At 57.5% G+C, this 230686-nt stretch carries 208 protein-coding genes and 11 tRNA genes (2 of these 219 only partly in view); 107 read left to right on the top strand and 112 right to left on the bottom strand.

From position 1 onward, the window contains the following. Positions 1-35, top strand: partial view of an ornithine carbamoyltransferase gene (gene argF, locus IT895_RS06750; RefSeq protein WP_199285084.1) — the final stretch only. 886 nt of this gene lie to the left of the window's left edge; only the last 35 of its 921 coding nucleotides appear in the window; the start codon falls outside the window, past its left edge; it ends in the stop codon at positions 33-35. Between the two features lie 81 nt (positions 36-116). On the opposite strand, the gene IT895_RS06745 is transcribed toward argF, so the two are convergent. After that, positions 117-192 (bottom strand) — tRNA-Ala (locus IT895_RS06745). Between the two features lie 243 nt (positions 193-435). Between IT895_RS06745 and uvrY the strand changes: the two genes are divergently transcribed. The 7 genes from uvrY (at position 436) to nadB (ending at position 5805) form a co-directional block, all read left to right on the top strand. Continuing rightward, positions 436-1086, top strand: a complete 651-nt coding sequence (gene uvrY, locus IT895_RS06740) for a UvrY/SirA/GacA family response regulator transcription factor (protein WP_085917481.1) — start codon at positions 436-438, stop codon at positions 1084-1086. A gap of 47 nt (positions 1087-1133) precedes the next feature. Beyond that, positions 1134-2948: an excinuclease ABC subunit UvrC gene (gene uvrC, locus IT895_RS06735; protein ID WP_085917480.1), complete on the top strand. Its 1815-nt coding sequence runs from the start codon at positions 1134-1136 to the stop codon at positions 2946-2948. Between the two features lie 96 nt (positions 2949-3044). Continuing rightward, positions 3045-3593: a CDP-diacylglycerol--glycerol-3-phosphate 3-phosphatidyltransferase gene (pgsA, locus tag IT895_RS06730; RefSeq protein WP_085917479.1), complete on the top strand. Its 549-nt coding sequence runs from the start codon at positions 3045-3047 to the stop codon at positions 3591-3593. 76 nt (positions 3594-3669) lie between these two features. Then, positions 3670-3744: transfer RNA gene (locus IT895_RS06725), tRNA-Gly, on the top strand. Positions 3745-3832: 88 nt separating this feature from the next. After that, positions 3833-3906: transfer RNA gene (locus tag IT895_RS06720), tRNA-Cys, on the top strand. A gap of 33 nt (positions 3907-3939) precedes the next feature. Beyond that, positions 3940-4026 (top strand) — tRNA-Leu (locus IT895_RS06715). A gap of 198 nt (positions 4027-4224) precedes the next feature. Beyond that, positions 4225-5805 (top strand): L-aspartate oxidase, encoded by a 1581-nt coding sequence (gene nadB / locus IT895_RS06710; protein WP_199285083.1) that lies wholly within the window; start codon positions 4225-4227, stop codon positions 5803-5805. 20 nt (positions 5806-5825) lie between these two features. Here the strand turns inward: nadB and IT895_RS06705 are convergent, their stop codons facing one another. Together IT895_RS06705 and IT895_RS06700 are read right to left on the bottom strand one after the other, a co-directional pair. After that, a complete protein-coding gene (locus IT895_RS06705; RefSeq protein ID WP_139839339.1) occupies positions 5826-6224 on the bottom strand; it encodes a hypothetical protein in 399 nt (132 codons plus the stop codon). Further along, on the bottom strand, positions 6184-6477 hold the full coding sequence (locus IT895_RS06700; protein ID WP_085917476.1) for an FAD assembly factor SdhE: 294 nt from the start codon (positions 6475-6477) through the stop codon (positions 6184-6186). Before IT895_RS06700 ends, IT895_RS06705 begins: the two co-directional genes overlap by 41 nt. A gap of 206 nt (positions 6478-6683) precedes the next feature. On the opposite strand from IT895_RS06700, the gene IT895_RS06695 reads away from it, so the two are divergent. The 3 genes from IT895_RS06695 to lapB all read left to right on the top strand — a co-directional run bounded on the left by IT895_RS06695 (position 6684) and on the right by lapB (position 8612). Further along, positions 6684-6980 (top strand): integration host factor subunit beta, encoded by a 297-nt coding sequence (locus tag IT895_RS06695; protein ID WP_085917475.1) that lies wholly within the window; start codon positions 6684-6686, stop codon positions 6978-6980. A 126-nt stretch (positions 6981-7106) separates the two neighbouring features. Next, a complete protein-coding gene (locus IT895_RS06690) occupies positions 7107-7412 on the top strand; it encodes a lipopolysaccharide assembly protein LapA domain-containing protein (RefSeq protein WP_085917474.1) in 306 nt (101 codons plus the stop codon). After that, positions 7413-8612: a lipopolysaccharide assembly protein LapB gene (gene lapB / locus IT895_RS06685; RefSeq protein WP_085917473.1), complete on the top strand. Its 1200-nt coding sequence runs from the start codon at positions 7413-7415 to the stop codon at positions 8610-8612. A 12-nt stretch (positions 8613-8624) separates the two neighbouring features. On the opposite strand, the gene pyrF is transcribed toward lapB, so the two are convergent. Next, on the bottom strand, positions 8625-9323 hold the full coding sequence (pyrF, locus tag IT895_RS06680) for an orotidine-5'-phosphate decarboxylase (protein WP_199285082.1): 699 nt from the start codon (positions 9321-9323) through the stop codon (positions 8625-8627). A gap of 220 nt (positions 9324-9543) precedes the next feature. Here pyrF and IT895_RS06675 point away from each other — a divergent pair, with 220 nt between their 5' ends. Next, positions 9544-9828: a ComEA family DNA-binding protein gene (locus tag IT895_RS06675; protein ID WP_085917471.1), complete on the top strand. Its 285-nt coding sequence runs from the start codon at positions 9544-9546 to the stop codon at positions 9826-9828. A gap of 54 nt (positions 9829-9882) precedes the next feature. Here the strand turns inward: IT895_RS06675 and IT895_RS06670 are convergent, their stop codons facing one another. The 6 genes from IT895_RS06670 to IT895_RS06645 are packed head-to-tail and all read right to left on the bottom strand — an operon-like array spanning position 9883 to position 18090. Continuing rightward, positions 9883-11373, bottom strand: a complete 1491-nt coding sequence (locus tag IT895_RS06670) for a bifunctional 2-methylcitrate dehydratase/aconitate hydratase (RefSeq protein ID WP_199285081.1) — start codon at positions 11371-11373, stop codon at positions 9883-9885. Positions 11374-11384: 11 nt separating this feature from the next. Next, positions 11385-12569, bottom strand: a complete 1185-nt coding sequence (prpF, locus tag IT895_RS06665) for a 2-methylaconitate cis-trans isomerase PrpF (RefSeq protein ID WP_085917469.1) — start codon at positions 12567-12569, stop codon at positions 11385-11387. 14 nt (positions 12570-12583) lie between these two features. Then, positions 12584-15208, bottom strand: coding sequence for a Fe/S-dependent 2-methylisocitrate dehydratase AcnD (gene acnD / locus IT895_RS06660; RefSeq protein WP_199285080.1), 2625 nt, complete (start codon positions 15206-15208; stop codon positions 12584-12586). Between the two features lie 12 nt (positions 15209-15220). After that, complete coding sequence (gene prpC / locus IT895_RS06655; protein WP_199285079.1) at positions 15221-16348, bottom strand: bifunctional 2-methylcitrate synthase/citrate synthase; 1128 nt, start codon at positions 16346-16348, stop codon at positions 15221-15223. A 56-nt stretch (positions 16349-16404) separates the two neighbouring features. Next, positions 16405-17307, bottom strand: a complete 903-nt coding sequence (gene prpB, locus IT895_RS06650; protein ID WP_199285078.1) for a methylisocitrate lyase — start codon at positions 17305-17307, stop codon at positions 16405-16407. Between the two features lie 42 nt (positions 17308-17349). Beyond that, entirely contained in the window at positions 17350-18090 is a 741-nt protein-coding gene (locus tag IT895_RS06645; protein WP_085917526.1) for a GntR family transcriptional regulator, read from the bottom strand. Between the two features lie 274 nt (positions 18091-18364). Between IT895_RS06645 and pabB the strand changes: the two genes are divergently transcribed. Continuing rightward, positions 18365-19720, top strand: coding sequence for an aminodeoxychorismate synthase component I (gene pabB, locus IT895_RS06640; protein ID WP_199285077.1), 1356 nt, complete (start codon positions 18365-18367; stop codon positions 19718-19720). A gap of 117 nt (positions 19721-19837) precedes the next feature. Further along, the gene (locus IT895_RS06635; protein ID WP_199285076.1) at positions 19838-20458 is read left to right on the top strand and encodes a phosphoadenosine phosphosulfate reductase domain-containing protein; all 621 of its coding nucleotides are present in this window, start codon (positions 19838-19840) and stop codon (positions 20456-20458) included. A 13-nt stretch (positions 20459-20471) separates the two neighbouring features. Here the strand turns inward: IT895_RS06635 and cysB are convergent, their stop codons facing one another. Further along, complete coding sequence (gene cysB, locus IT895_RS06630) at positions 20472-21446, bottom strand: HTH-type transcriptional regulator CysB (RefSeq protein ID WP_085917463.1); 975 nt, start codon at positions 21444-21446, stop codon at positions 20472-20474. Positions 21447-21700: 254 nt separating this feature from the next. Here cysB and trxA point away from each other — a divergent pair, with 254 nt between their 5' ends. Further along, positions 21701-22084 (top strand): thioredoxin, encoded by a 384-nt coding sequence (gene trxA, locus IT895_RS06625; RefSeq protein WP_139839338.1) that lies wholly within the window; start codon positions 21701-21703, stop codon positions 22082-22084. A gap of 43 nt (positions 22085-22127) precedes the next feature. Here trxA and IT895_RS06620 read toward each other — a convergent pair whose 3' ends face one another. Next, positions 22128-23231 carry an AI-2E family transporter gene (locus tag IT895_RS06620; protein WP_085917462.1) on the bottom strand — a complete coding sequence of 368 codons (1104 nt, stop codon included), beginning with the start codon at positions 23229-23231 and terminating at the stop codon, positions 22128-22130. A gap of 204 nt (positions 23232-23435) precedes the next feature. Here IT895_RS06620 and IT895_RS06615 point away from each other — a divergent pair, with 204 nt between their 5' ends. Then, complete coding sequence (locus IT895_RS06615; protein ID WP_199285075.1) at positions 23436-24269, top strand: SIMPL domain-containing protein; 834 nt, start codon at positions 23436-23438, stop codon at positions 24267-24269. Here the strand turns inward: IT895_RS06615 and serS are convergent. Then, positions 24214-25491: a serine--tRNA ligase gene (gene serS, locus IT895_RS06610; RefSeq protein ID WP_199285074.1), complete on the bottom strand. Its 1278-nt coding sequence runs from the start codon at positions 25489-25491 to the stop codon at positions 24214-24216. The genes IT895_RS06615 and serS overlap by 56 nt on opposite strands. 162 nt (positions 25492-25653) lie before the next feature. On the opposite strand from serS, the gene IT895_RS06605 reads away from it, so the two are divergent. The 4 genes from IT895_RS06605 (at position 25654) to IT895_RS06590 (ending at position 33744) form a co-directional block, all read left to right on the top strand. Further along, a complete protein-coding gene (locus tag IT895_RS06605) occupies positions 25654-26244 on the top strand; it encodes a DUF4202 domain-containing protein (RefSeq protein WP_199285073.1) in 591 nt (196 codons plus the stop codon). An 88-nt stretch (positions 26245-26332) separates the two neighbouring features. Further along, positions 26333-29431 (top strand): D-2-hydroxyglutarate dehydrogenase YdiJ, encoded by a 3099-nt coding sequence (gene ydiJ / locus IT895_RS06600; protein ID WP_199285072.1) that lies wholly within the window; start codon positions 26333-26335, stop codon positions 29429-29431. Between the two features lie 74 nt (positions 29432-29505). Then, positions 29506-30582 carry an efflux RND transporter periplasmic adaptor subunit gene (locus IT895_RS06595; protein ID WP_233337387.1) on the top strand — a complete coding sequence of 359 codons (1077 nt, stop codon included), beginning with the start codon at positions 29506-29508 and terminating at the stop codon, positions 30580-30582. An 18-nt stretch (positions 30583-30600) separates the two neighbouring features. Next, entirely contained in the window at positions 30601-33744 is a 3144-nt protein-coding gene (locus IT895_RS06590) for an efflux RND transporter permease subunit (RefSeq protein WP_199285071.1), read from the top strand. Here the strand turns inward: IT895_RS06590 and trpC are convergent. The 3 genes from trpC to IT895_RS06575 form a co-directional block, all read right to left on the bottom strand. Next, entirely contained in the window at positions 33741-34544 is an 804-nt protein-coding gene (gene trpC / locus IT895_RS06585) for an indole-3-glycerol phosphate synthase TrpC (RefSeq protein WP_199285070.1), read from the bottom strand. The two genes, IT895_RS06590 and trpC, sit on opposite strands and share 4 nt — an antisense overlap. Before the next feature lie 101 nt (positions 34545-34645). After that, positions 34646-35665 (bottom strand): anthranilate phosphoribosyltransferase, encoded by a 1020-nt coding sequence (gene trpD, locus IT895_RS06580; protein WP_085917455.1) that lies wholly within the window; start codon positions 35663-35665, stop codon positions 34646-34648. Between the two features lie 35 nt (positions 35666-35700). Then, on the bottom strand, positions 35701-36306 hold the full coding sequence (locus IT895_RS06575; protein WP_442786530.1) for an anthranilate synthase component II: 606 nt from the start codon (positions 36304-36306) through the stop codon (positions 35701-35703). Positions 36307-36577: 271 nt separating this feature from the next. Between IT895_RS06575 and IT895_RS06570 the strand changes: the two genes are divergently transcribed. Continuing rightward, on the top strand, positions 36578-37495 hold the full coding sequence (locus IT895_RS06570; protein WP_199285068.1) for a metal ABC transporter solute-binding protein, Zn/Mn family: 918 nt from the start codon (positions 36578-36580) through the stop codon (positions 37493-37495). A gap of 18 nt (positions 37496-37513) precedes the next feature. Here the strand turns inward: IT895_RS06570 and IT895_RS06565 are convergent, their stop codons facing one another. Further along, on the bottom strand, positions 37514-38182 hold the full coding sequence (locus tag IT895_RS06565) for a phosphoglycolate phosphatase (RefSeq protein ID WP_233337386.1): 669 nt from the start codon (positions 38180-38182) through the stop codon (positions 37514-37516). Positions 38183-38328: 146 nt separating this feature from the next. On the opposite strand from IT895_RS06565, the gene IT895_RS06560 reads away from it, so the two are divergent. After that, positions 38329-39627, top strand: coding sequence for an NAD(P)/FAD-dependent oxidoreductase (locus tag IT895_RS06560; protein ID WP_199285067.1), 1299 nt, complete (start codon positions 38329-38331; stop codon positions 39625-39627). 22 nt (positions 39628-39649) lie between these two features. On the opposite strand, the gene rpe is transcribed toward IT895_RS06560, so the two are convergent. Beyond that, a complete protein-coding gene (rpe, locus tag IT895_RS06555) occupies positions 39650-40345 on the bottom strand; it encodes a ribulose-phosphate 3-epimerase (protein ID WP_085917450.1) in 696 nt (231 codons plus the stop codon). A gap of 231 nt (positions 40346-40576) precedes the next feature. Between rpe and cysP the strand changes: the two genes are divergently transcribed. From cysP to IT895_RS06535, 4 genes are read left to right on the top strand one after another with little or no spacing between them, the layout of a single operon-like run. Beyond that, positions 40577-41584, top strand: a complete 1008-nt coding sequence (gene cysP / locus IT895_RS06550; protein WP_085917449.1) for a thiosulfate ABC transporter substrate-binding protein CysP — start codon at positions 40577-40579, stop codon at positions 41582-41584. 24 nt (positions 41585-41608) lie between these two features. Continuing rightward, complete coding sequence (gene cysT / locus IT895_RS06545) at positions 41609-42463, top strand: sulfate ABC transporter permease subunit CysT (protein WP_199285066.1); 855 nt, start codon at positions 41609-41611, stop codon at positions 42461-42463. Continuing rightward, a complete protein-coding gene (cysW, locus tag IT895_RS06540) occupies positions 42463-43290 on the top strand; it encodes a sulfate ABC transporter permease subunit CysW (RefSeq protein WP_085917447.1) in 828 nt (275 codons plus the stop codon). The genes cysT and cysW overlap by 1 nt, the downstream gene beginning before the upstream one ends. Continuing rightward, positions 43287-44381 carry a sulfate/molybdate ABC transporter ATP-binding protein gene (locus tag IT895_RS06535; protein ID WP_085917446.1) on the top strand — a complete coding sequence of 365 codons (1095 nt, stop codon included), beginning with the start codon at positions 43287-43289 and terminating at the stop codon, positions 44379-44381. Before cysW ends, IT895_RS06535 begins: the two co-directional genes overlap by 4 nt. A 77-nt stretch (positions 44382-44458) precedes the next feature. On the opposite strand, the gene IT895_RS06530 is transcribed toward IT895_RS06535, so the two are convergent. Then, positions 44459-45076 carry an alpha-ketoglutarate-dependent dioxygenase AlkB family protein gene (locus tag IT895_RS06530; RefSeq protein ID WP_085917445.1) on the bottom strand — a complete coding sequence of 206 codons (618 nt, stop codon included), beginning with the start codon at positions 45074-45076 and terminating at the stop codon, positions 44459-44461. Between the two features lie 174 nt (positions 45077-45250). On the opposite strand from IT895_RS06530, the gene IT895_RS06525 reads away from it, so the two are divergent. Then, positions 45251-45844 (top strand): YajG family lipoprotein, encoded by a 594-nt coding sequence (locus IT895_RS06525; protein ID WP_199285065.1) that lies wholly within the window; start codon positions 45251-45253, stop codon positions 45842-45844. Positions 45845-45879: 35 nt separating this feature from the next. Here the strand turns inward: IT895_RS06525 and IT895_RS06520 are convergent, their stop codons facing one another. Genes IT895_RS06520 through IT895_RS06510 form a run of 3 tightly spaced genes read right to left on the bottom strand, consistent with a single transcriptional unit; the run spans position 45880 to position 47547 of the window. Further along, entirely contained in the window at positions 45880-46515 is a 636-nt protein-coding gene (locus IT895_RS06520; RefSeq protein WP_085917444.1) for a thiopurine S-methyltransferase, read from the bottom strand. 21 nt (positions 46516-46536) lie between these two features. Next, entirely contained in the window at positions 46537-47172 is a 636-nt protein-coding gene (locus IT895_RS06515; protein WP_085917443.1) for a TIGR04211 family SH3 domain-containing protein, read from the bottom strand. A gap of 48 nt (positions 47173-47220) precedes the next feature. Then, positions 47221-47547: a DUF1820 family protein gene (locus IT895_RS06510; protein WP_085917523.1), complete on the bottom strand. Its 327-nt coding sequence runs from the start codon at positions 47545-47547 to the stop codon at positions 47221-47223. Positions 47548-47921: 374 nt separating this feature from the next. On the opposite strand from IT895_RS06510, the gene IT895_RS06505 reads away from it, so the two are divergent. After that, a complete protein-coding gene (locus IT895_RS06505) occupies positions 47922-49964 on the top strand; it encodes a hypothetical protein (protein WP_085917442.1) in 2043 nt (680 codons plus the stop codon). Further along, positions 49961-50719, top strand: a complete 759-nt coding sequence (locus IT895_RS06500) for a TlyA family RNA methyltransferase (RefSeq protein ID WP_085917441.1) — start codon at positions 49961-49963, stop codon at positions 50717-50719. Before IT895_RS06505 ends, IT895_RS06500 begins: the two co-directional genes overlap by 4 nt. Here the strand turns inward: IT895_RS06500 and mscK are convergent. Further along, entirely contained in the window at positions 50716-54048 is a 3333-nt protein-coding gene (mscK, locus tag IT895_RS06495) for a mechanosensitive channel MscK (protein ID WP_267905862.1), read from the bottom strand. The genes IT895_RS06500 and mscK overlap by 4 nt on opposite strands. A gap of 152 nt (positions 54049-54200) precedes the next feature. Here mscK and IT895_RS06490 point away from each other — a divergent pair, with 152 nt between their 5' ends. The 4 genes from IT895_RS06490 to IT895_RS06475 all read left to right on the top strand — a co-directional run bounded on the left by IT895_RS06490 (position 54201) and on the right by IT895_RS06475 (position 56338). Then, entirely contained in the window at positions 54201-55238 is a 1038-nt protein-coding gene (locus tag IT895_RS06490; RefSeq protein WP_199285064.1) for a phospholipase A, read from the top strand. A gap of 71 nt (positions 55239-55309) precedes the next feature. Further along, positions 55310-55642, top strand: coding sequence for a DUF883 family protein (locus tag IT895_RS06485; protein WP_085917438.1), 333 nt, complete (start codon positions 55310-55312; stop codon positions 55640-55642). Then, complete coding sequence (locus tag IT895_RS06480) at positions 55642-56043, top strand: phage holin family protein (protein WP_085917437.1); 402 nt, start codon at positions 55642-55644, stop codon at positions 56041-56043. The genes IT895_RS06485 and IT895_RS06480 overlap by 1 nt, the downstream gene beginning before the upstream one ends. After that, positions 56018-56338, top strand: coding sequence for a YqjK family protein (locus IT895_RS06475; protein ID WP_199285063.1), 321 nt, complete (start codon positions 56018-56020; stop codon positions 56336-56338). The genes IT895_RS06480 and IT895_RS06475 overlap by 26 nt, the downstream gene beginning before the upstream one ends. Positions 56339-56357: 19 nt before the next feature. Here the strand turns inward: IT895_RS06475 and IT895_RS06470 are convergent, their stop codons facing one another. Next, on the bottom strand, positions 56358-57542 hold the full coding sequence (locus tag IT895_RS06470) for an NAD(P)/FAD-dependent oxidoreductase (protein WP_085917435.1): 1185 nt from the start codon (positions 57540-57542) through the stop codon (positions 56358-56360). A 178-nt stretch (positions 57543-57720) separates the two neighbouring features. Between IT895_RS06470 and IT895_RS06465 the strand changes: the two genes are divergently transcribed. Together IT895_RS06465 and IT895_RS06460 are read left to right on the top strand one after the other, a co-directional pair. Next, entirely contained in the window at positions 57721-58788 is a 1068-nt protein-coding gene (locus IT895_RS06465; RefSeq protein ID WP_199285062.1) for an efflux RND transporter periplasmic adaptor subunit, read from the top strand. Beyond that, entirely contained in the window at positions 58788-61901 is a 3114-nt protein-coding gene (locus IT895_RS06460) for an efflux RND transporter permease subunit (RefSeq protein WP_199285061.1), read from the top strand. Before IT895_RS06465 ends, IT895_RS06460 begins: the two co-directional genes overlap by 1 nt. A 132-nt stretch (positions 61902-62033) precedes the next feature. On the opposite strand, the gene IT895_RS06455 is transcribed toward IT895_RS06460, so the two are convergent. Then, on the bottom strand, positions 62034-62459 hold the full coding sequence (locus tag IT895_RS06455) for a DUF3617 domain-containing protein (protein WP_199285060.1): 426 nt from the start codon (positions 62457-62459) through the stop codon (positions 62034-62036). A gap of 113 nt (positions 62460-62572) precedes the next feature. Between IT895_RS06455 and IT895_RS06450 the strand changes: the two genes are divergently transcribed. Then, complete coding sequence (locus IT895_RS06450; RefSeq protein ID WP_199285059.1) at positions 62573-62782, top strand: CPXCG motif-containing cysteine-rich protein; 210 nt, start codon at positions 62573-62575, stop codon at positions 62780-62782. Here IT895_RS06450 and IT895_RS06445 read toward each other — a convergent pair. The 4 genes from IT895_RS06445 to IT895_RS06430 all read right to left on the bottom strand — a co-directional run bounded on the left by IT895_RS06445 (position 62779) and on the right by IT895_RS06430 (position 66978). Further along, on the bottom strand, positions 62779-63615 hold the full coding sequence (locus IT895_RS06445) for an ABC transporter permease subunit (protein WP_085917431.1): 837 nt from the start codon (positions 63613-63615) through the stop codon (positions 62779-62781). The genes IT895_RS06450 and IT895_RS06445 overlap by 4 nt on opposite strands. Beyond that, positions 63612-64523, bottom strand: coding sequence for an ABC transporter permease subunit (locus IT895_RS06440; RefSeq protein WP_085917430.1), 912 nt, complete (start codon positions 64521-64523; stop codon positions 63612-63614). The genes IT895_RS06445 and IT895_RS06440 overlap by 4 nt, the downstream gene beginning before the upstream one ends. 63 nt (positions 64524-64586) lie before the next feature. Beyond that, positions 64587-65768 carry an ABC transporter ATP-binding protein gene (locus IT895_RS06435; protein ID WP_199285058.1) on the bottom strand — a complete coding sequence of 394 codons (1182 nt, stop codon included), beginning with the start codon at positions 65766-65768 and terminating at the stop codon, positions 64587-64589. A 106-nt stretch (positions 65769-65874) separates the two neighbouring features. After that, positions 65875-66978 (bottom strand): polyamine ABC transporter substrate-binding protein, encoded by a 1104-nt coding sequence (locus tag IT895_RS06430; RefSeq protein WP_199285057.1) that lies wholly within the window; start codon positions 66976-66978, stop codon positions 65875-65877. 318 nt (positions 66979-67296) lie between these two features. Between IT895_RS06430 and ahpC the strand changes: the two genes are divergently transcribed. Together ahpC and ahpF are read left to right on the top strand one after the other, a co-directional pair. Beyond that, a complete protein-coding gene (gene ahpC / locus IT895_RS06425) occupies positions 67297-67860 on the top strand; it encodes an alkyl hydroperoxide reductase subunit C (RefSeq protein ID WP_085917427.1) in 564 nt (187 codons plus the stop codon). A 135-nt stretch (positions 67861-67995) separates the two neighbouring features. After that, positions 67996-69552: an alkyl hydroperoxide reductase subunit F gene (gene ahpF, locus IT895_RS06420; RefSeq protein WP_085917426.1), complete on the top strand. Its 1557-nt coding sequence runs from the start codon at positions 67996-67998 to the stop codon at positions 69550-69552. 118 nt (positions 69553-69670) lie between these two features. Here ahpF and IT895_RS06415 read toward each other — a convergent pair whose 3' ends face one another. After that, the gene (locus IT895_RS06415) at positions 69671-70102 is read right to left on the bottom strand and encodes a bactofilin family protein (RefSeq protein WP_176243618.1); all 432 of its coding nucleotides are present in this window, start codon (positions 70100-70102) and stop codon (positions 69671-69673) included. A gap of 352 nt (positions 70103-70454) precedes the next feature. On the opposite strand from IT895_RS06415, the gene IT895_RS06410 reads away from it, so the two are divergent. Continuing rightward, positions 70455-71009, top strand: coding sequence for a bactofilin family protein (locus IT895_RS06410; RefSeq protein ID WP_199285056.1), 555 nt, complete (start codon positions 70455-70457; stop codon positions 71007-71009). Between the two features lie 14 nt (positions 71010-71023). Here the strand turns inward: IT895_RS06410 and IT895_RS06405 are convergent, their stop codons facing one another. From IT895_RS06405 to hemA, 5 genes are read right to left on the bottom strand one after another with little or no spacing between them, the layout of a single operon-like run. Then, positions 71024-71779 carry a HesA/MoeB/ThiF family protein gene (locus IT895_RS06405; protein WP_085917423.1) on the bottom strand — a complete coding sequence of 252 codons (756 nt, stop codon included), beginning with the start codon at positions 71777-71779 and terminating at the stop codon, positions 71024-71026. A 3-nt stretch (positions 71780-71782) separates the two neighbouring features. Continuing rightward, positions 71783-72283 (bottom strand): Lrp/AsnC ligand binding domain-containing protein, encoded by a 501-nt coding sequence (locus tag IT895_RS06400; protein ID WP_085917422.1) that lies wholly within the window; start codon positions 72281-72283, stop codon positions 71783-71785. A 22-nt stretch (positions 72284-72305) separates the two neighbouring features. Beyond that, the gene (prmC, locus tag IT895_RS06395; protein ID WP_199285055.1) at positions 72306-73160 is read right to left on the bottom strand and encodes a peptide chain release factor N(5)-glutamine methyltransferase; all 855 of its coding nucleotides are present in this window, start codon (positions 73158-73160) and stop codon (positions 72306-72308) included. Further along, positions 73160-74248, bottom strand: a complete 1089-nt coding sequence (prfA, locus tag IT895_RS06390) for a peptide chain release factor 1 (RefSeq protein WP_085917420.1) — start codon at positions 74246-74248, stop codon at positions 73160-73162. The genes prmC and prfA overlap by 1 nt, the downstream gene beginning before the upstream one ends. Then, entirely contained in the window at positions 74245-75558 is a 1314-nt protein-coding gene (hemA, locus tag IT895_RS06385; protein WP_085917419.1) for a glutamyl-tRNA reductase, read from the bottom strand. The genes prfA and hemA overlap by 4 nt, the downstream gene beginning before the upstream one ends. A gap of 201 nt (positions 75559-75759) precedes the next feature. Here hemA and IT895_RS06380 point away from each other — a divergent pair, with 201 nt between their 5' ends. From IT895_RS06380 to IT895_RS06335, 10 genes are all read left to right on the top strand, one after another. After that, entirely contained in the window at positions 75760-77514 is a 1755-nt protein-coding gene (locus tag IT895_RS06380) for a tetratricopeptide repeat protein (protein WP_085917418.1), read from the top strand. Positions 77515-77577: 63 nt separating this feature from the next. After that, positions 77578-78231, top strand: a complete 654-nt coding sequence (gene lolB, locus IT895_RS06375) for a lipoprotein insertase outer membrane protein LolB (protein ID WP_199285054.1) — start codon at positions 77578-77580, stop codon at positions 78229-78231. 10 nt (positions 78232-78241) lie between these two features. After that, entirely contained in the window at positions 78242-79090 is an 849-nt protein-coding gene (ispE, locus tag IT895_RS06370; protein ID WP_199285053.1) for a 4-(cytidine 5'-diphospho)-2-C-methyl-D-erythritol kinase, read from the top strand. Between the two features lie 29 nt (positions 79091-79119). After that, positions 79120-79194 (top strand) — tRNA-Gln (locus IT895_RS06365). A gap of 58 nt (positions 79195-79252) precedes the next feature. Next, positions 79253-80194 carry a ribose-phosphate pyrophosphokinase gene (locus IT895_RS06360; protein WP_175474729.1) on the top strand — a complete coding sequence of 314 codons (942 nt, stop codon included), beginning with the start codon at positions 79253-79255 and terminating at the stop codon, positions 80192-80194. Between the two features lie 96 nt (positions 80195-80290). Next, the gene (locus IT895_RS06355) at positions 80291-80953 is read left to right on the top strand and encodes a 50S ribosomal protein L25/general stress protein Ctc (RefSeq protein ID WP_085917415.1); all 663 of its coding nucleotides are present in this window, start codon (positions 80291-80293) and stop codon (positions 80951-80953) included. A 159-nt stretch (positions 80954-81112) separates the two neighbouring features. Next, complete coding sequence (pth, locus tag IT895_RS06350) at positions 81113-81697, top strand: aminoacyl-tRNA hydrolase (RefSeq protein ID WP_199285052.1); 585 nt, start codon at positions 81113-81115, stop codon at positions 81695-81697. An 82-nt stretch (positions 81698-81779) separates the two neighbouring features. Further along, on the top strand, positions 81780-82871 hold the full coding sequence (gene ychF, locus IT895_RS06345; protein ID WP_085917413.1) for a redox-regulated ATPase YchF: 1092 nt from the start codon (positions 81780-81782) through the stop codon (positions 82869-82871). A 104-nt stretch (positions 82872-82975) separates the two neighbouring features. Then, a complete protein-coding gene (mltF, locus tag IT895_RS06340; protein ID WP_199285051.1) occupies positions 82976-84403 on the top strand; it encodes a membrane-bound lytic murein transglycosylase MltF in 1428 nt (475 codons plus the stop codon). Between the two features lie 61 nt (positions 84404-84464). Continuing rightward, positions 84465-84541, top strand: a tRNA-Met gene (locus IT895_RS06335). A 63-nt stretch (positions 84542-84604) separates the two neighbouring features. Here the strand turns inward: IT895_RS06335 and IT895_RS06330 are convergent. Further along, entirely contained in the window at positions 84605-85921 is a 1317-nt protein-coding gene (locus tag IT895_RS06330) for a M18 family aminopeptidase (RefSeq protein WP_199285050.1), read from the bottom strand. A 140-nt stretch (positions 85922-86061) separates the two neighbouring features. Here IT895_RS06330 and IT895_RS06325 point away from each other — a divergent pair, with 140 nt between their 5' ends. Next, positions 86062-88155 carry a carboxy terminal-processing peptidase gene (locus IT895_RS06325; RefSeq protein ID WP_199285049.1) on the top strand — a complete coding sequence of 698 codons (2094 nt, stop codon included), beginning with the start codon at positions 86062-86064 and terminating at the stop codon, positions 88153-88155. 72 nt (positions 88156-88227) lie between these two features. Here IT895_RS06325 and IT895_RS06320 read toward each other — a convergent pair whose 3' ends face one another. From IT895_RS06320 to IT895_RS06305, 4 genes are all read right to left on the bottom strand, one after another. Continuing rightward, positions 88228-88614: a metalloregulator ArsR/SmtB family transcription factor gene (locus IT895_RS06320; RefSeq protein ID WP_176243617.1), complete on the bottom strand. Its 387-nt coding sequence runs from the start codon at positions 88612-88614 to the stop codon at positions 88228-88230. Positions 88615-88797: 183 nt separating this feature from the next. Beyond that, positions 88798-88873: transfer RNA gene (locus IT895_RS06315), tRNA-Asn, on the bottom strand. Positions 88874-88920: 47 nt separating this feature from the next. Continuing rightward, positions 88921-88996: transfer RNA gene (locus IT895_RS06310), tRNA-Asn, on the bottom strand. A gap of 35 nt (positions 88997-89031) precedes the next feature. Next, positions 89032-89107, bottom strand: a tRNA-Asn gene (locus IT895_RS06305). Between the two features lie 179 nt (positions 89108-89286). Between IT895_RS06305 and miaB the strand changes: the two genes are divergently transcribed. The 6 genes from miaB to IT895_RS06275 all read left to right on the top strand — a co-directional run bounded on the left by miaB (position 89287) and on the right by IT895_RS06275 (position 95159). Then, positions 89287-90630, top strand: coding sequence for a tRNA (N6-isopentenyl adenosine(37)-C2)-methylthiotransferase MiaB (gene miaB, locus IT895_RS06300; protein WP_199285048.1), 1344 nt, complete (start codon positions 89287-89289; stop codon positions 90628-90630). 86 nt (positions 90631-90716) lie between these two features. Then, the gene (locus IT895_RS06295) at positions 90717-91796 is read left to right on the top strand and encodes a PhoH family protein (RefSeq protein WP_085917408.1); all 1080 of its coding nucleotides are present in this window, start codon (positions 90717-90719) and stop codon (positions 91794-91796) included. Then, the gene (ybeY, locus tag IT895_RS06290) at positions 91793-92260 is read left to right on the top strand and encodes an rRNA maturation RNase YbeY (RefSeq protein ID WP_085917407.1); all 468 of its coding nucleotides are present in this window, start codon (positions 91793-91795) and stop codon (positions 92258-92260) included. Before IT895_RS06295 ends, ybeY begins: the two co-directional genes overlap by 4 nt. 101 nt (positions 92261-92361) lie before the next feature. Continuing rightward, a complete protein-coding gene (locus IT895_RS06285) occupies positions 92362-93252 on the top strand; it encodes an HlyC/CorC family transporter (protein ID WP_085917406.1) in 891 nt (296 codons plus the stop codon). A 40-nt stretch (positions 93253-93292) separates the two neighbouring features. Next, a complete protein-coding gene (gene lnt, locus IT895_RS06280) occupies positions 93293-94759 on the top strand; it encodes an apolipoprotein N-acyltransferase (protein ID WP_199285047.1) in 1467 nt (488 codons plus the stop codon). Continuing rightward, positions 94734-95159: a hypothetical protein gene (locus IT895_RS06275; RefSeq protein WP_233337383.1), complete on the top strand. Its 426-nt coding sequence runs from the start codon at positions 94734-94736 to the stop codon at positions 95157-95159. The genes lnt and IT895_RS06275 overlap by 26 nt, the downstream gene beginning before the upstream one ends. Before the next feature lies 1 nt (position 95160). Here IT895_RS06275 and IT895_RS06270 read toward each other — a convergent pair whose 3' ends face one another. From IT895_RS06270 to prmB, 7 genes are all read right to left on the bottom strand, one after another. Continuing rightward, positions 95161-95742 carry an SCO family protein gene (locus IT895_RS06270; protein ID WP_199285046.1) on the bottom strand — a complete coding sequence of 194 codons (582 nt, stop codon included), beginning with the start codon at positions 95740-95742 and terminating at the stop codon, positions 95161-95163. Between the two features lie 24 nt (positions 95743-95766). Next, on the bottom strand, positions 95767-96219 hold the full coding sequence (locus IT895_RS06265; protein WP_199285045.1) for a copper chaperone PCu(A)C: 453 nt from the start codon (positions 96217-96219) through the stop codon (positions 95767-95769). 239 nt (positions 96220-96458) lie between these two features. Continuing rightward, complete coding sequence (gene phaC, locus IT895_RS06260; protein ID WP_085917402.1) at positions 96459-98306, bottom strand: class I poly(R)-hydroxyalkanoic acid synthase; 1848 nt, start codon at positions 98304-98306, stop codon at positions 96459-96461. Between the two features lie 111 nt (positions 98307-98417). Beyond that, complete coding sequence (locus IT895_RS06255) at positions 98418-98852, bottom strand: phasin family protein (protein WP_085917401.1); 435 nt, start codon at positions 98850-98852, stop codon at positions 98418-98420. A gap of 154 nt (positions 98853-99006) precedes the next feature. Then, positions 99007-99393 (bottom strand): hypothetical protein, encoded by a 387-nt coding sequence (locus IT895_RS06250; protein WP_199285044.1) that lies wholly within the window; start codon positions 99391-99393, stop codon positions 99007-99009. Positions 99394-99466: 73 nt separating this feature from the next. Then, entirely contained in the window at positions 99467-100558 is a 1092-nt protein-coding gene (aroC, locus tag IT895_RS06245; protein WP_085917399.1) for a chorismate synthase, read from the bottom strand. 13 nt (positions 100559-100571) lie between these two features. Next, positions 100572-101531 (bottom strand): 50S ribosomal protein L3 N(5)-glutamine methyltransferase, encoded by a 960-nt coding sequence (gene prmB / locus IT895_RS06240; protein WP_085917398.1) that lies wholly within the window; start codon positions 101529-101531, stop codon positions 100572-100574. Positions 101532-101687: 156 nt separating this feature from the next. Between prmB and IT895_RS06235 the strand changes: the two genes are divergently transcribed. Next, positions 101688-102257 carry a Smr/MutS family protein gene (locus IT895_RS06235; RefSeq protein WP_085917397.1) on the top strand — a complete coding sequence of 190 codons (570 nt, stop codon included), beginning with the start codon at positions 101688-101690 and terminating at the stop codon, positions 102255-102257. Between the two features lie 5 nt (positions 102258-102262). Here the strand turns inward: IT895_RS06235 and IT895_RS06230 are convergent, their stop codons facing one another. Both IT895_RS06230 and IT895_RS06225 read right to left on the bottom strand, forming a co-directional pair. Beyond that, a complete protein-coding gene (locus IT895_RS06230) occupies positions 102263-103300 on the bottom strand; it encodes a patatin-like phospholipase family protein (protein WP_085917396.1) in 1038 nt (345 codons plus the stop codon). A 10-nt stretch (positions 103301-103310) separates the two neighbouring features. Continuing rightward, a complete protein-coding gene (locus tag IT895_RS06225) occupies positions 103311-104207 on the bottom strand; it encodes an alpha/beta fold hydrolase (RefSeq protein ID WP_199285043.1) in 897 nt (298 codons plus the stop codon). 337 nt (positions 104208-104544) lie between these two features. On the opposite strand from IT895_RS06225, the gene IT895_RS06220 reads away from it, so the two are divergent. Together IT895_RS06220 and IT895_RS06215 are read left to right on the top strand one after the other, a co-directional pair. After that, entirely contained in the window at positions 104545-104988 is a 444-nt protein-coding gene (locus tag IT895_RS06220) for a LexA family protein (protein WP_085917394.1), read from the top strand. A gap of 10 nt (positions 104989-104998) precedes the next feature. Then, positions 104999-106312, top strand: coding sequence for a Y-family DNA polymerase (locus IT895_RS06215; RefSeq protein WP_199285042.1), 1314 nt, complete (start codon positions 104999-105001; stop codon positions 106310-106312). Between the two features lie 6 nt (positions 106313-106318). Here IT895_RS06215 and IT895_RS06210 read toward each other — a convergent pair whose 3' ends face one another. Then, complete coding sequence (locus IT895_RS06210) at positions 106319-107782, bottom strand: sodium-dependent transporter (protein ID WP_199285041.1); 1464 nt, start codon at positions 107780-107782, stop codon at positions 106319-106321. Between the two features lie 83 nt (positions 107783-107865). After that, complete coding sequence (locus IT895_RS06205; RefSeq protein ID WP_199285040.1) at positions 107866-109092, bottom strand: YbfB/YjiJ family MFS transporter; 1227 nt, start codon at positions 109090-109092, stop codon at positions 107866-107868. A 168-nt stretch (positions 109093-109260) separates the two neighbouring features. Between IT895_RS06205 and IT895_RS06200 the strand changes: the two genes are divergently transcribed. Beyond that, positions 109261-110526, top strand: coding sequence for a M20/M25/M40 family metallo-hydrolase (locus IT895_RS06200; RefSeq protein ID WP_199285039.1), 1266 nt, complete (start codon positions 109261-109263; stop codon positions 110524-110526). A gap of 800 nt (positions 110527-111326) precedes the next feature. Continuing rightward, a complete protein-coding gene (locus tag IT895_RS06195; protein ID WP_199285038.1) occupies positions 111327-112910 on the top strand; it encodes a methyl-accepting chemotaxis protein in 1584 nt (527 codons plus the stop codon). A gap of 74 nt (positions 112911-112984) precedes the next feature. Here the strand turns inward: IT895_RS06195 and IT895_RS06190 are convergent, their stop codons facing one another. The 3 genes from IT895_RS06190 to IT895_RS06180 all read right to left on the bottom strand — a co-directional run bounded on the left by IT895_RS06190 (position 112985) and on the right by IT895_RS06180 (position 116481). Further along, on the bottom strand, positions 112985-114205 hold the full coding sequence (locus IT895_RS06190; RefSeq protein WP_085917387.1) for a glycosyl transferase: 1221 nt from the start codon (positions 114203-114205) through the stop codon (positions 112985-112987). Continuing rightward, complete coding sequence (locus IT895_RS06185) at positions 114202-115110, bottom strand: HAD-IIB family hydrolase (protein WP_199285037.1); 909 nt, start codon at positions 115108-115110, stop codon at positions 114202-114204. Before IT895_RS06185 ends, IT895_RS06190 begins: the two co-directional genes overlap by 4 nt. 423 nt (positions 115111-115533) lie before the next feature. After that, a complete protein-coding gene (locus tag IT895_RS06180; RefSeq protein ID WP_325073196.1) occupies positions 115534-116481 on the bottom strand; it encodes an OmpA family protein in 948 nt (315 codons plus the stop codon). 215 nt (positions 116482-116696) lie between these two features. On the opposite strand from IT895_RS06180, the gene IT895_RS06175 reads away from it, so the two are divergent. Both IT895_RS06175 and IT895_RS06170 read left to right on the top strand, forming a co-directional pair. Next, a complete protein-coding gene (locus IT895_RS06175) occupies positions 116697-117374 on the top strand; it encodes a hypothetical protein (protein WP_085917520.1) in 678 nt (225 codons plus the stop codon). A gap of 4 nt (positions 117375-117378) precedes the next feature. Next, positions 117379-117969, top strand: coding sequence for a FlgO family outer membrane protein (locus IT895_RS06170; protein ID WP_199285035.1), 591 nt, complete (start codon positions 117379-117381; stop codon positions 117967-117969). A 77-nt stretch (positions 117970-118046) separates the two neighbouring features. Here IT895_RS06170 and IT895_RS06165 read toward each other — a convergent pair whose 3' ends face one another. After that, a complete protein-coding gene (locus IT895_RS06165) occupies positions 118047-118289 on the bottom strand; it encodes a GlsB/YeaQ/YmgE family stress response membrane protein (RefSeq protein WP_085917384.1) in 243 nt (80 codons plus the stop codon). Between the two features lie 116 nt (positions 118290-118405). Between IT895_RS06165 and IT895_RS06160 the strand changes: the two genes are divergently transcribed. From IT895_RS06160 to IT895_RS06145, 4 genes are all read left to right on the top strand, one after another. Continuing rightward, positions 118406-119275 (top strand): D-hexose-6-phosphate mutarotase, encoded by an 870-nt coding sequence (locus IT895_RS06160; RefSeq protein WP_199285034.1) that lies wholly within the window; start codon positions 118406-118408, stop codon positions 119273-119275. 32 nt (positions 119276-119307) lie between these two features. Further along, the gene (locus IT895_RS06155) at positions 119308-120696 is read left to right on the top strand and encodes a YcjX family protein (protein WP_085917382.1); all 1389 of its coding nucleotides are present in this window, start codon (positions 119308-119310) and stop codon (positions 120694-120696) included. Beyond that, positions 120693-121742 carry a YcjF family protein gene (locus IT895_RS06150; RefSeq protein ID WP_199285033.1) on the top strand — a complete coding sequence of 350 codons (1050 nt, stop codon included), beginning with the start codon at positions 120693-120695 and terminating at the stop codon, positions 121740-121742. The genes IT895_RS06155 and IT895_RS06150 overlap by 4 nt, the downstream gene beginning before the upstream one ends. A 104-nt stretch (positions 121743-121846) precedes the next feature. After that, a complete protein-coding gene (locus IT895_RS06145) occupies positions 121847-123487 on the top strand; it encodes a BCCT family transporter (RefSeq protein WP_199285032.1) in 1641 nt (546 codons plus the stop codon). 67 nt (positions 123488-123554) lie between these two features. Here the strand turns inward: IT895_RS06145 and IT895_RS06140 are convergent, their stop codons facing one another. The 7 genes from IT895_RS06140 to IT895_RS06110 all read right to left on the bottom strand — a co-directional run bounded on the left by IT895_RS06140 (position 123555) and on the right by IT895_RS06110 (position 131094). Then, on the bottom strand, positions 123555-124676 hold the full coding sequence (locus IT895_RS06140; protein WP_199285031.1) for an ABC transporter ATP-binding protein: 1122 nt from the start codon (positions 124674-124676) through the stop codon (positions 123555-123557). 20 nt (positions 124677-124696) lie between these two features. Next, positions 124697-125575 (bottom strand): carbohydrate ABC transporter permease, encoded by an 879-nt coding sequence (locus IT895_RS06135; RefSeq protein WP_066322350.1) that lies wholly within the window; start codon positions 125573-125575, stop codon positions 124697-124699. Next, positions 125568-126494, bottom strand: coding sequence for a carbohydrate ABC transporter permease (locus IT895_RS06130; protein ID WP_199285030.1), 927 nt, complete (start codon positions 126492-126494; stop codon positions 125568-125570). Before IT895_RS06130 ends, IT895_RS06135 begins: the two co-directional genes overlap by 8 nt. A gap of 81 nt (positions 126495-126575) precedes the next feature. Further along, the gene (locus tag IT895_RS06125) at positions 126576-127856 is read right to left on the bottom strand and encodes an ABC transporter substrate-binding protein (protein WP_199285029.1); all 1281 of its coding nucleotides are present in this window, start codon (positions 127854-127856) and stop codon (positions 126576-126578) included. Between the two features lie 106 nt (positions 127857-127962). Further along, positions 127963-129366 carry an ATP-binding protein gene (locus tag IT895_RS06120; RefSeq protein ID WP_199285425.1) on the bottom strand — a complete coding sequence of 468 codons (1404 nt, stop codon included), beginning with the start codon at positions 129364-129366 and terminating at the stop codon, positions 127963-127965. Between the two features lie 80 nt (positions 129367-129446). After that, positions 129447-130184 carry a response regulator gene (locus tag IT895_RS06115; RefSeq protein ID WP_085917517.1) on the bottom strand — a complete coding sequence of 246 codons (738 nt, stop codon included), beginning with the start codon at positions 130182-130184 and terminating at the stop codon, positions 129447-129449. Between the two features lie 112 nt (positions 130185-130296). Beyond that, positions 130297-131094, bottom strand: a complete 798-nt coding sequence (locus IT895_RS06110) for an HAD family hydrolase (protein ID WP_199285028.1) — start codon at positions 131092-131094, stop codon at positions 130297-130299. A gap of 161 nt (positions 131095-131255) precedes the next feature. On the opposite strand from IT895_RS06110, the gene IT895_RS06105 reads away from it, so the two are divergent. Beyond that, a complete protein-coding gene (locus IT895_RS06105; protein ID WP_085917375.1) occupies positions 131256-133196 on the top strand; it encodes an exoribonuclease II in 1941 nt (646 codons plus the stop codon). Positions 133197-133293: 97 nt separating this feature from the next. Here the strand turns inward: IT895_RS06105 and IT895_RS06100 are convergent, their stop codons facing one another. Continuing rightward, a complete protein-coding gene (locus IT895_RS06100) occupies positions 133294-134415 on the bottom strand; it encodes an extracellular catalytic domain type 1 short-chain-length polyhydroxyalkanoate depolymerase (RefSeq protein WP_199285424.1) in 1122 nt (373 codons plus the stop codon). A 14-nt stretch (positions 134416-134429) separates the two neighbouring features. Beyond that, complete coding sequence (locus tag IT895_RS06095; RefSeq protein ID WP_199285027.1) at positions 134430-134846, bottom strand: CopG family transcriptional regulator; 417 nt, start codon at positions 134844-134846, stop codon at positions 134430-134432. A 220-nt stretch (positions 134847-135066) separates the two neighbouring features. Between IT895_RS06095 and IT895_RS06090 the strand changes: the two genes are divergently transcribed. Together IT895_RS06090 and IT895_RS06085 are read left to right on the top strand one after the other, a co-directional pair. Then, on the top strand, positions 135067-136185 hold the full coding sequence (locus tag IT895_RS06090; RefSeq protein ID WP_199285026.1) for a glycosyltransferase family 4 protein: 1119 nt from the start codon (positions 135067-135069) through the stop codon (positions 136183-136185). Continuing rightward, positions 136133-137224 (top strand): lysylphosphatidylglycerol synthase transmembrane domain-containing protein, encoded by a 1092-nt coding sequence (locus IT895_RS06085; protein WP_233337382.1) that lies wholly within the window; start codon positions 136133-136135, stop codon positions 137222-137224. Before IT895_RS06090 ends, IT895_RS06085 begins: the two co-directional genes overlap by 53 nt. Before the next feature lie 53 nt (positions 137225-137277). Here IT895_RS06085 and sucD read toward each other — a convergent pair whose 3' ends face one another. From sucD to sdhC, 9 genes are all read right to left on the bottom strand, one after another. Then, positions 137278-138150 (bottom strand): succinate--CoA ligase subunit alpha, encoded by an 873-nt coding sequence (sucD, locus tag IT895_RS06080; RefSeq protein WP_066317215.1) that lies wholly within the window; start codon positions 138148-138150, stop codon positions 137278-137280. Further along, the gene (gene sucC / locus IT895_RS06075) at positions 138150-139316 is read right to left on the bottom strand and encodes an ADP-forming succinate--CoA ligase subunit beta (RefSeq protein ID WP_066317210.1); all 1167 of its coding nucleotides are present in this window, start codon (positions 139314-139316) and stop codon (positions 138150-138152) included. Before sucC ends, sucD begins: the two co-directional genes overlap by 1 nt. 161 nt (positions 139317-139477) lie before the next feature. Further along, positions 139478-140917: a dihydrolipoyl dehydrogenase gene (gene lpdA, locus IT895_RS06070; protein ID WP_199285025.1), complete on the bottom strand. Its 1440-nt coding sequence runs from the start codon at positions 140915-140917 to the stop codon at positions 139478-139480. 90 nt (positions 140918-141007) lie between these two features. Then, entirely contained in the window at positions 141008-142603 is a 1596-nt protein-coding gene (odhB, locus tag IT895_RS06065; RefSeq protein ID WP_085917371.1) for a 2-oxoglutarate dehydrogenase complex dihydrolipoyllysine-residue succinyltransferase, read from the bottom strand. 38 nt (positions 142604-142641) lie between these two features. Beyond that, complete coding sequence (locus IT895_RS06060; protein WP_085917370.1) at positions 142642-145473, bottom strand: 2-oxoglutarate dehydrogenase E1 component; 2832 nt, start codon at positions 145471-145473, stop codon at positions 142642-142644. Between the two features lie 324 nt (positions 145474-145797). Continuing rightward, complete coding sequence (locus IT895_RS06055; RefSeq protein WP_066317198.1) at positions 145798-146508, bottom strand: succinate dehydrogenase iron-sulfur subunit; 711 nt, start codon at positions 146506-146508, stop codon at positions 145798-145800. A 24-nt stretch (positions 146509-146532) separates the two neighbouring features. Further along, on the bottom strand, positions 146533-148305 hold the full coding sequence (gene sdhA, locus IT895_RS06050; RefSeq protein ID WP_199285024.1) for a succinate dehydrogenase flavoprotein subunit: 1773 nt from the start codon (positions 148303-148305) through the stop codon (positions 146533-146535). A gap of 3 nt (positions 148306-148308) precedes the next feature. Then, positions 148309-148656 (bottom strand): succinate dehydrogenase, hydrophobic membrane anchor protein, encoded by a 348-nt coding sequence (gene sdhD, locus IT895_RS06045; RefSeq protein WP_085917368.1) that lies wholly within the window; start codon positions 148654-148656, stop codon positions 148309-148311. After that, entirely contained in the window at positions 148650-149027 is a 378-nt protein-coding gene (gene sdhC, locus IT895_RS06040; RefSeq protein ID WP_085917367.1) for a succinate dehydrogenase, cytochrome b556 subunit, read from the bottom strand. Before sdhC ends, sdhD begins: the two co-directional genes overlap by 7 nt. A 487-nt stretch (positions 149028-149514) precedes the next feature. Between sdhC and gltA the strand changes: the two genes are divergently transcribed. Further along, a complete protein-coding gene (gltA, locus tag IT895_RS06035) occupies positions 149515-150801 on the top strand; it encodes a citrate synthase (protein WP_085917366.1) in 1287 nt (428 codons plus the stop codon). A 103-nt stretch (positions 150802-150904) separates the two neighbouring features. Further along, positions 150905-151786, top strand: coding sequence for an NAD(P)-dependent oxidoreductase (locus IT895_RS06030; protein ID WP_085917365.1), 882 nt, complete (start codon positions 150905-150907; stop codon positions 151784-151786). 385 nt (positions 151787-152171) lie between these two features. On the opposite strand, the gene IT895_RS06025 is transcribed toward IT895_RS06030, so the two are convergent. From IT895_RS06025 to gltX, 3 genes are all read right to left on the bottom strand, one after another. Further along, positions 152172-152247 (bottom strand) — tRNA-Glu (locus IT895_RS06025). A gap of 36 nt (positions 152248-152283) precedes the next feature. Beyond that, positions 152284-152359, bottom strand: a tRNA-Ala gene (locus IT895_RS06020). A gap of 94 nt (positions 152360-152453) precedes the next feature. Further along, positions 152454-153932, bottom strand: coding sequence for a glutamate--tRNA ligase (gene gltX / locus IT895_RS06015; protein ID WP_085917364.1), 1479 nt, complete (start codon positions 153930-153932; stop codon positions 152454-152456). A gap of 277 nt (positions 153933-154209) precedes the next feature. On the opposite strand from gltX, the gene IT895_RS06010 reads away from it, so the two are divergent. Next, positions 154210-154734 (top strand): helix-turn-helix domain-containing protein, encoded by a 525-nt coding sequence (locus IT895_RS06010; RefSeq protein WP_085917363.1) that lies wholly within the window; start codon positions 154210-154212, stop codon positions 154732-154734. 8 nt (positions 154735-154742) lie between these two features. Here the strand turns inward: IT895_RS06010 and IT895_RS06005 are convergent, their stop codons facing one another. The 11 genes from IT895_RS06005 to ltnD form a co-directional block, all read right to left on the bottom strand. After that, on the bottom strand, positions 154743-155363 hold the full coding sequence (locus tag IT895_RS06005; protein ID WP_085917362.1) for a hypothetical protein: 621 nt from the start codon (positions 155361-155363) through the stop codon (positions 154743-154745). A 198-nt stretch (positions 155364-155561) separates the two neighbouring features. Further along, entirely contained in the window at positions 155562-156437 is an 876-nt protein-coding gene (locus IT895_RS06000; protein WP_085917361.1) for an NAD(P)-dependent oxidoreductase, read from the bottom strand. A 30-nt stretch (positions 156438-156467) separates the two neighbouring features. Then, positions 156468-157928 (bottom strand): aldehyde dehydrogenase family protein, encoded by a 1461-nt coding sequence (locus IT895_RS05995; RefSeq protein ID WP_199285023.1) that lies wholly within the window; start codon positions 157926-157928, stop codon positions 156468-156470. A 49-nt stretch (positions 157929-157977) separates the two neighbouring features. Further along, positions 157978-159255 (bottom strand): TRAP transporter large permease, encoded by a 1278-nt coding sequence (locus tag IT895_RS05990; RefSeq protein WP_199285022.1) that lies wholly within the window; start codon positions 159253-159255, stop codon positions 157978-157980. Then, the gene (locus IT895_RS05985; RefSeq protein WP_085917358.1) at positions 159252-159815 is read right to left on the bottom strand and encodes a TRAP transporter small permease; all 564 of its coding nucleotides are present in this window, start codon (positions 159813-159815) and stop codon (positions 159252-159254) included. Before IT895_RS05985 ends, IT895_RS05990 begins: the two co-directional genes overlap by 4 nt. Before the next feature lie 59 nt (positions 159816-159874). Beyond that, the gene (locus IT895_RS05980; protein ID WP_085917357.1) at positions 159875-160873 is read right to left on the bottom strand and encodes a TRAP transporter substrate-binding protein; all 999 of its coding nucleotides are present in this window, start codon (positions 160871-160873) and stop codon (positions 159875-159877) included. Between the two features lie 105 nt (positions 160874-160978). After that, complete coding sequence (gene denD, locus IT895_RS05975; RefSeq protein ID WP_199285021.1) at positions 160979-161941, bottom strand: D-erythronate dehydrogenase; 963 nt, start codon at positions 161939-161941, stop codon at positions 160979-160981. A 50-nt stretch (positions 161942-161991) separates the two neighbouring features. Beyond that, the gene (otnI, locus tag IT895_RS05970) at positions 161992-162789 is read right to left on the bottom strand and encodes a 2-oxo-tetronate isomerase (protein ID WP_199285020.1); all 798 of its coding nucleotides are present in this window, start codon (positions 162787-162789) and stop codon (positions 161992-161994) included. Positions 162790-162843: 54 nt separating this feature from the next. Next, the gene (gene otnC, locus IT895_RS05965) at positions 162844-163491 is read right to left on the bottom strand and encodes a 3-oxo-tetronate 4-phosphate decarboxylase (RefSeq protein ID WP_085917354.1); all 648 of its coding nucleotides are present in this window, start codon (positions 163489-163491) and stop codon (positions 162844-162846) included. Continuing rightward, a complete protein-coding gene (gene otnK / locus IT895_RS05960; RefSeq protein ID WP_199285019.1) occupies positions 163488-164783 on the bottom strand; it encodes a 3-oxo-tetronate kinase in 1296 nt (431 codons plus the stop codon). The genes otnC and otnK overlap by 4 nt, the downstream gene beginning before the upstream one ends. Before the next feature lie 3 nt (positions 164784-164786). After that, positions 164787-165734 carry an L-threonate dehydrogenase gene (gene ltnD, locus IT895_RS05955; protein ID WP_176243615.1) on the bottom strand — a complete coding sequence of 316 codons (948 nt, stop codon included), beginning with the start codon at positions 165732-165734 and terminating at the stop codon, positions 164787-164789. A gap of 151 nt (positions 165735-165885) precedes the next feature. Here ltnD and IT895_RS05950 point away from each other — a divergent pair, with 151 nt between their 5' ends. Then, positions 165886-166920 carry a LacI family DNA-binding transcriptional regulator gene (locus IT895_RS05950; RefSeq protein ID WP_233337381.1) on the top strand — a complete coding sequence of 345 codons (1035 nt, stop codon included), beginning with the start codon at positions 165886-165888 and terminating at the stop codon, positions 166918-166920. Between the two features lie 287 nt (positions 166921-167207). After that, complete coding sequence (locus IT895_RS05945) at positions 167208-168572, top strand: sensor domain-containing diguanylate cyclase (RefSeq protein ID WP_199285017.1); 1365 nt, start codon at positions 167208-167210, stop codon at positions 168570-168572. Between the two features lie 20 nt (positions 168573-168592). Here the strand turns inward: IT895_RS05945 and IT895_RS05940 are convergent, their stop codons facing one another. The 13 genes from IT895_RS05940 to IT895_RS05880 are packed head-to-tail and all read right to left on the bottom strand — an operon-like array spanning position 168593 to position 181264. Beyond that, positions 168593-169081, bottom strand: coding sequence for a YgjV family protein (locus IT895_RS05940; protein ID WP_199285016.1), 489 nt, complete (start codon positions 169079-169081; stop codon positions 168593-168595). Then, the gene (locus IT895_RS05935; protein WP_199285015.1) at positions 169078-170586 is read right to left on the bottom strand and encodes an amidohydrolase family protein; all 1509 of its coding nucleotides are present in this window, start codon (positions 170584-170586) and stop codon (positions 169078-169080) included. Before IT895_RS05935 ends, IT895_RS05940 begins: the two co-directional genes overlap by 4 nt. 58 nt (positions 170587-170644) lie before the next feature. Beyond that, positions 170645-171613: a tripartite tricarboxylate transporter substrate binding protein gene (locus IT895_RS05930; RefSeq protein ID WP_085917346.1), complete on the bottom strand. Its 969-nt coding sequence runs from the start codon at positions 171611-171613 to the stop codon at positions 170645-170647. Beyond that, positions 171610-173160 carry a tripartite tricarboxylate transporter permease gene (locus tag IT895_RS05925; protein WP_199285014.1) on the bottom strand — a complete coding sequence of 517 codons (1551 nt, stop codon included), beginning with the start codon at positions 173158-173160 and terminating at the stop codon, positions 171610-171612. Before IT895_RS05925 ends, IT895_RS05930 begins: the two co-directional genes overlap by 4 nt. Further along, complete coding sequence (locus IT895_RS05920) at positions 173157-173645, bottom strand: tripartite tricarboxylate transporter TctB family protein (RefSeq protein ID WP_085917344.1); 489 nt, start codon at positions 173643-173645, stop codon at positions 173157-173159. The genes IT895_RS05925 and IT895_RS05920 overlap by 4 nt, the downstream gene beginning before the upstream one ends. Beyond that, the gene (hydA, locus tag IT895_RS05915; protein ID WP_199285013.1) at positions 173633-175084 is read right to left on the bottom strand and encodes a dihydropyrimidinase; all 1452 of its coding nucleotides are present in this window, start codon (positions 175082-175084) and stop codon (positions 173633-173635) included. Before hydA ends, IT895_RS05920 begins: the two co-directional genes overlap by 13 nt. Further along, complete coding sequence (locus tag IT895_RS05910; RefSeq protein WP_199285012.1) at positions 175081-175812, bottom strand: maleate cis-trans isomerase family protein; 732 nt, start codon at positions 175810-175812, stop codon at positions 175081-175083. The genes hydA and IT895_RS05910 overlap by 4 nt, the downstream gene beginning before the upstream one ends. Beyond that, positions 175809-176261: a DUF3830 family protein gene (locus IT895_RS05905; protein WP_199285011.1), complete on the bottom strand. Its 453-nt coding sequence runs from the start codon at positions 176259-176261 to the stop codon at positions 175809-175811. Before IT895_RS05905 ends, IT895_RS05910 begins: the two co-directional genes overlap by 4 nt. Next, on the bottom strand, positions 176258-177010 hold the full coding sequence (locus tag IT895_RS05900) for an aspartate/glutamate racemase family protein (RefSeq protein WP_199285010.1): 753 nt from the start codon (positions 177008-177010) through the stop codon (positions 176258-176260). Before IT895_RS05900 ends, IT895_RS05905 begins: the two co-directional genes overlap by 4 nt. Before the next feature lie 11 nt (positions 177011-177021). Continuing rightward, positions 177022-178395 (bottom strand): amidohydrolase family protein, encoded by a 1374-nt coding sequence (locus IT895_RS05895; protein WP_199285009.1) that lies wholly within the window; start codon positions 178393-178395, stop codon positions 177022-177024. 18 nt (positions 178396-178413) lie between these two features. Then, a complete protein-coding gene (locus IT895_RS05890; RefSeq protein ID WP_085917339.1) occupies positions 178414-179694 on the bottom strand; it encodes a TRAP transporter large permease in 1281 nt (426 codons plus the stop codon). Continuing rightward, the gene (locus IT895_RS05885; protein WP_085917338.1) at positions 179691-180257 is read right to left on the bottom strand and encodes a TRAP transporter small permease; all 567 of its coding nucleotides are present in this window, start codon (positions 180255-180257) and stop codon (positions 179691-179693) included. The genes IT895_RS05890 and IT895_RS05885 overlap by 4 nt, the downstream gene beginning before the upstream one ends. An 8-nt stretch (positions 180258-180265) precedes the next feature. Further along, positions 180266-181264, bottom strand: a complete 999-nt coding sequence (locus tag IT895_RS05880) for a TRAP transporter substrate-binding protein (RefSeq protein ID WP_085917337.1) — start codon at positions 181262-181264, stop codon at positions 180266-180268. Positions 181265-181550: 286 nt separating this feature from the next. Between IT895_RS05880 and IT895_RS05875 the strand changes: the two genes are divergently transcribed. Further along, positions 181551-182288, top strand: coding sequence for a GntR family transcriptional regulator (locus IT895_RS05875; RefSeq protein WP_199285008.1), 738 nt, complete (start codon positions 181551-181553; stop codon positions 182286-182288). Positions 182289-182436: 148 nt separating this feature from the next. On the opposite strand, the gene IT895_RS05870 is transcribed toward IT895_RS05875, so the two are convergent. After that, positions 182437-183768: a four-carbon acid sugar kinase family protein gene (locus tag IT895_RS05870; RefSeq protein WP_199285007.1), complete on the bottom strand. Its 1332-nt coding sequence runs from the start codon at positions 183766-183768 to the stop codon at positions 182437-182439. 24 nt (positions 183769-183792) lie between these two features. Continuing rightward, positions 183793-184839, bottom strand: coding sequence for a LacI family DNA-binding transcriptional regulator (locus IT895_RS05865; protein WP_199285006.1), 1047 nt, complete (start codon positions 184837-184839; stop codon positions 183793-183795). A 131-nt stretch (positions 184840-184970) separates the two neighbouring features. Here IT895_RS05865 and IT895_RS05860 point away from each other — a divergent pair, with 131 nt between their 5' ends. The 7 genes from IT895_RS05860 to IT895_RS05830 all read left to right on the top strand — a co-directional run bounded on the left by IT895_RS05860 (position 184971) and on the right by IT895_RS05830 (position 193439). After that, on the top strand, positions 184971-186260 hold the full coding sequence (locus tag IT895_RS05860) for a ribulose-bisphosphate carboxylase large subunit family protein (protein ID WP_199285005.1): 1290 nt from the start codon (positions 184971-184973) through the stop codon (positions 186258-186260). Between the two features lie 62 nt (positions 186261-186322). After that, positions 186323-187297 carry a TRAP transporter substrate-binding protein gene (locus IT895_RS05855; protein WP_085917333.1) on the top strand — a complete coding sequence of 325 codons (975 nt, stop codon included), beginning with the start codon at positions 186323-186325 and terminating at the stop codon, positions 187295-187297. 74 nt (positions 187298-187371) lie between these two features. Beyond that, positions 187372-187887, top strand: coding sequence for a TRAP transporter small permease (locus IT895_RS05850; protein WP_066318125.1), 516 nt, complete (start codon positions 187372-187374; stop codon positions 187885-187887). A 2-nt stretch (positions 187888-187889) separates the two neighbouring features. Continuing rightward, a complete protein-coding gene (locus IT895_RS05845; protein ID WP_199285004.1) occupies positions 187890-189182 on the top strand; it encodes a TRAP transporter large permease in 1293 nt (430 codons plus the stop codon). A 40-nt stretch (positions 189183-189222) separates the two neighbouring features. Further along, positions 189223-190176 carry an NAD-dependent epimerase/dehydratase family protein gene (locus IT895_RS05840; protein WP_199285003.1) on the top strand — a complete coding sequence of 318 codons (954 nt, stop codon included), beginning with the start codon at positions 189223-189225 and terminating at the stop codon, positions 190174-190176. A 260-nt stretch (positions 190177-190436) separates the two neighbouring features. Continuing rightward, the gene (locus IT895_RS05835; protein WP_085917326.1) at positions 190437-191333 is read left to right on the top strand and encodes a glycine betaine ABC transporter substrate-binding protein; all 897 of its coding nucleotides are present in this window, start codon (positions 190437-190439) and stop codon (positions 191331-191333) included. A gap of 69 nt (positions 191334-191402) precedes the next feature. Then, positions 191403-193439 carry a CocE/NonD family hydrolase gene (locus tag IT895_RS05830; RefSeq protein WP_199285002.1) on the top strand — a complete coding sequence of 679 codons (2037 nt, stop codon included), beginning with the start codon at positions 191403-191405 and terminating at the stop codon, positions 193437-193439. A gap of 9 nt (positions 193440-193448) precedes the next feature. Here IT895_RS05830 and IT895_RS05825 read toward each other — a convergent pair whose 3' ends face one another. Beyond that, a complete protein-coding gene (locus tag IT895_RS05825) occupies positions 193449-194309 on the bottom strand; it encodes a nitrilase-related carbon-nitrogen hydrolase (protein WP_199285001.1) in 861 nt (286 codons plus the stop codon). Between the two features lie 424 nt (positions 194310-194733). Between IT895_RS05825 and IT895_RS05820 the strand changes: the two genes are divergently transcribed. Then, positions 194734-196038: an MmgE/PrpD family protein gene (locus IT895_RS05820; RefSeq protein ID WP_085917323.1), complete on the top strand. Its 1305-nt coding sequence runs from the start codon at positions 194734-194736 to the stop codon at positions 196036-196038. 168 nt (positions 196039-196206) lie between these two features. On the opposite strand, the gene IT895_RS05815 is transcribed toward IT895_RS05820, so the two are convergent. Further along, positions 196207-197748, bottom strand: a complete 1542-nt coding sequence (locus IT895_RS05815) for a hypothetical protein (protein WP_199285000.1) — start codon at positions 197746-197748, stop codon at positions 196207-196209. Positions 197749-197763: 15 nt separating this feature from the next. Next, on the bottom strand, positions 197764-199599 hold the full coding sequence (locus IT895_RS05810; protein ID WP_199284999.1) for a hypothetical protein: 1836 nt from the start codon (positions 199597-199599) through the stop codon (positions 197764-197766). A gap of 237 nt (positions 199600-199836) precedes the next feature. Here IT895_RS05810 and IT895_RS05805 point away from each other — a divergent pair, with 237 nt between their 5' ends. From IT895_RS05805 to IT895_RS05770, 8 genes are all read left to right on the top strand, one after another. Then, positions 199837-200532 carry a GntR family transcriptional regulator gene (locus IT895_RS05805; protein ID WP_176243611.1) on the top strand — a complete coding sequence of 232 codons (696 nt, stop codon included), beginning with the start codon at positions 199837-199839 and terminating at the stop codon, positions 200530-200532. A 42-nt stretch (positions 200533-200574) separates the two neighbouring features. Further along, positions 200575-201792, top strand: a complete 1218-nt coding sequence (locus IT895_RS05800; protein WP_199284998.1) for a CaiB/BaiF CoA transferase family protein — start codon at positions 200575-200577, stop codon at positions 201790-201792. A 12-nt stretch (positions 201793-201804) separates the two neighbouring features. Next, complete coding sequence (locus IT895_RS05795; RefSeq protein ID WP_199284997.1) at positions 201805-203094, top strand: TRAP transporter large permease; 1290 nt, start codon at positions 201805-201807, stop codon at positions 203092-203094. 83 nt (positions 203095-203177) lie between these two features. Then, positions 203178-204224, top strand: a complete 1047-nt coding sequence (locus tag IT895_RS05790) for a TRAP transporter substrate-binding protein (protein WP_085917318.1) — start codon at positions 203178-203180, stop codon at positions 204222-204224. Between the two features lie 11 nt (positions 204225-204235). Continuing rightward, a complete protein-coding gene (locus IT895_RS05785; protein WP_199284996.1) occupies positions 204236-204757 on the top strand; it encodes a TRAP transporter small permease subunit in 522 nt (173 codons plus the stop codon). Beyond that, the gene (locus tag IT895_RS05780; protein ID WP_199284995.1) at positions 204750-204956 is read left to right on the top strand and encodes a hypothetical protein; all 207 of its coding nucleotides are present in this window, start codon (positions 204750-204752) and stop codon (positions 204954-204956) included. Before IT895_RS05785 ends, IT895_RS05780 begins: the two co-directional genes overlap by 8 nt. Beyond that, complete coding sequence (locus tag IT895_RS05775) at positions 204953-205885, top strand: hydroxymethylglutaryl-CoA lyase (RefSeq protein WP_199284994.1); 933 nt, start codon at positions 204953-204955, stop codon at positions 205883-205885. The genes IT895_RS05780 and IT895_RS05775 overlap by 4 nt, the downstream gene beginning before the upstream one ends. A 3-nt stretch (positions 205886-205888) precedes the next feature. After that, positions 205889-207109: an MFS transporter gene (locus IT895_RS05770; RefSeq protein ID WP_199284993.1), complete on the top strand. Its 1221-nt coding sequence runs from the start codon at positions 205889-205891 to the stop codon at positions 207107-207109. Here IT895_RS05770 and IT895_RS19590 read toward each other — a convergent pair. From IT895_RS19590 to IT895_RS05755, 4 genes are all read right to left on the bottom strand, one after another. Continuing rightward, complete coding sequence (locus tag IT895_RS19590; RefSeq protein WP_329608937.1) at positions 207082-207237, bottom strand: hypothetical protein; 156 nt, start codon at positions 207235-207237, stop codon at positions 207082-207084. The genes IT895_RS05770 and IT895_RS19590 overlap by 28 nt on opposite strands. Before the next feature lie 218 nt (positions 207238-207455). After that, positions 207456-208325 carry a glycine betaine ABC transporter substrate-binding protein gene (locus tag IT895_RS05765; protein ID WP_199284992.1) on the bottom strand — a complete coding sequence of 290 codons (870 nt, stop codon included), beginning with the start codon at positions 208323-208325 and terminating at the stop codon, positions 207456-207458. A 120-nt stretch (positions 208326-208445) separates the two neighbouring features. Further along, positions 208446-209699 (bottom strand): M24 family metallopeptidase, encoded by a 1254-nt coding sequence (locus IT895_RS05760; RefSeq protein ID WP_199284991.1) that lies wholly within the window; start codon positions 209697-209699, stop codon positions 208446-208448. A 37-nt stretch (positions 209700-209736) separates the two neighbouring features. Next, on the bottom strand, positions 209737-210627 hold the full coding sequence (locus tag IT895_RS05755; protein WP_199284990.1) for a HalD/BesD family halogenase: 891 nt from the start codon (positions 210625-210627) through the stop codon (positions 209737-209739). A gap of 102 nt (positions 210628-210729) precedes the next feature. Here IT895_RS05755 and IT895_RS05750 point away from each other — a divergent pair, with 102 nt between their 5' ends. Then, on the top strand, positions 210730-211641 hold the full coding sequence (locus IT895_RS05750; protein ID WP_199285422.1) for a LysR substrate-binding domain-containing protein: 912 nt from the start codon (positions 210730-210732) through the stop codon (positions 211639-211641). 59 nt (positions 211642-211700) lie between these two features. On the opposite strand, the gene IT895_RS05745 is transcribed toward IT895_RS05750, so the two are convergent. Next, entirely contained in the window at positions 211701-212606 is a 906-nt protein-coding gene (locus IT895_RS05745; RefSeq protein WP_085917309.1) for a LysR substrate-binding domain-containing protein, read from the bottom strand. 183 nt (positions 212607-212789) lie between these two features. Between IT895_RS05745 and IT895_RS05740 the strand changes: the two genes are divergently transcribed. The 13 genes from IT895_RS05740 (at position 212790) to IT895_RS05680 (ending at position 227462) form a co-directional block, all read left to right on the top strand. Continuing rightward, positions 212790-214283 (top strand): aldehyde dehydrogenase, encoded by a 1494-nt coding sequence (locus tag IT895_RS05740; protein WP_199284989.1) that lies wholly within the window; start codon positions 212790-212792, stop codon positions 214281-214283. Between the two features lie 5 nt (positions 214284-214288). Next, a complete protein-coding gene (locus IT895_RS05735) occupies positions 214289-215488 on the top strand; it encodes an iron-containing alcohol dehydrogenase (RefSeq protein WP_199285421.1) in 1200 nt (399 codons plus the stop codon). Then, entirely contained in the window at positions 215485-216627 is a 1143-nt protein-coding gene (locus IT895_RS05730; RefSeq protein WP_199284988.1) for a mandelate racemase/muconate lactonizing enzyme family protein, read from the top strand. Before IT895_RS05735 ends, IT895_RS05730 begins: the two co-directional genes overlap by 4 nt. 275 nt (positions 216628-216902) lie before the next feature. Then, entirely contained in the window at positions 216903-218429 is a 1527-nt protein-coding gene (locus IT895_RS05725; protein ID WP_199284987.1) for a sugar ABC transporter ATP-binding protein, read from the top strand. 36 nt (positions 218430-218465) lie between these two features. Then, entirely contained in the window at positions 218466-219416 is a 951-nt protein-coding gene (locus tag IT895_RS05720) for an ABC transporter permease (RefSeq protein WP_199284986.1), read from the top strand. After that, positions 219413-220426 carry an ABC transporter permease gene (locus IT895_RS05715; RefSeq protein WP_066315862.1) on the top strand — a complete coding sequence of 338 codons (1014 nt, stop codon included), beginning with the start codon at positions 219413-219415 and terminating at the stop codon, positions 220424-220426. The genes IT895_RS05720 and IT895_RS05715 overlap by 4 nt, the downstream gene beginning before the upstream one ends. 115 nt (positions 220427-220541) lie before the next feature. Then, positions 220542-221783: a sugar ABC transporter substrate-binding protein gene (locus tag IT895_RS05710; RefSeq protein WP_066315864.1), complete on the top strand. Its 1242-nt coding sequence runs from the start codon at positions 220542-220544 to the stop codon at positions 221781-221783. Between the two features lie 89 nt (positions 221784-221872). Beyond that, the gene (gene hisD / locus IT895_RS05705; protein WP_199284985.1) at positions 221873-223195 is read left to right on the top strand and encodes a histidinol dehydrogenase; all 1323 of its coding nucleotides are present in this window, start codon (positions 221873-221875) and stop codon (positions 223193-223195) included. A 27-nt stretch (positions 223196-223222) separates the two neighbouring features. Beyond that, positions 223223-224275, top strand: coding sequence for a LacI family DNA-binding transcriptional regulator (locus IT895_RS05700; protein WP_199284984.1), 1053 nt, complete (start codon positions 223223-223225; stop codon positions 224273-224275). Beyond that, on the top strand, positions 224268-224810 hold the full coding sequence (locus IT895_RS05695; RefSeq protein WP_199284983.1) for a hypothetical protein: 543 nt from the start codon (positions 224268-224270) through the stop codon (positions 224808-224810). Before IT895_RS05700 ends, IT895_RS05695 begins: the two co-directional genes overlap by 8 nt. A 29-nt stretch (positions 224811-224839) precedes the next feature. Further along, positions 224840-225727, top strand: a complete 888-nt coding sequence (locus IT895_RS05690; protein ID WP_066315868.1) for an N-acyl homoserine lactonase family protein — start codon at positions 224840-224842, stop codon at positions 225725-225727. Beyond that, on the top strand, positions 225724-226686 hold the full coding sequence (locus IT895_RS05685) for a 3-hydroxyacyl-CoA dehydrogenase (protein WP_233337380.1): 963 nt from the start codon (positions 225724-225726) through the stop codon (positions 226684-226686). The genes IT895_RS05690 and IT895_RS05685 overlap by 4 nt, the downstream gene beginning before the upstream one ends. After that, positions 226683-227462 carry an SDR family NAD(P)-dependent oxidoreductase gene (locus tag IT895_RS05680; protein WP_199284982.1) on the top strand — a complete coding sequence of 260 codons (780 nt, stop codon included), beginning with the start codon at positions 226683-226685 and terminating at the stop codon, positions 227460-227462. The genes IT895_RS05685 and IT895_RS05680 overlap by 4 nt, the downstream gene beginning before the upstream one ends. A gap of 567 nt (positions 227463-228029) precedes the next feature. On the opposite strand, the gene IT895_RS05675 is transcribed toward IT895_RS05680, so the two are convergent. Next, complete coding sequence (locus tag IT895_RS05675) at positions 228030-228818, bottom strand: SDR family oxidoreductase (RefSeq protein WP_199284981.1); 789 nt, start codon at positions 228816-228818, stop codon at positions 228030-228032. 31 nt (positions 228819-228849) lie between these two features. Then, entirely contained in the window at positions 228850-229986 is a 1137-nt protein-coding gene (locus IT895_RS05670) for an iron-containing alcohol dehydrogenase (RefSeq protein ID WP_199284980.1), read from the bottom strand. 242 nt (positions 229987-230228) lie between these two features. On the opposite strand from IT895_RS05670, the gene IT895_RS05665 reads away from it, so the two are divergent. Then, positions 230229-230686, top strand: partial view of a tripartite tricarboxylate transporter substrate binding protein gene (locus IT895_RS05665; protein WP_199284979.1) — the beginning only. Its footprint extends 523 nt past the window's final position; the window shows 458 of its 981 coding nt (coding positions 1-458); the start codon lies at positions 230229-230231; its stop codon lies off the right edge, out of view.

The raw sequence follows: 230686 nt of genomic DNA, 5'->3' as shown, positions 1-230686 counted from the left end.
TCGAGTTCTTGCTACTTGGCAAGGTGAGTTCTTAGCGGCTCGGTTATTGTCATCCTGCGACAGGCCCAAAAAAAACGCCCCATCGGTGAGCCGATAGGGCGTTTTTAGGATATTCATGGTGGAGCCTAGCGGGATCGAACCGCTGACCTCAACACTGCCAGTGTTGCGCTCTCCCAGCTGAGCTAAGGCCCCACAAGCTGTCATTGCAGCAGCGAGGCGCATACTACGATGCCAATTGCCGTTGGTCAAGGTTTTACGCATTTCACCGCTTACTAATTCTCCTTTACTAACAGCTGTGGCACTCTATAGGACATAACAGGGTCACATCGTATAGTTAGCCTGCTTTTTAACGACTAATGGGCGCAAGCGACAACGACCCAGCTTCTGGAATCCACCGCATGCAAAATGTGACCCTTCAATGCAGGAGCTTGTCCTTTGATCAACGTTTTAATTGCCGATGATCACCATCTGGTGAGAACAAGTATCGCCCACCTACTGAACGACGAAACCGATATTCGTATCGTCGGTGAGGCCGATGACGGTGAAAGCGCCGTTTCCAAATGCCGTCAGTTGAGACCCGACATTGTACTGATGGACATCCGCATGCCGGGCATAGGTGGGCTGGAAGCCACTCGCCGCATCCATCGTGGCATGGCAGACATCAAGGTATTGATTCTTACCGGCTACTTAGAGGATAACGTCGCCCGACGCATGCTCGAAGCAGGGGCCGCCGGGTTCTTGAGCAAGGGCACCAACGCCACTGAAATGGTGAACGCCATTCGTGACGTTTTTCATGGGCGACGTTATATCAGCCAAGAGATTGCCCAGCGCCTGGCCATGTTACACTTCCATACTGAAGACAGCCCATTCGCCCACCTGTCGCACCGCGAACTGCAAATAGCGCTGATGATTGTTAACTGCCAGCGGGTTCAGGATATTTCTGACCGCCTGCACCTGAGCCCCAAGACAGTCAACACCTACCGCTATCGACTGTTTGAAAAGCTTCAGGTGGCCACCGACGTGGAACTGACCCACCTTGCGCTACGCCACAATTTGGTCGAGGGGTTTGATCAGGCAGAAAGTTGATCTCCTCGTTGACCAGCGGGCGGCGATAAAGACAGCAACGCTTGACTATGACCTTTGATGCAAAACAGTTTTTAAGCACGGTAAGCACGTCTCCCGGCGTTTACCGCATGCTCGATACAGAGGGCAACACCCTTTATGTCGGCAAGGCGAAGCGACTGAAAGCTCGCTTGGCAAGCTACTTCCGTGGCCAACTCAACGCTAAAACCCAAGCCATGGTGGGGCGCATTGCGGATGTCCAGGTCACCGTCACACGTAGCGAAACAGAAGCCCTGCTGCTCGAACAGACGCTGATCAAGGAACTGCGGCCTCCCTACAACATCCTGCTGCGCGATGATAAGTCATATCCTTTCGTGTTCGTCAGTGACCGCCATCCCTACCCTGCGCTTGAATACAAGCGGGCGCGCCAACGGCGTGGTGATGGACGCTATCTCGGGCCTTACCCCAGCAGTGGCGCCGTCCGGGAAAGCCTTGCCCTGATGCAAAAGATCTTCCGCATTCGTAACTGCGAAGACAGTGTCTTCGCACACCGGTCACGTCCATGCCTGCAGTATCAGATCCAGCGCTGCAGCGCCCCCTGCGTGGACTACATTTCGGCCGAAGATTACCAGCGCGACGTTGAACACGCGGTGATGTGCCTGGAAGGCAAAAGCGAACATGTCACCCAGGAGTTGACCGCCTCAATGGAGGCGGCAAGCCAGGCACTGGATTTTGAAGAAGCCGCACGCTTTCGTGACCAGATACAGCAATTGCGTCAGCTCCAGCAGCGCCAGTTTGTCGATACCGAAAGCGGCAATGCCGATATTTTCGCCCTGGCCCAGCGCCCGGGGGCACTGGGTATCTCGGTGCTGAGCGTTCGCGATGGCCGTTTGCTCGGCGCCCGCCATCACATGCCCAAAAACGATCTCGACCTGTCACCGGAGCTGCTGTTGACCGAGGTGGTCAGTCAGTACTACCTGGGACAGCCGCATAATATTCCCAGCGAGGTGATCACCAGCCATCCGCTTGAAGATGCCCAGTTATTGTCTGATGCACTCTCACAGCACGCCGGAAAGCGCATCCGTGTTACCAGTCAGGTACGCGGCCACCGTGCCCAATGGCAGCACCTGGCCATGACCAACGCCGAGCAGCAACTGGCCTCCCAGCTCGCTAACCAGAGCCAACTGAGCGAGCGTTTCAGCGCCCTGCAACAAGCGCTTGGGCTTGAGGAAACACCCCAGCGATTGGAATGCTTCGATATCAGCCACAGTCATGGTGAAGCCACCGTGGCTTCGTGCGTGGTGTTTGATCAGCAAGGGCCTCGCAAGGGCGATTATCGCCATTTCCGCATTGAGGGCGTGGCGGCGGGTGATGACTATGCGGCCATGCAACAGGCGCTAACACGGCGGCTCAAACGGATTAAAAACGGCGAAGCTATAGCGCCGGATATTTTAATTGTCGACGGTGGCAAGGGACAGTTGAACATGGCCCGCGAGGTGTTGAGCACGCTGGACATCAGCTCGATCACCTTGCTGGGCGTAGCGAAAGGCACCACGCGAAAAGCCGGCCTTGAAAGCGTGTTTCTCGACACGCCAGACCATCCATTACCCCTCGACCCCGCTTCTCCAGCGCTGCACCTTATCCAACATATTCGCGACGAATCACACCGCTTTGCCATTGCAGGCCACCGTGCCCAACGCGACAAGGCAAGACGCACGTCGACACTTCAGGACATCCCCAAGGTCGGCCCCAAACGGCGACGAGAACTGCTGCGTTTTTTTGGTGGTTTGCAAGGTGTACAAAAAGCCAGTCGCGCCGAACTCGCCCGCGTTCCAGGTATCAGCGAAGCCCTGGCCGAGAGCATTTATCTCGCACTCCACGGATAAAACCCATCGTGGACATGGATGCCATAGGCCAAGGCAGATAGAATAGCGCCATACACCTTTGTTTCCATGACTCCACGGCAAGGATCGCACTCCGCGATGAATATACCCAACATACTCACGCTCGCAAGAATCGCGTTTATTCCCCTGCTGGTGGTGCTGTTTTACCTGCCTTTCAGTTGGAGCATGCCCATCGCCGCCGGGATGTTCGCCCTGGCGTCCGTCACCGACTGGCTTGACGGCTACCTGGCGCGTCGCTGGGATCAGTCCACGCCTTTCGGGGCATTTCTTGACCCTGTCGCCGATAAGCTGATGGTCGCCGTCGCCCTGGCACTGCTGATCGAGCGCTTTGATACGGCGCTACTTACGCTCCCTGCCCTGGTGATCATCGGGCGCGAAATTGTCATTTCAGCACTACGCGAATGGATGGCGGAAATGGGCAAGCGTGGCATGGTCGCCGTATCCTGGGTCGGCAAGCTTAAAACCACACTGCAGATGGTCGCCATACTGGTGCTGCTTGCCTTCCCTCCTGCGCATCCGCTGGCGCAAATCGGCGTGGTCATTCTTTACGCCGCGGCCATGTTAACGCTGTGGTCGATGATCCAGTACTTAAAATCCGCCTGGCCTCATCTCAGTCGCTCAATGTAGATATTCGCGCAACCTGATAGCGGAAATGTTTGATTGACAAGCTAAACGCGTTGCGTATAATTCCCCCTCGAGTCGAGCGGGAATAGCTCAGCGGTAGAGCATCGCCTTGCCAAGGCGAGGGTCGGGAGTTCGAATCTCCTTTCCCGCTCCAACTTGGATTGTGTGGAAAAGCAAGTGAGGGTCGTGAGCTGGAACGCCAGCCCGGTCGAATCTCCTTTCCCGCTCCAACGACTCACCGAGGCTGGATGGCAGAGTGGTTATGCAGCGGACTGCAACTCCGTGTACGCCGGTTCGATTCCGACTCCAGCCTCCATCTTTCCGGTGCACCGATTCCCATCGCTGCGCTGCCCGGATGGCGAAATTGGTAGACGCAAGAGACTTAAAATCTCTCGGGGGCAACCCCGTGCCGGTTCAAGTCCGGCTCCGGGCACCATTCCTGAAATCCCCCCGATGTTATCGCCTGATCTGGCTTTTTTGATTTAGCTGCTGTTAACCGCGCCGAATAATCCAGTGCCTGCGTTATCGCCATCTGCCTGACACCGCGCTATGATGCCAGCCGTCACCCCAAACGCTATCAACCGTCGCTGATCCGCTGACTCAAAGCCCAGGACAAGCCCGCTAAGGAGCCCCCATGACGACGCCCACCTCAGAGATATTGATCATCGGTGGCGGCGTTGCCGGTTTAACCCTTGCCTTGACCGCTGCTGAAACGCACCGGGTGGCGCTGATACGACCGGCTCAGGACGACAAGGGGGCCAGCCGCTGGGCACAGGGCGGCATTGCCGCTGTGCTTTCGCCCGACGATCATGTCGATGCCCACGTCAACGACACACTGATTGCCGGTGACGGCCTGTGCGATGAGCAAGCGGTGCGCTTCACGGTCGAGCACGGTCCGGAAGCCATTGCGTGGCTGATTGATAGCGGCGTGCCCTTTACACCCGACCACTCTGCCGAGGCACGTTATCCCTTTCACTTGACGCGTGAAGGCGGGCATAACGCACGGCGTATCATTCACGCTGACGATGCTACCGGGCGCGCCGTGGTCGACACCCTGTTACAGCGCGTCACGGCACATCCCAATATCCAGCAGTACCATCACCTTAGCGTGGTGGGGTTGATACAAGATGATCAAGGGATATGTCTAGGCGCTTACGCACTCGACGAGCAACACCAGTGGCATACGCTGACAGCACAACACACGGTACTCGCCACCGGGGGGGCCAGCGGCCTCTACCAGCACACCACGACCCCCGCCCCCAGCAGCGGCGAAGGCATGATCATGGCGGCAGAACTCGGTGCCACCCTGATGAACCTGGAGTTTCAACAGTTTCATCCCACTTGCCTGTACGACCCGGACGGCCCGGCCTTTCTGATTAGCGAAGCCGTACGTGGCGAGGGCGGTCACCTGCTCAATGCAGCAGGTAAGCGCTTTATGCCCGCACTGGACGCCAGAGCCGAGCTTGCCCCCCGTGATGTTGTCGCGCGCGCCATCGACGCCGAGATACAGACTCAGGCGCTACCCCATGTATGGCTGGACATACGCCACTTAGGTGTAGAGGCTATACAGCATCACTTCCCGACGATTCAAGCGCACTGCGCATCGCGCGGTATCGACATCACCCAACAGCCTATTCCCGTGGTTCCCGCGGCGCACTACAGCTGCGGAGGTGTCGCCACTGACCTTACCGGCGCCACTGGCGTGCCGGGACTATTCGCCATCGGCGAAACAGCCTGCACGGGGCTGCACGGGGCCAACCGCATGGCCAGCAACTCACTGCTGGAGTGCCTGGTGTTTGCCCGGAGTTGCGCCCATGCCATTCAAGCGACCGCCTCCGTCACAAGGCAATACGACGTCAACTTGCCGTCGCTCCCCGGCGCCGATGCGTTTATCGATACCCAGATCGCAGCGTTGCGCAAACAGCTACGTGCCACCATGAGCCAGCATGTCGCCATTGTGAGAAGCACTGCTGGCCTCGCTTCTGCCAGCAAGGCCCTCACTGAGATAGCCGCCGCACTTGGCGAGCTGAGTAATGGCCAGATGACGGTGGAGGCACAGCGTTTGCAGCAGTTGATCAACCTTGCACGATTAACGGTCACCGCGGCGCAGCAGCGGCATGAATCAAGAGGCTTGCACTACACCATGGATTGGCCTGGGCACGCTGAACACAGCCAGCCGTCCCGGCTCACCCTCAAGGATCTACCCAAGGGCTAGACACCTGTCGGACGGAACGTTTAGCGACCGGGAGAGTGAAACAAACGGCGCACCGCCCGGTGCGCTTCCCGGGGAACGCTATCAGGCCACAGCCAGACGCGCTGCTGGCCCACCTTCAGGCCTACCAGCCATGGCGTCAGGTAGTCACAGCTGACGACCAATGACGCATCAAGCTCGCCTTGCGGCAGCAACCAACGGCCAAGAGGGCCTTCCGCCCGAGGCAGAAGATAAAGGGTACCGCGAGGCAGGCAGCGAACGCTGCGCCACAAGCAACCCCCGCCCACCCCTATCACCATAGCGGCCGTTAGCCACCCCATAGTGGCCAGGCACATCAAAGCAAGCCCCAGCAGCAGGCCGCTGTGTAGCCCACCCCATAGCCTAGAGCGTGCGATAGGCAGAATTATCGGTGCTTTCGGCATGCTCGACGATCATCTTCACAACACGGCGCAGGACGGGGTCGCCCGGCCATTCCCGGCGCATCAGCCAGACAAACAAATCTTGATCTTCTTCCTCAATCAGTTGTTGAAAAGCAAGCTGGTCACCCTCCTCCAACTGGTCGTAACGCTGTTCCAAAAAGGGAATTAACAGTAAATCCAGCTCCCACATACCTCGACGTGAGTGCCAATAAAGCCGCTTGCGGGCGATAGCGGCTGGGGATGTGTCGTCGCTCAACGTTGGCCTCACTTGGGAAAAAATGGAATGAGGGATCAGTATACCTAAGCCACAGGGTCGCGCCAGGGCCTCGCTTGGCCTATGCTAATATCGATTGTAGTACCTTGTTTTATCTAAATTGTTTTATCTTCGATTGCGCAGTATGCTGAATGAGGTGACAGAAAGGCCGTATTGATCGACCTTAAACGTCCGCAGGGAGCCAACCGATGACCAAATCTGAATTAATCGAACAAATTGCCATGCACCAGCCCGAGCTGTCTGCCAAAGAAGTCGAGACCGCCGTCCGGATTATTCTCGACGACATGACCGACGCACTGGCCAGTGGCGGGCGGGTGGAAATTCGTGGTTTTGGGAGTTTTTCACTTCACTACCGCGAGCCAAGAACCGGGCGTAACCCGAAAACCGGCGAACCCGTCGAGCTTGACGGGAAGCACGTTCCCCATTTCAAGCCGGGCAAGGAATTACGCGAACAGGTCGATGCGAGCCGTGCATTGGGGTATTGATATAGCAGGGCGTTATTGTCCTTGGCCAGGCATTAAAAAGCGGATTCATGCCTTCTTTGGGATGACGTCGGGCGGCGACTCGTACACAATGTCACTACCGTGAAAGCTACTGATTAGGAACTTCTCATGCGTTGGATAAAAGGGCTGATTCTGGCCATCATTTTGCTGGTAGTGCTACTGGTAGGTATCTTGTTTGCGGTCAATAACCAGCAAGCCATTGCGTTGAACCTGATTTGGCTGGAGCTACCCGCCGTCTCGTTATCCGTCTGGCTATTGGCAACGTTAACGTTCGGCGTACTTATTGGCATGTTGGCCATGATCGGCGTGTATGTACGTCTAAAAGCCAGACTGGCTCGTAGCGAACGCCAGAACAAACAACAAAGCAAGGAACTTGACCAGCTACGTACGCAGGAGTTTAAGGAACTGGCTTAGATGCTGGACTTCGCACTGCTGGGCGTTATATTCGTCGCTATTGCGATTGGCTACGGGCTCGGCTTTCGCAAGGCATCCCGGCGGTCAAACGAACGCTCGGGATCTACTCACGGTAGTCTATCCCGGGATTACTTTGTCGGGCTCAACTATCTGCTCAACGAGCAGCCCGACGAAGCCATCAATACCTTTATCAACGCACTGGATGTCAATAGCGATACGGTTGAGACGCACATCACACTGGGGCGACTATTTCGTTCGCGGGGCGAAGCCGACAAAGCCGTAAGCATTCACCAAAATCTTCTGGCACGTCCGGCACTCTCCGATGCCACTAATGCGAAGGTTCAACTGGAACTCGCGCGTGACTTTGTAGCGCTGGGTGTCCATGACCGGGCACAGCGGCTGCTTAGAACGCTACTCGACCAAGACCACGACAGCGAGCTGCGCTACCCTGCCAAGCGACTGTTGATCGATCTGCTAGAGCGCGAAAAAGACTGGCAAGGCGCCTTGGATACCGCCGCCCCGCTGGTTAAGCAGCATCCCAATATCCGCCGAGCAGCGGCCCACTGGCAATGCGAACTGGCCGAACTCGAGACCGCCAATGCCAGCCGCGCACTTGCCAAACGCCATTTGAAAAAAGCCCTGCAGCTTGACTCCCATTGCGTCCGCGCCAACCTGTTGCTTGCCGGACTTGAAATGGAAAATGGTCATTATCCGCAGGCAACCGGCTACTTGACGCGCATTCTTGACCAAGACAGCGCCCATCTTCCGACCATGCTGCCCGCATTAAAGCGCGCCTATCTGCGCAACAACGATGAAGGCGGGCTTGAAGCCCATCTACGCCAGCTGATTACCATCGTGCCCTACACCAGCTTAATCATCGAACTGGGTGAGCTTATCCATCACCGGGATGGGGTCGATGCCGCGATTGGCGTCACCGGCGAACTTCTCGGCCAGGCCCCCAGCTTGCGGGGACTCAACTACCTGGTTGATCTGTATATCGAGAGCCAGCGCCTTCAGGGTAGAGACGCACCGGACACACGGCTGGTGCTGCTTAAGCATCATACCGAAGCATTGCTGAAGGGTCGCCCTCGCCACCGTTGCCAACGCTGCGGCTTTACCAGCGATGCCTTGCAATGGCAGTGCCCCACTTGCCGTTACTGGGGCACTATCAAACCGATTATCGGGGTTGAAGGCGAATAACGGTTTCGTTCCCTATTCCAGCTCTTGCTGGATAGCCTTCAACGCCTCCATGGGACGCTCTGCCTGGGTAACCGGCCGCCCGACGACCAAGTGCGTGCTACCTGCCTGCATCGCGTCCCTGGGCGTCATGATCCGCTGCTGGTCATTAGCCGCAGCGAAGGCAGGTCGAATGCCTGGCGTCACTTTCAAGAACTCGTCACCACATAGCGATGCAAGTTGAGTCGATTCCTGAGCCGAACACACAACACCGTGCAAGCCACTCTGTTTGGCGAGCTGAGCCAGCCGCGTCACCTGGTCGCTAACCGATGACGGTATACCGACATCCACCAGATCACGGTCCTGCATGCTGGTCAGCACCGTCACAGCGATCAGGTGCGTGGTGAGGCGCTGTTGCGCCAGGCGCGTTGCGGCGGCTTCCATCATTGCCCGACCGCCGCTGGCGTGAAGGTTGACCATCCACACCCCCTGCTCTGCTGCCGCCTCTACGGCGCTGGCCACCGTGTTGGGAATGTCATGGAACTTGAGGTCCAGGAACACATCGAAGCCACGCCCGTGCAACGCTTCAAGGACGGCCGGGCCGCTGCGGGTAAATAGCTCTTTACCGACCTTCAGCCGACACCAGGACGGATCCAACTGATCCGCCATGCATAGCGCCGCGTCTAGTGATGGGTAATCAAGTGCGATAATCAGCGGTGATTCAGTGACAGCCATACCAAGCTCCCCAAGTGTTTCGGCGCATTATATCAGTCCCTTTCGCTCGCCATGTAAGCCTTTTGCCATGCGTGTATAGCAAAAATCTTACATAACGTATCGCTAATTTCCGACAGCATCGCTCCGGAATCCAGTTAAGGTGAAAGAGCGGGGACTTCCCCGCTCACAATAGGACTGATAACCGCCATTAGGACTGAAACCACTATTAAAGGGGCTTAGGATGAAGCTATCACTGAAAGGATTATTCGCCGCATTACTCTTCAGCATCGGCATTGGGGTTGCAAGCAACGGGGTGGCCCAGGACATTGCCCCGATCAACGTCAACAGCGCCGACCCCGAATTACTCGATGAGCTACCGGGTATCGGCCCCAGCCGAGCCGAAGCTATCATTGAAGAGCGTGAAGCAAACGGCGACTTCGAAAGTGCCGATGACCTTACCCGCGTCAGCGGTATTGGACCGGCAACGGTTGACCGTATGCGCGATCAGGTCAGCGTTGAAGACTAACATGACAACACTAAACGCCGCCCGATTACGCTAGTGAATCGGGCGGTTCGTCGTTTAGGGTGTCATCTCCCATAGCGCCATAAAGCGGTTAACCGGCATGGATGCAAGCGCTGCATGATCCTCGCATACCCGCATGATCTGCTCGCACCGATGTGCCGGGAACCGCGTGGCAAGGTGGCGATGAAATTTGTCAAGTAACAACGGCATACCCTCGTCCCGTCGCCGCCGATGACCCAGCGGGTACTCCACGGCGACCTTTTCAGTGGCTGTGCCATCATCGAAAAACACCTGCACGGCATTGGCAATCGAACGCTTTTCGGGGTCCAGGTAAGCGCTTGAATAATCAGGGTCCTCTTCCACTTCCATCTTTTCGCGTAGCTGATCAATCAGCGGGTGTGTGGCATGGAAGTCATCTTCATAGTGATCCGCGGTTAATGTCCCCTGTATCAGCGGGACGGCCACCATGTACTGCAGGCAGTGATCGCGGTCAGCGGGGTTGGCGAGCTGGCCGGTTTTGGAAATAATCCGGATAGCCGCCTCATGGGTCGTGATCACAACGCGCTCGATAGACGGTAAGCGATCTTTAACCTGCGGATGTAATGCCACCGCCGCTTCACAGGCCGTCTGGGCGTGGAACTCAGCGGGAAATGCCACCTTGAAGAGAATATTTTCCATCACGTAGCAACCCAACGTGCGCTGGAAGCGAAGTCGACGCTCGCCGTCAGGCTTAAGACGGAGGTCTTTATTACTATGACTGAAGGCGATGTCGTAAAACCCCCATTGAGGCGCGCTCAAGGCACTGGGAATACCCATTTCACCGCGCATGGCGATATCCGCGAGGCGCACGCCGCGTGAGGTGGCATCGCCTGCCGCCCAACTTTTGCGGGAACCTGCATTCGGGGCGTGCCGGTAGGTGCGCAAGCTCTGTCCGTCGACCCAGGCATGGGAAAGCGCCGACAGCATCTGCTCACGGTCGGCGCCCATCAGTTTCGCGACAACGGCGGTGGAGGCCACTTTAACCAGTACCACATGGTCCAGCCCCACCCGGTTGAAACTGTTTTCCAGCGCCAGCACCCCCTGGATCTCATGGGCCATGACCATGGCGTGCAGGACGTCCGCCATCACCAAAGGTGCAGCGCCTTCGGCCACTCGCTTCTGGGAAAGATGGTCGGCAACGGCAAGAATCGCGCCCAGGTTATCAGAGGGGTGTCCCCACTCAGCGGCGAGCCATGTATCGTTGTAATCGAGCCAGCGCACCATCGCACCGATGTCCCAGGCCGCCTTGACCGGATCCAGTCGCAGCGATGTGCCGGGTACCCGAGCGCCATGCGGCACTGTCGTCCCCTCGACCAACGGGCCAAGGTGTTTGGTACACGCAGGGAAACGCAACGCCAACAACCCACAGCCCAGCGTATCCATCAAACAGTAGCGCGCCGTCGTCAGCGCTTCCTCGGAGGGGGCACGAAAGTTGAGAACGTAGTCGGCCAGCGTTTGCAACTCAGGGTCATAGTCCGGACGATCATTCACATCGGCGGTGGTATGCATGTCTTATCCCCCTACTGGTTCAGCGTATCACTCGGAACGCGCACAGTTCCTTCCATCAATACGCGTGCGCTGCGGCTCATGACAGCTTTGTCTATTTGCCAGCGTCCGTCCACCAGGCTTGCCTGAGCCCCCACCCGCAAACTGCCCGAGGGGTGGCCGAAGGTGACCGCATCACGTTCGACGCCTCCCGCCGCCGCGTTGACCAGGGTGCCTTTAATCGCGGCCGCCGAGGCGATCGCGACAGCGGCGGTGCCCATCATGGCATGGTGGAGTTTACCCATGGAGAGCGCACGCACCAGCAGGTCGACATCACAGGCGTCAATCATTTTGCCGCTCGACGCCGTATACCCCGCAGGTGGTGCAACAAACGCCACTTTAGGCGTGTGCTGCCGGTTGGCCGCTTCATCCACGTGTTTCATCAACCCCATACGGACGGCACCATGGGCTCGGATGGTTTCAAACATCGAAAGCGCTTGGCTATCGCCATTGATCGCCTCTTGAAGCTCAGTACCGGCATACCCGATGTCGGCGGCGTTAATAAACACCGTGGGAATACCAGCGTTGATCATGGTGGCTTTGAGCGTGCCTACCCCTGGTACCTCCAGATCATCGACAAGATTGCCGGTGGGGAAAATAGCCCCTTCGCCGTCGGCTGGATCCATAAAGGCCACCGGAATCTCGGCAGCGGGAAAGGTGACGCCATCGAGCTCAAAATCGCCGGTTTCCTGTACCTCTCCGTTGGCCATCGGCACCCGCGACACGATCGTTTTCTGGATATTGACCTGCCAGATACGCACCTCGACCACGCCGTTTTCAGGAATGCGTCCGGGATCAACGAGACCGTGGGTAATCGCAAAAGGGCCGACCGCCGCCGAAAGATTGCCGCAGTTCCCGCTCCAATCGACAAACGGTTTGTCGATTGCGACCTGACCAAACAGATAATCCACATCGTGCTCGGGCGATTCACTTTTCGACAGAATTACCGTTTTACTGGTGCTGGACGTCGCGGCGCCCATGCCGTCGATTTGTTTCTCGTAGGGATCTGGGCTACCTATTACCCGTAACAGCAGCTTGTCGCGCGCCTCGCCAGGCTGCCGGGCGGCGTCGGGCAAGTCGTCGAGTTTAAAAAACACACCCTTGCTGGTCCCGCCACGCATATAGGTGGCGGGAATTTTGAGTTGAGGGCCGTAGGGCATTACGTCATCTCCAGCTAGGCGGCAGTGGATTCGAGAAAGTCCTGAGCAAAGCGTTGCAGCACGCCACCAGCGGTGTAAATCGACACTTCCTCGGCGGTATCCAGGCGGCAAATCACCGGTACGCGTTCGGAGCTGCCACTCTGGCGATGAATCAACAACGTGAGCGTGGCGCCCGGCTGCTGGGTGCCCTCCACATCGTAAATTTCGGTGCCGTCCAACTCCAGCGTGTGGCGCGTTGTGCCTTCTTCAAACTGCAGCGGCATAACGCCCATGCCGATCAGATTGGTGCGGTGGATGCGCTCGAACCCCTCGGCCACAATCGCCTCGACGCCAGCCAGCGCAACGCCCTTGGCAGCCCAGTCACGGGAAGACCCCTGGCCGTAATCGGCGCCCGCAATAATGATCAGCGGCTGCTTGCGGGCCATGTAGGTCTCAATGGCTTCCCACATCCGGGTAACCTTACCCTCCGGCTCAATACGGGCAAGCGACCCTTGCACCCCATTACCCTGCTCGTCACGTACCATTTCATTGAACAGCTTGGGGTTTGCCAAGGTGGCGCGCTGAGCAGTCAAATGATCACCCCGGTGGGTCGCGTAGGAGTTAAAGTCCTCCTCCGGCAGGCCCATCTTGTCCAGGTACTCACCCGCTGCGCTGTTCAACTGAATCGCATTAGAGGGCGACAGGTGATCGGTAGTGATATTGTCCGGCAGAATTGCCAGAGGTCGCATCCCTTTCAATCCGCGCTCTTTGGCCATATTGCCTTCCCAGTATGGCGGACGACGGATATAGGTGCTCTGAGGGCGCCATTCATACAGCGGGCTGACCTGAGTGCGGGCACTTTTATCCAGGTCGAACATGGGGATGTACGTATCGCGGAACTGCTCAGGCTTTACCGCCGACTTCACGATGGCGTCGATCTCGCTGTCGTCGGGCCAGATATCCTTGAGCGTGACCGGGTTGCCTTCAGCATCGTGACCCAGAATATCCTTTTCGATATCAAAGCGAATCGTGCCCGCGATAGCGTAAGCCACCACCAGCGGCGGCGAGGCCAGAAATGCCTGTTGGGCATGGGGATGTATCCGTCCGTCGAAATTACGGTTACCGGACAATACCGCCGTCGCGTATAAATCCCGGTCGATAATTTCCTGCTGAATCTTCGGATCCAGCGCGCCGGACATGCCGTTACAGGTGGTACACGCATACGCCACCACGCCAAACCCAAGGTCTTCCAGCTCGCCCATCAGGTCGGCTTCTTCGAGGTACATCTTGACGGTTTTGGACCCCGGAGCGAGCGATGACTTGACCCAGGGCTTGCGGGTAAGACCCAGCTTATTGGCATTTCGGGCAATCAGGCCCGCCGCCACCATATTGCGCGGGTTCGACGTATTGGTGCAGCTGGTAATCGCGGCGATGATCACTGCGCCATCCGGCATTCTGCCCGCCTGTTCTTCGGCGCGGGCTTTATCCAGATCAACCGCAATACCGCGCTTGGCAAGCTCTGAGGTCGGCAAATGCGCATGGGGGTTGGAAGGCCCCGCCAGCGTGCGCGTCACGCTGGATAAGTCAAAACGCAGCACCCGCTCGTATTCGGCGCTTTTCAAGCTGTCGGCCCAGAGACCGGTATGCCTGGCGTAAGCCTCGACCAGCGCCACCTGCTCGTCCTCGCGCCCGGTAAGCTTGAGGTAGTCGATGGTCTGGCTGTCGATGTAAAACATGGCAGCCGTCGCACCGTATTCCGGCGTCATGTTGGAGATCGTTGCACGATCGCCGACGGTCAGCGCATCGGCGCCCTCACCATAGAATTCCAGGTAGGCGCCGACCACGCGCTCGCTGCGCAGAAACTCTGTAATCGCCAGCACCATGTCGGTGCCGGTCACGCCCGGCTGTAGTTTACCGGTGAGTTCGACACCGACGATATCCGGTAGGCGCATCATTGAGGCGCGGCCGAGCATCACGCTCTCTGCTTCTAGGCCGCCGACACCCACCGAAATCACGCCCAGCGCATCGGTCATCGGTGTATGACTATCAGTACCCACGCAGGTATCAGGGTAAGCCACACCTTGCTGGACCTGGACCACTGGCGACATCTTCTCCAGGTTGATCTGGTGCATGATGCCGTTGCCAGGCGGGATCACATCGACGTTCTCGAAGGCCACTTTCGTCCAGTTGATAAAATGGAAACGGTCGTCGTTGCGGCGGTCCTCTACCTGGCGGTTTTTTTCAAAGGCGTCTTTTTCAAAACCGGCGTGCTCGACAGCCAGCGAATGGTCGACGATCAGCTGCGTCGGCACCACCGGGTTAACCTTCGCCGGGTCGCCGCCTTTATCGGCAATGGCATCGCGCAGGCCCGCCAGGTCGACCAGCGCGGTCTGGCCGAGAATGTCGTGACACACGACCCGCGCCGGATACCAGGGAAAGTCCAGGTCGCGCTTGCGCTCGATCAGCTGTTTGAGGGCAGCCGTCAGATGCTCTGGATCACAGCGGCGCACCAGCTGCTCGGCCAGTACTCGTGAGGTAAACGGCAGCGTTGCGTAGGCGCCAGGCTGGATATCCTCCACGGCCTGGTAGGTATCAAAGTAATCAATGGCAGTCCCGTCGACCGTGACACCCGGCAGCGGTTTGCGATAATTGGTGTTCATCGTCACTCTCACTTAATCACGGGCTTCAATGGGTACCCATTCGCTCTTCTCGGGGCCGGTATAGTCAGCGCTGGGGCGAATAATGCGGTTGTTTTCACGCTGCTCAAACACGTGGGCGGCCCAGCCGGTAAGCCGTGACATCACGAAAATCGGCGTGAACAGCTTGGTGGGAATATCCATGAAGTGGTAAGCGCTGGCATGGAAGAAGTCCGCGTTGCAGAATAGTTTCTTCTCCCGCCACATGACCGCTTCGCAACGCTCAGAAACGGGGTAGAGCACGCTATCGCCCACATCGTCGGCGAGCTTTTTCGACCAGTGCTTGATGATGGCATTACGCGGATCTGACTCGCGGTAAATGGCGTGCCCAAAGCCCATGATTTTTTCTTTGCGCTTCAGCATGCCGAGCATTTCCCGCTCAGCTTCTTCAGGCGAGGTCCAGTTTTCGATCATCGCCATCGCCGCTTCGTTGGCGCCACCGTGTAGCGGCCCACGCAGCGTCCCAATCGCCCCGGTCACACAAGAGTGCATGTCGGAGAGCGTTGAGGCGCAAACCCGGGCGGTGAATGTGGAGGCATTGAATTCGTGCTCTGCGTAAAGGATGAGAGATACGTTCATTACCCGTGCATGCAGCTCGGAGGCCGGTTCACCGCGTAGCATATGCAGGAAGTGACCACCTACCGAGGCATCGTCGGTTTCGGTATTGATACGTACGCCGTCATGGCTGAAGCGATACCAGTAGCAAATGATCGAGGGCAGCACGGCCAGCAGACGGTCGGCCACGTCTTCCTGCTCTTCAAAGCTTTCCTCGGTCTCCAGATTACCCAGCATGGATGCCCCGGTACGCATCACATCCATGGGATGAGCGTCTTTGGGGATCTCTTCCAGCACGTTTTTCAAGGCGCTGGGTAAGCCACGCTGGCTTTTGAGTTTGTCAATGTAATCGTCCAGCTCAGCTTGATTGGGCAGTTTGCCCTTTAGCAGCAGATAAGCGACTTCTTCAAACTTGGCCTTTTCAGCCAGTTCTTTAATGTCGAAGCCACGGTAGGTTAATCCAGAGCCTGTTTTACCGACGGTACACAGCGCGGTGGAACCGGCGCTCTGGCCACGCAGTCCGGCACTGTTTTGCGGTTTATCAGCCATGTAGGTCTCCTGCTAGCGTATTTTATTGGTTATAACGTTGTAAGGGTTAACGGCGATTAGGTATCTTTCTGCTCGGCGAACAGCGCATCGAGCTTTTGTTCGAAGTCGTGGTAGTTCAAAAAGTCGTATAGCTCATCGCGGGTTTGCATGGTGTCCAGCACGTCTTTCTGATGGCCGTTGTCCAGAATGCTCTGATAGACATGCAGCGCGGCGGCGTTCATGGCGCGGAAAGCCGAAAGCGGATACAGCACCATTCGGCAGCCCACCTCCCCCAACTCCTGCTGAGTGAAAAGCGGCGTCGCGCCAAACTCAGTGATATTGGCAAGGATCGGCGCATTGACCCGTTCGCAAAACGCCCGGTAATCGTCCAGCGTATGCACCGCTTCAGCGAAGATGGCGTCAGCACCTGCCTCGATACAGGCATTGGCACGCTCGATCGCGGCATCCAGCCCCTCTTTCTGAAAGGCGTCAGTGCGGGCGATGAGGTAAAAGTCAGGGTCGAGCCTGGCATCCGCCGCGGCCTTGATGCGATCGACCATTTCCTGCTGGGAGACGATCGCCTTGTTGGGGCGATGCCCACAGCGCTTCTGGGCGACCTGATCTTCCAGGTGTACCGCCGCCACGCCCGCACGCTGCATTTCCTTGACGGTGCGCGCAATATTAAACGCCCCGCCCCAGCCGGTATCGATATCCACCAGCAGCGGCACATCCGTCGCACCACAAATACGGTGAGCGTCTTCCACCACGTCGTTCATGGTGGTCATACCCAGATCGGGCAACCCAAAAGAGGCATTGGCCACGCCACCGCCGGACAGATAAATCGCCTGGTGCCCTACCCGTTCGGCCATCATTGCCGTGTAGGCATTGATCGTGCCAAGAATGGGCAGCGGCCGATTCGCCTCTAGCGCTGCGCGAAAACGTGCACCGGGGGTAAGCCCTGACTGGGGAGATTGAGACATGGACGTGGACTCCTTTGTATTGCGACACAGGTAGATGGCGTTTTATTCCGAGGGTGTCGATGATTGTTGTTCAAGAATAGTGGCGTAACGGTCGGCAACATTGGCGCGGGAGGCGCTGACGTGACGGCGCATCAACAACTCGGCGAGTTCGGCATCACCGGCTTCAATGGCATCGACAATGCGATGGTGCTCCACAAAGGCACGCTGGGGACGCGCGCCGCTGGCGCTGAACTGGGTACGATAAAGACGGACAAGGTAATAAAGGTCGTCGCAGAGCAGGTTCATCAACATCTTGTTGTGACTGCCCTGAACGATACGATAGTGAAAATCGAGATCGCCTTCACGCTGATAGTAGGCCTCACCACGCTTAAGATCGCTCTGCCCCTCGTGGAGTGCCAGCACGTCCCGTAGCCCCTGAATCTCGTCTGCAGACATGTGCTCGGCGGCCAGCCTGGCGGCCATGCTTTCCAGGGCCTCGCGTACGTCAAACAACTCAATCAGCTCCTTCATTGAGAGTTTGACGACCCGAGCCCCGACATGGGGAACCCGCTCGATCAAACGATGTGCTTCCAGACGTCGCATCGCTTCACGCAGCGGCCCCCGCGAAATACCGTAGGTTTTCGATAACCCGGGTTCGGTAATCTTGCTGCCTGGGGCCAACTCACCGCGAACGATAGCATCCTGGAGTTGTTGGAAAACCCGCTCGGCCAGCGTGCGCACTTCCGGAGAGGCTGCTTCATGATCCGATGAATCTTTGTGTGTCGTCACAGCTGATAAGGTCATGGGGAAATTGTCGACAATTAAATGATGGGACAACTTTAGTCCTCTGCAAAACCGCCGTCAACCTTGCTTACCGTACGATCAGGTAGGCCTTTTGTCGTACGACCTAGGGCAATAACGTCTTGCGGTGTCAACAATCTAGCGAGAAGCAGGAAAGCGTCGGAGGCAATGTCTTTCACCATATGATTAACGTGAGAAAGCCGTCGAGAAGACCGACTGGTGTCCTTCTTTAACGCCCTCTAAAATATGCTGCCCCACTTGGCTAGGCGTTTGCTTCATGATATCAGCGTTAACACTGACGGCACTGCCCTACCTACCTGACCCCTTGACGACGTTCGCGGCACTTCGCCAACGCTCAGGCGCTGTCTTGCTAGATAGCGGGCGCCCGTTGGCCAATGGCCGGTTTGACATCATGAGCAGTGACCCACTGGCGACGCTTGAGATCGATGCCAACGGTCAGTCGAAGGTCACGTCCGATCAACTTACTGCGCCCCTTGACTGGCCGGATGCCTTTGCCCCCCAGCAGTGGCTGCTTGACCAATTGCCTGTGCCATCACAAGACATGGGCGAGCTCCCCTTTGCAGGCGGTTTGATCGGTTACTGGGGTTATGACCTGGGCCGTGAGCAGCAGTCGATTGCCAGCCAGCAGCCGTGTGTCACCGACCTGCCCCAGGCCCGAATTGGGCTCTATGACTGGTGCGTCACGTTTGACCACCACACCCAGCAAGCATGGCTGGTCGCCACCGACGAGCGCCGCGAACAGGTCATGCGCTGGCTTGACCGCTCGTTGCCAGCGACGGCGCCGTTTTGCCTGACCGCTTCTTTTCAGGCGGAGCTCAGCCGCGCTGACTACCATCAGCGCTTTCATGCCGTGCAAGATTACATTCGCGCCGGAGACTGCTACCAGATCAACCTTGCCCAACGTTTTTCGGCGTCTTATCAGGGTGATGAGTGGCAAGCCTATTTGCGACTTCGCCGGGCCACCCCCACGCCTTTTTCAGGGTTTATGGCGTGGCAGGACAAAGCAGTGCTTTCACTCTCCCCCGAACGGTTTATTCGTAGCCATGAAGGCCAGGTGGAAACCCGCCCTATCAAGGGAACGCGCCCCCGCGGCATGACCCCTGAAGAAGATCAAGCACTCGCCGAGCAGTTACTTAACAGCCGTAAAGACCGCGCTGAAAACGTCATGATCGTGGATCTTTTGCGTAATGACCTCGGCCGTATCTGCCTTCCCGGTACGATCAGGGTGCCTCAGCTCTGTCATCTGGAAAGCTATCCCAACGTTCATCACCTGGTCAGCGTGATCCAGGGACAGCTCCCCGACCCGCGTGCCGCCCTCGCCCTACTCGCCGCCGCGTTTCCCGGCGGCTCGATTACCGGCGCACCCAAAATTCGTGCCATGCAGATCATCGATGAGCTGGAGCCCTGCCAGCGAAGTATTTACTGCGGCAGCCTCGGGTATGTCGACGTACGGGGAAGCATGGACACCTCGATTGCCATCCGCACGGTGGTGGCAGACGCCGGTAGGCTTCACGTTTGGGGAGGCGGCGGGCTGGTAGCCGACTCCAACGTCGACGAGGAATACACTGAGACACTGGACAAAATTCGTCACTTGATCAAAGCGCTGGAATAAGCAAGCACGGCCTTTAAATCAAAAAGGAATATAAAAGCCAAACCAAACGGTATTGGGGCGACCTGCCTGCTCTTTGGTAGCCTATCGGCATGATCTTTCCGACGATAAGGAGGAAGCATGTCCTCAGAACTTGAAGCGATCAACAATGAATTTGCCAACAACCCTCAAGGGTTAGTTGAGTGGGCACTGGCTCAGGGCACACGGCCCATCTGCACGACCAACTTCCGCCCGTTCGAAGCGGTCATTCTGCACATGGTGACCCAGGTACGCCCGGATATTCCCATCGTATGGATGGATAGCGGCTACAACACCGAGGCGACTTACCAATTTGCTGATGACGTCATCAAGCAGCTTAACCTCAACATCGTCAGCTTCCTGCCCAGGCGGACCCGCGCGCATCGCGAGGCACTGGAAGGCCCCATGCCAGGCATTTATGACCCGCGCCACGATGCCTTTACCCAGGAAGTCAAAATCGAACCCTTTGAACGTGCCCTGAGGGAAATGCATCCGGACGTGTGGCTCACCGCCCTGCGGGCAGAAGACACGCCGGAACGTGCCAGGATGCAACCGGTCAGCCGCAATGCTGACGGCCTGTTGAAAGTCGCGCCGTTACTTCAGTGGACAGCCAAGGATATGTACCAGTATCTGCAAGCCCACAATCTGCCCAACAACTTCGACTACTTTGACCCCACCAAGGTCGAGGAAAAGCGCGAATGCGGACTGCATTTACAGCACTAACCCACACGGCGGGTTAGTACTCCGGCAGGTCCAGGTCGTCAAATAACGACTGCTCATGACGCGGGCCCGCGGTCAGCGCCTCTTCCACCCGATCACGGGTAAGATGAGGCGCAAAACGGGTTAGAAAATCGTACATATAACCGCGCATGAAGGTGCCACGACGAATACCAATCTTGGTCGTGGAGCTTGCAAAAAGATGCCGTGCGTCCAGCGCCACCAGGTCATCATCCAGGGCCGGGTCGACGGCCATATGGGCCACGATGCCCACGCCCATGCCAAGCCGCACGTAGGTTTTGATCACATCGGCATCTGCCGCTGTGAGTACCACGTTAGGCGTCAGCCCTTTGGCTTTGAACGCATCATCCAACTGGGAACGCCCGGTGAAGCCAAACACATAGGTGACCAGCGGATGCTCCGCCAACGCTTCCAATGTCAGCGGCGCATCCAGATGGGCCAGCGGATGGTCTTTAGGTACCAGCACACAGCGGTTCCATCGATAGCAAGGCAGCAGAATAAGATCGGTAAACAGTTCCAGCGACTCGGTGGCAATGGCGAAATCCGCCTGGCCCTCACTGACCATCTGAGCGATTTGCTTGGGTGTGCCCTGCTGCATATGCAGGGCCACATCGGGGTATTTCTGGGTGAAAGCGCTGATAATAGGCGGCAACGCATAGCGCGCCTGGGTATGAGTGGTGGCAATCGCCAGACTACCGCGCCGTTCGTCGCTGTGCTCCTGGGCCACATGCTTGATGTTCTCGGTCAACCGCAGCACTTGCCCGGCCAGATCAATGATCGACTGACCTGCTGGCGTCACACGGGTCAGGTGCTTGCCACTACGAGCAAAAATCTCGACACCCAGTTCGTCTTCCAACAAGCGAATCTGTTTGGAAATTCCAGGCTGCGAGGTGTAAAGACTTTGCGCGGTGGCCGAAACATTCAAATTGTGCCGATTCACTTCCCAAATGTAGCGAAGCTGCTGCAGTTTCATAGTGTCACCTAACCGGTCAATGCACGGATGATTGCGTTGAAACGACAAGCGCTGCCTTTGCACTTGGCTCACACAACCATTATTAGAATAAAAAAAATCGCTATAATGCCTTTATAGTATAAAAAAACGGCCCTAGCAGCACCTATTACTTTTTACTATTTTATCGATTTCATGCCGTTCGCATTTGCCACACCCCGTTTCGCCCGCTAACATTTGCCGACTTGGCGCGATGAAATGCGCTATGTAATCGCGTGATGACCGTTGCTCCATTTGAGGCAACGAAACAGCAAGAGCAACGCAAACGGGAGAAGCAAATGGCTACTAATGTTGATGTTACTAACGCCAATTTTGAGCAGGAAGTCCTCAACGCCGAACAGCCAGTCCTACTGAAGTTTTGGGCCCCCTGGTGTGGCCCCTGCAAAGTCATGGCGCCGGTGGTCGATGAAGTCGCCGACGAACAAGGCGAAAACCTCAAGGTGGTCAGCGTGAACGTTGATGACGCCCCCGAGATCGCGGCAGAGCAAGGCGTCCGCGGCGTTCCTACCGTCATGCTGTTTAAAGCCGGCACCAAGGTGGCATCGCTGGTGGGTGCTCAATCGAAATCGCAGCTAACCCAGTTTATTGACCAGAACGCTTGACGTAAAAAACCGCCGACTACGTCGGCGGTTTTTACGATTCCATTCAGTGACGTCTTAACCAAGGCGGTCGCCGAGCGTCCAGCTTGCTGGATTTTTCCCCTCTTCGACTGCCTGGACCCAATAAGTGCGCCATCCATCGCGTTTGCGGGTGGCTGTCCAAGGCTATCTTGAGCGTCATGGTCAAAACGACCGACAGCAACATCCCGGCAACCCCGAATACCCACCCCCATACCACCAGCGATAAAAACGCCACAAAGGTGGAAAGCCCCAGCGCCTGCCCCATGATCCGCGGCTCAACCAAGTTACCCAGCACGAAATTGATTGCCAGGTAAGTGGATGCCAGCAGCAATGCCTCCCAGATCCCTCCATTCTGAGAAACCAGCAGCAATAATACCGGCGGAATCGCGGCTATCGCGGAACCGATATTGGGAATAAAGTTGAGCGCAAAGGCCAGCACCCCCCAAAGCAGCGGAAACTCAACCCCCACCATCAGGCAAGAAAGCCATACCAAAATCCCCGTCGCCAGGCTAATCACCGTCTTTACGGCGAGGTAGCGCTTCAACGTCAAGCTGAATTCGCTGAAACGCTTCAAACTCGGCGCCGGGTTTTCCAAGGCCCGCGACACCTTATCGCGAAAATTCAGCGTTTCGAACATCAAGAAAATAACCAGCAACGCGACAATGCTGCTCTGCATGAACAGATTGCCTAGCTCTCCCAGCAAGGTTTGCATCCAGGACCCTTCACCTTCCATTTCCAGCATCGAGCTTAGCTGATCAGGATCTATCGCCAGGCCGCGCGAGGCCAACGCATTTAATATATCCCAGTAGTGCTCGTAGAGACGCGTTTCAATATCAGGCAGGGCTTGAATGAAGGTACTGAAACTGTTCACCACCAGCAGGCCGATCAGCGATATAAACACCAGCATGAAAATCAAGGTGAGAAACACGGCGAGCCGTAAGCTAAGCCCGCAACGATTCAGCCAATGCACGGGGGATGTGCATACCACCGCGATAAAAATGGCGAGCAGCAGTGGCACCAGCAGATCCGAGCCCATTTTCATGCCCGCCATAATGACCACCAAAGCCGCCATGGCCAGCGTGGCATTCAACGGAATACTGCGGTAACCCTCATCCGATAACTTCGACATACCCCTCCATCCCTAAGCAATATCGCCTTCTAAACCAGAAGACAACGGAATTTAGCACCAAGCGTGCAAACTTCTAGCAACAACTTTCCACCACACCGCTACGGCTGAACTTTCTTTGGCCTACCGCATTCCAAGCAGAGTCTAGTCTTACTCTTTCTCCTCCGCCATGTGCCTAGCGCACACGCAATAATAGGGATGTTACCAATGAAATGTCGCTTACCCTCTAAAACACCACTACGCCAACGCCTCGCCGTCGGCGCACTGCTTACCCTGATCAGCATTCCGATGGCCCAGGCAGCCCCAACGCCCCCGAGCTTACATGTACAAGCTCAATCCTTTGTTGAGGTCGCGCCTGACAAAGCCACCCTCAATGCCCGTTTATGGGAAAAGACGCCCGCACTATCAAGCCTTGAAGACACCGACAGCGAGGAATTAACCGCTGCACGGGAGCGTCTTGAACGCCGGGCCAGCGAGCTGATAAACACCATGGAAGATAGCGGCCTTGAGCGCGATGCGATCAGCGCCGGTTCCTTGAATATTTACCCTGAACAGGTATCAGGTCCGCGTGGCAGTAATGGCGAGGGTGAAACGCTGCAACGCACGCGGCTCGAACGCCCGGTTACCGTCGAATTGACGGATATCGACCAGCTTGGTGACGTGCTGGACGCCTTGATGGATGCAGGCGTGAACGCCTTGGACGGCGTGCAATTCGACCTGCAGGACCGTGACGCTGCTACCGACGAAGCGCTGGTCAAGGCACTGGAAAAAGCCCGGCACAAGGCCGAGCTAATGGCCGGAACGCTGGAGACTGACCTCGGTAATGTTCAGCACATTGAAGAAACCCAATCGCCCATTTTTCAACCCCGCATGATGTCCATGCGTGCGGAAGGCAGCGTCAGTGCCGATACCCATGATAGCCCCAGCCGCGAATACCGCCCTGGGACCATCCGCATAGAAGCAGGCGTTAACGTGGAATGGGCGCTTAAAGGGCCAGACGCTCCAGCCCACCCAGATACCGACGTAGCGGCTCAGGAATAACTACCGAGCCATCCGCCTGCTGGTGGTTTTCAAGCACCGCCAGCAGGCAACGCCCAACTGCCAGCCCTGAGCCGTTCAGGGTATGCAACAGTTGGGGCTTTTTCGCCTCCGGATGACGGAAGCGCGCCTGCATACGCCGCGCCTGGAATTCCTCACAGTTGGAAACCGAGGAAATTTCGCGGAAGGTATCCTGACTGGGTAGCCATACTTCCAGGTCGTAGGTCTTCGCCGCCCCGAAACCCATATCGCCGGTACACAGCGTCACCACGCGATACGGCAACTCAAGCGCCTGCAGGATCGCCTCAGCATGGCCGCGCATTTCTTCCAGCGCCTCATAGCTTTTGTCCGGCTCGACAATCTGGACCATCTCGACCTTGTCGAACTGATGCTGGCGGATCATGCCCCGAGTATCGCGCCCGTGTGAGCCCGCCTCAGAACGAAAACACGGCGTATGCGCAGTGAGCTTCATGGGCAGCGCTGCCAGGTCAACGATTTCATCGCGCACAAAGTTGGTCAGCGGCACTTCCGAGGTAGGAATCAGGTGGTATTCACGCTCATCATCCAGGCGGAACAAGTCTTCGCCAAACTTGGGCAACTGGCCGGTGCCCGTTAGCGATGCGCGGTTGACCATGTACGGTACATAGCACTCTTCGTAGCCGTGCTGCTCGGTTTGGGTATCCAGCATGAACTGCGCCAGTGCGCGATGCAGACGCGCCACCGGCCCGCGCATCACTGCAAAGCGTGCGCCGGTGATCTTGGAAGCCAAATCAAAATCGAGATAGCCTGACTGCTTGCCCAGATCGACGTGATCCAGCACCTCGAAATCGAATGCACGAGGCGTGCCCCAACGGTGCAGCTCAACGTTATCGTCTTCGCTTTTGCCTTCCGGCACGCTGTCATGGGGAATATTGGGAATCCCACTGACCGCATCGTCCCACTCGGCCTGCACCTCCGCCAGCTGCTGTTTCGCGGCATCCAGGCGCTCGCCCAGGTCACTGACCTCGTCCAGTAGCGGCTGAATATCCTCACCGTTGGCCTTCGCCTTGCCAATTGCCTTGGAGCGGGTATTGCGCTCGTTCTGCAGTTGCTCAGTCTGGGTTTGCAGCTCGCGACGGCGGGACTCCAGCGCCTGAAGTCCTTGTTTATCCAACACAAAGTCCCGGCGTGCCAGTTGTTGCGCCAGCGCATCAAGATCACCGCGCAGCAGTTTCGGATCGAGCATGAGGTATCCCTTGGCCTGAATTCAGTGAACCACGGCGCAAAGCGCCGACAACAAAGGCAACTATTGTAGGCAAAAGCGCGGCGGGGGGCTATGGGGTTATCCTGCTGCGCGCAGCACTGCTAACATAAGCGTATCGACCTTGATTAGCCAAGCGAGCTTCAAATGACCTCCGCTTTTGAGCAAACACTCGACGCCATTGATGCGCTTCATGCCCAAGACCCGCGTTCCACCACGCTTGACGATGGCACCACCATGCCTCAGGAGTTGGCTTATGCCCAGCGGATGAGCAAGTGGCTGGAATCTGTTTTTGATGCACCCGGCGAGCTATTGCAACTGGCGGTACGCGCCCAGCACTTGCAGCGCTGGCAGGTCCCCCGCGAAGACTATGATAAAGGACGGGTGGGCTATTTGACCTGGCGGCGCGACCAGGGCAAACGGGCAGGCGAAACTACTGCCAAACTGATGGAGAAAGCCGGTTACAGCGTTGAGGAGGCCAAACGCGTCGCGGCAATGATCGGCAAGAAAGGTCTGGGGCGTGATCCCGAGGTACAGGCGCTGGAAGACTGTGCCTGCCTGGTGTTCCTGGAAAACTACTTCGCCGATTTCTCGCGCAAGGTCGAGCACGATCATATGGTGCGAATCGTACAGATGACCTGGCGTAAAATGTCCCCGCGTGCCCATGAGCTGGCGTTGACGCTGCCCATGTCGCCATCATCGACCGCGCTGGTCAAAGAAGCCCTGGGCGAGGCATAACGCCGCCGCCCTGATGCACCAGCGGCGACGCTGCGGTAAAGTAGCTGTCTTCTCTTTTCCGCTTTCGGCAGTGACGACCTGATCAATTATGATTGCATCTCTGGATTCACGCACCGCGCCATTTGAACGCCTGGGCGCCCATTACGTCCGTTTTCTCGAGGCGCTGAAAACGCGTGGCTTTGAAGGCGAGATCGCGCCGGATTACGCCAACCGCACGGTACTGGCGACGGACAACTCGATTTACCAGCGCCTGCCACAGGCGGCGGTCTTCCCCAAGCACGCCGAAGACCTGGAGCGTCTGACCAGACTGGCGGGCGAAGTGCCCCATCGCAATATCGTACTGACCCCACGTGGGGGCGGTACCGGCACAAACGGCCAGTCGCTGACCGACGGCATTGTGGTGGATGTTTCCCGCCACATGAACCAGATTATCGAGATCGACGCGGATAATCGCCGGGTGCGCGTCCAGGCGGGCGTGGTCAAAGACCAGCTCAACGCCGCGCTCAAGCCTCACGGACTGTTTTTCGCGCCGGAGCTCTCAACCTCCAATCGCGCCACCATTGGCGGCATGATATCCACCGACGCCAGCGGCCAGGGCAGCTGCGAGTACGGCAAGACCCGCGACCATGTGCTTGAACTCGACACGGTGCTGCTGGGGGGTAAGCACTTACATAGTCGCCCGCTGAGCGTTGAAGAAGAAACCGCTGAATGCGCGCAAGAAGGCATTCTCGGCCGGATCCACGCCACTGCCGCCAAGATTATCGACCAGCAGCGCGAACTGATCGAGACCACCTTCCCGCCGCTCAACCGTTGTCTGACTGGCTATGACCTGGCCCACCTGCGTGACGATAGCGGCCAGCTCAACCTCAACAGCCTGCTCTGCGGCTCAGAGGGCTCACTGGGCTTTCTGAACGAAGCGGTATTGAACGTTTTGCCGATTCCCAAGCACTCGACGCTAGTGAACGTTCGCTACGCCGGTTTTATGGAGGCCCTGCGTGACGCCAAAGCACTGATGGCGTCAAGCGCTCGCCCCACGTCCATCGAAACCATCGACGACACCGTGCTGCAACTCGCCATGGACGACTTCGTATGGGACAGCGTGGCCGAATTTTTTCCGGCCGGTGACACCGCCATTCGCGGCATTAACCTGGTCGAGTTCAACGACGACGACCCCGATGCGCTGACCCGGCGGGTTCGCGCGTTCACCGAGCATTTGCGCCATGATGCCACCGTCGAGCGGCTGGGCTACACCCTGGCCGAAGGTCGCGGTCAGATCCAGACCGTCTACGGCATGCGCAAGCGCTCGGTTGGGCTTCTGGGCAACGTTCAGGGCGAAAAGCGCCCGCTGCCGTTTGTGGAAGACACCGCGGTGCCGCCCGAGCACCTGGCCGACTACATTGCCGAATTCCGTGCGGCGCTGGATGCCCGGGGGCTTGACTACGGCATGTTTGGCCACGTGGATGCTGGGGTACTGCACGTTCGTCCGGCGCTGGATATGAAAGACCCGGCTCAGGAAGCGCTGATTCGGGCAATCTCCGATGAAGTGGTCGCGCTCACCCAGAAATACGGGGGGCTTTTATGGGGCGAGCACGGCAAGGGCGTCCGATCGGAATACTCGCCGACATTTTTTGGTGAGCTCTACCCCAGCTTGCAGCGAGTCAAAGCCGCGTTTGACCCTTATAACCAGCTCAACCCCGGCAAGATCGCCTCCCCTGGTGAAGGGGACAAGCTGATCGCCCGGGAGCACGACCCGGAGCTGCTCACCATCGACAGCGTGCCGATGCGCGGCCAGCTCGACCGCACCATCGATGAACGGGCCTGGCAGGCCTACGACGCCGCGGTCTACTGCAACGGCAACGGCGCCTGCTACAACTACGACGTCGACGACCCCATGTGCCCTTCCTGGAAGGCCACCCGCGACCGCCGCCATTCCCCCAAGGGCCGCGCCAGTTTGATCCGTGAGTGGCTACGCCTGCAGTCCAATGCGGGTATCGACGTGGTGGAAGAGTCGCGCAGGAAAAACGCCGAAAGCAGCTGGGGCTTTATCAAGCACTTCCCACGGCGGGTAGCCAACACGCTGAGCCGCAGGCAGCACCACGACTACTCCCATGAGGTCTATGACGCCATGGCGGGCTGCCTGGCGTGCAAATCCTGCGCCGGGCAGTGCCCGGTCAAGGTCAACGTACCGCAGTTCCGCTCGCAGTTTCTGGAGGTCTACCACGGTCGTTACCTGCGCCCGCTGCGGGACTATGTCATTGGCGGCACCGAGTTCATGTTGCCGACCTTTGCCAGAGCCGCCCCGCTGTACAACGCCATCATGGGCCAGCACTGGGTCGAGCAGTTGATGCGCAAAGGCGTAGGCATCAGCGACTCCCCGGCGCTGTCCCGGGCCAACCTGAAAAAGAAGCTGCGCGCCTGGGGGGTGGCCGAGGCCACACCGACCTCGCTTGCGCTGCTCACCGAACAGCAGCGCGCCAACAGCGTGATCATCGTGCAGGACGCGTTCACCAGCCACTTTGAAGCCAAGCTGGTGATGGATATCGTCGAACTGCTGTCGCGGCTCAACCTGCGGGTGTTCGTCATGCCGTTTTCCGCCAACGGCAAGCCGCTGCACGTCCAGGGTTTCCTGGGAGCGTTCGAACGCACGGCGCGGAAACAGGCCGAGCGGCTGCGTACGCTGGCGCACTTTGACATCCCCCTGGTGGGCATCGACCCGGCGATGACCCTCACCTACCGCCAGGAGTACGTCAAATCGCTGGGCAGCGCGGCGGTGCCCGAGGTGCTGATGCTCCAGGAGTGGCTGGCCACCCGCCTCAACACCCTGCCTAGCCGCCCGGTGGAACTGAGCGACCCCAGCTTCAAACTGCTTTCCCACTGCACCGAAAGCACCAATGCGCCGGGCTCCCCCAAGGCATGGCAGCAGGTATTCGCCGCCTTCGGGCTGGAGCTTGAACTGGTCAGTACCGGCTGCTGTGGCATGTCCGGCACCTACGGCCATGAAACCCGCAACGTGGCGACCTCTAAGGTCATCTACGCGCAGTCCTGGCAGCCGCAGGTTGACGCCGAAGAGAATGCGGGCAAGCTACTGGCGACAGGCTACTCCTGTCGCAGCCAGGTGAAGCGTTACTCAAGCCAGGTGCTGCCTCACCCGCTGCAGGCGCTATTGAGCGCGCTCAAGCGCGGATAACGTTGATACCACCAACGCCAACCGACCGTTTGATTCTGGCATGCTGGGCGCAATCCTAGAGCCGGGGAATCATCTTGCGACGATTGTTGACTATCGCTCGCGTCCTTCGGGCGTGCGCCACGACACTGGCCCTGCTGATGGGTGGCATCGGCGTGGCCGCCGCACAGGACGCCCGAGTCGAAACCCAGCGGGTTGAAGACACCCCGCGTATCGAGACGCTGCGTCTGACCGGTAGCGTTTCCGCCCCGCGCACCTCGCAGCTTTCCAGCGCCGAAGCGGGCCAGGTTGCGTCCCTTGACGTCGCCCTCGGCGACCGGGTCAGCCAGGGTGAACGGCTGATGGCACTGGATAGCCGTGAAGCCGAGCTGGAGCGCCAGCGCGCCCAGGCCAATATAGATCAGGCCCGCGCTGATCGCGACGATGCCCGTCAGCGCCTCAACGAAGCCAACCAGCTCTCCGCACAACAAAATATTGCGGTCAGCGAACAGCGCCGGCGGCAAAACACGCTGGCAGCGGCCGAGGCCCTTCTAGACGCCCGGCAGACCGAATACGCGCTCTGGGAGCTACGCGTGGCCCGCCACACCATCACCGCGCCCTTCGATGCACTGATCACCCAGCGCGACAGCGAGCTGGGTGAATGGGTCACGCCCGGGGACACCCTGATGACGCTGGTCGACATTGACGCCTTGAGACTGGACTTCCCTGTGCCTTTCTCGGCCTATGGCCGCATGGATGACGCCACTCTCGAGATCCGGCTGGAAGGCGATACCCGATGGTACGCCGCCCGCCCCCAGGCACGGGTACCCCAGGACGCCACCAGCCGCCAGTTCCTATTGCGCGCCGAGCCTGCTGAAGCCCTCAGCCTGCTGCCCGGCATGGCGCTCGAAGGGCGGCTGTTGCTTGAAGGCGAGACAGGCCCAAGCGTCCCCCGCGATGCCTTGATCCGCCGCCCGGACGGCAGCGTGAGCGTATGGCTGGCCCGCCAGGAAGACGACGCATGGCGCGCCTATGAACAACGCGTGGAGATCGGCAGCGGCCACGAAGGCAACGTTGCGGTGCTGGACGGTATCGAGGCGGGCGATCGCGTCATTGTGGTCGGCAACGAACGCCTGGAAGAGGGGCAGACCTTGTCCCTTATCGACGACGATTAACAAGGAGCGCCCTCGCGCATGTTTGCCGCCATCATCCGTCACGGCATTTTGGTCAGTGTCGTCACCCTGATTCTGCTGATCGTGGGCATTGCCGCCATCTGGCGGATTCCCGTGCAAATGATTCCCGACCTGGAAACCCGGGTGATTGGCGTTGAAACCCAGTGGGCCGGTGCCAACCCGCAGGATATCGAAAAGGATATCCTCATCGAGCAGGAAGAGTATTTACGCAACGTCCCCAACCTGCAGCGTATGGAATCCACCGCCAGCAGCGGCAGCGCCGAGGTTGAGCTGGAATTTCCGTTTGGCGTTGACCTCACCGAAACGCTCATTCGGGTCAACAACGCCCTGAGCCAGGTGCCCTCCTACCCCACCAACGTTGACCAGCCGCGCATCGTCGCCAACTCGTTTTCGGCCAATGCGTTCATGTACTTCAACGTCGGCCCCCGCGAAGGCAATCCGCGCGATCTGGACATGCCAGCCATGCGCGACTATCTGGAAGATAACGTGCGCCCGCGCATGGAAAGCGTTAGCGGCGTGTCGGAGGTCACCGTCTCCGGCGGCGCCGAACGGCAGATGCAACTACTGCTCGACCCCGACGCCCTCGCCGCCCGCGACATCAGCATCAGTGATATCCAGAACGCATTGCGGGAACGCAACCAGGACGTCTCCGGTGGCCAACTGGAAAGTGGCAAACGCCGCTATCTGCTGCGCACCGTCGGGCGTTTCGAGGATGTCGAGAGCCTGGAAGCGTTGATCCTTGACCGCCAGGGCGATGAGGTAACACGGCTTGGCGACGTTGCCGAGGTGCAGCAGTCCTACGCCGAGCTGACCTCGCGCTCTTACAACTCGACTGGTGAGCCAGTTTTGAGCGTTCAGGTGCGTCGCGAGCCGGGGGCCAACGTCATCGACATCAAGCGCGCCATGCTGGACGAGGTGAAGGCTCTGAATGAAGGCCTGCTGGCCGAACAGGGCATGCAGATGATCCTATCCAGCGACGACGTTCGCTACGTGGAGTCCTCGATTGCCAACGTCTGGGTCAACCTGGGCCTGGGGGCGCTGTTTGCCACTCTGGTGATGTACGCCTTCCTGCGCTCGGCCCGGGCCACCTTCGCCGGCATCATCGGCATTCCCATCTGTACCATTGCGGCATTTCTCGGCCTTCTGCTTGCCGGGCGCACCCTGAACGTAATTTCCCTGGCCGGGGTGGCCTTTGCTATCGGCATGACCATCGACAACACCATTGTCGTGCTCGAAAGTATCGAGACCCAACGGCGGCGCGGGCTGGCCCGTTTCCAGGCGGCGCTTGAAGGCGTCAAGCAGGTCTGGTCGGCAGTGCTCGCCTCGACGCTGACCACGATTCTGGTGTTTGTGCCGATTTTCTTTATCGAGCAGGAAGCCGGCCAGCTGTATTCCGATATTGCCGTGGCGATCTCCACTTCGATCCTGGTCTCGATGGTGGTCGCCATTACCGTCATCCCCACGCTCGGCGCGCATATCGATTTCCGGGGCCGCGATAACGGCAATGGCACTCGCCCGCGCTGGATGAGCGCCTGCCTGTGGGTGGTCGACCGCATGATCAAAAGCACGGCGCGGCGCACGGCGGCCGTGGTGTTGGGCATCGTTGGCGGTGTGGCGATTTTTGTCGGGCTGACGCCGCCTGCGGAATACCTGCCCGAGGGCGAGGAAGCCAAGACCTTCGCCAGCATGAACGCCCCGGCAAGCTACAACCTCGCCACCATGGACGCCATCGCCCAGGACCTGCAGCGGGAACTCGAACCCCACGTCGGCGCCGACCCTGAGGACTTTGAACGCGGCGACACCGACGTGCCCCCCATCCGCACCATGGGCATCCAGGCCGAAGCGCAGAGCCTGCGCATCATTGCCGAAACCATCGACCCCAATCATATCGAGGCGCTGATGGACGCGCTCACCACACGCTACGAGGCCTACCCGGATATGCGCGCCTTTGCCGCGCGCGGCTCGATCATCTCGAGTAACGACGGCGGCACGCGCAGCATCACGCTGGATATTGCCGGTAATGACCTGGAAACCCTCTACGCAACGGCCAATCGCATTTACGAACGCGCCCAGGCGACCTTCGACAACCCGCGTATTCAATCCCGCCCCTCGGCGCTGGATCTGGGCCAGCCGTTGATCGAGATTTATCCGGACTGGGAGCGCGCCGCCGAGCTGGGCTTTGATACCGAGGCTCTGGGCACCGCGATTGCCGTGCTGACCAACGGGTCGTACCTGGACGATTTTTACCTAGGCGATGAGAAGATTGATCTTTACGGCTATGGCCCGGAGGCCGGCGATATCGACCTCGACCGCTTGGCCAGCCTGCCCTTGCATACGCCTGCCGGCTTCAACGTACCGCTGAACGACGTCGCCGATATCGAAGAAACCGTTGGCACCGCCACCCTACGCCGGGTTGATGGCCGGCGCAGCGTGACCCTGAATGTGATCCCACCGCGCAGCGTGGCGCTGGAAGCGGGTATCGAACGGATGCAGCGCGAAGTGATCGAGCCCATGCGCGATCAGGGCGAGCTACCTGGCGGTATCGATATCACGGTAAGCGGTGCGGGCGACCAGCTCGATGCCACCCGCCAGTCTCTCACCGGCAACGGCTTGATTGCCCTGGCGATCGTGTATTTATTGCTGGTGGCGATTTTTGCCCACTGGGGCTATCCGCTGCTGATTCTGGCGACCATCCCCCTCGGCGCCGCCGGAGGGATTGTCGGTCTGTGGCTGATGAACAGCGTGGGCGCGATGCTGCCGCGTATCGGCTTGAACGCCATCAGCCAGCCTTTCGACATGATCACCATGCTGGGCTTTTTGATCCTCATGGGCACTGTGGTCAACAACCCGATACTGGTCGTCCATCAGGCACGCATCAACCTGCGCGAGACGACCATGGACGTACGCGATGCGGTATACAGCGCCGTGGAGAGCCGCCTGCGGCCCATTGCCATGACCACCTTGACCACGCTGTGCGGGCTATCGCCGCTGGTGTTTTTACCCGGCGAGGGCACCGAGCTGTATCGCGGCGTCGGCGCCATCGTGCTGTTCGGGCTGCTGGGCACCGCCATCGTCACCGTCACCTTTCTACCGGCGCTTACCGTGGCGGTGCTTAGCCGGCGGACTAAGCGACAGCCGGATTAGAAAAACAGCTGCTTGAGGGCTGCACCCGGGTCGGCTTCACGCATGAAGACCTCACCCACCAGGAAGCCGTTAATTTCGTGGTCACGCATTAGTTCCACGTCGTCACGGGTGTGGATTCCCGATTCCGTTATCACCGTGACACCCTCTGGAATACTGGGCAGCAACTCCAGCGTGGTGTTCAAACTGGTCTCGAAGGTGTGCAGGTTGCGGTTGTTGATGCCGATCAGCTTGAGATCCAGCGCCATGGCCCGTGACAGCTCGTTGGCATCGTGGACCTCTACCAGCACGTCCATGCCCAGGGCGATGGCTTGCTGGTTCAGGTCACGAAGCTGGGCGTCGTCCAGCGCGGCGACAATCAGCAGAATACAGTCAGCCCCGATCGCCCGCGCCTCGGACACCTGATAGCCGTGGGTAATGAAATCCTTGCGAATCACCGGCAGCGAACAGGCATCACGCGCGGCGATCAAGTAATCTTCGTGGCCCTGGAAAAAATCCGCATCGGTGAGAACGGACAGACACGCCGCGCCGCCCTGGGCATAGCTTTTGGCGATATCCGCCGGGTGAAACTCCTCACGAATCACCCCCCTGGAAGGCGAGGCCTTTTTAACTTCGGCGATGATAGCGGCATCCCCGGCGGCGATGCGGGTATTAAGCGCATCGATAAATCCCCTGGGCGCGCTCTGCTTTTCACCCAGCGCCAGCAGGTCGGCTTCCGAAACGGCCTGGCGGCGCTCGGCCACTTCCTGGTCCTTGCGGTCCAGAATGCGCGTTAAAATAGTCGGCGTTGCCTGTTGAGTCATGGTGATCTCTTCTTGTTTAAAACTAACCTTCATTAAAACTATTTTTTTAAAATTAATCTTTATTAAAATTAATCTTTATTAAACATAGTTTGTTTAAGCGCCTACTGCTTGAAAACGCTGGTGAAGTGGGACAATTCTTTTAGCTTTTCAAGCGGTAATTTGGAGGCCTGGGCATCCTGAGCCAACATCACGCCCTCTTTCAAGCTATCCGCCACGCCCGCGCAATACAGGGCCGCACCTGCATTCAGCGCGACCATGTCCGCCGCCGCACCGTCACCACTCAGCGCCGCTTTCACCAGCCGCAAGCTATCTTCCGCGCTGGTAGCCTTGAGCGTAGCCAGACTCTGGCGCTCGATGCCGAAGTCCTCGGGATTAATGGTGTACTGGGCAATCTCGCCGTCCTTAAGCTCTGCCACCTGGGTCGGGGCGGCCAACGAAATTTCATCCAGGCCGTCTTCGGAATGCACGACTAGCACGTGGCGACTGCCAAGCTTCTTCAGCACTTCCGCCATCAGCGGCACCAGCGACGGCGCATAGACACCCAACACTTGATTGGGCGCGCTGGCCGGGTTGGTCAGCGGCCCCAGAATATTGAACAGCGTGCGCACGCCCATTTCACGGCGTGGGCCAATGGCATGGCGCATCGCTGGGTGGTGGTTGGGGGCAAACATGAAACCGACACCTACTTGCTCGATACAGCGGGCAACCTGCTCAGGCTTCAGGTCGAGGTAAATATCCGCCACGTCGAAAAGGTCGGCACTGCCAGACGACGATGAAACGCTGCGGTTGCCGTGCTTGGCCACATGGGCGCCAGCAGCGGCAGCGACAAAACTGGCGGCAGTGGAGACGTTAAACAGGTTGGCGCCATCGCCGCCGGTGCCGACGATATCCACGATGTTGTCGGCATCCAATTCAACCCGCTTCATCAAGTCTCGCATTACCTGGGCGGCAGCACTAATTTCAACTGCACTCTCGCCTTTCATGGCAAGCCCCACCAGCAGACCGCCAATCTGGGCATCGGACGCTTCACCGGTCATGATCTGGCGCATCAGCGCGTGCATGGCATCGAAAGAGAGGTCTTCGCGGCGCATCACCGCGTTAATTGCGTCTCGCATTTGCATGAACAGGAAAGCCCCTAAAGCTGTATTTCCGGCGATCAGCCGCGTTGTAAAAAGTTGGCCAGTAGCGCATGACCTTGACGGGTAAGGATGGATTCAGGGTGAAACTGAACGCCTTCGACATCGAGTTCGCGGTGTCGCAAGCCCATGATAACCCCTGGCGTAACGTCGTCATCAGCGGTCAATGCGGTTATCTCCAGGCAGTCGGGCAAGCGTTGCTTATCCACCACCAATGAATGGTAACGGGTCACTTCCAACGGGTTATCCAAGCCGGTAAACACCCCTTGGTTATCATGCTCTACCGCTGAGGTTTTACCATGCATGACCTCTGGGGCGCGCACCACATGGCCGCCGTAGACCTGTCCAATGGCCTGATGCCCGAGACACACCCCCAATATCGGCAGCGTGCCGGCAAAATGTTCAATGGCCGACAGGGAAATTCCGGCCTCATTGGGCGTACAGGGGCCTGGCGATATAACCAGATGGGTTGGCGAGAGTGCCGCCATCTGCTCAATGGTGATCTCGTCATTACGATGGGTCACGACCTCAGCGCCTAACTCGACCAGATACTGGACGATGTTAAACGTGAAGCTGTCATAGTTGTCGACCATAAGGACGCGCTGCGCGACCTCTCCTTGCACCATTGGATATCTACCCCGTCTAGGTAAAACGATCAGTAACAACTGCTTTACCACGATGATACCCCAACCCGGTGCGTCATTGCAGGGGTTAAGAAGGCGACCAGGAGACGTTGACGCCGGGCCACCCACAGGAACACGCTATGCTGTTAAGGTATAAGTTGCCAGCGCAGTGGTCACGTAGCGTTTGCGGGACGCCTCCCAGCTAACGGGAACTGGTATCGCGGTAGAACAATCTTTATTATCAGTCGCTTTTCAAGAGAGTCAGGAGCGTGGGATGCGTAACAATGTCATGAAATGGGGGCTGCTCTTGCTGGCATTGATGATCGCCAGCCCCTCGACAACGGCGCAAACCTCGCTTCGGGTGGTGGTGTCATTTTCGGTGATCGCTGATCTGGTCAAGCGAGTGGCGGGTGACGCTGCAAGCGTGGATGTGATCGTTCCTGCCGACGAAGACGTCCATCGTTGGGAGCTTACCCCGCCCAATGTGCTGGCATTGGAAGAAACCGATCTCGTGTTTTACAACGGCCTGGATTTAGAGCCCTGGCTGCGCGATGTAAAAGCCATTGTGGAAAATGATCTGCCCATGGTGGCCTTGGCCGAAAATGCAGATTACCCTGCGCTGCCGCTTACCTCTGGTCGCTATCAAGGCTACGCGAACCCCCACATGTGGATGGCCCCCGAGGGCGCCGCTGCTTATGTGGACGTTATCGCCGATACCCTGTCAAAACATGCACCGGACCATGCTGACGCGTTCGATCAACGCGCCGCGGATCTCAAGCAGACACTGAAAGAGCTCGATGCCGATATTGAAGAGCGCCTGGGCGGCATTCCCCAGACGAACCGAACGCTTGTGACCAGTGAAGCAGGCCTTGCCTACTTCGCCGACGCCTACGCGTTCGAGTACGACGCTTTGTGGGGCGTCAATCACGAAACTCTGGGGACCCCGGCCGCGATGGCCCGCCTGCAGGCAAGGCTGGCCGAGAAGCGACCACCCGGCCTGTTTTTCGAGAGCACCACACCAAAGATTCACATGGACGCCCAGGCACGTTATGTCGGTCTTCCCCTGGCGGGGCCACTCTACGTGGACGCCCTCAGCGGCGGTGACGGACCGGCATCCAGCTACGCGGACATGCTGCGCCACAACGCCGAACAGTTGCACGCCACCCTGGGTGGTGCCAGAGAAGAAGACTAGGAGCCTGGCAGCTTCATATCAGGTGATCATCTCGGCGAGTGACGTCAGTACGGCATCAGGATCGCTGTGGCTGATCGGTTCGCCGTGATTATAGCCATAGGGCAACGCCAGGGTGGTAAAACCAGCGGCTTTACCCGCTACGATATCATGTCGTGAATCCCCCACCATCACGCAATCGCCGGGGGGCACACCGCAGGCGTTAGCAGCGTACAGCAGCGGTAACGGGGAAGGCTTCTTCTCAGCCAGGGAATCACCGCCCAGGCACAGATTAAAGCAGGCGTTCAACTCGAAGTGGTCCAAAATAGGCGCAATAAAGCGCTCTGGCTTATTGGTGATCAGCACCAGGATATAGCCTGCTTCGCGGAGCGCCGTCAGTGCTTGCCCGACGTGAGGATATAAGGTGGTCAACTGATTGGGGGCCGCCGCATAATGGTGTAAAAACCCCGCGTAAGCACGCTCAAAAAGCCGGGCATCGGGTGGCGTGCCCAGCGTCCAGGTTAATGCCCGCTCAACCAGCACGGCAGCGCCGTTTCCAACCCAGTCGCGAACGTTATCTGACGTTGGCATTGTCAATTTCTGGTCGGCCAGCGCATGGGCTACCGCGACCGTTAGATCGGGAACCGAATCGATGAGCGTGCCATCGAGGTCGAAGGCAATCATACGCTTGCCGTGAAGAAGTGGGTGCAAGTGACCATCCTTTCTACTTAAAAATCACCTAAAGCTGGCTCCAGGACGCGCCCTGAGACCGGCTTTGCTATATGAAACGCAGCTTACATTCGTCACTACCGCAAGAAACCTCTATGCTGAGTCTTATTTCAGTCAAGGAGTAAGACATGAGCCTTCCCACCATCGTGATCGTTGGCGGCGGTGCCGGCGGACTGGCCCTGGCAACTCAATTGGGACGTAAGCTTGGCAAGCCTGAGCGCGCCAATGTTGTCTTGCTTGACCGTAATACAACCCACGTCTGGAAGCCGTTGCTGCACGAATTGGCCACCGGGGTACTGAACTCCAGCATGGACGAAGTGGATTACCGCGGTCATTCGTCGGCGCATCATTATCGCTACCAGCGTGGCTCGCTGTCCGGCATTGATCGCCAGGCCAAGCAGCTGCACCTGGCCCCCATTGTGGATGAACAAGGCGAGGAGGTTCTCCCCGCAAGACAGCTAGGCTACGACTACCTGGTCATGGCCCTTGGCAGCGTATCCAACGACTTTGGCACGCCAGGGGTCGCCGAGCACTGCCATTTTATCGATTCGCCCCAGCAAGCCAAGGCGTTTCAGCGCGATATGATCAATACCTTCCTGCGCTACACGGACCCATCGCTGCGCCAGCATCCCCAACTGACCATCGGTATAGTGGGCGGTGGCGCTACCGGGGTGGAACTGGCCGCCGAACTGTTTGACGCCTCAAGGATGCTCAATGCCTACGGGGTGACCGCCACCGACCACCAGCAAATCAGCGTGCACCTGCTCGAGGCCGCACCGCGCTTGCTTCCGGGCCTGTCCGAGCGCATCAGCCAGACCGTTCAGCAAGAGCTGGAAGGCATGGGCGTCACGGTCCACGTGGGGACTGCGATCAAAGAGGCCCAGGCTAGCTGTCTGGTTACCGGCGACGATGACGTGATCGAGACCGACCTCAACGTCTGGGCGGCGGGCATCAAGGCACCGCCGTTTCTCGCGGAGCAGGGACTTTCGACCAATAACAAAAACCAGATCAAGGTAGCTAAAACGCTTCAAAGCGTCGATGATCCGGCGATTTTTGCCCTGGGCGACTGTGCCGACTGCCCGCAGGGGGACGACAGCGCCGTACCCCCGCGTGCCCAGGCCGCTCACCAGCAGGCCAAACACCTGGTCAAGAACCTGGTCAATCAGCTGGAAGGCAAACCGCTCGCCGATTTTCGCTACCGGGATCACGGCTCGCTGGTGTCCCTTGCCCGTTACGATGCCGTCGGCAGCCTGATGCGCAGCTCTGCATCACGCGGGCTATTCCTGGAGGGTTGGCTGGCACGCCGTGCCTACGCGTCGCTCTACCGAATGCACCAGCTATCGATCCACGGCGCGCCCAAAACCGGCCTTGCCTGGCTGGTCGATAAGCTCAATCGTTACCTGAAACCCCGCATGAAGCTGCATTAATCAATTAAACCAAGCATTTAAATCAGGCACTGGCAATCGCTTCGCGCAACTGCCGAATTACGGAATCATAGCCGTGCGGGTCACTTTGCTGGTGGGCATTAAAGATCGCCGACCCGGCGACGAAGGTATCCGCCCCGGCAGCGGCGATATCGGCTATGTTATCGGCCTTGACGCCACCGTCGACTTCGAGGCGGATCGCGCGCCCTGACGCATCAATCCTCGCGCGCGCATCGCGCAGTTTATCCAGCGTACCAGGGATGAACGACTGCCCGCCAAAACCGGGGTTGACGCTCATCAGCAGCACCATGTCGACCTTATCCATGACGTAATCGAGATAGGAAAGCGGCGTTGCGGGGTTGAATACCAGCCCGGCTTTGCAGCCGCTGTCGCGTATCAGCTGCAGCGAGCGGTCAATGTGCTCGGAGGCTTCCGGGTGAAAGGTAATATAGCTGGCCCCCGCCTCGATAAAATCGCTGATCATGCGATCCACTGGCTTGACCATCAGATGCACATCAATGGGCGCTGTCACGCCGTGTTGGCGTAATGCCTTGCAGACCATCGGTCCGATGGTGAGATTGGGCACATAGTGGTTATCCATGACATCGAAGTGGACGATATCCGCTCCTGACGCGAGCACATTGTCCACTTCCTCTCCCAGGCGGGCGAAGTTGGCGGAAAGAATCGAGGGAGCAATTAAACAATCACGCGCAGCGGTCATATCAACAATCCTGCTTTACCAAAGTGAGTAAACAACGGCCATTACCGCATTCAAGGGGTTGCATGTTACCAGAAGCGTCGCGCAGCGGGGTTTGTCAGGCATTGTCTTTAACATATATTCTAAAAAAGAATATAAAACAGAATTGTAATTCCACAATCACAGGTTTAAGCTTGCTAACTATATTATCAATACCAGATTGCCAACACTGGCTGAGTTATTAAGGAGCTTAGAATGTCATTTGTCGTTTTCCGTCGTAGCGTCTTGGCGTTGGCTATCGGCGCCACGCTTTCAAGCCCTGCCATTGCCCAGGAACGCGAACTGCTGAACTCCTCCTACGATATTGCCCGGGAGTTGTTTGCCGAGATCAACCCCAAGTTTGAAGCCTGGTGGGCAGAAGAACACGGTGAAGACGTTGAGGTCAGCCAATCCCACGGCGGTTCATCTGCCCAGGCACGCGCCATCATGCAAGGGTTGCGCGCTGACGTCGTGACGTTCAACCAGGTGACCGATGTCAACGTCCTCGCTGAGGCGGGCCTGGTTGATGAAGACTGGCAGGAGGCGCTGGACAACAACGCCTCGCCCTACTACTCCACCACGGCGTTTTTGGTGCGCAAGGATAACCCCAAGGACATCGAAAACTGGGACGACCTGGTGAACGAAGACGTTGAAATCGTTTTCCCCAACCCGAAAACGTCGGGCAACGGCCGCTATACCTACCTGGCCGCCTGGGGCTTTGCCGACGAGCAATTTGACGGCGACGAAGAGCAGATTCAGGACTTCATGCGTACCTTCCTCGCCAACGTGGAGGTCTTCGACACCGGCGGTCGCGGCGCGACGACCAGCTTTATCGAACGTGAGATCGGCGATGTGCTGATCAGCTTCGAGTCCGAGGTGAATAACATTCGCAAGGAATATGGCAGCGATGATTACGAAGTCATCGTGCCGCCTACCAGCATCCTTGCTGAGTTCCCCGTGGCCGTCGTGGGCGAAAACGCTGAGCGAAACGGTAACAGCGACCTGGCGCAAAGCTATCTGGAATATCTCTACCGTGAGGACACCCAGCGGCTGCTGGCAGGCTTCAACTACCGTGTGCACCATGAGGCGGTGGTCGAGGAATTTGCCGATCAGTTCCCCGAAACCGACCTGCTGAAAGTTGAAGATGTTTTCGGTAGCTGGCCAGAAGCGATGGAAACGCACTTTGAAGGTGGCGGCATGCTGGACCAGCTTCAGCGCCGCTAATTCTCTAATTCGCCGGACTGAGCCATGAGCCACTTCGCCCTTCGACACTCCGGCAGCGCGCGCGTGCTGCCGGGTTTTGGTCTTTCCATGGGTATCAGCGTGCTGTTTATCTCGCTGGTACTGCTGCTGCCCATTACCGGGCTGTTTGGCCAACTCGCCGGACTGAGCTTCGCTGAATACTGGGCAATCATCACTGAAGGCCGTGTCGTCGCCAGTTACATGGTGACCATTGGGGCGGCCGCCCTCGCGGCGTTGGTCAATGCCGTCTTTGGCCTGCTGCTGGCCTGGGTGCTGGTCCGCTATGACTTCACCGGCAAGCGGCTGCTCGACGCGCTGATGGATTTGCCCTTCGCCTTACCTACAGCGGTGGCTGGCATTACCCTGGCAACGCTCTACGCGAGCAGTGGCTGGATGGGCGGCTGGCTGGAGTCACTGGGACTTCAGGTTGCCTACACCTGGGTCGGTATTGCTCTGGCCATGGCGTTCACCAGCATCCCGTTTGTGGTCCGCACGGTACAACCCGTACTGGAGGACATGCCCGCTGAAGTCGACGAGGCGGCGATGTCACTGGGCGCCACTGACGGTGTCGCGTTTCGTCGGGTCATCATGCCCCACTTATGGCCGGCGCTGGTCACTGGCACGGGGCTTGCGTTTGTGCGCTCACTCGGCGAATTCGGCGCCATTATCTTTATCGCTGGCAATATGCCTTACGAAACCGAGATCACCGCGCTGATGATTTTCGTCAAGCTGCAGGAGTACGACTACGCGGGGGCTTCGGCAATCGCCTCGGTGGTGCTGTTTGTTTCGCTGACCCTGTTGCTTGCGATCAATGTCTGGCAGGGGCGCTTTATTCGTCGCTTGCATGGAGGTAAGGGGTAATGCGTCGAATTGGGGATGCACCACTGATCCGCCGCCTGCTGATTGCAGCGGCGGTGGGCCTATCGGGGCTATTTCTACTGCTGCCGCTGGTCGCCATTTTCGCTCAGGCCTTCTCGCAGGGTGTCAGCGTGTTCTGGTCAAACGTCAGTGACTTTTACACCCTGCACGCAATCGGCCTGACGCTGGGTATTGCCCTGCTGACAATTCCGGTCTGCCTGGTGTTCGGGGTGGCACTTGCCTGGCTGGTGACGCGCTTCAGCTTTCCTGGCCGTCGACTGCTACAAACGTTAATCGATATACCGTTCGCGGTATCTCCCGTCGTCGCCGGGCTTATCTACCTGCTGCTATACGGGCGCAACGGCTGGATCGGCGGCTGGCTGGACAGCTACGATATTCAGTTGATGTTCGCCTGGCCGGGGATCCTGATGGTGACCATCTTTGTCACCTGCCCCTTTGTTGCCCGGGAACTGATCCCCTTGATGCAGGCCCAGGGCTCACGTGAAGAAGAGGCGGCCGTAACGCTCGGTGCATCGGGATGGACGACGTTTCGGCGCGTTACCCTGCCCAACATCCGATGGGCACTACTTTACGGCATCATTCTCACCAACGCCCGCGCGGTGGGTGAGTTTGGAGCCGTCTCGGTGGTATCCGGGGCGATTCGTGGCCAGACCAACACCCTGCCCCTGCACCTTGAGCAGCTTTATCAGGATTATAACGCCGTGGGGGCTTTTGCCTGCGCGGCTCTACTCGCATTGATTGCCCTACTGACGCTCGCCGCCAAGGCCGGGCTGGAATGGCGCTCGTCGCGCCGGGAGGCATTTGCATGAGCATTCGCTTACACAATATCGCCAAGCACTTTGGCGCGACTCAAGCGCTGGAACCGATCAATCTGGATATCCAGGAAGGCGAACTGGTTGGTCTGCTAGGTCCTTCCGGCTCGGGTAAAACCACCCTGCTACGCATCATTGCAGGGCTTGAAAACGCCGACCAAACACCGACGCCCGGCAAGATTTTATTCGGCGAGCGCGATGTCACCCACGTGCATGTCCGTGACCGGCGGATTGGCTTCGTGTTTCAAAATTACGCCTTGTTCCGCCACATGAGCGTCTACGACAACGTCGCGTTTGGCTTGACTGTCATGCCGCGTGCGAAGCGGCCCTCTGCCCAGGACATTCGGGCCCGGGTGTATCGGCTGCTTGAAATGGTCAAACTCGAAGCCTTTGCCCACCGCTACCCGGCGCAGCTCTCCGGTGGCCAGCAACAGCGCGTTTCACTGGCCCGTGCGCTCGCCGTCGAGCCGGATGTTCTACTGCTTGACGAGCCGTTTGGCGCGCTCGATGCCAAAGTACGCCAGGAGTTGCGCCGCTGGCTGCGTCATCTACACGAAGAGTTTAACTTCACCAGCGTGTTTGTGACCCACGATCAGGAGGAAGCCCTTGAGCTCTCTGACCGCGTCGTTGTAATGAGCAACGGGCGTATTGAGCAGATCGATACGCCGGAAACCCTCTACCGGGCACCCCAGAACCGCTTTGTGTTTGAGTTTCTCGGCGACGTCAATTACCTGGAAGGCAAGGTACACAACGGCACGCTTACCTGCGGCGACGCGCACCTGGCGGTGGACCTGCCGGATGGCGACGAAGAATTGTTGCTGCGGCCCCATGAGATTCGCCTGGCCGAGCAGCCCGCCCCGGAGAGCCACCTGCCAGTGACGATCACCGCGATTTCCCCCGTGGGCGCCGAAGTCCGGGTGGAACTGGAAGCCGACTGGCTGGCAAAGCCCTGGCTGGCAACGGTGCGCCACGCCGATTTCAACCGGCTGGGATTACGCCGCGGCCAGCGGCTTTACGCCCACCCGAGGCATTGGCGACGCTTCCCCGACGCAACAGAAAACACGATGGCGAAAACTCAAGTCGCATAGTGAGTTGCACAGTCCGTCGGCTGCCCCGGACGGGGCAACCGACGTCAATAACAGGATTATGTTTTCTGACTCAAGCCTCAGAAACGCATCTGCCTGAAGGTCAAATTGACCCGCGGATCAGAGACTTTTTTGGTTTTGGGCAGGCTATGTAGCCAGTTTTTCTGGGTACTGCCTTTCATTATCAACAAGCTGCCGTGCTCAAGGCTCAGCGACACCCGTTCGCCGGTGACTTTATGTTTAAACGAGAATTTTCTGGCACTGCCTAGCGTCAACGACCCGATCGCCCCCTCTTCAACCAGCTCTTTTTCGCCATCGCTGTGCCACCCCATGCCTTCATCGCCCGAGCTGTAAAAATTACACAGGCACGAATTGAAGATATCGCCACTGCTGCTTTCCACCCGCTGCTTAATCTCGCGCAAGACGTCAGGCCACATCAACGCCGTCCTGGTATGCCCGGAGTACGTATAGGAGACGGGCTCATCCGCGTACCAGGCCATCTTCCTCTGGGTCACGATCTCTTTGCCAAACATGAACGCACGATCATGCGCCCAGCTCAGTTGATCAATACATTGCTCCAGATAACGATCCGCCGCGCCAGCATCCAGGATTTTTCCGTGGTAATAGGCTTCGCCGTCCTGCGGCAAGAGGTTAATCAACTTCATTTCGTCATTTTCAAATAGATCGGTATACGTCATCACAACGCCTGGTTGGTGTCCATGGAGCGAAGCCAGCTTTGCACTGCCGAGAGTGGCTCACAGTCAGCGGTTAAAAACAACTTGGCAAACCCGCATCGTCTGATCATACCGCTGGCGCACTACCAGCGTTATACTGACGCTCTGATGACAGTTTCAACAACAGCGGAGAACTCCATGCTACGGCGTCATTTGCTCACTTTATCTGCCTCCTTGCTGGCCACTGTGTGGCTTGCGGGCTGTGCCAGCCCCCACTACCTGCAGCTTTCCCCGGAACGCACCGCCAACGTACCTTCAGTCGGTCAGGGGCAGGAAGTGACTGTCCTGGCGCAGGATGGTCGTGACAGCGAAGTGATCGGCAACCGTGCAGGCGGTGGCATGTCGACCGCGAAAATCACCGTCAACAGCCATGAAATCATCCCACGCTTGCAGCAGGAAGCCGAGCGGGCAGTCGCCGATATGGGCTTCACGCCCACCCGGCAAGCCGTCGACGGGCGTCCCAGCCTGACGCTGGAACTGGCAAGCCTTACCTATGTGCAGGGCAACAGCGACCAGCCATTGATCGACGAAGCTCGGATTGAAGGCGTGTTACGCGCCATCGCGCGCAATGACGGCACCACCTACACGGGTACCTACGCCTCCAGGCGCACTCAGGAGTATGCGGTCAAGCCCGACAAGGATACCAACACGCGAATGGTCAACGACCTACTAAGCGATGCGCTGAATCGCGCCTTCAGTGACCAGGACCTTGGCCAACTGCTGGCCCGCTAACCCCTTTGACCATTACGTTAGTGCGTCAGAGGTTTTTATGGTTCCAGCGGCCCTCGACGCACTAAATGCCAAACGGTTTCCGTTATCCCGCGTGCATCCGGCTCGGTCTCTTCCAACAGCGACAACCGGAAATTGGGCGTCAACAGTGCCTCGACTTCCTCATGCGGGACGCTGTAAGGAGGGCCCCCGCCCTCTCCCTGGTGTGCCACACTCACCAGCAGCCCTTTGGCCCCCGGCGGCGTCAGTTGGGCAAGATGAAACGCATAACGCTGGCGCGTCGCTTCGGGCAGGGCGATTAGCGCGGCGCGGTCGTAAAACGCGCCGATTTCGCTTGCCTGCTGAATGTGCAAGTGAAAAAAATCGCCGCACCACAACTCGATATTGCCTTGGCGACTGATGTTGAACCCCGCCTGTTGATAACGCGATACCGGAGTCGATGACTGGGCAAGAAACTGCTCGATTGCCTCAGGCGCCAGCTCAACACCCAGCACTGGATGCCCCGCTTCAGCAAGCCAACGCATATCCAGCGTTTTACCGCAGAGGGGAACCAGTACCTTGGCGCGGTCAGGCACGCCAAGCGATGGCCAGTAATGTGTCAGCGCGGGGTGGGGTTGGGGCAAATGAAAGCCAATACGCCCCTCCTGCCACCGGGCTCGCCAGAGATCCGTCATTTTTGGTCGCTCATACGCCCATTAAAACCAGCGATCGCGTTTTTTACGCCGACGTGGCAGGTGAGGCACGATAAGACCGACAACCAGGCCAGCACCGGCGACGCCTCCGCCATACATGAAGTAGCGCAGCAGCAGGTCCTCTTCCTGGGTATCAAGCCGTGCTTGCAGGGCGCGCACTTGCTCACTCGACTCATCGACATTACTGCTCAGTTGGTCGTTACGCGTTTCCAGTTCATCAATGCGCTGCTGACGTGCTTCCAAGGTATCGCGCATGGTGGCCACGCGCTGCTCCCATTCTTCGTTGATACCGTCTAACTCATCGGTAAGCGCGGCCACCCGTGACTCGAGTTCTGGCAGCTGCTCGGTGGCACTGGGCGTTTCCTGGAGCTCATCGCTCAAAATCCATACGGTATCGCCGCCATCACCGCGCACGCGGGTGTAGTCGCCGCTGGTTTCAAGCACCTCAACCTGCTCGCCGGCATTCAGCGTCCCCACAATGCGGTAGCCATCCGTGGGGCCACTGCGTACATAGGTTGAAAGCTCATCACTTACCCAGGCCTCATTTTCCGGCTGGGCCACCCCATTGACACACCACACACTGACTAATACACCGGCGGCAACCGCCCGGTAACGATGACAAAATTGAGCTATCTGCATGACGTAATGTCCTGATTAAGTCACTGCCCTTCGGCAGCGCTAACGTGTCTAATCTCCGCGCGGTGGGAGTGAAAACGGACGAGGAAACTCCGCCACCTGCGCGTCGCTTTTAACGGCTTTCAAAGGTCCCTCACGCTCCACTTCATCAATGCGCACGATCGCGTTGAGCGGGAGGTAACTTCGCTTCACGCCTTCGAAGGTGCGCTGCAATTTTTCGCTCGCAGGGTCGATTACTACCCTCGAGGAATCTTCAAAGACAAACTCCTCGACTTCAATAAAGCCCCAGAGTTCGCTTTGGAATATCTCGCGCACGTATAAATCCCAAATTTCACCCTGCTGGTGCACCACCACTCGGTAAATTGGCTTGGCCGCCATCTTGGCCTTTTCCTCTTGCCGCTGGAACGTTAATTTAGCGGTGAAGCTTAACATATTCCCGTATGCAAGCGTTTGCCGTTCGGACAACCCTTCCATGGCCGAAACCTCCGCTTGTGTGTAGGGTAGTCAAGTCTGTTTGACTTTTTTGTCCTTCATCCAGAAGCAATCACCCATGCAAAGGGCCCAAACAGGAGCAATAGCGATCTTCCTGGCTGGTGCTTCAGTGCCATCACCCAAAGTATCCCGCTTGGTACCCACTGCGGTCTGGTCTACTTTAAGGGTGAGAATGCACATTCGCTTCGCGATCTACTAAAACATCAAGAAGATCTCGACTTCTATGTATAATCCCCGCTCACCCGGGACAAGGAGTCATCGTGACCACCGATCAACAGCCAGCGACGCAAGACGATAAATTTAACGGGCTGCTGACCAACTTTGACGACGCCGTGCACCTGCTGTCGCAAGCGCCTGCGTTATCAAAACCAGCGGAACTACCCCGCGTCTTGGACACAGCACGCGAACTTTTAATGCTGGACGGCGGCGCCCAAGCGCTCGAGCAGCGTGCGCAAGCATTTGAGGCGGCGGGCGTCTTCTTGGGTTCCGACTGGGAAACCCCCCAGTATCTGGTGCCAACCCTGACCACGTTTGCACTTAAAAGCACCGACCCCAACGTGGTGGTCATCGAGACGCTCAGCGAGATTCGTTTACTCGCCGTGGCAAAAGGTGGTTATGCGCACCCATTGGTATCGGAAGAATTTTCGCATCACTACCTGACCCAGGTCATCGCCATCAATCTATGGCTGCTGTTTACCGCGCCAAGCGAAGCTGAGCGTGAACAGCAGGGACGCCTGGCCGTTATTCCACGCCAACTCTTCCAGTATCTGGCGGAACGGATTGGTTACGAACACATCATCGACCAGTTGATTGACGAAATATGGCGCATTCTCAAGCAGCGCCCCATTCAGGTCGATTCCATCAAACAGATGATTACCCAAATCTCCCTGTGCCAGGCAAACCCCGAGATCGACCTGGGGGCCAGCGGCCAGGGGGCCGACAGGCTGGTAAGCTCGCTCTTCGGGCCAACCCAGGCGTGTCGCGAAGACCCAGGCATTGATATCTACCGCGAGCGGCTGGATGGCATGGACCAATCGGCTCTACAGGCTGAAGCAACCGGGTTCGCACGAGCCATGCACGACACCGGGCTGGTATCGCCCTACCACGCGGTCCTGCTGCGTCACTTGCTCGAAGAGGGTGATCATCTGGTGTCTGAAGCCTTCGGGCTCTCGTCAACCGGCCGTGATTGCCTGCTGTGTTACCGCGAGCTGGTTCATGCACTGATTCGCGGCAGCGTATATCCAGCCACGGCCCAGGCCGTCTACGGGCTGGCCCTGATGCTCGAGCGAGGGATTCTTTACCAGCCCCCGGTGGCACCGGCCATGTGGCGCCAGCTCAACCTGCCTCTTTCCGAATGGTCTCAGGCACGCCTGAATATTGCCTATGGCGAGATAGCGTCGCCAAGGGCTCGCCTGCTGGAAGGCGTGCTGTGCATGCTGGGCTTGCCGTTAGGTGTTGGTCAGGGCAATAACCCGACCTGTCAGTCGGCCCGCGCGTTATCAATGTGGGCTTACAATGACCCGGACTACTTGTTGCAGATGGTTACCTGGGCCGCACGGGATGACGAGATCATCATGCACTTCGAAGGCCAGGCCATCTCTTCGATGGCGAGTTTATCGGGCGTGGCTTCGGAGCTACCGATAGACCTTGACCCCGTTTCATTGATTGTGGTGCCGCATCTGGACCGTATCTACGCCGAAATGGGTCGACGTTGCATTAGCCGTGAAGGCGACCCCCACCGCTGGGTGAATCCGGAATTTCACGGCTGGTGGTCAGGCCGCGGCTTTCGTATCAATGTCGATGTGGCTACCGGCAAATTAGTCGACTTGAATGATTTTATTCGTCACTTCTACGCCTGCTACCACCCTTACTACAATGGCAACCAGCCACTGATTCATCCTCAGCCTGCCGGTATTGCCGTCACCGACAGCGCCGCCCGTTTCATTGGCTGGCACGCCATCACCATCCTGCGCGCCTCACTTGATCCTAACGACGTGATGCGCATTTATTTTTACAATCCCAATAACGATAGCGGTCAGGATTGGGGGGATGGTGTAAAAGTCAGCACCGCGGGGCACGGCGAACGCTTCGGCGAAGCCTCGCTGCCGTTTTCGCAATTTGTTTCGCGGCTGTATATTTATCACTTTGACCCGCTTGAACGCGGTGAACTGGCGACAGTCACCGAAGACGAGCTCGATACCGTTAAACGTTACCTGCAGCAAAGCTGGGGGGCCGAACGGCTACCCGCCACAGAGCTGCAAGCCAACGAAGGCCCTTACCACACCCCACCCAACGACACATGATGCGACTTGACCAACTGCTCGTCAGCCAGGGGCTGACGAGCTCGCGCACCCGCGCTCAGCGCCTTATCCGCAATGGCCGTGTCTCGCTTGATGAGACGACGCAGGCACTCACCAAACCCAGCGAAAAGTGGCCCGAAGATACCCGCCTGTACGTTGCCCCGGACCCTGAGGAGCGCTTCGTATCACGTGCCGGCCTCAAGCTGGAGGCCATGCTTGACGCACTTGAGCTCCGACTCGACGGACTGGGTGTCCTCGACGTCGGCCAGTCAACCGGGGGGTTCAGCGACTGTGCCTTGCAAGCCGGCGCGCGCCACGTGATTGGTGTCGAAGTCGGCCATGGCCAGTTAGATGCACGCCTTAGAAACGATCCACGGATCACCTGTCTGGAAGGCATCAATGCCCGCGCCATGCGCGGGGAAAAGACCCTGCAACAGGCGCTCGCCGAGCACCCCGTCGATTTGGCGGTCATGGACGTATCGTTTATTTCGCAAACCTTGATCCTGCCTGAAATAGCCGCCCTGCTGCCGCGCCACGGACGGCTAATTTCTCTGGTGAAACCGCAGTTCGAGCTGACACCGAAAGCACTGGACAAACGCGGCGTGGTCCGCGATGACGCGAATTATCATGACGTTGAGGAACGCTTAAGGAAAGCATGCCAGTCACTGGGGTTCACCGTCCAACATTGGCAAATCAGTCCGATTACCGGCGGCGACGGTAACCGCGAGTTTCTGCTTTACGCGCAAAAAACCGACTAGTCATTGGAAGTTCCCGGAGACGGCTTTAGCGTTTCCACTTTCACCGACTCCCCCGACGCCCGGTGCAGCCAGACATCCATTTGCTCAAAGGCAATGCGTACGCCCGCTTCGCGGAACAGCGCATCCACCCGGCAATTGATCTCATCGGCGGCAAACAGTCGATCCAGCAGATCGTTGACAAAGATACGCAGTTCAAAGTTGAGGCTATGGGGCCCATAGCTCATGCAGAATACCTGCGGCTCGGGATCGGCAAGCACACGGACATTTTCATCCGCCGCTTGGCGCAACAAGCGGTGTACCGTCGCCAGATCTGAGCCATGGACCACGCCGTAGGTCAGCACCACGCGGGTCACGTTGTCGGAGAGCGACCAGTTGATCAATTGATCGGTCACGAAGGTTTTATTGGGAATGATGATCTCTTTGCGATCAAAATCGGTCACGGTCGTCGCACGTATGCGAATACGGCTCACCGTGCCGTGCAGATTACCCAGGGTGATGGTATCGCCAATCCGGATGGGGCGTTCGAACAGAATAATCAGACCGGAGATAAAGTTGGCAAAGATCTCCTGCAGCCCAAACCCCAGGCCCACACTCAAGGCCGCTACCAGCCATTGTAATTTGTCCCATGACACGCCCAGCGTGCCCAAGGCCGACACGATACCGGTCCCGACAATGGTGTACGACAGCAAGGAAGTGATCGCATAGGCACTGCCCTGCTTTAACGTCAGGCGGGAAAGCACCATGACCTCCAGCAACCCCGGCAGATTGCGTGCCAGAATAAACGTCAGTGCCACCACCAGCAGGGCACCCGACAGGTCGGAAATCGACAGCGCACTATCGACCAATTCGCCATCGGCGTTCTCCCATAGCGATACCTGGTCCAGATAGCTCAGCACTGAAAGCAGGTCTGCCCAGACCAGATACAGCAAGCCACTGAAGGCAACCAGTAAAATCAGTTTGGAAAGGCGTAGCGACTGAGTATTGATCTGTTCCATGTCCAGCGGCGGCTCTTCTACGACTTCCAGACCGCCTTCGGCACCCTCCTGAACCTGAGCGCGTCGCCTTGCCAGTGCACGCCGATAGGCCAGGCGCCTTGCCGCCACGGCCAAACTACGCACCACAGTGGCTTCTACCACCACCCACAGGCCCAGTAGGTAGAGCGTGGCAACAAAGCGACCCACCAGCCTCAGCGCCGTGTATTCATATCCCCACACCACCAGCCCCAGCAAGACGATAGGCACTGCCGACATGGCCAAGCCGAGTAGCAGGCGAAACAGGCGAACGCCAAAAATGGGCACATGGGCCAGGATCAACCTGGCCAAGCACACGCTCATTGCCAGCAGCCCCAAGGTTAACAGTCCCATGGCAACCGGCCGCTGGGCGAGCGGCGTCTGAAGATTGTCGGCCAGTGTTGAAATGGCAATCACCGGTACCAGCGCCACCCCTAGCCCCGCCAGTAAACGCCGCAGTTGGGCGTTATAAGCAGGCGACCAGGTAAAGTGTTGCTCGGCCACGCCATCCGCCACCAACAGCCGTCTCCCCCAGGCGACAACAACCCAGCTCAACGCCAACTGCAATAAGGCAGGAGCCAGGTTCGCCGACAGTAGACTCTCGGTAGCGCCCAGTGCCACCCCCACTCCCGCCAGTGCCAACGGCCCTGGCATCGCCAGCAAGGCATTCAGAAAAACGGCTCTGGGCGTATGCAGCTGGGTGTCGCTTTTTAGTCGTCCAATTTGGCCGTGTAGTGTCGCCAGGCGCTTCTTGATCCGTCGGCGTAGAACGGCCAGCAAAAGTCCAGCGGCAAAAAAAGGAACACCGCTCAACATTTCCCAATCCGGTGACGGCCAGCGATTCGGCAAAGCAGCGCGCCACTCGCCTTCCTGCCACTCGATGCGTAGATGTTGAGGTAACTGCCGGAGCCAGTTAACGTCCAGTGGTCGGCTATTGGCCACCCAGAACAACTGCTCGTCAATGGTACTGCGCAACGCTTGGGTAGTGGCCAACAACTGCTGTTGATTAAGCTGTAGCTCGACGGCAGCGCTTAGCAACCGTCCATAGACCTCTTCAAGCTCATCGACCAATTCGCGGCGTGACTGGTAGAGCCTTGACAGCGTATTGATCAGCGCGGGGGTCGGTTCGACATTGGCATCCTTGAGACGTTGCCTGGCCAACTGCTCAGCCTGACGTAGCTGGTCGCGCTGGCGAACCAGATCGAACTGTTTGAGACGCAAGTCGGCAATCTCATCCTGCAAATCGCGACGAGGTTGTACATTAGGCAACGACTGGCGCTGCTCGCGTAGTATCCGTGACAGCAACTGGCTGCCGCGAATCGCCTCTATCTGCTCGTTCAAACTACGCTGTAGTTGGCGCACATGTTCAAGCTGGCGCTGGGCATCGATATTGTCGCGCACCAGGCTGTTATCCCGCTCACCCGCCTGCAATAACGCCAGGCTAAGCGATTGGTTACGCTGCTGAGCCTGCACCACAACAGGGTGTCCAGCCGCGATCAGGGGATCTGTCTGGGCAGCATCGGCAATCGCCTGTTCTGATGCCAGCCGTCGCTCCCTATCTATGACGTTTTGCAGCAAATTAAGCCGCTGCTCCTGTTGATCAATTTTCAGCATCAACAGGTCCCGACGCTGCTGGGCAAGATCACGCAACCGTCCATTGGCGCTCAGCTGGCGCTGATAAAGAGCCACCTCACGATCGGCGACGGCCCGCTCAAGACGCAGTTGAATCATGCGGGCATCATTCAGGGCGGATAGCTGACGATCCCCCAGCAGTGTTTCACGTTCAGTGGCGTCACGGCGCAGCGACTCCATGCGCTCAAGCGTGACGGCCATGGATTGCTGGGCGCGTTCGGGCAACGTTTGAGCCGTCAGAAATTGCGAATTCACTTCCGCAAGCTGGCTCTGAAGCTGCTGGAGCTGGGTCAGCGCCTCTGCCTGCTCGGATTCCAGTGCGGCCAAGGGTAAGTTGCTGAGCTCATCGATCGATGGCATGTCATCGCTATCTTCAGTCTCAGCGAGCTCACGCTCGACGGCAATCAGCGCATCAGGCGCCTGGCTTACCCGCTCCTCCAGCTCCGCGAGCTGCTGTTCGATGGCATCCAGCCGCTCGTAAGCCTCCAATGCGGCGATCAACGCTTGTTGATCCAGCGCCTGCTGAGGGTTTAATGTTTCCTGAGATTCAAGCTGATCAAGCCGTTCCTGGAGAGAGGCTTCGTCGGGCACATCGTCCACCGTCGCCGCTTTCAAGGCAACGCTACAAAATAGTAGCATCAGGACCAACAACCCTTTCATTGCCAAACGGAAGACGAATTTCTCCACAGCGCTATGCCTCGCTAACGCATCAGTATTGAGCTTGGCTATTGTCGGGGGTTGGCAGTCGCGGCGCAATCATAACAGTTGACTTACGTCGTCAGCATGATAGAACAGCTCAAGCACAGGCACGTGCCCCACCCTATCCATGTGAGTTATCGATGGTCATTCGACACCGACGTCTAAAAAGCTTCTTTTTACTTTGCGGCCTGACCGTCTTCAGCGCTTTCTCCCACGCCAATACCCGCGAGGATATTGAGGCGCGTATTAGCGAGCTTAACAATGAGCTCTCCCGGCTTCACCAGCAACTGCAGCAGGCCGAAGCGCTTGAAGAAGAGGGTCAAACGGACACTGGCGATATTCGACCACCTGAAGAAGTCGCGATTGAAGATCTCAACGAGCGGCGTCAGTTGGAACAGGAATCCAGCCGCAACCCCTTTTCGATTACCACGCACCGGACCAACTACCTATTTCCGGTGAGCTATAATGAAAAACAGAATCGCGAAAACTTCAAAAGTGTCTCCTCAGATGCCTCACCGGATAGCACCGAACTGAAGTTCCAGTTCAGTGCCAAGGTCAATCTGGCAGAGAATGTACTATGGGGCGAGTACGGCGACGTCTATTTTGGCTATACCCAACGTAGTTGGTGGCAGGCCTTCAATACAGAAGCCTCTTCGCCGTTTCGTGAGACCAATTACGAGCCAGAAGTGTTTATTGATATTGATGCACCGTGGGAGGCCTTGGGTTGGGTAAACACCCGCAACCGTATCGCAGTCAACCATCAGTCCAACGGCCGTTCGGACCCATTCTCGCGTAGTTGGAACCGAGTCTATCTCGAGAGCATCTTTCAAAGTGGCGACTGGGCCGTCACCTTTGCGCCCCACTGGCGGGTTCCCGAATCCGAAGGCGACGACGACAACCCGGATATTGACCGCTATATGGGGTACGGCGACATTCGTATCGCCAAACGACTCGATGACAACCATGAGGTCAGTGGCCAACTGCGAGGGAACCCCAGCGCTGGCAATATGGGAACGCAAATCGACTACAGCTGGCCGGCCTTCAATTCTCTACGCGCTCACGTGCAGTACTACTACGGTTACGGCGAGAGCCTGATTGACTACGATCACCGCGTGCATCGCTTGAGCATCGGGTTCAGTTTAAACCCGTTATTCAGCGCCAGCGGCCTGAACCGATAGCCAATTCGCTTGTCAGTGACTATGCGACTGCTATGCTGATAGCTGTTCATTAACCGTCAAAGGAAGACATCATGGCTAAACGTCAAAACGAAAGCACCGCTCAGGCCGATCAACTGAAAGAAGATCTGCGCCATCTGAGCGATACCGTCGAAGAACTGGTCAATGCCACCTCGAAAGACGCCAGCGGCGAAATGCGCGACCTGCGCACCCGCGCCGAACAGCGTCTCAAGGATACCCGTCAGCGCCTGGAAGCGCGTGGTGAGCGTATTTATGAAGACACCCGCGATTCCCTGACACACCAGGCTGATGCCTGCGACCGCTATGTCCACGAAAACCCCTGGACCAGCATCGGAATCGGTGCAGCGGCCGGCGTTATCATCGGTATGCTTATCGGTCGTCGCTAATGGCTTTGGGGCCTACCCAACGCGTTTTTTCAGCCGCTAAACGCTTACTCAACTCGCTGATCGCCAACGGTGAAACGCGCTTGCGTTTAGCGGTAGTAGAGCTGGAAGAAGAACGCTCACGACTGCTTGTGCTGATGTTGTTGGCTGGCGCCAGTCTGCTTTTGCTACTGCTTGGTGTCGCCACGCTGGTGGCACTGGTCGTGGTACTTTTCTGGGATACCTACCGGCTTGCCGCTATTGGCGGAAGCGCTCTGGTATTGATTGTAGCCAGCTTTACATTGGCCGTGATAGCGCTTCGCCAAGCGAAACAGCACACCTTGCTGAAAGAAACGCTGAACCAATTAGCCGCCGACCGCGCCTTGCTGGAGGCAAAAAATGAGTCCGATCAACGCCCCCGCTAAGCCACCAGGTGCCGATACCAAGCCGCTTTCCAGGGCAGAGCGAAAGGCGCACCTGTTAGCCGAGCTGGAGCAGCAGCGTGTGGATATTCTGGTCGACAGTGATCAGTTATTGCGGGCGGCATCCCCCCTCGACTCCAATTGGCAACGCTTTAAAATACCTGCTTATTTCGTCGGCGGTATCATTGCCTTGCGCCTGGCTCGTCATCCCCGAGGGGCGCTGGCAGGTGGCCGTAAAGTCCTGGCGGGCTACATGCTTTTCCGCAAGCTCAAGTTGCTTGCCAAAGCGACCACCTAGCCGACAAAGTTTGCCTGGGTCAGCAAGCCTGGCCGCAGGCTACCCCGCTGGCCCAGGCCCACTGAAAGTTATACCCCCCCAGCTCGCCGGTCACATCGAGCACTTCACCGATGAATCGCAATTGGGGCAATCCGCTGACCTCAAAGGTCTTGGATGAAATTGCCTGGGTATCCACCCCTCCCATCGTCACCTCCGCCGTTCGCCACCCTTCCGTTCCGGCAGGTTTCAACTGCCAACGATTTAGCCGCGCCGCCCAACGCTCAAGCTGCGTATTGCTGTATTGCGCCAGCGGTTGCTTGTCGTGGCCTTCTGGATACCAGTCACAAAGCGATTGCGCCACTCGCTTGGGCAAATAATCCATCAACCACGTGGCCAACTGGCGCTTAGGTGTGTGCTCGCGGGCATGGTGCAGCAACGCTTTGGCATCCTGCTGCGGTAATAAATCAATTTCAATCGCCTCGCCGGGTGCCCAGACGCTGGACGCTTGCAACATGCCAGGGCCGGATAAACCGCGATGGGTAAATAGCATGGGCTCGTTAAAACGTTGCGAGCCAGCGCTCACCGTCACCGGCAAGCTGACTCCCGACAGATCGCTGGCCCTGGCTTTCCACTGATCGCTGAGCGTAAACGGTACAAGACCTGGCGTCGTCGGCCGCACGGCAAGGCCAAACTGACGGGCGAGGTCGTACCCGAAACTACTCGCCCCCATGGTCGGAATCGACAGTCCGCCGCTTGCCACGACCACGACACCCGCATCGATACTACCTATTGAGGTCGTTAGCCGCATGGCACTGCCCTGCTCCTCGACGCGGGTGATCTGAGTACTGAGACGTATGTCAGCGCCCGCCCACTCGCACTCGGTGAGCAGCATGCGGACGATCTCTTTGGCAGAGGTCGCACAGAATAGCTGACCGGGCGTTTTTTCTACGTAGTCAATCCCATGACGCTCTACCAGCTCGACAAAATGCTCGGGCCGATAGCGTTTTAACGCCGAAATACAAAAGTAGGGGTTTGACGAGTAAAAGTGCTGTGGCGTAGTGCCAAGATTGGTAAAGTTGCAGCGCCCCCCGCCTGACATCAGGATTTTTTTGCCGGCTTTTTTCGCATGATCAATCACCAACACACGCTTTCCGGCATAGCCCGCCTGGGCAGCACACATCAGGCCTGCCGCACCAGCCCCAATGATCACGACATCGTAGGTCATTCGTTAGCGCTCCAAGCTTGGCAAAAAGGCGGCATTTTAACAGCCTCTCAAGGCTTTTTTATTGTATCATTGAAATAATAAATATAGCTTTTGTATAAAATTGAACAGCTATCGACATTGACAACATAAACCGCTGCCTGGCGTCAGCGCACGCGGTCCACGTATTGCAGAGAGACTTATGCCTTTATTGTGCCGCCGCCTGGCTGTCACGCTACTGCTCATCACTGCCCCCATCGCCAGCCTGGCTCAATCCGAGCCCAGCGTGATTGGTGTTCGCGCCATGCTTGCTCCCTGGTCTGACCCCATTGAAGCATTGGGTACGCTACGCGCCGATGAAAGCGTGACGCTATCGGCCACCGTCACCGATACCATTGCCGACATCAATTTTCAGGACGGCCAGCGTGTGACCGAGGGCGATACGCTCATTCGCCTGCAGGACGCTGAAGAGCAGGCACGTTTAAAGGTCGCACAATCGCTTCGAGACGAGCGGCTTAATGCCCTGGGACGCGCCTCTGAGTTACAGAACCGCAATTTGGCAGCTCGCGCTGACGTAGAAGATAACCAGTCGCGCGTTGACCAGGCCGAGGCTGAAATTGCGGCATTACGTGCACGTCTTGCGGATTATCGACTAACCGCCCCGTTCAGTGGCCGTGTCGGCATACGCAATTTGAGCCCTGGTGCATTGGTGACACCGGGTATGGAGCTGGTCACGCTTGACAAACTGGACGTCATGAAGCTGGATTTCAGTGTCCCTGAAACCTACCTCAGCCGACTTGCGCCTGGGTTATCGCTCAGCGCCACCACCGCCGCCTATCCAGACGAGGTTTTCAACGGTGAAATTGCCAGCCTGGGGACGCGCGTCGACCCGGTAACACGCAGCATTGGCATTCGCGCGGAAATCGACAATCCGGATGAACGGCTACGTCCAGGCATGCTAATGGAAATCGTAGTTCGCCAGCAGCCCCGACAAAGCGTGGTCGTCCCCGAAGCAGCTGTCCAACCCAATGGTAATCGCCACTTTGTGATGCTGATCGACGATCACGAGAGCACTCCTCGGCTTCGCCAGCAGAGCGTCGAATTGGGCGAGCGTCGGGCAGGCGAAGTGGAAATTAACGAAGGGCTAGCGGCCAATGACATCGTCGTGGTGCATGGCCTGCAGCGAGCCAGGGATGGTCAAGCGGTGAGGCTGATGGGCCTGATTGACGAGGATACCAGTGTACGCGAGTTACTTGAGGCTGATCGCTAATGCGCTTATCGGACATATCGGTTCAACGCCCTGTCCTGGCGGTGGTGATGGCGGCATTGATCATTGCCTTTGGCCTCCTGGCACTTGATCGCTTGCCGCTTCAGGAATACCCCACCGTGGATCCTCCGATCGTGAGTATTGATACCCGCTACCCCGGGGCCTCGGCAAGCGTCGTTGAAACACGCATTACCCAGGTGCTTGAAGACCGCATCGCCGGGGTGGAAGGAATCGAACTGATCACCTCCGAAAGTGAGGACGGCCGCTCACGTATTGATATCGAATTTGCCCTGACCATGGATATCAACGCGGCAGCCAACGACGTGCGCGACCGGATAGGCGGCGCGTTGCGCAACCTGCCCGACGATGCCGAGAACCCCGAGGTAAGCAAAGCCGATAGCAGCGAGGAAGTCGTGGTATGGCTAAGCCTTTCGGGAGATGGCTACTCGATCACCGAGCTTACCGACTATGCCAACCGCTTTCTGGTGGATAGCCTTTCGGTACAACCGGGAGTGGCCAGGGTGCGCGTGGGCGGTGGCCGTGACTATGCCATGCGCATCTGGATTGACCGCAACGCCATGGCGGCACGGAACTTAACCGTCAGCGATATTGAAGATTCATTACGGGCCGAAAACGTCGAGCTCCCCGCCGGTGCCATTGAATCCGAGGATCGCCAATTCATCGTTCGCTTACCGCGCACCTTTGAAACCGCCGATGACTTTCAGGCACTCCCGCTTGTCGAAGGCGACGATGGCTACCTGGTCCGCCTTGGAGACGTCGCCGACGTCGAGGTCGGCTCCGTAGAGGACCGCACGGTCTTCCGCGCCAACGGCGTTCCCATGGTCGGGCTTGGCATGATCATGCAGTCGACCGCCAACGTCGTTGAACTTTCAGACGCGGTGCGCCAAGAGCTTGCGCAGCTGCAATCGACGCTTCCCGATGGCATGTCACTCAGTTTGAACTACGACGCGTCGGTGTTCGTCTCGGGGGCCATCAAGCAGGTCGTGTTGACGTTATTGATCTCGATGGTATTGGTTATTGTGGTCATGTTCCTGTTTTTGGGCAACCTGCGTACCACGCTGGTCCCGGCGGTTACGGTGCCGATCGCCATCATTGGTGCCTTTACTGCGCTGGCGGTCATGAACTTTACCATTAACCTGCTGACCCTGCTGGCACTGGTGCTGGCGATCGGGTTGATTGTCGATGACGCCATTGTCGTCCTGGAAAACATCAACCGGCGCATGCATGACGAAGGCGAAACACCGCTGGTGGCCGCGTTTCGTGGCACCCGCCAGATCGCCTTTGCGGTCATTGCCACCACACTGGTGTTGATCGCCGTCTTTGTGCCGCTCAGCATGCTGCAGGGCGATATTGGGCGGTTATTTTCCGAGTTTGCCCTCACCATGGCCGCAGCGGTCGCCATCTCCACGTTGCTGGCACTAACATTGACACCGATGATGGCGTCTAAAATACTCTCGCCGCGCATGCACGACAGCCGCCTTTCCCAACGCGTGCAACGCATCATGCGTAGCGCCCAACACCATTACCGTTCCTTGCTCGAAGTGCTGCTCGCAAGACGCAGTTGGGTAATCGCCGTCTTTGGGCTACTGGTTGCGCTGACCGCCTGGTTAAGTCAACTATTGCCCAACGAGTACACCCCCCAGGAAGATCGGGGTAACTTCATCGTGCTGGTCAACGGGCCCGAAGGCGCCACCTTTGACTACATGATGGATTACATGGATGAGATAGAAGCCCGCTTGACGCCAATGGTCGACAGCGGTGAGCTGGAACGGATTGTCGTTCGTGCGCCTCGCGGCTACGGCAATATTGAAAACTTCAACAGCGGTTTCATCATCGTCAATATGGCCGACTGGGGCAGTCGCCGTAGCGCTTGGGCAATCATGGACGATGTTCGCGCTGAGCTGAACACCTTACCCGGCGTCCAGGCATTTCCGGTCATGCGTCAAGGCTTCGGCCAGCGTACGCAAAAGCCCGTACAGTTTGTACTCGGCGGGGGCACCTACGAAGAACTGGCCGAGTGGCGCGACCGACTGATTGATCATATCCGCGACGATAACCCACGCATTCGCGCCATCGAAAGCAACTACGATGAGACGCAACCGCAACTCAACGTGGAGATAGACGAGCAGCGAGCCGCCGCTCTGGGGGTCACGGTCAGCGAGATCGGTCGCACGCTGGAAGTGCTGCTGGGTGGGCGCAACGTCACCCGCTATGTCGATAACGGTGAAGAATACGATGTCATCGTTGAAGGCGATCGCGCCAGCCAGAACAGCCCCCGCTCGCTGGATAACATTCAGGTCCGTTCACGGCGCTCGGGCGAGCTTATTCCCCTGGCGAGTCTTGTGACCTTAAGCGACGCGGCAGGGGCCAGTACGCTTAACCGTTTCGATCGCGTGCGCTCGATCACCATCGAAGCCAACCTGGCGGATGGCTACCCATTGGGAGAAGCCCTTACCTACCTTGAACAAAGCGCGGATACGCTGCTGCCTGAAGAAGCGCAGACCAACGTCGCCGGAGCATCCAGGGATTTCCAGGACGCCAGCGGCGCGACCACTTTCCTTCTGGTGCTGGGCGCACTGGTGGTCTTTCTGGTATTGGCCGCTCAGTTTGAAAGCTTCATTCACCCCCTGGTCATCATGCTCACGGTACCGCTTGCCATGAGCGGCGCCTTGTTGGCGCTGTGGTTAACCGGCCAATCGCTGAATATTTATAGCCAGGTGGGGCTGGTACTGCTGATTGGACTCGCCGCTAAAAACGGCATACTGATCGTCGAGTTCGCCAATCAGTTGCGCGATGAAGGCAAGGCTTTCCGTGACGCCCTCATCGAAGCCTCTGTCACCCGCCTGCGGCCCATTTTAATGACCGCCATCACCACCATGGCAGGAGCAGTTCCCCTGATCGTATCGAGCGGCCCGGGCTCCGAGTCGCGCTATGTGATCGGTATTGTCATCATGGCTGGAGTGGGAGCTGCCACGCTGTTCACGCTGTTTGTGGTGCCGGTCGCCTACGATTTACTGTCTCGACACAGTGGCTCGCCTGGGGCGGTCAAACGTCGACTGGAGCATGAAATCGCTCAATCGACATCGGAACGTTAGCCAAGGCGTGCCCCTGTATTTCGGTTGGCAATAACAGTTTCCAATAACCCTTTTCCAATAACCCTTTTCCAATAAACAAAGAGGGCGCGCCTCAGCGGCGCGCCCTCTTTGGCATGTCGCGTCAGACTAAGCTCAACAATCGCCTAAGCGCTGACCTTCTATCTGGGTTTGCATGTTCAGCTCGCCCATGGGCGATTGCGTCATGATATCGACAGACCCTTCGATGCGCTCCCCCATGAACTGCATATCACCATCGATATTGGCTTCGCCGCCGTCAGCCCGGCATACCATGCTGTAGGAAAGGCCGTCAGCACTGGTGTCCTGATTGAGCAACTCGCAGCCTTCCTCTTCTTCAATAAAGCCCAAATCGGCATCGTCCAGATCTTCCTGGGTGATGCACTGCTGTTCGGTATCGGTCTGGTCAGGAATCGGCATGTCGCCGGTCACGGTGGTGGTGCTGACAAATTCCCACGACCCGGGCGTTATGTTGGGTGTTTCCGCCCATGCGGTTACCGGCAAGGCCACCAAGGCCGCTATGGCCAACTGTCGTAACTTCATCGCTGCTCTCCATTGCGTTATAAAACGGCGTTTAGCCTAACTGATTGCATACGGCAATGCCTCTCGATGACACGGCTGCTACACTTAAGTGTCAATTGCAAAAGGATCGCACCATGCAAGAAGATACCTTAGTAGAGTATGACGCCTTCTGCCCCTACTGCGATACCTTGTTAACACTATTGATTGATCCTTCACAGGGCAGTCATGTTACCTGGGAGGATTGCCACCAGTGCTGCGCGCCCATCCAGTTGGCTATCGAGGTATCGCTGGTCACCGGCGAACTGGAAAGCGTCAGTCTGGGCAGCGATGACGATGTGCTCTAACCTGATGCTTTCAACACCTGTTGTCGCTTGGCCTCGTTGCGACGCATGATATACCACGCCAGCAGCGTTGCCAGGGATACCGCTAAAATGATCAGCGTTGCCAGCGCATTAATTTTTGGCGATACGCCCATTCGCACCGATGAAAACACCACCATTGGCAGCGTATTGGCCCCAGGCCCCGATACAAAGCTGGCAATCACCAGATCATCCAGCGACAGCGTAAAGGCCAACAGCCAACCTGCCACCAACGCTGGTGCAATTACCGGCAGCGTTACACAAAAAAAGGTTTTCATCGGCGGCGACCCCAGGTCCATCGCGGCCTCCTCGATAGACCGATCAATCTCACGCAGGCGAGCTGCCACCACCACGGCGACGTAAGCACTGCAGAAGGTGGTATGCGCAATCCAGATGGTCGCCATCCCCCGGTCGGCAGGCCAGCCCGTGATCTGGGCCATTTGCACGAACAGCAGTAATAGCGACAGCCCGGTGATCACTTCAGGCATTACCAAGGGGGCCGTTATCATGGTCGAAAGCGCCGTTTTGCCGCGAAATTGCCCATAACGAGTCATCACAAACGCCGCGATGGTCCCCAGGCATACCGCCATGCTGGCGGAGAAAAAGGCAATGCGCAGGCTCATCCATATGGCTGAAAGGATTTGCTCATCGCGAAACAGCTCCCCATACCATTGGGTAGAAAACCCCGCCCATACCGTCACCAGTTGGGAGGCGTTGAACGAGTACACCACCAGCACCAGCATCGGCACATACAGAAAGAGCAGCCCCAGGACCAGCATGACGCTGCTAAAACGGAGACGTGGCTTGGCAAGGCTCATTCGTTCAACTCCCGAGACTGATGACGGTGGAACCAGACAATGGGGATCAACAGCAGCAGCAACATGACCATGGCAAGCGCCGAGGCCACGGGCCAATCGCGATTGTTGAAGAACTCCTGCCACAGTATCTTGCCAATCATCAAGGTATCCGGGCCGCCCAGCAGTTCAGGGATCACAAACTCGCCCACGGCAGGAATGAACACCAGCATGGAGCCAGCAATAATGCCGCCCATCGACAGGGGCAACGTGATCTTGATGAAGGTATTCAACTTGCGCGACCCCAGGTCTGATGCTGCCTCGAGCAATGCATTATCCAGCCGGGTCAAGTGAGCATAGAGCGGTAGCACCATGAATGGCAGGTAGGCATAGACAATCCCGATAATCACCGCAAACTGGGTATTCATCATACGCAAGGGGGAGTCGATCAGCCCCATGCCTATCAGCAGGTTATTCAGTAAGCCGCTGTTGCTGAGGATGCCCATCCAGGCGTAGATCCGGATCAGAAACGATGTCCAGGATGGCAGCATCACCAGCAGCAATAAAATCATCTGCCAACGGGCACTCGCTCGCGCCATGGCATAGGCCATGGGGTAACCGATCAACAGGCAGGCCAGGGTCGAGATGAAGGCGGTTTTCAGCGACCCCCAATACGCCGCCACATACAGCGAATCCGATGCCAGAAAAAGATAATTTCCCAGGTTGAGCGCAATATTCAGGGTTTGGTCGACCACCTCAACCAGGGGCCCGTACGGCGGCACCGCGATGGCGGCCTCAGAGAAACTGATTTTCAGCACCAACGCAAAGGGCAGCAGAAAGAATAGCGTCAGCCACAGAAGGGGCAATGCAATCACCGCACGCCGTCCCAGTTGCAGGCGCTTTAGCATGGCGGAAAATCGAGCAGGCATCATTTAGGCGATCTCCTGAGCGCCCACCGCAAAAGGCGCTTTTCATAGACGAGTAAGGTGCCCATGCTAACGGTTCAGCACCATGGCGCTATGATCTTCCCAGTACACGTACACTTGATCTTCCCAGGTAGGTCGGTCGCCACGACGCTCGGTATTGGCCATACTGACCTTGATGAGCTGACCACTGGGGGTGCGCACGTAATAAAGCGAAAAGCCGCCCAAATAGGCGATATCTTCCACCTTGCCTTCGCTCCAGTTATGGGGGGCGGATGGGCACTCGCGGGTCAGCCAGATCTTCTCCGGCCTAAGCGCGGCCCACACCCGCCGGTCCACGGCCTGGGTGGTGATCCCGTGGTCGATATAAATCGGCCGTTCAAGCACTGGTGACACAATTTTGCAGTGGTCCGCAGCGTCCTCGACGATTTCCCCCTCGAACAAGTTTACGGTGCCTACAAATTCGGCCACCATGCGGCTGACCGGGCTTTCATAGACATCGATCGGTGAGCCCACCTGCTCGATCCATCCGTCGGCCATGATCGCCACCCGGTCGGCCATGGTCATGGCTTCTTCCTGATCGTGGGTGACCATGATGCACGTCACCCCGACTTGCTCAATGATCTCGACCACTTCCAGCTGCATTTCGGTACGCAGCTTCTTGTCCAGCGCCCCCATCGGCTCATCAAGCAGCAGCAGCTTGGGACGTTTGGCCAGCGAGCGCGCAAGCGCCACACGCTGGCGCTGGCCACCGGAAAGCTGGTGTGGCTTACGCTTGGCAAAACGCTCCATGTGCACCAGCTTGAGCATGTGCGCGACCCGCGCCTCAATATCTGCCTTTGGCAGTTTGTCCTGCTTTAGCCCGAATGCGATGTTCTGGGCCACGGTCAAGTGCGGAAACAGCGCATAGGATTGAAACATCATGTTGATGGGCCGCTTGTGCGGCGGCACGGCGGTAATATCGTCGCCGCCCAGCAAGATACGTCCCTCGGTGGGTGTTTCAAACCCCGCCAACATGCGTAGCAACGTCGACTTGCCAGAGCCGGACCCCCCCAGCAGGGCAAAAATCTCACCGCGCTTTACCTGCAGATTGACGTCATCTACCGCCAGGGCATCATCAAAGCGTTTGCTTAACCGCTTCACCTCCAACACGATGTCATCCGCAAACCGAGGGGCTTTGCCCAGGGCACGCATAGCAGCCGCATTGGCAGGAAGATTGGATGACGCGTCGTTCGATAGCGGCGTGGTCACCATTCGCCACTCCCATGAAAAGGCCCGTAGACAACGGGCAATCAAAAAACGAACAGCGAGCCCAGGCCAATCGTGTAGATGCCTGGGCTCGCCGTCGGATGAACGTATCTTAACGGCCGGATTTTACGCGGTTCCAGATGCGAGTGCGAGCGCGCTGGATGTCCTGAGGCTTTTCAACCTGCACGTAGAGGTTATCCATCACGTCGGTATCAGGGTAGATGGCGGGATCGTTGAGAATCTCATCAGAAAGGTATTCATCCGCCGCAGCGTTAGGGTTGGCATACCGCACGTACTCGGTTATTTCGGCGGCGATTTGCGGGTCGAGAATAAAGTTGATAAAGGCATGGGCGTTATCAGGATTGGGCGCATCAGCGGGAATCGCCATCATGTCAAACCAGAGTGCCGCGCCTTCTTTGGGAATGCTGTAGGCAATTTCAAAGTCACGCCCGGCTTCTTCTGCCCGGTCGGCCGCCTGGAAAATATCACCTGAGTAACCGGCCGCGACACAAATATCACCGTTGGCCAGATCCGACACATAGCGAGACGAGTGGAAGTAGGTTATGTCATCACGTACTTTAGCAAGTAACTCACCTGCCGCCTCAAGGTCTTCACGGCTTTCATTTGTGGGGTCCAAGCCCAGATATACCATCGCGGGCGAGAGCATTTCATCGCCGGAATCCAGCATTGACAGCCCGCAACCTGCCTCGCTGAGTTGTCCGGTAATCTCAGGGTCAAAAAGCAAGGCCCAGCTGTCGACCGGGGCATCCTCACCCAGGATTTCTTTGACGCGATCAACATTATAGCCGATCCCGTTGGTACCCCACATATAAGGCACCGAGTACTCACTGCCTGGATCAACCGCTTCCAGGTTCTCCATCAATGCCGGGTTCAAGTGCTTTAAATTGGGAATCTTGTCGTGATCCAGCGGTTGATAAACATCGGCTTTCATCTGCCGCGTGAGGTAGTAGGTAGACGGTACCACCACATCGTAGCCGGACCGGCCCGAAAGCAATGCCGCATCCAGTATTTCGTTGCTGTCAAACACGTCGTACGTGACGTCAATGCCCGTGCGTTCCGTGAATTTTTCCAATGTATCGGGTGCAATATAGTCGGACCAATTGTAAACCCGGACTTCATCGGCATTAACGGTGGTTGCCGCTGCGGCAAGTGAAATGGCCGCAACGGCCCTGGAAAGTTTGTGGATGTTCCCCATTAACCTGCTCCTTAGTGAAACTAACGATAAACTCAAGTAAGGTTCTTGACCTTACCCGTTCGCCACTGCGCGACTGACCGTGCGAATTTTGCGACGCGGAGCCCGCTATCGCAAGACGATTGAGAAAAGTATTATTTCCGCAGGTAGTCGGCCCACCTCCAGCGTAGCGCAACACATCACCTTGATGAATGGTGGTGCCTTTAATAGTTTTTTTCTATCTAACCGATGTTTTTTCCCAATTTTATTAGACATGACTTAATCCTTAGTCTAATAAGCAAGTTATTTTACTGTCATTCGCTGCCAATGGAGATGTTCTGAATGTCTTTGATCAATTCTGAAGTTAAACCTTTCAACGCAACCGCTTACTTGAACGGAGAGTTCGTTGACGTTTCTGATGCCGATCTACAAGGCCAGTGGAGCATCTTCTTTTTCTACCCAGCTGACTTTACCTTTGTCTGCCCCACTGAGCTTGGCGACCTGGCAGACAACTATGAAGAGTTTAAAAAGCTGGGTGTCGAAATTTACAGCGTCTCAACTGATACGCACTTTACTCACAAAGCCTGGCACGATAGTTCAGAGACGATCGGCAAACTGCAATTCCCAATGATTGCCGACCCGACGCTGCGCATTTCACGCAACTTTGACGTTTTGATTGAAGACGCGGGTCTCGCCGAGCGCGGCACCTTCGTTGTCGACCCCGACGGCAAGATTCAAATCGTTGAAATCAATGCCGGCAACATTGGCCGCAACGCCGAAGAACTTCTGCGCAAGGTGAAAGCGGCTCAATACGTTCGCGCCAACCCGAACGAAGTCTGCCCTGCCAAGTGGAAAGAAGGCGAAGAGACCCTCGCACCATCGCTGGATCTGGTCGGCAAGATCTAACCCAATTAACGGCACCGCAACGCGCTAGTTTTCAACAGGCACCCGGGCATCACCCGGGTGCCGTTGTCTGATCCCCCTGAAACGACGACCCAGTTGCCGTCACACACCTTTGCCAGCCAAGAGGTTGTTTCGATCATGCTCGACGCCAATTTAAAAGATCAGCTAAAAGCGTATTTGGAGAAAGTGACGCATCCACTTGAGCTTGTCGCCTCGCTGGATGACGAAGATAAATCAAAGGAATTGCTCAGCCTGCTACAAGAGATTAGCGGCTTGAGCGACAAGATCACCCTGTCAACGGAAGGCGACAATCCGCGCACACCGTCTTTTGCCATTACCCGGCCCGGCGAAGACACTGGCGTCGTGTTTGCTGGCATTCCCATGGGCCACGAGTTCACCTCTCTCGTGCTGGCTTTACTGCAGGTTGGTGGTCACCCGCCCAAGACCAGTGAGGATGTACTCGACCAGATCCGTGCGCTTGATCAGGAACTGGTATTTGAAACCTACTATTCCCTGTCTTGCCAGAACTGCCCCGATGTTGTTCAGGCACTCAACCTGATGGCGATTTTCAACCCCAACATTCGCCACGTTGCCATCGACGGCGCGCTGTTCCAGGACGAGGTGGAAAACCGTGAGATCATGTCGGTGCCCAGCATCTACCTCAATGGCAAACCCTTTGATCAAGGCCGCATGACCCTTGATCAAATTCTTGCCAAGGTGGATACCGGTGCCATCGAGCGCGAGGCCAAAAAGCTCAGCGAAAAAGCCGCCTTTGACACCCTGGTGATTGGCGGTGGTCCCGCCGGCGCCGCCGCGGCCATTTATTCGGCACGCAAAGGCATCAATACCGGCATTGCTGCCGAACGGTTCGGCGGTCAGGTGGCCGACACCATGGGCATCGAGAACTTTATCTCGGTATCGCACACCGAAGGACCCAAGCTGGTCAGCGCGCTTGAAGAACACGTCAAGGACTATGAAGTGGACGTGATGAACCTGCAGCGCGCCAACTCGCTCAAAGCTGCCGATACCGAAGGCGGCCTTCACGAAGTGATACTGGCGTCCGGTGCCACGCTTAAAAGCAAGACCCTGGTACTGGCCACTGGCGCGCGCTGGCGTGAAATGAACGTGCCCGGTGAACAGACCTACCGTAACAAAGGCGTGGCGTACTGCCCTCACTGCGATGGTCCGCTTTTCAAGGGCAAGCATGTCGCCGTGATCGGCGGCGGCAACTCTGGCGTAGAGGCCGCGATTGACCTGGCAGGCATTGTCGGGCACGTGACGCTGATCGAGTTCATGGGCGAAATGCGCGCCGACGCTGTCCTGCAGAAAAAGCTCAAGAGCCTGCCCAACGTGGATATTATCCTCAACGCCCAGACCACCGAAGTGATCGGCGATGGCAGCCGCGTGAATGGCTTGACCTACAAGGACCGCACCAACGACGAAATCAAGCACGTCGCGCTGGAAGGTATTTTTGTGCAGATTGGCCTGGTACCCAACACCGAATGGCTGAAAGACTCGCCCATCGAGATGAGCCCGCGCGGCGAAATCATTGTCGATGCACATGGCATGACATCAGTACCGGGCATTTTTGCCGCCGGGGACGTCACCACCGTACCTTACAAACAGATCGTCATTGCCATGGGCGAAGGCGCCAAGGCATCACTGGGCGCCTTTGACTACCTGATCCGTCTCTAGTGCCGACCCCAAAGTCCCCTGACCGATCCACGGGTAGTTGCTAACTACGTTTGGATAGGTTCCCTTTGACGTTGATCACACTGACGTCGCGCCCGCTACCAAGCGGGCTTTTTTATGGTCATCTACCCGTGGGCTGACAGGCTGCGACGGTACCTGTGACCTTGGCACCTGAATGGCATTCAAAGCGGTTCGTTGACATCGCACCACGCACGTTGGCACTCGGCATCAGTGTCAATCGATCACTGGCATGGACATCACCGTCAAGGTAGCCGTCTATACACACATGCCCTCCCTCCAGGTCAGCGCTGACCACGCTACTGGCGCTCAACTGGATCAGTTGATGCCTGGCAATCACAGCCCCCACAACGCGCCCTTTAATCGACACGCCTTCATTGGCAATGATGTTGCCTGCTATCTGCGTCGCGGCGCCCAGATAGCTTCCCTCTCTGCGTGGGGGCTCAAGCGATACACAACCGTCGCGAAGGGGCGACTCGTCAGGCGCCGTGAGCACACCGGACAAAGCTGGCAGGCTCTGTACATTATCAACCATTGCTGCATCATCGGTTCGGGCGCTTACGCTTGAAGCGTTATGGCTGCTCGCTGCCCGTTTTTTCAGTTTTCTACGCCTGCCATCTAAAATAATCAACGTCATAACCGTAACGCCAAGCAAAATCAGCCATGTTTCAGTACCCATGAGATGCGATGCCCCTGCTCTTCATTCAGCGTCAATGTTATAGACCCAAGCTGATAAGCTAACGTCAAGAATACAAGGCGAGTTGCGCGGTATCTTTGCGCTTTGACTTAACAATGTTCAGCGTAAATTAATATTATCGCATGAACCGATGCCATCATTTTGCTATTGACGCCTTGGCACCCCCTATCAACCCCAACAGGTATATCGCATGTTCAGTAAAACCAAACCGCCTACCGCGCCACACAGCACGACTGACGCTCAACAGGAAATACCTCAAACCGAGGAGACCATCAGTCTCCCCAAGGCGTCACGGCAAAGCACCTCGGTCATTGGCAGCAATACGCAGGTTCATGGGGATATCAACAGCGACGAAGACATTACCATCGAAGGCCAGATCACTGGCGTCGTGACCTGCAAACAACACACGGTGACACTGGGCAAAAATGGCAGCCTCAGTGGCGATGTCTACGCGCATACCTTGCGTGTTTCGGGTAGCGTGGACGGCAACCTGGTTGCCCTGCATAAGATAACGGTTCATGACGGGGCGCACGTGACCGGCACCCTCACCACTCCCTGCCTCGTTCTGGAGGACGGCAGCGTCTTTCATGGCAGCATCGACATGAATCCGGATAACGACATTTTCAACAGTGTCTTTTCATCGCAACCGCCGAAGGACTTCAACAGCAAGGGGAAAAACGAATCGTCAAAGCCACAGGGTCCGCAGAAAGCCAGCTTCCCGGCTGACGACGCCGCCAATAGCTAAGAAACCGATACCCCTTAATGGGCAGGCGCGCACACCGGGCAGGCAGGATCCCTGGGGACATTAAAGTGCCGCCAGTGTCCGCTTAACGCCTCGAAAAGCGACAGTCCCTGGTGGGCTTTGCCTGCACCACTAAGCAGCTTGAACGCCTCAACGGCCTGAAAACAGCCAATCACGCCGACCAAGGGAGCCATCACGCCGCTTTCTGCACAGCTCAACGCATCGTCGCCCTGCCCATCGGGTGGGTACAAACAGGCGTAACAGGGCGCCTCGGGCAGACGCGGGTCAAATACCGCCAATTGACCTGAAAAACGAATCGCGGCCCCGGATACCAGCGGCACCCTGGCTTTTTGCGAAGCGGCATTGATAGCGTAACGGCTGGAAAAGCGATCCGTGCAATCAAGCACCACATCGGCGGCGGCAACCAATCGCTCGAGCAGCTCACCCTGGGCGTGCTCCTCAACCGTAATGACACGGCACTCGGGGTTGAGCGCCTGCACACTGGCCTTGGCTGAATCCGCCTTGTTGTGACCGATACTCGCCTGCTGGTGAGCAATTTGACGCTGCAAATTGGAAAGCTCAACGCTGTCCGCATCGACCAGCGTGATATGCCCGACCCCCGCCGCCGCCAGGTACAGCGCCGCCGGCGACCCTAACCCACCGGCACCGACAATCAGCGCATGGCTATCGATCAGCCGCTCCTGACCCTCGATATCAACCTCTGGCAGCATTATCTGGCGGCTATAGCGCAGCAGCGCGTGATCATCCATCATGGGCTACTTTTCCTCGAATTCCTCAAACTCAGGCACATGCAGGCTGAAGCTTTCTTTTACCTCCTCCATGACCACGTAACTCTTCGACTCCTTGACGCCCGGCAGGGTCAGGACGACATCACCAAGCAGCTGGCGATACGCCGACATTTCCGGAATACGGCATTTTAAAATGTAATCAAACTGCCCTGAGACCAGGTGACATTCCTGAATTTGCGGCAGTTTTTCGACGGCGCGTCGGAATTCATCGAAAACGGCGGGGGACTGGGTTTCCAGACTTATCTCGACAAACACCAGTAAATTCGCCTTGAGTGCCTGAGGGTCGAGAATCGCTTGATAGCCGCGAATAATACCGGCTTTTTCAAGACGCTTGACCCGCTCCAGGCAAGGAGTGGTCGACAGCCCCACCTCGGTGGCCAGATCCACGTACGAAATTCGCGCGTTTTCCTGCAGACAGCGCAGAATTTTCAAATCGATGCGGTCCAGCGTTTTGTTTTTTGCTTTCATGGCAGGATCCATTACTGAAGAATCAGGCGGTAGTTAAAAAGCCTAGCGTAACGCGTTCATGGCCTCCGAGGTCGCGAACCGTTTCAACGTTTTGATAGCCCGCTACCCGCATGGCCTCGCGAAGTTCGGCGGCTTGATCATGGCCATGTTCAAGCATCAGCCAACCCGAATCGGCCAGGTAAGCCTTTGCCGTGACGATGAGATGCAGCAAATCAGCCATGCCATCGGCGTCGGCCACCAGGGCAGACGCCGGCTCAAAACGCACGCCTCCCCGTTTCAAATGTGGATCATCCGCCGCTATATATGGCGGGTTGGCGACAATCACATCGAAAGCTGCCGTTTCACGGGGCACAGCAAAGGCGCTAAACCAGTCACTTTGCTCGAAACAGGCATTGCCAAGGCCCAGCTTTGCGGCATTTTTTTGCGCCAGCGCGACGGCGGCAGGGAGCAGGTCGACGCCGGTCACCTGCCAATCGGGCCGTTCACTGGCAAACGCCAGGGCAATCGCGCCCGTTCCAGTACCGATATCCAGCAAACGGCCCTGAGGCTGTGCCGCGCGGCTTAACGCCAACGCCACCAGTGTTTCGGTATCGGGCCTGGGAATCAGTGTATCCGGCGATGTCATGAGGCGCAGACCCCAGAATTCGCGTTCTCCGGTCAAGTAGGCCACGGGATAGCCCTGGGCGCGGGCAGCCACAAGCGCATCGAATCGCGCCTGTTGCCAGGTTGAACAGCCTTTATCCCCCCAGGTATACAGCCAGGTGCGGTCACGTTGGATAACATGCCCAAGCAACACCTCGGCATCCAGCCGCGCACTGGGCGAACCTGCCCGCACTAGCCGCTCCGTTGCCTTTCGTAGCAGCACATCCAGGGTCATCAGGCACCCTGCAGGGCAGATAACTGCTCCGCCTGATACTCGTGCACCAGCGGGTCGATCACGTCATCGAGCTGCTCGCCGCTAACCACTTCGGTCAACTTGTAAAGTGTCAGGTTGATGCGATGATCGGTAATCCGCCCCTGGGGAAAGTTATAGGTGCGAATACGCTCACTGCGATCCCCCGAGCCCACCAGCGAGCGGCGGGTATCGGCCTGGTCCTGGCGCTGTGCGTCCTGGGCACTTTGCTTCAATTTGGCCGCCAGCAGTGACATCGCCTTGGCACGGTTTTTATGCTGGCTGCGCTCTTCCTGGCATTCCACGACCACGCCGGATGGCAGGTGGGTAATGCGAATCGCCGAGTCGGTAGTGTTGACGTGCTGACCGCCCGCCCCGCTTGAGCGGAAGGTATCGACGCGCAGATCACCGGCATTGATATCCACATCACCAACATCGTCGACTTCGGGCATCACGGCCACGGTACACGCCGAGGTATGGATACGCCCTTGGGATTCGGTGGCGGGGACGCGCTGAACACGGTGCGCCCCCGACTCAAATTTCAGCCGGGCGTAGACGCCATCACCTTTAACTCGGGAAATAATCTCTTTATACCCGCCTTGCTCGCCATGGCTGGCACTCACCACTTCCACGCGCCAACCGCGCTTTTCTGCATACCGGGAATACATGCGAAACAGGTCACCGGCAAACAATGAGGCTTCATCGCCGCCCGTTCCCGCGCGGACTTCCAGGTAGACGCCACGACCATCATCAGGGTCCTTGGGCACCAGCAGTCGCTTGAGTTCAGCATCTAACGCGTCCAACTGCCCACGTCCGTCGTCGATCTCCATCTCAGCGAGTTCGCGTATCTCGGGGTCGCTGTCCTGGCTAAGCTGCTGTGCTGCGTCAATATCGTTTTCGATTCGGCGATAGCGCTGCCAAGCCCCCACCAGCTCATCAAGTTCGGCATATTCGCGGGAGTAATCGCGAAACCGCTGCTGATCCTGGATCACCTCAGGGTCAGACAACAGCATCGACAACTCTTCAAATCGGTCGGCAAAGCTATCTAAACGTTGGCGCAGTGTTTCTTTCATGCGGGCGTATCATCCTTCTGGCGATTGGCCGTCGATGTCGAGGGTTTCTCAAAGGCTGGCTTGGGCGGCATTAACAGGCGCGGTGCGGCTTCCAATAGTGCGTGATCTTCCTGAGACGCCGCATCGCGCAGCGTTTGTGTCGGCTGGTGCATCAGCCGGTTGGCCAGTTGGTGAGCCAGACGCTCGACAACCTTTGTCGGGTCCTCGCCACGCGCCAGCCGCTCAAGGGCCTGATCTCGCGCTGTATCCCTCAGCGACTCCCCATGGCGGCGATAACCACGAATAAGCTCGCCACCATGGCGAATACGCCGCTCATGCTGCCAGCCGCTAACGCCATGCTCAATCAGTGACTCCGCCTGATCAGCGGCCACCTGACGATGGCGACGGTTTTCCTGAATAACCTCTTCAAGGTCATCAACGGTATACAGGAACACATCGGCGAGGTCGCCCACTTCGGGCTCGATATCCCGAGGCACGGCAATATCGACCATGAACACCGGGCGATGACGACGTTTCTTGAGGGCACGCTCGACCATTCCCTTGCCTAGAATCGGTAGCGGAGACGCCGTGGAGGAAATCACGATATCCGCTTCTTCCAGCGCCGCCGGGATCTCCGGCAGGGTAATCGCCGTGCCGCCGAGCGGCGCTGATACCTGCTCGGCGCGCTCACGGGTCCGGTTGGCTACCGTCAGCTTTCGCACCCCGGCTTCATGGAGGTGTCGGGCGACCAGTTCAATAGTCTCGCCTGCCCCGATCAACAGTGCTTTTGAACGGCCAAAATCATCAAAAATCCGGCTGGCCATGCTGACCGCCGCATAAGCGACTGACACAGGGTTCTTGCCGATACCGGTTTCTGTGCGTACCTGTTTGGCCACGGCAAACGTATGCTGGAATAGCCGTTCGAGCTCGCTGCCCAAGCCTTGGGCTTCACGGGCCTGTTGATAGGCTTCTTTGAGTTGACCAAGAATTTGCGGCTCGCCAAGCACCATGGAATCGAGCCCCACAGCAACCCGCATCAGGTGGCGAACCGCCTCATTATCCAGGTAGTGGTAGGCACAGTGGGCCAGCTCATCGACCTTTAACTGATGAAAGCGGCTCAGCCAGTCAAGGACGGCTTTTTCGCCTGCCGCGTCAGTCACGCAATACAGTTCTGTCCGGTTGCAGGTCGACAGTACCGCAGCCTCACTGATTTGCGGGAGGGCACGCAGCTCCATCAGCGCGTGGTCGAGCTGCGCCGGTGTAAAGGCAACCTGTTCGCGCACGGCGATGCTGGCGGTGCGATGATTAATTCCCAGGGCAAGGAGCGTCATGGGTTAGGCGTCTTCGCTAGTGTGTCGGTCTTCACGTCAATTTGGGCTTGCTCAGGCAAGTCTGGACAGAGATATGAGGGCTAAACGCCGCACGATAAAGTGCACTATCTTATCACAGCACAGAATGATCTGGCGCACACCACTTTGCCGCAGGCAGGCAAGCCGCTATGCTGAGCACTCGGCCAACTGATTGAGATCCGCATGCCACTACGTCTGCTACTATTTTTCCTGGCCACCATCACGTTATCCGTGAGTGGCTGCCAATTGTCGCCCAATGCCAACGACGAGCGGCTTTCATTAACTGCCGACCCCATGGATAACGCCCCGCCTGTTACGCAGGGACTGGATGCTGCTGGCTTGAGCACGCTGCTGCAAGCAGAGTTTGCCGGGCAGCGCGGTGACTTCAAGCGGGCCAGCCAGGGTTACCTTGAGGCTGCCAGACGCTACGGCGCCGAAGCACTGGCTGAGCGCGCCACTTTTGCCGCCCGTTTCAGCAACGACGAAAGCCTGATCGAAGAAGCGGCGCAGAGCTGGCAAACCCTGAACCCTGAGGCCGACACCCCCAATCGACTTCTCGCTGCGCTTTCGCTGCAGCAGGGCAATTGGATGGCAAGCCTGGAGCGCCGTCTGGCCTTGAGTGAGGCGAATCAGGATGGCGAACTCACCGGTTTCGCCGAAACCGCCATCGCCGAACAGGGCCCTCTCAACCGGCTGCTAAGCCGCCTTGTCGAGCATTTGAATCAGGCCTCGTTCAGTGACCCGGCACAACAAGCCGATGCCCTGCTAGCGGCGGCGCTCTGGGAAGCGGCACTCGGGCGCACTGAACAAGCTCGTGACTATCTTGACCAGGCCTCAGGCTTGAGCGAGCGTCCCTCCTTGCTGCTGGTAGAAGGCCAACTGGCGTTTGAAACCGGCAACCCCGGCCAAGCCCGCCAGGTTGCCCGCCAAGGCCTGCAGGAAAACCCCGATGATGTGCGCTTTTTATTACTGTTGGCTCAGGCCGAGATTCGACTCGACAACCTTGATGCGGCCCAACAGCAGACCGACGCCCTGCTCGATCGACACACAGGCAGCGATGCGTTACGGGTCGCCCTTGCCCAGCTCTATCTGGATGAGGGCCACCCCGACCCCGCACAGCGGCTTCTTCAGCCACTAATGGGCCGGGATGACACACCCAACCTGGCCTACTATTTACTGGGCGTGATTGCCCAGTCTAAAGGCGATACCGACAACGCACTGCTTTACTACAGGCAGGTCGACAGCGGTGAGGAATTCCTGCCCGCTCGCGCCACGGCGGCGCAAATGCTCATTGATGACGACCGGCTCATCGACGCACGTGCTTTTTTACGTGTCGAACGCATGCGTCACGACGATTACTTCAGCGAACTGGTCAAACTGGAAGTGCAACTACTCGACGAAGTGGGCCGCACCAATGATGCCGACACTCTTCTTACCCGTGAGTTGGCACGCACGCCAGACGATACCGACCTACTTTACTTCCGCGCGATGCGCGCCTGGGAGATGGGCGATGTTGAACAAATGGAGGAAGACCTGCGCCATGTGCTTCGCATCGAACCCGACAATGCCGTGGCGCTGAATGCGCTGGGATATACCCTGGCGGATCTCGATCTTCCCGGTCGTCTGGAAGAAGCCCGCGAGTTGATTGAGCGCGCCTATGCGCTTGACGGCGACAACCCCGCGGTACTCGACAGCCTTGGCTGGGTGTATTACCGCCTGGGCGATGCAGAGAAAGCCCTCCCCTGGCTCGAAAAAGCCTATGCGCGCATGCCCGACCAAGAAATTGCCGGCCATCTTGCCGAGGTGCTGCATGCCTTGGGGCGCAGCGAAGAAGCACGCCAAATCATCCGTGATGTACAGCAACGCACCCAGGACCATCCGACGATTGATGGATTAATACAGCGTTATCCCGAACTCGACCCAGCAAACGACCTCTAAAACATCTCCGGCGCTTACCCTCTCGCGACAGCCGTTGACCGATGAACTGACAAGGAGTCCGACATGCCCACTATTGCTTCCACCTGTATACCGCCCCATCCCTTGCGCCGGGCATCGAGGCTTGTGGCCTGTGCAGCGGCATTATTGCTCGCCGGGTGCGCCACTCAAGTCCCCCAGGACGAAGGCAGCCGTCAAGCCGGTGACTGGGACGCCCAGGAAGACCGGGTCAATGACTTTGACACCTGGACGCTGGTTGGCAAGGCCGGGTTGCGCACCCCTGATGAAAGCACCAGCGCCAACCTCGACTGGAACCAGCACCCACATTATTTCCGCATGCTGATCAGCGGTCCTTTTGGCGGTGGACGTAACGTGCTGGAAGGACGCGAGGGGCGCTTTACCTTGTCCAACAGCGAAGGCCGCTTCGAGGCCGAAACCCCCGAAGCCCTCATGGAAGAACAATTAGGCTGGGCACTGCCTGTCAGCGCCATGCCCGACTGGGTACGTGGCCTGCCCGGCGGTAATGATAACTACCAGATGGAAACCGACGAATTCGGCTTCCCCAGTCATTTGGTCCAGGCCGGCTGGGAAATCGATTATCGCGACTGGGAGCGATTCGAAGGCATGTGGCTACCGCGCCGCCTGGTGATGAACTACGACGATATCCGCATCACGCTGGTCGTTAACGAATGGCGCTCCACAGACGAAGAAGGCCAGTAAGCCAAGCATTATGACAACCCTGACGCTGCCTGCGCCCGCCAAGCTGAATCGGCTTCTACATATTACAGGTCGCCGTGAGGACGGCTACCATCGTCTGCAAACGCTGTTTCAGATTATTGATTTATGCGACCAGCTAACCATCACCTCCCGCGATGACGGCGTAATTCAACTGACTAGCCGCATGCCTGGCGTCGCCGCCGATGACAACCTGATCGTAAGAGCTGCCCAGCTGTTACAAAAGGTGAGCGGCACCCGCCTGGGTGCCACGCTGACCCTGGACAAAACGTTGCCCATGGGCGGTGGACTGGGCGGCGGTAGTTCCGATGCGGCCACGACACTCGTTGGCCTCAACACGATCTGGCAGCTTGGGTTCTCGCTTGACGAACTCGCCGCACTTGGGCTTCAGCTAGGCGCTGACGTCCCTGTCTTTGTTCATGGCCACACCGCCTGGGCCGAGGGCGTTGGTGAACAGCTCACCCCGGTGGGTCTCGACACCCCCTGGTTTGTGATCATTCACCCCGGTGTCAGCGTCTCGACACAGGCAGTATTCCAGGACCCGCAATTGACACGCGACAGCCGCCCCATTACTATGGCGCGCGCACTGCAGGGGGGAGCGTCGGAGTGGCGCAATGACTGTGAAGCGGTGGTCAAACAGCACTATCCAGCCATTGCACAAGCCCTAGACTGGCTATCACAGCATGCACCAAGCCGGTTAACCGGCACGGGCGCCTGTGTGTTTGCAGCATTCGAAGATGCGCAGACGGCACACGCAGTTGCCGAAGCAGCGGGCCATCATGGCTCCGCCTGGGTAGCTCGCGGACTCAACACCTCTCCTCTACATGATGCTTTGGGCTGCTGAATCGCCCGGTCATCGCATTAGGTCATTACTGGGGTATAGCCAAGTGGTAAGGCACCGGTTTTTGGTATCGGCATTCCCAGGTTCGAGTCCTGGTACCCCAGCCAGCCTAACGCTGACCTGCGTTTTCCTCCCTGAACCCCAACACTGCAAAGGTGGCTGCGCGTGTCAAAACTGATGGTTTTCGCCGGGAACGCCAATCCCGAACTCGCTCAAAAAATTGCCGAGAGCTTGGACAGCCGTATGGGTAACGCCACGGTGGGCCAATTCAGCGACGGTGAAATCGCGGTCGAGATCAATGAGAACGTGCGCGGTAAGGATGTCTTCATCCTGCAGTCCACCTGTGCGCCGACTAACGACAACTTGATGGAGCTGATCCTGATGGTCGACGCCCTGCGGCGCGCCTCAGCCACTCGCATCACGGCCGTGCTGCCCTACTTTGGCTATGCCCGCCAGGACCGCCGAGTGCGTTCGGCACGGGTGCCCATCTCGGCCAAAGTGGTCGCCGACATCATGGTCAAGGCCGGGGTTGATCGCGTCATGACCATGGATCTGCACGCCGATCAGATCCAGGGCTTCTTCGACGTACCGGTCGATAACGTCTATGGCTCGCCGATTCTGCTCGACGACATCGAGCGTCAGAACTACAGCGATCTGGTCGTCGTATCCCCCGATGTCGGCGGCGTTGTGCGTGCCCGCGCCATCGCTAAACAGCTTAATGCCGATCTGGCCATCATCGACAAACGCCGCCCTCAGGCTAACCAAGCCCAGGTGATGCACATTATCGGTGAAATTGAAGGCCGTACCTGCGTGGTTGTCGACGACATGATCGACACCGCCGGTACGCTGTGCAAAGCCGGTGAAGCGCTGAAAGATCACGGTGCCAAGCGCGTCGTCGCCTACGCCACGCACCCGATATTATCCGGCCCTGCCGTCGACAATATCACCAACTCAGAACTTGACGAAGTCGTGGTGACCGACACCATCCCGCTTTCCGACGCAGCGCGGCGGAGCGGTAAAATTCGTCAATTGAGCGTTGCTGGCCTGATCGCGGAAGCCATCCGCCGCGTCAGCAATGAAGAATCAGTCAGCGCGATGTTCCACTAATCGCCTGACATCACAGCCCGCTTACGGGCTCCTGGAGACGTCGTCGTCTGGTCGCGGACGGCGGCGTTTCCTTACTCAAAACCAAGAGGCAATTCCATGTCTGATTTTAGCTTGAAAGCCAGTGTTCGTAACGACCTGGGGAAAGGTGCGAGCCGCCGCCTGCGTCGTGCGAACGAACAGGTACCGGCCGTTGTTTACGGCGGTAACAAAGACGCACAGTCGATCGCCGTTGAAAAGACCGCTTTTTACAAGGCGATTGAAGACGAATCGTTCTTCTCCTCGGTCATCACGCTCGTGATTGACGGCAAAAACGAGCAGGTCGTGGTACGTGACCTTCAGCGTCACCCCTACAAGCCGCTGCTCACCCATGCCGACTTCCTGCGTGTTGACGCCACCCACGAAATCACCATGAACGTGCCGTTGCACGTGACGGGCGAAGAAGCGTGTGTCGGCATCAAAGACCAGGACGGCGAACTGCACGTTCTCGCTAACGAAGTGGCGATCAGCTGCTTGCCGAAAGATCTTCCTGACTACCTGGAAATTGACATCAGCAATGTCGAGGTCGGCACCACGCTGCACCTGTCAGACCTGACCCTGCCGGCGGGCGTCACCTCGGTTGACCTGTCTCACGGTGAAGATCACGACAACGCGATTCTTAGCATCACCAAGATGAAGGTTCGTGCGACTGAAGACGACGAAGATGAAGGTGGTGAAAGCGAAAGCGGCAGTGACGGCGAAGAAGACAAAAGCGCCGAGTAAGCTGTCAGCGTTGGCCGTGCCTGCACGGCCTTCGTAATGTTAAGATCAAGCGCTTCGGCGCTTGATTTTTTTTGCGACCTGCCATGCGTGGCAGACGCCCTCGGGCCGCCGCTGGCGCGGCGTCAAAAATTTCTCCCGGAAATTTTTTGGAGGTGGAAAATGAGCCAGGTAACGGCCATCATTGGACTCGGCAACCCCGGGCCGGAGTATGCGACAACGCGCCATAACGCCGGCTTTTGGCTGGTCGATGCCATTGCAGGCAGCGTGCATAGCGAATTGCGTCCGGAAAAAAAGTTCCTCGGGCACTATGCCAAGGTACGCATCGGCGATCAGGACGTACATCTTCTCAAGCCCGCCACCTTTATGAATCGCAGCGGCGCGGCCGTCGCGGCACTGAGCCAGTTTTTCAAGCTTGCCCCCGAGAACCTGCTGGTAGCCCACGACGAGCTCGACCTGCCTCCTGGTCAGGCGCGTTATAAAACCGGTGGCGGCCACGGCGGCCATAACGGGCTGCGGGATATCGCCAGCGCACTCGGCAACCAGAAGCAGTTTCACCGCGTACGGATTGGCGTCGGCCACCCGGGCGACGCACGCCAGGTGACCAACTACGTGCTGGGCCGCGCTGGCAAGGAAGAACAAGCGGCGATTGAACGCGCGATCGAAGAATGCCAGGCAACCTTGCCCATGGCACTGGCCGGTGACTGGGCCAAAGCCATGAATCAGTTGCACAGCTTCAAGCTGTAGCGTTGCCCCCGTAGCTGGCAGCGGGCTGATCTCGTAGAATGGCCATTATTTCTCGCCTACCATTTTATTTCAGGAACACTTTATGGGTTTTAACTGCGGCATCGTCGGCCTGCCCAATGTCGGCAAGTCAACACTCTTCAATGCGCTTACCAAGTCGGGGATTGATGCAGAAAACTTCCCCTTCTGCACCATCGAGCCCAACGTCGGGATCGTTCCCATGCCCGACCCGCGCCTTAATGCGTTGGCCGAGATCGTCAAACCGCAGAAAGTCCTGCCGACCACCATGGAGTTTGTCGATATTGCCGGCCTAGTGGCAGGTGCATCAAAAGGCGAAGGGCTCGGCAACAAGTTTCTGGCCAATATCCGCGAAACGCAGGCCATCGCCCACGTGGTGCGCTGTTTCGATAACGACAACGTGATTCACGTCTCCAATCAGGTCGACCCACGCATTGATATCGAAACCATCAACCTTGAATTGGCGCTTGCCGACCTGGATACCGTCGAAAAGGCCAGCCAGCGGCTGGTACGGGTCGTCAAAGGCGGCGATAAAGACGCTATTGCCACCAAGGCCGTGCTGGATAAAATTCATCCGCACCTCGCCGAGGGGCAGCCGCTACGCAGCTTTGGCTTGAGCGAAGAAGAACAGCTTCAGGTGAAAAGCTTTGGCTTTTTGACGCTCAAGCCCACCATGTATATTGCCAACGTCAATGAGGACGGATTCGACAATAACCCTTATCTCGACGTGGTCAACGAAATCGCCGCTGAAGAAGGCGCTGTCGTGGTGCCGGTGTGCAACCAGATCGAAGCCGAAATCGCCGAGCTGGATGACGAAGAACGCGAGATGTTCTTAAGCGAGATGGGGATGGAAGAACCCGGCCTGGACCGCGTGATTCGCGCCGGTTATGCGCTGCTCGGCCTGCAGACCTATTTCACGGCGGGTGTCAAGGAAGTGCGCGCCTGGACCGTCAAGCAAGGGGCCACCGCACCGGAAGCGGCTGGCGCCATCCATACTGACTTCCAGAAAGGCTTTATCCGCGCCGAGGTGATCGCCTTTGATGATTTTGTCTCACTGGGCGGCGAGCAAGGGGCCAAAGACGCGGGTAAATGGCGACTGGAAGGCAAGGAATACATCGTCAAGGATGGCGACGTGGTACATTTCCGTTTCAATGTCTAGCCCGCAACCGGCCCCCTCAAGGGTAGCGGCGCACCTTAACGACCGATAACCCAGCGTTTAAGCGCCGTCTTCCTGGCGGCGCTGAAGCCTGCTAGGGTTAATCAATGCCTAATTCCTGCTACCCAGATGACCGCACGATTGGTCATACATCCCGATCCAATCGGGTTATTTTCAGCCTTCTGCTCCCGCTGGTCATGCTTTCAGGTTGCGGCCAGAGCGAGCCGACGATCACGCAGATCGATCCGCCTGAACCGGGCGGATCGCTTAACGTCGTTACCCGCAACAGCGCCACGACCTACTACCTTGATCGCCACGGGAATCCCGCGGGTCCCGAGCACGACCTTGTGGAAGCGTTCGCCGACGCCAACGACTGGGAGGTTGAATGGACACTTGCCGAGTCCACTTCAGGGGTGCTCCAATCTTTGCAGGGCGGTGAGCAACAGCTCGCCGCCGCTGGGCTGACGCACCTGCCCTCCCGGGATGAACACTTCCGCCAAGGCCCCACTCACACCGATATTGTCGAGCAACTGGTCTGTCACCGCGACATGCGCCCCATGCCACGCCAGGTAGAAGAAATGGCCGGGGTCGATATCCGGGTCACGGAAGACTCCAGCTACGCCGCAAAACTGCAGAGCCTGGTCAACCAGCATACGGGCATCGACTTCGAGGAAGATCCGCGCACCACTGAGATATTACTGACCGAAGTGGCCGAGAAGCGTATTGACTGCACCGTTGCCGACTCCAATATCGTGCAGTTGGTCCGCCGCCACTTCCCACACCTGGAAGTGGCCATCAACCTCACCAGCGGCGACCGGCTGGGCTGGTATCTACCCGCCAACCAACAGGCCCTGGCCAATATGGCCGACAGGTGGATGGCAACCCCCGAGGGCCAGGAAAGCATCAACGAGGTGCAGCAACGCTACTACGCCTATATCAGCGAGTTCGACTTTGTTGATCTGCGTGCGCTCAACCGGCGCATCGACGAACGCCTGCCGGACTTCCTCGACCTTTTCCTGGAGGCTCAGGAAGAGACCGGCATGCCAGCCGACCTGCTCGCCGCACTGGCCTACCAGGAGTCGCACTGGGACCCGCAAGCGGTCTCCCCTACCGGTGTGCGTGGCATCATGATGCTGACGCAGAACACGGCCCAATCCCTGGGTGTCGACAATCGCCTGAACCCGGCAGCGTCCATCGATGGTGGCGCCCGCTATCTTGCCGACCGCCATCAACGCCTTCCCGACAACCTCCCCGAACCGGATCGCACCTACCTGGCCCTGGCAAGCTACAACATTGGCCGCGGCCATGTGCTGGATGCGCAAAAGCTGGCCCGGGAGCTGGGCAAAGACCCGAATTCCTGGGAGGACATGAAGGAAGTCCTGCCGCTCAAAGCCGACAAGCGCTACTACCCGCAGACACGCTATGGTTACGCCCGAGGGTATGAGCCGGTGCACTATGTACAACGAATCCGTAACTACCAGGACGTGATTGCGCCCGCCATGCAATGGTTACCGCTATCGGCCGGTGAACCGTAACGCCGAGCATGGCGGGCTTGACGCGGCCAAGGCAGATGCGTATCATGCGCTTCCGTTGAATGGCTACGTAGCTCAGCTGGTTAGAGCACATCACTCATAATGATGGGGTCCCCTGTTCAAATCAGGGCGTAGCCACCAAGCAAATATTAAAAAAAGCCCGCTGACTCTGTCAGCGGGCTTTTTTATGGGTGACAGATAGGCTCAATTCAGCATCTTGCGGTTTAAAAAGCCGACCAGCGCCCGGGTAAGGTGCTCGACGTCGTGGGTACCCGCCGTTTCGCGCACCGAGTGCATCGCCCACTGGGGTAGCCCCACATCAATGGTGGGCACGCCGACCTCAGTGGCGGTAATCGGGCCGATGGTGCTGCCGCAGCCCATGTCAGACCGTGTCACAAACGACTGCACCGGCACGTCGGCGGCGCGACAGATATCCCGAAACAACGCGCCTGTCACGCTATTGGTCGCGTAGCGCTGGCTGGCATTGATCTTGATGACCGGCCCGGCATTCAGCAACGGTCCGTGCTGCTCATCGTGCTTTTCGGCAAAGTTGGGATGCAGCCCATGAGCGTTATCACAAGAGATCATCAGCGATGACTGGATCAGTTGAATCAGTGATTCGTCGCTGCCCTTTTCACTCCCCCTGCCCATTTGTGCATTGATACGCTTCAGCACATCGCCCAGAAACGGCCCCTGAGCACCGCAGGCGCTGGCACTGCCGACTTCCTCATGATCATTGGCGACCAGCAGCGCCCCCTGCTGACCGTCGCAGTCGAGCAACGCTTCCAGGCCTACAAAACACGACAGCAGGTTATCCAGCCGCGCGCTTGCGATCAGTTCCTGGTTGACGCCCACCAGCGAAGGCGGTTGAACGTCGTAAAAGCCCAACTCAAAGTCCACCACGTCGACCGCCCGCAGGCCATGCTCGGCTTCCAGCCAGCATGCCAGCAGATCCTCGAGCCTTTCGGTATCGCTTTGCATCAGCACGGGCGCCATCTGGGTCTGCGGGTTGATGCTGCGACCGGTATTGACGTCACGATCAAGGTGAATCGCCAGACTCGGAATCATCGCTACCGGCCGATCAACGTTAAGCAGCACACTTTCCAGTTGCCCATCGGCGTGGCGGATATGCACCCGTCCCGCGATCCCCAGATCGCGATCAAACCACGGCGCAAGCAAGGCACCGCCATATACCTGCACCCCCAACTGAAGCCAACCAGCGGCATGCTGGGTGGCATTGGGCTTTAAACGCAGCCCGGGGCTATCGGTATGAGCCCCCAGCATGCGCATGCTTTGCAGTGGCCCTTTGGGCAGTTGAAAGGCGATCAAGGATGAATCGTTGCGTGTCACGTAGTAGCGCTGACCGGGCGACAATTGCCAATTGGCCGTTTCTTCCAGACGCTCGAAACCCGCTTGCGCCAGACGTTCCGCCATGGCATGAGTGGCGTGCCAAGGAGTGGGGGACTGGCGCAAGAACTCGCATAACCGCGAAACGCGATCAGCGTTGAATATTTCGGACATTGAAATCCTCATTTACCGACATGTTTGAGTCTCAGCAAAGCAGGTGACCTGCTACAATGCTCCTTCGGCCTTCGCAACTCATTGCTCAGATGCGGGTCTAGGAAAGCATGAGTGTACACAAATCCGGGAGAGCTTGACTGATGAGCTTGTTTGCAACGCTTTCGCGCTCAGTCGCCCTAACCATCATGCTGGTTGTCACCAGCCCGATGGCAATAGCGCAACTTGAGCCGACCGAAGAACAGCGCCAGGCGGCGGTCGAAATTGCCGATTCGCTCCGCTATGGCCACTACGCCGATGTCAGCTTTGATAAAGCCTGGTCGCAAGAAGCCTTTGATCGCTACTTGGATATCCTGGATGGCCAACGGGCCTACCTGCTAAGCAGCGACATTGAGCCCTACCGTCATCTGGAAACCGATCTGGCCGACACGCTTTTCGACGGCGATCTGGATGAGGCGTTCGCCCTTTACAACCGCCTCAACGAGCGCCATACCGCTCGGATTGAATGGCTGCTCGAACACCTCGATGACGAGGCGACGTTCAACTTCCAGGGCAACGAGCGCCTTGAGCTTGACCGCGAGGACGCCGCCTGGGCCGAGAGTCAGCGCGAGCTGGATGCATTGTGGCAAAAACGGCTGAAAAATGATGCCCTGACGCTGGCCCTGAGCGATCAGGACGAGGAACAGATCGTTGATAATCTTCGCCAGCGTTACGAGGGGCAGCTTTCACGCCTGGAGCAAACCGAACCGGAAGACGTCTTTGGCTTGATCATGGCCGCGGTGACCGGCACCATTGACCCGCATACCAGCTACCTCTCACCACGCCAGGGCGAATCGTTTGATATTCAAATGAGCCTCTCGCTGGAAGGCATCGGCGCACTCCTGCAATCCGACGGCGAATACGTCAAAGTCTCCAGCCTGGTCGCGGGCGGCCCCGCTGAGCGCGCCGGTGTACTTGAGCCCGCCGATCGAATTATCGGCGTCGGCCAGGAAGACGGTGAGATGGTCAACGTGGTTGGCATGCGCCTGGACAACGTGGTCGACCTGATTCGCGGCCCCAAAGGTTCCGTGGTAAAGCTGGATGTCGTGCCCGCCCAGGCGGTCGACATGACCCGCTCACAAACCGTTGAAATCACCCGCGATACGGTCGACCTGGAAGACCAGGCCGCCCAGAGCGAGGTGATTAATGTCGAACGTGATGGCGATACCCACCGCCTCGGGGTGATCGAAATCCCCACCTTTTATGTCGACTTCGACGCCTGGCAGGCGGGAGAAGATGACTACCGTAGTACCACCCGCGACGTTGCCAAGGAAATCGAGCAGTTAAAACGCCAGGATGTTGAAGGTATCGTGCTTGACCTGCGCAACAACGGCGGCGGCGCCCTTCAGGAAGCCAACTCGCTGATTGGCCTGTTTATCGACCGTGGCCCCACCGTTCAGGTTCGCGACGCTGATGGGCGTATCAACCTCTACGGCGACAGTGAAGCAGGCACGCTTTACGACGGTCCAATGGGCGTGCTGGTGAACCGGCTATCAGCTTCGGCGTCAGAGATTCTCGCTGGGGCCATCCAGGACTATGGCCGCGGTATCGTGATGGGTAGCCAGACCTTTGGGAAGGGCACGGTGCAGACGCTGAATGATTTGAGCCATGGCGAAATCAAGCTTACCCGCGCCAAGTTCTATCGCATTTCCGGCGCGAGTACCCAGAACCGCGGCGTCGAACCCGACATCGAGTTCCCTAGCCTGATCGACCCGGAGCGCATTGGCGAAAGCAGCCTGGACCACGCCCTGGAATGGGATACGGTTCAGGACGTCCAGTACCGGCGCTACGGAGAACCTGAGCGCTACCTTGATGCGCTTCAATCAGCCCACCAGAATCGCGCGGAGGAAAATCCCAACTTCCGCTACCTGGAGCGGCAATCGGCGTTGTCCCGGGAGCTTCGCGAGCAGAATACCAGCGTCAGCCTGAATCGTGAGCAGCGCGAACGTGAAACCCAGGCTCAGGAAGCCGAGCAGTTGGCACTGGAAAACCAGCGTCGTCGCGCCCTGGGGCTTGAAGAACTGGAAGAGTGGACCGACGCTCGCGACGAAGCCGCGCTTAGCGACAGTGACGGTGAAGACAGCAATACCGACGAGGAGGATGACACCTCAGTAGAGCGCGCCCAAGTGCTGGAAGCCGCCGAAATTCTGCTCGATTACGCGCACCTGGAAAGCACCCAGCGGTTCGTCAATCGGTAAGCGAATTAGCGTAAAAAGGAAAGGCTGCAACCGCGCCGGTGTCACAATGGCATCGGCGCTGTTTTTAGCGGGCTAGCAGAGCGCCGCTCGACGCGTTGGTCGGTCGCCCATGGCAGCCAAGCGTTGCGTCAAACGGGCCAATCGGGCCGCACTGCCCTGCTGTGCAGACTCGAGAATATGCCGCGCCCAAGTCGGCAATTGCGGCGCTAGCTGATAATACACCCATTGCCCGTCCCGCTGGTCCACCAGCAGCCCGCACTGGCGAAGCTGCGCCAGATGACGCGACACCTTGGGCTGGGACTCTTCAAGCACATAGGTCATTTCGCACACGCACAGCGATTGCTCATGGGCAATCAACAGCATCAGCATCAATCGCGTTTCATCGCTCAAGCACTTGAATACCTGCAGTGCATTCAACGGAGTGGATTTTCCCAAGACGATTATCCCCACCTGATCCATAATGCGGATAGTTTACGCCACTGGCGTAAGCATCGGCAAAGCCGCTGGCAATACGCGTCAAGCAGCCACGCAGAAGCAAGACATCAGGCGCTCGACAATAGTAGCGTCAAGAAGAATTAAACAAAGGACAAGCGGAATCGATTAATGGCTGGCGTCATAAAAGGAAGGAAAACAGACGCTAGATGGCTCCCCGAGCAGGACTCGAACCTGCGACCCAATGATTAACAGTCATTTGCTCTACCAACTGAGCTATCGGGGAACAATAGAACTACCGTAAACGGTAGGAATATATCGTGCGGGGCAATTTGGCTCCTCGAGCAGGACTCGAACCTGCGACCCAATGATTAACAGTCATTTGCTCTACCAACTGAGCTATCGAGGAACAATCTAATATTGCCGTATTTGAGATCAGTTTATTGGCTCCCCGAGCAGGACTCGAACCTGCGACCCAATGATTAACAGTCATTTGCTCTACCAACTGAGCTATCGGGGAACTGCTCAAACACGGTGCGTAGTATACTGATAGAAACGTAACGGTCAAGCATCGATTCCGCGTCAACGCTAGCCGCCCGTTGGTTGTGTCCGTATAATGCGCACAATCATAGGCGCCCAGGCGCAACGACACTCCATTCATCCCTCGTCCTTCCGACGACCCATAGATGACAGGTACCGATGGCGAAGAAGCTCTTCATCAAAACGCACGGCTGCCAAATGAACGAGTATGACTCCTCCCGCATGGCGGACATGCTCGGCGTTTCTCATCAGCTCGAACTGACTGATAACGAGCGCGAAGCCGATGTCATTCTTCTCAACACCTGCTCCATTCGTGAAAAAGCGCAGGAAAAGGTGTTCCATCAGCTGGGACGCTGGAAAAAACTCAAGGACGCCAATCCCGATCTGGTCATTGGCGTCGGTGGCTGCGTTGCAAGCCAGGAAGGCGAAGCATTGCGCAAGCGAGCACCCCATGTGGACATGGTGTTTGGGCCGCAGACACTGCACCGGGTGCCATCCATGCTGGATGCACGCCGCGACAATCAAATTGCCGCGGTGGATGTGACCTTTCCGGAAATCGAGAAATTCGACCACCTGCCTAAACCGACCTCAGACGGTGCCACCGCCTTTGTGTCGATCATGGAAGGCTGCTCGAAGTACTGCTCGTTCTGTGTGGTGCCCTACACCCGCGGCGAAGAAGTCTCTCGGCCGTTTGAAGCGGTGATGGATGAGGTCATTCACCTCGCCGACCAGGGCGTGCGCGAAGTCAACCTTCTCGGCCAGAACGTCAACGCCTATCGGGGCGAAAACCAGCTGGGCGATGAAATTGACCTTGCTGAACTGATCGCCTGTGTCGCGGCGGTCGAGGGCATCGACCGCATTCGCTTCACCACTTCGCACCCGGTTGAGTTCACTGACAGTCTGGTGGATGCCTACGCCGATATACCCGAGCTGGTCAGTCACCTGCACCTGCCGGTGCAATCGGGCTCGGACCGCATCTTGAGCGCGATGAAGCGTGGCCACACGGCAGAGGCCTATATCGAAAAGATGGAGCGGATTCGTGCCAACCGCCCGGATATAAGCTTTTCCTCCGACTTTATCATTGGCTTCCCCGGCGAGACGGAAGAAGACTTTGAAGCGACGATGGACCTGATCCATCGCATAGGGTTCGACCACTCGTTCAGCTTTGTTTTCTCGGCACGCCCCGGCACACCAGCCGCCGCGCTTGAGGATGAAACACCGGAAAGCGTCAAGAAAGAACGTCTGGCGATCTTGCAGGCGCGTATTCTCCAGCAGGCTGGCCAGATCAGCCGTCGCATGGTGGGCACTACCCAGCGCATCCTGGTGACCGGCTTTTCGCCAAAAGACCCAGGTCAACTGTCCGGGCGCACGGAAAATAACCGGGTGGTCAACTTCCGCGCCGCCAATCCCACCGAGCTGATCGGCTACTTCGTGGACGTGGAAATCACCGAGGCCCTGCCCAATTCACTGCGCGGTGAACTCGCCTCCCCTGAGCGTTATTGAACATCGCTTATCCCAGGTAATTGCCCCAACACCGCTTGGGGCAGTAAGCTGACATTGACACCCATCAACCGACAGGTTTTTCACTCTTGAGCCAGCCATCGCCTCAGGCCAACCGCATTACCACATTAAGCCTTGAACCCAATGACCCACAGCGCCTTGCCAGCCTGTGTGGTCAGCAGGATGAGCACCTGAAGTTGATCGAAAGCCGCCTGGACGTAACGCTGCGCAACCGAGGCAATGTGTTCCAGTTGGCTGGGCCCGCCAATCGCATCAAAGCCGCTGCCAACGTGCTGGAACACCTCTACCGTGAAACAGCGGCGGAAGAAGTATCGGCCGACACGGTCCACCTGTTTCTCCAGGAATCCGGCCTGGAAGCGCTGGAGGAAGAAGACGATATTGAAGGCGACAGCGGCGAAGTGATCATGCGTACACCACGTACCATGATCAAGCCCCGTGGCCTTAATCAGCAGCGCTACGTCACCAGCATTCGCGAGCACGACATCAACTTCGGCATTGGTCCGGCGGGTACCGGTAAAACTTACCTTGCCGTCGCGGCCGCCGTGGAAGCGCTCAACCAGCAGGCAGTGCGACGTATTTTACTGGTCCGCCCGGCAGTGGAGGCCGGTGAGAAGCTCGGCTTTCTGCCTGGCGATCTCGCCCAGAAAATCGATCCTTACCTGCGTCCGCTCTACGATGCGCTCTACGAAATGATCGGCTTCGAACAGGTCGCCAAACTGATCGAACGCCAGGTGATCGAAATTGCCCCGCTGGCTTACATGCGTGGCAGGACGCTCAACAATGCCTATATCATTCTGGATGAGAGCCAGAACACCACGCCCGAACAAATGAAAATGTTCCTGACGCGTATTGGCTTTGGCTCCACCGCCGTAATTACCGGTGACGTCACCCAGGTCGATCTGCCCAAGGGCCAGCGCTCGGGCCTGATTCAGGTACTCGACGTGCTGAAAGACACGCCTGGAATTGGCGTCACCCACTTTGCCGCCAAGGACGTGGTTCGCCACCCACTGGTGCAGCGAATAATTGAAGCCTACGACGCCTTCGAGTCCCAGCAGGAAGCCGAGGAACGCGCCCGCCGGGAAACGCGCCAGCAAGAGCGGGAAGCCCGCCTGCAAGGCCGCGAAGGCCCAGGGGATACCAAGCGATGAGTGATATCGTGATCGATCGTCAGGCGGCTATCGACGACCAACAGCTACCGACGCAGGCACAGCTCATCCGCTGGGTGGGCGATGTGCTTGCCCGGCACCCCGACGACCCACGTCAGGAATTGACCGTGCGTTTCGTCGATCTCGCTGAAAGTCAGTCGCTCAATCATGATTACCGGGGCAAGGATAAGCCCACCAACGTGTTGTCATTCCCGTTCGAGAATCCACCGGGCATCACGCTGCCATTACTCGGCGATCTGGTGATTTGCCATGCCATTGTTGTAAAAGAGGCTGCAGAACAGCATAAAGCCCTTGAGCATCATTACGCCCATATGGTGATTCACGGCACCTTGCATTTGTTGGGCTATGATCACATTGAGGAGGAAGACGCCGAGGTGATGGAGCAATGTGAGCGCGAGCTGCTTGCCACCCTGGGTATCACCGACCCTTATATTGGCGACATATGAGACTTAAGGCCCATACGTTGAACTGGTACCGCGCCCCCGGTCAGTGATAAAACGTCCTTTCGAATCACGCTACCTGAGTCCGTCAACAAGAGATTACCTGCATGAGCGAAGACCGATCGAGCAACGCCAATCAACGATCCTGGCTCGAGAAACTCTTTAGCGCCCTTTCGGGCGACAACGACGAACCCAGCTCCCGCGATGAGTTACTGGAATTTCTACGCCACGCGGCAGGGCGTTTAAAGCTTGATCAGGACGCCATCATGATCATTGAAGGCGCACTGGAAATCAGCGACCAACAGGTTCGCGAAATCCTTATCCCCCGCTCACAGATCTCGGCGATCACTCTTGATCAGACCAGCGAAGAGTACCTGGCGCTCATTCAAGAGACCGGTCACTCACGCTATCCGGTGATTGGCGAAAACCTTGACGATGTAAAAGGCATTCTGCTGGTCAAGGATTTGTTACCGCTGCTTTCACAGACCCAGGCCGAGCGCGATGCGTTTCAACTGGCTGATATCGTTCGCTCGGCGATGTTCATTCCTGAATCCAAACGACTCAACAGCCTGCTTAAAGAGTTCCGCGACACCCACAACCACATGGCCGTTGTGGTCGACGAATACGGTGGCACGGCGGGCATTATTACCATCGAGGATATTCTTGAGCAGATTGTCGGCAACATTGAAGATGAGCACGACGCCGACGAGGAAGAGGATATTCGCGAGCTCGACAACAAGCGCTATGCCATCCGTGCCCTCACCACCATCGACGACTTTAACGAGCACTTCGATACCCAGTTCTCTGACGATGAATTCGATACCATCGGCGGACTGGTGATGCAGCAATTTGGCCACCTGCCGCAACGCGGCGAATATACCCACCTGGGCGGTTGGCGCTTTGAGGTCCTCAACGCCGACAACCGCCGCATCCGCCTGCTTGAGGCCTACCGGGAACAACGCCCTGACAGCAGCGACGACGAGCAGAACGACACCTAGCCTTCACGCCTCAACGTTCAGGACATAAGGATATCTCGCTATGGGTAGCATCCCAGCTGTGTATCGACAGCTAATCGCCGCACTGATGGCTGGCGGCCTCACAACGCTGACGGCGTCACCATTTGAGCTATGGTGGTTAGGGCCGGTTGCCGCAGGCTTGATGTACGCAGGCACTCATCAACTGACCGCCGCCCAGGCGGCCCTCAAGGGCTGGCTCTACGGGGTGGCGTTGTTTGGCAGCGGTGCTTCCTGGGTCTACGTATCGATCCACGACTACGGCTATACCGGCGTACCGCTTGCGCTGTTTCTCACCGCCCTGTTCGTCTGCGTACTGGCGCTGTTTTACGCCGGCACGCTGTGGCTCTACCGCCGCTTTACCGGCCCCCGACTGGCCCTTGTCAGCTTTGCCGGCATCTGGGTGCTGGGAGAAGTCCTGCGCACCTACCTATTCACCGGTTTTCCCTGGCTATTACTCGGCTCAGGCTATGTAGACTCGCCGCTGGCCGGCTGGGCGCCCATCGGCGGTGTCTATCTGCTATCGCTGCTGGTTGCCCTCAGTGGCACACTCGGCGCGGCGCTGCTGCTGCGCCGCCAATGGTGGACACTCGCGCCACTGGCGGCTGTCTGGCTGTTACCACTGGCGTTGCCCTCGCAGTGGACCACACCCGCCGAAACACCCACGCGGGTCGCACTGCTACAGGGCAATCTTCCCCAGCTCGAAAAATGGACCCCTGAAGGCCAGCGCAATGCCGCCAACATTTACAGCGACTTGACCCGCGACGTCGCCGATAACGTTGACCTGATTGTGTGGCCGGAAACGGCCCTGCCCATGGTGGAAACCCAGGCACGCCCGGTGCTTGAGCGCGTACAGAGCAATCTGCCCACCGACACGGCACTGATGACCGGCATCGTTCAGCGTGACATCAACGAGCGCTACTTCAACAGCGTGGTAGGTGTGGGTAATGTCGAAGGCAGCTATCAAAAAGAGCATTTAGTGCCCTTTGGCGAATACCTGCCACTGGAAAGTCTGCTGCGCGGGGCTATCGACTTTTTCAACCTGCCCATGTCGAGCTTTACCAAAGGGGAGTCCGACCAGGCGCCAATGCAGGCTGCGGGGGTCAGCATCGGCAATGCCATCTGCTATGAAATCATTTACCCGCAATTGGTGGCCGACCGCGCCAGAGACAGCGATGTATTGATGACGCTGTCCAACGATACCTGGTTTGGCGACTCGATCGGCCCGCACCAACACTTGCAGATGGCGCGTCTCAGGGCGCTGGAAAATGGCCGCTACGTGCTTCGTGCGACCAGCAACGGCATTACCGCGATCATTGATGCACAGGGTCGCGTGGTCGAGCGCGCGCCCCAGTTCGAGACCACATCGCTCGCCGGCGAGTTCTACGCCACCCAGGGGTTAACGCCGTTTACCCGGATGGGAAGCTGGCCGGTGTGGTTTTTAGCCGCACTCATGGTGCTGGTGGGTGTGCCGCAGACTCGCCGCCGGTAAACTGGGCAATCAGGTCGGTATGCGGCCGGGTGTCGATAACGCCGTTACAGGTATTGCCATGCTTAAATCTCGCCCCTTCTTATTGCTCGTCGCGCTTCCGGTAATCCTGGCGTTGCTACTGGGCGGCGCCATTTTTGGCGGACAGGCATTATCCGACAGCAATGTCGACGATGATATTCAGCGTGCCCTGTCGCAAACCCTCGGTTCCCCCGGTGACATCGAGCTTGCCAAGCTACAGAAGGTGCAATACGGCTACACTATTTGTGGGCTGTACCGTACCGCTTCGTCTGACCGCGGCTACGCGTCGTTCATGTACGATACGCAAAGCGACGACGTGATCCTGGATATAAAGTCACGACGTTATAAGTCGCGCTGCAGTCTATCCGTCGCCTGCCAGTAACCTAGTCCCCCTGATCCACCAGCTGGTTGATATCGGCAACGGCGTCAGTGATCGGATGGCTGTCACGGATCAGGAATCGTGCCTCTCCTTCCCGGTCAAATGCAAAAACCGCGCTTGTGTGCGTCACAATATAGTCACCACGCTGGTTGGGTTCTTCGTAATCATACGTGACACGCATACGGTTGGTCAGGGCGTCTATTTCCGCCAGGTCTCCCGTAATGCCAATAAACTCAGTGCCGAAGGCATTGGTGTAGCGCTTTACGACCTCGGGGGTATCACGCTTCGGGTCAACGGAGATGAACAGCACCTGGATGTCGTCACGGACGTCATCGTCCAATCGGTTCAACGTGCCTGCCAGTCTGGCCAGCGTAATCGGGCACACATCCGGGCAATAGGTATACCCAAAGTAAACCAGTGTGACCTTACCCCGATACTCTTCAGCCTCGACGGCCTGACCGTTTTCGTCAATCAACGAAAAATCCAGTGGCGGCATGATCTCGTGGGTTTCTGCCGTGCGCCAGCTTCGATCAACACAGCCGACGAGCCACAGCGCAGCCAGCACAATAAACAACTGTTTAATCATTAACTCGTCCTGCGTGACAGCGTATTAAAGCGATACAGGGGATACCACATCGAACGTGACCGACAGCTGCTGAGCATCGTCAAACTCCAGCAGCACCTCGACATCATCACCTTCAGAAAAGGTTTTCAGACGCCCGATAAACATCAAGTGATGGCCTTTTGGGGCAAACTCGAAACGCTCCCCCGCCTCGATTTCCACTTGCTCCATGGCGTGCATATGCGCCATGCCATTTTCCTCGCTGCTCATATGGATCTCGACGTCTTCAAAGGCCTCGCTTTGCGCGCCGACTAAAACAGCTGTCTCGTCGCCGGTATTATGTAGCTGAAAATACCCCGCTCCCGGCTGCTCACCGGGCAACAAACTCAATCGCGCGTTACTGACCTGCACGTCCTGTCCACTGGCATGTCCGGCGGTTATCAGCATCAGCAGCATGCCACCGGCTAACAGCCGAGGGGCCTTGAATAGGTGACTGACCATCTTATTTCTCCTTTTGGGGAAGGACTGAGTTTTTCGGTGCTGTTCTAGTCAACTGACACGCTAGACGCTTTGCGCGCTGACGTTGTTGAGCATCTCAAAAGCTTCATCACCATAGCCAGATTCCAGGTTTCCGCAACCCTGATGCGACATTATGTCAGCGACACCGTCGATTGTCTGGTTATACGAAAAAAGCCCCACCGTTAAGGCAGGGCTTCATCAGGCGGAACGTACTTGGTCACCTATTCAGGTATTTCACCCAACACTTCAGGAATCGTGGTCTTTACATAGCGCCCGGGGGCGGGCTCGATCACGCTTAACTCGCCCTCACCTGGCTGACGTGCGGCGACCATTTTTTTCGGATCCGGGTCCGCATAGCCATTTTCGGTGACCCAGGCCTGCCAGTGAGGCCACCACGACCCTTCATTGAAGGTCGCCCCCTCAAACCAGGCTTCATGGCTTTCAGGCAGCTGATCGTTCGTCCAGTGGCCATATTTTTGCTTATGGGGCGGATTGACGATACCGGCAATGTGCCCCGAACCGCCCAGCACAAAGGTTGATGGCCCTTTTGGCAACAGCGCGCCGTAATAGGAGCTGTTCCACTTGGCAATATGGTCTTCCTTGGCCGACACAAAATAGCTGGGCGCCGATATTTTCCTGAGATCGATCTTCACCCCGTCAAGTTCGATGCCGCCGGGCTCGACCAGCTTGTTCTCCAGGTACATGTGCCGCAGGTACCAGGCATGGGTTCCGGCAGGCAGGTTGGTACCGTCCGTGTTCCAGTAAAGCAGGTCGAAGGCAGCCGGGGTTTCACCTTTCAGATAATTATTGATGTAGAACGACCAGAAAAGATCGTTTTCACGCAGCAGGTTAAAGGTATAGGCCATCGAGCGCCCGTCCAGATACCCTTTCAACTGCATACTCTCTTCAATGCCCTCTACGACGCGTTCGTTGAGGAATACACCGATATCGCCGGGATCACGGAAGTCCTGCAGGGTGGCCATGTAGGTCACCGATTTAACCTTGCGGCCACGCCGTGTGCTGGTGAGATAGGCCACGGTCGATGCCGTCAGCGTGCCGCCAACGCAGTAACTCAACAGATTGACGGACTTTTCACCGCAAGCCTTTTCAATCGCTTCCATGGCGGTAATCGGGCCCAACTGCATGTAATCGGCCCAGGTGATGTCATGCTGTTCCGGCCCCGGATTGCGCCAGGAAATCAGAAATACGCTATGCCCCTGGTCGACAAGCCATTTCATCATCGAATTATCTTCGCGCAGATCCAGTACGTAGTACTTGTTGATCCACGGTGGCACGACCAGCAGTGGTGTTTTATAGGTTTTTTCGGTGGTGGGCGTGTACTGGATCAGCTGCATCAACTCATTTTCATACACCACGGCCCCAGGGGTAACGGCGATGTTTTCGCCAACGCCAAAGGCACTGCGATCCGTCATACGGACGTTGATGCCCTCGGCAGAATTGGCCAGGTCATCGCGCAGCCGCTCAAGCCCCTCCACCAGATTCTGCCCCTTGGTTTCCAGCGTGCGGCGCATGACCTCGGGGTTCGTCGTGACAAAGTTGGTCGGCGACATCGCGTTGACGACCTGACGCGCATAAAAGGCCAGGTTGCGCTTATGGGTTTCGTCCATCCCGCTCAGACTGTCCACCAGCTCATCCACCATCTGGGAAAACAGCAGGTACTGCTGCATGATGGCCATGAAGTGGGGTTCCCGGGTCCAGGCCTCGTCCTTGAATCGCCGGTCGCCTTTCTCCGGCGTGACCATTGGCGATACCTCTTCACCGGCCATCGCCCGCATGCCCTGCTGCCACAGCAGCCACTGGTCCTGCAACAGGCGTGACTGGGTCTGCCATAATAGCGTCGGGTTCTGCATTAATGACTGCGCGCCGGCTTCAAAGCTTTCCCGCATGTCGCTATACACGGAGTCTGCCGCTTCGCTTGGCGCAATGCGCGATAACAGATCCTGCATGAGTCCTTGATACTGCTCACCAATATCTTTCAGCTGTGCATTCCACGCTTCCAGCTCTTCTTGAGAAAGGCCATGGGGCGGTAATTCCCACTCTGCTGACATCTTCGTTCTCCTTTACCGGCGCGGCAACGCTAACGCAGCCTGTTTGATGGCAGGTAATCAAAGGCTCAAAATAGGCGCGGCGCCCTTGGGCGCCGCGATCAATCGGGTCAATCAGCTTTTACGCGAGGATTGGCTGCTCGCTTTTGCGGACTGCTCACCCTTGGCGGCGGCTGGCTGCTCGCCTTTGGCCGCGGCGCTGGCCTGGTCGGCCATCTGCTTGCCTGCTTCACCAAACAGCTTTTCCATCTCTGCCTTGAATTCAAGGCTCATCTCGCTCATCACGCGAGCGTCTTCCTGCATTTTCTGAGACAGCTCGTTCATCATCGCCGCTTGCTGCGTGCCGAAGTCGCGCAGGCTTTCAGCATCCTGAACGTCGGTTGCGCTGCGCAGGCGCTCGGTACCCATCTGGCTGTAGCGCTTCATCGCTTCCAGCTGATATTGGGTCATCTTTTCCATGTTGTTGAGCATCAGCGAGTTCATCTTGCGCATCGGCTCAAACATTTGGCGGGTCTGGGCGTTGAAGGCGTCCATCATTTTATCTTGCATGGTATCTACTCCTCTATTCGTTCCTTGGCATGAGCCGTGAGTGACTCACTTGAACACGAATTGCTGCACTGCAAAAAGAGTAATGATTGACAGGGCATGTTGCAACTACCTTGACGAAAACGGCCTCTAGCGCTTTGGTCGTGTCCGGGTTTCATTACTCCGATTTCCGTTTTGCCCGTGACCGGGAAGATGCCGTTGCCTTGGTATTAGCATTGGCGCTCTTGGTACTTGTCGTGCCACTTTGAGCCTTTTCCTCTTCAGGTGCATCGCTGCTACTGGCATTCCCGGCTTGTTTCAACATATCCAGCATCATCTGCTGATAGGTGCCGAAATTGGACAACCCCTGTGAAAGGCCCTGCTGCATCATGGGCTGCTGCAGGAAAGGCCGCATCAGGCTCATGGGGTCATACCCCTCAACGCCGGACTCCATTTGCCGCTGGATGTTCTCAAGCAGGTGTTGCTGAAACGCTCCAACGTCGGGCAACCCCAGCGCTTGGCGAAACTCATCGGGGGTGAGATCGAACTCAACGTTAATCTTCATTGGCGGCTCCTGCTTCATTAACCAATATTGTTTTATTTGAGTGTAGCAGCGATATGCGAGGGACACCTTGCCGTTAGCGTTGGGTTAAACGTGGTGTATCAACGCTTACTGCACCGTTTTGCCCACGCTGCCGCAGCCAGTGATCCATCAACGTTATCGCCATCATCGCTTCCGCGATGGGCGTTGCGCGAATACCCACGCAAGGGTCATGACGACCTTTGGTCACCACCTCGACGGCATTGCCGTTGACGTCGATCGAGCGCCCCGGCGTGGTGATGCTCGACGTCGGCTTGAGCGCCAGGCGGGCCACAATGGGCTGGCCGCTGGAAATCCCCCCCAGAACACCGCCGGCGTGGTTGGACAAAAAGCCTTCCGGCGTCATCTCGTCGCGATGCTCACTGCCTCGTTGATCGATGCACCCAAACCCGGCGCCAATCTCAATCCCTTTTACCGCATTAATACTCATCAAACCATGCGCCAGATCAGCATCCAGGCGATCAAATACCGGCTCACCCAGCCCGACCGGAACACCTTCAGCCACCACGGTGATCTCCGCGCCGACGGAATCCTGATCGCGGCGCAATTGATCCATGTAGTCCTCAAGCTCGGGCACTTTGGCGGGATCGGGGCAGAAAAACGCGTTCTGCCCGACGGCATCCCAGGAATTGAAATCTATCTTGATCGGGCCGAGCTGGCTCATATAGCCACGCACCTGCACTCCCTGAGCCGCCAGATACTGTTTGGCAATGGCACCCGCGGCGACCCGCACCGCGGTTTCCCGCGCGCTTGAACGCCCTCCCCCACGATAGTCACGGTGACCATACTTGTGGTGATAGGTGTAGTCCGCGTGGGCAGGGCGAAACTGGTCCTTGATTTTTGAATAATCTTTCGAGCGTTGATCGGTGTTCTCGATGATCAAACCAATCGAGGTGCCGGTCGTTTTGCCTTCGAAAACGCCCGACAGGATTTTCACCTGGTCCGCTTCCTGGCGCTGGGTGGTATACCGCGAGCTACCGGGGCGGCGGCGGTCCAGGTCGTGCTGCAGATCCGCCTCGGAGAGTGGCAACCCTGGCGGGCAGCCATCGACGATCGCGCCTAGCGCCGGGCCGTGGCTTTCCCCGAAGGTGGTAACGGTAAATAGTTTGCCAAATGTATTGCCGGACATGAGCCTTAGTTCCTCACGCAAAAGACGCCGCATGGGCGTCGAGTTCAGCAGCGCTCAGGGCAAAGACACCCTGGCCGCCACGCTCGAATTCAAGCCACATGAACGCCACTTCTGGAAAAGCAGCCTCCACGTGGCGGTCTGAGTTGCCCACTTCGACGATCAGCCACCCCTCATCGGTCAGGTGCGCACGTGCCTCGCGCAGAATGCGTCGTACGATATCCAGACCGTCGCTACCCGCTCCCAGCGCTAAAGCAGGCTCGTGGCGAAATTCGGCGGGCATGGTGGCCAAGTCACGCTGATCGACATAGGGCGGGTTCGAAATAATGACATCAAAGCGCTGGCCCTCCAGCCCGCTGAACACGTCAGCTTCCACCGCACGTACGCGCTCGCCGACATCGTGGCGGGTGATATTCTGGCGCGCCACGGCAAGGGCTTCCTGGCTAATGTCGGCCAGCGTCACCTCGCAAGTGGGCAAATAAAGCGCGGTGGCAATGCCGATACAACCGGAGCCGGTGCACAAATCCAGTACCCGCTCGGGCGGCTCCTCGGGGAACCAGGCCGCGAAGCCGTCCTCGATCAGCTCCGCCATCGGTGAGCGCGGGATCAGCACGCGTTCATCAACGTTAAACGGATAACCGGCAAAAAAAGCCTCACCCAACAGGTAAGGCAGCGGTCGGCGCGTGGTGATTCGCTCACGGGTAAGGACCACTATGCGCTCGCGCTCCATCGGCAACAACCGCGCATCCTGTACACCCGGGTCGACATTCCAGGGCAAATGCAGTGCCCCCAGACACAGCGCAACGGCTTCGTCCCATGCCGACTCGGTGCCATGGCCGTAATAGAGTCCCGCCAAATAGAACTCGCTGGATACCCAGCGCAGGTAGTCACGTAAGGTTATGAGCTCGCTCACCAGCGCCGTATCCGGCAGGGTGAGGGAGGAAGGCGAAGTCTCGGCGTTGAGAGGCTGGGTCACATTGGCTCCTGGTCAACAAAGGCGACCATCCCCATCGGGAGACGGCATGGCTAAAGAAAAGATTGTACCTTTGACGCTGCCCGGTTCACAGCAGCGTGCATCTCGCTATACTGTGCGCCTGTTCTCCGTTTTGCCCATTTGCCATTTGAGCCTGTCATGACACGACACCGCCACCTGCCCGATGATGACGATATCAGTGCTTTCCGCCAGGCGCTGAAAGCCGCGGGCGTGCGTCGCATGGCCACCAATCAGGCCGACCCCGGCAAACCCAAGCGCAATGATGATGCCCAGCAGGCCAGACGGCAGGCGGCGGTGGAAAGCAGTACCTTTGCCACCAGCGGCCGCACATCCGACGGCCGGGTCGAGGCGGTACGTCCTTCCGAATACCTGGAATTCAGCGTCGCCGATTTGCCCTGGCGCACCTTCAGCCAACTCAAGCGCGGCCAGACGGCTTGGCAGGCTGGCCTAGATTTACATGGCTACACCCTTGAAGAAGCCCGGCTGGAGCTAGAGAGCTTCCTGCGTGACGCGACCGCTCAGGGGCTTCGCTGCGTGCTGGTTGTCCACGGCAAGGCCTGGGGCACCACTGCCGATTTTCCAGTGCTTAAAAGCCACACCAATGCTTGGCTGCGCGAGTGGCCCGGGGTCCTGGCATTCTGTTCCGCCATCGAGATCGACGGCGGCACCGGTGCGGTCTATATCCTGCTACGTAAGCGCGGTCAGTAGTCTCGTTATTCTGCCACACCCGATTCTTGCGCATCCGACGCACTATCGGGCACGTGCCGCGCCAGGGCCTCATCGGCCAGATGACGGCCCAGGCGGATCAGATCCTTGGCACGGTGAAACTCGTAGGTACTGCACACCGTTTTGGGCACTTCGATGAGAATATCGGGCGGGTAACCGGCAATTTTATATTTGGCCAGTGCCGCCTGGGTAATATCGAATGATTCGAGGATCATATCCAGCTTGCCCCATTCGCGCTTGCCGCGAAGGTCCATCGTTTCATCCACCTCACCCTCTTCTTCGCTACTGCTGCCCAGTTCGCTCCATAGCCGCCGCGTGGTGGCGCGCACCTCGTCCATCCAGCCGCCAATATTGGCATCGCGGTCACGCTCCCGGGTGGTGCGGCTGTCGTTATTCTCATCCTTGGGAAGCAGTGCCTCCAAAGACACCGGCTGCGGGCTGTGGGCAGTCACGTTCACCGCCACCACAAAATCTGCTTCGTGGGCGGCCAGTATGGGCATCATGGGCAGCGGGTTCAGCAGACCTCCGTCGACCAGTACCTGATCCCCCAGATGCACAGGGGTAATCACGCCGGGGACGGCGATTGATGCCCGTATCGCGCGCAGCAGCGGGCCGTTTTGAAACCATACCTCGCGCTGGCGCACCAGATCAGTGGCCACGGTGGTCACCGGAATCGGCAGGTCTTCCATCAATGTATCGCCCACCAGCCCTTCCAACTTGCTCATGATCTTGCTGGCCCGCATGGCACCCATTGGGCTCCAGGTCACATCGACCAGCCTGAGCACATCCAGATAGTCCAGATCACACACCCATTCGCGATAGTCAGGCAGTTTACCCGACGCATAAATACCGCCTATCAGCGCGCCCATGGAACACCCGGCGATCGAGATGATCTCGTAGCCCCGTGCCTCCAACGCCTCAATCACGCCGATGTGTGCATAGCCCCGGGCACCGCCGCTACCCAGCACCAGTGCCACTTTATTACCTCTCGATACACTGCCATCGGTCAGGCTCTGTTCGTTCATCGCTCGTTTCCTACGACTGATCCCGACGTTTCATTAATGATTGCGTCATCACCTCGGCAACCCCAGATACCGCCTTGGGCTCCAGGTGAAGGTGATGACCGCCTGCCAGTACATGGCGTGTTAAGTGCGGTACCGCCTGGCGGGCTTTTTCTGCCCAGTCGCGCTTGCCTAAGATGCCCTCCTCACCTTCTATCAATAGCACCGGTGCCTGGATGTCGGCCAGTAGCGCTAACACTTGGGAAGGTGTAAAGCGTACCAGCGATGGCTTCAACAAGCGGCTGTCGGTGCGCATCTGCACGTGTCCGTCGGCCGTTACGTCGGCATTGCGCTCCACCAGCGGCGTGGCGGTGATGGTGTCTAACGGTGTAACGCCACCGGCCACTCGAGCCGCCACCGCGGTGGCCAGATCAGGATAACGCGGCGCCCGGGAAATGGGCCGCCTATGCGCCATTAACCCCTTGCGCAGTTGGCTTGTCGTGTCACCAGAGGGCGTATTGAGCGCACCCAAGCCATCCAGCAGCGTCATGAACTCAATGCGCTCCGGCACGGCGGCAGCCAATAGGCAGGCCACCGCGGCGCCCATGGAGTGGGCGAGCAATGCCACTCGCTCAATGGCCAAATCGTCCATGGCATCAAGCACGTCGTGGCAATAATCCCACAGCGCATAATCCTCGCCCGCCGGCGCATGTGCTGAATGCCCGTGACCACGAAAATCGATAGCCACAATGCGAATATCCAGTGCTTCCACCAGCAACGGCGCTAACCGGGAAAAACTCGCCGCGTTATCGAGCCAGCCGTGGAGCGCCAGCCAAGTAGGGGCCGCATCACGCCCCCAGCTCAGCGCCGCCAGACGACCTTGGGCGAGGTAAAGGGAATGAGGATAACGCGTTGCAGTGGGTCGAGACATTATGAACCTATCCTAAGCAAACCAACCGCCCCAGGCGGCAAGATGACGGCATAAAGCACAAACGGTACCATGCCAAACACCGATGTCTGTACAAAATTACGGGCGCTCGCCAACGTCCATCTTTTTCCTGCTAATGAGGCTTTTATGAAACCCCACCGTGACACCCGAACACGCAACTGGGTCTTTTTTATCGCCGTGACCAGCGCCATTGTGGTGGGCCTCTGGCTGGCAAGATAAACCTTCACGAAGGTTCCTAAAGACGGCCAGCCCTTGCAATTTTATCCTCATGGCCAAATACTGTATATAAATACATATACTACCAGTGAGGAGGCTGACCATGACGCAGCCGTTATCGCCTATCGCGCCAGCCGTGCCGTTAACGCATCAGTCGCTGCCCTTTCCTCCCCTACATGGCCGCGCTGGGTTTAGCGGCTTCCCCTCCCCCGCCCAGGATTACGAACCGCGCACGCTGGATCTCAACGTGCGCCTGATCAAGAACCCCACCCACACGTTTTACCTGACCGCCACCGGTGACAGCATGGAGGGTTGGGGGATTTTCGATCGCGACCTGCTGGTGGTTGACCGCAGCCTCTCGCCCCGTCTGGGGCATATTCTGGTGGCCATGTTCGACGACGAACTTCTGATCAAGCGCTACGCGCTCTATCGCGGCACGCCGCATTTGTGCTCCGCTCACCCCCATTACCCACCGCTGCCCCTGAAAGACAGCGAGTGTCAGGTATGGGGGGTGGTTCGGGCGGTCATTCACGAATACCTGCGGTGATGTAACGGTCATGATCGGTCTTGTCGACGCCAACAATTTTTACGTCAGCTGCGAACGCGTCTTCCAGCCTCACCTGGAGAGCAAAGCCGTTGGTGTGATGTCCAATAACTATGGCTGCGTGATTGCCCGCTCCGCGGAAATGAAAGCGATGGACATTCCCATGGGCACTCCCGCCTTCAAACTGGAAGGGCTACGCCAGCGCGGCGAGATTCATCTGCTGTCATCCAACTATGAGCTGTATGGCGACATGTCGGCACGGCTCGCCCAACTGCTGCACGACGCTTGCCCCGACATCGCCCCCTACTCCATCGATGAAATGTTTATCTATCTGGAGGGCATGAGCAAGCACCAGTGCCAGGCTCTGGGTGAGCGCCTACATCGGGACATACATCGTTGCCTTGGATTACCGGTATGCATCGGTCTGGCACCGACCCACACCCTGGCCAAGCTCGCCAATCATGCGGCCAAGAAGCAGCCACACTACCAGGGCGTTTGCCTGCTTGGCGGGAATGATGCCAACACCACAGCCTTGCTAAAGCAAACGCCGGTCAGCGAAGTATGGGGCGTGGGCAGGCGGCTTGCCGAACGGCTTGCCATTAGCGGCATCCATAGCGCCTGGGCGTTACGCGAGTGCGATAAAAAACAGCTGCGCAAACGCTTTTCCGTGGTGCTGGCACGCACTGCCCTGGAACTGCGTGGCACCCCCTGCCTGGAAATGAACGCGGTGGATCAACCCCGCCAGCGCATCATGACATCCCGCTCTTTCGGTCAACCCACCGGGGTAAAAACTCAGGTACACGAGGCACTGCGCCGCCATGCCCAGCGTAGTGCCGAAAAACTTCGCGAACAGCACAGCCTGACACGCTCGGTGATGTTGTTCTTGAAAACCAACCGCCATCGTCGAGACCAGCCACAGTACTTTCCCCACACCCTGGTCGCGTTACCCACCCCCAGCGACGATACACGCGTTATTCTCGACGCCGTCCGCCAGGGCCTTGAACAGATATATCGACCCGGCTATCGGTTCATGAAAGCCGGCGTGATGTTGCTGGATCTCGTCGATGCCCAACAGCATCAGCTATCGCTGCTCGATGCACCCGCTCGACACCATCCGCTGCTAATGGCCACGGTGGACGCCATCAACCAGCGTATGGGGCAAGACACGATCCGCTTCGGGATGACCGATGACGACGCGCCATGGCACCTACGTTGTGCCCACCGTTCCAACCGTTTTACCACGCGCTGGGATGAGCTACTGGAAGCCGGCACTCACCCCGGCGCGATTGCCGATGCCCGGAAAAAACGGCAACAGCCGAAGCCGTAACAGCCCTCAGCGGTGCTTCCACACATGGTGCAGACGCGGGCTTAACGTTTCGCCCAACGCCACCATGGCACCCAGAATCACCAGTAACCACGGCCAGTGCGCGACAAACGAGACCTGATAGATTCCCAGCGCGTCGATAAAGATCACCACAATCCCGAGCGGGCTAACGTAACGCACCATGGTCAGCCACAGCGCATAAGGCAGCGGCGCAAGCCCCAGTTCATCGCGAAACGTCTCGCTCTTCAACACAAAGCCTGCCAGCACGACCATGCCCAGGCCGCCCAGCGGCATCATTAAGCGCGAGGTCAGGTAGTCCAGCCAGTCAAAGAAATTCTTCCCCGCCAGCGTCCAGTCGGCGCCCAGGTTGAACGACAGCATCGCCAGGGTACTGATCAGCCATAGCACGATACCCGTGCCCCACGAAGCTGCTTTACGCGAGATACCTTTGTTATCACATAGCCAGGATACCGTCGCCTCGACCATTGAAATCGCCGAGGTCAGTGCGGCCATCGACAGCATCAGGAAAAACAGAATGCCAAACAGCGTCCCCAACGGCATCGCTTGAAACGCCAGTGGCAAGCTCATGAAAATAAGCCCTGGGCCTTCAGCAGGATCCATGCCGTTGGCAAAAATCACCGGAAAAATGGCCAGTCCGGCCATTAACGCCACCACGGTGTCGGCAATCGCCACGCTTAGCGTAGTGCGGCCGATGGAAGTCCCTTTTGGTAGATAGCTGCCGTAAGTCAGGATTGCCCCGGAAGCCAGCGATAGCGTAAAAAACGCGTGCCCCAGCGCGGCCAGCATGCCTTCACTGGACAGACTGCCCGCATTGAAAGAAAACAGGAAACTGAACGCCTGACCAAAGCCGCCGGAGAAAACGCCAAACACAATCAACAGTGCCAGCATCAATACCAGCCCTGGCATCATCCAACTGACGTTCTTTTCAATGCCTTCCTGTACACCTTTACCGACGATCAGCATGGTCAGCAGCGTGACCAGGGTGCTCCAGAAGCCCAGATTCCAGGGGTTAGCGTTATTGGCCCCAAACACCGCGGCCATATCGTCAACGCTGCTACCCGAAAGTCCGCCGGTCAGCATCTTCCAAAGGTAGGAGAACGACCAGCCTGCCACAACGACATAAAACGACAGAATCATGAAGCCGCAGAGCATCGCCATCCAGCCGATCAATGACCATGCTGAAGACCGACCGGACTCGTTGACCACCCGCCGAATGGCATCGACGGGGCTACCCAGGCCGCGCCGCCCAAAGGCAATCTCGGTCATCATGACCGGCACGCCCACCGCCAAGATACAGGCGAGGTAGACCAGCACGAAGGCCCCACCACCAAATTCACCGGTGATATAGGGAAACTTCCAAATATTGCCTAATCCAACGGCCGAGCCCGTCGCCGCCAGCATAAAGCCCCAGCGGCCTAACCATTGGATGCGCGGTTGCCCAGAAGACGCCATGATCTACCACCCTGTTGGAAAAAAGCGCTTATCCTAGGGATTTTGCAGCGAATGCGCAAAAAAACGTGGCGCGCGCTCGTCGATTACGTGGCATAAACCGCTGCTTTGGCGTCGGCATCGAGACGCTGCGCGGTTTGGTCGACGCGCCGCAGCCAGGCGAGCAACAGCGCCCCCAGAGCTACAAAGCCACCCGCCAGCCAGAGGCCGACGTTATAATGGCCGGTCACCTCCGCCAGCATGCCGGTGAGCGCCGGGGCGATGATCTGCGCGCTGCCGTAGGCCAGGGTCATTTTGCCCATCAGCCTTGCCGGGCTGGCGGGATATAACCGACCCGCCATGGTCAGCACCAGGCTGACACAACCCAGAAAGGTGCCGCCATAAAGCACTGCGCTGAGCAGCACCGCCGCCAGATTTGTTGTCATGGCGGGCAGCACAATACCGATAACCTGTAGGCTCATGGCCAGTATCAGGGCTCCCAAATAGCCGATACGGCGCGCCACAAGGTCCCACAGGATGACCGCAGGGGCCGCCGCCAGCCCCACCAATGCGAAGGTCCAGTTACCGGCACCGGCCAACAGCGGTTCGCGTTCCACAATCGTGACAATAAAGGTGGCGCTGATCACATAGCCATAACCCGCACAGAAATAGGCGGCCAGCATCCAGCGCATAAAGGTATGGGTGGGTGGTTTAGCGGCGGCGGTCTTATCCCCCGAGGTACCGGTCACGACAGTCGATGGCCGCGGCAGCCAGCGCCAGGCGGGCACCAACAGCCCTACCGCGAGCACGCTGAACGCCCACCACTGCGCCTGCCAGTCCATTGACAGCGCCAGCATCGCTTCTACCGCAACGGCAGCGAGCACAATGCCCAGGCCCAACCCGGCGAAATGCATGCCCAGTTCAACGCGCTGGCGGTGCTGAATCAGCCAATGCATGATCAGCCCAGAGGCCAGCAGCATCGCACCGCTGCTTGAAAACCCCGCCAGAAAGCGCAGTCCCGCCCAGAGCCAGAAATGCTCGGTCAAGGCCATACCCGCCGTGGTGAGCACTGCCAGCACCAGACACAGCCGATACAAGGTATCTTTGACATGGATGCTGCGCACGGTTGCCGCCAGCAGGGCGCCGAGCATATAGCCGGCGTAGTTCAGCGCTGCCAGCCAGCCGCCATCGGCGTCGCCTATCCAACTCTGCTGCTGCATGACGGGCAATAGCGGCGTATAGGCAAAACGCGCCACCCCAATACACAGCAACTGACTGAACACACCCGCCAGCAGCACCTTGAAGCGCTGGGAGCGAAGGGTAGCGGTGGTCATATCGACGCCCTCGTCGTGAGCTCATGATTGCCATATGCGGCTTTACTAAACCCATCATAAGCTGAACCTCACTGACATGGCATCGTCTAAACGTCGCCTGCCAAGTGCGCGTATGGTTGCATAATCTGGCACACTAGGCTGCATTATCCACCAACGGGAGAAAGCTGAATGAGCGATAGTGCAAAACCCTGGACACAACCGATGCCTGACGCGCAATTCAAACTGATGCGCGATATTCTTGCCGCCCCCAGCCCTGTGGGCCTGGAGGCAGCGATGACGTACGGCGTGCTAAAACCGCATTTTGAGTCTTTCGCCCCTGCGGACTGGCATCTGCACCAGTTCAAGGGCAATGCGGGCGTCGTGCTCGACACCCATCCCGGTCAGGATGACATGTTCAAGGTCATGATCATCGGCCATGCGGATAAAATCCGCATGCAGGTCCGCTCCATTGGTGAAGACGGCAAGATCTGGATCAACACAGACTCCTTCTTGCCCACCGTACTGGTCGGCCATGAAGTGAAGCTGTTTAGCGAAGACCCGGAAGCCCCCGGCAACTACCGCTGCATTGAAGGCGGCACGGTGGAAGCCCTGGGCGCCATTCATTTTTCTGACCCCGCCATGCGCGATGGCAGCAAAGGCCTGAAGAAAGAGCAGATCTATCTGGACCTGCAGATCCACGGCGAAAACAAGAAACAGCAGGTATTGAACCTCGGCGTACGCCCCGGCGACTCGATTATTTTTGATCGCCCTATTCGCCCCGGCTTCAGCCCCGACACCTTCTACGGCGCCTATCTGGATAACGGCCTGGGCTGCTTTGTAACCGCTGAAGTAGCGCGCTTAATTGCCGAGGCAGGCGGCACCCAAAATGTACGCGTATTGTTCGCGATTGCCAGCTACGAAGAGATTGGCCGTTTCGGCAGCCGCGTTATGGCGGGCGAAATGAAACCTGATGCGCTGATTGGCGTCGATGTGAACCACGACTACGTGGCCGCTCCCGGCATCGGCGACAAACGCATGCAGCCGTTAGAGATGGGCAAGGGCTTCACCATGGCGGTGGGCTCGATCGCCAGTGAACAGTTGAACCGCGTGATTGCCGAAGCCGCCAAGGCGAACGAGATCCCCATGCAGCGCGACATGGTCGGCGTTGATACGGGCACCGACGGTATGGCAGGGGTGTTGGCGTCTGTAGACAGTGCCGCCACGTCGATTGGTTTCCCGATCCGCAACATGCACACGATTTCGGAAACCGGCAATACTCAGGATGTATTGGCCGCCATCCATGCGTTAACCCACACACTGAAAGCGCTGGATAAGCTGCCTGACCTCAAGCGTGAATTCCTCGATAACCATCCACGCCTTGACCAGGCAAGCCCACTCGGCCATCAGGGCAGCGACAAACCCGACGAGGAAAAAAACGACGATAAAGCCGATTAATTGCGGCGTGTCCCATGAAAAAACCCCGACCATCTCTGGTCGGGGTTTCGTCATGTCTTCCTTGAAAAGTCTTCACGAACGTCCTGTTCGTGCATCCTTGAGTCCATCAAGCGTCCTGCTTGGTTTTCCCTAGTGCGCATCCTCTGCGGTAGATGTTCACAGTGCACTTCTAAAGCCTTGGTTTATCTAACCCAGGATATGAAAGCCGAAAAAAATGATTAATTTGCTCACCGATGTCATCGCAATGGCCTATGGTTAATAGTCCACCACTTGTCGCTGCCGGGTTGTGTGACGCGTAATTCACGGCTAGGCCCAACAACACCCACGGGTAGGAGGTCAGCGTGCAACCTATCATCATTAACTACAAAGTTCGCGGTGTTGACATCATTTGTCGCCGCTGCGGTAATTTCGAATCAACCACCTCAGTATTTTTAGCCCGCTTTCGCCTCGAAGGTACTGGCGAGCAAAGCGCCGTCTTGCGCTGTTTGAGCTGCCAAACCAGCACCGGTATACCGCGAAGTGCGCTTGATACGCTGACGCACGCCCGCGCTGGTTGACGCTGGGCTTTTTAACGCCCCCTTCAGACGATGCTATCGGCCAGAGGCGGCAATATTGTCGCTTCTGGCTTGTACAAGCCAATAAATTAGAAGAAATTAATATAAATATTTTACATGTAAACAATAAAATTTATTAACTGGACAACTCGTGTGGTTAGTCAAGATTTTACTGATCGGGTCGATAAGTACTATGTGGCTGGTTCTCACACATAACACATATTATCGACATCATCAGGAAGCATTATGACGCGCATGACAACAACACAAAAACTGTGGGGTACGCTTGCCATTATCTGGATCGCCATGCTGTTAATGGTCGGTTGGCTGGCATGGGAAAATCGACAAACCATCGAGAGTGAACGGCGGGATAGCCTGCAGTACGTTATCGAAAGCGTACATAGCCAGATTGAGGCGCTCCAGGCAAAAGTCGATGCAGGAGAACTGAGCCTTGAAGAAGCCCAAGAGCGGGCCGTAGACAACATGGCCAGCGTTCGCTTTGGGGACGGCGAGTATATTTTTGCGTTTGATAACGACCTGAACATCGTTTCTCACCCTAGCCGCGATACCGGCACCAGCATGACGGACTACCAGGATGCCAGCGGCTTACTGCTGTATGCCGAGCTGCTCGAAGTGGCGCAGGCTGGAGGCGGTCACGTGGGTTACTACTCCACCCGCCTGGGCGGTGAGGAGCAAATTCCCAAGTTGAGCTACGTCGACCACTTGCCCGAATGGGGATGGTCGCTGGCCTCCGGCGTGTATGTCGACGATATCAACGCGGCGTTTGTGTCGAGTCTGATTCGCTCAGCCGTTATTTTGCTGATCATTGGGGTGCCGGTGACGCTACTGATGGGCTGGGTGATTCGCGATGTGTCCCGCCGTTTAGGGGGTGACCCACGCTACGCCGCCAGCGTGGTTCGGCATATTGCCGACGGCGATTTAACGCGCACGACACAACTCTCCGCCCGCGATCAGCAAAGCCTGCTGTTTGATATTGATCGTATGCGTGAAACGCTATCAGACACCATTGGCAGCATTCACCAGAGCGCGGATAACGTGAACACCTCTGTTGAACAGATCGTCGGCGTTAACGAAGAGTTATCCACGCGGACAGAACAACAAGCGGCGTCCCTCGCCGAGACCGCTTCCAGCATGGAGCAACTGACGGCAACGGTAAAACAAAACGCCGAACACGCTGACCACGCAAGCCAGTTGGCAAGCAAAACCACCGACAATGCTCAGCAAGGTAGCGAAGCGATGGCATCAGTGATCGATACCATGTCGACGATTAACGATAGCGCGAAACAAATGAGCAGTATCATCGAGACGATCGACTCGATTGCGTTTCAAACCAATATATTGGCGCTTAACGCCTCTGTTGAAGCGGCTCGGGCGGGTGAACAGGGGCGTGGCTTTGCCGTGGTCGCCAGTGAAGTCCGCCAACTGGCCAGCCGTTCAGCGGCAGCGGCACAAGAGATTAAGACACTGATCGACAACTCTGACACCCATATCACGCAAGGTAGCCGCCAGGTGCGCGACACCGGTAGCGTGATTAGCGGTATCGTCGACAATATTCGGCAGCTTGATACGTTAGTGAAAGAAATCTCGGCGGCTACCAAGGAACAAAGCTATGGCATCGAGCAGGTCAACGAGGCTGTCACCCAGATGGATCAAATGACCCAGCAAAATGCCGGACTGGTACAAGAAAGCACCGGGGCCACCCAACGCTTGGCGGATCTCAGCTTTGAGCTACGCCAGCGGGTTTCACATTTCCAGATTGCCGGGTCCCAAGCCGCAATGCAGACCCTTCCCTCCTCTCACCATGGCTAAATAAAGCCTTTCTGGCTGGGCAAGTCCCTTACATGGCCTGCCCAGCCAGTCCTCGCACATTGGCTAAAACTACCTTAAACATCGCCCTGGTTATCCAGCTCTACTGCCTCATGCATTCGCGTTAGAATGTCGGGCACCGCTGCCTGAACGCGGTTCCAACTGGGAATAAAGGGTCGTTCGCGGGGATTATCCAGAAACAGGTTGCCCGCTTCCAGCAGGTTGCTGGCGAACAGTTCAACGGCCTGCTCTTCGCTGTGACGATCCAGACTCAAACCGTTCATAGTGGCGTCATGGTCATAAGCCTCGATCAGGTCCAACGCCAGCCGGTAGTAGGTGGCTTTCAGGGTGCGAAAATCTTCACTGCTGAACGTGATCCCTTGAGTGGCCAGCTTTCGGTAAAGGGCTTTGGCGATATCCAGGCTCATGCGGTTCAAACCGGTATCAGGGTTTTCCTCGCTGACCGGCTGGTGCTTATGGTCGTAGGCATCGGCAATGTCGACCTGACAAAGCTGACGCGGCGAGTAATTGCGTTGAAGCTCGGAGAGAACGCCAATCTCAAGCCCCCAGTCTGCCGGGATGCGGATCCCCTCCAACACGTCGCTACGCATGGCGAACTCACCCGAGAGCGGATAGCGGAAGCTGTCCAGGTAATCGAGGTAAGGCAACGGACCACACACAGTTTTTAGCGCCCTCAGCAGCGGCGTCACCATCAGGCGCGATACTCGCCCGTTGAGTTTTCCCTCGGCAATGCGCGGGTAGTAGCCCTTGCAGAAACTGTAGTTAAAACGGGGATGGGCAACCGGGTACATCAATCGTGCCAGCAGCCCCCGGTCGTAGGTCAGAATATCGCAGTCGTGCAGCCCCACCACCGATGACCGCCCAGACGCCAATACATAACCCGCGCAATACCAGACGTTGCGCCCTTTACCAGGTTCAAGTGCGCCCAGCCCGTGCTGTTCAAGCTCGGTGTCCAGGGCACGCAGGCGGGGCCCGTCGTTCCATAGGATACGTGTGTGCTGAGGCAGGCGTGAAAAGAACTCCCGTGCATATAAAAACTGCTCGCGATCGGCCCGGTCCAGGCCAATCACGATCTCGCCGAGATAGGGTACCTTGACCAGTTCATCGACAATGGCCGAAAGTGCCGGACCCTCAAGCTCTGAAAACAATGATGGCAGGATCAACCCCATCGGGCGCCGCCGGGCAAACTGGCTGAGTTCTTCTTCCAGCGCCTCAACCGGGCGACGCGTCAGATTGTGAAAGTCAGTAATCACGCCGTTCTGGTGGAAATCACTCATGCGTTTGCCTCCTTTGCATCACGCGGATTGGTCGGCGTAAACGCGTTACCCCACCAGTGAGACATGCCTTCCACCCAGCCCTCGGGGCCAGTGGCTTGTGTGCGGTAAAGATGGGGGTTAGTAGGGTCAACCGTCAGCTCATGGTGGCCACGGATCACGACCGCCTGATCGACGACGTTTAACATCGACACGTCGTTGGGGCCATCGCCCAGGCCGATGGACAGCGGCTCACGACCGCGCAGCGCCCGGAATCGCCCAACCAGCCAGGTGACCGCACTGCCCTTGTCGGATGCACGACCCATAACATGATAAAAGCGGCCACCCTGGGTAAGTTGCAGGCCGTCACCTTCCAGGGCGCGGCGAAACGTCTCCAGCGACGCGTCATCGTCGTGCCACAGCAAGGGCTCGCTACCCTCGCGCTGGCGGGCAAGTTGTGCCTGGATAGCGTCGAGTCCGGTCAGCCCCGTCAAGTCGTCAAGGGTAAGCTCACTCATCGGGGTAAACCGCACATCGAGCCGTTTGCGCCAGACCTTCAAACGGGCCCGAATAAAACCAATATCAACGCTTGGATGCTTGATGACCATCCCGTCGCGGCCGTTGCCCGGCCGATCCAGCCGCGCGTGGCACCAACCAGGCGGAAGGCCGATGACAGCACCATTTTCAGCCACGAACGGGGTCATCGTTAGCCCAAGCGTTTCACGCAGAGGAAGCAGTTCAGCACGCGTTTTACTGGTCACGGGGATCACCGGTATCTTCGCCTGCTTTAATCGGGCGAGCCAAGTCCTCGCCGGGGAAGCGTCATAGCTATGGTGGTCAAGCAGCGAACCGTCGAGGTCGGTGACCACGAGGCGCGACAGCTCCACTTGGTCATCAGGGGGCGCCGAAGCGCTGGCGTGTTCAAGCATGGCGCAGCCTCTCTACTGCTAAGCGGTGGACGCGCTCAATCACCACTTGTTGGAGATGGCGATGACAGCGTGTTTATTGCCTAGCACAATACGTGCCAACACTTTTAACGCTTTGATATCCATAAGGTGGAGAGGGGGAATACCCAGAGGCGAGAACGGTTGCCCCCGAGGCAGACATTGCAGCGCGCTTTTTTGGTGCACTCAGGGAGGGCATGCACAGACACCAGCGCCAGGATGGTGCCGCCCAGCATTACATTTGATAACAAAAAAACCAATACAAAGCTTGGCAAGACTTAATAAATAGCTATACTCAAATTGTACCCACTGGCAACCCTGTGCACCCCACCCCCTCTGCCAGTGGGCTGCAGTGAGCCAAGCCCTTTATGCCCGCCTTCCCCGGCGGGCTTTTTTTCTGCAAGGGTTTTATTCTACGTGGATGACAACTTCGACTCGGCGGTTACGCGCCCGCCCTTCTGCCGTGTCATTATCTGCCAGGGATTGAGTAGCCGCCAGCCCAACGGCACGTAAGCGATCCGATGCAACGCCCGCCTCTTCCAAGGCCTCCACAATCGCGATCGCCCGGGCACTGGATAGCGCCCAGTTGGATGAATATTCAGGGGTGTCAATCGTTCGACTATCCGTATGGCCCTCAACCCATACTTCACCGTCATAACGCTGGACGGTGTCAAGCAACGTGCTGATCAGTTCGCTTCCACCATCGGTTAACCCGGCTTCTGCTGAGGGAAACAGCAGCTTGTCCTGCACTCGCAAACTGATACCTTCTTCTACCCGTGAGACTTCGACACCTTCTAAATCAGGTAGATAAGGGGAGCTCTCCATCTGCTCTCTCAGGGCCAATGCAGCGTCAATGGCATTATCGCTGAGCGTCTCGACATTACTTGGGGGGTTATCCGTGAGGACCACCATATAATCAGCCAGCGGAAATTGAAGCGCTGACTGTTCAACCGGCACCAAGGGCATCGGCAAACGGCGTTCAGGCAACGCGGCTGGTGATTCTGCTACCGGGTCAGGCATGGCGAGCAGCGGGGGGACACCCCGCGTGGTTCGTCTGGGGCGCCCAACCACCCCCTGAGCCGCCGTGATCGTGCTGGTCAGCAACTCGCCACCCAGCCAGTTGGTCGAATATCTTCGCTCATCACGCATATTGGCAAGGGCTTCTGGCAGCGGTACTTCAAGCGGCGGAGGCGAATCAAAAAGCGGTTCAGGTGGTGGTTCTGTGGCCATCCACGCCGGGCTTGTGGCACCGGCTGCCGCAATGATGATCACAAACAGCGCCACCAGCAGCGTCATGATATCGATGTAGCTCACCATCCAGATGCTACCGCTGTCATCTTCACGGTACGGGGACATGAGCGAGTCGTGGCGAGGTCCACTGCGGTGATCTTCAAGCATCCGTGTGATTACTCATTCAAGTTTTTGGCCCCCTGGCCGACTATTAATGCGTGGCGTTGTCATTAGCGCTGCCTAGTCTATCAAAAAGCCGTTTCGTAGCGAGAAGGAACCACCCGGTGCGCACCCGTAAAATTGATATACCCTCGTCAGCGCTACGCCCACTCGTCATCGGCATGGCCTGTCTGACGCTAAGTGGCTGCTTCTATGCCAATACCTCGCAAGCGCCCATTGCCACTACGTATCCCTATAGTGAACAGCAGCGCATGCAGGCTGCCCATCACTGGAATGTTCTTGCCCGCCATGAGGCGACGCAGATCCTGAAGCGCGAGCGTGTCCGTTTCCGCGATTTACACATCCCGGATGCCCCGCAAGACGCCAACCACGCCTACAGCGGCGGCGAATTTGGCCGCGGCTTTCGGACTCTGCTCACCAGTGAACTGGTCTCGCGCGGTGCCAACCTGACCACCAAACCTCTGCCCAGCAGCGCCGAGGTTCATATTGACGTTGACGTCGTTGAGCACCGGGATCGAGACTTTGTACGCCCACCGATGGGGGCATTCACCGCCTTGGCAGGCGGTATAGCCGTGGCCGCGATACCGATCAATCAATGGGCGGAACCCGCCCTGGGACTTATCCCGGCCGCTGTCGCCGCTGACGTGACCAGCGGCAGTTGGACACACACCGGTAACGAAGAGATCATCGTCACCACCCAGATTCTCGACGGTGAGCAAATCCTCTATTCATCGTCGAACATTTATTACATTAACAGCGGCGACCGACGTCACTATGCGCCCGACCGTACCCCCTCAGCGCCGTCAACGCCGTCGGTTTCCATTACGGATAGGTGGTAATGCCATGTCTGCGATGTCATTTTCCGTTATGCACTTAACGCGCCCGCTTTCCGCTATCCGGTGGTTAACGGCCGGTCTTTTTGTATTGAGCCTTATGGGTTGTAGTGCGCTTGGCGGCGGTAATACGCAACAACAGGAACCCGCTCCAGACCTGCCCCAACTTGCACAAAAAGCGGCTGAGCAGATGGTGGCAAGCAACCCCGACATAACACGTTATAGCCCCATGATTGCCGCGACGTTCGTGAGCATCGACAACCTGAGTCAATCCTCCACGCTTGGGCGTATCAGCTCGGAACTCATGGCATCGGCACTGGGGCGCCAGGGCATGCAGGTGCGCGAGGTCAAGATGCGCGACAGCATGTTTATCGAAGAAAGCGTTGGCGAGCTGATCCTGTCTCGGCAAGTTCAGCGTCTGAGCGCACAGCACGATGCACGCTCCATCTTGATGGGAACCTACGCACAGGGGCAGGATTATGTCTACGTCAGTGCCCGCGTGGTGCGTTCAAGTGATGCCATGGTCCTGGGGAGTGCCGACTTCAGGCTTGCGTTGAACAACAATACGCGCAGCCTGCTTGAAAGCCAGGGCGGCTGGTAACGCCCAAAACACACGAACCCGCGCTTAACGGCGCGGGTTCGTGGCAAGTGCCCAACGGTTAATTGCCGACTAGGACGCTAGGACTGTTTCACCTTGCTGATAACCCACAGCAACACCACAGCGCCGACGATGGCCGTTACCAGTGACCCGATAAACCCACCGGCCTGCAGACCCAACAGGCTAAACAGGAAACCACCCAAGACGGCGCCCACAATGCCGACGCCGATATTGCCCAAAACGCCAAAACCTCCGCCTCGCATGATGTTGCCAGCAATCCAGCCAGCCAGACCACCAATAATCAACCAAGCAATGAAACCCATATCGCCTCCTTTCCGTACCTGTGGTTAATGTTATCCTGTTTCCTTGCGTGTTTTAACATAGCACACGGCGTTAATAATATTCATTGACAGTGGCTACGCTGAAAAAAGGATTGCCTATGATTCCCGACTCCCTCCAGCAGTTGCTTGATGGTGTAGACGGCCAGCAAACGTCTCACTGGCAAGGCCGCGACCTTGTACTGTTCAACGCCCCCTGGGGGGAACTGATTGTCTCGCTGCAAGGTGCCCAGGTGCTGCACTTTCGACCACCCAATGACCTTGGCTGGTTATGGGTAACCCCCACCCCACAGCCCATGCCTGGAGCCATCCGTGGCGGCATTCCGCTTTGCTGGCCCTGGTTTGCCGATGAACGCTACGCTGACGAAACGCCCGACCGGAGCGGCACCTTCCACGGCTTGGCGCGGCATGCCGACTGGCGGTTGGAAGCGGCCGATGAACATGCCGAGGGAATCGAACTTCACCTCTCCCCGACGCAGCCGTTGCACTCCCAACTGACGGTGCGCGCGGTCGTCCAGGCCAATGCCCAGCGGCTCGCAGTGGAATTGATCACTGAAAACGTGGGCGAAAGCCCGGTAAAGGTCAGTGGCGCACTGCATTCCTATCTCGCGGTCGACGATGCTCATCAGTGCCGACTGGAAGGGTTGACCGGTGCACGCTATCTCGACAAGCTGCGCGACTTTGCGGAAAGCGAGCAGCAAGGCATCCTGGCCATTCGCGGTGCGGTAGACCGTATCTATCACTCCAACGAAGCCGTGATGCTTCATGACGGCCCCCGCACGCTGCGCATCGGCAAACAGTCCAGCGATTCCACCGTGGTGTGGCACCCGGACCAACAGCCCCCTGCTGATACCTCTATCGAGGCCGCCAAACGCTTTGTGTGTGTCGAGGCCGCCAATACCCGTCTGGATCCCGTATGGCTGGTCCCCGGTGCCCAACATCTACTGGGTACCACGTTAAGCAGAAGCTGAGCTTTGCAAACCTTGATAGAGGACAACGCGCCATGCGCCAGCCGTTTCATCGCGAGCTGAGTAACCTGATAGAACGCGGCCGCGACCGCCAGCTTCGGCTGGCGGTCACCGGCCTCTCCCAGGCGGGCAAAACGGCCTTTTTGACCTCCCTGGTCAATCAACTCCGCCACGCTGGCGTTGAAGCACAGCTAGACCTGCTGCCGGCAGCCCGCGAGGGGCGCTTGCTCGGCGCCCAACGCCTTAACCAGCCTGACCTGGGCGTGCCGCGATTTCCCTACGACCCGGGAATGGCCGCGCTGCGCGATACCCCACCCCGTTGGCCTGAGCCCACCCGGGGGATCAGCGAACTGCGTCTGCAGTTACGCTACCGCCCCGCTCATCAGGGCTGGTTAGCGCCCGACATCGCCCATCTCACGCTGGATTTATTCGATTATCCCGGCGAGTGGCTGCTCGATTTACCACTGCTGCAGCACGATTTTTACAGTTGGTGCCAGGCACAGCCGCTGCACTCAGGCGACCAGCGCCGCGCCATGTTCCAAGAATGGCTGACCGAGGTGGAAACCCTCGACCCCGCTGCCGACGCCGACGAAGCGCAACTGGCAAGCCTAGCTGAAGCTTATGCTCAGGGGCTTCGACGCGCCAAACAGGCCGGGTTCTCCAACCTCCAGCCGGGGCGGTTTTTATTGCCAGGCGAGCTGGACGGGGCGCCGGTATTGCAGTTTTTCCCGCTTCCCAAGCTCAATATGCCCAAAGAACAACTGGAGGCACTTCCTCCTGACAGCCTGTATGCCACCCTGGCGGCGCGCTTTCGCTACTACCAGCAGCAGGTCGTGCGCCCCTTTTACCGTGACCATTTCCGCCGCTTCGACCGCCAGATCGTCCTGGTGGATGTATTGGGTGCGCTCAATGCCGGGCCTGAGCGGTTCGAGGACCTGTCCCAGGCGCTCAGCCAGCTGATGCACAGCTTTGATTATGGCCAGCGAAGCCTTTTGACGCGGCTGTTTGCCCCCAAGATCGATAAGCTGGCTATCGCCGCCACCAAAGCGGACCATGTCACCCCCGACCAGCACCGCCATGTCGTACAACTGCTGGAAGCCCTGCTGGCCGAGCCGCTCAAGGATCTGCGCTTTGCCAACATTCCTGTCAAGGCACTTTCGCTGGCCGCGATTCGTGCCACCGAAGCCCGCGAAGTGGTGCATAACGGTCAGCGTTCGCCCGCCCTGCGGGGCACCACGCTTGAGGGCGAAGATGTCCTGGTGTATCCCGGCGATGTGCCGCCCCGCTTGCCGACGCACGACTTCTGGCAACAGCAAGGCTTCGACTTCCCCAGCTTTCGCCCAATGGATACGCGATCTGAAGCCCTTGGTCACATTCGCATGGACGCCGCTATCGATTGGCTGATTGGAGATAAACTCACATGACCACCCCTCAGCCACGTCGGCACTTCAGCCTTGATGACCCCCAGGAAACCCGCGACGGTCCTGATGCCGAGCTGCGCCAGCGTAAAACCTTTACGCCTACCGATCACCACCAGCCCCTGCCCCCTTCCGCCGAGGAAAAAGCCCTCCCCGAGGCTCGTCTAGGCGCGCCGCGCAAACGCCGCTGGGGGCTGATGCTGGCGCTGGGCGGGGGCGCCGTATTGGGCACCCTGGAACTGGCCACGGGTATTCCCGAGGCGATGGCCCAGTCCCAGTGGTTGACGATGGCCTGGCAGGCATTCGGCATTGGTTTGATCGGACTGGGCGGATTATCGTTGCTCAAGGAACTGGGCCGCTTAAGACGCTTAAAACGCCACGACCGGCTGCGCAGCGACCTGGCCGAGCTGCCTGAACGCTCTGCCAAGCAAGCCCAGCAGATGGCCGAACAGCTCAAACGCCAGCTCAAGCTGGCCGACGATGATCCGCACTGGCAAGCGTTCAGAGGCGCCTGTCAGCCCCACCATAGCGGCGAAGAGATCCAGACATTATTGCGCTACCACCTCCTCGCCCCCCGGGACCGGGAAGCACAGCGCTTGATTACACGCATGTCCGGCGAAACCGCCATCATGGTGGCAGTCAGCCCCCTGACACTGGTCGACATGGCGCTGGTGGCCTGGCGCAGCCTGGCGATGGTGGATCGGCTATGCCGTCTTTATGGTCTTGAACTGGGCTACGCCAGCCGTCTGCGGCTGTTTCGCCACGTGTTGCATAACATGGCGTTTGCCGGGGCAAGCGAGCTCGCCACCGATGCCAGCATGGATATGCTATCGCTGGATCTGGCCAGTCGCCTGTCCGCAAGGGCCGGCCAGGGCCTCGCCACCGGACTGCTCAGCGCCCGCCTTGGGCTACGCGCGCAACAGCTGTGCCGCCCGGTGGCTTTTACCGCCGAAGAGCAACCCAAACTCAGCGACTTGCGCCAGGATCTGTGGCGACAAATCAAGCGCCTCGACAAGGAAACCACGCCCCAAGACCGCTCATCCCGGCAGTAAACATCCTGATAGGCGGCTTCCGTTGAAAGCCCGTTAGGTTTCAACGCTGATTGTCGCCATGATAGTCGCTTGTCTCACCATTCTCGAATGAGGAGAAATCTTGCATGAATGATTCAAGCGATTCTGAATCCCCACCCATGGCAGACGACATGCAGACTGACTATGTCGTTGGCCAAGACAATATCTCAGGAAAACTCGGCCCCTTTGGTTTTGATATTCACAACCGGGTCTTTGCTGTATCAGCAGTTGCGTCAATTATTTTCATTCTCCTCACCCTGTTGTTCCCCGATCGGGCAAGCAACACCTTCCAGGCCATCGTCGCCTTCTCCACGGGGACACTGGACTGGTACTTCATGATCATCGTGGACTTCTTTATTCTGTTTTCCCTGGCGCTGGTCGTCCTGCCCCACGGATCGGTCAGGCTGGGCGGCCCTGATGCCCGTCCAGAGCACAGCTACCTCTCCTGGTTTGCGATGCTGTTCACCGCCGGGATCGGCATCGGCCTGCTGTTCTTCGGGGTGCTGGAGCCGGTTTATCATGCCAACGTCTCCCTGCCTTTGGGGGTTACCTCGCCGTTCGGGAGCGACGGGGAGTTGATCCCTGAAGCAATTGCCGACGCCAGCGCCCTGGGCCTTGCTGGCACCTACCTGCATTGGGGCATCCACGGCTGGGCAGTGTATGTGGTGATGGCACTGGCACTGGGCATCTTTACCTACAACAAGGGCCTACCCTTCTCTATCCGCTCGGCGTTCTTTCCGATTCTTGGCGAGCGCGTCTGGGGCTGGTGGGGGCATGTCATCGATATTCTGGCAGTGTTTTCCACCCTCTTTGGGCTGGCGACCTCGCTCGGGCTTGGGGCTCAGCAGGCCAATGCGGGGATGAACTTCGTCTTCGGCCTGGAGGTGAGTACCTTCACCCAGGTCATCGTCATCATTCTGGTCACCGCAGTGGCGCTGGTATCGGTCTGGCGCGGGCTAGAGGGCGGCTTGAAGAAGCTCTCCGAGATCAACATGATCCTGGCCGTCCTGTTCTTCTTTTTCGTGCTGTTCGCCGGTCCCACCCTGGTCGCGCTCAGCGGGTTCTGGTCAGGACTTGCCACCTATGTCACTGACTTTCTGCCATTATCAGCGCCTTTCGGCCGTGACGACGATGCCTATCGCCAGTCCTGGACCATCTTCTACTGGGCGTGGTGGATCAGTTGGGCACCGTTCGTCGGTATGTTCATCGCGCGAGTATCGCGGGGCCGTACGGTGCGTGAGTTCGTGCTTTGTGTGCTGCTGGTACCCAGCCTGTTCATCTTTATCTGGATGGGTGTCTTCGGCTCGACCGCGCTCGATCAGCTCTACGCCAACCCTGCCGCCAGCCTGGTCAAGGAGTATGTGATCGACAGCTACAGACCCGAGCTCTCGCTGTTCGGCATGCTCAACGAACTGCCACTGACGGGCCTGATGTCGACCCTGGGCATCGTCCTGGCGCTGATCTTCTTTGTCACCTCCTCGGACTCCGGTTCTCTGGTGATCGATACCATCACCGCTGGCGGCAAGATCGATGCGCCACGGCCGCAGCGAATGTTCTGGGCCATCGTGGAAGGGCTCATCGCGATCGTGCTGCTCATCGGCGGTGGGCTGTCAGCGCTTCAGGCGGGCGTCACCGCCACCGCGATTCCGTTCTCCATTGTACTCCTGTTGATGTGCTACTCGATCATCAAGGCGCTCAATGGCGAATTGCGGCACTTACGCAGTTGAAAGGAAAACGGTGACAAAAAAGCCCTGCTGATCTGGCAGGGCTTTTTTTGTCCGCAGGTTTGAGCGCTTACGCGAGTCGCTTCTCGGTCTCGGCGTTGAACAGGATCGCCCGGGCCATATCAACCCGCAGCGCCAGGCGTTCGCCGGTGGCAACGGCACATTTGGGCCCTACCCGCGCGGTGACCTCCTGCTCACCCAGTGGCAGGCGCAGCAGCATATCGGCGCCGGTCGGCTCAACGACGGTGACGCTGGCATGCATCAGCGTCCCTTCCGCCTGGGCGCTCAAGCGCTCATCCTCCTCGCTGAAATGCTCGGGGCGCAGGCCCAGAGTCACCGGCTTGCCCAGCTGCTCGGTCATGGCGTCGGTAACCCGTGCCGCTGGCCAGGGCAGGCACAGGTCCTCCTCATCCGGCGTGGCGATACGTACCGCATAGCCGTCACCATCACGCTCAAGCATCGCGCTGATAAAGTTCATCGATGGCGACCCCATAAAACCGGCCACGAACATATCCACCGGATTGTTATACACCTCGTCTGGGCTGCCTAGCTGCAAAATATGTCCGTCACGCATGACCGCAATGCAGTCTGCCAGCGTCATTGCCTCAACCTGATCGTGGGTCACGTAAACAATCGTTGTGCCCAGACGCTGGTGGAGCTTTTTGATCTCGGTGCGCATATCCACCCGCAGCTTGGCGTCCAGATTGGATAGCGGCTCATCAAACAGATAGACCTTGGGCTCCCGCGCCAGCGCACGCCCCATGGCCACCCGCTGGCGTTGCCCGCCTGACAGTTGCGAAGGCTTGCGCTCAAGCAACGGAGTGATCTGCAGCAGGTCGGCGACGCGCTCGACCGCAGCCTCACGCTCTGGCTTTGGCACCTTGCGCATTTCAAGCCCGAAGCTGATGTTCTGACGCACCGTCATGCTCGGGTAGAGGGCATAGGACTGGAACACCATGGCAATATCCCGATCAGACGGGGGACGCCAGGTGACGTCTTCGCCATCGATATAAATATTGCCGCAGGTGACCGGTTCGAGCCCGGCAATGGTGTTCATTAACGTCGACTTGCCGCAGCCAGACGGGCCCACCAATATCAGAAACTCGCCGGAATCAATCGAGATGCTGACATCTTTAAGGACCCGCTCGGCGCCAAACTCTTTGCGCACATTGTGGATTTCTAACGCTGCCATAATGAAAATCCTATTTGTTATTAGCCTTTAACCGAGCCCGCCGTCAGCCCACGCACGAAGTATTTTCCTGCCAGCACGTAGACCACCAAGGTGGGCAGCGCAGCGATCATCGCGGCTGCCATATCCACGTTGTATTCGCGCACGCCGGTGGAGGTATTGACCAGGTTATTGAGCGCCACGGTGACGGGCTGGGTGTTGTGGGCCGAGAACGCCACCCCGAACAGAAAGTCGTTCCATATCTGGGTAAACTGCCAGATCACCGATACCACGATGATCGGTGTCGAGACGGGCAGAAGGATACGCCAGAAAATACGGAAGAACCCCGCGCCATCCAGCTTTGCCGCTGATACCAGTTCATTGGGAATGCCGACATAAAAGTTGCGGAAAAACAGCGTCGTAAAGGCAATCCCGAACACCACGTGCACCAGAACCAACCCCGCACGTGAGCTTGAAATACCCAGCCACCCCAGGGTTTGCGCCATGGGCAGCAACACCACCTGAAACGGAATGAAACAGCCAAACAGCATCAGCGCAAAAACCAGTTCCGAGCCTTTGAAGCGCCATTTGGTCAGCGCGTAGCCGTTCAGCGCACCAATCGTTGTGGAGATCAGCACGGCGGGAATCACAATCGCGAAGGAATTCCAGAAGTAGCCGCCAACCCCATCACAGCGCATGCCGGTACAGGCCTCGCCCCAGGCTTTGGTCCATGGCGCCAGCGTCGGGTTTTGCGGCAGTGTCAGCAGCGTGCCGGCGCTGATTTCACTGAGCGGTTTCACCGAGGTCATCAACATCACCGCCAGCGGCAGGAGATAGAACAGGGCCGCGAGGATCAGCACGCTGTATACCGCCAGTCGACTGACGCGCGCGGCTAGCGTTTGACGACGAATCACATTAGCCATGCCGACGGCTCCTCAATTCGGAATACAGATACGGAATCAGAATGGCCAGCACACCGCCCAGCATTAGCATGGCGCTCGCCGAGCCCAGGCCAATCTGCGCGCGGTTAAACGCATGGGCGTACATGAAGGTGGCGGGCAGGTCGGATGCATAACCGGGTCCACCGCCTGTCAAGGCAACCACCAGGTCGAAACTCTTGATGGCAATGTGCGCCAGGATCATCACCGCGCTGAACACCACGGGGCGCAGGCAGGGCATTACCACCCGCCAGTAAACACGCGGCAGGCTGGCACCATCCAACTGGGCGGCCTTGATGATGCTGTCGTCAATGCCCCTCAATCCGGCCAGAAACAGCGCCATGACAAACCCTGACGCCTGCCATACGGCGGCAATCACCAGGGTGTAAATCACCATGTCCGAATCGACCAGCCAGTCAAAGCGGAATGACTCGAAGCCCCAACTGCGGACCATGGCCTGAATCCCCAGACTGGGGTTCAGCAACCACTTCCAGACGACCCCGGTGACGATAAAAGATAGCGCCATGGGGTAGAGGTAAATCGTGCGCAATGCGCCTTCCTGGCGGATTTTCTGGTCGAGCAGCATCGCCAGCAGTACGCCAATCACCAGGCAAATCACCACGAACAGCGAGCCGAAAATCATCAGGTTGGTGGATGCCACCCACCAGCGATCGTTTTGCATCAAGCGCGCATACTGACCAAAGCCGACAAAGTCGTAGCTGGGCAGCATGCGTGAGCTGGTCAGCGACAGAATAAAGGTCCACAGCATGAAGCCGTAAACAAAGAACAGCGAAATGGCCACCGAGGGAGCAAGCACCAGGCGTGGTAACCACGCCTGCAACCCACTCGAGGTCGAGGCACGCGGAGCAGGATGCCCGACACGCGCCGTAGAAGTGTTTTTCATGGGGAAACGTCCTCGCCAGGAAGCGATGGCGCCGCCAGCACGGCGGTGCCGGTCAGCGCCTATACAGGTTGCGAATGAACGTTAGAACGAGGCTGCTTCAGCCGCGTTGACCAGCCGCTCCGCGGCTTCTTCGGCTTGCATGTCGTCGTCGTTGAAGTAGTTGGTCACCACGTCGAAGATAGCCCCCTGGATATCAGCACGTACGGCCATACCGTGCGCCATGCTCGGCACCAGCCCGCCCTCTTCAGCGGTGCGCTGGAAATCGCTGAGCGACTGCTGTGCACAGCTGTCAAACTCGCTCATGTCCAGATCGGGCCGTGCGGGAATCGAGCCCTTGGCCAGATTGAAGGCTTCCTGGAAGGTGGGCTCGAGTACCAGACGGGCCAGCGCCTGCTGGGCTTCCCGCTCGTCGTCATCGCTGACCCGGAACATGGCCAGGCTGTCGATATTGAAAGCAAAGACATCCTCGGTTCCCGGTGCCGGGGCGCACAGGTAGTCCTCCCCTGCTGTCAGACCTCGGGCAGTAAACTCGCCTTTGGCCCAGTCGCCCATCATCTGCATGGCGGCCTCACCGTCGATCACCATCCCGGTGGCGATATTCCAGTCGCGCCCGGACATGCCGTCATCCATCAGTGTGCGCAACCGCTTGAAGTCCTCCAGTGCATCAACCATCTGATCGCCGCCCAGGGCCTCGGGGTCAAGATCGACTAACGCGCGCTGATAAAATTCGCCCCCCTGACTGCCGATCACAACGCTTTCAAAGATGGTGGCGTCCTGCCACGCCTGACCACCATGCGCTAGCGGAATATAGCCCGCATCGCGAATGGCCTCGCCTGCGTCAAACAGCTCATCAAGGGTAGTGGGCATTTCAACGCCAGCGTCATCCAGTACCTCCGGGTTGGCCCATAGCCAGTTGACCCGGTGAACGTTGGCCGGCACTGCCACGTACTCGCCGTCGTACTGCATAATGTCGGCAACAACATCGGGCAATAACGCATCCCAATCTTCCGCCTCAGCGACATCATTCAGGCTGCCGAGCAAGCCAAGCTCGCCCCACTCTTGAATCTCGGGTCCCTTGATCTGTGCCGCCGAGGGCGGGTTGCCCGACATGGCACGCGACTTGAGCACCGTCATGGCCGTTTCACCCCCACCACCGGCAACGGCAAAATCTTTCCATCCGTAACCTTCAGCCTCCATCAGATCTTTGAGCACGTTAGCCGCCCGCGCTTCACCACCGGAGGTCCACCAGTGCAGTACTTCTACCTCATTGGCCTGAGCCTGGCCGGTCATGGAGAGGCCAGCGAGCGTCGTGGCAAGGACAAGGGAAGTTTTGTTCAACGCGGTTTTCTTCAACATGGGCATGGGTAACTCCTGCTGTTGTTGTTGTGTATCGTCAATGACATCCAACAGCGTACTGTATATACGCTCCCATGGGCGTTACCGAGTCCTGCATAGTGTTTAAGGTTTATTACAAATCCGTAATAGTTTCATGGTGCGGCACGGTCAGGATGACGCACAGACCGCCCTCTGGATGATTCGCCAGTTGGATATCGCTGCCGTGGGCACGGGCGATGTGGCGGGCAATACCCAGGCCGAGCCCACTGCCCCCGGTATGGCGGCTGCGCGACGGCTCCAGGCGAACAAACGGCGAAAACACGCGGGAAAACTGGTCGTCCGGAATGCCAGGGCCGTGGTCGCGAATCTGGATCGTCACGACGCCCGCCTGGTCCGCCAGCGATACATCCGCGTGGTGACCATAGAAGACGGCATTTTCCAGCAGATTCGCCAGACAGCGCTTGAAGGCCATCGGCTTGACCATGAGTGGTGCGGCCTTGCCCTGGACCGTCACGTAGCCGCCCTGAAGTCGAAGTTCCCCGGCGATGTCGTCTATGAGTGACGCAAGGTCCACCGGCTCTGGCGTTTCATGCAGATCCAGCCCTTTTACCGACGCCAGTGCGCCCTTGACCAGGCTATCGAGTTCGTCCAGGGCCGCACAGAAACGCTCCCGCTGAACCTCATCCTCCAGCATTTCGGCGCGCAGACGCAGGCGCGTCAGCGGCGTTTTCAGATCATGAGAGATCGCCGAAAACAACCGTTCGCGTTCCTCGATCTGCTCCCGAATACGCTGTTGCATCCGGTTGAATGCCACCGCGGTGGCGGCGACCTCTTTGGGCCCACTCTCCTTGAGCGGCGGCATATCCAGGTCGTCGCCAAGCTGCAGTGCCGCTCTGGAGAGCCGAGCCAGGGGGCGGGTCGCACTACGAATCCCCAGCAATGACAGGGCTATCACGCTGAGCAGCACCAGTAGCCCGACCAGTACGCGCTCTTCGGAAAGCCAGCGATAGCCGGTGAAAATATCCGGCACCCCAAGCAGCGTGGCCACGTAAAGCCAGGTGTCCGGAGCCAGCTCCAGTTGGACAACCAGAATCGGGGGCGAAAGTGGCTCCATCAGCAGGCTATGCTGGCCCCATCGCGGCGGCAAGTCCTTGAGTAACACTTCGTTATTCAAGACGCGAAGCGTCTCGGGCCGGGAGAACTCCACCACCACATCGTCGATATTGAGCTGCTCGGTGAGAATATTGCGCACGTTATCCACCACCACCCGCTTCTCCGGGCCCGAGCCAATATCCTCGATGGTCAAGCGCCGCTCGTTGATGCTGACAAAAAATCGCGTGCCGCCCATGTTGCGCAACTGGTCGAGCACGATGTGTCGATACTCATAGGGCAATGAACGAAAATACTGCATCGTGGATGCGATACTGAACGCCATATTGGTCGACAGCTCATCCAGCTGTCGCAACTGACTTGAACGCACTTGAGACGTCCAGATCGCATAGCTTGCCACCTGAGCGACCAACACCCCGGCCAGCATGATAATCACGAAGCGACCGCGTAACGTGGTCGGCAACCAGCGCGCGACACGCCGCTTGAGGGCTAGCCAGCGCAAAGGGGTCACGTCAGCGCGTCAACACGGGCGGTTAATATGTAACCCGCTCCCCGGACGGTGCGGATCAGTTGCGAATGCTGGGCGTCTTCTCCCAGTCGCTGGCGAAGTCGGCAGACGTGTACATCGATCGAGCGGTCCAGCGGCGGGGCGTCGCGGCCACGGGTGAGCGCATAGAGATCGTCGCGGGACAGTACCGTGGCGGGGCGCTCCAGGAAGACCTGAAGCAGTTGAAAATCGGCCCCGGACAACGCTGTACGTTCGCCCTGCTGGTCGATCAGTTCCCGGGTCATCCGATCCAGCTGCCAGCCGCCGAAGCTCACGCAGCGCGCCTGATCAGCGCTGGATGCGAGTTGAGCGGGTCGGGTTCTACGCATGACCGCCTTGATGCGCGCCAGCAGTTCGCGCGGGTTGAACGGCTTGCCAAGATAGTCATCGGCGCCCAACTCCAGGCCCAGAATGCGGTCGGTTTCATCGGCACTGGCGGTGAGCATGATAATCGGCACGTCGCTTTGGCGTCGCACTTCACGGCAGATCGAAAAGCCATCGTCCCCCGGCAGCATCAGATCGACGATCAGTAGATCTGCCGACGTCTGTTGCATAAGGGTTCTCAACGCATCGGCATCCTGGGCGGTAAGCACATGATAGCCATGACGGCCCAGATAATCTGCCAGCAGTTCACATATTTCCGGGTCGTCGTCGACCACGAACAGCGTGGCGGGCTTGGTCGGGGTGGACGATGTCATGGTAGCGGTTGTCATCGAGGCAGGCTGATCCCACGCTATTATTATAAGGGAAGATGATCATGGGCGAGCCAAGCGCAGGTGACAAGGCTGCCTCGACTAAGGTGGTAGCCTGTTACAGCGCAAAGCGCTCGCGTAACCACTGGGCAACCGCCGCCTCACCATGATGACCAATACGTTTAGCGCCGGTGACGCGATCAAACAACGCCGGATGGGCGTTGGCCATCACCTGGGCTTCACCCGCCAGATCCAGCATTTCGGTATCGTTGAGGTTATCGCCAAAGGCGAGGCAGTCGGCAACCGTTAACCCCAACCGTTCCAGCAGTGATGATAGCGCGACCCCTTTGTTGACGCCGCGGGCCATGATTTCCAGCGAATCGACTGTCGAGTAGGTAATATGCAGCGCGTCACCATGAGCTTCCTGCGCCTTGGCCTCCAGCCGTTTCAACGCGGCTGGGTCGCCCAGATAAAGCACTTTGCCGACACCGTTAGTGTCCATCTGCGCGGGCGGTACGACGTCATAACGAAAGCCGGTAGACGCATGAAGTGACAGTAAGTGCGGGGCCTCAGCATCGATATGCCAGCCGCTTTCACGGTAAAGATTAAGCCGTACCTGGGGCGGGCGCGGAAGATCGATCAGTGTCTGTGCGTGTTCCGGGGCAACATGGTTGGCGGCGAGCAAGGTATCCTGCGGGTCGTGCACATAAGCGCCGTTGGTACTGATCAAGTGCGCCGGAATCGCCAGTTGATCACGGAACACCCGCATATCGTGATAATGACGGCCCGACGCCAGCGCGACGTGATGCCCCTGACCATGCAACTGGCGAAGTACGTCAACCGTCTCATCGTGCAGCCGATGATCACTCCCCAGCAGGGTTCCATCCAGATCCGAAACAATTAGCCGTGGTGTCATAGCGCGCTCCCGAGTGATGAACCAATAGCTTACCCGATTCGGCAAACTGCATGTAAGTAGTTGACTTGTCGTCTTCCAAATCGACCAACGGCAACGACAATTGGCGCGGCCCGCGGTAATCCGTATAGTGGCACCCTATCCTTCGCCAACTGATTGACCTCATGCTGCAAAACAATTCCGTGCTTGCCTCGCTCAAGCAACAGATTCGCGATACCACCCCACGTGCCGAAGGGGTGATCAAAGCTACCGAGAAAGGCTTCGGGTTTCTTGAAACCGACGACGGTGAATCCTATTTCGTGCCGCCCCCCGCCATGAAACAGGTGCTGCACGGCGACCGTGTCGAGGGCGTCATCCATGAAAACGGCGATAAAAAATCCCTTGAGCCCGAGAAGCTGATTGAAGCGGGGCTCGACCGTTTTGTTGCTCGTGTGCAAAAGCGCGAAGACCGCCTTGCCGTCGTGCCGGATCATCCCTCGATCCGTAACGTGCTTAAAGCGCGCATCAAGAACAGCCTGGATGAGTCGACCATTGCGGATGGTGATTGGGTCGTCGCCCGCCTGGTGCGTCACCCGCTGAAAGAAAATGATCGCGGTTTTTTCAGCCAGATTGACGAGCTGGTAGCCAAATCCGACGACCCCGCCGTGCCATGGCGTGTCACGCTTGCCCGTCATGCCCTTGAACAGGCATCTCCCAATGCGGGCGACGACTGGCCACTGCACGATGAAGGCCTCGCCCGTGAAGACCTGACGGCACAGCCCTTCTTTACCATCGACGGTGAAAAAACCCGCGATATGGATGACGCGCTGCACGTCACGCCGCGCGCCGAAGGCGGCTGGCAGATGAGCGTCGCCATCGCCGACCCTACCGCCTATGTGGAAGAAGGCCACGCCGCCGATCTCGAAGCGCGCACCCGCGCCTTTACGGTGTATTTGCCCGGCCAGAACGTCACCATGCTGCCAGAGAAGTTGTCGGATGAGCTGTGCTCGCTGTGGGAGGACCAAGAACGCCCGGCACTGGCCTGCACGCTGGATATCAATGCCGACGGTAGCCTGGGCAATTACCGCTTTTTTGCCGCCACTGTTAAATCCCACGCCAAACTGGCTTACGACCACGTGTCTGACTGGATCGACGGCCAGGGTGACTGGGCACCAGCGGATAACATTGCCGAACAGCTGACCGCGCTGCGCGATTTAACCGAAGCGCGTACCGCCTGGCGTAACGAGCATGCCCTGGTCTTCAAGGATCGTCCCGACTATGTCTTTGACCTGGACGATGCGGGGAATGTTCTGGGGATTCGCACCGAGGATCGGCGGATTGCCAACCGCATGATCGAAGAGTCGATGATTGCCGCCAACGCCTGTTGCGCCGATTTCCTCGCCCAGCACATCGGCCACGGCATCTTCAACGTGCACCGCGCCTTTGAGCCCGAGAAAGCCGAAGCCGCGCAGGAGTTCCTGGCGGGTCAGGAAATTGAGGTGGATCAGCAGGCGTTAACCGAGCTTGCCCACTACAAAGACCTCAAGCGCGCGCTGGAAAGCCGCGACGACGCCTGGCTGGATGCCCGCCTGCGCCGCTTCCAGGGCTTTACCAGCATGTCGGCCCAACCCGGCCCGCACTTTGGCTTGGGCCTTGCCGCCTACGCCACCTGGACCTCGCCGATTCGTAAGTACGGCGATATGGTCAACCATCGCTTGATCAAGCGCGTGCTGAAGGGTGAACAGGCTCCGGCCGAAGCCAGTCAGCAGCTCACCGAGCAGTTGACCGAGCGCCGCCGTCTGAATCGCATGGCCGAGCGCGACGTCAAAGACTGGCTCTATGTGCGCTACCTGACACCGGCCGCGCAAAACCAGGACACCTTTGACGCCGAGATCATGGCAATCAACCGTGGCGGCATGCGCGTTCGCCTGGTCGAAAACGGCGCCACCGCCTTTATCCCCGCCCCCTTGATGCACAGCGACCGCAGCAAGGTGGTCATCGACGATAAAGAGGGCCGCATCCAGATCGAAGGTGAAGAGCGCTACAAGCTCGGCGACAGCCTTCGCGTCGTGCTCACCGAAGCCCGTGAAGAAACCCGCTCGCTGGTGGCAAAACCCGCCGCTTAAGCCAGCCAGTCAACCTACGCGATACACAACAACGGCGCCCTAGGGCGCCGTTGTTGTGTCTGTCGTAACGATTGTCTATTGACCTTCTATCAAGTGGCTAAGTCTGGGCCAACTGGTGCTGAAAGAAGAAACGCAGCATTTCGCTTGTCGCATCAGAGCCTTTGGGGTCTGTGTAGCTGCCCTTCACGCTGCAGCCTGACCAGGCGTGGCCCGCTCCGTGTACCTGCCACTGCTCCATGCTTGGCTTGCCGCTGGCATCGCGATGAACCGTACGCGTGTAGGCATGCCCGTTGGCCACGCGGCCCTGTTCGACGGTAGTTTGGCCGCCAGCTCCGTGAGGCCCGCCCTTTCCACCCCCAGGATGGGAGGCGTACTGGGCGGCAACGCGGTCGGCATTGCTCGGGTGAACGGTGGTGTCGCGGTCACCATGGAAGATGATCGCCGGCACCTTTGATGCCCACGTGGCGCTTTGCGCAGCACCGCCCAGAGGCCCGGTGCCGCCCTGCATTGCACCCAACGCATCGGGTAGGCTCTTCGCCACGCCATGGGGCAGGCCGGAGTGCACGCCCACCGCCGCAAACAGGTCCGGGTAGGTCATCGCCAGAGTCGTGGCCATGGCAGCACCGGCGGAAAGCCCGGCGACGTAGACGCGCCCGGCATCGAGCCCGTGCTGGTGGATAACCTGGCGGGTCATGCCTGCGAGGATGGCGGGCTCGCCGCCCTCGCGCTGCTGGTCTTCGGCCTTGAACCAGTTCCAGCACTTTGACGTATTAGCGGTCGTCGGCTGGGCTGGATAAAGCACGCAACATTGCTGCGCTTCGGCCAGCCGGTTCATGTCGGTTCCCGCCGCAAAGTCATCGGGATTCTGGGTGCAGCCGTGCAGCATCACCACCAGCGGAAGCGCCTGCCCGTGATAGCCGCTGGGGATAAAAAGCTTGTAATCACGTGCGCCCGCTCGGCAGCTAAAGCTGCCGGTGGTGAACGCGCCAGCATGCGCTCGCCGTGCATTGCCAGACGGTGACGTCGGCGCTGCCGGGTCATCGACGACCTCCCAGGTGCCCTCGAAGGTGTGTCCTCCCCGGGATGTTGGTGTCGGCGTTTGCTCGGCTGGTGTTTCTGGCATGATGCCCTTCAGGAGGGCCATGGCGTCGTGGAGCTTGCCCGCGCGCGTGAGTCGGGTTGCTTCTTCCATTCGCTGGGTGATGCTGGCGCTGATCATGGTCATGTCCCTCATTAGTGGATTCGATCCGCCAGAGCGGCCTTGACGGCCGGACTGGCATGCAAGGCACCAAGCACCACCACCGACTGGATAGTGGCGAGGGCAAGCTCCGGGGTGACGTCATCGGCGATGCTGGCCATTCCCAGCACCTGAATCTGCAACATCTCCCCCGCAGCCTGCCGCGCTTCAAGGTCCCCGCGACTGTAATGCTCAAGCCCCAGCACGAATGCCTTGCGGGTAACGGTCTCTTTCACGACCTCGGCGTGGGTCGCCAGCTGATTGCGAATGGCCGTACGAATCAGATCGGTTCGGTTGGAATAGAAACCTTCCTGGACCAGCAGGTCGATCTGCCCCAGGTCGACAACGCCCAGGTTGATGGTGATTTTCTCGCTGGAGTCGCCGGATCGACGGCGTAGTTCATGCACGCTCATAGGGTATGCCTCGCTGCCCTGGAAGAGATTACCCAACCGACCTAACATCCAATTGGGCTCCATATACCATCCATATAGATGGTATCTTGGACCTATCCCGGCATTAGTCAAGTGTTAGCTACGCAATAAGGCCCATAAACAGGGAGCCGGCCGCTGTCGTCGAACTGACTTATTTGTTGGTTAAGGTAATTGACATCATCCAAGCGGCACGGAGGTTCCCTTGCACATCGCCGATGTCACCATGTTTCACGCCCCCGCCAGCGGCGGCGTTCGTACCTACCTTCAGGCCAAACATCGCGTCTTTTCCCGTTACCCTGAACTGCGCACCAGCCTGCTGGTCCCGGGCGCGGAACGGGACAGTCTCGGCGACCAGCACACCCTGCCGGCGTTTCGCCTGCCCCTTGGCCAGGGCTATCGCTTTCCCCTGCGGTCTGCTTCCTGGCGCAATGCATTGGTGGGCCTGCGCCCCGACATCATCGAGGCAGGCGACCCCTACGTGACCGCCTGGGCAGCGCTCGAGGCAGGCCAGCAGTTGGGCGTGCCCGTAGTCGGGTTTTATCACTCGGACCTGCCACGCTTGATGGGTGACCGCTTTGGACGGCACGTACGCCAGCGCTTGATTCGCTACGTGAGCCGCCTCTATGGCCAGTTTGACAGTGTGCTGGCGCCCTGCCAGGCCATGGCGGACCGTCTGCGGGATTGGGGCGTCGAGCAGGTGCGTGTTCAGCCGCTGGGCGTCGACCTCAACCACTTTCATCCCACTCATTACGATGCTGAGTTTCGCGCCAACATGGGCATCCCCCCGCATAAAAAGCTGCTGATTTTCGTCGGCCGTTATTCCCGGGAAAAGAATATCGATGTACTGCTGGCCACCATGCGCAAGCTGGGCGGCGGCTATCACCTGCTGCTGATGGGCCCGGGGATGCCCCACCAGGTCCCCAGCAACGTCACCGTGGTGGACCGCTGTTGCGGCGCGCACGAGGTCGCCAAGGCACTGGCCAGCAGCGACGCCCTGGTGCATGCCGGTACGCGGGAAACCTTTGGCCTGATCGCCCAGGAAGCCATGGCCAGCGGCATTCCGGTAGTGGCCGCCAGGGCCGGGGCACTGGCCGAGAACGTTCCCCTCGGCGCGGGCATTCTGTGCCGCCCGCTGGACCCGGCCGCCATGGCCGATGCCTGCGAAGCGCTGTTCAGTAACGACATTGCCGCCAGCGGCCGTTATGCGCGCCGCCATGTGGAACGTCATTTCAACTGGGATAGCGTGATGCATGCCCTGCTGGCGCACTATGAAAGCCTTACCGACATCGCCCTGCCCCATGCGCTCCCCCAACCTCGCTAAACCCGGCAGCAGACGTCGCTGGCGGTCGCTGCCTATCGCAATGATCGTTCTGGCCCTGGGGTTACCGCTGTTGCTGACCACCTGGATCGGCGGCAGCGACGCCTGGCAGCGAGTCGGACAGTTCCCGCTCGGCATCCTGCTGCTGATGCTGACGCTCGCCGCGCTATGCTGGAACCTGAACGCCGCGCGGCTGCGTTTGATGTTGGGTGGCCGGGCAGGCGCGCTCGGCCAGCGTGGTGCCCTGGGTATTGAGCTGGCTTCCAAATTCGCCCTGTGCGCCACGCCAGGCGGCAGCGGCGGTGCCGCCACGCTGCTGGTGCTATTGGCCCAGCGCGGGCTGCCGCCTTCCAAAGGCAGTGCCGTGTTTCTGATTGACCAGGGCTGCGACATGCTGTTTTTTCTCAGCATGCTCGGCGGGCTGGTGCTGTGGTCGTTGATTGGTGATGTGCACTGGCCGCACCAGGTGCTGGTCCAATCAGCTTTGGCGGGGCTGGTGATCGTCGCCACGCTGGTCTGCCTGCTGATCTACCATCTGCCACGCTTATTGCGAGCGCAGCGCTTCAGGCTCACCTGGCTCAGCCGTTACCGGCGGCGACGGCTTGCGCGAGGCTTTTTGGGGTTTCGTCAGGCACTGAAGGTAACCCTGGCGTTGCCGCGGACTACCCTGCTTGCGATGATGGCGCTGACCACCGCGCACTGGCTGATGCGCTACAGCCTGCTTTACCTGGCTGTGCTGGGCGTCGGCGGCAACATCGATTGGGTATGGACCTTTCTGACCCAAATGCTGGCCATGGCGGCCAGCCAACTGAGCTTTTTGCCCGGCGGTGCCGGCGCCGCGGAAGTCGGCGTGGGCTCGCTGCTGCTGCCATTGATGGCCGCTGAACAGGCCGCCGCTGCGGTACTGATCTGGCGACTGGTCAGCTACCATCTTTATCTGGCCGCTGGCGCGCCGTTTTTTCTCAGCTACGGATTTCGCTTGTTCAGGCGTAACGCCTCAATCGATGGCTACCTCCCAGAAACAAAAAAAGAGCACCCGTAGGTGCTCTTTTTTCATATCAGGCGCGTATTGTACACACCAGACGACGTAACCGTTTACCAGCCAGTCACTGCTTTCAGCGCGTCGCCGATTTCCGCCAGGGAGCGGACGGTTTTAACACCGGCGTCTTCAAGGGCAGAGAACTTCTCGTCAGCGGTGCCTTTACCGCCAGAGATGATCGCGCCCGCATGGCCCATACGCTTGCCGGGAGGTGCTGTCACACCGGCAATGTAGGCCACGACAGGCTTGGAAACGTTGGCTTTGATGTAAGCCGCTGCTTCTTCTTCCGCCGTGCCGCCGATTTCGCCGATCATGACGATGGCTTCGGTTTTCGGGTCTTTCTCGAACATCTCAAGGATGTCGATGAAGTTGGAGCCCGGGATCGGGTCACCACCGATGCCGACACAGCTGGACTGACCAAAGCCATGATCAGTGGTCTGCTTGACCGCTTCGTAGGTCAAGGTACCCGAGCGCGATACGATGCCAACACGGCCAGGCTGGTGAATGTGACCCGGCATGATACCGATCTTGCACTCGCCCGGCGTAATAACGCCCGGGCAGTTCGGTCCGATCAGGCGAACGCCCAGCTCGTCACACTTCACCTTGGCTTCGAGCATGTCAAGCGTGGCAATGCCTTCCGTGATGCACACAATCAGCTTGATACCGGCATTGGCCGCTTCAAGGATTGAATCTTTGCAGAACGGTGCCGGTACATAGATCACGCTGGCTTCGGCGCCGGTTTTCGCTACCGCTTCTTTCACGGTGTTGAAAACAGGCAGACCCAGGTGCTCCTGGCCGCCTTTACCCGGCGTTACGCCGCCGACCATCTGGGTACCGTAGGCAATCGCCTGCTCGGAGTGGAACGTACCCTGGCCACCGGTAAAGCCCTGGCAGATGACCTTGGTGTTCTTGTCGATCAGGATGCTCATTACTTGCCCTCCGCCGCTTTAACGACCTGCTGAGCCGCGTCGGTCAGACTGGTAGCCGCGATAATATTGAGACCGCTAGACGCGAGTTTCTCGGTGCCTAGCTCGGCGTTGTTACCTTCCAGACGCACCACGACCGGGACGTTGACACCCACCTGCTCAACGGCACCGATGATGCCTTCAGCGATCATGTCGCAACGGACGATGCCGCCGAAGATGTTCACCAGTACGGCCTTGACGGAGTCATCGGACAGAATCAGCTTGAAGGCTTCTGCAACGCGCTCTTTGGTGGCACCGCCGCCAACATCGAGGAAGTTGGCCGGCTTGCCGCCGTTCAGGTTGACGATATCCATGGTGCCCATGGCCAGACCAGCGCCGTTGACCATGCAGCCGATGTTGCCATCCAGCGCCACATAGTTGAGCTCCCATGCAGCCGCTTCAGCTTCACGCTCGTCTTCCTGAGACGGATCGCGCATTGCCTGCAGATCCGGGTGACGGTACAGCGCGTTGCTGTCGAGGCCAAGCTTGGCGTCGAGGCAGTGCAAGTTGCCCTGGTCGGTGATGACCAACGGGTTAATTTCAAGCAGCGCCAGATCTTTCTCATGGAACAGCTTGGACAGCCCCAGGAAAATCTTGGTGAACTGCTTGATCTGGTCGCCGGAAAGGCCCAGTGCAAAGGCCAGTTCACGCGCCTGGTAAGGCTGTGCGCCGACCAGCGGGTCGATCTCGGCTCTGAGAATCTTTTCGGGCGTTTCTTCGGCGACTTTCTCGATCTCTACGCCGCCTTCGGTAGAGGCCATGAAGACCACGCGGCGGGTCGTACGATCGACAACGGCACCCAGATAAAGCTCGTCGGCGATATCAGTGCAAGTTTCGATCAGAATCTTGGAAACTGGCTGGCCGTGCTCGTCGGTCTGGAAGGTCACCAGGTTTTTGCCCAGCCACTGCTCGGCAAACGCCTTGGCATCAGCCGGGTCTTTAATCAGCTTTACGCCACCCGCTTTACCACGACCACCTGCGTGCACCTGGGCTTTGACCACCCACATGTCGCCGCCGATCTTTTTACATGCGTCTTCAGCTTCTTCGGGAGTGTCCACAGCAAAGCTCTTGGACACGGGTAGACCATAATCGGCAAACAGCTGTTTGCCTTGATACTCGTGAAGGTTCATCGATTCATGCCATTGGTTGCATGTGACTCGAACGATGATCAGTTTCCTTGAAAGAACTGTCATCCCCGTGCTTTCGATCTCTGTTTTTCAAACCGCGTCGAAAAGACATGGCCGAAAGCGTTGCGCCACCCTGGGGTGGCGCTTTTTTGTTACGGCGTAATTTACTTACGCTTTTTGCGGTTGGCCATATGGATCGCGTGGCCTTCAACCGCGAGCGCCGCTTCATGCACCGCTTCCGACATGGTCGGGTGAGCGTAGCACGTCAGCGCCAGGTCTTCGGCACTGGAACCGAATTCCATGGCAATCACGCCTTGAGCAATCATCTCACCGGCGTGCTGGCCAACGATGTGCATGCCCAGAATACGGTCGGTTTCCGCATCCGCGATGATCTTGGCATTGCCTTCGGTGGCGTTGTTGGCCATCGCACGGCCACTGGCCGCGAAGGGGAAGCTACCGGTTTTGACCTCGATACCTTTCGCCTTGGCTTCTTCTTCGGTAATCCCTACCCAGGCGACTTCCGGGAAGGTGTAGATCACGTTGGGGATGGCGTCATAGTTCATCTCGGCCTTATGACCGGCGATGATATCCGCCACCATGATGCCTTCTTCAGAAGCCTTGTGCGCCAGCATCGGGCCGCGAACGCAGTCACCGATGGCGTAAACGCCCGGAACATTGGTACGGCACTGATCGTCAACGAAGATGAAACCACGCTCGTCAAGCTCGATGCTCACCCCATCGGCAATCACGCCTTTGGTGTAAGGACGACGACCCACGCTGACAATCAGCTTGTCGAAGGTCATTTCCTGTTCGCCGTCGGCGTCGGTGTACTTGACGGTAACTTCGTCGCCATTGGTTTCCGACCCGGTCACGCGAGCACCCAGCTTGATGTCCAGGCCCTGCTTCTTGAGCAGCTTCTGGGTCTCTTTGCTGATGGCACCGTCGACCATGGGCAGGAAGGAATCCATGGCTTCCAGTACGGTGACGTCGGAGCCCAAGCGATTCCACACGCTGCCCAGCTCCAGGCCGATAATGCCGGCACCAATCACGCCCAGACGCTTCGGCGTTTCAGTGAACTCAAGCGCGCCGGTGGAATCGACAATCAGCCCTTCAGTCAGCGGCGTCGGGGGAATTTCCACCGGCACCGAGCCCGCCGCCACGACGATATTATCGGCGTCGTAGGTGGTGGCCTTGCCGTCCTTATCGGTCACTTCCACTTGTTTGCCGGAAATGACTTTACCAGTGCCGTCGATAGCGGTGACGCCGTTGGCCTTGAACAGACCCGAGATGCCGCCGGTCAAGTTCTTAACAATCTTGTCCTTGCGGGCCATCATCTTTTTGACGTCCATGCTGACGTCACCGGCCTGGATACCCAGGTCGTCGAAATCGTCTTTCGCTTCAACGAACTTGTGCGATGCTTCGAGCAGCGCCTTGGACGGGATACAGCCGACGTTCAGGCAGGTACCGCCGTGCACGACGTTACCTTCCTTGCCGATCCATTTTTCGACACAGGCGGTTTTCAGCCCGAGTTGCGCCGCACGGATGGCCGCTACATAACCACCGGGGCCGGCACCAATAACGATCACATCAAACTTGTCAGCCATGTTGGCTCCTTTAGCTTGGGTGCCTCCTCCCTTTTGGGGCAGAAGGCAGGGTGCAATTGAACGTGAGTATGTGACAGGTCGTTATGACCCTTACACGTCCAGCAACAGGCGTGCGGGATCTTCCAGCAGCTCTTTCATGGTCACCAGGAATTGCACGGCATCTTTGCCGTCAATCATGCGGTGATCATAGGAAACCGCCAGGTACATCATCGGGCGAATCTCGACCTTCCCATTGACCGCCATGGGGCGTTCCTGAATCTTGTGCATCCCCAGGATGGCGGTTTGCGGCGGATTGATAATCGGGGTCGACATCAGCGAGCCGAAGATACCGCCGTTGGTGATCGTAAAGGTACCGCCCTGCATTTCATCGATGCCGAGCTTACCGTCACGGGCACGCTTACCGAAGTCGACGATTGTCTTCTCGACATCAGCGATTTTCATGCTGTCGGTATCGCGCAACACCGGAACGACCAGGCCGCGAGGAGTCGAAACGGCAACGCCGATATCCTGGTAGCCATGATAGACGATGTCGGTGCCATCGATGGAGGCGTTGACGTCCGGGAAGCGCTTGAGCGCTTCGGAAGCCGCCTTGACGAAGAAGCCCATGAAGCCAAGCTTGGTATCGTGTGCTTTGAGGAAGGTGTCCTTGTACTGAGCACGTAATTCCATCACGGCTGTCATGTCCACTTCGTTGTAAGTGGTCAGCATGGCAGCCGTTTGCTGAGCCTCAACCAGGCGCTTGGCGATGGTTTGACGCAGACGGCTCATCGGCACACGTTTTTCTGGGCGCTCACCTTCTACCGCGGGGGCAGTGGCGGCTGCCGCAGCACCTTTAGGCGCTGCAGCGCCGCCGGACGTTTTCTTGGCCGAGCCTGATTTAACGGCTTTCTGCACATCCTCTTTCAGAATGCGGCCGCCCTTCCCGGTGCCTTCGATCTTGGCAACGTCCAGGTCGTGCTCCGCGACCATCTTGCGTGCGGCAGGTGCGAGGATCTTGTCGCCGACTTTTTCATCGGCGCCATCGTCACCGCTGCTTTCGGCCTTGGCTGGCTTGGCATCATCGCCGCCGCTGCCTTCGCCACCGGCCCCTTCGGTGAAGGTTGCCAGTACCGCTTCTGATTCAACCTGGCTGCCTTCTTCGGCCTTGATCTCGGACAGGGCACCATCGGCCGGGGCAACAACTTCAAGCACAACCTTGTCGGTTTCGATATCCGCCAGCACTTCATCGCGCTTGACCGCTTCGCCGACTTTCTTGTGCCAGGTCGCAACCGTACCTTCCTGGACCGACTCCGGGAAGCTAGGCGCTTTCACCTCATGCTGCTTGCCACCACCGCTATTGCCGTCGGCTTTCTTGGCTTCTTGCTCGTCGTCAGATTTTTCTGCCGACTTTTCAGCGCTTTCATCGCCAGACGATTTCGCTTCTTTCTGGCCACTGTCGCCAGAGGCTTCGCCTTCACCGATTTTGCCCAGCACCTGCTCGGACTCGACGGTATCGCCTTCGTCAGCCATCACGTCGGTCAGGGTACCCGCTTCCGGTGCGACGACTTCAAGCACCACTTTGTCGGTTTCAATCTCAACAATCAGCTCGTCACGCTCAACGCTGTCACCCGGCTTCTTATGCCAAGCGGCAACAGTGCCTTCGGCAACAGATTCCGGAAAGGTTGGCGCTTTGATCTCGGTAGCCATGTCGTTTCCCTTATGTGTTCTCTAAATCCGGTGGGCGCTTAAAGATTAAACGCGTCTTCCACCAGCTGGCGCTGCTGTTCAGTATGGACGGACATATAACCCGCTGCCGGAGCAGCAGAGGCCGGGCGTCCTGCGAATTTCAGATCACGTCCCAGGCCATCTTTCAGCATGTCGGCCACGGAACGCATATGGTGCTGACTGGAATACCAGGCACCCTGGTTCAACGGCTCTTCCTGGCACCAGACAATATCTTCCAACTGGGTATATGCCTGAAGGGCTTCAAGAAGCTCTTCTTTAGGGAAGGGGTAGAGCTGCTCAAGGCGCAGGATCGCCGTATCGTGACGCTCGTTCTCTGCACGCCAATTCACAAGATCATAGTAAACCTTGCCCGCACACAGGATCACACGCTTCACCTTCTCAGCCGTCAGCTCGGCCTGGTCGGCCAGTACCATATGGAACTTGCCATGGGCCAGGTCTTCGAGGCTGGAAACCGCCTGCTTGTGACGCAGAAGTGATTTTGGTGACATCACCACCAGCGGCTTGCGCAACGGGCGAATCACCTGACGACGCAGCAAGTGATAAATCTGCGCGGGGGTGGTCGGCACACACACCTGCATATTGTGCTCGGCACACATCTGCAGGAAACGCTCCAGACGTGCGGAGGAGTGCTCGGGCCCCTGACCTTCATAACCATGGGGCAGGAGCATGGTTAAACCGCATAAGCGGCCCCACTTGGTCTCACCCGAGGAAATGAACTGATCTACCACGACTTGCGCGCCGTTGAAGAAGTCACCGAACTGGGCTTCCCAAATCACCAGATCATTGGGGGCCGTGGTCGAATAACCGTACTCAAAGGCCAACACGGCTTCTTCCGACAGGATGGAGTCGTGGATGGTAAAGCGCGGCTGACCGTCTGACAGATTCTGCAACGGCACAAAGGTGGTGCCATCTTTCTGGTTGTGCACGACCGCATGACGGTGGGAGAAAGTGCCGCGACCGACATCCTGGCCGGTAATACGCACCGGGTGACCCTGGTCGATCAAGGTGGCATAGGCCAACGTTTCGCCAAACCCCCAGTTAATCCCCATGCCGCCGGCCTGCATCTTGCGGCGATCTTCGTAAATCTTGGCGACCTGACGCTGCACATCAACCCCATCCGGGATCTCGCACATTTTCGCCGCCAGTTGCTGCAGCCGCTTCATATCGAAGGTGGTATCGGCATTGCCGGTCCACTCATGGCCAAGGTAAGGCGTCCAGTCGACGAACAACGACTTGTTAGGCTCCTGAACCAGCGCATTGGCCACGTGGTTACCGGCCACCAGGTCATCGCGGTAGGTCTCGATCATCGCCTTGGCATCTTCTTCAGACAATACGCCCTGCTCGACCAGACGTTTGGCATACAAGGTGCGCGAAGAAGGATGATCCTTGATCTTCGAGTACATCATCGGCTGGGTACCCGACGGCTCGTCGGCTTCGTTGTGGCCGCGCCGACGGTAGCAGACAAGATCGATGACCACGTCTTTCTTGAACTCCTGCCGGTAGTCCAAAGCGACCTGGGTAGCGTGGAGTACCGCGTCCGCATCGTCGCCGTTAACGTGAAAAATCGGCGCCTGAACCATCTTGGCGATATCAGTACAGTATTCCGTGGAGCGCGAATCCAGCGGGTGCGACGTGGTAAAGCCCACCTGGTTGTTGATCACGATGTGAACCGTGCCGCCGGTCTTGTAGGCACGGGTCTGGGACATCTGGAACGTCTCCATGACCACGCCCTGACCCGCAAAGGCCGCATCACCATGGACATTGATGGGCAGTACTTTGCTGCCCTCTTCATCATTACGACGATCCTGGCGGGCACGTACCGAGCCTTCGACAACGGGCGCGACGATTTCCAGATGCGAGGGGTTGAACGACATGGCCAGATGGACTTCGCCGCCTGGTGACATGACGTTCGAGCTAAAGCCCTGGTGATATTTCACGTCGCCTGAACCGCGCTCGATGACTTTTTTGCCGTCGAACTCGTCGATCAAGTCAGCCGGGTTTTTACCCAGAATGTTGACCAGCAGGTTGAGGCGACCGCGGTGAGCCATCCCAATGACGACTTCTTTAGTGCCGTAACCGCCTGCCCGCTGGATAAGTTCGTCCATCATCGGTACAAAGGCTTCGCCGCCTTCCAGACCGAAGCGCTTGGTACCCGGATACTTGGACGCCAGGTAGTTTTCCAGGCCTTCGGCCGCCGTCAGGCGCTCCAGCACGTGCTTGCGCACGTCATCACTGAATTTGGGCGCACTGCGAACCGATTCGAAACGCCGCTGCAGCCAGCGTTTTTCTTCGGTATCGACAATGTGCATGATCTCGCAGCCAATCGAGCGACAGTAGGTACGATCAAGGGCATCGACAATGTCGCGCAACGGCGCCTTGTCGATACCTAGAAAGAAAGAACCAGTCTGAAACTCGGTGTCCAGATCAGCTTTTGAAAGCTGGTGGAAAGAGAGGTCGAGATCGGGAACGGGGGTGGGATTGCGCAGCCCAAGCGGGTCGATATTGGCCTTTTGATGACCTCGAAAGCGATAAGCGTTGATCAGCTGCAGGACTTTCACCTGCTTCTTGTTTTCGCCACTTTCAGCGGCAGCTACCCGGGCAGGACGATTTTCACGCCCCAACTGATAGAACTGATCACGAATAGGGCTTAGCGGGACATCGTGGGTGGCACTGCCCTCCGGGCGAGGCAACTGGTCAAAATAGTTGCGCCACTCGTCAGGGACAGATTCAGAATCGGCGAGGTACTGCTCGTAAAGCGCTTCCACGTAGTGAGCGTTGCCACCACTAACGTGAGAGGAACGCCACATCAACTCCATTATGCCTTGTTGCATTTCTCGGTCACCCTGCACTGATGGGGTGGTATCGGTATCGTCGCGTCACCGCGGCGACATCGGTATTGCCCTGCCGGCGGGGCGGGACATTTGCCGGCGGTACCGACCAGCGGCCGGAAACCCTTTTCAACTCAATTTCTTATCAGTTCATGCTCAAAAGCCGGTACTCACGGCACCGGCTTTTAAACTTGACTGGTCATATGGTGCGGCGCGTCGCCGCACCATATGACAGGCACTATGATAACAAGCGAAGCGCCACGATTTAAGTGCCATTTGTGCGCAACTTAAGTGGCATCCGCTTTTTATGCATAAAAGCCCCTTATTTTACGTGGCATCTGCCAGCAACATCTCACGAATCTTGCCAATCGCCCGTGTGGGGTTCAGCCCTTTCGGGCACACCGCCACACAGTTCATGATGCCGCGGCAGCGGAACACGGAAAACGGATCTTCCAGATCGGTCAAGCGCTCGCTGGTCGCCGTATCGCGCGAATCCGCAAGGAAGCGATACGACTGCAGCAGGCCTGCCGGGCCGACAAATTTATCCGGGTTCCACCAGAAAGATGGGCACGAGGTTGAACAGCAAGCGCACAGAATGCACTCATAAAGGCCGTCCAGCTTGTCACGCTCTTCCGGGGACTGCAGGCGCTCAATCGCCGGTGCGGGGGTATCGTTCTGCAGGTACGGCTGAATACGCTCGTACTGCTTATAGAACAGCCCCATATCAACGACCATATCGCGGATGACCGGCAAGCCAGGCAGTGGACGCAAGGTCAGCTTGTTGCCTTTCACGACCTCGGACAACGGCGTAATGCAGGCCAGACCATTCTTGCCGTTCATGTTCATGCCGTCTGAGCCGCACACCCCTTCGCGGCAGCTACGGCGAAATGCCAGACCGCTGTCCTGTTCTTTCATCATGTGAAGAACATCCAGCACCATTACATCGCGACCCTTGGTATCGACCTGAAACTCCTGCATATAGGGTGCGGAGTCGGTTTCCGGATTATAGCGGTATATGGATACCTGAAGATTGGACATAGTGACTCCCTCTCGTTGCAGAGATTAGTAGGTACGAACCTTGGGTTCGAACGTATCAACGGTTTTCGGCTTGAAGTTGACGTCGCGCTTCTTGAGTTCTTTGGACATCGGGAAGTAGAGCGAGTGCTTCAGCCAGTTGACATCATCACGGTCAGGGTAGTCGTAGCGCGAGTGCGCACCACGGCTTTCTTTACGCTCAAGGGCCGCGATCGCCGTCGCTTCGGCCACTTCCATCAGGTTATCGAGTTCCAGGGCTTCAACACGCGCAGTGTTAAACGCATTGGATTTGTCAGGCAGATGGGCGTTCGCAATCCGACTGCGTAGCTCCTCGAGTTTCTTGACACCTTCCTGCATGTTTTTCTCTTCGCGGAAAACACCGAAAGAGGTCTGCATGATGTCTTGAAGCTCCGCCTTCAGCGCGGGGATGCTCTCGCCACCTTCTGATTCGTTCCAGCGGGTAATACGCTTCATGGCCGAGGCAATATCAGACTCAGAGGCATCCAGGTAATCAATACCTTCGTTCAGCGCACCCTCGATGAACATGCCTGCAGCACGGCCGAAGACCACCAGGTCGAGCAGTGAGTTGCCGCCCAGACGGTTGGCCCCGTGGACCGATACACACGCCGCTTCGCCGCAGGCGTATAAGCCGTTAACGATGTGGTCTTTGCCGCTTTCGTCTTGAGTGATCGCCTGGCCATGAATGTTGGTCGGGATACCGCCCATCATGTAGTGGCAGGTCGGCACGACCGGGATCGGATCTTTCGCCGGATCGACGTGGGCAAACGTTTTGGACAGCTCAACGATACCCGGCAGGCGCTTACCAAGGACCTCTTCACCCAGGTGATCAAGCTTCAGGAAGACGTGATCGCCGTTCTCGCCACAGCCACGACCTTCGAGGATTTCCATGACCATGGAACGCGCGACGACGTCGCGGCCCGCCAGGTCTTTGGCGTTTGGCGCGTAACGCTCCATGAAGCGCTCGCCGTCCTTGTTGATCAGGTAACCACCTTCACCACGACAGCCTTCGGTAACCAGCGTGCCCGCACCGTAAATACCGGTCGGGTGGAATTGCCACATTTCCATGTCCTGCATCGGGAAGCCGGCGCGCAGCGCCATACCGATACCGTCGCCGGTGTTGATCAGGGCGTTGGTGGTCGAAGCGTAGATACGCCCTGCACCGCCGGTGGCCAGTACGGTGGCTTTCGACTTCACGTGGACCACTTCGCCGGTTTCGATGCACATGGCAATACAACCGACGACGTCGCCATCGGAATTTTTCACCAGATCCACCGCGTACCATTCGTTCAAGAACGTTGTGTTGTTCTTGAGGTTGTTCTGGTACAGCGTATGCAACAGCGCATGGCCGGTACGGTCGGCCGCGGCGCAGGTACGTGCCGCCTGGCCACCTTCGCCGAAATTTTTCGACTGACCACCGAACGGGCGCTGATAGATGCGGCCATTATCGAAGCGCGAGAACGGCAGGCCCATGTGCTCAAGCTCAAAGACCGCTTTCGGACCCTCAGAACACATGTACTCCGACGCATCCTGGTCAGCGATATAGTCGCCGCCCTTGACGGTGTCATACATGTGCCAACGCCAGTCGTCATCGGGGTCGGAAGATGCGATAGCACAGGTAATTCCACCCTGGGCAGAAACAGTGTGGGAACGCGTCGGGAATACTTTCGACAATACGGCTGTCTTCTTACCGGATTTCGCAAGCTCTAGAGCAGCGCGCAGGCCAGAGCCACCGCCACCGATGATAATGGCGTCAAAGGTCAGGCTACGTAGGTTAGACATGTATCAAGCTCCCCACAGAATTTGAATGCCCCACACCAGGTACACAAAGATGGCCAGAATGATGAGAGACTGGGCACCTACGCGAACGAAGGTGGATTTAAGATAGTCGGTCGTCACGGTCCACAGACCTATCCAGGCGTGCGCGGCTACTGAGATAAAGGCCAGCAGGGAAAAAATCCGCATCCAGGTCTGATCGAACAGCGCCGTCCAGGCGTAGTAATCCAGGTCAGGGTTGAACAGCAGATAGGCCACCATGAAAACGGTGTAAATGGCCAGCACCACCGCTGAAAAACGCTGCATCAGCCAGTCGGACAGGCCGCTACGGCCAAAGCTTGTGATGTTGGTTACCATACCCAGACTCCTGCCAGAATAATCAGAATCGCGCTTACCACCACCGTGATTTGCGCTTTTTTCACACCGCCCTCGAGCGTTACGCCTATGTTTACATCCATCAGCAGGTGTTTAATGCCCGCGACGAAATGAAACGCCAGCGCCGATAACAGGCCCCAAGCCACGAACTTGGCGAAAAAGTTATTGGCCAGGGCACTACTAACGGCATCAAAGCCTGCCGGTGAAGACAGCGATTTACCGAGTGCCCAGAAAGCGAAAATGAGGCCAACAAAGAGGATGACACCGGTGATGCGGTGTGCAATCGACGTCAATGCCGGGAGTGGAAAGTGTATCGTCGTCAGGTCTAAATTTACGGGTCGTTTGCTATTCACGGCTTATACACACTCTTATTGGCCCGCTCTGCGACAGGTCGGGCATAGCCCGAGCGGGCAGTGATTACTGGAAGGGGCTCGGCCGTTGCCAAGTCTGGCACGACCACCAACCTACCGGTCGTGCGCCAGAGATTATAAGAAGCTTAGCCCCCGCTGACAAACCGAACTAAGGCTTTACTCGACCATTGTGCAAGAAAAAACTCCGTATTGTGAGTCGATTTTGCATCGCAGCATCGCTATAGTGTCGGTAAGCAAGCTCGTTAGTAAGCAGGTTAACGTATTATCCCTGAGATAACATTTTCCGCTCAAAGCGACACGTCAACCATGGACAATTATTAACCAAGACAACACACACTGTACAAGCATACCTAGCGATAGGGCTAATTGACAAAATGACGCACGCTTCTATAGTGGGCAGGCCTTTTCGCCGGCGCGGTATGCGCAGCACCGACTTTACGTCCCAACCCGAACTCGAAAGGAGGCCAGCATGGCTGACAGGAAAGCAACATTAACGGTAGACGGTCTAGATAAAACGATCGAACTACCGATGTACTCCGGCTCACTTGGCCCAGACGTTATCGACGTTCGCGCCCTGGGTGCCGAGGGCCTGTTTACCTACGACCCAGGCTTCATGGCCACCTCTTCCTGCCAGTCTGCCATTACCTACATCGATGGTGGCAAGGGCGTGTTGCTACACCGCGGCTATCCCATTGACCAACTGGCGAAAGAGTCCAATTTCGTTGAAATGTGCTACACCCTGCTGTTCGGTGACCTACCTGACGACAAGCAGTATGCAGATTTCGAGTCGCGCATCCGTAATCACACCATGGTCCACGACCAGATCAACAACTTCTTTAAAGGGTTTCGTCGCGACGCGCACCCGATGTCGATCCTGTGTGGTGTTGTCGGCGGTCTAGCGGCTTTCTACCACGACCACATGGACATCACCAAAGAAGAAGACCGCGAGATTAGCGCTATTCGCTTGATCGCCAAGATGCCGACGATCGCCGCGATGTCGTACAAGTACAACATCGGTCAGCCGTTCAACTATCCACGCAATGAGCTGAGCTATGCAGAGAACTTCCTCTACATGATGTTCAGCAACCCCTGCGAAGAGTACAAAATCAACCCGGTGTACGCTAAAGCCATGGACCGCATCTTTATGCTGCATGCGGATCACGAGCAAAACGCGTCTACCTCCACTGTTCGCCTGGCAGGCTCAACCGGCGCCAACCCCTTCGCTTGCATCAGTGCCGGCATTGCGGCTCTATGGGGACCAGCGCACGGCGGCGCCAACGAAGCGGTACTGGCGATGCTCGACGAAATCGGCGACGAGTCCGAAGAAAATATCCAGCGCTTTGTTGATAAAGCCAAGGATAAAGACGACCCGTTCAAGCTGATGGGCTTTGGTCACCGCGTTTATCGCAACTTCGACCCGCGTGCGAAGGTCATGAAAGAGACCTGCGACGAAGTACTGGCCGAGCTGGGCATGGCAGATGACCCGCAGCTCAAGATCGCCAAGCGCCTGGAGCAGATCGCCCTTGAAGATGACTACTTCATCGAGCGCAAGCTGTACCCGAACGTCGATTTCTATTCAGGCATCATCCTGAAGGCCATGGGTGTGCCGAGAAACATGTTCACGGTGATCTTTGCGGTATCACGCACCATCGGCTGGATCTCGCACTGGAACGAGATGCTCAGCGAAAGCTACAAGATCGGTCGTCCTCGCCAGCTTTACGTTGGCCACGAGCAACGCGACTACCCTAAAAAGTAAGCCGCGTTACGCAGAGTGAAATGAGCATACAAAGGCCGCCCCAGGGTGGCCTTTTGTATTTCTGCCATCATTAATTCACAACACATCAACAATCAGGTGATTTATGGCTACGATCAAGACAGTCGCATTTATCGGTCTAGGCGTTATGGGCTATCCCATGGCGGGGCACCTTGCCAAACAAGGGCTCACCACACGTGTTTACAACCGCACCAGCAGCAAAGCTGACGCCTGGGTAAGCGAATACGGAGGCAGCGCCCACGCCACGCCTCGCGAAGCCGCCGAAGGCGCAGATCTCGTCCTGGTCTGCGTCGGCAACGATGACGATGTGAGACAGGTGACAACCGGGGAAAACGGCGTGCTCCAAGGCATGGCGGACGGCAGCTTTCTGGTTGATCACACCACCGCATCGGCGGACCTGGCCCTGGAGCTTGATACCGCCTGCCGCCAACAGGGTATCGCCTTTCTCGACGCCCCCGTATCAGGCGGCCAGCAGGGTGCAGAAAAGGGGGCGCTGACCATCATGTGCGGCGGCCAACAAGCCCACTTCGATATCGTAGAGCCCGTTCTTGATCACTACGCCCGCGCCGTGACACTGGTAGGCGATGCCAGCAGCGGGCAGTTGACCAAAATGGTCAACCAGATCTGCATCGCGGGGCTGGTCCAGGGCCTGGCCGAGGGCTTGCATTTTGCAGAGCAGGCCGGCCTTGATCAGCAACAGGTCATCGATGTGGTATCCAAAGGTGCCGCGGGCTCATGGCAAATGGAGAATCGCCACAAAACGATGATTGCCGACGAATACGAACATGGCTTCGCAGTGGACTGGATGCGCAAGGACCTTGCTATCTGTTTATCCCAAGCGCGCCACTTTGACGCCACCTTGCCAGTGACTGCCCTGGTGGATCAATTTTATGCCGATGTGCAACGACTCGGCGGCGGCCGCTGGGATACCTCATCGCTGCTAAAACGGCTGCGCAAAGTGCAATAGATGCTTGACTTTTCACCCCTCCGCTAACCTCGCCAGGGTTTTCCACACTATCTGTGGATAACCCTGTTCACAACCACTAGAAAACGTCCCACAATCGCCATGATTAGCGGGGACGTCTTAAATTGGTCATTTTTTAACCTTGCGCAAGTTACTGTTTTTAAACAAATAATGATAAAACAATGATTTAGCGCACTCGCATCGCGGGGTTGTGCACAACCTGTTTCACAAAAACGCAAAAGTGGACAAGTCAAGTACAAAATACCCTGAATCAGCGTATTTTCAGCACATAATGAGGGTTATAAAACAGCGAGGCATAGACATGGGTAAGCACATCAAATGGGCTTTATAGCGCTACCAGTAAGGAAGGGATAATGCAGAAACATGGTGGCGTCCCATAGGGGGTTCGAACCCCTGTTACCGCCGTGAAAGGGCGGTGTCCTGGACCACTAGACGAATGGGACGTATCAAGCGCACTTCGCGTATGACGAAGTCAATATTGGTGGAGCCTAGCGGGATCGAACCGCTGACCTCAACACTGCCAGTGTTGCGCTCTCCCAGCTGAGCTAAGGCCCCACGTGTCGCGAAGACGGGCGTATATTACTGATTACGCTCGCCTTCGTCAACCAAGAAAATACCAAAATGTTTGGGCTATTATAATGGGCGGTTCTTATAGATCGCGAAACTCTTTCTCAAGACGCTTGGCCTGCTTCTTGGAAACGCCGCCAAGCACCTCAATCGCATGGCGGAGCCTTGCCCGCGTCACGTCTGAACCTAGAATCGCCATCGCATCCATCACCGATGTACTTGTACTACTACCGGTAATGGCGATGAACACAGGTGCCAGGAAAGCCTTCATTTTCAGATCAAAGTGCCCGGCCAATGTCTTAACTTCTTCAAGCAGGGCCTCTTTATGCCACGCTGGCACCACTTCAAAACGCCAGACCAGGAATTGCAGCAGCTTGACCAAATCGTCTTTTTCCAGCTTGACGCTGTCGAAGTCCTGCTCTTTCAGATCGGGCAAGCCGGAGAAGAAGTGCCCTGCCAATGGCGTCGCCTGGGCAAGGGTTTCGATACGCGGGCGAATCTGCGGCAGGATCTGCTTTACGTAGTCTTCATTAAAGGCCCACTCACGCAGTGCCATCAGTAACCCGTCGTCATCAAGGTCTTCGCGGATGTAAACCCCGTTCAGCCAGGTCAGCTTTTCCAGATCGAACACCGGCCCGCCCAAGGAGACACGCTGAACATCGAAGGCTTCCATCATTTCCACAAGGCTGAACTTTTCACGCTCGTCGGGCATCGACCAACCCATTCGACCCAGGTAGTTGGTCACAGCCTGGGGTAGAAACCCCATGCGGCGGTAGTAATTAATCGAGGTCGGATTCTTGCGCTTTGAAAGCTTCGACTTATCCGGGTTACGCAACAGCGGCATGTGGCAAAGCTGCGGCATCTCCCAACCGAAGTACTCGTAAAGCAGCTGGTGTTTGGGGGCAGAATTGATCCACTCCTCACCCCGCAGCACATGGGTAATGCCCATCAAATGGTCGTCCACCACATTGGCCAGATGGTAAGTGGGCATGCCATCCGATTTGAGCAGAATCTGCGCGTCTACCTGTGCCCAGTCCACTTCAATGTTGCCACGCAGCATGTCACCCACCACGCACACGCCGTCGTTTGGCACCTGCATACGCACCACAAAGGGCCAGCCTTCTGCCGCCCGACGCGCCGCTTCAGCTTCATCCAAAGCCAGATCGGCAGGCTTTAATGCTAACTGCATGCCGGCAGCCTTACGTCCCTCGCGCAGCTCATCCAGTTCTTCGCTGGTGCGATAGCACTTGAACGCGTGCCCGTCATCCAGCAGTTGCTGGGCATATTGCGCGTAAATATCGCCACGCTCGCTTTGCCGATACGGACCATGCGGCCCTCCCACATCCGGACCTTCATCCCACTCAAGACCCAACCAGCGCAGCGAATCCAGAATCATCTGTTCCGATTCTGGTGTGGAGCGCACCCGGTCGGTGTCTTCGATGCGCAGGATAAACTGGCCGCCGTGCTGACGTGCGAAACATAGGTTAAACAGCGCAATATACGCCGTACCAACATGGGGATCTCCCGTCGGCGATGGCGCAATTCGGGTACGTACGGTCATTGGAGCGTCCTTTTGGCAATAAAGCGTGGCGATATTATACGCACCCAGTGCTTAACCAACACCATCGCGTAGGGAACGACTCCCGTCAGAAAGCGTCACATGTGGGTTAAATAAACGTTGTCTGGAAAAAAATGCGCGTTATTGCACAATCGCTTAGTATGTCGTGGTGCGGACCACCTGAATTCAGGCCCTGTTTTCAGCAGAGAATCTATTTTAACGCCATCGGTTTGATGGACATTTTTAAACGAGCGACGCTGCTCATCGACGGGAAAACGAAATGGAATCGCTAGGCTCACGTATCAAGCAACTGCGGCTTAGGGCCAAGCTCAACAAAGCTGCCCTTGCACGTAAAGTTGGCGTATCGGATGTCACCATTTCTTATTGGGAGTCCGGAGCCATCAAGCAAATCGGCCATGAGCGTCTGGTGGCACTCGCCGAATCTCTGGATTGCTCGCTCGCCACATTGCTTGAGGGTGACAGCGCTCCACTCTTGTTGACGTTAAGTCACGAAGGACCGCTACCGTGGGAGCAGGTGCAGTCAACGGCCATGACCGTGCCCGATCACTTACCGCTCAAGGCCAACTGGAAAGCCCCATGCATCATGGTGACACCAGAGCCGGGTAGCGACTTTACACCTGCCAAACCGGGCGATTTACTCCTGCTGGGCCCAACCCATGTCTTCCACAAGACCGGCCTATACCTGGTGGAGCAGGACGGCAAGCTTCACTTTAAACAGTTAAGCAAAGCGACCAGCGACGCCTCTATTCAAGCTGTACTGTTAGCGCATTGGCGCTCCGCCTGACGAGTATTTCAAGGCGTCTGGAGTAACTCTGCGTCACCCCGTGACTGTCTGGGCTGGTTGCCGACCATAAAGCGTGTGGTGTAAGTGGCAATCTGGCCTAGGCCATGGCGGGATTGAGTAATCAATTCACCCGTCAGGTACTCGCCTTTTTCACCGATGCGTTGCTGCACAGATTCGGGTTGAACGGTGGCTTCGGACAGCTCCACGCTGACGCTATAGCCACCGTCCGGCAGACCACTACCAGGGCCGAACGGCCCAGCGACAAACTGCCCTTGCTCAACATCGACCCGCTCGCGCCAGCGCACGCGGCTCAGTTCGCGCTCGACAATCACTTGCAACTGAGCGCCATCGGGCAGGTTGGTTTCACCTTCTACCTGCAAGCGACGATCTGAGCCGATCGACGCCGAGACGAGGATTCGAACGTCCAACGGCTCAACTTCCTCAGTCTTCTCGCTCTGCGCCTGGGCTTCACGACTCGCGGCTTCTTCTTGGGCAATCGTTTCTGCCGTCTCGCGCGCCTGTTCGTCCGCAGCCTGCTCATCCCCGCCACCACAGCCAACAAGCAGTGTCATGGTGGATAACATGATGCCAACCAACGTTAGCCTGAAACCTGTTTTCATCTGATGCATATCCGCTCCTCGACCACCATAACCGCCAGCTTATCACTCCCCTGCCACATACACAGAGAAATAAGCCACTGATTGAGGAAAGGATTGCTCTAACCCTGCAGGCCACCCTTTTCAACGCATGCATTCAAACCATATGGACAGCATCTGCTATTTTTGGATGCCTCCGCCCGACGGGGCGGAGCTTTCCGCATAATCAGGCTAAGTTCGCTTCTCCAGAACACCGATCACCTCCGGCACAGCCGCTGTCGTGTCGTCGATAGACGTATAAAGGGCATGAACTGCCTCGGCAACGCCACGCTCCACCCCCAGTTCGTTGGTCATGGTGTGATAGTAACCCAGGTCTTTAGTGGCATTGGCAACGGTGAACTTGAAACCCGAGGGGTCATTGCCAACGATATAAGGGCGCAGTCGCTCCAGTACAACGCCTCCTCCGCCACCCGCTCCCAGCACTTCCAACAGCGCGCTGTCGCTAATACCCGCCTTGCGAGAAGCAGCCGTGGCCTCGGCCAGCACCGCCGAAAAGCCCAACGACACAAAGTTATGCAGTAGCTTTAGCGTATGCCCGGCGCCTACGTCCCCAGCATGGGCAATGTTTTCGGCAAACCCCTGCAGTAGTGGCAGGGTTTCATCGAATAACGCCGTCGGGGCGCCGACAATCAGATTAAGCCGTCCCTCTTCCGCTTCTTTAGGGGTACGCGTCATCGCCGCATCCATAAACCGGCCACCTGCCGCCACCACCCTGGCTGCCACTGTTTCTGTCGAACTGGGTAGTGCGGTAGAACAGTCGACGACGACACTGCCGGGCTTTAAGCCTTCCAGAACGCCGTTGGGCTCAAAGAGCACCGCTTCTACTTGCGGCGATCCGGTGACGCATAAAATCACCACCTCTGCATTTTGTGCTACTTCCCGGCCCGAACTCAGCGGGATGGCACCGGCTGCCATGAGATCATCCACAGGCTGATTACCTGGATGTTCAAGAAAGCTGACCTCATGGCCTGCACGCAGCAGGCTATTGGCAATACCATGGCCCATCAGGCCCACACCGACAATGCCTACCTGTCGAGATGTTGTCATTGTTATCGCTCCATTTATATTGCTGACATCCTAGTTGTGCTTGATCGCGACGGTCTTGATCCGTGTATAGCTGCGCAAGCCCTCAAAGCCTTTCTCCCGGCCATGGCCAGAGCGGCCAACGCCGCCGAAAGGAAGCTCCACGCCCCCGGCGGCCCCGTAGTTATTGACGAATACCTGGCCGCTGCGAATGCCTTTGGCCAAGCGTAGCTGGCGACCACCATCGCGGGTCCATATACCGGCGCACAGGCCAAAATCCGTGGCGTTGGCCAATGCGAGAGCTTCTGCTTCATCTTCAAACACCTGCACCACCAGCACAGGGCCAAACAACTCCTCGTGAAGCACTTCATGCCCTTTGGGGATATCCGTAAGCAGTTGAGGAAGTACGAAATGACCGCCAGTGGGTGCATTGGGTGCCAACTGCCCCATTGCCGCCACGCGGATGCCATCCGCTTTGGCGGCGGCCAGACGTTCTTCCAGCTTGGCTTTCTGACGCGCATTGATCAGCGGGCCACAGTCAGCATCCGCTTCACCTGCATCACAGCGCAGGGCAGCGAAGCGCTCACAAAGATTCGCGACGACGCTATCGGCGATCTCGCGCTGAACCAGGAGGCGGCTGCCCGCTGAACACGTCTGCCCAGCGTTTTGAATAATCCCTTTGATGACGGCGGGAAGCGCCGCATCGAGATCCGCATCCGCAAACACCAATTGAGGCGATTTGCCCCCCAACTCCAATGTCACAGGAACATGATGCTGCGCGGCCGCTTGGGCGACGTGCGTACCCGTTTCAGGCGACCCCGTAAAAGAGAGATGATCAATATCAGGGTGTGACGCCAACGCAGCCCCCGCCTCAGAGCCAAGCCCTGGCACCACGTTAAGCGCACCGGCGGGTAAACCATGATCCACGGCCAGCTCCGCCAAGCGTAGAACGCTTAAACAGGCGTCTTCCGCCGGTTTGAGCACAATCGTATTTCCAGCCGCCAACGCTGCCGCCACACAGCGTCCAAAAATCTGTGACGGGTAGTTCCAGGGAATAATCTGGGCGCAAACACCGTAAGGCTCGCGCAGCGTCATCACGGCGAAATCGGTTTCAAAAGGAATGGTTTCACCATGCAGCTTGTCAGCCGCACCACCGTAGAAGCGAAAATAGCGGGCGCAGGCAGCAATATCGCCCTTGGCCTGTGCCATGGGCTTACCGGTGTCGGCACACTCAAGCTGCGCCAGCTGTTCCTGATGCCCTTCGATAGTATCGGCGAAACGAAGTAACCATTCACTGCGTTGGCGGGCGGACCAACTGGCCCATTCACCTGACTGGCCGGAAAAAGACTGCTGCGCTGCCTTTACCGCGGCATCTACATGGTCTGGCTGACAGCGCGCAATGCGTGTCAATGGCTCCCCCGTGGCAGGTGCCTCTACCTCCAGCGTGGTGGCGGAATTCACCCAATCACCACCAATGAGGGCCTGTTGTGGCGGAAAGTCCGTCGTCTTCAACATGAAATACTCCTGTTATTGTCCTTGTTTGATTCACTTCAAAGCCACTCACCTAACCATAAAGAAAATCCACCAACCCAAGCGAAATCCACGGCATATAGGTAATCGCCATCAAACACGCCAAGATCACCAGTACAAAACGAACCAACCAGGGCAGCATCTGATCGATCGATATCTTGGCCACCGCACAAGCTGCAAAGAGATTCACGCCCAACGGCGGTGTAATCATGCCAAGGGCCAGGTTAACCACCATCACAAGGCCAAAATGAACGGGATGAATGCCGAACTGCATCGCGATCGGGGTCAAGATGGGGGCCAGCACCAGAATGGCGGCGGACGTTTCAATAAACATACCGACGAATAACAGCAACCCATTGACCACCAGCAGGAACATCATGGGGTCATTGATCGTGTTGGTCACCAGGGTGGCGATTTGCGCGGGGAGTCCCGTGCGGCTGAGAAGAAAACTAAATAGCGAGGCCGCCGCAATGATCAGCATGACGGCGGCGGTAGAGATCACGCTTTGGCGAAAAATCGGCAAAATATCGTCTATTTTTAATTCACGGTAGTAGAAGCCACCGACGATGAGGGCAAAAAATACCGCCACAGCTGATGCTTCGGTAGGCGTGAACACACCACCGTAAATCCCCCCGATGACGACCACTGGCATGAGCATTGCCACCCACGCACGCTTGACCGAGACCATAAAGCCGGTGCTGTCTTTATAATCTTCTTTACCAAAGCCCCGCACCTTACAGAAAAGATAAAGAAAGATGATCAGCGCGCTGCCAATCAATATGCCTGGCCCCACGCCTGCAAGAAATAGCTGCCCAATGGACGTATCGGTACTCACACCATACAAAATCAACGGAATCGACGGCGGAATAAGCACCCCTAGCTCCGCAGACGTGGCCTGAATGGAGGCCGCCAACGGCCTGGGATAGCCATGTTTCACCATGGCGGGAATCAAAATGGCACCGATCGCAAAGGTTGTGGCCACACTTGACCCTGAGACCGCTGCAAACATCATGCATGTCAGTACACAGGACATCGCCAGACCGCCCTGCACCCTCCCTACGATGGACTTGGCCAGATCCACCAGGCGTTGAGATATTCCGCCTGCCGCCATCAGGTTACCGGCGAGAATAAAGAAAGGAATGGCCATTAATGGGAACTTATCAATGCCGATAAACATCTGCTGAGGCACCAGCAGTAATGGCAACCGAGTGAAGAACTCAATGCCGATAATCGATGCCAGAATGATGGAAATAGCAATCGGCACACCGACCGTAAATAGAATGATCAAGGACAGACCAATCACCATGTTCATGGCTGAGATCCTCCTTTTGGCAAGTCGCCCTCTTGAGGCAGCTCTGCCTCTGGTAACGTCTCGCTATTTTCCGGACCCACCTGCTCTCGATCATTTAACTGCGCCAACAACCTTGCAACGGCGGCAACGATCGCAAAACATGACCCCATGGGAATCGCCGCATACGCCCATGACATCGATATATTCATGCCCGACATGGTCTGGCTACTTACCCGCATGGTCATCTGTATCCCGTAATGAATCAGCACGCCAAGCACCAATAGGCAACACACCACAATGACGATTTCCAGTAGCTTCATAAAACGCGTTGGAACGAGTTTATAAATGACCTCTACCGCCATCATGTAACCACCCCGAAAGGTAGCCGCCGCGGCCATGAACACACACCAGATCATCGCCGTGCGCGAGGCGACTTCAGACCAGGTAGAAGGCGCATTAAAAACAAAGCGAGTGAGGACTTGGTAAAAACTTAGCGTCACTGATATGGCTAGCATCACTACTGCAATGAGCAGGGCTAAGCGTGTTAAGTGGCTTTCCAGACGAAGAAATACCGCTAGCATAAAGGGTCACCGTGCAGAAACGGCCTCCAGAAGACTGGAGGCCGAAGTGGAGGAAGTGCTCAGCAATCGCTGGCTTTTTCCTGAACGCGCTCAAGCATTTCGTTGCCGTACTCAGAGGTAAATATCTCGTAAGCTGGCTTCACCGCTTCCTGGAAAGGCGCAACATCAATATCCGTTTTGACCGTCATGCCTTTCTCTTCGAGCAGTGCTACGCCTTCACGCTCCAGGCGTGAAACTTCTTCACGGGTTGCTTCAGCAGAGGCTTGTGCTGCCTGCTCAAACCAGCCACGCTCCTCCTCGCTCAAACCATCCATGAAAATCGGCGACCCCAGCACAACAGCCGGTGAATAGACATGTCCGGTTAGCGAAAGGTAGTCCTGCACTTCCCAGAAGTTGGTGGCGACAATCACAGTGATCGGGTTTTCCTGACCATCCACGGTCCCTTGTTGTAGCGCCGTGAAAAGTTCAGGGAATGCCATGGGGGTCGGACGTGCGCCCATTTGCCGAAACGCTTCCTGGTGCACCGAATTTTCCATTGTGCGAACGCGTAAACCTTCTGCATCTTCAGGCGTGGCGATCTCACGCTGGCTGTTGGTCATGTGTCGGAAGCCATTTTCCGACCAGGCCAGGCCCACTAGATTGTGATCACTCATTTTGGCGAGAAGCTCATCACCAAGATCACTGTCCAGTACGCAGCGCGCTTCTTCGTAGTCTTCAAATAGGAATGGCAAGTCGAGCACGTAGGTTTCCGGCACGAAGTTACCCAACGGACCCGTTGAAGTAATCACAAAGTCGACCGTGCCGATCTGCAAGCCTTCAATCATTTCCCGCTCACCGCCCAGGGAACCCGACGGATGTTCGTTCACGGTATAGGCCCCATCGGATAGCTCTTCCAGCGTCTCCTTGAAGGCATCTGCGCCCACCGAGTAATGCGACGAGGAAGACAGGGTATGGCCCAGGTTGACTTCCGTCGCCGCGTGGGCCTGAAGTGCAACGCCAGTAGTAGTGATGGCAGCGATAGCGGCCACGAGCGAGTGACGAGCAAAGTTCTTAGTCATCTTGATTCCCTCTTTTGTTATTTTGAGGGTGGGTTTTTTGGGCCCATCGCCACATGTGCGAACTTGGCCCAGGCAATTACCTACGGCGGTTAGCCGCGTAGGAACTCAAGCGCGTTCAGTCACGAACGCATCAATAATCTGTTTGAAATTTTCATCACCTACAAAGCCAAGCTGTTTGGCTTTTGCCGTGTCAAAGCGCGCCGGCCAGCTTGCCACAATGGCTTCAATGCGCGGGTCGGGCTCATGGCGTACTAATGAAAAGGCTTTCTCTCCTGCTGCGTCGCGCAGCGCTTCCAGCATTTCTGCCACCGTGATGGTAATGCCCGGCAACATGAACGCCCGAAAAGTGCCCAGCGCCTCACCCGGCACCTCTGCACCGTGGACAAGCGCATCGACGACCTTACCCGGCGACATCACGAACATGGGCAGTTCTACCGGCACCGGGCAGATCGCTTCTTCGCCATTCAGTGGTTCGCGTAAGATACTGGAAGCAAAGCTGGACGCAGCCGCATTCGGCCGCCCAGGCCGAATGACAATCGTCGGCAGGCGCAGCACAAGACCGTCGACCAATCCTCGGCGGCTATAATCATTGACCAACAACTCCGACATGGCTTTCTGAGCGCCGTAAGAGTTTTGCGGGTGAAGCGCCGTCATATCATCCAGCACCTCGGGCAAGTCTCCGCCGTAAGCCGCTACCGAGCTGGCCATGATCAAGCGGGTATCACTCAGTTCCCGCTGGCGGCAAGCTTCCAACAGCGCACGGGTCGCATCGAAATTGACCCTTAGCCCCAGGTCAAAATCCGCTTCGGCCGCCGAACTCACAACGGCTGCCAGGTGGTAGATAACATCCGGGCGTTGCTCAAAAACGCGATCCAGTGCGCCCGGCTCGGTAATATCCAGCGCCATGGGCGTCACCGCGACATTGCCGGCTTCGGGCTGCGGCGCTTCCACCTGGTCAATCAGCGTTAACCGTGTGATGGGCTGCTGGCGAAGCTCACCACGCGCGAGCAGTTGATGTACCAAACGCTGGCCGAGAAAACCTGCCGCGCCCGTAATGGCTATATGCATCTTTTTGCTCCTGATAGACGGCGATTGTTGTTCATTTACGTTAAACCCTGTCAGTGTCCCGTCAGCCCCCACGGTTCGCCCCAGCCTAGACCCGCGCGGGTATCGGCGCATGGTCGATACTCACAACCAATCCAGCCGCGATAGCCCAATGCACTCAAACGGTCAAAAATAGCGGGATAGTGGACTTCGCCCACATCCGGCTCGTGGCGCTCTGGCACCCCTGCGACTTGAATATGGCCGATGGCGCTGAACTGACGTTCAAGGTGGCGGATCAAGTCGCCGTCCATGATTTGGCAGTGATAAAGATCAAACTGGAGCTTTACATTTTCCGCGCCTAACTCTTTTATGACGGCCATGGCCTGGGCCTGGCGAGATAGAAAAAAGCCCGGCATATCACGCGTATTGATCGGTTCGATGAGCACATCTCGCCCCGCTTTGGCGGCCTCACCCGCTGCAAAGCGAAGGTTGCGTACGTAGGTGGCATGATGCTCAGCCTGAGTAGCGGCATCAGCGCCTTCCGGGAGTAAACCGGCCATGGCATGGACGCGCGGGCAGTTGAGGGTTTCGGCGTAACGCAGCGCTTCAACCACCGAGTCACGAAACTCGGCTTCGCGCCCCGGCAAGCTTGCCAGACCTCTTTCACCCGCCTCCCAATCGCCAGGCGGCAGGTTGAACAGCACCTGCTCCAACTGGCATTCGTGCAATGCCTGGCGCAATTCTTCACGAGAAAACGCATAAGGAAACAGATACTCGACGCCTTTAAAGCCCGCCTTTCCAGCTGCGGAAAAGCGGTCCATAAAGCTGTATTCGTTAAACAGCATGCTGAGGTTGGCAGCCAATCGAATCATAGCGGTGCTCTTGTTCTTGATGCGTGTTAATTGATAGCGATACGTCAACAGCTTCTAATCCCGCGGGAATTTAGCTTCCAGATCCGCCACCTGCTCCGGCGTCAGCCCCCGGGGATTCTGGCCGCGTAACAGTAGGTAGAGCTTGGCTGTCTCTTCCAGCTCTTCGGTGGCATACACAGCGGCATCAAGGTTTTTCCCCGCCACCACCGGCCCATGGTTGGCCAGAAGCACCGCGCTGTGTTTACCCGCCAGGCCACGAACCGCGTCGCCGAGCTTTGGGTCACCCGGCATGTGGTAGGGCACGAGCGGCAGCTTCCCGACCCGCATCACGTAATAAGCAGTGAGCGGCGGAATACAATCGCATTGGTCTATTTCAGGCAGACACGAAACGGCGACCGAGTGGGTTGAGTGCAGATGCACAATCGCCCCTGACTGAGGCCGCTCCGCATACATCGCCATATGGAGGAACTGTTCTTTGGTGGGCTTATCGCCACCCAGCAACTGGCCCTTGTCATCCAGGTGCGAAATGCGCGCTGGATCCAGTCGACCCAAGCAGGCGTTAGTGGGGGTCATGAGCCAGCCACCATCATCCAGGCGGACGCTGATGTTGCCGCTGGACCCCATCGTCAGGCCACGATCAAACAATGACTTGCCCAGGAGGCTGATCTGATCCCGCAGGATGTTCTGGTCGTGAAGGCTCATGCCAGCACCTCGAACGCTCTTGTGAAGAAGTCGACGCCGCCAAAGTTGCCTGACTTCAGCGCCATGGAGAGCGGTGCCTCACGCCCGTATAGCGGGGCCTGGGTCCAGGGCACGCCGGGGTCGATCTGCTCGCCAATGTGCAAGGCCGTAATGCCCAACGCCGATACCACGGCACCTGACGTTTCGCCCCCGGCGACCAGCAACCGGCCAACCCCCTCCTTGACCAGCGTGACCGCCAACTGGCTGAGCGCCTCTTCTACCAGCGCACCGGCGCGCGCAACGCCCAGCGCTTGCTGCGCTGCATTGACCTTTTCAGGTACAGCCGAGGCATAGATCAGTATGGGGGCTTCTTGAGACAACCGTTGCCGAGCAAAGGCCAATGCCTTTTCCTGCTGCCCTCCTTCAGCCAACGCCAACGGGTCAAGCGCAAAGCCACCATCGGGGTGTTTGGTCAGAAAATTTTCCACCTGGGCGAGCGTGGCACGGGAACAACTGCCGGAAAGCACCAGTGCACTTCCCGCGGCGGGGGATAAACGCCCTGGTTCATTGATAGTATCCAGCCAGCCATGGGCCCGATACTGGGCAGGCAACGCCTGACCCAGACCAGAGCCGCCAGTGACCAAGGGCATCAGAACGGTCGCTTCAGCGAGGACATCCAGGTCTTTTTCGTCCAGGGAATCGCAAATCACATGACGCACATCCTCGTCGGCAAGCGCAGATAAATGCTTACGCGTTGCGTCAGCGCCCCGGGCGAGCACCGCGCGGTTGGCTAGCCCCACGGGGTGCGATGTTTGCCGCGAGAGCACCCGCACCAGATCCGCATCCTGCATGGGGTTCAATGGGTGGTTCTGCATACCGCTGTCGTTGAGCAATCGATCACCCACAAACAGATGCCCCTGATAGACCGTACGGCCGTTAACCGGGAAGGCGGGCACCATGACGGTTTGAGACGCGCCCAACGCATCAAGCAGCGCATCAGCGACCGGGCCGATGTTGCCCTGGTCGGTGGAATCGAACGTGGAGCAGTACTTGAAGAACACCTGGCGGGCCCCCTGCCCGCGGAGCCAGTCCAGCGCCGCGAGGGAGTCGGCCACGGCCTCATCCACCGGGCAGGAACGGGACTTCAGCGCTACCACCAACGCATCAATATGCGTCAGGTCAATGTCCTCCTGCGGCACACCGATCACCTGCAGGCAGCGCATGCCGCCACGCACCAGGTTATTGGCAAGGTCGGTAGCCCCAGTGAAGTCATCGGCAATGGCGCCCAATACGATGCTAGATCCCATCCCCATTGTTCAGGCTCCCTGGTTGTCGTTGGCGGCTTCTGGCAATGTGATACCCGATAACCGCTGATAAACTTTAATCACCGACGAATCATCTTCGCGACCGAAACCGGCACCGCTGGCAGCAGTAAACTGCTGCAGCGCACTGGCGGCGACCGGCGTTGATAGCGATAGTTCGCGTCCGGTTTGATGCACGATATTGAGATCTTTAACGAAGATGTCCACGGCCGAAAGCGGCGTGTAGTCGCCACTCAGAATATGCGGCACCCGGTTTTCGAACATCCAGGAATTGCCTGCCGAGTGGGTAATCACCTCGTAAATAACGTCGGGGTCGAGCCCCATGCGAATCCCCAGCGCCATCGCTTCAGCCGCGGTGGCAATATGCACGCCTGCCAAGAGTTGATTGACCAGCTTCATGCTGGAACCCACCCCTGGGGCATCGCCAAGGCGGTACACCTTGGCGGCCATGGCGTCGAGCACTGACTGGCCATAGGTAAAAGCCTCCTCAGCCCCGGACGCCATCACTGATAGTTCGCCGCTTTTGGCTTTGGCGGCACCGCCGCTAATTGGCGCATCGAGGAGCATTAAGCCCGCGGCCGACAAACGTTCACCAAGCTGTTTTGCCTGGCTGGGCGCCACCGTTGCACACTGGATGATCAGGCTACCCGGCGCCAGGTGGCTTACCACACCCTGTTCACCGAACAGCACTTGTTCCGCCTGCGCCCCGTTAACGACAACCACCAACACAATATGGCAATGAGCAAGTTCAGCAGGGGTTGCCACGCTTTGCCCGCCTGCTGCCGCAAAGGCATCGCGCGCCTGAGCGGAAATATCACACCCGGTCACGTTAAAGCCCTGCTGGTGCAAGGTGGAGGCGGTTCCCATCCCCATGGCGCCCAGGCCAATAACGCCTACTTGAAGTGATTGTTTATTGTCTTGACTCACTGGCTGCCACCTCAATTTTTGTTGCGTTGGTTGCCATCAACACGGTGCTATTTATTAAATCGCCCGTCATTTCAAGGCGTATGATAGCGCTGTCATGATAGCGCTATCATTCTTTTTAGATTATTATTTTTACATTGACAAGCTAAACATCAGGTCCATACAACCAATGTCTAAAGATCCCTTACATACCGCTAAAAATCGACGCCACTCCGACCAGATCACGCTCACCCAAGTCGCCAAATCGGCAGGCGTATCGCCGATTACGGCATCGAGAGCACTCAACAACCCGGCCAAGGTTAGCGACACAACCCGACGCAACGTTTTAGAGGCCGTGGAACGCCTGGGCTACGTGCCTAACCTGGTCGCCGGGAGCCTGGCCTCTTCTCGTTCAAGGTTGATTGCCGTCATCGTGCCGTCACTGATCAATAGCGTGTTTGTTGAAGTCATCAAGGGGTTACAGGAAACGCTGGAAGCCGAGGGCTATCAGATACTGCTGGGTAATACCGACTACGACCTGGATCGCGAGTATCAGTTAGTGCGCACCTTCCTGGGCTGGTCCTGCTCGGCATTGGTCACTGCCGGACTTCGCCATAACAAGGCCTGTCATAAACTGCTGGCGAACTGGGATCACCCCATCATGGAAGTGATGGAACTGGGCAAAGGCATGGACCTTAATGTCGGTCTCGATCACGTCGCTGCAGGCCGCTGTATGGCCAGCCACCTGGTGGATAAAGGCTATCGGGATATTGTTTATGTGGGCGCACAACTCGCGCAGGATTACCGGGCCAGCATGCGTTATGAAGGGCATAAAGCGGTGTTGCAAGCCAATGGCATTGACGCGCCACTGGTCGAACTCGACACCCTGGGAAGTCTAAAGGCTGGCTCCGAGAGCCTTGACCAGGTGTTTGCTCGACATCCCAAGACTAAAGCCATTCATTTCGCCAACGATGACCTTGCGGCCGGCGCACTGCTTGCTGCCCAACGCCGGGGGCTTAACATCCCCAAGGATATCGCTATTGCCGGATTCAATGGCCTGCCGCTTGGACAGCACGTCACGCCCCAACTGACCACGATCCTGTCCCCCCGGGAAGAAATGGGGCGTTTAGCCGCCAAAGAGCTGATCCGTCGGCTAAGCGGTAAAAATGTTGTCCGCCGTCAGCATGATGTCGGCTTCAAGCTGCAACTGGGTGAGAGCACTTAATCCAGCTTTTTACCCTCGCGGCTGTTACCAAAGCTCAACGATGACGTTATATTTGGGCTTAGTGAATTCATTGAACTTAACACTGACTCGGCGTTTTAACGTTGCTCTCTTGCAGGCAGCAAGGGCCGTAACTGTCCAAGAATGAACAAGAACCTGAGGCAACGCAGTGGCTTAGCCAAACGCAGACCGGAAAAACACATGATTTCAAAGGGCGATGATGGACCGGAACGTTTTTCTCCAGGTAAAAGTATCAGACGCTTATGGCGTCAAAAGGAGGAGAATTCACCGTGAATCTTTCAGCCGAATTACGTTTGAAGGCCATTATAGACGGCACACGAGCTGGCACCTGGGAATGGAATATCAGAACCGGGGACGTGGTTTTCAATGAGCGGTGGGCGACCATGCTGGGCTTCACCCTGGATGAGATTCAACCGCTTTCCATTGAAACCTGGAACCAGCTTTGCCACCCCGACGACCTGAAGCGCTCCTATGAATTGATCGGTCAGCATCTGGACAACAAAATTCCTTTTTATGAATGCCTGTGCCGAGTTCGACGCAAGGACGGTAGTTGGTGCTGGATTCAGGACCGCGGCATGCTGGTAAAAGAGGCAGACGGCACCCCCACCGAATGGATGATGGGGACGCATATCGACGTTTCCAGCGAGCAGGAATCCCAACAGCACTTCACCCATCTCGCGGCCTCCGTGCCTGGAATACTCTTCTCGTTTGAAATGGACTCACCGGACGCCCTGCGTTTCACTTATGTCAGTGAACGTTCGTACGCCTATTTTGGCATCACTTGTACAGCCATTGAGGAAGATGCCTCGGCTTTCTTCGATAGGGTTCATCCACTCGACTCGTCAGAAGTCCATGCTACCGTACAAAACTGTTACAGGTCTTTATCGGAGGCGTCCTGTCAATTTCGAATGGTAATAGATGGCGCCGAACAATGGTTCCGGGCGGTTGCGCGGCCCATCCAAGACCCCTTTGGCAAGCTCGTCTGGCATGGCATGTCGATAAACATTGATGACCAGAAACAATTGGAAAATACACTGGCTCGCCTGTCCATTACCGATGAATTGACAGGGTTGTTTAATCGGCGCTACCTGACGCAGGCCCTCAACGACGCCATGGAGCTTTACCAGCGGTATCAGTCGCCTTTCTCGCTGATCAGCCTTGATGTCGATCATTTTAAGAAAATCAATGATCATCACGGCCATTTGGTGGGTGACAACGTATTGTCCAAAATCGCCGGATTGATGGCAGATCGATTAAGAACCACAGATATTGTAGCTCGCACCGGCGGCGAGGAATTTCTTGTCATTTTGCCTAACACCACCGAGAAGGAAGCCACCCAGATTGCGGAAACCCTTCGACAGATGGTCAATCAGGCCGAGTTTCTTGGCCATGACCATACACCTTTTATTGTCGCCATCAGTGGTGGCGTGTTGGAAATGTCCGAGGATATTGCGTCTGTCGAAGAGCTGCTAAAACGATCTGACCAACTGCTCTATGAGGCCAAGGATCGTGGCCGGAATATGGTGCTTGATAAGCAGACGGCCTCGATGAGTGGGCCTTTGCATTCCGGATCAAATGCGCGTCCCCATAACGACGTTGGAATCTACAGACCAAAGCGGAATATAGATCAATAACCACATGATCCTATTATGATTCACTTCTTCCAGCGAGCCATACGATACATGTTAGATACTGCGTCAGCCCCCATCACCATAACACCAGGCACTGACCCAGCCTGCAGATTAAAAACCAACCAGAGAACACTCCCTAATAACAAAGCGCTACGCCTGGGTAAGCCGTGAAGAAAGAAAATCCCCATACTCCCTATGATGACGGCAAAGACTGGCAAAAAATCCCAACTGCTCTGCCAGCTTAGCCCACCTGAAATAAGATATAGACCGATGAAAAGGGCAGCCAACCAAGCGCCTCGATATCGAATACCCACCAGGTTACGTACCGCGGTGATCAGATTGAGCAGAGCGGCCGTGGGCTGAGCCAGCAGCATGAAATGCAGACTCCATACCAGGCAGGAGCCAGACAGAAGCAAGAGCATTCTCACATCTTGTCTACACTGGAACGCCAGAATACCCGCTAAAGCAGCCAAGCCGCCGACACCCTGGGCCCAAAACCATGCCTCGCTCACACATCGTCCAGTCGAGCCGACAAGGTACCCGGCGCTAAAGGAAGGGACTGGCAGCGTGACCAGATACGCTCGTAGGCGGGACGAAGCCTTTCTGTCTGTTTTTCTGCCTCGCCAATGGCAGGTCTCAGTCGTGTCATTGCCTGCTCGATCCGCCGAGAAATGGCGCGCTGATCAAGCCGCGTCAGTTGGCCATCCGCCACAACGCGTTCACCTTCCACAAAGACCGAATCGATACTCGCACCACTCTCACCAAACACCAGCTGACGTAGAGGATCATTAAGCGGCGTAAAAGCGGGACCATCCAGACGATAGAGCACCAGATCGGCGCGCTGACCTGGTGCAATCCGTCCTAGCCGGCCTTCCATGCCAAGGGCTTTGGCGCCGCCCTCCGTGGCGGCATAAAGTGCCTCTTCGGCGCCAATCCAACGTTTGTAGTCGTTGCCGCGTAACTTATGTATCAAGGCTGTGTTGGATACAACTCGCAACATGTCGGTGGACTCCAGGGAGCCACAGCCATCTGTTCCCAGGCTCACATTGACGCCTGCATCCAGCAAGGGACGCATCGGCATGAGCCCAGAGCCCAGCTTCAAGTTGCTATTAGGGTTGTGCTGAACACTGGCACCGCTTCTGGCAATACGTGCAATGTCGTCAGGCGTCAGCCAAACGGCGTGAATCAAGGACGTACCGGGTGCCAGAAACCCCAGATCGTCAAGGTGCTGAAACAGGGTTTTCCCGCGTTCATGCCAGGCGGAAGCGGCCTGTAGGCGCGTCTCTTGAACGTGGATGATTACCGGTAATTGGGTAGCGTCGGCAAGTTCGCGCACCTGGTGCAGAAAACCATCGCTACAGCGCTGCGGTGCTGAAGGCGCCAGCAGGACGCCAACCCGGTTTACATCTGGATGGCGAGTCGCCGCGAGCTCTTCAACAAAACGCAGGTACTCGGAGGGAGGCGTGGCCTTGACGGTTGCCAAACTGGCCAACGTGTCGTCGCTACACTCCTCGTGGATGAAGGGCACACTCTGATGGAAAGGAACATCAAAAAGCGTCGGTCCCAGCAATGCGCGGATGCCAATGTCCTCATAGGCTGACATCGCCGCCTCGATATGTTCTGGATGCAGCACCGGCGAGGCGTTGAAGTCATCGACGATGCAGGTGGTGCCCGAGAGCAGCGCCTGACTGGCGCCCACCAAGGTCCGCAGGTAGACATCTTCAGCGGTGAGCGGCAACGGCTTAGCTGGACGCACATAATTCATCCAAAGCTCAAGCGGCAAACGATCGTAACGCCCCTTATGAAAGTTTTCATGGGAATGATGATGGCCATTGAGAAACCCCGGTACTGCGAACGTATGCCGGGCATCTACGGGCTCACCTTCAGGTGGGGCGCTGCCCGTTGGGCGAACGTCGCGTATCTCGCCGTTTTCAATAACGATATCGACAGGCGCTGGAAGCACATGAAGTCCATCTTCGGCCAGCGCCCTAAGCCCCAGCAATGTCAGTTTGGTCATAGCACCTACAGCCGATGCCCCCGTTAGGGGGCATCGGCTGTCTCCCTAGTATGATAGATCACTCGCCCAGATAGGCCTCGCGCAGGGCAGCCTGCTCGGCAGCCAGCGACTCGGCGAACGCTTCGTGTCCTTGAAACTGGATATCAGAGCCAATCTGGCTGATCAGCCGCAGGAACCCTTCGTTCTGGGTCATGCGCTCGAAGCCATCGCTAAGCTCGGCCACTACCTCATCGGGCGTACCCGCCGGCGCCATCACGCCACGCCAGAACTGAAAGACAACATCATAGCCCTCTTCCTGGCACGTCGGGATATCCGGATAAGCCTCCTGGCGCTCGATATCGGTCACACACAGACCCGTTAGCGTGCCCGCTTCCAAATGTTCACCGACGACACTGGGCGCGCCAGCATAGGCCATGGTATTGCCCCCCAACAATTGGGTCACAGCTGGGCCGCCACCGCCCAATTCCACACCGCGCATCTCAACATCGGCGGCGCCTTTCAGCATCTCGAACACTGTATAGGTAAAGCCGTTGCGGTTGTCGGAGCTATAAATCACTTCATCAGGATGATCACCCGCATGCTCAACCAGTTCACCAATGGTCTGGAAGGGCTGCTCCGGCGTGGTCACAAAGATAGCGGGGCTATAGTTGATGCGCGCGACAGGCACGAAGTCATCCATTTCATAGGGCAGATCTTCTACCTGAGGCCGTAGCGAGTTGATGGTAGGATCGCCGAACAGCAGCATGGTGCCATCGGGCGTGCTACCGGCCACTTCTGCGGCGGCCACTGCCCCGCCGCCGCCACCGCGAATCACCGAGATGAGCGAGCGCCCAAGAAACTCCTCGCCTACGGCCGTGATGATGCCGGCATGAAGTGAGTGGGACCCTCCGGCAGGATACGGGGTGACAAAACGAATCGGTTCATCGGGAAGGTGGCTCTCTTGTGCCAGCACCGTACTGGCAGCAGTGAGACTGGCAGCAGCCAGGGATGCCGATAAAAGTGTGAGAGGAAGAGTTTTATGGTTCATGAGTCGCCTCCGTTGGCGTTATGTGGCTTCTTGCGACGGGACCATGGGAGCCTGAGAGTGGCGCCCTTGGGCTTCAGCCCTCGCCATGCCAGAAAGGCAATGACCAAGACCAGAAGACAGAGAAGAACAAGACTGATCGGGCGTGACCAAAAGATCGCCAGACTACCGTTGGAGAACACCAGGGATTGACGTAATGCACTCTCGAAACCCGGGCCCAGCAACAAACCGATGATCAATGGCGCGATGGGAAAGCCGGTACGGCGCATCAGGTACCCCGCCCCACCCCCAAACACCAGAATCAGAAGATCAAAAGTGCTCGAATTGACGGCATAAGCACCACAAACGCAGAGCAGCAAAACACAGGGATAGAGCACAGCGTGCGGGATACGCGTCACCTGCTTTAGCCAGCGAATGGCGAACAGGCCGAACACCAACAACAGGAGGTTGGTCACCAAAAGCACCATAAAAAGACCAAACAGAAAACCGGGGTTTTGCTGTATCAGCAGTGGGCCTGGCATCATTCCCTGAGCCATGAGGGCACCGATAAGCACGGCGGTAATGGTGTCGCCTGGAATACCGAAAACGGTCATGGGGATGAGCGCTGAAGGGACCACGGCATTATTACCCGCTTCGGCAGCGGCAAGGCCTTCAAGCGATCCTTCACCAAAGCGCTCGGGCTCACGGGAGCGGCCCCGCGCCAGACCATAGGCGATCCAGCAGGCAATTTCAGCGCCGAGGCCCGGCAGCGAACCGAGAAAGGTGCCTAGTGAGGTCGAACGCAGAATCGTCGGCCGCAATACCCAGAATTCAGCCCAACGTAGCCGCTCTCCACCATGCTCAACGTCGCCAGCCGTTTGTTGACCTTCTGGTGGATGCGTCAGCTGCATCAATATCTCACTGAGCGCGAACATGCCGATCATCAAGGGAATCAGTGAGACTCCCGCCAGCAGATCGGTATTGCCAAAGGTAAACCGCTGATAGCCAGACATTGGATCCAGCCCGATACACGCCACCAGCAGACCCAAGCCGGCCGCCGCTAACCCCTTGGCTGCGTTCCCGCCGCTCACGGTTGCAATCATGGTGAGGGCAATGAGATAGAGCAGTGCGAATTCAGGTGAACCAAAGCGAATGGCGATCGATGCCAGCGGAATCGCCACCACAATCAAAACCAGTGTCGCCATAAGATCGGCCACGACAGAGCTGAACAGACTCAACTCCAACGCCTTGCGGGACTTACCCTGCAGCGTCAGTGCATAGCCGTCTCGCGCCGAGGCCGCCGCAGCTGCCGTCCCCGGGGTATTAACCAAAATGGCGGGGATCGACCCACCGTAGATGGCCCCTTTATAGATCCCGAGCAAGAACGGTATCCCAATGGTGGCGTCCATGAAGAACGTAAAAGGCGCCAGGACGGCGACCGCCATGGTCGCCGTAAGCCCTGGTAATGCGCCGATCAGGATGCCTCCCGCCAACCCTCCCGATAGAGCCAGGAAAGTCCATGGCGATGCCAGCATGGCCAAGCCCTGCTGGAGAATCGAAAAATCGATCACAGCCAGCCTCCTCGGGGGAAGTAGATTCCCATCACGCCCTCGAAGAGGTGGATAACAAGCACTGGCGGCACAATCGCAAGTATCAACAGGATGTACCAGCGCCGCTCGCCAAACAGCAACGCCAGCAGCGGAACTGCCAGCATGCTGGTCAGCCAGATTCCCAACCACGGCAGTCCGATGGCCACAACGACCATCAAAACGTAAGCCGACAGCGCGCGGGACGTTCTCCCGGTTTTGATGGGTGTTGGCGGTTGAGGTCGCCAAGCCATCAGCATCAGCACAACGCCAAGGGCCGCGACCAGAAGCGCCATCAGTCCAGGAAAGAAGGCAGCCGAGCCAATATAACCAGGATCACCGTAGGGAGCCGTCGGGGCATGCACAATGCGAAGGAAGACCAGCCCGGCGGCAAGTGTTCCTAACCCCATCAGCGTTTCAAGAAGCCGAGTGGAGCGACGCGAAAGCACCGTGTTCATCAGGTCGACCATGGGCTGCCACCTGCGGGTCTGGGTTTGGGGCGTGCCGGTTCCGGCAAATCACAGCGCAGGAATTGCCCACGGCCTGCCACTCCCGCATAGGCACCATCGCGCCAAACCACCTCACCGCGGCACAGCGTGGTAGCTGGCCAGGCACTCACCGACATTCCTTCATAGGGGGTGTAATCCACCGCGTGATGCAGGTCATTATTACGGATCTTGCGGTCAAGCCCGGTATCCCAAATCACAAGATCCGCATCCGCGCCCACCGCAATCGAGCCTTTACGCGGATAAAGGCCGTACATGCGTGCCACGTTCGTGGCCGTCAGGGCCACGAACTGCTGAATAGACAGACGACCGGTCTCGACGCCATGGCTGAAAAGGAGCGCCATGCGGGTTTCCAACCCCGGAATGCCGTTGGGAATACGATCAAAGCTGGCATCGTTGCCTGCGGCAAACTTGCCCTCGGGGCCGGCAAAGGTGAAGGGGGCATGATCAGAGGAAAACACCTGAAAGACGCCACTCTCGAGACCGTCCCAGACCACTTGCTGGTTGGCGCGATCCCTGGGTGGGGGGCTGCAGATACACTTGGCGCCATGCGTCTCGTCATCCGTGATCCCCAGGTCATCCGCCGTCAGAAACAGGTATTGCGGGCAGGTCTCGGCATAGATCCGCAGGCCATGGCTATGCGCCCAGCGCACCTGCTCCACCGCCTCACGGCCGGACACATGGACGATCAAAATCGGCACATCGACCAACTCGGCATAGGCAATGGCCCGGTGCGCGGCTTCACGCTCGACCAACATGGGACGTGCCTCGGCATGATAGCGTGGTGCCGTATGCCCCTGAGCCAGAAGCCGCTCGGTCAACCAGGCAATGCAGTCCGCATTCTCGGCATGCACCATGACCATGGCGCCGTTTTCTCGAGCGACAGCCAGCACATCAATGATCTCCCGGTCAGCCAGTTTCAGATCGTCGTAGGTCATGTAGATCTTGAAAGAGGTGTAACCCTCACGAATCAGCGCAGGCAGTTCGACCCCTAACACCTCAGGAGACGGGTCAGTCACGATCAGGTGAAAGGCATAGTCGATGCAGGCCTTTCCCTCAGCGCGTCGATGGTAGTCGTCTACCGCTGACCTCAGGCTCTGCCCCTTCTTCTGCAGCGCAAAAGGAAACACCGTCGTGGTACCACCACAGGCGGCCGAGCGAGTGCCCGTCAGAAAATCATCGGCCATGCGAGAGCCGTCCGATGTCGGCTGATCCAAATGACAATGGCCATCGATGCCACCGGGCAAGACCCACCGGCCGGCGGCATCGATCTCCTCCCGACCGGCCGCCAACCCCTTGCCCAACGCCACGATAATGCCGTCACGAATACCGATGTCGGCTTCAAAGACATCCGCCGCCGTGGCGCAGCGAGCATGACGAATCACCTTATCAAAATCATTCATTGGTCCAGTTCTCCTTGCATCAGTCGGCCCCAGCCAGACACGGGAACCCTGCCCTGCCCCGTCATTTGCAGCATTTTCCACACCACGGTGGCGGTGGTATCGAGCACCGGCACCCCAAATTCAGCCTCCCACTGAGGGACCAGATGCGCGGAATACAAATTGGTACACGCGACCACAATGGCTGGCGCGCCAGCCTCGGCCACTCGCCTGACCTGTGCCGTGAGGGTCTCCGGCGAGACCTCGGCATAAGCAAAGTTCTCACTAATGCCGAGATGGTCCTCGGCGACCACCTCGAAACCAGCATCACGGTAATTGGAGCGAATTCGGGTCTGCACGTCGCCGGTATAGGGCGTCACCAGCCCGAAGCGCTGCAGTTCATAGGTCTCGAGAATCTCGTTGAGGGCCAGCATCGACGTGGTTGCCGGAATGCCGGTTTCTTCCTTGATGCGTCGACAGAGCGTGACGTCATGGTCAAACCCCAGCCAGCCAGCAGAGGTTCCACTCCAGCCGATCACGTTGACGCGGGCGTCGGCGAGCATGCTCGCCGCCACGAGCACGTTTTGGTTATCAAACTGACCAAGCGCCTGCTGACTCAGGGCGATTTGGGTGACGGTAAACCGGGAAAAGTGGGCACTTACGTCGGGCAGCTGGCTCAACATGGCAGAAGTAAGCGGCTCCAACGCAGTATTCGACGAAGGCGTCAGCACCCCGAAGCGGATACGGGTCATGGTGTGGTTTCCTGATGGACAGAGGATTCGAGAAGCGTCACCGTCAACGGCTGCGCCCCTTCCCAGAGGCAACGACGACCGAGTTCCGGCAACTGTTCGATGCCCTTGATGATCGTCATGACATGGTTGCCAGCAATCGGTCCAAGCTTGCTGGCAAACGCACAGGGACCGTACGCCATTAGAATCTCGGTCTCGCTGTAGCCACCGGGGTAAAACAGCACATCGCCGACGGCCGGATAGCGGGTGGGCGTTTCCCAGGGGAGTTGAAAGTCATTATCGCCAAGCGGCACCCAAACCCCTTCCCCACTCCACCGCACATGCACCATCTGCGTTTGCCAGGGCAACAGGCGTAACAGGGCATCGACACTGCATGGCGCGTCAGGGTGCGTCTCGGCGATAAAGCTCAGTTCTCGGCTGCTCATGCGAAGTTGATAAATGGAATGGCTCATGACATCGACTCGCGCCCCACCAGCGCCGCCAAAGCGCTCGAGAGGCCCTGACAAGGCTTGGTCGGCGGTGCCGCATAGCTGCCTGCCTCTGCGGGGCGCGGATTCAGCCGCGTGAGCAGTTCGGCCTGGCGAACCGCGCAGCTCACCCCATCAACGATCGGCACAGGAATATGGCTTTCTACCTGGCGCGCCAGACCGGCCAACGGCGCGCCGGCAATGATCAGCACATCTGCGCCATCTTCATGCACGGCTGCCTGGCATAGCGCCACCAGCTGCTCACTTTTCTCCTGTTGCACGGCGCCAATGTCATGCAGGGGCTCGTCCAGGCAACGGATACCCGCCAGCCGTGACGCCATGCCGTAACGATCGACGGTTTCGCTGTACCAGGTGCGAATACGGCGGGAAATGGCCACAATCCCGATGCGGCCACCGAGCATCGCGGCACTCATGAGAGCACTCTCCGTCAGCCCGACGACCGGGATCGGCAGCATTTCCCGGGCAGCCTCCAGGCCGGGATCCCCAAAGGCCGCGACCAGGGCAGCATCGTGACCCTGATAATGCTCGGCCAGCTCGTTCATGACGGCGTAGGCACCGATCGCCGATTCCGCCCGCGTCTCGATATAAGCCACGCCGAACGTCGCGGTGCGCAATGTCAGCTCGGTCTCAGGCGATGCGCTGCGCCTGGCTTCATTACCAATCAGTTCGGTAACACTGTGAGACGTATTGGGATTGACAATCAAAAGCTTCATCAGGCTCTCCTTTACACCTGCGCCCGGGCGCGTTGCCAAAGCGCTTCAGCGGCGCCCTGGGCATCAGAAAGCAAGACTGATGTATTGGCACGGCTCAGCTCACCGCCTTCAACGACAACCTCGCCATTGCAAACCACATACTCCACATCTCGCCCCTGGGCCGTGTGAACCAGGTTGCCCATCGCATTGATTAGCGGCACAAGGTGTGGCCGACGGAAGTCAAACACCACCAGGTCGGCGCGCTTGCCAGGCGTGAGTGACCCGAGCTCAGCGTCGAGCCCGAGTGCCTTGGCACCTCCCAGGGTTGCCATCTCGACGACATGATGGGGCTGCCACGTCTCATTGACTTCGCCCTCCTGGACGCGCCCCATGATCAGCGCCCAGCGCATCACCTCCACCATATCGGCGTGCATGTTGTCAGTGGCCAGCGCCAGGTTCGCACCGGCCTGACGCAGACGCGTCGTCGGGGCAATACGACCACCGGTCGCATTGCCTCGCGGCACATGGGCAATATTGGTCGCCGTGGCGCCAATTCTTGCGATATCGCTATCGCTGACATACATGCAGTGCGCCGCGGTGAACCGAGAGCCCAGCAAACCGACGTCATCGAGCAGCTCGGTCGGGCTCATGCCGTCGCGCTCCTGAACACGACGATTCTCTTTGAGGCTTTGGGAGAGGTGGCCATTGACCTGGACGCCCAATGCCTCGCTTGTCTTTGCCACTTTCGTCAGCAGTTCCTTGGAGCAGGTATCCGGCGCATGCGCAGCCAGCTCAACCCCCAGCCGACCGTCCATGCCGCCCTGCCAGCGATCATGCAACGCGACGGCGTCGGCCAATGTCGTCTCGCCGATCTCGGCTCGGTGCTCCCAGATACCTTCATGCACCCGGCTGAAGTCCACATCGTGTATCCGACCGCATGTAATCACCCGCATACCGAGCTCGCCCATTGCAGGCAGGGTCTGGTTGGCGTGGACATAGCTATCGTTGATCAGTGTGGAGCCGAACAACAGGGCTTCTGCCGCGCCCAATCGGGCCAGAGCCACCGCTTCTTCTTCACTGACCTCATGGCCATGGGGTACCCCCGGGGTATACGCCGGGGCAAATCCCATATCCTCGGCGACGCCGCGCACCATGCTGAGAATGGTATGGGTGTGCACATTGACGAACCCCGGGGTGACAACCCGACCTTGCATGTCAAGCGTTCGACGGGCGGGAGGTAGCGGCTTGGCAGGATCGTCGGGGCCGATTTCGACCAACCGACCCGCATGGATGACGATACGACCACGCTCGATTTCCCCGAGGACCGGATCGACCGTGATGACGCGGGCACCATGGATCACCAGGTCGGCGGGATAGGTCGCATTAAATAAAGGCGGTGTTTCCATTTATTACTCCTGGAGCCATCAGTAGCCAAGTAAACGAGGAAGACCGGTAACGATCGGGGGAAAGGCGATGCACAGACCAAGGATCGCAAACTGAAACGCAACGAAAGGCAGCGACTCCTTGACGAGTGTCATCATCGGCACTTTGGTAATGCCGCTCATCACGAAATACAGCACCCCAACAGGCGGCGTCATCATGCCGACCACCAGGTTGTACATGAACAAAAAGCCGAAATAGAGAGGATCGATACCGTAGACAAGCGCCACGGGCGCAAACAGGGGCACCAGCATGATGTAGGCCGCGTTGGATTCGACCAGCATGCCGATCCCCACCAGCAACACCATGGTCAGCAGAATGAACGTCAAGGGATCGCTAGTTAATGACTGGATGAATGACGACAGCATCACCGGCACCATCTCGATGGTGAAAACGAAGGTGAGTACGGAGGCGAACGCTATCAACGCCCCCACCATGGCTGACGTCACCGCGGCCCGGTAAAGACACCCGGGAAGATCGGCAAAATGAAGACGGCGAGTCACGACAAAGCCGATGAATGCCGAATAAACAACCGCAATGGCCGCCCCTTCAGTCGCCGTGAAGACACCGCCGACAATGCCACCTACCACGATGACCGGCATCATGATAATGACTAGGGCACGCCGGGCTTGATGGGCCACATTACACAGATTGAAAGACTCACCCGTGAGTTCGTAGCCACGTCTCCAGGAAATCCAGCTCGCGATGGCCATGAAGCCCACGGCCAGCATGAGGCCAGGGACGATGCCGGCCATGAAGAGACCACCCACTGACACGGATGAGCCGGCCATCAGGGCATAAACAATCATGGCATTACTGGGTGGGATGACAGGCCCCAGGTTAGCCGCCGACGCGATAACCGCACCCGAATACGCATCAGGATAATATTTGCGCAGTGACGGGACCAATGTGCTGCCCATCGCACTGGCGCTGGCAACGGCTGCCCCGCTTACCGAAGCAAAAATGGTGCCTGATGTGATGGTCACGTGGGCGAGCCCTCCATGCATGCGGCCCACCAGGCTATTGGCAAAAGCAATAAGACGATCCATGATGCCCGCTTTTACCATCAGCTCACCGGCCAGCATGAACAGGGGTATCGCCATCAAGGGAAAACTGTTGACGGCATGCATCATGCGCTGTGGCATCACGACCAATTCAAAATCAAGCAGGAAAAGTGATGCCAAAGCCCCCACCCCAATGGCAAAGGCCAGCGGCATACCCAATACCGCCAATCCGAGAAACAGGCTGATAGCTAACCAAGTCATGGTCTATTGACCTCCCAGGTGGCCGAACCGCCCCAAGCGAGCAATGTCAGATGGAGGAAAGCGTGGGCGCCGCAAACCATAACGGCGATAAAGTAAACAGAAGAAGTGACGGGCAACGTCGGCATCAACTGATTCCAGCCATCAACAGTTGCCGTGTAACTGCCTACCATCACCATCAACATCAGCAATGCTGACAGGCCTGCGGTAAGTCGAAACAACTGCTCTCGCCGTCTTTCCGGCATCATCATGACAAACAGATCAATGCCGACATGAACGCCGTGTTTCACCCCGTGGGGAATGGCCAAAAAAATTGCCCAAACAAAGAACAGCCTTGATAGTTCATTGGCTGAATCTATTGATGAACCCAAGACATAGCGCCAAAAAACTTGCAAAGAGATGAAGACAGTCATCAACGCCATTACCACCACAACAGCCCAGTAAGTGGCGACATCCAATTGCTCGATCAGCTTTTTAAAGTAACTAAAGCGTTTAGATACCGGCGGGGGCATTGGCCCCCACCCGCGTTTTTCATCATGGCGATTTTCAGAGGAAGAAGGCGTCATAGCTCGTCTCACTTAGCGCTTTCAGCTTCTTGCATCACCAGCTCGAGGAACTCAGGATCGACCCGCTCGGCAAGCGTATCCGCCACCCCTGAGGTCGCCTCGCGAAGTTCGGCGCGCAACTCATCAGGGATCGATGTAAACTCCATGCCCTCGTCGATAAGCATCTGACGCCACTCTTCTTCTTCCGCCGCAGCCGCTTCACGCTGCCACTCCATTGCCGCTTGCATACCCTCGTCCACTAGCATGCGATGTTCATCGGAGAGGGCGTCATAGCTATTCTTGTTCGCCACCGCGTTGATAAAGTCATAAAAGTGACCACTGTCCGAGAGATAATCCTGGACCTCATGGAAGCGACGACTTGCAATAATGTTGTAGGGGTTCTCCTGTGCATCAAGCACATCCTGCTGAAGGGCCGAGTAGAGTTCTGACACATCCATCGATTGCGGATTAGCCCCCAGAGCTCGGAACGTCTGAAGGTGGACCTCATTGGGCTGCAGACGAATACGCATGCCCTCGAAGTCTTCAACCGACGTAATCGGGCGCAGATTATTCGTCACGTGGCGGAACCCGAGCTCGCCGTAACCCAGGTTGACAAAGCCGAGCTCTGCCATCTCCTGGTCGAGATGCTCACCGACGGGACCGTCCATAACTTCAAAGGCCTGCTCACGACTGTCGAACAGGAAAGGCAAACTGACGGCTTCGTAGTCCGGCACGGTCCTACTGAAGTAAGCAATCGACGTAAAGACCGCAAAAATACTACCGGAACGCACCTGATCAACGTTTTCGGTTGCACCGCCCAACTGCATAGCGGGAAAAAGATCGACCTCGATCTCGCCCTCGGACTCCGTTTCGACATACTCTTTAAATATTTCCATGGCGCGAGAGACCGAATGATCCGTCGGAAAGTTACCTGCCACTCGCAGTTGTTCCGCCGCCAAGAGCGAGGGTGACAGCAGCATACCCGCCGCCAAAAAAGGAACCGCCTTCAAAAATTTGCTATGGGACATGATGAAATCTCCAGCCGTTTTAGTAAGGACAGCCTGGGCACTCAGAGCTCGGCCACCTGAGATTAAGTCAGCAACTAGCATGCCAAGCCCATTTTCATCACACCGACATCAGCCATTTAGTGTCGTAAATAAATGAATATAAAGGATAATAATATTGTTCTTTATATTATTTAAAATAGTTAATACAATATTGCATACAATATTTTTGAAAATATATCGCACTCATTTTGTGCGATAAAAATGCAAACGCCCATTAACAGTGCAGTCGTACCAGACGCACTTTTGATTGAAAGCCGACCCCATTCATACGTATCTTACGGCTAGTGAAAATACAGGAACCTTTATGGACACATCCCTTGCAAAACTTGCCATTGATGAGATAGCCGAGCGGATAACGGATGCGGTAATGGAGCACCGGCTACCCCCAGGCATCAAATTAGTGGAAGAAAAACTAGCCAGTGCTTTCGGTGTGAGCAGAACGAAGATTCGTCAGGCACTGACATTGCTGGCACAAGACGGGCTTGTGACCCTGCACCCCAACAAGGGGGCCTACGTGACGCGCCCCACGGCCGACGAGGCGAGAGACCTTTTTGTCACCCGTCGATTGGTAGAGCCGGAGATCGTACGTAATGTCATCAAGCGCGCCTGCGCCGACGACCTGGCACAGTTGCGGGCTCATTTAGAAAAGGAAACCGAGGCACGCCGGCTTGGAGATCGGCGGCGCATCATTCGGCTGTCAGGCCAGTTTCATATGTTGATGGCTCGCCTTAGCGGTAACAGCTTCATTGAAAAACTGATGGCGGAACTCTGTCCTCTGACCTGCTTGATTATTGCTCTTTTCGACGAGCCTCAGACGCCCGCTTGTCCAGAAGATGAGCATGCCATGATTGTGGACGCGATAGCTGAACGTGATGAAGAACGAGCCATCGACTTGATGCTGCATCACTTACATCACATTGAGCAGGCACTTCATTTGGATCAGCAAGTTGAAAGTGGCATTCACTGGGAAGCACTTTATGGATAGAGAAGCAGCGCTGTATGCCCTCATAGATCATAAACCCTTCCATCTATCCCAAAAGGCACCGTACGGAAGCAATTAAGGCGTCTGTCATGACACTTCGCCAAGCTGTTTTCGAGACAGATTGGTCGGACCGGATACATCATCGTCTCCCTTATGCATCGGGATAGGCCGTGCCGCGCTTGACGCGCACCAGTAGCTCCTCCCCGCCGATCTGGCCGCCCTTGAGTACTACCTCCAGCCCGTCGACCGGCGAGTCGGTGGCTACCAGCCGGCACAGATGGCCGCCCTGAGCCTCATCGAAGGCCACCAGTTCCAGGGCATCTGCCCCGAGTTGCCGCATGGCATGGCTCGAGGTATCACCACCCGCAAAAACAACACGATGAAGATCGCCTGCCTCTCTCAGCTCGCGGGTCAGTCGAGCGAAAACCTCGCCAACGACCGTCGCCAGTCGCTCGGTTGAAAGGTCTGCAATGACATCCGTGTCGCTGCGCGTGGTCGCCACAGCGACATCACGACCCTCTCGGAACATAGCCATCACCTGGCGGGACAGCCGTCGGGCCACGCCAGGCGCATCGCGCATCGCCTCTTCGGGCTGCAGTGGCAGAACGCAACCGCCCTGCGACTCGAAATGCGCCAACTGCATGCGGGTCTGCGGGGAACAACTGCCGGATAGCACCAGCAACCGCGCCACGCCTTGATAGGTGGTCGGCAACGGGTGGCGCTCCACCGTATCGCGGGTCAAGGAACGGCCCACGGAATCTGCCAGCCCCTGGGCAGCAACCGCGAGCGTAGGACGGTGCTCGGCCAGGCGCAGGATCAACTCGGCAGCGTGTTGCAGCTCGGACTGATTGGTGGCATCAAGGACCACGAAACGCTCTGACTCAACGGCCGACCACAATGTCTCCCAGCCGCCGCCCGCCTGACGATAGTCGAGCAGTGTGACCGCCGCCGACGCAATTGTCGTCTGCGAAGCCAGATGACGACGCAAGTCCGCCTCGTTCATCGGGGTCGAGGGGTGATGCGCCATGCCTGGATGCTGATCCAACCGACAGATCTCGCCCTGGTAGCGGGTGAACAGGTGGGAAAATGCGGTGTATCGCCCGAAGTCCGGGGTAGCGGGCATCACCGGCAGAGCACAGCCCGGCCAGCGCCGACGGGCCAGCTCCATTACATGCCCGATGCTGCCCACCGTCGGTGATGAATCGAATGTCGAGCAGATCTTGAACTGCATTAGCCTGGGGGCGATCGACTCGATGACTGCAAGGGCCGGCTCGACCTCGGCGGTGATTGCCGACGGCGTCAACCCACGAGCCGTCCCCGCCAGCCCTACCACATCCAGTTCCGTTGCCATGTCAAAGATCGTCTCGGGCGCTGCAGTGGAGAAAAACAGTCGCCCACGAAATCCATGGCGGCAGAACTGCGCCAAATTTTCCGTCGAACCGGTGAAATCGTCGCCATAAAAGGCAACCAGTGGTCTTGTCATTGTTAGCCCCTCTTTCCTGGTTGCTCAGGTGCTCTCTCGCACCTTGAGCTCGTAGCCTATATCAACTCTCGATGAGGCGGGCGATCCGCCCTCCAGCTTCGCCAATAGCATTTTCGCGGCCTCTACGCCCATCTCGTAGCGGGGCACGGTCACCGTTGTCAGGCGTGGCGTCAGGTGCTCACCCAACGACAACCCCAGATATCCACCGATGGCGATATCCTGAGGCACCCGTACGCCAATCCGATTGGCTTCCAGAATGGCCCCGGCCGCCAGGTTATCGTTGGCGAAATGTAACGCCTGAAGTTCAGGACGTGCGTCCAACGCCTCGAGAAACAGTTTCCGCCCTACCTCATACGACGAAGGTTGGTCATCCTGAAATAGCACGTCACTTTCTATCCCAGCTGCCTTCAATGCCTGACGATGCCCTTCATACCGCAGGCGGGCACGATAATCGTGCGCCATGCCAGTTCCCAGAAAGGCAATACGTTGATAGCCCCGCTCGACCAGATGCCTGGCCATGCAGGCCCCCGCTTCGGTGTTTTCAACCCCAATGTTCATATCGATGCAGGTCTCGCCCAACTCCATGATCTCGACCACAGGTCGTCCCCAGGCCTTCAGCCGACGTTCAGCGCTCTCGCGATGCCGGAGACCGGTCATGATCATCCCTGAAGGCGAATAGCCGAGCACCGTATCGACCAGGGAGGCCTCGCGTTCCAGGTCAAAATCGGTGGAGCCCAACAGCACCTGATAACCAGCGGGTTCAAGGGTCTGCTGGATGCCATGGATTACCTCGATATAGGTCAATATCGACAGTGACGGCACCACCACCGGAATCACTCGGGTACCTGCCGAGGCCAGACCGCCGGCGATCAGATTGGGAACATAGCCCAGTGCGGACACGGCATTGTCGATACGCTCACGCAAACCGGCAGAGACATTCTCGGGCGTATTCAGGGCGCGCGACACAGTGATCGGCGCGACCCCTGCCTCCCTCGCTACGTCCTTGAGCGTGACACGGTTATCACCTTGATGACGTCGACGTTCTCGCACGCCCGTCTTGTTGGTTGACATACCCTTCTCCTATCTATCCCAGTTTGCGTTCCTGGAAGTTTATCCTATGATGAAAAAAATGGTAGCGCTACCAAATCACCAGTGCTAGCTTTCTGAATAGCCATTCGAACCAGTTGGTGAGGAGTACGCAAATGGCGAGCCAGCCATCTTCAGTTGAAATGCCGCGCATCAGCGCCAGCTACCGCATCGAAACGCCGCTTGATCCAGAGCGGGCGGCCCTGGCGATGGCTGGCGAGCAGTCCTCCGGCACTTTCCTCAAGCTGGCCGGAGAAACCGATGCCCTGCGCGAACGCCATGCCGCCAGGGTAGACGCGGTCACCGCGCTGACGGCATGTGATACGCCCTCACTGCCTGGCTGTTTATCCGGTGACACTTACCAGCAGGCGGATGTCACCTTGTCATGGCCGCTCGAGAATATCGGGGCCAGCCTTTCCAACCTGATGGCGACGATTCTTGGCAACCTCACTGAGCTACGGGAACTTTCCGGTTTCCGGTTGACGGATATCGCACTGCCCGATGCGTTCATCAAGGCAATGCCCGGCCCCCAGTTTTCGGTTTCCGGCACGCGGCATTTGGCAGGCGTCGACCGGGGCCCGCTGGTGGGTACCATCATCAAGCCCAGTGTAGGCCTATCCCCCGAGGAAACCGCCGCACTGGTCAAGCAACTGGTGGAAGCCGGCATCGACTTTATCAAGGATGACGAGCTGATTGCAGATCCCCCCTATTCGCCGTTAGCCGAGCGGGTCCCTGCGGTGATGCGAGTGATCGAGGAACACGCTCAACGTACCGGGCGCAAGCCCATGTATGCCTTCAACATCACTGGCGACCTCGATGAAATGCGCCAGCGCCATGACCTGGTCCGCGACCATGGGGGTACCTGTGTCATGGCCAGCGTCAACTGGATCGGCATGGGGTCGCTGACGGCACTGAGGCGTCATGCCCAGCTACCGATTCATGGTCACCGCAATGGGTGGGGCCTTTTCTACCGCCATCCGCAGTTGGGCATCGATTACCGCGCCTACCAGACATTACTGCGCCTGGCCGGTGCCGATCACTTGCACGTCAACGGTCTCGGCAGCAAGTTTGCCGAGGCCGATGCCTCGGTGATCGACTCCGCCCGCGCCTGCCTGACCCCATTGCTCGAAGCGCCGGACCGCGACGATTGTGCAATGCCGGTTTTTTCGTCGGCCCAAACGATCCACCAGGTACCCGCTACGTTCGCGGCACTCAAGTCGACGGATCTCATTTACACCTGCGGCGGCGGCATCATGGGCCACCCCGATGGAGTCGCCTCTGGCTGCCGCGGAATTCGTGCCGCCTGGGACGCCACCTCCCGCGGAATATCGCTGGAGGAATACGCTAAACAGGAACCCGACCTTGCGGTCGCGTTGCGGGCCTTTAGCCGCCCGTTTTCAGGATGAAGCAACACCGATACGCCATAACAACATCAATACGCCACTACGACATCAAAGAGGTAAGTACCATGAAGACAATAACAGCAAGCAGCATCTTCCTCGTTGGCCTCGCGGCCTTTGGCACGACAACAACGGCCTCAGCCGAGGAGTTGGCCATTGCCATCCACGTCGAACCGTCGCATCCCATGTTCAAGGTGGGCGAACGGCTCAAGGAGAGCATCGAAGAAAAGACCGACGGCGAATTCTCGATCACCCTGCTGGGGACCGAAGTGGGCGGCGAACGTGACCACCTCGAGGGCGCCAGTTACGGCGAGTACGCTATCGCCCTGGGTGGCTCAATGCCCATGACCCTATATGCCGAGGAATTTGCCGCCGCCGACCTGCCCTTCGTCTACGGCTCCAGCGAAGAGGCCCGTGAGGTCTACAACGGCGAGACCGGCGAACTGCTCAACGAACAGCTTATCGCCAACGGCAACATGCGTCTGGTCGGACTTTCCGCACGCAATCCGCGCAACCTGACGTCCAACTTCCCAGTCGAAACGCCAGAAGACGTTCAAGGGGTGCGCATGCGGGTACCCGAGATCGCGCCCTGGATCCAGATTTGGGAAGAAATCGGCGCCCTGCCCAGCCCTATCGCCTGGCCCGAAGTTTACACGTCCCTGCAGACCGGGGTGATCGATATGCAGGAAAACCCGGTTGATCTGATCCATGCCGGCAAACTCTACGAGGTACAGAGCCATATCAACCGCACCGAGCATGTCTATTCGTTCTTTCACTGGCTGATGAACGAGGACTTCTACCAAGGGCTTTCCGATGAAAATCGCGACATCATCCTCGGTGCGATCGATGAAGCGACCAGCTGGGGTAACGACATGGTCGCGAATGGCCAGGCCGACCTCTACGCGGAGCTTGAGGAACTCGGCATGACCATCGTCGAGCCGGATGTCGCCGCCTTCCGCAGCGCAGCCGAACCCGCGATTCGCGACATTGCCGAGAGCTATCATCCTGCGGTGCGTGACTACGTCCTGTCACTCGTCGAGTAACCGCAAAGGGCGAACCGTCACTTTCGGCGGTTCGCTCGCTCGTCCATTCCGATGCACATCACCCGGAGGCGCCCGTGAAAATCTCGGAACGCGTTACCCGTGCACTTGATCTGTTCTGGAAGTTGCTGACCGGGGTTGTGATGACAGCTTTCGCGCTGATGCTGATCATCATGGCTGTTCAAGTCATCTCACGCTATGCCTTGGGCATTGCCGTGTCCTGGACCGATGAAGCCTCGCGCTATCTCTTCCTGGCCGAAATTTTCCTGGGGTCAGTGCTCGCGCTGCGCTACCAGGAACATATTCGCATCACCATCGTGACCGACATCTTGAGCCCTTCCGTGCGCAACATCATTGCCAGCGTAGCGGATGTGATCTGCGTGCTGGTGCTGCTGATGCTCGTCGCTGGAGCCTGGAACATGATGGACAGAACGGCCGGCATCATGGCCAGCACCTTTCAGATGAGCTTTTCCTACATCTACCTCATACAGATGATTTCCGCGTTGCTCATGATCGCGCTCCTGCTCGGTGAACTTTACCAGCGTCTCATGGGCACCCCCCAACCCACCATCGAAGATGGCAGGAGTGACTGACCATGGAAGTTTTCGTCATCATGTTCGTTGGCTTGATCGTTCTGCTGATGCTCGGGGTTCCCGTGGCATTCGCCATGATCGCCTCTTCGGCCCTTGTACTGGGCTATACCCGTGGCTTTGACGCCATCCCCATGGAAATGATCTCACAGCGGACACTATACGGGGTCAACAGTTTTACCCTTCTGGCTATCCCCGCCTTTCTGCTCATTGGCCGCCTGATGAACAGTGCCGGCATCTCGGACCGTGTCTTCGATGTCGCCCGCACCATGGTCGGCCACTTCAAGGGTGGGCTGGGTCATGTCAATGTCGTCGCCAGCATGCTGTTCGCGGGCATGTCCGGCTCGGCGGTTGCCGATGCCGGCGGACTCGGGGCGCTGGAAATCAAGGCGATGGAGGACGACGGCTACCCGACTGGCTTCAGTGCCGCCGTTACCGCCAGTTCGGCCACTATTGGACCGATCATCCCACCCAGCATCCCCGCTGTCATCTACGGCGCCCTGGCCAATGCCTCGATTGCCGCCATCTTTCTGGCTTCCATCATTCCCGGGCTATTCATGGGCATAGGATTGATGGTGATGGTCGCCATTATCTCTCATCGGCGCGGTTTCCCGACGCGGGCAAGGGCTAGTTTCAGCGAGTTTACTCTCGCCCTCACGCGGGGCGCACTGCCAATGTTAACCCCCCTGATTATCATCGTGGGGATTCTCTCGGGCGTGTTTACCCCTACCGAGGCGTCGGTGGTAGCGCTGATCTACTGCCTGATCATCTCGTTTCTGGTCTATCGTTCGATCAACATACGCGAGTTCCTGAATATTCTGCGCGCCACCGCCATTGATACCGCCGCGCTGCTCTTTATCATCGCCGGCAGTGCGCTTTATAGCTGGGTGTTGGCACGTTATCAGGTGACCGCGCTGGTGGCGGATTTTCTGCTGGCAACGGTGACCGACCCACTCGGACTGCTGCTCTTGCTGGCCCTGTTCATCCTCCTGATCGGGCTCTTTATTGATTCAGTTCCGGCGCTGTTCCTGCTGACCCCGCTACTGGTGCCGGTGGTGATGCAATACGGTATCGATCCCGTGCATTTTGGCGTGGTCATGATTTTCACCCTGATGATCGGCTTGATCACACCGCCTGTCGGCACTGTGCTGTTCACGATACAGAAGATCACCGGCATGCCGTTCTCGGGTCTGGTGAGGGAAATACTCCCGTTCTACATACCGCTTTTCGCGGTATTGCTGATCATCATCCTGTTCCCAGCAGTCGTCATGTTTCTACCCAACCTGGTACTCAATTAGGGCAGCAACGCCTGTCCACGACAACGAGGAGATTCACATCATGTCTGTTCTCATTACGGGGGGGCTCGGCCACGTCGGCTCCTGGGTGGCCTACCAACTGGCCAAGCAAGGCAAGCAAGTCATCATCTGCGACATGGCGGCCGGCCATTTCGATCGGCTGGGTCTCGACTATCTGGAGGAGGTACGCGACAAGTTAGTGCTGGAAGCCGTCGATGTCCTCGACTATCACAGCATGTTCGAGCTTTTCCGTCGTCATCAGGACGAACTGGAAGGTGTCATCCATGGGGTCTCGGTCATCGCCGGCCCCACGTTCCAGCAACGCCCCTTCAAGAATATCTCGATCAACGCGATGGGTACCCTGAATGTACTCGAAATCTGTCGAATTCTGGGGATTAACAAGGTCGTGAACATGAGTTCCGGTGCCGTTTACGGCGATGCCCCGGGACCCCAAAGCGAAGCGACGCCTTACAAAGCGACCGATCTTTATGGGGCCACCAAGATTGCCGGTGAGCTCTATGGCCTGCAATACAGTGACACCTACGGAATGGACGTACGCAACGCACGGCTGTTCTTCGTCTACGGTCCTGGCAAGCGCCCATCGCACATGCATATGGTCTACCAGGGATTGTTTGGCCCGCTGGAAGGGCTTGACGATATCCAGGCACCCAACGGCGCCGAGCAGGCCCTGGACTGGACTCATGTACACGACACAGCGGCCGGCATCGTCAAATTGTTCCAGAAGGACAGTGTTGTCCAGCGCAATTTCAACATCTCCAGCGGGGTCAGCGTCGACCACCTGCAGATCGTCGAACACGTCGCCGAGATCACGGGCAAGCGGGCCAACGTCAAACTGGGTCCCGGCCCCTTCGTGGTCAGAGGCGCACCGCTGGATATCTCGCTGGCCCAGCAGGAGCTTGGCTTCACGCCCAGATTCACGGACATTCGCGAAGGCATCCGCGACTACTGGCAGTGGCTGAAATCCAACGCCAATTGAAGGGAGCAATGGGAGGCAACTGAACGCATTCGCCGCACGACCTGCGAAGTATGCGTCTTATACGTGAAAAATGGCTGGCTACCTCGCAGGGGTGATGCTGGCCATCGCTTGCGACGCTTTGCAACGCCGAGTCCCCAGCTATCGTTTAGAACTCGATATTGTGGGTATAACGTATATTCATCAATCGACAGCGCTAAGCGTGCTACTTTGAATTACCACGAAAGTTGTATTTCATAAAAAAATAGAGGTATGTCGCTGCTATGAAACATCTCATCATGACACTCCTGACTACCCTGGGACTGGGCCTTTCTGCCACCACCATGACGGCACACGCACAAGATGACCCTATCGTGGTCGGCGGTCTCAACTACACGGAGCATTTGATTCTCACCTCCGCTACCTTCCAGTTGCTGCAAGCCAAAGGCTATGACGTCGACAAGCGCGAGGGGTTGGGCACCTCCGTTTTGCGTCAGGCGCAGGAAAACGGCCAAGTCGACCTCTATTGGGAATACACCGGCAACTCAGTCATCCTCTTCAATGACCAGCCACAACCCGATAATGCCGCCGAGACCTACGCCACTGCCAAGCGTCTGGACGCCGAGAAAGGCCTGGTCTGGCTGAATCCTTCAGACACAAACAACACCTATGCGCTCGCCATGCGCGAGGCCGAGGCCGAAAAACTCGACATCCATACCCTTTCTGATCTAGCCGCGGCGATGAACGATGGTGCCGATCTGACGCTAGCCTCTAATGCCGAGTTCTATGCCCGCGAAGATGGGCTGCGGCCACTCCAAGAAGCTTATGGATTCGAGTTTCCCCGCTCGAGCGTCAAGCGCATGGACTCAGGGCTTACTTACAATGCGCTGCGTGAAGGCGAAGTCGACGTGGCGCTGGTATTCGCTACCGATGGCCGCAATGGCGCCTTCAACTTCGAGGTGCTCGACGACGACCAGCAGTTCTTCCCGGTCTACCAGCTGGCACCGGTGGTTCGCGAAGAGACCCTCGACGCCCACCCTGAACTTCGCACCCTGCTCAACGATATGTCCGCTGCGTTGAACGATCCGACGCTAATCGACCTGAACCGCCGAGTCGACGTCGATGATCAGAGCATTGAAAAGGTCGCGAAGGACTTCCTGACCGAAAACGACCTGCTCTAACCCCCTGCTCCGATCCCATCTTCTTTTCCGGGGGCGATGCTTGCATCGCCCCAAGTGACAGGACACCCCATGTTTCCAAGTGGAAGCCAACCCGATTCCCGGGAAGTGCGTGACTTCCCGCATCCGGTCGTAGAGGAACCAGCACTTTTCATCCCGCTGCCCGATGGTAGCCACCTCGCAGCAAGGATGTGGAGGCCGACAGACGCCGAGTCCCATCCCGTGCCCGCGATCATCGAGTGCATCCCCTACCGAAAACGAGACGCCACCAGTGCCGACGACGAACGCATGCATCCCTACTTCGCTGGACACGGCTATGCAGCGCTGCGTATCGACTTGCGCGGCAGCGGCGACTCCGACGGCGTGCTGGAAGATGAATACCTGGTGAGCGAGCAGGACGATATCGTCGCCGCAATCGCCTGGATAGCCGAACAGCCATGGTGCAGTGGCCGCGTCGGCATGATGGGCATTTCCTGGGGCGGCTTCAACTCATTGCAGGTGGCATCGCGCCAGCCGCCAGCGCTCGGCGCCATCATCGCCGTTGGTGCCACCGTCGACCGCTATCACGATGACGTGCACTACAAGGGCGGCTGCGTACTCAACGAGAACTTCGGCTGGGCGGCCTCGTCGTTATCCTTCATGTCGCGGCCGCCTGACCCCGCCTTACGCGACGACTGGCGTGAACTCTGGCAGCACCGGCTCGCCCATCAACCCTTCGTGGCCGAGAACTGGTTCGATCACCAGACGCGCGATGCCTACTGGCGCCACGGCTCGGTGTGCGAGGATTATGCGCAATTGACGACACCGACCTTGGCCGTCACCGGCTGGGCCGACGCCTATGTCAACTTCGTCGCCGAAATTCTCGAGCATGCGCCCTGCCCAAGGCGTGGGATCGTCGGCCCCTGGCCCCATGCTTATCCGCACCTGGCGATGCCTGGGCCGACCATCGGCTTTCTCCAGGAAGCGCTGCGCTGGTGGGATCACTGGCTGAAGGGGCGTGACACCGGCATCATGGAAGAACCGCTATATCGCGTATTCTGTCCGTCCTTTTCCGAGGCCGATCCGCAACGGCTCGAAGTGCCCGGCGAATGGCTCGCCGAAACACAATGGCCAAGCCCGCACGTCACTTCGCAAGCCCTGGCGCTCGGCAATGGCGCGCTACACACGAACAGCGGGGCTATCCGCCCCAAGATGGCCAAACTGCGTGCGCCCGCCGACAACGGCCTGCAATGCGGTGAGTACATTCCCCACAGCAGCGGCCCCGAGATCGCTGGCGATCAACGTGTCGACGACGCCCATTCGCTGACCTACGACACCGATCCGCTGGATACCGGCATGGTAATTCTGGGGCGCCCCACGCTATCGCTGCGGGTCAGCGTCGACCAGCCGCGCGCCAATTTGATCGTGCGCGTTTGCGACGTCTCGCCCGAAGGCGTGTCGCAACGCGTCTCCTACGGTGTACTCAACCTCTGCCACCGCGATAGCCACGTCACACCCTCCGACGTACCATGCGATACGCCGTTCGACGTGACGGTTCCACTGAATCAAACCTGCTACCGCTTCACCGCCGGGCACCGGCTTCGCGTCTCGGTGACCACTGCCTACTGGCCGTTGGTCTGGCCAAGCCCTTACCCGGTGACGCTGACCCTGCATGAGGCCGACTCTCAACTCACGCTACCTCAGCGCGCCTCGCACGACACGCCACCGGTACAGTTCGAACCGGCAGTCTTTTCCGGCCCCCTGCAACATCAGGTTGTACGCGCGGGCGAACAGTCCCGAGACGTCACCCACTCCTTGACCGACGGCTGGACCCGGCACGCCATCATCGACGACTTCGGAGAGATCGCCTACGACCATGGTCTGACCAACATTGCCTCGGCGGACGAGCGCTACACGATCCACCCCGATGCACCCGCCACCGCGACCATGAGCAAGAGTTGGCGTCAGGACTTCAGACGCGACGGCTGGCACGTCCACACCGAAACCTGGGCGGAACTGAGCTGCGATGCCGACTGGTTCTACCTGGAAGCACGTCTGCAGGCCTTTGATGAGACCGAACGCTTCATCGACCGACGCTGGAAAACGTGCCGCCGCCGACGCTGGGTGTAAGTCACGCCCTCAACCGTGACGCTCCCGTTCCAGCCGCTGTGCCATCAGCGAAGCCACCAACGGCGTGTCAGCGTCCCGGTGGGTCGGCATCGCGAAACGGGCGGCGTCGATCGCGTCGGTGTCGATGTCGGCGCTGACGAGGGTCTCGCCGTCTTCGGCCCGCACCAGCACCTTGCCATCAACGTCGACGATGCAACTACCGCCCCAGAACCAGGCATCGCCCTCTGCCCCGTAGCGATGGGCCATGACCATGGGCGTGGCGTACATCATGGCGTAGAACTTCAGGCAGATCAGCCAATTGCCTTCGTCATCGAAATCGCCATCGACCATTCCCGTCGCCGCGTTGACCGGGGCCAGCATGACGTCGGGACGCTCCATCATGGCCGCGTGGGCCAAGCCGGGATTCCAGAGATCGGCACAGATCATCACACCGCAGGCGAGACCGTCGGCATCGGCGACGGTAAGCGACTGTCCCTTGCTGAAATGCTTGCCTTCCTCGTGTCCTCCGTAGGTACAAAGATTGACCTTGCGATGCACGGCAACGACCTGCCCAGAACACAGACAGGCCATGGAATTGGCATATTCACCGCGACCGCAGCGCTCGACGAAACCCACTACTGTCAGCATGTTGCCGACGGATTCCGCCAACTGGACAAGACGCGGATCATCGCGATGCATGGCAACCTCGGGAACACGGTTGCCCAGGTCATACCCCGTCAGGGAAAGCTCCGGGAACACCAATACATCGATCTCCCGCTGACGGGCTTCCTCGATGACACGACGGTGGGTCTCGATATTGTGCGCGACATCAGCCAGCGAGCATTGAATCTGGGCGGCGGCGAGCCGGTAATTCGTCCTGCAAATGCTCAAAATGTTGCCTCCCGCAAGAAACAAGAAAACACTGGATAAGCTTCGACGAGGATACGGTGAAACCCATGCATTTCCTATCCAATGCCTATTGGCATCGCAAATAAATGGCATGACATATCCGAATATCATAATCAGAGATATCTCTGAAGAGCGTGTTAAGCTCTTTACCTACACACTTATAAAAAGTGTCTTATACAGAACTTTTTAAGCGCGTTAGTAAAACACTTGTTCACGAATGCGACGTCCATGCCAATGAATTTACTTAAAACTTTTTATAAGTAGTCACGAGTTTTTAGGGTCCTTATCTTCGAACACATTATGTTAAGTAATCTTCATCCTATGTGTATTGGCACATTGATAGGGAATGGGCTTTTTCATCTATCAAGCGATTCTGGGTCAAAAACCAGCACCAAAGGACACTAACATGCACGACCACCCTTCCCTTTCCTGGATGCACGGAGTCGATCTAACGGCTCTGGACGCCGCCCACCTTCATCAGGTCAAGCGGTGCCTGCTTGACCTGCTGGGGGTGGCCGCCGGGGCCACCCGCACGTCCCTCGCCGAAAAAGCCAGACGCTTTGTGACTACCCAGCACGGCGGCGACCGTCCGCTATTATTTGCCAACGGCCAAGCCTCGCCAACCGGCGTCGCCCTACACGGGGCCTGGCTCATCGACGCGCTCGACGCACACGACGGCCAAGTACTCACCAAAGGACACGCCGGCGTCGCCTTGTTACCCGGACTACTGGCGCTGCCCGAGGTCAACAGACTTTCCGGACACGATTTCCTCGCCTTGCTTGCCTACGGCTACGAGATTGCTACCCGCGCGGGGATCGCCCTGCACGCCACCAGTCCGGATTACCACACCTCCGGCGCCTGGAACGCCCTGGGTGTCGCTGCCGTTGCCGCTCGCCTGCGCGGGGTTGATGTCGAGACCATGCATCATGCCCTGGGTATCGCAGAGTTCTATGGCCCGCGCAGCCAGATGATGCGCTGCATCGACCACCCCACGATGCTCAAGGACGGCTCTGGCTGGGGGGCAATGACCGGGATCTCAGCGGCGCTGCTGGCCGAAGACGGCTTCACCGGAGCCCCGGCGCTGACAGTGACCGCGCCGGACGTGACCATGGTCTGGCAAGACCTGGGCGAGCGCTGGTATCTCCACGAGCAGTACTTCAAAGCCTACCCGGTCTGCCGCTGGGCCCAGCCCGCCGTGGAAGCCGTGTTGTCACTGCCTGCAGCGAAACGCGATCCCGCCGCCATCACGCGTATCGAGATTATTACCTTTCACGAGGGCAAGCGCCTGCACGTGATGCACCCGACGACCACCGAGCAAGCCCAGTACAGTCTGCCCTGGTCTGTCGCCTGCGCACTGGGGCGGGGTACCGTGGATGTTGCGGGTGTCTGCGACGAGCTCGACGCCCCCGACCTCAAGGCGCTTGCCAGCCAAGTAGAGATTCATGAGGATGACAACTTCAACGCCCGCTTTCCTGCCGAGCGCTGGGCATGTGCCCGATTGCATCTAAGCAACGGTGAGGTCATCGAAAGCGCGAACTTCGAGGCGCGTGGCAATCCGGATCAGCCGCTGTCGGACGCGGAGTTGATTGAGAAATATCAAACGTTGGCCAAGCCTGTCCTGGGCGACCGAGCCACACGAATTCACGAGGTGGTGATGAGTCTCGATACGCGACCCGCGGGCGACCTTCTAGCCCTGCTTGGCGAGCCTTGAAACGAGGACGGGCAAGCGCTGAATGGCCTCATATCGTTTTCTGGTCATCTGACATCTCGCTTATGGTGTTGATACTACCACCTGGGTTGGTGTCCAGAAGCAGTGAACCTATACCCCTTACCGAAAAGGGGTCAGCCCCCGGGATGTCGCAAGCTATTCACCACGACGTTACTCACCTGACGCTAAGTAGCTGAAGGTGAGCGCTTCTTCACTGTCATAGATCTTCGTGGCACATAACGGCACGCCCGCAAAATCGTGGTCGATCAGGGCATCAGCGCTGATGAAATGGTCCCGCTTCGGCTGTTGGGTGCGCAACTCACCCTCAATGTTCTCCTGGAAAACCATGGGCACCGTCGTGATACCGTCGGTTCGAGATACACGATTCACACGCCTTGCGACATCGAGATAGGCAGTGGGGTCCGTCAATACCAGCGTACGCCCCAGCCTTTTGACCGGGATATCGATGGGCCGTCCATCCCAGAGCGCTTCGTCAAGGGACGCATCATGCAAATCGATGGGCTGCACTCGCACGATGCCTTGATCCGGAATGCCGACCTGCTCCTCCGTCGCCAGCAGCGCCACTCTCAGGTTCTTGCCCACCCCACCCTGCTTCGGCAGATACATGACAAGGGGATGATCCTGCCGCCTGAACACCAGCTCGGTGTCGGTATACCCTGTATAAAGGCTTCGCCAGTCTTCGCCGCATACTCTCGAAAGGTAGGCACGCGTTTCCGCTGTTCGCCAGAGCAGCGCACGCTCGGCGCTCTCGGTGTAGTCGCCAACAGGCGTTGTGTGGGCCAGCGACACCGCATAGCCCATCCCCGTGAGGTAGTCGTCAAGAAGCGCAAAAGCCGTCACTTCCTGATGAGGCGTGAGCGGCTTGGGCAGGCCCTCAATGAAAGCGTCGACGGGTGTGTCTTTCCAATCAAGCGACAGCACCCATCCAAGCAGTGTTTCGTAAAGGTTGGAATCCTCCAGCGCGATCATCGCGTCGCTTTCCTTCAGCACCGGGGTGGTATCGGGATCGGCGCTTTCTCGCACATCAACCGTGATGCCCAAACGCATCATGTTCGTTGTGGCCGCTTGCAGGGCGTGGCGTTGTTGAAGGGTTAAAAACGGCGCCGCTATAGCGATATCAAGCTCGACCGGCACTCCATCTTCCGTGAGCAGCCGCGCACCGTTCCCCAGCGTGTAACCGGCCTCGGTGAGTCGCTGAAAACTTTGCCGCAACACCGCTCGCCCGTTTCCGACACCGACCATGGCCTCAGGGTCAAGGCTGCTCAGAACCGGTATGCCGTTTCCGGGGGTCATGCCAGAGGCATCCGCCAAGGCTGCAATCGAGGCGTCAGGACCGTCGAAATCGGCGAGCGCCTTACGGTACTCAGTAATCGGCCCCGTGAAGGCCGGTGCAGAGAGTTCGAGGTTCGATGACCCAGCGGTGCGCGGAAAAATCGCCTCGTCCGCGATACCCAACAACATGACGGCTGCGACGACATCCCGAATCGCCGGGTCGGCAACCGCCTCAGACCCCGGATTGAAGCGCAGGACAAGTTCGGCTTCACTCTCCTCGAAGAAAGGGATGTCCAGGTTGGCCTGAATGGCGGGGGGCGGCAGGCTAAAACCGATGCCGAAAAAGAAGGCGGCAGCGGGGGTTGGGGCCATGACCAGACCGATGGCCAGGATAAGTGGCAGCGACCGAGTAGCGAGCATGGCATACCTCCCCGTCTAGCGTCGGCTTGTGCAGCGCAAGATATTGTCGTCGATCCGGCAATTTTCCCATGTTTCCACCAGTTGCCAGGTCTGCCCGTCTTGACGAAACGAGGCCCAGGTCCACTGATTGAAAGCGCTTGCCGCATTCACGAGCGACGCGACCTGACCCATCATGCCTGACCCTGTCATCGACATATCGGCGCGATACCGACAATAGGCCGATACGTCAGGGTCCTTCATACGCAGGCAGTGATCCAGGCTGACAGATGTGATGCGCATATTACCGGTGCTTGAGTTCATCGCACCGCCTCCGGAGAACAGGCACATCATTGCTGCCACAGGATTGTTGTCCCGGCGATAGGTGTTGCATTGGTCGCCCATCGCATCCAGCCGCTGGAAAGCGACATCGACCCTTGTCTGAATCGCGTTCTGGATGTCCTGTGCATTCGGTGTGAAACGACTTGCCAGCGACGGCACGCCAGGATCGACCACCGATGCAGGCCGTTCAGGCGTCAGCGCGGGCTCGGGCGTAGGCGCACCATCGGGGTTTCGAGCCAGCGCGATATCGATCGGTTGCGACAGCTGCAGGTCGAACTGCCGCCCTCCGAAATCGACCACGACATCACGGCGCCCATCGGTGTAATCGTACCAAGGAAGGTCTTCACGAATATTCTGCCGGAGCCTATCGAACACCTCTCCCGAGCAGCCGTGATGGGTGAACACATCGATAAAGCCTTCCTGCTGCCTCTGACGCAATTCATCGAACCGCTGAGATAAAACGCTGAACGAGAAATCGTTTCGCAGCTCGCTGTCATATATTTCTCTGCTGACGTCCTCATAGGTAGAGGCCGTGAGGACAAACGGCGCAAAATCGTCATCAAGGAGGCTCATCGTCTGAACCTCGGCAAGAGGCGTCGTCGTATAGGAAGACATCGGCTCGTCAGTGGCCGTGGCACAGCCCTCCCAGTAAGCAAGGTGGAACGCCATATAGTTGAGCATCCGAGCCCGTAGCGACGACTCCGAAGAGGCCCGCCGACCCTCATAAATCCGCTGGAAGGTTCGCGCCTGGCTCTGGTCCAGGAATGACAAATCAAGCTCGGCGGGCGCCTCCGCCGATCCTGGGTCATTCTCAGCAATCACGGTCGCGTCGAGATCGATGCGTTTTAGTGGATTCGGCTTACCAGCGCGGCAATACGCCAATAGTGGCTCCACATCCGCGCGAAACGTGCTGAAATCAAGGCCGCCGGTCATGGGCAAGAACGCGCCATTTCTTTTCAACTGATAGGAAAAATTGGTGGTGCCCTTCAAGTGAGTAAAGAAGGGGGCGTCAGCGCGTGCCGACCCCGTCACGCGAACCACATGGCGATGACTGGGAAAGCGCTCCCCCAGCGCTACCGGCATCGTCAATTCGTGGTCTTGACCGTAAGGACGAATGTGGAGTGAATACTCGTCGTCAGCGCTCAGTTCCAGAGGGTCGTCCATCAACTGTGAGACGATGCTGGTCATATCGATGATGCCATCGCCGCGGCAACGCATCACAAATTCCGGCTCTCCCTCAGGCACATCGTAGTTAGCGCCACGCGTGTAGACAAAAGCGGGGTCACCTTGGATGGATACGAGAACTGGCGGAGTGGCGTTCGTGCGATTCTCGTCACGGCCACTTTTATCGACACTACTCGCCGTTATTCGCGGGTCGCTTCCCGCTCGCGCCATGTCGGCAATGCGTTCGATTTCCTGGATATCCATTACGTCATCTGCGCTAACCGCATCCTGAGCAAACACCGTGGTGGCAGTGCAGAGCCAAAGAGGTAAGGAGATAAGCCGACAGGTAGCATTGAGTGTCCGATACATGGTTTTCCTACCCTCGAAAGCTCGGATCGCTAGAGCAGTGGTCACCCGTTAGATGTAAAAAAACTAGGTGCCTTTAGTGAGGGGGTCAACGCTCAATTGTCTAATACTTGTGATGACGACAATCTCCTTGATTTCATTCAAAACCCCAAGATTGCATACAACAATAGACAAAAGTTTAATTTCTGAGCGCTAATTACTCATCTAGATTCAAAACTGCATACAATTTTAGGAATCCAGATGGCAAACACCGCTCGCATAGCACCTGCTTCCGTGGTCCAGACAGCGACGACCAAGGTGCATGAGGTCATCAAACAGCGGATTTTAGATGGGCACTACCAGGCTCATGAGTACATTCGGGAAGCGAATATTGCCCGTGAACTCGACGTGAGCAGAACGCCTGTCCGTGAGGCCCTCCGCGAACTGGTGTCGGAAGGTTGGCTCGAGATGATTCCCCATCACGGGTCTCGTGTGACGGCCTGGACCGAAAAGGATGCCCGTGAGGTCTTTGAACTACGCCTTGTACTGGAACCCATGGCGGTTCGCATGGCAAGCGAGCGCATGACCAGGGAATGCCTTACCAAACTCGAAGCGATGGCTTCCCACATGGAACAGCTCACCGAGATGGCCGATACGACGCCATCCATACGTAATGAAATCGCCTCCATCAATCATGAGTTTCACCGCGAACTGATCCACGCGAGCGGAAACCAGCGCCTGGGTGCCGTGTTGGAAAGTGTGGTTCGCACCTCGGTCATCAGACGTAATTTTAGTCACTACGACCTGGCCAGCCTGCGCCGGAGTATGCGCCATCACCGAGAGATTCTGGAGGCCATTAAGGTGGGTAGCCCTCTATGGGCCGAACAAATCATGAGCGCTCACCTACTCGCTGCCAAGTCGTTAAATGGCCGCTTTTCCGATTCTGCCGAGTCTTAGCGAGCATCCATCCATTCATTCAATAGAGGCATCACAACAACAATGATTAAAAACGAAGCCCAACCCTCAACGCCCCTGAACGATATCAAGGTACTGGAACTCGGTCAGCTGATTGCCGGGCCCTACTGCGGCCAGGTACTGGCTGACTTCGGCGCCCAGGTCATTAAGGTCGAGCCGCCTGGCAAAGGTGACGCCATGCGCCAGTGGGGGGCAGCGGATAATGAGACGGGCGAGCCCCTCTGGTGGAATGTCATTGGCCGCAACAAACAGTCACTTACCCTGGATCTTCGCCAAGCACGTGGACAAGAAGTATTGCGTGAATTGGCCAAAAACGCCGACGTCATTATTGAAAATTTCCGCCCCGGCACGATGGAACGATGGGGGCTCTCTTACGACGTGCTCTCCCAGGACAACCCAGGCTTGGTGATGGTCCGGGTTACCGGCTTCGGCCAGGATGGGCCCTATTCCACAAGAGCCGGTTTCGCCTCAGTCTGCGAGGCCATGGGCGGGTTACGCTATTTGAGCGGCTATCCGGATCGACCTCCGGTCCGCGTCGGCATTTCAATCGGTGACACACTGGCAGGTTTGCATGCCGCCCTCGGCACCATGATGGCCCTCCACCAGCGTGAACGCACTGGGCACGGCCAAGTGGTCGACAGCAGCATTTTCGAATCCGTATTGGCGATGATGGAAAGCCTCATTCCTGAATTCGCACGTGCCGGCAAGGTTCGCGAGCGCAGCGGCAGCTTTCTGGCGGGAATCGCGCCCTCCAATGCCTACCCGGCGCGGGACGGGCGGGACGTCATCATTGGCGCCAACCAAGACACCGTCTTCGCTCGCCTTTGCCAAGCGATGGGCCAGCCAAGCTTGGCAGATCATCCTGATTACGCCACGCACCGGGCGCGCGGCGAGCATCAGCAGGCCATCGATGACCTTGTGGCAGCCTGGACACGCCAGCACGACGCTCAGCACGTCGTTGATATTCTCGCTGACGCGGGCGTCCCCGCTGGCTTGGTCTACAACGCGCCCGACATGCTCGATGACCCGCATTTCAAGGCGCGTGAAGCCATTGTCGAAGTCTCCGATCACCACGGCAACCCCCTGCCAATGCAGAACGTTTTTCCGCGACTATCCAGAACCCCGGGAAGTGTACGTCACGTTGGCCCCGTCTTAGGCGAGCACACCGAGACCATCCTGTCCGACTGGCTTGATCTCGATACCAATGCACTCGCCGCCCTACGCGACGACCAGGTGATCTGACGGAGGCCTACCATGGATCCAGTTCTTGTTCTAATTGCCTTGATCGGGCTTATCGCTTTTGGCGTACCGATCTTCCTGGCCCTTGGCCTCTCTGGATTACTCGGCCTTTACATGGCCCGCGGTCCACTGGCGTTCTTTTTCGCACCCTCCTCGCTGTTTGGCCAGCTCAACGCCTTCGAGTTGATCGCCTTGCCACTATTCATCCTGATGGGCAACTTCCTTGGCGCAACCCCTGTCGGCTCAAGCCTGTTTACCGCCGCTGTGCGCTGGCTCAACTGGCTTCGTGGCAGCCTGGCAATTTCGTCGGTGGGCGCCTCCGCCATGTTTGGCGCGGTATCCGGGGTCAGCCTTGCCGGTGTCGCCGCAGTGGGCTCCATTGCGGTACCTCAGATGCTGGCCCGGGGCTATAGCCGCTCGCTGGCCGCGGGCTCGGTCGTCAGCGCCGGCGCCCTGGCCATGCTGATTCCGCCCAGTGTGCCCTTCATCATCTACGGGGCAGTTTCCAGCGTTTCGGTGGCCGACCTGTTCATCGGCGGCATCGTCCCCGGCATCGTATTGGCGCTTGCCCTGTCGCTGTTCATCTACATCCGCGTGCGCCTGAACCCGGCTGAAGCACCGGCCAGCGAGGAGCGCTTCACTTGGCGCGAGCGTTGGGCGAGTTTGGCCAATATCTGGCATGCCGCCCTACTGGTGGTGGCCGTACTGGGCTCCATCTACTCGGGCCTGGCCACTCCCAGCGAAGCGGCCGGCATCGGCGCCGCCGGCGCCTTCCTGATCGCGACCCTGATATTTCGTAGCCTCAGTTGGCGGAAGTTCCTGGAGATACTGGCAACCACCGCGCGGATCAGCGGCGCAATCCTGCTGATCATCGGCTGCGCCAAGATCTTTGGCGACTACCTCAATATGGTGCGGGTCCCGCAGCTACTCACCGAAGCGCTGACCTCCACCGGTCTGCCCGCCTGGGCCATTCTATTGGCGGTCATGCTGCTGCTGATCCTGCTCGGCATGATCGTCGACGCCGTGTCCCTGATCGTCGTGACCACCCCGGTACTGCTGCCATTGGTCACCGCACTGGGCTATGACCCGCTTTGGTTCGGCATTGTCATGGTACTCAACCTTGAAATTGCCGTCGTGACACCGCCGGTGGGACTTAACCTATATGCACTGCGCGGGGTCTGCCCAGAGCTTTCGGTAGAGGAAATCATCAAAAGCTCTCTACCCTTCGTCGCCGTCCAGTTCCTCGTGCTGATGCTGTTCGTGTTCTTCCCCAGCCTCAGCCTGTGGTTGCCGGGGCTCATGTAGTCCCGGTGTTTCAACGTCAGTGAAGTGAGCTATCACCTCCGACCTTTAAAGGGTCTATCACAACAACAAGCAGGAGATTCACCATGACCTTATCCCGCCGCCAAGTCCTGAAATACGGCACATTCGCCACTGCCGGGGCCACGATGTTCGGCTCTCATACCCTGCTGGCACCACGTAGTCACGCCGCCACCACGCTGACCGGTGTCACCTACCTGCCCGACTCCTACAAAGCGTTAACCTACGGCTCCAATCGCTTCGTGGAGATGCTAAAAGAGCAAGGTGGCGACGCGTTGACAGTGGACTTCTACGACTCAGGCCAACTCCTGAAGGTAGACGAGCAGCTGCCAGCCTTACGCTCGCGGAGCATCGACTTCATGTTCCATACCTTCTCCTACGTTACCCGATCGATTCCTATCCTCGGTGTCACGGGCCTGCCGGGCGTGGTCGGCGAGCTCTACCGCCACCCCGAACGTCTGCGCCAAGGCAGCCCGTTGATGACGTTGATCAACGACGTGTTGGCCGAAGATAACCTCTACATGCTGACTTCCGGGGGCGGTATTCTCGAGCCGGAATACCTTTGGAGTACCGAGGAAAGCCCGATCCGCCGTCTTGAAGAGGTACGCGGCAAGAAGGTACGTATTGTCGGCTTTGAGGCTACCCAGGCCTTCGAGCCCTACAACGTGGGCGCGACACGGATTCCCTCCTCCGAGACCTACATGGCTCTTCAGCGGGGCACCGTGGATGCGGGGATCTTCAACATCTCGACGGTTATCGGCCGCAGTCTCCAGGAGCAGTTGAAGGTCTGCTACAAACTCCCGATCACTGGCTTCTCGGTGGCTCCCTTCATGCTGCGCGACACCTGGGACAGTCTGGACGATGACGTCCGCGCCGTGCTGCAGAATGCCGCCGACTGGTATGACGCCAACTTCATCGAGCACTGCAACAACGATATCTATCCCAACGAATATTGGCCCCAGGTCGAGCAGGCTGGCGTCGAGATCGTCGAGCCCAGCGAAGAGGATCTCGAGACATTCAACAACGGCGTTCAGGACGTCTGGGATCAATGGAAAGAAGAGGTCGGCGAAGAAGTCGGCAGTCGCGCCATTGCCCTGGCCCTGGGCGAGGAATGAGGGAGAGCACCATGACGATGACTGCCATGCGCAGCTGGGATGGGGTACTCGCCGTCCCACGCTGGACGTCGATGGCGGTGCTGATGTTCATGATGGCGTCAATCTGCTATGACGCCATCATGCGCTACGCCTTCGCGGCGCCGACCAGTTGGAGTCTGGAGATCAACTCCTTTCTGCTGGTCTATCTTGCCGTGATCGGCGCCGCGGAAGCCCAGCGCCACGACGCTCATATCCGCATCACTTATTTTAAAGACAAACTGCCGTTGCGTCTGCGCGCCACCATCGACTTGGCCACCGGGCTTTTGGGGGTCGTGTTCTGCACGATCCTGGTGTGGCGCGGTGGTATTATGGCGCTACAGGCACTCGAACACGGCGAACGGGTTTCCAGTTCGTTGGGCACTCCCATGGTATATCCCTATGCCCTGATGCCGATCGGATTCGCCGCTCTAGGCCTGCAGTTTCTTATCGATGCGTTGACCACCCTTCCTCGTCTGATGGGCTCTGACAACGATGAGGCCCCCTCTCATGACTAACACCCTTGGCCACAAGCTGATTGCCACCCACCTGGAAGACGAACTGCCCGAACGCCTTGACGCGCCCGTTCTGCTCAAAACCGGCGCCAACCAGGGACATGGGTCGAGCCGAGAGAACGCAGCCTTGATACCTAAACGACGGGGCCTTCAGGTGGTCGTCGCCAACAACTTTGCTCGCAAACAGGAGGCCCCGTCATGACGTTGCTTGCGCCACCCGCACAGGTGGACATTGTCGAGGTCGCTCCCCGCGATGGCTTTCAGTCGATCAGCGACCCACTACCTACCATCGATAAACAGCGCTGCATTTCAGCACTTATCGATGCTGGCATCACCCGCCTCGAAATCGGCTCTTTCGTGAGCCCCAAGGCCATCCCACAGATGGCCGACATTGACAAACTCATCGAGGCTTTCGTCGACCGGCCCGAGCTGCGCCTTTCGGCGCTCGTGCCCAATCTAAAGGGAGCCGAGCTGGCCCTGGCGCACGGCATCCGCGAAGTCGTCTACGTGGTTTCGGTGTCAGAGTCCCATAACCGCAGCAATGTAAGACGAAGCGTCGATGAGTCCCTGGAGGATCTCGGCCGAGTGGCAGAGCGCCTGCGTCAGACCGAGGGGACCCGGTTACGCCTCGACCTCGGCACCTGCTTTGACTGCCCCTTTGAAGGCACAATCGACTGGCGGCAGGTTGACCGCGTCCTCGACCAGGCGACCCGCTTGACCGACGGCTTGCCGCTAGAAGTAGCCTTATGCGATACCACCGGCCGAGCCAGCCCCTATCAGGTTGCCGAGCATTTCACCCAGTTGCGCGAGCGTCATGGCGGTAAAGGGCTGGCCTGGGCCTTCCACGGCCACGATACCTACGGCATGGGCGTAGCCAATGCGCTTTTTGCGATACATCACGGTGCCACGGCGGTGGACAGCGCCTGCGCTGGCCTGGGAGGCTGCCCCTTCGCCCCCGGCGCTACCGGCAACACCGCCACCGAAGATCTGCTCTATGCCCTTCAGGGTGGCAACGTCACAACGGGGGGCGATCTGTCAAAACTGCTCGTGGCGGCCGACCTGATCGCTGCCCTGCCCGGTGGCCAGACCGCCAGCCACTTGCGCCAGGTGCCACGAGAACGGATGCGCTAAACCGTGCCGGTCATCGTGCTCCTGTCGACCACCCTGGTGCTGGCCTTCTCAGCGCTGGTGGCACTGTTTCCTGCCGCCATCGCGCCAGAATTATCCGGTGTACTGGGCGTCTCCTCGGCCACCATCGGCTTGCAGGTGAGTCTCATCTTCCTCGGCGCCATGCTGACGTCGCTGGTGGGCGGGCCGCTTACCCGACGGCTGGGACCCTGTCGCACCAGCCAACTTTCCCTGGCGATGCTCGGCGGTGGCGCCGCCATGATGGCGATCCCGGCCTTGCCAACCTTTGCCTTAGCCTCTCTCATCGCGGGCTTGGGTTACGGAATGACCAACCCCTCCGCGTCAGTCCTGCTGGTGCGCTTTACCCCGCCCGAGCGACGCGGCCTGATCTTCTCATTGAAACAGTCGGGCGTGCCCATGGGAGGTGTGATCGCCGGGGCCAGCGCCCCCTTTTTAGCCCTGGCGGTGGGCTGGCAGGCCGGGCTGCTCCTGCTCAGCGCCATTGCACTGCTCGGCATCGTCGCCCTGCAATGGCAACGGGCGGGTTGGGATGACCAGCGCGACCCAAACACAGCGTGGCTGTCGACGCCCTTCTCAGGGCTCGACGTGGTATGGCGGCAGCGGTCGCTGCGCTACGTCGCGCTGCTGAGCCTGTGCTTCTCGGCGATTCAGCTATCGGTCTCGGCCTTTACGGTGGCACTGCTGGTGGAAGATCTGGATTTCGGCCTGGTCGAGGCAGGATTGGTCATGTCCGGGGTGCAGGTAACCGGTGTCGCGGGACGCATCGGCTGGGGCGTGATCGGCGACCAGCTGGGCGACCGCCTGACGACGCTGACCATCATCGCATTCACCACCGCGTTGGGCGCTCTGTTGGTAGCCACCATGACACCGGCCTGGCCCCAGTGGCTGGTCATTGTATTACTTGTCCTGCTGAGCTTTTCCTCGTTGGGCTGGAACGGCGTCTTCCTGGCCGAAATTACCCACCTGGCCCCGCCACGTCGTATCGCGGATGCCGCTGGCGGTTGCCTGGTTTTCACCTATGGCGGTGTGTTGCTCGGCTTGCCTATGGTGACTTTGCTCCACAGCTTGCTGGGTGATTATACAACCGTTTTCGCTATCCTCGCGGGTATCGCGGTACTGGGACTCTGGCTCATCCATCAAGCGAGACGGTCCGCCACCATCCCGCCACCACACGTCACTCATACACCGAAGGCAAAACAACGTTGACCGGCCGACAGGGTTTTCCGCGCCATGGCTTCAATGGATACTTTAAACGCCTGGCGGGCGTGGTCTTCGCCGTGTACCAAACGCACCTCGCGCGGCCAACGGTGCATCCGTTTGATGAAATTAAGCAAGTCGCGCCCACCCTTATATAGCGCCCCCTAAATAAAAACGTATCACATTACATAAAAAAAGCGCCTGGCAAAGCCAAGCGCTTATAGCTAACCCAATCAGCTGTTCCCCACAACGTTATTACTGACGCTGACTTATAACCGGGGCGATATCAGGCAGCCATGGTCATCTTCTGTTTCGGTAATAGCCACTTATATATAGTCATTTAAATTATGTGCCACTATCCCGCATCGCCAGCAGCCAACCATTCATCAATCAAGTCACGATTTTCATCGATCCAGGTCTGGGCACCTTCCACCGGATCGCCGGTTTGCTCGATTTCGGCCATCAAGCCACCCAATGTATCGTCGTTCATGTGCCAGTCATTGAGTACGGACGTTAGCCAGGGATCGTCGTCTCCAAAATCTTTGCGCGACATCCAATGAATATCATCGCTTTCGCCGTAAACGCCTTCAGGATCTTCCAGATACTTGAGGTCGTACTCAGCAAAAGCCCAATGCGGGCTCCACAGTGTCACGACGATTGGCTCTTCGCGCTGGTAAGCATCATCAAGCGCCGCCATCATCGCCGGTCCAGAGCTGTTAATTTGATTAAGTGGCAGTTCGTACGCTTCTATCGCTTCGTCGGTAGAGCCTGCAATCGCCGAACCTGAATCAATGCCAAGAATAGTCGGATTACCCTGGTACACATAAGCCTCAGCGTTTTCGCCAAGCTCGGGGATGGTGTCGATTTCGACGTAGCTCGGCACCACCAAGCCCAACCCAGTGCCTTCGTACCAGACATCGTGCACGTCGATCTCATCCTTGTGGGGCTCAAGGAAAGAAGCATCCGTAGTGGGTAGCCAGATCTCCATGGAAAGATCGATATCTTCGTTGGCCAGACCACTGTAAAGCACGCTCTTGCTGACATCGGAGAGTTCGATGTCATACCCATACTCTTCTTCCAGAATGATCTTCCACATGTTGGCGACGGCAATGTTCTCGGCCCAGTTGTTGGTGCCGATCACCAATGACTTGTGATCGTCTGCCTGAACGCCAGTTGCCGCTGCCAAAAGCCCTACCATCAAGAACGATGATGACATTTTATTCATACCAAGTTCCTTCCTTTTGTTTTAGCCATTCTAAAAAGTCAATCGTAGCAGGTTATTATCGAATGACGATCGACATTACCGAATAGCAATCATGAGAAAAAAGAATGAAGCACCGTTTCACTAGGTGTATCCCAGCAACCTGGAATCGAAGGGGTAATCGGACAGTAGCTCCACTTTTCCGTCATCGCGTACGTAGAGTTGTTCTTCAAGCTTGACGCCCTCACCGCCCTCTTCGTGGCCGATAAAGCTCTCCACGCAAAGCGTCATTCCGGGCTCTATAATTCCGTCGTAGCCCTTGTCGTCGATATCCTCACGATGAACGATGTAGGGATACTCGCCATTCATGCCAACGCCATGCGCCAAGGCAAAGTAACGGCGCGCCTTATAGGCTTCTGGCAGTCGCCAGGCACGCTCGGCGTATTCCTTGAAACTGATGCCGGGCTGGATGTTTTCCATATTGGTACGTATCTGTTCATATGCCATGGCGTAGAGATCCTTCTGCGCCTGGCTTGCCTGGCCATCGCCACACAGGAAAGTGCGAGAGAAGTCGGCATAATAGCCGTAGCGCCCAACCACGTCGGTATCCAGCGCCACCAGTTCGCCATCCTGGATGATGCGATCTGAACACTCCTGGAACCATGGGTTGGTGCGCGGTCCCGAGTTCATCAGTCGCGTCTCGACAAAATCAGCGTCGGTTTCGATGATGTGCTGGTGCAACCGTGACCACACAGCGTTCTCACTCACTCCCGGCTTGATCGCCCTTTCAAGATGACGAACACCATCTTCTACCGCGCGAAGCGACGAACGCACCATCTTGATCTCATTGGGTACCTTGATGGCACGCGCCAACTCCAGTGGCGCCTGTGCATCCAATACCTCTAAGCCACTCCTCTGCAGCATGAAGGCCGCTTCCGGTGTGGCGCTTTCGATGCCGATACGTTTACCACCCCCACATTGCCGAACGAGGTCGATGATCTCGTCCGCCCAGGCACGGGTCACCGCCTCGGTATTTTTCTCATTGAAGTAATAAGAAATCGCTTTCGCTGGGCGAATCTCATCCACCGTAGGCAGGTGCCTGGCCAAGTGCTCGCAGCCGGAAAACTCAAACAACACCACAGGCCCTTCGGCGGGCACGAACGCATAGCGTGCCGGGTTGCGCGAACTATAGACCTGCATGTTGCGCGACCCTGTCGCATAACGTACGTGTGCCGGATCAAAAAGCACGACCGCGGTCATGTCGCGTTTGACGAGTTCACGTCGAACCCGGCCAAGGCGGTCAAGTAATACCTGTTCAATCTCGGCTTGCGTCGGCTCGCAATCGCTGGGCTCGTGGGTCGGCGGAAGAATGCCGAGGGTATCGAGATCCATCTTCATGGTCTCTCCTCTTCATTGAAAATATAGGGAGGCGTGCTTAGTCGATCAGTCCGTCAGTACGCTCGGCATAGCGGGCTTCTGCCTGGATATGCTGCTCAGCGACACGCCCGTACAACTGGCGTGTTCGTTCCAGCTTGCCGACCACGCCGGGTTGCTGCGAATAGGCGAAAATGGCCGTCAGTCTTGGCGTATCACCTTGCACCTCTGAGACGCGGTGCAGACTGAAGCGCCCTTTGAAAAGCTGTAGATCCCCCGGACGCAGATCCAAACGCTTTACAGGTGTTGGGTCATCCTCACGAATCACCGCCCTGACACCGGTATAGTTTTCGTCCTGCGGTGTACGAATTCCCGGGCAATACTCGAAAACGCCGCCCGCTTCGGGCTGCTGCGTCATCATGGTGACGATGAATTCGTTGGTGTCGTAGTGCCACGGCTGCTGAGTACCATCGGGCAATACGTTGAGCACGAGGCCAGCAAAGGGGTCGGCATACTCGTAAATCTGCTCTTCGCCAAGACAGCGTGCCACCAGCGATTTCATTGCCTTGGAGACATAGAGCCTATGAATCAGGCTATCTGCCGTGATCATGTCCCGTGTAACGAAACCGCTGGTACGCGTCATGAATATCCGGCGGGGGTCATCTTCCGGCAGCGAGGGGTCATCAGCCGTAAAATAGGCGTTGACCTGGCGCGTGTTGAAGAAACTTTTCTCGGCCATGCGCGCGCTCTCTAATCGTGCCTGTTCGAGTACGCTCGGGTGCAAAAAGCCACGAAGCACCGCACAGCCCTCACGATCAAGATCACGCCGGGCAGACTCAATGACCTCAACCAGCGACGAACTATTGGGGTCATCGAGTGGATAGCGTTCGGTATTGACGAAGGCAGACAGATCCAGGCGTTCGGCATCCGCCAACTGGTCAGCGTTCAGCATTGCATTATCCTCCAGCAGTAAAACAGGCACCGGGCTTGGCACCCGGGCTTATCTGGAGGCATAGTGAATAAACACTCTCTATTGAGGAAACAATTCCTTGTGATGGATTCCATCGACTTTACCGATAGTTCATCCCGCACCCCGTCACTCGACAATGAGCTGCTGAGTGCTTTCGTTGCCGTCGTGGACAACAATGGGTTTACTGCTGCCGCTAACCAGCTGCATAAGACGCAGTCGACCATTAGTCTGCGCATACGCACCCTGGAAGAACGGCTCGGCACCCGTTTATTACAGCGTACAAGCCGTCAACTGACACTCACTCAAGATGGTGAAACGTTTCTGGTCTACGCCCGACGCCTGTTGCAATTGCAACGCGAGGCGTTGAGCGTGCTTGGTCACGGCGACCACGACGGCATCATTCGTTTCGGCCTACCAGAAAATTATGCCGAAGCCTGGCTACCGGCACTATTGGGCCGCTTTGCCGAACGCCATCCGCGCATTCGGCCGCATATTCACTGCCGCATGTCGAGTGAACTCATCGAGTCATTGGAAGCGGGGGAACTGGATCTCGTACTGACCATTCAGCACAAAAGCCAACGGCATGGGGTATCAATGGGCCACGAGGAAGTGGTTTGGGCAGCGCATCGAGATTATTGTGTCGACCCCAGTGCGCCGCTCGCACTGGCGCTCTTCCCCGACCACTGCCCTTATCGAGAACGCGCCCTGGAAGCCCTTGCTCGCATGGGCAGGCAATGGTCGCTGGAATATACTACCCAAAGCCCCACCGGGCTGCGTGTTGCCGTCAACCAGGGCAAGGCCGTCACGGTTACTGATCAACGCGCCATGCCAGAGAACTGGCGCATCCTTGATGAAGCAGACGGGTTCCCGGCACTGCCACCTGCCGAGCTGACGGTTCGACAATCGCCGAGTTTCCAGCATCCAGCGGGGGATACGCTCATCGACTTACTGCGAGAACAGCTTCTTTCTGATAATAACCTCCACGACGCCTCCTAGCCCTGTGACGATCTTTCCGCAAAAAGACCTTTTTGCAAATGGACGCTTAACCATGACAGCTATAGACCGGTGGGGGGATCTTCAATCTCCTGCGCCAGCCATTGGCGAAAAAGCTTGAGGTTGGCCGACTCAACCTGGTGTGGCCGGGTTGCCAACCAGTAGGAACGATGCCCGGTGACCTCGACATCAAGCCAAGATACAAGCTCCCCTCTATCCAGCTCACGGGCAACCATGTGCCGGTCAGCGATGGTCACCCCGACAGCGTTGACGGCGGCATGAATCGCCAATTCCAGCAGGTCAAACGCAATACCCCCGCTGGTCTTCACCCCTTCGATACCCGCCGCTGACAACCAGTGATCCCAGGTATGAAAGCGATCCTCACCCCAAAGGACATGGAGCAGCACCTGGTGATTGAGGTCGAGCGCATCACGACGCATAGACCCCCTGAGCTTGGGTGCGCAGACGGCGATATGACTTTCTTGCATCAAGTGAACTATCTCGGCATCCGACCACTCACCGGTTCCAAAACGAATCGCTGCATCCAGGTTTTCGTCTCCTGCAAGGTCGTCATCGGCGCGCGTAGTCAGGGACAACTCCAGATCCGGGTGCAAGGATTTCAAGCGACCCAGCCGCGGGATCAACCATCGGTTGGCAAAGGTCGGGGGCGCATTCAGGCGCAGGTGGGGAACAGCATCTGGCTCTTGCAAGCCTCTTACGGTCCAGGCAATGCGATCAAAGGACTGACGCAGTACAGGTTGCAACCGGCGCCCCGCGTCGGTCAGTCGAAGGTGGCCTGAACCGCGCTGGAAAAGCGACACCCCCAACTGCTCCTCCAGCAGCTTGACTTGACGGCTGACTGCGCTCTGAGTCACGCAGAGGCGCTGTGCCGCCAGGGTAAAACTCGCACACTCGGCGGCGGCCTCGAAGGCCTTGAGAGAATTGAGTGGGGGTAAAGTGCGTGACATTTGCCGGAGCCTCATTGGGTGATTTTTTCGCAGCAACTTACCAGATAATGTCAGTAATCACCTGCCCAATACCAGCCTTGCATGAGTTATAGGAATACCCGGGGTTCGCTTTCGTCGTTTGTGGGGCCACAGCTGAGCGCCTAGTATCACGCCGACATGCCAACTCACCGCCGAGGTTATTAGATGACGGACCGCTCCCACGCCGACTGGCAGAACCGCGCAAGCACTCTCCCTCTACCGCAACTGGCCTATATCGACGGACAATTCGTCAACGCTCTCAACGGCGCCACTTTTTCAGCCGAGAACCCGGCCACCGGTCAGGTACTCACGGATGTGGCGGCTTGTGACAACGCCGACGTCGACCTCGCCGTCGCCAGTGCTCGCCGCAGTTTCGAGAGTGGTGAATGGCGAGACCTGCCGCCCACCGAACGCAAATCGCGCATGTTGGCATGGGCGGATGCCATTGAGGCACAGCTAGACGACATTGCGTTACTTGAGACCCTGGAAACCGGCAAGCCGATCGGCCAGACCACAACCGTGGATGTGCCCGGCCTGGTCGGAGGGCTGCGCTGGTATGCCGAATCACTCGACAAGCTTTACGGTGAGACGGCACCTAACGGCTCAACGAGCGTCTGCCTGATAGACCGTGAGCCGATGGGCGTGGTGGCCGCCGTGGTGCCATGGAACTACCCCTTGATTATCGCCAGCTGGAAGATCGGCCCGGCGCTGGGCGCGGGCAACTCGGTGATCCTCAAGCCCGCCGAGCAGTCTAGCCTGGCAACGCTCAAGGTGGCCGAGCTTGCCCAAGGGGCTGGTATTCCCGCGGGCGCCTTCCAGGTGGTCACAGGGCTTGGCCACATCGCTGGCAAGGCATTGGGCCTGCATGACGGCGTCGATGCTGTTGGTTTCACCGGTTCCACTGAGGTCGGGAAAGCCTTTCTTGAGTATTCCGCGCACTCCAATATGAAGCGCATCGGTCTGGAGTGCGGCGGCAAGAGCCCGCACATCGTCACGCGCGATGTGGAAGACCTGGACACCATCGCCATGTCGGTCGCCTATGGCGTCTGGTACAACCAGGGCGAGACCTGCCACGCGGGTACCCGCCTGATTGTCGATCGAACCGTCAAGGAAGCGCTGCTTGCAAAACTCCGCGGCTGGGCCGAGGCACTAAAGCCCGGCGACCCCCTCGACCCCGCCGTACAGATGGGGGCGATGATTGAACAGGCGCATATGGAAAAGGTGCAGGGGTATCTCGATCAGGGCCAGCGCGAAGGGGCGCAACGGCTGTTCGGCGGCGAGCAGGTTCGCAGCGAGAGCGGCGGTTACTACCTGACCCCGGCCGTACTCGACGATGTCACCAACGATATGCGGGTGGCCCGCGAAGAGATATTCGGGCCCGTCCTGGTGGTGATTACCGTGGACGACCTGGATGAGGCATTGGCCATCGCCAATGACACCGACTACGGCCTGGGAGCAGCGATCTGGACAGATCGGCTACGCGACGGCCACCGCGCCGCTCGTGCCTTGCGCGCGGGCACCGTTTGGGTCAACTGTTACGACCACACATCGATCAATGCGCCGTTTGGTGGCTACAAGCAATCCGGCCAGGGCCGCGACAAATCTCTCCATGCCTTTGATAAGTACACAGAACTCAAGACCACCTGGATCGAGATTTGAGCCCTATGCCCCTGAATCATTTTCACACCGGACGTCAGACACCGATCATCGCGGGACCTGGCAGCCTTGAGCAGCTACCTGAGCTTCGTCACCGCCTGGGTGCCAGCCGTTACATGGTCATCAGTGACCAGGGCCTTGCCGCGACCGGCCTGGTCGATGCCCTGGTCGACAACCTGACAGCTGATGCTGAGGTAGATACCTTCCTGGCACCGACGGGCGAACCCAGCGTCGCTACCGCCGATGCGGCCGCAGCCGAGGTACGTGCCCTGCCCGGCCGCCCATTGGTGATAGGGCTGGGCGGCGGCACCGCATTAGACATCGCCAAGCTGGTCGCCGCACTCGCAGAAAGCCAGGGCGATATGGAAAATTACCTGCTGGCCAGAACCCCCTGGTCAGGGCGCGTACCCGCCGTGATGGTGCCAACGACCTCGGGTACCGGCTCCGAGGTCACACGCACGTCGATCCTCACCGACGCAGAGGGACGCAAGCTTTGGGCCTGGGGCGACGAATTGCTACCCGACGCGGTCCTGCTCGACCCGGTGTTAACCCGTGGCCTGCCCGCCCCGCTCACCGCCACCACCGGCCTGGATGCCTTCGTCCACGCGCTGGAGGCCACTACCGGCCAAGGGCGACACACTTTTATTGAAGCGCCAGCGCTGCAGGCCATCCGCCAGGTAGGCGAGACGCTGCCCATGGCGGTGACCAACCCTCATGACCTGGTGGCCCGCCAACGCATGCAGGAAGCCGCTTGCCTAGCGGGCCAGGCCATTGATAATGGCGGTACCGGCATCGCACACAATATCGGCCATGCCCTGGGTAGCTGTTACCACTTACCCCATGGTGTCGCCGTAACGCTGGCGCTGGAAGCGTCACTGGCGTGGTCGGTGGCAGACAATGAGGCATGTTTCGCGCCAGCGGCCCATGCACTGAAAGCCGGGAGCAAGGCACAAGAGCTGCCCAGGCTATTCCGCGAACTTGCTGATCAGACCCACTTCAATCAAGCCCTTGCCCCCTTCACCACGCAGACACTAGACGCTGAGGCGCTAGCCTTGACCATGCAAAAAGACGAGAACGCGCCCATGGCCCACAACGCAGCCCGCCGTCCAACTGGCGAGGACTGGCAATGGCTCGCTGACGCCACTGTATCTGTGTTCGAGCGCCGTGTTGCCGAGCTTGCCACCCAGAACCGGGAGATCAGCGCATGAACGTGATTGAGCGCATCGAGATCAGCCAGCACCAGTGCGAGCTCGACCCACCCTTCCCCGCGGCCTGGGATAGCCAACCCAGGCAAAAGTTTCCTGCCGCTATCGTTCGCGTGATCGACAGCGAAGGCCGTGAAGGCATCGGCTCGGGCGATGCCATGTATGGCTTCGACGACTTCCGGTCACTATTCATTGGGAAAGACCCCTTAGCCATCGAACGCCATAGCGCCGTTATCGACAACATCGGCTTTCATGCCGGGCGTTGCTGGCCACTGGAAGTCGCTCTATGGGACTTGATCGGCAAGATCAAGGCACAACCGTTATGGCAATTGCTGGGCGGCACCTCGTCGCGCCTGAAGGCGTACGCCTCCAGCGGTACTCATCGACCTACCGAGCAGGTCGTTGCCCTCGCCGAGCAGATTCGCGACGCGGGCATCACCGCCATGAAACTACGCTTTGGCCGTCACCGGCTCGACGATGATCTAGCGGTGCTCGCGGCGGTACGTGATGCCGTGGGACAAGAGCTGGATCTGATGGTCGACTGCAACCAGGGCTGGCGGATGCCCTGGGATACCCAGGCCCCCTGGGACCTGGCCAAGGCAAGCGAGGTGGCTGAGGAGTTGATTCGCCATCATGTGCTGTGGATGGAGGAGCCGCTCTATCGCGGCGATTATCCTGGGATGCGCGCCCTCAACGACCTGACCGGCGAGCGGCTGAAAATCGCCGGTGGCGAGATGACCCGTGAACCCTACGAATTCCGCGAAATGCTGCGACAGCAGTGTCTTGACGTCTACCAACCGGACGCCGTCTGCTCAATCGGGCTTCTCGGCTTATCCAGACTGGCGAAAGAGGTCACCACGGCAGGCAAGTGGTTCACACCGCATACCTGGGGAAACGGCATCGGCCTTGCCGCCAACCTGCATCTCACCGCAGGAGCGGTTGGCCCAGCAGGCTGTCCTTATCTGGAATACCCCTTCGACCCACCGGAATGGACACCCGAAGTGCGCGACTTTCCGCTGACGACCGCCATCAAGCCCGATGCCGAAGGCTGGCTGACGCTCTCTGATGAGCCTGGCCTCGGCATTGCACTTGACGAAGCACGCCTCGCGGCCACCCGCGCCAACCAGGCAACTTGGCAGTAGCGACTGTCAATAAAGGCTTTTTGCGGCAGTACGCGCCAAGCTCTGCTTCTGGCATCGCGGAGGGGTCAATGCCATGGCGAGCTTGGCGTCAGACGAGTATTCGTTAGACAATAGTCGAAATTACTAGGCGGCCATTTGACAGGATGTCATTCGTTACTTATTAGTTATGCAAACGTTTTAAATTCCGTGGGAAGAAATATTTCTCACACATAGAAAAACAATATCTGTATCTATGCAAACGTTTGCAAAGATGGCGGTGCTATTTGGAGACGCACATGACCGAAAGAATAAATATAAGTAATCTGTCCAAGCGTTATGGAGCCACTGTCGCCCTGAGCGGAGTCGATATGGGCATTTGGCCTGGCGAGGTACATGCCGTCCTTGGTGAAAATGGGGCGGGCAAGTCCACTCTGGTTAAGATTTTATCGGGGGTTGTTAGCTCAAATGCTGGAAGCATATCGCTTGATGAAGAAATCATCCGGCCAAGCTCGATCATAGAGGCGAGACGCTGGGGGATTGCGACTGCATTCCAAGAGCTTAGCCTAATTCCCAACATGACTGTTGCTGAAAATCTTCTTTTGCCCCGGGCATCTTCGGGTCGTTTTTGGCCAGAATCCAAGGCTAGTATTTTCGAACGCGCCAATGAGGTGTTAATCGAATGGGAAATCGATGACATTTCATCCCAGTCGATTGTTGCTGACCTGACACTAGCCCAGCGACAGCGTATAGAACTCGTTCGTGCGCTCAGCCATGCGCACTGCCTACTAATTCTCGATGAGCCTACCGCCGCGCTTCCTGATACCAGTTGGCTGTTTCGTCAAATACGTCGAGTCACGTCGCAAGGCGTGAGTGTTCTGTACATTTCCCACCGTCTCAATGAAGTAAGAGAAATATGTCAAAGAGCGACTATCCTGCGCAATGGCGCGACGATGGGAACAGTTGATCTGGAAGGTGTCGATGACGAAGACATTTTTTCAATGATGGTAGGACATGAATCGAGCCACAAGAACAAAGCTGCTCGTGAGAACGCTACTAACGGAGAGGTATTGCTCGAAACAGATCGACTAGCATCGAAAATGCTGAAAGGAATCAACCTTAAACTTCATGCTGGGGAGATACTTGGTGTTGCCGGGTTGGAAGGTCAGGGCCAGCAGGAACTCTTCCGTATATTTGGCGGATTACATAAACCGAAATCAGGAGAAATAAGGGTCGGTGGTAAGATCACTTCACTAAACACACCTCGACAAGCACTACGGATTAATCCTGGAATCGCTTTCGTGCCCGAAGAACGGAAGACCGAAGGCATATTTCCCAGCTTAAGTGCAGCGGCGAATATTTCCATACCCAATTTTGCCACAACAGGCTGGGCGAAAATCGTCAATGGCCGTCTCGAAAACCATCTGGCTGCGGAGGCTGCAAGCCAGGTAAGCCTTTCAACACGCTATCTCGATTTCGAAGTTGGCAACCTCTCTGGGGGCAATCAACAGAAGGTATTATTGGCTCGAGCCCTGATGACAGGCGCTAAAATTCTGGTGTTATTTGATCCAACCAGAGGAGTGGATGTCGGCACCAAGCAATCCATCTACGCAATGATGCGCCATTTCGTGGATCAAGGGGGAGCTATTATTTTCTATTCTTCCGAGCTCTCCGAATTGGTGCAGCTCAGTTCACGTTGCCTGGTTGTTTATGACGGCCTCATCACAGATGACGTTGCAGCAAATGAAATTTCCGAGGAACGGTTACTGGCTTCTGCACACGGCCCAGTAATTGCCAGGAAGGACAGCATTCAGGAGGCTGTGTGAACCTTCAAACAATGCCAAAAACACAGGGGCGACAGCATGACCATTAAGAAAATTGCCGATAGCGGCCTAATGATCATGGTGATTTATTTAATTATTTTCGCCATATACGCTGCCGTACAGCCTTCTGCCCTTTCAGCTTATTCAATTCAAGGGTTGTTCAACAACTCCTTACCATTGATGTTAGCGGCTGCAGGCGCCACCTTTGTCATATTGCAGGGAGGGTTCGACCTTTCTGTGGCCGGTACTATTTCGCTGGTGAATTCTATTGTAGCGGTATTGCAGTTCGATGGTGCTCTCGGCGCTGTCGGCATTTTAGGGATCGCGCTGACGGTTGGCATATTAGTGGGTGCCATCAACGGCTTTGTCGTGGCTTATTTGAAGATCCAGGCTATTGCGGCAACTCTGGCGACCATGATCATTTGTCAGGGTATAGCGCTGCTAATTCTTAGGGCGCCAGGTGGCTATGTATCAGACTTCATGGCCTATGAACTTACCGGCAGTGTCTTTGAAGTGCCCGTCTCCATCATCATTGCTTTTCTGGTGGCAATGCTGTGGTTTGTGTTCCGCAGAACTAATGCCGGTCGTAACCTGCTGGCTATTGGTCAAGACGCCAAAGCGTCTGAGCTTTCGGGTATTGATGTAGCGAGAACGAAGTTCTTTTCTTTCTTATGGGCAGGTGCTTTTTATGCATTAGCGGCCTACTTTCTGGCGGCCCAGACGTCAACGGGCAGCCCTTCGGCTGGAGAGCCCTTCCTATTGCTTACTTTTGCAGCCGTGGCTTTAGGGGGAACAGCCTTTGGCGGGGGGCGAGGTGGCGTCACGGCCTCGCTCTTGGGCGCTGCGACCCTCGTGTTGATGCAGAAGTTTCTTTTCTCTGTTGGCGTTTCCTCTTTTTACACCGGAATGGTTCAAGGCCTGATCATGATCTTGGCAGTTCTATTCTCAGGTGCTGTTCAGTTCGTCGTCGACAAGAGGAATATCACATGAATCCTTCCTATGGCGTAACCGACAAACAGGACACGCGGCAGGCCCAACGGCTCAGTAGCACAACCATTGCGGTACTGACTATATACGGCTTGGTTGTACTCATGATCTTTGGTTCGCGCCTCGTTAGCCCATCGCTCGGTGGCATATCCCAGCTGATGACCGTCCTGTACCTGAGCAGCTTTCTGGTCATATGTGCCTTTGGCCAGGGGCTGGTGATATTGGTTCGTGGTTTGGACCTTTCTGTCGCATCGATGATTACTCTAGGTGGAGTACTGTCAACCACATTTATGCAGGGAACTAATGAGGGTCTCTACTTTATAATCCCTGGAATTCTGCTCATCAGTGCCATGGTGGGTGTGATTAGCGGGCTTGGGGTAACGCACTTATCTATTCCTCCTTTTATCATGACAATGGCGATGGGATTGATTGTATATAGCGTGTGCCTGGGTTTCACCGAAGGTACTCCGCGAGGGTTTCCGGCGCCCATGCTAAATGCTTTCATGCAAAATAAAGTACTCGGTGTGGCGTTACCGATACTACTCATGCTGGCATTTATTATTATTTTCACCATCCTACAGTCCTATTCTGCGTTCGGCCGAAAATTGAATGCCGTGGGCAATAATCCTGAGGCAGCTAATATCGCAGGCATTGCGGTAAAAAGAATGACCATCTCTGCGTATGCCATCTCAGCGGCCTGCAGTGCGCTAGCCGGAGTGCTTCTCGCCGCATATGCCAACGGAGCAACCCTGAGAATGGGTGATGATTATTTACTGCCTTCCATTGCTGCCGTTGTTGTGGGCGGATCTTCCATACTCGGTGGCCGTGGCAGCTTTCTCGGGACAGTCGGTGGAGCGTTATTGCTTACCACATTGAGCTCAATGCTTAGTGCATTGGGAGTTGGTCAAGGATGGAAAACAATTCTCGAAGGCATCGTCATTTTAGTCGCGTTAATAATGTTGCGTGAGCAAATATTTACTGGACTTCAGTCGATGCTTAAAAAAACCAATTGATGCCCTGAGGCAGGAGGTTTTATAGACTTAAAAAAAGATCATAAAAAATGCAAACGTTTTAAATTCAATACAAAGCTCTAGCTATAATCTCAAGACAACTGACCCGGGGGTCAACATGTCATTAATTACAAAGAAAAAGCACATCACGCTAGCTACTGCTCTAGGCGTTTCCATGCTAGCCGCAGGAATGCAGCCCGCTGAAGCCAAGACCGAAGATGGGAAATGGTTGATTTACCTTTCCCTCAGCTACTCAGGTAACTCCTGGCAAAGTGAAGCGGCTAATATTGTCAAGGCACTCGCCAAGACCCCACCTTACAACGATACCGTGGAACTCGTTGAGGTCATTTCTGGCACAGATCCACAATCGCAGATCTCCGACTACGAGAGCATGATCGCCAACGGGGCAGACGGCATCGTCAGCTTTCCCATATCCTCCAACGCACTGAATAGAACAGTTAGGCATGGCTGTGAACAAGGCGTGCTGTTCTTTATGTATGACGCCACGGTCACTGAACAGTGCGCCTATAACGTCAGCTATATCACCTCCGGATTTGGCGAGAATACGGCTCAGGCATTAGTCAACGAACTGGGGGGTGAAGGAAAGATTTTCCTATCACGAGGGGTTCCGGGCAACTCGGTCGATGAGCGCCATACCAATGGGGCCATGCATATCTTCAATCAATACCCCGGGATTGAGATCGCTGCCGAGTACTACAGTAATTGGGATGACCGAACGACGCAGCAAGAAACCTCCAAAGCACTTGCAGCGCACCCAGATGTTGACGGCATATGGGCACAGGCAGGCGAGTATGGGGCCATCCAGGCACTTCTACAGGCAGACGAAAACCGTCTGGTCCCTATGACGGGCGAAAACTCTAACGGCTTCCGCCTGGCGCTGGCCAATGAAGAATACCAGGCCAAAGGTCTCTCCGGCGTATCTGCCGGTTCCCCTCCTGCCCAATCCGGCCTTGCTTTTAAGTTGATGATGGAGATGCTGGAAGGCGAGCGTGATGAGCTTCCGGAAGATCAGCGGAATATACAATACCCACTCCCCTGGGTTACCGCTGATGACGTCAAGCTTTGTGAAGGGGATACCTTCGAGGACGGCTGTAACACTTTCCCTGGAGACAAAGTCCCGAGCTCTTTCGTGACCGAAGTTTTCAATCCTGAACTGCTTCCTGAACTGTCATTGGCGTCAGCACTGGAGGGCACCCCCACTCCTGGCGCGACCATCCAGCCGCTACCAGCTGATGTGATTGAAAACGCACCTAATGAACCCGGCATCAACTGCCGAAACTGCGATGCTCCTGAAAACCTTTATGAATTAACCACTGTGGAACCCACTGTTTCACCTTAAGGATAGAAGCCATTGTCGCCTAGGTGGCAATGGCTTGTAATCGAATTAAAGCTGATAGACACATTTAACCTTTTCGAGAGATAAACAATATGCCTATCGAATACTTAAAGCACGGAAAAGCGGAATCTGAAATTAATGATGATGATACAAAGATCCGCACAATTGTCGAGTCGACACTAAGTGAAATTGAATCGCGTGGAGACGAAGCAGTGCGTGAGTTATCAGAAAAATTCGATAACTACACGCCACCCAGTTTCAAACTAACCCAAGATGAAATTAATAACTTGATCGATGAATTATCACCCCAGGAACTGTCTGACATCAAGTTTGCCCAGGCGCAAGTCAAGCAGTTTGCCCAGGCACAACGGGATACGATGCTCGATCTCGAAGTTGAGCCTTTACCAGGCGTTATTCTTGGTCACAAAAATATTCCGGTTCAGTCTGTAGGTTGTTACGTACCTGGAGGCAAATTCCCCATGGTGGCCAGTGCGCATATGTCTGTGGCCACAGCATCTGTCGCCGGGGTCCCCCGCATAGTCGCCTGTACGCCCCCTTTTAAAGGCCGCCCTAATGCTGCCGTCATAGCCGCTATGCATTTTGGGGGTGCACACGAGATTTATGTACTCGGTGGTATCCAAGCAGTCGGTGCCATGGCTTTGGGTACTGAAACATTGTCCCCGGTACACATGTTGGTAGGGCCAGGTAATGCCTTCGTGGCCGAAGCAAAGCGCCAACTATTCGGCCGTGTGGGAATTGACCTGTTTGCCGGGCCAACTGAAACCATGGTGATCGCCGATGAAACCGTAGATGCCGAACTTTGCGCTACTGACCTCCTTGGGCAAGCAGAGCATGGGTATAACAGCCCAGCCGTTCTTGTAACCAACTCCCGTCAATTGGCCGAGGCGACGTTGCTTGAAGTCGAACGGATTCTAAGCATATTGCCAACCGCTGAAACAGCAGCAAAAAGCTGGGAAGATTACGGGGCGGTCGTCCTTTGTGACACCTACGAAGAAATGCTTGAAGTCGCCAACGATATAGCAAGTGAACACGTTCAAGTCATGACGGATAGAGATGACTGGTTCCTGGAGAACATGACCGCTTATGGCGCTCTGTTTCTTGGCGCTCGCACCAACGTCGCCAATGGTGACAAGGTTATCGGTACCAATCATACCCTGCCAACAAAGAAAGCAGGACGCTACACGGGAGGACTCTGGGTCGGCAAATTCCTCAAGACGCATAGTTACCAAAAGATTCTCACCGATGAAGCGGCCACTATGGTGGGTGAATACGGTTCCCGGCTCTGTATGCTGGAAGGTTTTGTGGGCCATGCAGAACAGTGCAATATTCGCGTACGCCGTTATGGTGGCGTTGACGTGCCTTATGGCACCCCTGCCCCCGTTGTACACAAGTAACATCAACAGAAACCAAGGAAACGAGACATGGTAGACGCCGAACAAAAGAGCATTAAGCAATCCGATATCAGTCGTATTACGGTTAAAGATATCGCAGTTGAGGCAGGCGTCTCCGTCTCTACCGTTTCCCGCGCACTGGCCAATGACCCTGTAATCGCGAAGGAGACCAGAGAGCGCGTCATGATGAAGGCAAAGGAAATGGGCTATCGACCCAATTTCTTTGCTCGAGGATTAATTCGTCAGCGCAGTGGTGTTGTGGCTCTGTTCGTAAACAATATTACCAACCCTTTCTACCCCGAAGTGCTCGTTAAGCTTTCACGTCGTTTGCAAAAGATGAAACTGCATACAATGATTTTCACTTCAGACGATGGAGTAGAAGACTCGGTGCCTGCATTACAGGAAATCAACCCGGATGTAGCAATCCTGCTTGCGGCCACTATGAAAGCAGATTACCTACAAGAATTTAATGACAGCAACACACCGGTCATCCTCTTCAATCGTTATGTTGCAGGTGCCAGCGCAAGTGCTATCTGCTGTGACAACACCGCCGGGGGCAGGCTGGTTGCAGAGCGTCTTGCCCAGTCCGGTTACCGGCATCTGGCTTTCATCGAAGGGCTGGCAACGGCAAGCACGAATGTGGACCGCTTAGCAGGTTATCTGGAGGGTATCGCTGCCTCTGGCCTACCTGACCCCGTTATCTATTCCGGGGGTGACTTCTCCTATGAAAACGGCTACGCCGGGATGCGGCAGCTTTATGCCAGGGATCAACGCATTGACGCAGTTTTCTGTGCCAACGACATCATTGCTGTCGGGGCCAGTGATTGTATCAGGCGTGAGCTGGGACTCAGGGTCCCAGAGGACATTGCGATCGTAGGATTTGATGACATTGCGTTAGCGTCATGGCCTTCGCACGACTTAACCACCGTTCGTCAGCCGATGGACGACATGATCGATTGTGTCATAACCGAAATACTGCGTTTTCAACAAAACCGCTCTGCGATGCCAAAGCAATACTTTATGCCGGGAGAACTGATTATTCGTGGCTCGGCAAATCTAGCCGATGGGAGGGTTAATGAATAATACCAATATACATGCAGCGCAGTGTGATATCTGGGAAATCCAGGATAGTACCGACTCTTTAAATGCGGTACCGCCGCCAGGTTATTCCCCCGAAACAGCGCAATACCTCACTGGCATAAGACCTGTCTATGACTCGCTAGGGCGCGTGATGGCGCAACTTTCAGGAATCTTTTTATTGTACTTGTCGAGCCAGCAGCGAGAGTTGCCGTTGGATCATAGCATGTTCAATTTGGCGAAGAAGCAGCTTGACGACTGCGCCGAGCAACTACGTGCTATTCGGGTTCCTTATAAAGCAGCGCGTCATCATGGGGCACTTTCAGAAATGTGCCAACACCTCCAGCAAGTCAGCAAGAGTATCGACAGCATCGGAACTCATCAAAGCAATATATTCGACGACATAGACACACGTCATGTAATGCGTCAATTAAACAAATCACAACAGTGCTTTATCGCCACATCAGAACCTGGTGCAAACCTTAGTCCGGTTGATTTTAGCCACGCCTGCTGTAGCTGTGGCGTATCAAAGGGTGCTTAGCCCTGCCAAAACTCTATAAGGAGAACAACATGGCAAATTATTCAATTCACGTCCTGGAGTATAGCTACGTTGCCAATTACCACAAAAGTGGCGTGCTCTACGGCGCACATAACGAAGGCTATGTAAAACTACCTTATTGCTACGTGCTGATACGCAGCAATGATCACGTAGCGCTTGTCGATGTGGGTTATAACCATAAAGACTATGGTCAACACCTTGCAGAGAAGTTTGGTGTCGAAAACTGGCGCTCACCAAAAGTGGTTTTATCAGAAATGGGGCTTACACCCGAGGATGTCGATACCGTCTTTATCACGCATGCTCACTTTGACCATTTTGGAAGTGTCGAGGATTTCCCAAATGCCACCTTCTATATCCAGCGAGAAGAAATAGAGAAGTGGGTATGGGCGTTGTCCTTGCCAGATCGCCTTCGCTGGCTGCTGATCGCTGTCGATCCCAGCGATATTTTGCGTGGGGTTAACCTTGCTGCCCAAGGAAAACTACGTACGGTTGAGGGGTCAGTCGAAGATGTTCTCCCCGGCATCGACCTTCATTTGGCCAAGGACAGTCACACTTTTGGTTCTATGTGGGTCACGGTACGCAATGACGGCAAGCCAGACTCTGAGGACACATGGGTATTAGCCGGAGACCTTGTCTACCAATTCAGTAATATTAAAAACGATGGCTCTGTGGTCGGGGTAGATACCATGTATACGCCTGTAGGCCTTGCAACCGGCAGTCAAATGAACCTGTTATTGGCTACCGAAGAAATGATGAAACAAGCAGATTACGATGACACTCGTGTCATTCCAATTCACGAAGAGGGCCTTGCTGACCGTTTCCCCTCACGTATCACGAAAGAAAATCTGCGCATCAGCGAGATTTGTCTGGCCGACAATATGTCTTCGGTGGTGTCATGAGCCAACATACTCAAACCGGGAATATGACCATTGCCATAGTAGGCACTGGTCTAGTGGGCCTGGGGTGGGCGATTGTATTCGCGCGGGCAGGCTTGCCCGTGCGTCTTCATGACAAGAACCCTGAGCAACTGAAGGATGCACCAAACCGGATGCAGCAGTCACTCAGGGATCTTGCTGGATATGGCCTGATCCAAGAATCTCCAGAGGAAGTGCTGGCGCGCTGCAGTTGCCACGAAGAGCTTGCAGAAGCGCTAGAAGGCGTTGATTACGTACAAGAGTCCGTACTTGAGCGTGTTGACGTTAAACAGGACCTTTATCAAACGATGGAAAGCTGCCTTGCTCCGCATACTATAGTGGGCTCGTCATCGTCGGGTATCCCGGCTTCAGCATTCACACAAGATATCTCATTCCGCTCTCGTTGCCTGATTGCCCACCCAGTCAACCCCCCTTACCTCGCTCCCATTGTGGAGCTGGTGCCTGCCAGCTGGACAAGCACTGATACGGTGGATGCTGTTCATCAGCTCATGAACCGCGTAGGGCAACATCCGATCCGAGTGAATCGTGAGCTGGAAGGGTTCGTACTAAACCGCTTGCAGGGGGTTCTCCTGCGTGAAGCATGGGCTCTATACGACGAAGGTTACTGCTCCCTTGAAGACATCGATGCAACCATCTCGAAAGGGCTAGGGTTGCGCTGGTCGTTCATGGGCCCTTTCGAAACGATTGATCTTAATGCACCCGGAGGCATTAGCGACTATGCCCAACGGCTGGGTGATCTCTACCTATCCATCGACAAGGAGCGGACCAATCCACAGCCCTGGAGTGATGAGCTGATTAGCAAGGTAGAGCATGAGCGTCGTCAACGTTTGGCAGCGTCGAAACTCATGGAACGGAGCAATTGGCGTGACAGGCGAATGATGGCGTTAGCCGCCCATAAGCAGCATCAAGAGGCTCAAGAATGACTACGGGTAACGAGTTGAACGGTTGGGAACCCAGCTTCCGCCTGGACGGGCGGCGTGCCCTGGTGACCGGGGCGGGCCGTGGCATAGGGAATGCCATTGCACAAGCTTACGCAGCGTCGGGCGCCGCGGTAACACTGTGTGCACGTACCGCTACCGAGATAGAAGAAACGGCGGAGCAACTATGCCAAGCGGGATACGCAGCCGACACGTTAGTTGCTGATGTCAGCGACGTGGAAGCACTTGCACAGGCACTTGATCGTCGTTCCAGCTACGACATACTGGTCAATAATGCAGGTACCAATCGACCTAAACCCCTGCCGGACATTACCACTGCCGATTACGATACTGTGATGGACCTCAATGTCCGAGCGGTTTATTTCGCCACTCAAGTGGTAACCAACCGAATGCGCCAAGAAGGAAAGAACGGGGTTGTCATCAACTTGTCGTCCCAGATGGGTCATGTCGGGGCGCCTAACAGAACGCTTTACTGTACTTCGAAGTGGGCACTGGAAGGGTTGACCAAAGCATTGGCTGTCGAACTCGCACCCTATGGCATACGCACCAATGCGATCTGCCCCACTTTCGTCGACACTCCCATGACCAAACCGATGTTCGAGGATCGCGAATTTCTCAGCCGTGTTCTGGCAAAGATTCCACTTGGACGACTGGCTGAAGTAGGTGACATTGTCGGGGTAGCCGTTTTCTTGGCTTCTGATGCGGCAGCCATGATGAACGGAAGCAGCGTACTGGTGGATGGCGGCTGGACGGCTGAATAGCTTTATTCGGGAAATCCAGACTTAGACAAGCCGACATTGCAAAGCAGGCCGTGCGGATCATCCGCATAGCGGTTGCTGAAGATAATGCCAGCTAGACGCTTTTATCTTCAGCAAGGAGTTCAATGTTAGGTGGCGGCCTTTCCTAGGGGTGACGTCGACGTCTTGGCGACAAGAGGCTGCGCACCCACTTCAGGAAGCCCGCTTTGTGGACGGCGTCAGTGCTTTGGACTGGAGAGTGACTCCACCAAGTTCTTCAGAAAGCTGTTTTACTCATCGTCTGATGGCGTTCTCACCGACATTCAAAGATCGGCTAGCTCACAACACTGTAACCTTATTCAAGCGCCAGACAGGAAGCTTCTTGTTTGAATTCTGACGTAAAAGATCATCGTTTACTGGTCATCTGACACCTCGCTTATGGTGGTGATATTACCACCTACGCTAGTGCCCAGAATTAGTGAATCACTACAGCCTGTCTGAACGCAATCGGCGCTACATCTCGACATCCAGGAGCGGCTTCAATTGTCGATACGCCAGCATTGAGTCAGGCTTAAATATAAGAATTGTTGTTTAGTACGTTCCCGGATAACTACCTCCATCCAGGAGAATATTTTGACCGGTCATATAACCAGCGTGCGCACTACAAAGGAACGCACAAAAGGCACCAAACTCTTCAGCGGTGCCGAAGCGCTGCGTAGGTATTTTTTGGCGAGAGGATTCACGAACACTCTCGTAATTTAGGCCGGACGATTGGGCGACGCCCTGTTGGGTATTCTTCAAACGATCAGTATCGAAAGAACCTGGCAACAAATTATTGATGGTTACATTTCGTCCGGCAAGTTGCGGCTGACGAGCCAAACCTGCTATGAAACCAGTTAGTCCACTCCGGGCACCATTGGATAGACCCAAAATATCGATGGGTGCTTTGACGGCTGCTGAAGTGATATTGATGACCCGGCCAAAGCCTCGTTCTGCCATGGAATCAACCGACGCTTTGATCAGCTCAATAGGTGTCAACATATTGGCATCGAGAGCATCTAACCAGTCCTGACGTGACCAATCTCGAAAATCCCCAGGAGGAGGACCACCCGCATTGGTGATCAGTATATCTATCTGCGGACATGCTGTTAGCGCGGAATGGCGAGTCTCTTCTAGCGCAATATCGCCAGCTACTGTGTAAACAGTGACATTTTGATTCAAGCGGCGCAGGTGTTCTGCCGTTTTCTCCAACGATTCAGAGGAACGTGCGTTGATGACGACATTCGCCCCCTCCCTGACTAGAGCCTCGGCACACCCCCTACCGAGGCCTCTACTCGCCGCACAAACCAGCGCCCAACGACCTGAAATTCCTAGATCCATTTGTGTCTCCTATGATCATTTGAAGATCAACTTAAAGGGATTGCTCAAGCATCCACTGATAATCCTTTTTACTCGCGATGCGCGGGTTAGTCTTATGAGTGTGATCAGCCAAGGCGCCTTTAATAATCTGGGGGAATAACTCTCGGGACAATCCCAATTCCGCTAGACCCACCGGTAAATCTAGACGCTTACTCATCTCCTTGATAGCAGGCCCTATCTCATCAGGCCCACCAAGCTGCATCGTCTGGGCAATGCGTTCAAGCTTCTGCTCTTGCTTTATGGAGTCACAGGAAGAATTAAAGGCAATCACAGCGGGCAGGAAAATAGCGTTGAGCGTGCCGTGGTGTAATCGCGGATCAATCCCCCCTAACGAATGGCTCAGACTATGCACACACCCCAATCCTTTCTGAAAGGCCATGGCCCCCTGCATTGAAGCACTCATCATGTTCATACGCGCCTCACGATCGCCGGGGTTGCGAGTTGCCTGCTCAATATTCAACCACCCACGTCGCAGGCCATCCAGCGCGATCCCATCCGCCGGGGGGTTAAAAGCGGCTGACATAAACGTTTCAAGACAATGAGATAAGGCATCCATACCTGTCGCAGCGGTCATTTTTGCAGGCAGGCCCAAGGTTAGCTCAGGGTCACAAATAGCTGATTTAGGCACCAAGTGTGGTGATAAAAGCCCTACTTTACGTCCATCTTCAAGTATCAGGATAGCGCCACGCCCTACTTCACTCCCTGTACCTGCGGTAGTCGGGATAGCGATCACCGGTGCCGTTGCGGCAGTGATTCGCTCGACACCTCCTTCAATCACTGCAAAAGATCTCATAGGTCCTTCATGGGTACCGCAAATGGCCACACCTTTGGCAAGATCAATAGAGGAACCACCACCAATGGCAATTAAGCCATCGAAGCCCCCTTCGCGATATTGAGCAGATGCCTGCCGAACGGCTGCTTCATTAGGGTTGGGAGGCGTTTGGTCATAGACCGCTGGATCAGGATTACGCAGGTGTTTCAGTACATGATCGACAATACCCGCCGCCCTGACACCTACATCGGTTACCACCATGGGGTGCCGAATGCCGAGGCGATCGCACTCCTGCTGCAGCAAAGATGAAGCTCCAAAATCAAACTGGATTTGTGTTACGTAATTGATTATTGACATTTAATTACCTTTTGAATTGTTAGTGTTTTTAACTAATAACCTACTTGTTCGCGACGAACAAGTACGGCAAAAATTGACTTAAGCACGCTGAGATAAACAAACCCTTGATAAATACTCACTTAAAGAATTCGAAGGCGATGTCAAAATAAAACTAAAGTATAAAAAATATGGTCATTGAACACAATGGTCATTAATGCTAGCTTGAAAATGCCAACCTACAAAGACACAACAACGAGGCTTACATGAAAACTACCAACAAGATGAGATCACTCAAGAGCATTTCTGCACTGCTGCTGCTGACAGCTTCAAGCTCAGTGCTTGCAGCCTACCCAGAAAAGCCTATTACGATCATCGTTCCATGGGCAGCTGGTGGCGGTACAGACGCTACTGCACGCACCATTGCCGCCGCATTGGAAGAACAATTGGACCAAACGGTGAATGTGGTGAACCGCACTGGTGGCAGCGGTGTTGTCGGTCATAGTGCTATGGCGAGCGCAAATCCAGATGGCTATACCTTGGGCCTAGCAACTGGCGAGCTCAATATGATGCACTGGCAAGGCCTTACCGATCTAACTTATGAGGATTTCACTCCGATCGGCCAAATCAACTTTGACTACGCAGGGATTCAAGTAGCCGCCGACGCCCCGTTCGACTCAGTCCAAGAATTAGTTGATGCCATTGCTGAAGAACCCATGGGTAC

Origin of the sequence: Halomonas sp. A40-4, from assembly GCF_015767635.1 — a bacterium.
GTDB lineage: Bacteria > Pseudomonadota > Gammaproteobacteria > Pseudomonadales > Halomonadaceae > Vreelandella > Vreelandella janggokensis.
This window is presented reverse-complemented; position numbering and strand designations above follow the sequence as displayed.

Excerpts from the sequence above, each read along its gene's own strand:
- IT895_RS06085 (WP_233337382.1), top strand. The coding sequence starts at position 136,133 with ATGAAAGCCTTACCGACATCGCCCTGCCCCATGCGCTCCCCCAACCTC.
- IT895_RS06405 (WP_085917423.1), bottom strand. The coding sequence starts at position 71,779 with ATGATGGATGATCACGCGCTGCTGCGCTATAGCCGCCAGATAATGCTG.
- IT895_RS05720 (WP_199284986.1), top strand. The coding sequence starts at position 218,466 with ATGACCATTAAGAAAATTGCCGATAGCGGCCTAATGATCATGGTGATT.
- IT895_RS06520 (WP_085917444.1), bottom strand. The coding sequence starts at position 46,515 with ATGACGGATCTCTGGCGAGCCCGGTGGCAGGAGGGGCGTATTGGCTTT.
- IT895_RS05820 (WP_085917323.1), top strand. The coding sequence starts at position 194,734 with ATGCACGACCACCCTTCCCTTTCCTGGATGCACGGAGTCGATCTAACG.
- IT895_RS06185 (WP_199285037.1), bottom strand. The coding sequence starts at position 115,110 with ATGCTTGAACACGCCAGCGCTTCGGCGCCCCCTGATGACCAAGTGGAG.
- lpdA (WP_199285025.1), bottom strand. The coding sequence starts at position 140,917 with ATGGCTGACAAGTTTGATGTGATCGTTATTGGTGCCGGCCCCGGTGGT.
- IT895_RS06615 (WP_199285075.1), top strand. The coding sequence starts at position 23,436 with ATGAAATGTCGCTTACCCTCTAAAACACCACTACGCCAACGCCTCGCC.
- IT895_RS05780 (WP_199284995.1), top strand. The coding sequence starts at position 204,750 with ATGACTAACACCCTTGGCCACAAGCTGATTGCCACCCACCTGGAAGAC.
- cysP (WP_085917449.1), top strand. The coding sequence starts at position 40,577 with ATGTCATTTGTCGTTTTCCGTCGTAGCGTCTTGGCGTTGGCTATCGGC.
- pth (WP_199285052.1), top strand. The coding sequence starts at position 81,113 with ATGAGCCAGGTAACGGCCATCATTGGACTCGGCAACCCCGGGCCGGAG.
- IT895_RS06470 (WP_085917435.1), bottom strand. The coding sequence starts at position 57,542 with ATGACCTACGATGTCGTGATCATTGGGGCTGGTGCGGCAGGCCTGATG.
- IT895_RS06695 (WP_085917475.1), top strand. The coding sequence starts at position 6,684 with ATGACCAAATCTGAATTAATCGAACAAATTGCCATGCACCAGCCCGAG.
- IT895_RS05980 (WP_085917357.1), bottom strand. The coding sequence starts at position 160,873 with ATGACTAAGAACTTTGCTCGTCACTCGCTCGTGGCCGCTATCGCTGCC.
- IT895_RS05805 (WP_176243611.1), top strand. The coding sequence starts at position 199,837 with ATGGCAAACACCGCTCGCATAGCACCTGCTTCCGTGGTCCAGACAGCG.
- IT895_RS05995 (WP_199285023.1), bottom strand. The coding sequence starts at position 157,928 with ATGTTGAAGACGACGGACTTTCCGCCACAACAGGCCCTCATTGGTGGT.
- IT895_RS05740 (WP_199284989.1), top strand. The coding sequence starts at position 212,790 with ATGACGGACCGCTCCCACGCCGACTGGCAGAACCGCGCAAGCACTCTC.
- IT895_RS05775 (WP_199284994.1), top strand. The coding sequence starts at position 204,953 with ATGACGTTGCTTGCGCCACCCGCACAGGTGGACATTGTCGAGGTCGCT.
- IT895_RS05750 (WP_199285422.1), top strand. The coding sequence starts at position 210,730 with ATGGATTCCATCGACTTTACCGATAGTTCATCCCGCACCCCGTCACTC.
- IT895_RS05905 (WP_199285011.1), bottom strand. The coding sequence starts at position 176,261 with ATGAGCCATTCCATTTATCAACTTCGCATGAGCAGCCGAGAACTGAGC.
- IT895_RS06400 (WP_085917422.1), bottom strand. The coding sequence starts at position 72,283 with ATGAAAGCAAAAAACAAAACGCTGGACCGCATCGATTTGAAAATTCTG.
- lapB (WP_085917473.1), top strand. The coding sequence starts at position 7,413 with ATGCTGGACTTCGCACTGCTGGGCGTTATATTCGTCGCTATTGCGATT.
- IT895_RS05840 (WP_199285003.1), top strand. The coding sequence starts at position 189,223 with ATGTCTGTTCTCATTACGGGGGGGCTCGGCCACGTCGGCTCCTGGGTG.
- IT895_RS06005 (WP_085917362.1), bottom strand. The coding sequence starts at position 155,363 with ATGCATCAGATGAAAACAGGTTTCAGGCTAACGTTGGTTGGCATCATG.
- IT895_RS05760 (WP_199284991.1), bottom strand. The coding sequence starts at position 209,699 with ATGAAGATGGATCTCGATACCCTCGGCATTCTTCCGCCGACCCACGAG.
- IT895_RS05715 (WP_066315862.1), top strand. The coding sequence starts at position 219,413 with ATGAATCCTTCCTATGGCGTAACCGACAAACAGGACACGCGGCAGGCC.
- mltF (WP_199285051.1), top strand. The coding sequence starts at position 82,976 with ATGCCTAATTCCTGCTACCCAGATGACCGCACGATTGGTCATACATCC.
- IT895_RS05790 (WP_085917318.1), top strand. The coding sequence starts at position 203,178 with ATGACCTTATCCCGCCGCCAAGTCCTGAAATACGGCACATTCGCCACT.
- trpD (WP_085917455.1), bottom strand. The coding sequence starts at position 35,665 with ATGCAAATGCGAGACGCAATTAACGCGGTGATGCGCCGCGAAGACCTC.
- ydiJ (WP_199285072.1), top strand. The coding sequence starts at position 26,333 with ATGATTGCATCTCTGGATTCACGCACCGCGCCATTTGAACGCCTGGGC.
- IT895_RS06455 (WP_199285060.1), bottom strand. The coding sequence starts at position 62,459 with ATGAAGTTACGACAGTTGGCCATAGCGGCCTTGGTGGCCTTGCCGGTA.
- IT895_RS06205 (WP_199285040.1), bottom strand. The coding sequence starts at position 109,092 with ATGACCACCGCTACCCTTCGCTCCCAGCGCTTCAAGGTGCTGCTGGCG.
- IT895_RS06250 (WP_199285044.1), bottom strand. The coding sequence starts at position 99,393 with ATGAAGATTAACGTTGAGTTCGATCTCACCCCCGATGAGTTTCGCCAA.
- sucD (WP_066317215.1), bottom strand. The coding sequence starts at position 138,150 with ATGAGCATCCTGATCGACAAGAACACCAAGGTCATCTGCCAGGGCTTT.
- IT895_RS06570 (WP_199285068.1), top strand. The coding sequence starts at position 36,578 with ATGCGTAACAATGTCATGAAATGGGGGCTGCTCTTGCTGGCATTGATG.
- IT895_RS06255 (WP_085917401.1), bottom strand. The coding sequence starts at position 98,852 with ATGCAAGATAAAATGATGGACGCCTTCAACGCCCAGACCCGCCAAATG.
- ahpC (WP_085917427.1), top strand. The coding sequence starts at position 67,297 with ATGTCTTTGATCAATTCTGAAGTTAAACCTTTCAACGCAACCGCTTAC.
- sdhD (WP_085917368.1), bottom strand. The coding sequence starts at position 148,656 with ATGGTAACCAACATCACAAGCTTTGGCCGTAGCGGCCTGTCCGACTGG.
- IT895_RS06330 (WP_199285050.1), bottom strand. The coding sequence starts at position 85,921 with ATGTCCGAAATATTCAACGCTGATCGCGTTTCGCGGTTATGCGAGTTC.
- sucC (WP_066317210.1), bottom strand. The coding sequence starts at position 139,316 with ATGAACCTTCACGAGTATCAAGGCAAACAGCTGTTTGCCGATTATGGT.
- IT895_RS05725 (WP_199284987.1), top strand. The coding sequence starts at position 216,903 with ATGACCGAAAGAATAAATATAAGTAATCTGTCCAAGCGTTATGGAGCC.
- prpF (WP_085917469.1), bottom strand. The coding sequence starts at position 12,569 with ATGCCCTACGGCCCTCAACTCAAAATTCCCGCCACCTATATGCGTGGC.
- IT895_RS06605 (WP_199285073.1), top strand. The coding sequence starts at position 25,654 with ATGACCTCCGCTTTTGAGCAAACACTCGACGCCATTGATGCGCTTCAT.
- otnI (WP_199285020.1), bottom strand. The coding sequence starts at position 162,789 with ATGATTCGATTGGCTGCCAACCTCAGCATGCTGTTTAACGAATACAGC.
- IT895_RS06445 (WP_085917431.1), bottom strand. The coding sequence starts at position 63,615 with ATGAGCCTTGCCAAGCCACGTCTCCGTTTTAGCAGCGTCATGCTGGTC.
- IT895_RS06705 (WP_139839339.1), bottom strand. The coding sequence starts at position 6,224 with ATGCCGAAAGCACCGATAATTCTGCCTATCGCACGCTCTAGGCTATGG.
- gltA (WP_085917366.1), top strand. The coding sequence starts at position 149,515 with ATGGCTGACAGGAAAGCAACATTAACGGTAGACGGTCTAGATAAAACG.
- IT895_RS06105 (WP_085917375.1), top strand. The coding sequence starts at position 131,256 with ATGCTGCAAAACAATTCCGTGCTTGCCTCGCTCAAGCAACAGATTCGC.
- IT895_RS05765 (WP_199284992.1), bottom strand. The coding sequence starts at position 208,325 with ATGAATAAAATGTCATCATCGTTCTTGATGGTAGGGCTTTTGGCAGCG.
- gltX (WP_085917364.1), bottom strand. The coding sequence starts at position 153,932 with ATGACCGTACGTACCCGAATTGCGCCATCGCCGACGGGAGATCCCCAT.
- IT895_RS06475 (WP_199285063.1), top strand. The coding sequence starts at position 56,018 with ATGAGTCCGATCAACGCCCCCGCTAAGCCACCAGGTGCCGATACCAAG.
- IT895_RS06200 (WP_199285039.1), top strand. The coding sequence starts at position 109,261 with ATGAGCGATAGTGCAAAACCCTGGACACAACCGATGCCTGACGCGCAA.
- IT895_RS06500 (WP_085917441.1), top strand. The coding sequence starts at position 49,961 with ATGATGCGACTTGACCAACTGCTCGTCAGCCAGGGGCTGACGAGCTCG.
- hisD (WP_199284985.1), top strand. The coding sequence starts at position 221,873 with ATGCCTATCGAATACTTAAAGCACGGAAAAGCGGAATCTGAAATTAAT.
- rpe (WP_085917450.1), bottom strand. The coding sequence starts at position 40,345 with ATGACCGCTGCGCGTGATTGTTTAATTGCTCCCTCGATTCTTTCCGCC.
- prmC (WP_199285055.1), bottom strand. The coding sequence starts at position 73,160 with ATGACCCTGGATGTGCTGCTACGAAAGGCAACGGAGCGGCTAGTGCGG.
- serS (WP_199285074.1), bottom strand. The coding sequence starts at position 25,491 with ATGCTCGATCCGAAACTGCTGCGCGGTGATCTTGATGCGCTGGCGCAA.
- odhB (WP_085917371.1), bottom strand. The coding sequence starts at position 142,603 with ATGGCTACCGAGATCAAAGCGCCAACCTTTCCGGAATCTGTTGCCGAA.
- IT895_RS05920 (WP_085917344.1), bottom strand. The coding sequence starts at position 173,645 with ATGGTCGACCTGATGAACACGGTGCTTTCGCGTCGCTCCACTCGGCTT.
- IT895_RS05830 (WP_199285002.1), top strand. The coding sequence starts at position 191,403 with ATGTTTCCAAGTGGAAGCCAACCCGATTCCCGGGAAGTGCGTGACTTC.
- IT895_RS05890 (WP_085917339.1), bottom strand. The coding sequence starts at position 179,694 with ATGACTTGGTTAGCTATCAGCCTGTTTCTCGGATTGGCGGTATTGGGT.
- IT895_RS06230 (WP_085917396.1), bottom strand. The coding sequence starts at position 103,300 with ATGAACGAACAGAGCCTGACCGATGGCAGTGTATCGAGAGGTAATAAA.
- IT895_RS05845 (WP_199285004.1), top strand. The coding sequence starts at position 187,890 with ATGGAAGTTTTCGTCATCATGTTCGTTGGCTTGATCGTTCTGCTGATG.
- IT895_RS06115 (WP_085917517.1), bottom strand. The coding sequence starts at position 130,184 with ATGACATCGTCCACCCCGACCAAGCCCGCCACGCTGTTCGTGGTCGAC.
- IT895_RS06225 (WP_199285043.1), bottom strand. The coding sequence starts at position 104,207 with ATGTCTCGACCCACTGCAACGCGTTATCCTCATTCCCTTTACCTCGCC.
- IT895_RS06220 (WP_085917394.1), top strand. The coding sequence starts at position 104,545 with ATGACGCAGCCGTTATCGCCTATCGCGCCAGCCGTGCCGTTAACGCAT.
- trpC (WP_199285070.1), bottom strand. The coding sequence starts at position 34,544 with ATGACTCAACAGGCAACGCCGACTATTTTAACGCGCATTCTGGACCGC.
- trxA (WP_139839338.1), top strand. The coding sequence starts at position 21,701 with ATGACCGTTGCTCCATTTGAGGCAACGAAACAGCAAGAGCAACGCAAA.
- ychF (WP_085917413.1), top strand. The coding sequence starts at position 81,780 with ATGGGTTTTAACTGCGGCATCGTCGGCCTGCCCAATGTCGGCAAGTCA.
- acnD (WP_199285080.1), bottom strand. The coding sequence starts at position 15,208 with ATGAACACCAATTATCGCAAACCGCTGCCGGGTGTCACGGTCGACGGG.
- prpB (WP_199285078.1), bottom strand. The coding sequence starts at position 17,307 with ATGTCTCAATCTCCCCAGTCAGGGCTTACCCCCGGTGCACGTTTTCGC.
- IT895_RS06175 (WP_085917520.1), top strand. The coding sequence starts at position 116,697 with ATGGCCTGTCTGACGCTAAGTGGCTGCTTCTATGCCAATACCTCGCAA.
- IT895_RS06320 (WP_176243617.1), bottom strand. The coding sequence starts at position 88,614 with ATGGATCAGGTGGGGATAATCGTCTTGGGAAAATCCACTCCGTTGAAT.
- IT895_RS06440 (WP_085917430.1), bottom strand. The coding sequence starts at position 64,523 with ATGATGCCTGCTCGATTTTCCGCCATGCTAAAGCGCCTGCAACTGGGA.
- IT895_RS06140 (WP_199285031.1), bottom strand. The coding sequence starts at position 124,676 with ATGGCAGCGTTAGAAATCCACAATGTGCGCAAAGAGTTTGGCGCCGAG.
- miaB (WP_199285048.1), top strand. The coding sequence starts at position 89,287 with ATGGCGAAGAAGCTCTTCATCAAAACGCACGGCTGCCAAATGAACGAG.
- otnK (WP_199285019.1), bottom strand. The coding sequence starts at position 164,783 with ATGGGGATGGGATCTAGCATCGTATTGGGCGCCATTGCCGATGACTTC.
- IT895_RS06100 (WP_199285424.1), bottom strand. The coding sequence starts at position 134,415 with ATGATCAGCGCCAGCATCACCCAGCGAATGGAAGAAGCAACCCGACTC.
- aroC (WP_085917399.1), bottom strand. The coding sequence starts at position 100,558 with ATGTCCGGCAATACATTTGGCAAACTATTTACCGTTACCACCTTCGGG.
- IT895_RS05865 (WP_199285006.1), bottom strand. The coding sequence starts at position 184,839 with ATGTCAACCAACAAGACGGGCGTGCGAGAACGTCGACGTCATCAAGGT.
- IT895_RS06515 (WP_085917443.1), bottom strand. The coding sequence starts at position 47,172 with ATGCAGATAGCTCAATTTTGTCATCGTTACCGGGCGGTTGCCGCCGGT.
- IT895_RS06450 (WP_199285059.1), top strand. The coding sequence starts at position 62,573 with ATGCAAGAAGATACCTTAGTAGAGTATGACGCCTTCTGCCCCTACTGC.
- IT895_RS06155 (WP_085917382.1), top strand. The coding sequence starts at position 119,308 with ATGCGCCAGCCGTTTCATCGCGAGCTGAGTAACCTGATAGAACGCGGC.
- uvrC (WP_085917480.1), top strand. The coding sequence starts at position 1,134 with ATGACCTTTGATGCAAAACAGTTTTTAAGCACGGTAAGCACGTCTCCC.
- IT895_RS06150 (WP_199285033.1), top strand. The coding sequence starts at position 120,693 with ATGACCACCCCTCAGCCACGTCGGCACTTCAGCCTTGATGACCCCCAG.
- IT895_RS05990 (WP_199285022.1), bottom strand. The coding sequence starts at position 159,255 with ATGAACATGGTGATTGGTCTGTCCTTGATCATTCTATTTACGGTCGGT.
- ispE (WP_199285053.1), top strand. The coding sequence starts at position 78,242 with ATGACAACCCTGACGCTGCCTGCGCCCGCCAAGCTGAATCGGCTTCTA.
- IT895_RS06110 (WP_199285028.1), bottom strand. The coding sequence starts at position 131,094 with ATGACACCACGGCTAATTGTTTCGGATCTGGATGGAACCCTGCTGGGG.
- IT895_RS06460 (WP_199285061.1), top strand. The coding sequence starts at position 58,788 with ATGCGCTTATCGGACATATCGGTTCAACGCCCTGTCCTGGCGGTGGTG.
- cysB (WP_085917463.1), bottom strand. The coding sequence starts at position 21,446 with ATGAAACTGCAGCAGCTTCGCTACATTTGGGAAGTGAATCGGCACAAT.
- IT895_RS05755 (WP_199284990.1), bottom strand. The coding sequence starts at position 210,627 with ATGCTGAACGCTGACCAGTTGGCGGATGCCGAACGCCTGGATCTGTCT.
- cysT (WP_199285066.1), top strand. The coding sequence starts at position 41,609 with ATGAGCCACTTCGCCCTTCGACACTCCGGCAGCGCGCGCGTGCTGCCG.
- IT895_RS05810 (WP_199284999.1), bottom strand. The coding sequence starts at position 199,599 with ATGTATCGGACACTCAATGCTACCTGTCGGCTTATCTCCTTACCTCTT.
- IT895_RS06060 (WP_085917370.1), bottom strand. The coding sequence starts at position 145,473 with ATGCAACAAGGCATAATGGAGTTGATGTGGCGTTCCTCTCACGTTAGT.
- phaC (WP_085917402.1), bottom strand. The coding sequence starts at position 98,306 with ATGTCAGCAGAGTGGGAATTACCGCCCCATGGCCTTTCTCAAGAAGAG.
- IT895_RS06010 (WP_085917363.1), top strand. The coding sequence starts at position 154,210 with ATGGAATCGCTAGGCTCACGTATCAAGCAACTGCGGCTTAGGGCCAAG.
- IT895_RS06215 (WP_199285042.1), top strand. The coding sequence starts at position 104,999 with ATGATCGGTCTTGTCGACGCCAACAATTTTTACGTCAGCTGCGAACGC.
- IT895_RS06235 (WP_085917397.1), top strand. The coding sequence starts at position 101,688 with ATGACACGACACCGCCACCTGCCCGATGATGACGATATCAGTGCTTTC.
- IT895_RS05900 (WP_199285010.1), bottom strand. The coding sequence starts at position 177,010 with ATGAAGCTTTTGATTGTCAATCCCAATACGTCTCACAGTGTTACCGAA.
- denD (WP_199285021.1), bottom strand. The coding sequence starts at position 161,941 with ATGCATATAGCCATTACGGGCGCGGCAGGTTTTCTCGGCCAGCGTTTG.
- IT895_RS05935 (WP_199285015.1), bottom strand. The coding sequence starts at position 170,586 with ATGACCAAACTGACATTGCTGGGGCTTAGGGCGCTGGCCGAAGATGGA.
- IT895_RS06180 (WP_325073196.1), bottom strand. The coding sequence starts at position 116,481 with ATGTCCCCGTACCGTGAAGATGACAGCGGTAGCATCTGGATGGTGAGC.
- IT895_RS06095 (WP_199285027.1), bottom strand. The coding sequence starts at position 134,846 with ATGAGCGTGCATGAACTACGCCGTCGATCCGGCGACTCCAGCGAGAAA.
- IT895_RS06120 (WP_199285425.1), bottom strand. The coding sequence starts at position 129,366 with ATGCTGGCCGGGGTGTTGGTCGCTCAGGTGGCAAGCTATGCGATCTGG.
- IT895_RS05670 (WP_199284980.1), bottom strand. The coding sequence starts at position 229,986 with ATGTCAATAATCAATTACGTAACACAAATCCAGTTTGATTTTGGAGCT.
- IT895_RS06125 (WP_199285029.1), bottom strand. The coding sequence starts at position 127,856 with ATGCCCATGTTGAAGAAAACCGCGTTGAACAAAACTTCCCTTGTCCTT.
- IT895_RS05730 (WP_199284988.1), top strand. The coding sequence starts at position 215,485 with ATGAACGTGATTGAGCGCATCGAGATCAGCCAGCACCAGTGCGAGCTC.
- IT895_RS06355 (WP_085917415.1), top strand. The coding sequence starts at position 80,291 with ATGTCTGATTTTAGCTTGAAAGCCAGTGTTCGTAACGACCTGGGGAAA.
- IT895_RS06415 (WP_176243618.1), bottom strand. The coding sequence starts at position 70,102 with ATGGTTGATAATGTACAGAGCCTGCCAGCTTTGTCCGGTGTGCTCACG.
- IT895_RS06435 (WP_199285058.1), bottom strand. The coding sequence starts at position 65,768 with ATGGTGACCACGCCGCTATCGAACGACGCGTCATCCAATCTTCCTGCC.
- IT895_RS06590 (WP_199285071.1), top strand. The coding sequence starts at position 30,601 with ATGTTTGCCGCCATCATCCGTCACGGCATTTTGGTCAGTGTCGTCACC.
- IT895_RS06195 (WP_199285038.1), top strand. The coding sequence starts at position 111,327 with ATGACGCGCATGACAACAACACAAAAACTGTGGGGTACGCTTGCCATT.
- IT895_RS06525 (WP_199285065.1), top strand. The coding sequence starts at position 45,251 with ATGCTACGGCGTCATTTGCTCACTTTATCTGCCTCCTTGCTGGCCACT.
- ybeY (WP_085917407.1), top strand. The coding sequence starts at position 91,793 with ATGAGTGATATCGTGATCGATCGTCAGGCGGCTATCGACGACCAACAG.
- pabB (WP_199285077.1), top strand. The coding sequence starts at position 18,365 with ATGATATCAGCGTTAACACTGACGGCACTGCCCTACCTACCTGACCCC.
- IT895_RS06030 (WP_085917365.1), top strand. The coding sequence starts at position 150,905 with ATGGCTACGATCAAGACAGTCGCATTTATCGGTCTAGGCGTTATGGGC.
- IT895_RS05930 (WP_085917346.1), bottom strand. The coding sequence starts at position 171,613 with ATGAACCATAAAACTCTTCCTCTCACACTTTTATCGGCATCCCTGGCT.
- IT895_RS06160 (WP_199285034.1), top strand. The coding sequence starts at position 118,406 with ATGATTCCCGACTCCCTCCAGCAGTTGCTTGATGGTGTAGACGGCCAG.
- prpC (WP_199285079.1), bottom strand. The coding sequence starts at position 16,348 with ATGGCTGATAAACCGCAAAACAGTGCCGGACTGCGTGGCCAGAGCGCC.
- IT895_RS06510 (WP_085917523.1), bottom strand. The coding sequence starts at position 47,547 with ATGGCGGCCAAGCCAATTTACCGAGTGGTGGTGCACCAGCAGGGTGAA.
- IT895_RS06535 (WP_085917446.1), top strand. The coding sequence starts at position 43,287 with ATGAGCATTCGCTTACACAATATCGCCAAGCACTTTGGCGCGACTCAA.
- IT895_RS05690 (WP_066315868.1), top strand. The coding sequence starts at position 224,840 with ATGGCAAATTATTCAATTCACGTCCTGGAGTATAGCTACGTTGCCAAT.
- IT895_RS05735 (WP_199285421.1), top strand. The coding sequence starts at position 214,289 with ATGCCCCTGAATCATTTTCACACCGGACGTCAGACACCGATCATCGCG.
- IT895_RS05800 (WP_199284998.1), top strand. The coding sequence starts at position 200,575 with ATGATTAAAAACGAAGCCCAACCCTCAACGCCCCTGAACGATATCAAG.
- IT895_RS05950 (WP_233337381.1), top strand. The coding sequence starts at position 165,886 with ATGTCTAAAGATCCCTTACATACCGCTAAAAATCGACGCCACTCCGAC.
- IT895_RS05785 (WP_199284996.1), top strand. The coding sequence starts at position 204,236 with ATGACGATGACTGCCATGCGCAGCTGGGATGGGGTACTCGCCGTCCCA.
- IT895_RS06635 (WP_199285076.1), top strand. The coding sequence starts at position 19,838 with ATGTCCTCAGAACTTGAAGCGATCAACAATGAATTTGCCAACAACCCT.
- IT895_RS05885 (WP_085917338.1), bottom strand. The coding sequence starts at position 180,257 with ATGACGCCTTCTTCCTCTGAAAATCGCCATGATGAAAAACGCGGGTGG.
- IT895_RS05700 (WP_199284984.1), top strand. The coding sequence starts at position 223,223 with ATGGTAGACGCCGAACAAAAGAGCATTAAGCAATCCGATATCAGTCGT.
- IT895_RS05855 (WP_085917333.1), top strand. The coding sequence starts at position 186,323 with ATGAAGACAATAACAGCAAGCAGCATCTTCCTCGTTGGCCTCGCGGCC.
- prfA (WP_085917420.1), bottom strand. The coding sequence starts at position 74,248 with ATGAAAGAAACACTGCGCCAACGTTTAGATAGCTTTGCCGACCGATTT.
- IT895_RS05795 (WP_199284997.1), top strand. The coding sequence starts at position 201,805 with ATGGATCCAGTTCTTGTTCTAATTGCCTTGATCGGGCTTATCGCTTTT.
- IT895_RS05880 (WP_085917337.1), bottom strand. The coding sequence starts at position 181,264 with ATGTCCCATAGCAAATTTTTGAAGGCGGTTCCTTTTTTGGCGGCGGGT.
- IT895_RS05695 (WP_199284983.1), top strand. The coding sequence starts at position 224,268 with ATGAATAATACCAATATACATGCAGCGCAGTGTGATATCTGGGAAATC.
- IT895_RS06430 (WP_199285057.1), bottom strand. The coding sequence starts at position 66,978 with ATGGGGAACATCCACAAACTTTCCAGGGCCGTTGCGGCCATTTCACTT.
- IT895_RS06270 (WP_199285046.1), bottom strand. The coding sequence starts at position 95,742 with ATGATTAAACAGTTGTTTATTGTGCTGGCTGCGCTGTGGCTCGTCGGC.
- IT895_RS06410 (WP_199285056.1), top strand. The coding sequence starts at position 70,455 with ATGTTCAGTAAAACCAAACCGCCTACCGCGCCACACAGCACGACTGAC.
- IT895_RS05680 (WP_199284982.1), top strand. The coding sequence starts at position 226,683 with ATGACTACGGGTAACGAGTTGAACGGTTGGGAACCCAGCTTCCGCCTG.
- IT895_RS06130 (WP_199285030.1), bottom strand. The coding sequence starts at position 126,494 with ATGAAAAACACTTCTACGGCGCGTGTCGGGCATCCTGCTCCGCGTGCC.
- IT895_RS06210 (WP_199285041.1), bottom strand. The coding sequence starts at position 107,782 with ATGGCGTCTTCTGGGCAACCGCGCATCCAATGGTTAGGCCGCTGGGGC.
- IT895_RS06675 (WP_085917471.1), top strand. The coding sequence starts at position 9,544 with ATGAAGCTATCACTGAAAGGATTATTCGCCGCATTACTCTTCAGCATC.
- IT895_RS05835 (WP_085917326.1), top strand. The coding sequence starts at position 190,437 with ATGAAACATCTCATCATGACACTCCTGACTACCCTGGGACTGGGCCTT.
- IT895_RS06645 (WP_085917526.1), bottom strand. The coding sequence starts at position 18,090 with ATGACCTTATCAGCTGTGACGACACACAAAGATTCATCGGATCATGAA.
- lolB (WP_199285054.1), top strand. The coding sequence starts at position 77,578 with ATGCCCACTATTGCTTCCACCTGTATACCGCCCCATCCCTTGCGCCGG.
- hemA (WP_085917419.1), bottom strand. The coding sequence starts at position 75,558 with ATGACGCTCCTTGCCCTGGGAATTAATCATCGCACCGCCAGCATCGCC.
- IT895_RS06145 (WP_199285032.1), top strand. The coding sequence starts at position 121,847 with ATGAATGATTCAAGCGATTCTGAATCCCCACCCATGGCAGACGACATG.
- IT895_RS06165 (WP_085917384.1), bottom strand. The coding sequence starts at position 118,289 with ATGGGTTTCATTGCTTGGTTGATTATTGGTGGTCTGGCTGGCTGGATT.
- IT895_RS05910 (WP_199285012.1), bottom strand. The coding sequence starts at position 175,812 with ATGACCCGTATCCGCTTCGGGGTGCTGACGCCTTCGTCGAATACTGCG.
- hydA (WP_199285013.1), bottom strand. The coding sequence starts at position 175,084 with ATGAATGATTTTGATAAGGTGATTCGTCATGCTCGCTGCGCCACGGCG.
- IT895_RS06265 (WP_199285045.1), bottom strand. The coding sequence starts at position 96,219 with ATGGTCAGTCACCTATTCAAGGCCCCTCGGCTGTTAGCCGGTGGCATG.
- IT895_RS05860 (WP_199285005.1), top strand. The coding sequence starts at position 184,971 with ATGGCGAGCCAGCCATCTTCAGTTGAAATGCCGCGCATCAGCGCCAGC.
- IT895_RS06055 (WP_066317198.1), bottom strand. The coding sequence starts at position 146,508 with ATGTCCAATCTTCAGGTATCCATATACCGCTATAATCCGGAAACCGAC.
- otnC (WP_085917354.1), bottom strand. The coding sequence starts at position 163,491 with ATGAGCCTTCACGACCAGAACATCCTGCGGGATCAGATCAGCCTCCTG.
- IT895_RS06285 (WP_085917406.1), top strand. The coding sequence starts at position 92,362 with ATGAGCGAAGACCGATCGAGCAACGCCAATCAACGATCCTGGCTCGAG.
- IT895_RS06485 (WP_085917438.1), top strand. The coding sequence starts at position 55,310 with ATGGCTAAACGTCAAAACGAAAGCACCGCTCAGGCCGATCAACTGAAA.
- IT895_RS06190 (WP_085917387.1), bottom strand. The coding sequence starts at position 114,205 with ATGAGTGATTTCCACCAGAACGGCGTGATTACTGACTTTCACAATCTG.
- IT895_RS06690 (WP_085917474.1), top strand. The coding sequence starts at position 7,107 with ATGCGTTGGATAAAAGGGCTGATTCTGGCCATCATTTTGCTGGTAGTG.
- IT895_RS06530 (WP_085917445.1), bottom strand. The coding sequence starts at position 45,076 with ATGACGTATACCGATCTATTTGAAAATGACGAAATGAAGTTGATTAAC.
- IT895_RS05870 (WP_199285007.1), bottom strand. The coding sequence starts at position 183,768 with ATGACAAGACCACTGGTTGCCTTTTATGGCGACGATTTCACCGGTTCG.
- IT895_RS06380 (WP_085917418.1), top strand. The coding sequence starts at position 75,760 with ATGCCACTACGTCTGCTACTATTTTTCCTGGCCACCATCACGTTATCC.
- IT895_RS05685 (WP_233337380.1), top strand. The coding sequence starts at position 225,724 with ATGAGCCAACATACTCAAACCGGGAATATGACCATTGCCATAGTAGGC.
- IT895_RS06560 (WP_199285067.1), top strand. The coding sequence starts at position 38,329 with ATGAGCCTTCCCACCATCGTGATCGTTGGCGGCGGTGCCGGCGGACTG.
- pgsA (WP_085917479.1), top strand. The coding sequence starts at position 3,045 with ATGAATATACCCAACATACTCACGCTCGCAAGAATCGCGTTTATTCCC.
- IT895_RS06670 (WP_199285081.1), bottom strand. The coding sequence starts at position 11,373 with ATGCATACCACCGCCGATGTGAATGATCGTCCGGACTATGACCCTGAG.
- IT895_RS06325 (WP_199285049.1), top strand. The coding sequence starts at position 86,062 with ATGAGCTTGTTTGCAACGCTTTCGCGCTCAGTCGCCCTAACCATCATG.
- IT895_RS06480 (WP_085917437.1), top strand. The coding sequence starts at position 55,642 with ATGGCTTTGGGGCCTACCCAACGCGTTTTTTCAGCCGCTAAACGCTTA.
- IT895_RS06170 (WP_199285035.1), top strand. The coding sequence starts at position 117,379 with ATGTCTGCGATGTCATTTTCCGTTATGCACTTAACGCGCCCGCTTTCC.
- IT895_RS05710 (WP_066315864.1), top strand. The coding sequence starts at position 220,542 with ATGTCATTAATTACAAAGAAAAAGCACATCACGCTAGCTACTGCTCTA.
- IT895_RS05675 (WP_199284981.1), bottom strand. The coding sequence starts at position 228,818 with ATGGATCTAGGAATTTCAGGTCGTTGGGCGCTGGTTTGTGCGGCGAGT.
- IT895_RS06490 (WP_199285064.1), top strand. The coding sequence starts at position 54,201 with ATGGTCATTCGACACCGACGTCTAAAAAGCTTCTTTTTACTTTGCGGC.
- cysW (WP_085917447.1), top strand. The coding sequence starts at position 42,463 with ATGCGTCGAATTGGGGATGCACCACTGATCCGCCGCCTGCTGATTGCA.
- IT895_RS06465 (WP_199285062.1), top strand. The coding sequence starts at position 57,721 with ATGCCTTTATTGTGCCGCCGCCTGGCTGTCACGCTACTGCTCATCACT.
- IT895_RS06620 (WP_085917462.1), bottom strand. The coding sequence starts at position 23,231 with ATGTCGAAGTTATCGGATGAGGGTTACCGCAGTATTCCGTTGAATGCC.
- IT895_RS05895 (WP_199285009.1), bottom strand. The coding sequence starts at position 178,395 with ATGGAAACACCGCCTTTATTTAATGCGACCTATCCCGCCGACCTGGTG.
- IT895_RS06135 (WP_066322350.1), bottom strand. The coding sequence starts at position 125,575 with ATGGCTAATGTGATTCGTCGTCAAACGCTAGCCGCGCGCGTCAGTCGA.
- IT895_RS05985 (WP_085917358.1), bottom strand. The coding sequence starts at position 159,815 with ATGCTAGCGGTATTTCTTCGTCTGGAAAGCCACTTAACACGCTTAGCC.
- nadB (WP_199285083.1), top strand. The coding sequence starts at position 4,225 with ATGACGACGCCCACCTCAGAGATATTGATCATCGGTGGCGGCGTTGCC.
- lnt (WP_199285047.1), top strand. The coding sequence starts at position 93,293 with ATGGGTAGCATCCCAGCTGTGTATCGACAGCTAATCGCCGCACTGATG.
- IT895_RS05745 (WP_085917309.1), bottom strand. The coding sequence starts at position 212,606 with ATGTCACGCACTTTACCCCCACTCAATTCTCTCAAGGCCTTCGAGGCC.
- ahpF (WP_085917426.1), top strand. The coding sequence starts at position 67,996 with ATGCTCGACGCCAATTTAAAAGATCAGCTAAAAGCGTATTTGGAGAAA.
- IT895_RS06000 (WP_085917361.1), bottom strand. The coding sequence starts at position 156,437 with ATGACAACATCTCGACAGGTAGGCATTGTCGGTGTGGGCCTGATGGGC.
- IT895_RS05815 (WP_199285000.1), bottom strand. The coding sequence starts at position 197,748 with ATGCTCGCTACTCGGTCGCTGCCACTTATCCTGGCCATCGGTCTGGTC.
- IT895_RS06575 (WP_442786530.1), bottom strand. The coding sequence starts at position 36,306 with ATGGTGCAAGGAGAGGTCGCGCAGCGCGTCCTTATGGTCGACAACTAT.
- sdhA (WP_199285024.1), bottom strand. The coding sequence starts at position 148,305 with ATGTCTAACCTACGTAGCCTGACCTTTGACGCCATTATCATCGGTGGC.
- pyrF (WP_199285082.1), bottom strand. The coding sequence starts at position 9,323 with ATGGCTGTCACTGAATCACCGCTGATTATCGCACTTGATTACCCATCA.